General features: G+C 33.1%; 132 protein-coding genes, 34 pseudogenes and 3 riboswitches (1 of these 169 running past the window's edge). Of the genes and pseudogenes, 73 read left to right on the top strand and 93 right to left on the bottom strand.

Annotated features, from left to right (window positions below; all coding sequences use genetic code 11):
- The 3 genes from ILS93_RS24300 to ILS93_RS24290 all read left to right on the top strand — a co-directional run.
- Nucleotides 1-703, top strand: a 703-nt coding sequence (locus ILS93_RS24300) for an NAD(P)/FAD-dependent oxidoreductase (protein WP_222661545.1), incomplete at its 5' end; no start/stop codon positions are given.
- A 66-nt stretch (nt 704-769) separates the two neighbouring features.
- Nucleotides 770-2,191 carry an MBL fold metallo-hydrolase gene (locus ILS93_RS24295; protein ID WP_222661544.1) on the top strand — a complete coding sequence of 474 codons (1,422 nt, stop codon included), beginning with the start codon at nt 770-772 and terminating at the stop codon, nt 2,189-2,191.
- 341 nt (nt 2,192-2,532) lie between these two features.
- Nucleotides 2,533-3,660 carry a hypothetical protein gene (locus ILS93_RS24290; RefSeq protein ID WP_064474057.1) on the top strand — a complete coding sequence of 376 codons (1,128 nt, stop codon included), beginning with the start codon at nt 2,533-2,535 and terminating at the stop codon, nt 3,658-3,660.
- A gap of 226 nt (nt 3,661-3,886) precedes the next feature.
- On the opposite strand, the gene ILS93_RS24285 is transcribed toward ILS93_RS24290, so the two are convergent.
- Nucleotides 3,887-4,468, bottom strand: coding sequence for a hypothetical protein (locus tag ILS93_RS24285; protein ID WP_222661543.1), 582 nt, complete (start codon nt 4,466-4,468; stop codon nt 3,887-3,889).
- 119 nt (nt 4,469-4,587) lie between these two features.
- Nucleotides 4,588-5,841, bottom strand: a complete 1,254-nt coding sequence (locus tag ILS93_RS24280) for an MFS transporter (RefSeq protein ID WP_222661542.1) — start codon at nt 5,839-5,841, stop codon at nt 4,588-4,590.
- A 910-nt stretch (nt 5,842-6,751) separates the two neighbouring features.
- On the opposite strand from ILS93_RS24280, the gene ILS93_RS24275 reads away from it, so the two are divergent.
- From ILS93_RS24275 to ILS93_RS24255, 5 genes are all read left to right on the top strand, one after another.
- The gene (locus ILS93_RS24275) at nt 6,752-8,836 is read left to right on the top strand and encodes an alpha-amylase family glycosyl hydrolase (RefSeq protein WP_222661541.1); all 2,085 of its coding nucleotides are present in this window, start codon (nt 6,752-6,754) and stop codon (nt 8,834-8,836) included.
- Nucleotides 8,837-9,008: 172 nt separating this feature from the next.
- Complete coding sequence (locus ILS93_RS24270) at nt 9,009-10,331, top strand: alpha/beta hydrolase (RefSeq protein ID WP_149173813.1); 1,323 nt, start codon at nt 9,009-9,011, stop codon at nt 10,329-10,331.
- A 28-nt stretch (nt 10,332-10,359) separates the two neighbouring features.
- Complete coding sequence (locus tag ILS93_RS24265; RefSeq protein WP_222655540.1) at nt 10,360-11,448, top strand: hypothetical protein; 1,089 nt, start codon at nt 10,360-10,362, stop codon at nt 11,446-11,448.
- Between the two features lie 167 nt (nt 11,449-11,615).
- Nucleotides 11,616-11,933 carry a hypothetical protein gene (locus tag ILS93_RS24260; protein ID WP_064474063.1) on the top strand — a complete coding sequence of 106 codons (318 nt, stop codon included), beginning with the start codon at nt 11,616-11,618 and terminating at the stop codon, nt 11,931-11,933.
- A gap of 38 nt (nt 11,934-11,971) precedes the next feature.
- Nucleotides 11,972-13,324, top strand: coding sequence for an ANL family adenylate-forming protein (locus ILS93_RS24255; RefSeq protein WP_154131533.1), 1,353 nt, complete (start codon nt 11,972-11,974; stop codon nt 13,322-13,324).
- A 518-nt stretch (nt 13,325-13,842) separates the two neighbouring features.
- On the opposite strand, the gene ILS93_RS24250 is transcribed toward ILS93_RS24255, so the two are convergent.
- A complete protein-coding gene (locus tag ILS93_RS24250) occupies nt 13,843-14,643 on the bottom strand; it encodes a CPBP family intramembrane glutamic endopeptidase (protein WP_016095252.1) in 801 nt (266 codons plus the stop codon).
- Nucleotides 14,644-14,967: 324 nt separating this feature from the next.
- Entirely contained in the window at nt 14,968-15,543 is a 576-nt protein-coding gene (locus ILS93_RS24245) for a recombinase family protein (protein ID WP_222661540.1), read from the bottom strand.
- A 147-nt stretch (nt 15,544-15,690) separates the two neighbouring features.
- Between ILS93_RS24245 and ILS93_RS24240 the strand changes: the two genes are divergently transcribed.
- Nucleotides 15,691-18,645 carry a Tn3 family transposase gene (locus ILS93_RS24240; protein ID WP_222661539.1) on the top strand — a complete coding sequence of 985 codons (2,955 nt, stop codon included), beginning with the start codon at nt 15,691-15,693 and terminating at the stop codon, nt 18,643-18,645.
- Between the two features lie 213 nt (nt 18,646-18,858).
- On the opposite strand, the gene ILS93_RS24235 is transcribed toward ILS93_RS24240, so the two are convergent.
- Complete coding sequence (locus ILS93_RS24235; RefSeq protein WP_222661538.1) at nt 18,859-19,368, bottom strand: hypothetical protein; 510 nt, start codon at nt 19,366-19,368, stop codon at nt 18,859-18,861.
- A gap of 253 nt (nt 19,369-19,621) precedes the next feature.
- Complete coding sequence (locus tag ILS93_RS24230; protein WP_222661537.1) at nt 19,622-20,515, bottom strand: helix-turn-helix domain-containing protein; 894 nt, start codon at nt 20,513-20,515, stop codon at nt 19,622-19,624.
- A gap of 1,080 nt (nt 20,516-21,595) precedes the next feature.
- On the opposite strand from ILS93_RS24230, the gene ILS93_RS24225 reads away from it, so the two are divergent.
- From ILS93_RS24225 to ILS93_RS24170, 12 genes are all read left to right on the top strand, one after another.
- A complete protein-coding gene (locus ILS93_RS24225) occupies nt 21,596-22,111 on the top strand; it encodes a hypothetical protein (RefSeq protein WP_222661536.1) in 516 nt (171 codons plus the stop codon).
- 14 nt (nt 22,112-22,125) lie between these two features.
- Nucleotides 22,126-22,410: a hypothetical protein gene (locus ILS93_RS24220; RefSeq protein ID WP_222661535.1), complete on the top strand. Its 285-nt coding sequence runs from the start codon at nt 22,126-22,128 to the stop codon at nt 22,408-22,410.
- A 38-nt stretch (nt 22,411-22,448) separates the two neighbouring features.
- A complete protein-coding gene (locus ILS93_RS24215) occupies nt 22,449-22,616 on the top strand; it encodes a hypothetical protein (RefSeq protein WP_179876774.1) in 168 nt (55 codons plus the stop codon).
- 110 nt (nt 22,617-22,726) lie between these two features.
- Entirely contained in the window at nt 22,727-22,900 is a 174-nt protein-coding gene (locus ILS93_RS24210; RefSeq protein WP_176548036.1) for a hypothetical protein, read from the top strand.
- Complete coding sequence (locus ILS93_RS24205; protein WP_258126984.1) at nt 22,897-23,088, top strand: hypothetical protein; 192 nt, start codon at nt 22,897-22,899, stop codon at nt 23,086-23,088. The genes ILS93_RS24210 and ILS93_RS24205 overlap by 4 nt, the downstream gene beginning before the upstream one ends.
- A 29-nt stretch (nt 23,089-23,117) precedes the next feature.
- Nucleotides 23,118-23,294 carry a hypothetical protein gene (locus ILS93_RS24200; protein ID WP_222661534.1) on the top strand — a complete coding sequence of 59 codons (177 nt, stop codon included), beginning with the start codon at nt 23,118-23,120 and terminating at the stop codon, nt 23,292-23,294.
- A gap of 2 nt (nt 23,295-23,296) precedes the next feature.
- Nucleotides 23,297-23,926, top strand: coding sequence for a Holliday junction resolvase RecU (locus ILS93_RS24195; RefSeq protein WP_222661533.1), 630 nt, complete (start codon nt 23,297-23,299; stop codon nt 23,924-23,926).
- A gap of 136 nt (nt 23,927-24,062) precedes the next feature.
- Nucleotides 24,063-24,443: an ArpU family phage packaging/lysis transcriptional regulator gene (locus ILS93_RS24190; protein WP_222661531.1), complete on the top strand. Its 381-nt coding sequence runs from the start codon at nt 24,063-24,065 to the stop codon at nt 24,441-24,443.
- An 89-nt stretch (nt 24,444-24,532) separates the two neighbouring features.
- Nucleotides 24,533-25,012 (top strand): DUF5512 family protein, encoded by a 480-nt coding sequence (locus tag ILS93_RS24185; RefSeq protein ID WP_222661529.1) that lies wholly within the window; start codon nt 24,533-24,535, stop codon nt 25,010-25,012.
- A 1,098-nt stretch (nt 25,013-26,110) separates the two neighbouring features.
- A complete protein-coding gene (locus tag ILS93_RS24180; RefSeq protein WP_222661527.1) occupies nt 26,111-26,620 on the top strand; it encodes a YfbU family protein in 510 nt (169 codons plus the stop codon).
- A 438-nt stretch (nt 26,621-27,058) separates the two neighbouring features.
- Nucleotides 27,059-27,250 (top strand): hypothetical protein, encoded by a 192-nt coding sequence (locus tag ILS93_RS24175; protein WP_222661525.1) that lies wholly within the window; start codon nt 27,059-27,061, stop codon nt 27,248-27,250.
- Nucleotides 27,251-27,490: 240 nt separating this feature from the next.
- Nucleotides 27,491-27,769, top strand: a complete 279-nt coding sequence (locus ILS93_RS24170; protein ID WP_222661523.1) for a hypothetical protein — start codon at nt 27,491-27,493, stop codon at nt 27,767-27,769.
- Between the two features lie 142 nt (nt 27,770-27,911).
- Here ILS93_RS24170 and ILS93_RS24165 read toward each other — a convergent pair whose 3' ends face one another.
- Entirely contained in the window at nt 27,912-28,049 is a 138-nt protein-coding gene (locus ILS93_RS24165; RefSeq protein ID WP_222661521.1) for a DUF3956 domain-containing protein, read from the bottom strand.
- Between the two features lie 262 nt (nt 28,050-28,311).
- Here ILS93_RS24165 and ILS93_RS24160 point away from each other — a divergent pair, with 262 nt between their 5' ends.
- Nucleotides 28,312-28,518 (top strand): hypothetical protein, encoded by a 207-nt coding sequence (locus ILS93_RS24160; RefSeq protein ID WP_222661519.1) that lies wholly within the window; start codon nt 28,312-28,314, stop codon nt 28,516-28,518.
- Between the two features lie 306 nt (nt 28,519-28,824).
- The gene (locus ILS93_RS24155) at nt 28,825-29,409 is read left to right on the top strand and encodes a recombinase family protein (RefSeq protein WP_222661518.1); all 585 of its coding nucleotides are present in this window, start codon (nt 28,825-28,827) and stop codon (nt 29,407-29,409) included.
- Nucleotides 29,410-29,473: 64 nt separating this feature from the next.
- Here the strand turns inward: ILS93_RS24155 and ILS93_RS24150 are convergent, their stop codons facing one another.
- The 3 genes from ILS93_RS24150 to ILS93_RS28835 all read right to left on the bottom strand — a co-directional run bounded on the left by ILS93_RS24150 (nt 29,474) and on the right by ILS93_RS28835 (nt 30,293).
- Complete coding sequence (locus ILS93_RS24150) at nt 29,474-29,680, bottom strand: hypothetical protein (RefSeq protein ID WP_222661516.1); 207 nt, start codon at nt 29,678-29,680, stop codon at nt 29,474-29,476.
- Between the two features lie 175 nt (nt 29,681-29,855).
- Complete coding sequence (locus tag ILS93_RS24145) at nt 29,856-30,077, bottom strand: hypothetical protein (RefSeq protein WP_097879987.1); 222 nt, start codon at nt 30,075-30,077, stop codon at nt 29,856-29,858.
- Nucleotides 30,078-30,095: 18 nt separating this feature from the next.
- Nucleotides 30,096-30,293, bottom strand: coding sequence for a hypothetical protein (locus tag ILS93_RS28835; protein WP_258126989.1), 198 nt, complete (start codon nt 30,291-30,293; stop codon nt 30,096-30,098).
- A gap of 223 nt (nt 30,294-30,516) precedes the next feature.
- Here ILS93_RS28835 and ILS93_RS24140 point away from each other — a divergent pair.
- From ILS93_RS24140 to ILS93_RS24115, 6 genes and pseudogenes are all read left to right on the top strand, one after another.
- Nucleotides 30,517-31,258, top strand: a pseudogene (locus tag ILS93_RS24140) (terminase small subunit); the annotation flags it as partial.
- Nucleotides 31,240-32,019: a BppU family phage baseplate upper protein gene (locus ILS93_RS28830; RefSeq protein WP_315971462.1), complete on the top strand. Its 780-nt coding sequence runs from the start codon at nt 31,240-31,242 to the stop codon at nt 32,017-32,019. The pseudogene ILS93_RS24140 and the gene ILS93_RS28830, both read left to right, overlap by 19 nt.
- 656 nt (nt 32,020-32,675) lie before the next feature.
- Nucleotides 32,676-33,347: a hypothetical protein gene (locus ILS93_RS24130; RefSeq protein WP_222661549.1), complete on the top strand. Its 672-nt coding sequence runs from the start codon at nt 32,676-32,678 to the stop codon at nt 33,345-33,347.
- Nucleotides 33,348-33,387: 40 nt separating this feature from the next.
- Nucleotides 33,388-33,621 (top strand): hemolysin XhlA family protein, encoded by a 234-nt coding sequence (locus tag ILS93_RS24125; protein ID WP_087955501.1) that lies wholly within the window; start codon nt 33,388-33,390, stop codon nt 33,619-33,621.
- A 3-nt stretch (nt 33,622-33,624) separates the two neighbouring features.
- Nucleotides 33,625-33,831: a hypothetical protein gene (locus ILS93_RS24120; RefSeq protein WP_222661514.1), complete on the top strand. Its 207-nt coding sequence runs from the start codon at nt 33,625-33,627 to the stop codon at nt 33,829-33,831.
- Nucleotides 33,831-34,639, top strand: a pseudogene (locus ILS93_RS24115) (SH3 domain-containing protein). Before ILS93_RS24120 ends, ILS93_RS24115 begins: the two are co-directional and overlap by 1 nt.
- 58 nt (nt 34,640-34,697) lie before the next feature.
- On the opposite strand, the gene ILS93_RS24110 reads toward ILS93_RS24115, so the two are convergent.
- Both ILS93_RS24110 and ILS93_RS24105 read right to left on the bottom strand, forming a co-directional pair.
- A complete protein-coding gene (locus ILS93_RS24110; RefSeq protein WP_222661512.1) occupies nt 34,698-35,039 on the bottom strand; it encodes a hypothetical protein in 342 nt (113 codons plus the stop codon).
- Nucleotides 35,040-35,064: 25 nt separating this feature from the next.
- Nucleotides 35,065-36,541 (bottom strand): annotated as a pseudogene (locus tag ILS93_RS24105) (WXG100 family type VII secretion target).
- Between the two features lie 461 nt (nt 36,542-37,002).
- Here ILS93_RS24105 and ILS93_RS24100 point away from each other — a divergent pair.
- From ILS93_RS24100 to ILS93_RS24070, 7 genes and pseudogenes are all read left to right on the top strand, one after another.
- Nucleotides 37,003-37,683, top strand: a complete 681-nt coding sequence (locus tag ILS93_RS24100) for an S-layer homology domain-containing protein (RefSeq protein WP_222661510.1) — start codon at nt 37,003-37,005, stop codon at nt 37,681-37,683.
- A 24-nt stretch (nt 37,684-37,707) separates the two neighbouring features.
- Complete coding sequence (locus ILS93_RS24095; RefSeq protein ID WP_222661507.1) at nt 37,708-37,911, top strand: hypothetical protein; 204 nt, start codon at nt 37,708-37,710, stop codon at nt 37,909-37,911.
- An 830-nt stretch (nt 37,912-38,741) separates the two neighbouring features.
- Nucleotides 38,742-39,008 carry a hypothetical protein gene (locus ILS93_RS24090; protein ID WP_222661505.1) on the top strand — a complete coding sequence of 89 codons (267 nt, stop codon included), beginning with the start codon at nt 38,742-38,744 and terminating at the stop codon, nt 39,006-39,008.
- A gap of 228 nt (nt 39,009-39,236) precedes the next feature.
- Nucleotides 39,237-39,500, top strand: coding sequence for a DUF3937 family protein (locus ILS93_RS24085; RefSeq protein ID WP_222661502.1), 264 nt, complete (start codon nt 39,237-39,239; stop codon nt 39,498-39,500).
- Between the two features lie 133 nt (nt 39,501-39,633).
- Nucleotides 39,634-40,221 (top strand): annotated as a pseudogene (locus tag ILS93_RS24080) (DUF3967 domain-containing protein).
- Nucleotides 40,222-40,322: 101 nt separating this feature from the next.
- Complete coding sequence (locus tag ILS93_RS24075; protein WP_222661500.1) at nt 40,323-40,901, top strand: ABC transporter permease; 579 nt, start codon at nt 40,323-40,325, stop codon at nt 40,899-40,901.
- A gap of 28 nt (nt 40,902-40,929) precedes the next feature.
- A pseudogene (locus tag ILS93_RS24070) lies at nt 40,930-41,058 on the top strand (DUF3967 domain-containing protein); the annotation flags it as partial.
- 200 nt (nt 41,059-41,258) lie between these two features.
- On the opposite strand, the gene ILS93_RS24065 reads toward ILS93_RS24070, so the two are convergent.
- From ILS93_RS24065 to ILS93_RS24055, 3 genes are all read right to left on the bottom strand, one after another.
- Nucleotides 41,259-41,867, bottom strand: coding sequence for a uridine kinase family protein (locus ILS93_RS24065; RefSeq protein ID WP_098800704.1), 609 nt, complete (start codon nt 41,865-41,867; stop codon nt 41,259-41,261).
- Between the two features lie 52 nt (nt 41,868-41,919).
- Nucleotides 41,920-42,099 carry a DUF4177 domain-containing protein gene (locus tag ILS93_RS24060; protein WP_002186527.1) on the bottom strand — a complete coding sequence of 60 codons (180 nt, stop codon included), beginning with the start codon at nt 42,097-42,099 and terminating at the stop codon, nt 41,920-41,922.
- Nucleotides 42,100-42,763: 664 nt separating this feature from the next.
- Entirely contained in the window at nt 42,764-43,525 is a 762-nt protein-coding gene (locus tag ILS93_RS24055) for a hypothetical protein (RefSeq protein WP_064474064.1), read from the bottom strand.
- A gap of 528 nt (nt 43,526-44,053) precedes the next feature.
- On the opposite strand from ILS93_RS24055, the pseudogene ILS93_RS24050 reads away from it, so the two are divergent.
- Nucleotides 44,054-44,155 (top strand): annotated as a pseudogene (locus tag ILS93_RS24050) (DUF4879 domain-containing protein); the annotation flags it as partial.
- A gap of 1,089 nt (nt 44,156-45,244) precedes the next feature.
- Nucleotides 45,245-46,321 (top strand): tyrosine recombinase XerS, encoded by a 1,077-nt coding sequence (gene xerS, locus ILS93_RS24045; RefSeq protein ID WP_222661497.1) that lies wholly within the window; start codon nt 45,245-45,247, stop codon nt 46,319-46,321.
- 496 nt (nt 46,322-46,817) lie between these two features.
- Here the strand turns inward: xerS and ILS93_RS24040 are convergent, their stop codons facing one another.
- The 7 genes and pseudogenes from ILS93_RS24040 to ILS93_RS24010 all read right to left on the bottom strand — a co-directional run bounded on the left by ILS93_RS24040 (nt 46,818) and on the right by ILS93_RS24010 (nt 55,244).
- Complete coding sequence (locus tag ILS93_RS24040; RefSeq protein WP_222661495.1) at nt 46,818-47,873, bottom strand: M4 family metallopeptidase; 1,056 nt, start codon at nt 47,871-47,873, stop codon at nt 46,818-46,820.
- Between the two features lie 176 nt (nt 47,874-48,049).
- A complete protein-coding gene (locus ILS93_RS24035) occupies nt 48,050-48,493 on the bottom strand; it encodes a hypothetical protein (RefSeq protein WP_064474067.1) in 444 nt (147 codons plus the stop codon).
- 114 nt (nt 48,494-48,607) lie between these two features.
- Nucleotides 48,608-49,207, bottom strand: coding sequence for a histidine phosphatase family protein (locus tag ILS93_RS24030; RefSeq protein WP_255299853.1), 600 nt, complete (start codon nt 49,205-49,207; stop codon nt 48,608-48,610).
- 166 nt (nt 49,208-49,373) lie between these two features.
- Entirely contained in the window at nt 49,374-50,126 is a 753-nt protein-coding gene (locus ILS93_RS24025) for a hypothetical protein (RefSeq protein ID WP_222661493.1), read from the bottom strand.
- 496 nt (nt 50,127-50,622) lie between these two features.
- Entirely contained in the window at nt 50,623-51,579 is a 957-nt protein-coding gene (locus tag ILS93_RS24020; protein WP_222661491.1) for a S8 family peptidase, read from the bottom strand.
- A gap of 780 nt (nt 51,580-52,359) precedes the next feature.
- Nucleotides 52,360-53,406: a SpoIID/LytB domain-containing protein gene (locus ILS93_RS24015; protein WP_222661489.1), complete on the bottom strand. Its 1,047-nt coding sequence runs from the start codon at nt 53,404-53,406 to the stop codon at nt 52,360-52,362.
- A gap of 68 nt (nt 53,407-53,474) precedes the next feature.
- Nucleotides 53,475-55,244, bottom strand: a pseudogene (locus tag ILS93_RS24010) (peptidoglycan-binding protein).
- 641 nt (nt 55,245-55,885) lie between these two features.
- On the opposite strand from ILS93_RS24010, the gene ILS93_RS24005 reads away from it, so the two are divergent.
- The gene (locus ILS93_RS24005; protein WP_064474071.1) at nt 55,886-56,719 is read left to right on the top strand and encodes a peptidoglycan-binding protein; all 834 of its coding nucleotides are present in this window, start codon (nt 55,886-55,888) and stop codon (nt 56,717-56,719) included.
- Nucleotides 56,720-57,106: 387 nt separating this feature from the next.
- Here the strand turns inward: ILS93_RS24005 and ILS93_RS24000 are convergent, their stop codons facing one another.
- The 3 genes from ILS93_RS24000 to mgtE all read right to left on the bottom strand — a co-directional run bounded on the left by ILS93_RS24000 (nt 57,107) and on the right by mgtE (nt 60,617).
- A complete protein-coding gene (locus ILS93_RS24000; protein ID WP_222661487.1) occupies nt 57,107-57,469 on the bottom strand; it encodes a hypothetical protein in 363 nt (120 codons plus the stop codon).
- 567 nt (nt 57,470-58,036) lie between these two features.
- The gene (locus ILS93_RS23995) at nt 58,037-59,131 is read right to left on the bottom strand and encodes a phosphodiester glycosidase family protein (protein WP_222661485.1); all 1,095 of its coding nucleotides are present in this window, start codon (nt 59,129-59,131) and stop codon (nt 58,037-58,039) included.
- A gap of 157 nt (nt 59,132-59,288) precedes the next feature.
- Nucleotides 59,289-60,617: a magnesium transporter gene (mgtE, locus tag ILS93_RS23990; RefSeq protein WP_222661483.1), complete on the bottom strand. Its 1,329-nt coding sequence runs from the start codon at nt 60,615-60,617 to the stop codon at nt 59,289-59,291.
- 279 nt (nt 60,618-60,896) lie between these two features.
- A riboswitch (M-box (ykoK) riboswitch) is annotated at nt 60,897-61,064 on the bottom strand.
- A gap of 476 nt (nt 61,065-61,540) precedes the next feature.
- A riboswitch (M-box (ykoK) riboswitch) is annotated at nt 61,541-61,717 on the top strand.
- A gap of 185 nt (nt 61,718-61,902) precedes the next feature.
- Between mgtE and ILS93_RS23985 the strand changes: the two genes are divergently transcribed.
- Complete coding sequence (locus ILS93_RS23985; protein WP_088063474.1) at nt 61,903-63,021, top strand: FtsW/RodA/SpoVE family cell cycle protein; 1,119 nt, start codon at nt 61,903-61,905, stop codon at nt 63,019-63,021.
- 221 nt (nt 63,022-63,242) lie between these two features.
- Here ILS93_RS23985 and ILS93_RS23980 read toward each other — a convergent pair whose 3' ends face one another.
- Nucleotides 63,243-64,280 (bottom strand): serine hydrolase domain-containing protein, encoded by a 1,038-nt coding sequence (locus tag ILS93_RS23980; RefSeq protein ID WP_222661481.1) that lies wholly within the window; start codon nt 64,278-64,280, stop codon nt 63,243-63,245.
- Nucleotides 64,281-64,526: 246 nt separating this feature from the next.
- Here ILS93_RS23980 and ILS93_RS23975 point away from each other — a divergent pair.
- A pseudogene (locus ILS93_RS23975) lies at nt 64,527-65,006 on the top strand (FAD-dependent monooxygenase); the annotation flags it as partial.
- A gap of 237 nt (nt 65,007-65,243) precedes the next feature.
- Here the strand turns inward: ILS93_RS23975 and ILS93_RS23970 are convergent.
- From ILS93_RS23970 to ILS93_RS23955, 4 genes are all read right to left on the bottom strand, one after another.
- Nucleotides 65,244-66,986 carry a methyl-accepting chemotaxis protein gene (locus ILS93_RS23970; RefSeq protein ID WP_222661480.1) on the bottom strand — a complete coding sequence of 581 codons (1,743 nt, stop codon included), beginning with the start codon at nt 66,984-66,986 and terminating at the stop codon, nt 65,244-65,246.
- A gap of 221 nt (nt 66,987-67,207) precedes the next feature.
- On the bottom strand, nt 67,208-68,029 hold the full coding sequence (locus ILS93_RS23965) for a peptidoglycan-N-acetylglucosamine deacetylase (protein ID WP_064474079.1): 822 nt from the start codon (nt 68,027-68,029) through the stop codon (nt 67,208-67,210).
- Between the two features lie 134 nt (nt 68,030-68,163).
- Nucleotides 68,164-68,667: a DUF3902 family protein gene (locus tag ILS93_RS23960; RefSeq protein ID WP_088047371.1), complete on the bottom strand. Its 504-nt coding sequence runs from the start codon at nt 68,665-68,667 to the stop codon at nt 68,164-68,166.
- 81 nt (nt 68,668-68,748) lie between these two features.
- The gene (locus ILS93_RS23955) at nt 68,749-68,988 is read right to left on the bottom strand and encodes a hypothetical protein (protein WP_261784310.1); all 240 of its coding nucleotides are present in this window, start codon (nt 68,986-68,988) and stop codon (nt 68,749-68,751) included.
- Nucleotides 68,989-69,304: 316 nt separating this feature from the next.
- Between ILS93_RS23955 and ILS93_RS23950 the strand changes: the two genes are divergently transcribed.
- Entirely contained in the window at nt 69,305-69,859 is a 555-nt protein-coding gene (locus ILS93_RS23950; RefSeq protein ID WP_064474082.1) for a helix-turn-helix domain-containing protein, read from the top strand.
- 148 nt (nt 69,860-70,007) lie between these two features.
- Here ILS93_RS23950 and ILS93_RS23945 read toward each other — a convergent pair whose 3' ends face one another.
- A complete protein-coding gene (locus tag ILS93_RS23945; RefSeq protein WP_064474083.1) occupies nt 70,008-71,435 on the bottom strand; it encodes an S-layer homology domain-containing protein in 1,428 nt (475 codons plus the stop codon).
- 649 nt (nt 71,436-72,084) lie between these two features.
- Between ILS93_RS23945 and ILS93_RS23940 the strand changes: the two genes are divergently transcribed.
- Nucleotides 72,085-74,370, top strand: a complete 2,286-nt coding sequence (locus tag ILS93_RS23940; RefSeq protein WP_222661478.1) for an S-layer homology domain-containing protein — start codon at nt 72,085-72,087, stop codon at nt 74,368-74,370.
- A gap of 648 nt (nt 74,371-75,018) precedes the next feature.
- On the opposite strand, the gene ILS93_RS23935 is transcribed toward ILS93_RS23940, so the two are convergent.
- Nucleotides 75,019-75,345, bottom strand: coding sequence for a hypothetical protein (locus tag ILS93_RS23935; protein ID WP_242069230.1), 327 nt, complete (start codon nt 75,343-75,345; stop codon nt 75,019-75,021).
- Between the two features lie 123 nt (nt 75,346-75,468).
- On the opposite strand from ILS93_RS23935, the pseudogene ILS93_RS29005 reads away from it, so the two are divergent.
- Nucleotides 75,469-75,543 (top strand): annotated as a pseudogene (locus tag ILS93_RS29005) (helix-turn-helix transcriptional regulator); the annotation flags it as partial.
- Nucleotides 75,544-76,056: 513 nt separating this feature from the next.
- On the opposite strand, the gene ILS93_RS23930 reads toward ILS93_RS29005, so the two are convergent.
- From ILS93_RS23930 to fic, 4 genes are all read right to left on the bottom strand, one after another.
- Nucleotides 76,057-77,376, bottom strand: coding sequence for an aromatic amino acid transport family protein (locus tag ILS93_RS23930; protein WP_064475247.1), 1,320 nt, complete (start codon nt 77,374-77,376; stop codon nt 76,057-76,059).
- 293 nt (nt 77,377-77,669) lie between these two features.
- Nucleotides 77,670-78,560: an L-serine ammonia-lyase, iron-sulfur-dependent, subunit alpha gene (gene sdaAA, locus ILS93_RS23925; protein ID WP_222661476.1), complete on the bottom strand. Its 891-nt coding sequence runs from the start codon at nt 78,558-78,560 to the stop codon at nt 77,670-77,672.
- Nucleotides 78,561-78,582: 22 nt separating this feature from the next.
- Nucleotides 78,583-79,281: an L-serine ammonia-lyase, iron-sulfur-dependent subunit beta gene (gene sdaAB, locus ILS93_RS23920; protein WP_064475245.1), complete on the bottom strand. Its 699-nt coding sequence runs from the start codon at nt 79,279-79,281 to the stop codon at nt 78,583-78,585.
- A gap of 848 nt (nt 79,282-80,129) precedes the next feature.
- A complete protein-coding gene (gene fic / locus ILS93_RS23915) occupies nt 80,130-80,738 on the bottom strand; it encodes a protein adenylyltransferase Fic (protein WP_261784309.1) in 609 nt (202 codons plus the stop codon).
- A 73-nt stretch (nt 80,739-80,811) separates the two neighbouring features.
- Between fic and ILS93_RS23910 the strand changes: the two are divergent.
- Nucleotides 80,812-80,988 (top strand): annotated as a pseudogene (locus tag ILS93_RS23910) (zinc ribbon domain-containing protein); the annotation flags it as partial.
- A 478-nt stretch (nt 80,989-81,466) separates the two neighbouring features.
- Here the strand turns inward: ILS93_RS23910 and ectB are convergent.
- The 5 genes from ectB to ILS93_RS23885 all read right to left on the bottom strand — a co-directional run bounded on the left by ectB (nt 81,467) and on the right by ILS93_RS23885 (nt 87,500).
- Nucleotides 81,467-82,732 (bottom strand): diaminobutyrate--2-oxoglutarate transaminase, encoded by a 1,266-nt coding sequence (gene ectB, locus ILS93_RS23905; RefSeq protein ID WP_064475244.1) that lies wholly within the window; start codon nt 82,730-82,732, stop codon nt 81,467-81,469.
- 78 nt (nt 82,733-82,810) lie between these two features.
- Complete coding sequence (gene hypF, locus ILS93_RS23900) at nt 82,811-85,141, bottom strand: carbamoyltransferase HypF (RefSeq protein WP_081257242.1); 2,331 nt, start codon at nt 85,139-85,141, stop codon at nt 82,811-82,813.
- Nucleotides 85,142-85,151: 10 nt separating this feature from the next.
- The gene (hypE, locus tag ILS93_RS23895; RefSeq protein WP_064475243.1) at nt 85,152-86,180 is read right to left on the bottom strand and encodes a hydrogenase expression/formation protein HypE; all 1,029 of its coding nucleotides are present in this window, start codon (nt 86,178-86,180) and stop codon (nt 85,152-85,154) included.
- Between the two features lie 94 nt (nt 86,181-86,274).
- Nucleotides 86,275-86,856 carry a cysteine hydrolase family protein gene (locus ILS93_RS23890; RefSeq protein WP_081257241.1) on the bottom strand — a complete coding sequence of 194 codons (582 nt, stop codon included), beginning with the start codon at nt 86,854-86,856 and terminating at the stop codon, nt 86,275-86,277.
- 203 nt (nt 86,857-87,059) lie between these two features.
- Nucleotides 87,060-87,500 carry an Lrp/AsnC family transcriptional regulator gene (locus ILS93_RS23885; RefSeq protein WP_064475241.1) on the bottom strand — a complete coding sequence of 147 codons (441 nt, stop codon included), beginning with the start codon at nt 87,498-87,500 and terminating at the stop codon, nt 87,060-87,062.
- Nucleotides 87,501-87,650: 150 nt separating this feature from the next.
- Here ILS93_RS23885 and ILS93_RS23880 point away from each other — a divergent pair, with 150 nt between their 5' ends.
- The gene (locus tag ILS93_RS23880; protein WP_222661474.1) at nt 87,651-88,946 is read left to right on the top strand and encodes an APC family permease; all 1,296 of its coding nucleotides are present in this window, start codon (nt 87,651-87,653) and stop codon (nt 88,944-88,946) included.
- Nucleotides 88,947-89,353: 407 nt separating this feature from the next.
- Here ILS93_RS23880 and ILS93_RS23875 read toward each other — a convergent pair whose 3' ends face one another.
- A complete protein-coding gene (locus ILS93_RS23875; protein WP_222661471.1) occupies nt 89,354-90,526 on the bottom strand; it encodes a tyrosine-type recombinase/integrase in 1,173 nt (390 codons plus the stop codon).
- A 403-nt stretch (nt 90,527-90,929) separates the two neighbouring features.
- Here ILS93_RS23875 and ILS93_RS23870 point away from each other — a divergent pair, with 403 nt between their 5' ends.
- A complete protein-coding gene (locus ILS93_RS23870; protein WP_222661469.1) occupies nt 90,930-91,931 on the top strand; it encodes a helix-turn-helix domain-containing protein in 1,002 nt (333 codons plus the stop codon).
- 73 nt (nt 91,932-92,004) lie between these two features.
- Here ILS93_RS23870 and ILS93_RS23865 read toward each other — a convergent pair whose 3' ends face one another.
- Together ILS93_RS23865 and ILS93_RS23860 are read right to left on the bottom strand one after the other, a co-directional pair.
- Nucleotides 92,005-92,280 (bottom strand): barstar family protein, encoded by a 276-nt coding sequence (locus ILS93_RS23865; RefSeq protein ID WP_097815842.1) that lies wholly within the window; start codon nt 92,278-92,280, stop codon nt 92,005-92,007.
- Nucleotides 92,281-92,294: 14 nt separating this feature from the next.
- Nucleotides 92,295-95,690: an S-layer homology domain-containing protein gene (locus tag ILS93_RS23860; RefSeq protein WP_222661467.1), complete on the bottom strand. Its 3,396-nt coding sequence runs from the start codon at nt 95,688-95,690 to the stop codon at nt 92,295-92,297.
- 621 nt (nt 95,691-96,311) lie between these two features.
- Here ILS93_RS23860 and ILS93_RS23855 point away from each other — a divergent pair.
- Nucleotides 96,312-96,872: pseudogene (locus ILS93_RS23855) on the top strand (recombinase family protein).
- 642 nt (nt 96,873-97,514) lie between these two features.
- Here ILS93_RS23855 and ILS93_RS23850 read toward each other — a convergent pair.
- The 7 genes and pseudogenes from ILS93_RS23850 to ILS93_RS23820 all read right to left on the bottom strand — a co-directional run bounded on the left by ILS93_RS23850 (nt 97,515) and on the right by ILS93_RS23820 (nt 104,544).
- Nucleotides 97,515-97,746 (bottom strand): annotated as a pseudogene (locus tag ILS93_RS23850) (hypothetical protein).
- Nucleotides 97,747-98,032: 286 nt separating this feature from the next.
- Complete coding sequence (locus tag ILS93_RS23845) at nt 98,033-98,776, bottom strand: lipoprotein BA_5634 family protein (RefSeq protein WP_222661465.1); 744 nt, start codon at nt 98,774-98,776, stop codon at nt 98,033-98,035.
- Nucleotides 98,777-98,799: 23 nt separating this feature from the next.
- Nucleotides 98,800-100,770 carry an FtsX-like permease family protein gene (locus tag ILS93_RS23840; protein ID WP_222661463.1) on the bottom strand — a complete coding sequence of 657 codons (1,971 nt, stop codon included), beginning with the start codon at nt 100,768-100,770 and terminating at the stop codon, nt 98,800-98,802.
- Nucleotides 100,745-101,515, bottom strand: a complete 771-nt coding sequence (locus ILS93_RS23835; protein WP_315971460.1) for an ABC transporter ATP-binding protein — start codon at nt 101,513-101,515, stop codon at nt 100,745-100,747. The genes ILS93_RS23840 and ILS93_RS23835 overlap by 26 nt, the downstream gene beginning before the upstream one ends.
- A gap of 195 nt (nt 101,516-101,710) precedes the next feature.
- Nucleotides 101,711-102,712 (bottom strand): DUF418 domain-containing protein, encoded by a 1,002-nt coding sequence (locus ILS93_RS23830; RefSeq protein WP_064474285.1) that lies wholly within the window; start codon nt 102,710-102,712, stop codon nt 101,711-101,713.
- A 141-nt stretch (nt 102,713-102,853) separates the two neighbouring features.
- Entirely contained in the window at nt 102,854-103,840 is a 987-nt protein-coding gene (locus ILS93_RS23825) for a sensor histidine kinase (protein ID WP_222655521.1), read from the bottom strand.
- Nucleotides 103,840-104,544 (bottom strand): response regulator transcription factor, encoded by a 705-nt coding sequence (locus ILS93_RS23820; protein WP_048517110.1) that lies wholly within the window; start codon nt 104,542-104,544, stop codon nt 103,840-103,842. Before ILS93_RS23820 ends, ILS93_RS23825 begins: the two co-directional genes overlap by 1 nt.
- A 473-nt stretch (nt 104,545-105,017) precedes the next feature.
- Between ILS93_RS23820 and ILS93_RS23815 the strand changes: the two genes are divergently transcribed.
- Both ILS93_RS23815 and ILS93_RS23810 read left to right on the top strand, forming a co-directional pair.
- On the top strand, nt 105,018-105,569 hold the full coding sequence (locus ILS93_RS23815) for a recombinase family protein (protein WP_222655519.1): 552 nt from the start codon (nt 105,018-105,020) through the stop codon (nt 105,567-105,569).
- An 11-nt stretch (nt 105,570-105,580) separates the two neighbouring features.
- Nucleotides 105,581-107,350 (top strand): annotated as a pseudogene (locus ILS93_RS23810) (DUF4158 domain-containing protein); the annotation flags it as partial.
- 57 nt (nt 107,351-107,407) lie between these two features.
- Here the strand turns inward: ILS93_RS23810 and ILS93_RS23805 are convergent.
- The 10 genes and pseudogenes from ILS93_RS23805 to ILS93_RS23760 all read right to left on the bottom strand — a co-directional run bounded on the left by ILS93_RS23805 (nt 107,408) and on the right by ILS93_RS23760 (nt 140,116).
- Nucleotides 107,408-107,707 (bottom strand): ArsR/SmtB family transcription factor, encoded by a 300-nt coding sequence (locus ILS93_RS23805; protein WP_088047359.1) that lies wholly within the window; start codon nt 107,705-107,707, stop codon nt 107,408-107,410.
- Between the two features lie 318 nt (nt 107,708-108,025).
- Nucleotides 108,026-108,183, bottom strand: a pseudogene (locus ILS93_RS23800) (IS4 family transposase); the annotation flags it as partial.
- Nucleotides 108,184-108,333: 150 nt separating this feature from the next.
- Complete coding sequence (locus tag ILS93_RS23795; protein WP_222655518.1) at nt 108,334-109,074, bottom strand: YrrS family protein; 741 nt, start codon at nt 109,072-109,074, stop codon at nt 108,334-108,336.
- Between the two features lie 237 nt (nt 109,075-109,311).
- Nucleotides 109,312-109,746 carry a hypothetical protein gene (locus ILS93_RS23790; protein WP_002004029.1) on the bottom strand — a complete coding sequence of 145 codons (435 nt, stop codon included), beginning with the start codon at nt 109,744-109,746 and terminating at the stop codon, nt 109,312-109,314.
- Between the two features lie 1,416 nt (nt 109,747-111,162).
- Nucleotides 111,163-111,885, bottom strand: coding sequence for a thioesterase II family protein (locus ILS93_RS23785; RefSeq protein ID WP_064474287.1), 723 nt, complete (start codon nt 111,883-111,885; stop codon nt 111,163-111,165).
- The gene (locus ILS93_RS23780; RefSeq protein WP_064474288.1) at nt 111,872-112,576 is read right to left on the bottom strand and encodes a 4'-phosphopantetheinyl transferase family protein; all 705 of its coding nucleotides are present in this window, start codon (nt 112,574-112,576) and stop codon (nt 111,872-111,874) included. The genes ILS93_RS23785 and ILS93_RS23780 overlap by 14 nt, the downstream gene beginning before the upstream one ends.
- Before the next feature lie 363 nt (nt 112,577-112,939).
- Nucleotides 112,940-127,822 carry a non-ribosomal peptide synthetase gene (locus ILS93_RS23775; protein ID WP_222661459.1) on the bottom strand — a complete coding sequence of 4,961 codons (14,883 nt, stop codon included), beginning with the start codon at nt 127,820-127,822 and terminating at the stop codon, nt 112,940-112,942.
- Nucleotides 127,819-134,289 carry a non-ribosomal peptide synthetase gene (locus tag ILS93_RS23770; RefSeq protein WP_222661457.1) on the bottom strand — a complete coding sequence of 2,157 codons (6,471 nt, stop codon included), beginning with the start codon at nt 134,287-134,289 and terminating at the stop codon, nt 127,819-127,821. Before ILS93_RS23770 ends, ILS93_RS23775 begins: the two co-directional genes overlap by 4 nt.
- A gap of 2 nt (nt 134,290-134,291) precedes the next feature.
- Nucleotides 134,292-138,848 (bottom strand): non-ribosomal peptide synthetase, encoded by a 4,557-nt coding sequence (locus ILS93_RS23765; protein ID WP_222661455.1) that lies wholly within the window; start codon nt 138,846-138,848, stop codon nt 134,292-134,294.
- A gap of 14 nt (nt 138,849-138,862) precedes the next feature.
- Nucleotides 138,863-140,116 (bottom strand): MFS transporter, encoded by a 1,254-nt coding sequence (locus tag ILS93_RS23760; protein WP_088047353.1) that lies wholly within the window; start codon nt 140,114-140,116, stop codon nt 138,863-138,865.
- A gap of 988 nt (nt 140,117-141,104) precedes the next feature.
- On the opposite strand from ILS93_RS23760, the pseudogene ILS93_RS23755 reads away from it, so the two are divergent.
- Nucleotides 141,105-141,311: pseudogene (locus ILS93_RS23755) on the top strand (ABC transporter permease); the annotation flags it as partial.
- 513 nt (nt 141,312-141,824) lie between these two features.
- On the opposite strand, the pseudogene ILS93_RS29140 reads toward ILS93_RS23755, so the two are convergent.
- A pseudogene (locus ILS93_RS29140) lies at nt 141,825-142,022 on the bottom strand (hypothetical protein); the annotation flags it as partial.
- A gap of 336 nt (nt 142,023-142,358) precedes the next feature.
- On the opposite strand from ILS93_RS29140, the pseudogene ILS93_RS29000 reads away from it, so the two are divergent.
- From ILS93_RS29000 to ILS93_RS28995, 8 genes and pseudogenes are all read left to right on the top strand, one after another.
- Nucleotides 142,359-142,702, top strand: a pseudogene (locus ILS93_RS29000) (group II intron reverse transcriptase/maturase); the annotation flags it as partial.
- 137 nt (nt 142,703-142,839) lie between these two features.
- Nucleotides 142,840-143,181: pseudogene (locus ILS93_RS28825) on the top strand (hypothetical protein).
- A 510-nt stretch (nt 143,182-143,691) separates the two neighbouring features.
- Entirely contained in the window at nt 143,692-144,735 is a 1,044-nt protein-coding gene (locus ILS93_RS23740) for a Fic family protein (RefSeq protein ID WP_222661451.1), read from the top strand.
- Nucleotides 144,736-144,868: 133 nt separating this feature from the next.
- Nucleotides 144,869-145,495, top strand: a pseudogene (locus ILS93_RS23735) (IS6 family transposase).
- 1,642 nt (nt 145,496-147,137) lie between these two features.
- Nucleotides 147,138-148,298, top strand: coding sequence for a non-hemolytic enterotoxin subunit A (nheA, locus tag ILS93_RS23730; RefSeq protein WP_222661449.1), 1,161 nt, complete (start codon nt 147,138-147,140; stop codon nt 148,296-148,298).
- Between the two features lie 54 nt (nt 148,299-148,352).
- Nucleotides 148,353-149,555, top strand: a complete 1,203-nt coding sequence (gene nheB, locus ILS93_RS23725) for a non-hemolytic enterotoxin subunit B (RefSeq protein ID WP_050845448.1) — start codon at nt 148,353-148,355, stop codon at nt 149,553-149,555.
- Between the two features lie 105 nt (nt 149,556-149,660).
- Nucleotides 149,661-150,737: pseudogene (gene nheC / locus ILS93_RS28820) on the top strand (non-hemolytic enterotoxin subunit C); the annotation flags it as partial.
- A gap of 30 nt (nt 150,738-150,767) precedes the next feature.
- Nucleotides 150,768-151,472 (top strand): RICIN domain-containing protein, encoded by a 705-nt coding sequence (locus tag ILS93_RS28995; protein WP_315971461.1) that lies wholly within the window; start codon nt 150,768-150,770, stop codon nt 151,470-151,472.
- Nucleotides 151,473-151,736: 264 nt separating this feature from the next.
- Here the strand turns inward: ILS93_RS28995 and ILS93_RS28810 are convergent.
- From ILS93_RS28810 to ILS93_RS28800, 9 genes and pseudogenes are all read right to left on the bottom strand, one after another.
- A pseudogene (locus tag ILS93_RS28810) lies at nt 151,737-151,826 on the bottom strand (IS6 family transposase); the annotation flags it as partial.
- 161 nt (nt 151,827-151,987) lie between these two features.
- Complete coding sequence (locus ILS93_RS23715) at nt 151,988-153,850, bottom strand: FtsX-like permease family protein (RefSeq protein WP_222661443.1); 1,863 nt, start codon at nt 153,848-153,850, stop codon at nt 151,988-151,990.
- 16 nt (nt 153,851-153,866) lie between these two features.
- Nucleotides 153,867-154,624 (bottom strand): annotated as a pseudogene (locus ILS93_RS23710) (ABC transporter ATP-binding protein).
- A gap of 504 nt (nt 154,625-155,128) precedes the next feature.
- A pseudogene (locus ILS93_RS29135) lies at nt 155,129-155,269 on the bottom strand (Tn3 family transposase); the annotation flags it as partial.
- A 460-nt stretch (nt 155,270-155,729) separates the two neighbouring features.
- Nucleotides 155,730-157,277, bottom strand: coding sequence for an NPP1 family protein (locus ILS93_RS23700; RefSeq protein ID WP_222661441.1), 1,548 nt, complete (start codon nt 157,275-157,277; stop codon nt 155,730-155,732).
- An 864-nt stretch (nt 157,278-158,141) separates the two neighbouring features.
- Nucleotides 158,142-158,469, bottom strand: a pseudogene (locus ILS93_RS23695) (DeoR family transcriptional regulator); the annotation flags it as partial.
- 295 nt (nt 158,470-158,764) lie between these two features.
- Entirely contained in the window at nt 158,765-161,011 is a 2,247-nt protein-coding gene (locus tag ILS93_RS23690; RefSeq protein ID WP_222661439.1) for a putative mucin/carbohydrate-binding domain-containing protein, read from the bottom strand.
- 80 nt (nt 161,012-161,091) lie between these two features.
- Nucleotides 161,092-162,049: pseudogene (locus ILS93_RS23685) on the bottom strand (putative mucin/carbohydrate-binding domain-containing protein); the annotation flags it as partial.
- A gap of 801 nt (nt 162,050-162,850) precedes the next feature.
- Nucleotides 162,851-162,955: pseudogene (locus ILS93_RS28800) on the bottom strand (IS6 family transposase); the annotation flags it as partial.
- 644 nt (nt 162,956-163,599) lie between these two features.
- Here ILS93_RS28800 and ILS93_RS23680 point away from each other — a divergent pair.
- A complete protein-coding gene (locus ILS93_RS23680) occupies nt 163,600-163,965 on the top strand; it encodes a DUF3221 domain-containing protein (RefSeq protein ID WP_064474303.1) in 366 nt (121 codons plus the stop codon).
- Nucleotides 163,966-164,319: 354 nt separating this feature from the next.
- On the opposite strand, the gene ILS93_RS23675 is transcribed toward ILS93_RS23680, so the two are convergent.
- A complete protein-coding gene (locus ILS93_RS23675) occupies nt 164,320-164,793 on the bottom strand; it encodes a GNAT family N-acetyltransferase (protein WP_064474304.1) in 474 nt (157 codons plus the stop codon).
- A gap of 143 nt (nt 164,794-164,936) precedes the next feature.
- Here ILS93_RS23675 and ILS93_RS23670 point away from each other — a divergent pair, with 143 nt between their 5' ends.
- A complete protein-coding gene (locus ILS93_RS23670) occupies nt 164,937-165,377 on the top strand; it encodes a MarR family winged helix-turn-helix transcriptional regulator (protein WP_222661436.1) in 441 nt (146 codons plus the stop codon).
- Nucleotides 165,378-165,550: 173 nt separating this feature from the next.
- Here the strand turns inward: ILS93_RS23670 and ILS93_RS23665 are convergent, their stop codons facing one another.
- The 3 genes from ILS93_RS23665 to ILS93_RS23655 all read right to left on the bottom strand — a co-directional run bounded on the left by ILS93_RS23665 (nt 165,551) and on the right by ILS93_RS23655 (nt 173,146).
- Nucleotides 165,551-168,289: a putative mucin/carbohydrate-binding domain-containing protein gene (locus tag ILS93_RS23665; RefSeq protein WP_222661434.1), complete on the bottom strand. Its 2,739-nt coding sequence runs from the start codon at nt 168,287-168,289 to the stop codon at nt 165,551-165,553.
- 104 nt (nt 168,290-168,393) lie between these two features.
- A complete protein-coding gene (locus ILS93_RS23660) occupies nt 168,394-170,697 on the bottom strand; it encodes a putative mucin/carbohydrate-binding domain-containing protein (protein WP_261784308.1) in 2,304 nt (767 codons plus the stop codon).
- Between the two features lie 208 nt (nt 170,698-170,905).
- On the bottom strand, nt 170,906-173,146 hold the full coding sequence (locus tag ILS93_RS23655; protein ID WP_222661432.1) for a M60 family metallopeptidase: 2,241 nt from the start codon (nt 173,144-173,146) through the stop codon (nt 170,906-170,908).
- Nucleotides 173,147-173,845: 699 nt separating this feature from the next.
- Here ILS93_RS23655 and ILS93_RS23650 point away from each other — a divergent pair.
- Nucleotides 173,846-173,908, top strand: a pseudogene (locus ILS93_RS23650) (helix-turn-helix domain-containing protein); the annotation flags it as partial.
- Between the two features lie 569 nt (nt 173,909-174,477).
- On the opposite strand, the gene ILS93_RS23645 reads toward ILS93_RS23650, so the two are convergent.
- A complete protein-coding gene (locus tag ILS93_RS23645; protein ID WP_064474240.1) occupies nt 174,478-174,756 on the bottom strand; it encodes an AbrB/MazE/SpoVT family DNA-binding domain-containing protein in 279 nt (92 codons plus the stop codon).
- Between the two features lie 412 nt (nt 174,757-175,168).
- Between ILS93_RS23645 and opuD the strand changes: the two genes are divergently transcribed.
- Nucleotides 175,169-176,719: a glycine betaine transporter OpuD gene (gene opuD, locus ILS93_RS23640; RefSeq protein WP_222661430.1), complete on the top strand. Its 1,551-nt coding sequence runs from the start codon at nt 175,169-175,171 to the stop codon at nt 176,717-176,719.
- 453 nt (nt 176,720-177,172) lie between these two features.
- On the opposite strand, the gene ILS93_RS23635 is transcribed toward opuD, so the two are convergent.
- Genes ILS93_RS23635 through ILS93_RS23625 form a run of 3 tightly spaced genes read right to left on the bottom strand, consistent with a single transcriptional unit; the run spans nt 177,173 to nt 181,173 of the window.
- Complete coding sequence (locus ILS93_RS23635) at nt 177,173-179,641, bottom strand: ABC transporter permease (RefSeq protein WP_222661428.1); 2,469 nt, start codon at nt 179,639-179,641, stop codon at nt 177,173-177,175.
- Nucleotides 179,638-180,351 (bottom strand): ABC transporter ATP-binding protein, encoded by a 714-nt coding sequence (locus ILS93_RS23630; RefSeq protein WP_222661427.1) that lies wholly within the window; start codon nt 180,349-180,351, stop codon nt 179,638-179,640. Before ILS93_RS23630 ends, ILS93_RS23635 begins: the two co-directional genes overlap by 4 nt.
- Nucleotides 180,352-180,372: 21 nt before the next feature.
- Nucleotides 180,373-181,173, bottom strand: a complete 801-nt coding sequence (locus ILS93_RS23625; RefSeq protein WP_222661425.1) for a lipoprotein BA_5634 family protein — start codon at nt 181,171-181,173, stop codon at nt 180,373-180,375.
- Nucleotides 181,174-181,882: 709 nt separating this feature from the next.
- Here ILS93_RS23625 and ILS93_RS23620 point away from each other — a divergent pair.
- Nucleotides 181,883-182,575, top strand: a complete 693-nt coding sequence (locus tag ILS93_RS23620) for a response regulator transcription factor (protein WP_088047590.1) — start codon at nt 181,883-181,885, stop codon at nt 182,573-182,575.
- Nucleotides 182,576-182,579: 4 nt separating this feature from the next.
- Complete coding sequence (locus ILS93_RS23615) at nt 182,580-183,812, top strand: HAMP domain-containing sensor histidine kinase (protein ID WP_222661423.1); 1,233 nt, start codon at nt 182,580-182,582, stop codon at nt 183,810-183,812.
- 371 nt (nt 183,813-184,183) lie between these two features.
- Here the strand turns inward: ILS93_RS23615 and ILS93_RS23610 are convergent.
- Nucleotides 184,184-184,705: pseudogene (locus tag ILS93_RS23610) on the bottom strand (IS4 family transposase); the annotation flags it as partial.
- 343 nt (nt 184,706-185,048) lie between these two features.
- Nucleotides 185,049-185,156, top strand: a riboswitch (SAM riboswitch).
- A gap of 83 nt (nt 185,157-185,239) precedes the next feature.
- Here ILS93_RS23610 and mmuP point away from each other — a divergent pair.
- The 4 genes from mmuP to ILS93_RS23590 all read left to right on the top strand — a co-directional run bounded on the left by mmuP (nt 185,240) and on the right by ILS93_RS23590 (nt 189,214).
- Complete coding sequence (gene mmuP, locus ILS93_RS23605; protein ID WP_064474246.1) at nt 185,240-186,649, top strand: S-methylmethionine permease; 1,410 nt, start codon at nt 185,240-185,242, stop codon at nt 186,647-186,649.
- Nucleotides 186,624-187,601: a homocysteine S-methyltransferase gene (gene mmuM, locus ILS93_RS23600; RefSeq protein ID WP_064474247.1), complete on the top strand. Its 978-nt coding sequence runs from the start codon at nt 186,624-186,626 to the stop codon at nt 187,599-187,601. The genes mmuP and mmuM overlap by 26 nt, the downstream gene beginning before the upstream one ends.
- Before the next feature lie 46 nt (nt 187,602-187,647).
- Nucleotides 187,648-187,881 (top strand): hypothetical protein, encoded by a 234-nt coding sequence (locus ILS93_RS23595; protein ID WP_222661421.1) that lies wholly within the window; start codon nt 187,648-187,650, stop codon nt 187,879-187,881.
- A gap of 397 nt (nt 187,882-188,278) precedes the next feature.
- A complete protein-coding gene (locus ILS93_RS23590; protein WP_222661419.1) occupies nt 188,279-189,214 on the top strand; it encodes a serine hydrolase domain-containing protein in 936 nt (311 codons plus the stop codon).
- A gap of 297 nt (nt 189,215-189,511) precedes the next feature.
- Here the strand turns inward: ILS93_RS23590 and ILS93_RS23585 are convergent, their stop codons facing one another.
- Both ILS93_RS23585 and ILS93_RS23580 read right to left on the bottom strand, forming a co-directional pair.
- On the bottom strand, nt 189,512-190,498 hold the full coding sequence (locus ILS93_RS23585; RefSeq protein WP_141669100.1) for an S-layer homology domain-containing protein: 987 nt from the start codon (nt 190,496-190,498) through the stop codon (nt 189,512-189,514).
- 304 nt (nt 190,499-190,802) lie between these two features.
- On the bottom strand, nt 190,803-190,985 hold the full coding sequence (locus tag ILS93_RS23580) for a hypothetical protein (RefSeq protein ID WP_064474249.1): 183 nt from the start codon (nt 190,983-190,985) through the stop codon (nt 190,803-190,805).
- Nucleotides 190,986-191,110: 125 nt separating this feature from the next.
- On the opposite strand from ILS93_RS23580, the gene ILS93_RS23575 reads away from it, so the two are divergent.
- Complete coding sequence (locus ILS93_RS23575) at nt 191,111-191,275, top strand: hypothetical protein (protein ID WP_081257121.1); 165 nt, start codon at nt 191,111-191,113, stop codon at nt 191,273-191,275.
- A gap of 734 nt (nt 191,276-192,009) precedes the next feature.
- On the opposite strand, the pseudogene ILS93_RS23570 reads toward ILS93_RS23575, so the two are convergent.
- The 3 pseudogenes from ILS93_RS23570 to ILS93_RS23560 all read right to left on the bottom strand — a co-directional run.
- Nucleotides 192,010-192,921 (bottom strand): annotated as a pseudogene (locus ILS93_RS23570) (Rpn family recombination-promoting nuclease/putative transposase).
- 129 nt (nt 192,922-193,050) lie between these two features.
- Nucleotides 193,051-194,341: pseudogene (locus tag ILS93_RS23565) on the bottom strand (DUF3854 domain-containing protein).
- A gap of 13 nt (nt 194,342-194,354) precedes the next feature.
- A pseudogene (locus ILS93_RS23560) lies at nt 194,355-194,609 on the bottom strand (LPD1 domain-containing protein); the annotation flags it as partial.
- Between the two features lie 661 nt (nt 194,610-195,270).
- Here ILS93_RS23560 and ILS93_RS23555 point away from each other — a divergent pair.
- Complete coding sequence (locus ILS93_RS23555) at nt 195,271-195,408, top strand: DUF3956 domain-containing protein (RefSeq protein WP_222661417.1); 138 nt, start codon at nt 195,271-195,273, stop codon at nt 195,406-195,408.
- Nucleotides 195,409-195,553: 145 nt separating this feature from the next.
- Here the strand turns inward: ILS93_RS23555 and ILS93_RS23550 are convergent, their stop codons facing one another.
- Entirely contained in the window at nt 195,554-195,745 is a 192-nt protein-coding gene (locus ILS93_RS23550) for a hypothetical protein (protein ID WP_222661414.1), read from the bottom strand.
- A gap of 571 nt (nt 195,746-196,316) precedes the next feature.
- Nucleotides 196,317-196,595, bottom strand: coding sequence for a hypothetical protein (locus ILS93_RS23545; protein WP_016135680.1), 279 nt, complete (start codon nt 196,593-196,595; stop codon nt 196,317-196,319).
- 705 nt (nt 196,596-197,300) lie between these two features.
- Here ILS93_RS23545 and ILS93_RS23540 point away from each other — a divergent pair.
- Entirely contained in the window at nt 197,301-197,441 is a 141-nt protein-coding gene (locus ILS93_RS23540; RefSeq protein ID WP_081257122.1) for a hypothetical protein, read from the top strand.
- Nucleotides 197,442-198,745: 1,304 nt separating this feature from the next.
- Here ILS93_RS23540 and ILS93_RS28795 read toward each other — a convergent pair.
- The 4 genes and pseudogenes from ILS93_RS28795 to ILS93_RS23525 all read right to left on the bottom strand — a co-directional run bounded on the left by ILS93_RS28795 (nt 198,746) and on the right by ILS93_RS23525 (nt 203,080).
- Nucleotides 198,746-199,027 (bottom strand): annotated as a pseudogene (locus ILS93_RS28795) (hypothetical protein).
- A gap of 955 nt (nt 199,028-199,982) precedes the next feature.
- Nucleotides 199,983-200,756 (bottom strand): YrrS family protein, encoded by a 774-nt coding sequence (locus ILS93_RS23535; protein WP_064474253.1) that lies wholly within the window; start codon nt 200,754-200,756, stop codon nt 199,983-199,985.
- Nucleotides 200,757-200,992: 236 nt separating this feature from the next.
- Nucleotides 200,993-201,379: a sodium:proton symporter gene (locus tag ILS93_RS23530; protein ID WP_222661546.1), complete on the bottom strand. Its 387-nt coding sequence runs from the start codon at nt 201,377-201,379 to the stop codon at nt 200,993-200,995.
- A 1,353-nt stretch (nt 201,380-202,732) separates the two neighbouring features.
- A complete protein-coding gene (locus tag ILS93_RS23525; RefSeq protein ID WP_088060755.1) occupies nt 202,733-203,080 on the bottom strand; it encodes an LCI fold-containing protein in 348 nt (115 codons plus the stop codon).
- A gap of 401 nt (nt 203,081-203,481) precedes the next feature.
- On the opposite strand from ILS93_RS23525, the gene ILS93_RS23520 reads away from it, so the two are divergent.
- Nucleotides 203,482-203,592 (top strand): YjcZ family sporulation protein, encoded by a 111-nt coding sequence (locus tag ILS93_RS23520; RefSeq protein WP_088047580.1) that lies wholly within the window; start codon nt 203,482-203,484, stop codon nt 203,590-203,592.
- A 22-nt stretch (nt 203,593-203,614) separates the two neighbouring features.
- Here ILS93_RS23520 and ILS93_RS23515 read toward each other — a convergent pair.
- A pseudogene (locus ILS93_RS23515) lies at nt 203,615-204,352 on the bottom strand (DUF7225 domain-containing protein).
- Nucleotides 204,353-204,688: 336 nt separating this feature from the next.
- Nucleotides 204,689-204,868 (bottom strand): annotated as a pseudogene (locus ILS93_RS23510) (hypothetical protein) (its annotated part continues 450 nt past the right edge of the window); the annotation flags it as partial.

The following is a 204,868-nucleotide window of genomic DNA, read 5'->3' as shown; positions in this document are numbered from 1 at the left end:
CGGTGGTGCTCCACAAAAGATTATGTATTTAGCAGAAGAGTATTTTTCTAATAGCGGTGTAAGAAACAAAAGTGAAGTAATGTTTTATACCGCGAACGCTAACATATTTCAGGTTCCACGATATGCTAATACATTAGAACAAGTACTTGAAAGAAAGAAAATAATAACAAATTATAATAAAAACTTAGTAGAAATTATCGCTGAGAAGAAAGAGGAAATTTTTGAAGATACGCAAACACTGAAAAGAGAGACAGTACCGTATAGTATGATCCATGTTGTTCCACCTATGGGGCCACCTAATTTTATTAAAGAGAGTGAAATAAGTGATTCTCAGGGCTGGGTAGATATAAACCCTTATACTTTGCAACATGTACAGTATAAGAATATTTTCGGACTTGGAGATTGTACCAATTTACCAACCTCTAAAACTGGAGCGGCAATTCGAAAACAAATACCTGTCTTAAAACAAAATATTATGGACGTACTTAACGGAAGAGACTTGCATGCTAAATATGATGGATATACATCGTGCCCCATTGTTACAGGATATAAAAGTCTTATACTCGCTGAATTTAACTATGAACATGAGCCTCAAGAAACGTTTCCGTTTAATCAAGCGAAAGAACGATATAGTATGTTTTTACTTAAAAGATATATGTTGCCCTATATGTATTGGAACTTTATGTTGAAAGGGATCCTATAGAAGAATATAGAAAGCGATTACAAGTGTTGAAAAGTAATTTGAAATAACTAATTGGAGGGAATAGCTATGCTTTTAAAATATTTTTATGATGAAAAATTAGCACATGCTTCTTATTTAGTTGGTTGTCAGAAGGAAGGCGTAGCAATTGTAATTGATCCAGGTCGCTATATAGAACAATATATAGAATTTGCTAAGAAAGAGGGGATGGAAGTAATTGCTGCGGCTGAAACTCACATTCATGCAGATTTTCTTTCTGGGTCTAGAGAACTTTCTACTCTTTATCATGCCAATTTATATGTATCTGATGAAGGAGATTGTGATTGGAAATATCAATATCTTAACGAAGGTCGATATTATTTGGTTAGAGAGGGGGCAGAGTTTAAAGTAGGTCATATAAAATTTAATGTAATTCACACACCAGGGCATACACCTGAAAGTATTTCTTTTTTAGTAACTGATACAAGTCAAAATAACTATAAGAATGATAAGCCAATAGGAATATTCACAGGTGATTTTATATTTGTTGGAGATATAGGAAGACCCGATTTATTAGAAACTGCTGTAGGTATGAAAGATACCGCAAAAATAGGAGCGAAAGAATTATTTGATTCTATACAAAAAATAAAAACACTCCCTGATTATTTGCAAATATGGCCATCACATGGTGCAGGAAGCGCATGTGGAAAAGCATTAGGAGCAATTCCCACTTCTACCTTAGGCTATGAAAAGATGTTCAATTGGGCATTTCAGTGTAATGAAGAAAGTGATTTTGTATCGACTTTATTGACGGGACAGCCAGAGCCTCCAAAGTATTTTTCATTAATGAAGAATTTAAATCAGTATGGTCCTCCAATTCGTAAGAAGAGAGAAGTTTTTGCTATTAAAACAGTAGAAGAACTTCAAGAAGTTATGAGGAGCGTTCAGCAAATAGTTGATATAAGGGATATAGAGAGTTTTGCTTCTGGGCACATCGAGAAATCAATTAACATACCGTATAACAATTCTTTCACAACTTGGTGTGGGTGGTTACTAGAATATAAAACAGAAACTTTAATCATTCTAGATGAGGAAAAGGTTAAAGCGGAGGAGGTTATTAGAGACTTTGAGTCCATTGGCTTAGATAATATTATTGCTTTTGCACCTTCAAAGGTAATTCGAAGATGCCAAAATTTAGAAATTTATAAGGAAAAAACATCAAATGAATTATATCCGTTAATAAAAGATGGAAGTGTAAAGGTTATCGATGTGCGTAGTAAAAAAGAGTGGAATGAAGGATATCTTTATGATGCAATACATATTGCTTTAGGTAATCTACTTGAACGGCTAGATGATGTACCGAAAAATTGTCCAATAGTTTTACAATGTCGAACGGGGTTACGTTCCGCTATAGCAGCTAGTATTTTACAAAGAGCTGGTATAAAGGAAGTAGTTAATCTAAAGGGAGGATTTCTTGCGTGGAAAAAGTCGGGATTACCATACGAGAATTAATTTTTTTATAAACTAGTTTTTTAATCCTGTAACTAAATAAACGAGATATTATGAAATTATTAAGTCTTATAATATAGATAATATACAGTTAGGGTATAAAAAAGAAATCTAGTTCGATAGCTAGAAATTGCATCGCCTATTTCTAGCTATTGAACTAAAAGTGGGAGATGCTTATTTTATTTAATGAAATATTTTAGAATGAATTAATAACATTAGATTTAATTAATTTATCCAAATGAATCAGTATTTCTCAATAACAACAGCTGTATATTTTATTTACATTTATTGTATGCGAAGCGTATGCTAGATTTAGTTGTAATAAATGGAAGGGAGCTGTATTTTTGAAAAGAAAAGTTTTTTCATCAGTTTTGCTATCGTCACTTTTGTTTTTAGGAATAACTGATTCAGGAGGGGTAGATGCTTCTACGATTACACAAGTAAAATATAACCAAGGCGGGGCAAAGTATATATATACAAATGCACCTGAAGTTGTATACGATAATCCAAATATGGGATCGAACTTTGACGATGGTAAGTATGCTTACTACACAAACGAAAGAATATTAGAAGCAAATCAAGAATATAGTGCTGAATTTTTTAATCGAAATTATACTGGGGCTACATTGAAATTTGGATATGCTATACACAATGAAGATCGTATACCACAAACTATAAGAATTAAAAATAGCGCTGTAAATGCGGCATACCCGGTTAGCCCTGACGGTTCGTGGGACATAATGGGGATTACATCTAGTACTATAGTTAAATATGGAAATAGTAGCAATGATCAAGCTATTACTATTCCAGCAGGTGGCCATGTATTTATATTAGAGAAAGAGGTAGAAGACACTTTTGCAGTTAATGGGAAAATTAAATTCATTCCGAATACAAAATTAACACTACGTCAATTTGTTTCAAAGAAAAAACCAGATGGACAGTTCCCTAGCCCTTCAGAAATCTTTGATTCCATAAAAACACCACAGGTTAAAAATTATAATAAAAATACTTCAACTGCTAATTATAATTACGATGAAAGGTATGCTGTTATTGATAATGCGACAACAAGTAGCTTTTATGTAGGTTTAAAAACAAGTAAAGCCTATCCTCAATCCAGTGTTGGTATTAATGAATACGAAGCACCTCTATGGTATTTAGGAAATTCTAACCCAACTCTTGAAGGGAATTATGGAATTGTTTACGACTTTCAATTTAAAAATGCGGCAGGAAAGAAAATTAGAATTAAACCTGAAATTATTTCAGAAAATGATAAGCCATCTGATCCAGAGAAATTTCCGCCACTAGCATTTTTTTCACAAGTAACTTATTGGACTTCAGGAGCTTGGAAAAGTACTACTAAATTAACCAAACCCGATCAATATCATTATATAACTATTCCAACAGACCAACATGTAAAATTCATTTTACCAAGTGGTAATAATGGTAATAATCTTTTTGAAATCATTGAATAATGATTTGGGATTAAGATTAAATAAGAAGGTGGAGCATATTGCAGATGCCTTTTTTGTCACAATGGTGTAAGAGCATAAAAAATCGTCAGTGGCTGTTTAAAAGCACTGACGATTTTTTTGTATAGTTCATAGTTATACTTAAGTGTTTAAAGTTGTATAAATTTCTTTTGAGTGTAAAATCAAAGGAGCGTCACATATTTAATAGAAATTTGGAACATAATTTATTTTAAAGAGATTCAGGTGGGTTTAACTTAATTGAATCTATCATAACTGTAATATTTTTCGAATTACCTTTGACTGATAGTTTTATCTTTTCAAGTTGTACTGTTTTTGAAAAATCTTCATGTCCAATTGACTCAATTAATTGATCTAATTCATTAGTCCAGGTAACGTTAGTAGCTTGTATCATCGCTTTAATCGTAGGTTTATCTGCATGGCCATTATACATAATTCCATCAATCATTTTTCCGCCTTCCCTTAACATAACACTTACCCATTTCGCATTTCTATCTAAATCATCTCTTGTTTTTGGATAATAAAATCTATATGTATTAGATTTTTTTTCTAGCTCAAGATTAAATGGGAGAATTTTGACACCCTGAGTAGATAATGTACTCTTTATATTATTATAGTTCTTCAAATATTCTTCTGCTGTCATATTATTAAATGGAATTTTTTCTTTTTCACCTTCATGCTTTTTTTGAGATGTTTCCATTTTATTTAGAGTATCCTTGTGTTCTGTATCTTTGCAACCTAATAGGCTAGCTGCTAACAGAAAGGTTCCTAGTAGAAGGATTTTTTTTGTCATATGAATCTCTCCTTAAGTAGTATAGAAAAATGCAGAAAGAGTGGGTATCGGTATCCCTAACACTTTCTGCATTTTTCATGTTTAGATACTTATTGTGTTTTTGGTATATCGAAAGAATATTATTTATATGATCTAATTGATTTAAGAAAGAACAGCACAATTAGCCCTGAAATAAATAATAAGACTCCATTTATTAATAAGATTAATGGTGGACCATATATGTCAGCAAAAAATGAGGAAATAGCTAGAGCAATTGGTGATGCTATACTCGTAAGGGAACCAAGTGTTCCAAAGGTTCTACCTTGCAATTCTGGTGATACTTCAACCTTAATAATGACATTGACTAAGAGTGTGCAGAACGAAAAAAGTATTCCCAAGAGTAGAATTAAAGGCACTGCATACAGTACTGATGGAGCAAAAGATATTCCTACAAAGATTGGAGCCAATAAAACCATACTAAGAATTATCCACCAACCACGACGATGTAATTTTTTATCAAAAAAGATGATAATCCCTGCGCCTAACATATAACCTATTGGAATACTGGATTCTATTATTCCAAATTCAATAGGATTTGCTTTCCATACTTTTACAGACATTACCTGGATAAGCATTAAAGAAGCGGTGAAAAATGTAATTAAAGTGGGTGAGAGAATAATAATAGACTTAGCAAATGGATTCTTCCATATATACTTAAAGCCTGCAATAAGGTCTTCATGAAATGAGTTTTTCACATCAGATTTTTTAATAGAATTAGGAAATTTTCCACTTAACAACACTAGAATGGCAGATAGCATAAAAGTAAATGCGTCGACTGAAATAGCGATGCTCCCACCAAAGGCTGCAACGACAATTCCTCCTATAGCTAGCCCTGATATTCGGGAAACGTTATCTGCGACATTTAATACACCAGTTGCTTGTTGAACTTTTTCTTTTCCTACAATATCGATTAAGGAAGCATGGAAGGCGGGAGATTGAAATAGCCCTGCGCAAGAAGTGAGGGCAGTTAAGATAATAATGAGAATAAATGGTGTGCCAGGAAGTGCAATACAAAGTGCAATACCTAGTATCAAAAGACTTCGTATCATATCTGTTATCCACATTAATTTTCTGCGATCGACCCTATCAGCAACAGTACCTGCGATGGAAGAAAATAACATGCTCATAACCATATGAGTTATAGCAATGGTAGACATTAATTTAGCACTACCGGTGGATTGCAGTACCCAGAGATTTAAAGCAATACTGTGAAATGAATTCCCAAACATTGACAAAGTATAACCTGTAAATACAAATGTAAATGTACGATTTTTCCATATTGTCTTTCTAGAAGAAACAGCAAGAGAAGAATCTAATTCGACTTGTTGTTGCATAGTATGGCCACCTCACAAATTTAAGTATTTAATTTTGAAAATTTGCTTACAAACTAAAAGTGGTGAATTTAAGTAATCAAGTTAATTAGAAGGCTAATGAAATAGAATCTTGCTGCATTAGAGTTATATTAATATAAAATATTGTTATTCTGAGGTAATAAAGGCAGTGATGAGATAGATTTAAGTACATAAGTAACTAATATAATCCCTATACATTATTTTTATGAAATCAAATTACATGAAAATAACTACTAATAGCATTATTACATTCGTAGAAGCAAGTCTATAATGTATAGAGAAATTGTTAATGAATATTTAAGGGAGAACATTTTAACTGTACAATAATGTTTTAACTTTTATATAAGATTTTCAAAAATAAAATATTTCTCCAGATTATTTTGAAATTTCCTTACAACTTTTTCCTAGGTTTTTAATATTTGTAAGAACAGAAACTATATTTGTATTTTATGGTTAATTTAGGCATATAAGATTGAAATTAGTAGTATAAATGGTGATTTTATTAAAAATCTAGCATTTATTATAAATACTCCTCTCTTCAGAAAATTTTACCAAATATTTTCAGGTGAATATTACCAAATTAAAAATGTTTTGTCTATATATTTTATTAGTTCTCTATTTTGTAAGCTGATTCAATGAAAATATTTTCTATATTTATCCTCCCTATATAATGACAATTTTTCCCTTACTTCGACATAAATCAAATGGTACAGTTTACAGGACAAATATAGAACCTACTTGTAGACGTTATTTTATATAAAAATTAAAAAAACAGTAGTTACTAGTTAGGAGGGAAAATATATTCTAACTATTTTTCAAATGGTACTTAAGGGTAGGGTGCTGAATGTTTGAAAATAGCTGATTAATACTTCTATAGGATGGAGGTTGTCATTTGAAAGAAAAAGATAGGCTTAAATTTAGTAGGAGTAGTGTGAATTTTTCTAAAGATATAATATATCAAATTGTAACTGACAGATTTCTTAATGGATGTCCATCATATAACCCAAAAGGAGAGTTATACGATGAATCTAGGAGAAATAAAAAGAAATACTTTGGTGGGGATTGGATAGGGATTATTGAAAAATTAAATGCAAATTATTTTACTGAACTAGGTGTGACGTCTCTATGGATATCTCAACCGGTAGAAAATATCTTTACACCAATAAATGATTTGGTAGGAAGTACTTCATATCATGGGTATTGGGCTCGTGATTTTAAAAAAGCAAATCCTTTTTTTGGGACATTTGAAGACTTCCAAACATTAATTAAAACTGCTCATGCAAAAGACATAAAAGTTATTATGGATTTTGCGCCGAATCATACCTCACCTGCATTACACGATGATGCGACCTATGCTGAAAATGGTAGATTATATGATGATGGATTATTACTTGGTGGATACGATAATGATTACAATCATTATTTTCATCATAATGGTGGGACGGATTTTGAAGAATATGAAGATGGAGTTTATCGTAATTTATTTGATCTTGCAGATCTAAATCATCAAAATATCGTTATTGATTTGTATTTTAAAGAAGCTATTAAACTATGGTTAGATCAAGGAATAGATGGCATACGGGTTGATGCAGTGAAACATATGTCATACGGCTGGCAAAAAAGTTGGCTAAATTCAATCTATAATCATAGGCCAGTATTTATTTTTGGTGAATGGTATATAAATCCGAATGAGTATGATCATAGAAATATTAACTTTGCAAATAATAGTGGTATGAGTTTGTTAGATTTTAGTTTTGCTCATAAAGTACGTGAAGTTTTTCGAGATGGAATTGATTCCATTTATGGTTTACACAAAATGATTGAAGAAACATATCAAATTTATAATGATGCGAACAATCTTGTTACTTTTATTGACAATCATGATATGGATCGTTTTCACATGAAGGAACAAAGTAAACGTGGAGTAGAACAATCATTAGTATTTTTATTAACTTCAAGGGGGATCCCTTCTATATACTACGGTACAGAACAGTATATGGTTGGGAATGGAGATCCGAATAATCGTGGTCAAATGGAATCTTTTAATGTAAATACAGACAATTTTAAGATAATACAAGCTTTATCTTCGTTACGTAGATTAAATAATGCACTTCCATATGGAACTACTAAGGAACGGTATATAACAGATGATCTCTATGTATATGAAAGATGCTTTGGCGGTGATGTGGTATTAATAGCTTTGAATCGAAATTTAACAGAAGGGTATGAAATAAAAGGTGTTAAAACAGCACTTCCTTCTAGAAAGTATAAAGATATATTAGAGGGCCTTTTAGATGGTGAGGTAATTACGGTTGAGAATAATAGTATAAATTCATTATGGCTCGGACCAGGATCAGTACATGTTTGGCACCATAAAGGAGTAAATAGTTTACCTTTAATAGGAACTGTGGGACATAAAATGACTACAGTTGGTCAAATAATTTGTATTGATGGATGTGGTTTTACTTCTAAAAAAGGATCTGTATTTTTTGAGGAAGAAGAGGCGGAAGTGATTTCATGGTCACATACTAGTATTCAAGTGAAAATTCCAGTGGTGAACGACGGTAAATATGGAATTACTGTTGTAACAGATAAAGGAACTAGAAGTAATATCTATAAACATGTGGAGGTCTTAAATAAAAAACAAGTTTGTATTCGATTTGTTATTGAAAACGGATATGAAATACCCGAGAGTGAAGTTTTTATAATGGGGAATACATATTCATTAGGGGATATGAACCCTTGCAAAGCAGTAGGGCCATTTTTTAACCAAATCATGTATCAATTTCCTATTGGTTATTTTGATATATGTGTTCCAGCAGATACCCTGCTTGAATTTAAATTTATTAGAAGGGTAAATAAAACACTACATATTGAAGGGGGAGAGAATCATAGATACCAGACACCAAAGTTTGGAACAGGTGAGGTTGTGGTAAAATGGCAAACCGCAGAAAAATCTATCTTGGTTGAGATTTAATGATATGAATCTACTTGCTATTAAAAATATTAATTTATATCCATGAGCTATTTCGTTTTAAGGGTTAAATCAGAAATTTATACTAAAGATTTCTAGAGTATAGCTTTGGAGTTTAAAAAATCCGTGTTGAACTGTATGAAGAGAAGTGAAAAATACAATTTTGGAGGTTGCTATGGTACATGCTTCTAAAGTGATTACTATTGAAGATTTTTACTCTGAAACACTAGAAAATAGTAGGAAATTATTTGTATATTTACCACCTGGTTACGAAAAGCATTCACAGGAAAGGTATCCTGTATTATATATGCATGCCGGGCAACGTCTATTTGAGCCTTTAATAAAAAATGATGAATCTTGGAATGTCCACAAGACAGCTGATGAGCTAATTCTTGAAGGGAAAATTCAAAAAATAATAATTGTAGGTATAGCACATAAAAGAATTATAGAGAACAATGAGTTTTGCCATTTTATTTCACCAGATAAACATATAAAATGCTCAGGTTTATTATATGAAAAATTTATAATCAATGAGGTGAAACCTTATATCGATGATAATTTCAGAACAATGTCTGACGCTAAAAATACTGCTTTAATAGGTTCTTCAGCAGGAGGTTTATCAACTTATAATATCGGTTTCCGTAACCCTAAAGTGTTTGGGAAAATAGGGATGATATCTCCATTCTTTGTGAAAGTCGAAGATGACCATTCAGAATTAAAATTATATGAGATGTATAAAGGGAAAAAAGACTTGAAAGTTTGGATGGATATAGGTAGTGCAGAAGGCTTTTTCTTGGTGAAACATGTAAGAGATATTGCAGAAACTTTATTAAAAAATGGTTATAAATATAGAGATAATTTAATTTTTTATCAGGATCCAAATGGTGCTCATTTTGAAAAAGACTGGGGAGATCGTATGCATCTTCCATTAATATATTTCTTTGGAGATATAGGGAATATAGTTAATGTTACCTTAGATGGGCGAGATGAAGTTGGATTAACTGGAATGAAGGTGAAAATTAATCCAATTATGACGTACGATAGTGGCTTTAAAATGAGTGATTTAGATGGTGTGTTTTTAGTCAATAACCCAGATGTATTAGAGGTTATGAATGATGGAACGATTATACCCAAAAAAATAGGAGAAGCCGAAGTCACCTTTGTAACACAAGGTGTAAAGGGAATACCAAAAAAATATAAGGTAATAGAAACATTATCAGAATTTGTAGATGTTTCCGTAACAGTCGAAGTACCTGAAAATACACCAGCTGGTGAACGAATTTATATGAGTGTAGGAATGATACTAGATAGAATAGAAAAAAATCGTTTTGCTGGGAACTTTACAGTGCCTAGGGATCTTGCATGCAAGTTTAAGTTTTCAAGAGGCTTTAGGCTCTTTGAAGTGGATAAATTTGGACAACCTATTCAAAATAGGAAATTTAAAGCTACTAAGGACTTACAGTTAAATTATACTGTCGAGAACTGGATAGGACTATAAAAATTAAAAGTGTGGGGTGAGTGCTGCAGTGAAAATGAAGGAATTAACACCAACCTTTGATGTTCCTTATTATTATTCATGTTATATACCAATTCTTCACGATAAATTAAAAAGTATGGGTAGTATTAGTTACTTGAGCTTAATAGCAAATGAAGAATTATATAGCATACCATCTTACCGTGTGGATACTACCACATCTGCACCTTCTGTAGCTAGATATACACAGTTGTTAGAATATAATCAAACATTTCGCATGGAGAAAAATGTGTATTCTGATTTTGGAAATGGTCTTCAATTTATAAAAGAATGTCTGAATCGTCAAGAAGTTTTTATTGCCTTAGGAAGTACATTTTTTCTACCTTATAGTAATGATTATTTGAATCCAAAATTTATAAAGAGTCATATAGATATCCATACGGATAAGTATGTTACAGACCACTACTTAGCGATTAACAAACTTACAGAAGATAGTGTATTTGTTCAAGATCCTGTCCCTAATAAATATATGGGAGAGATATCACTTGAGGAGTTTCATTCTTTTTGGAAAGGTGGAAGAGGTATACCTGAATTGGTTCAGGCAAAAGGAATAGAAAGAATCTCATCTTACTCCTCAATTAATGTGATTATAGAGACAAAAATAAACCTAGAAAATATTAGAGATATTTTTTTGAGAACATTACAAAAGATATCGAGTGAGTATATTAGAGGTTTAGTTATGAGAAAAAACAATAAGATATATTATTTTGGCAAGACTGCAGCACTTGAACTTAAAGAAAATATAAATACCGATTTTCATAAGCAACGAAACATGTTTCCGTTGTATTTAAAATGTTTATTTGATATGAGATGGAGTAGATATTTTTTATATGACTTACTTATAGATATGAATGATTTATTTAAAGATAAATTTATGCATCTTGCTAGTGACTTAATGGATATAAAGCAATCATGGGAAAGACTGTATAAGATTGCACATATTAAATTATTAAAAAAAGATAGTAACTTAAGTGATCTTGAATCTTTTAATTTGATAATGATGGATGTTATTACTAGAGAGAGTGTATTACACGAGAATATTTTATTTCTTCTGCAACATAATTATAGTCTCCAGTCTTGATAGAGAAGAGATAATTGAGAAGTAAAGTAAGGGAACTATTATGTGTATACTTATGTATCTTAGTAGTAGATGAAAACGTGTATCTAGTGTTCATGTTAAACACTTCTACAGGTGTTGGAAGGAAATCTTCATAGTAAAAAATGATTTATAAAAAGGAGTGCATTTACTTGGAAAATACTAATAAAGAAAAGATTATTCAAATCGTATTGTGCTGTGTTGAAGAAGTGAATGAAAATCTTGAAAATAAAATTGATCTTGAAAAAGGCTTGAAAGCACATCTTTATGATTGGGAAGGGTATTTAGATTCGTTGGGACTGGTATCTTTGCTGGTAAGTATTGAACAAGGCTTAGAAGATGAATTGGGTTTATCCGTTGATTTGGTTAATTTAGATACAATGTCACAACATAATAGCCCATTTAAAACAATAGATACATTAGTTGCGTATATCATACAATCCCAGGAAACATTAAAATCACTAACATAGCAAAATAATAAAGGATAAAACTTAAAAGGAGGTTGGGTATGCATATTGATTTTTTATTAGAAAGGTTTGAACTGAACAAAGAATGCGAAGCTATTGTTTGGGAGGATAAAAATTACACGTATGAGTGGTTACTAAATCAAACAAAGATTTATACTAGGGAGTTAAATGAACATAGAAAGATGGAGTATAAAATAGTCTCTTTAGAAGCGGACTATTCTCCATATTCCATAGCAATGTTTTTAGCACTTATTGAATTAGGATGTACAGTAGTACCAATCTTAAATTCCTTGGTTGACAGCAAGAAGAAAGAATACTATGAAATAGTTGAATTAGAAAAAGTGATTAAAGTTGAAAGTGGATGTTTTGAAATCATTAATATGCAAAGAGATTACATTCAAAATGAATTATTATTACAACTGAAAAAGTTAAAACATCCAGGATTAGTATTGTTTTCATCTGGCACAACTGGACGCAGTAAAGCAATTGTACATGACTTTACGTTACTTCAAAAGAAGTACAGAGTTGCAAGAAGTGCAAAGCGGGTTATACCATTTATGTTATTTGATCATATTGGAGGAGTTAATACGCTCTTCCAAATTCTTTCTAGCCTAGGGTGTTTGGTAATTATAGATGATCGTACCCCTAATCAAGTATGTAATATGATTGAGAAACATCAAGTGCAAGCTTTACCCGCATCACCAACTTTTATAAATTTACTTATACTGAGTGAAGTTTATAAAAAGTATAAATTAAATAGTTTGCAGACTATTTCTTATGGATCAGAAGTTATGCCGGAGGCTACATTAAATAAAATAAACGAAATTTTCCCTCACATTAAAATTATACAAATGTATGGCTTGTCAGAATTGGGGGTTTTATATTCACAATCTAAATCGAATGATTCTTTGTGGATCAAACTAAGCGATGGGAATATTGAGACAAGAGTTGTGGATGGAATGTTGCAGGTTAAATCAGTGTCTACGATGATTGGTTATATTAATGCTCCAAGCCCATTTACCATAGATGGCTGGCTTATGACAGGCGATATGGTGGAAGTAGACGGAGATTATATTAAAATCTTAGGAAGAAAATCAGAGCTTATAAATATTGGCGGAGAAAAAGTATTTCCAGCTGAAGTTGAAAATGTAATACAGCTAATGAGTGGAGTAGAAGAGGTCGCCGTAGTTGGTGAAAAAAATGTAATCACGGGGCAAATGGTTAAGGCTGTTGTTAAATTGAATACGAATGAAACTGTAAGTGAATTTAGAAAGCGATTGAGAGAGTTCTGTAAAGATAAACTACCAGTATATAAGATTCCACAGAAAGTGGTTCTAACAACTGAGAAAATGCATACAGATAGGTTTAAAAAAAACAAGAAAGTATTTATGTAATTATAGTTTTTATAATAGGGAGAGGTCGCCTTAGATTAAAATACAAATAAAAAAGTACTTCTATTTAAGTTCTTTTAATTGGGGTAGCGTCAGGAAAATGCGAATTTACAACGTTAAGGAAATTTCAATATTAAAAAGCCTAATTTCTCAATTTAATGCGAAGAAATTAAGCTTTTTTCATTACTCAATTAAAGCGCCCTTTAATGGAATAACTAAAATAGGATCTCTATCCTAAAATCACTTCTTTTTCAACTATAGCACCCGTTTTAAGAAAAGCCGCCGAAATGGCAGCCAGATTTTCCACAAAAGCTACCCGTTACTTTAAGTACAACATTTCACAATCTTATACATTGATGTTAATCACATTTCTTTCAGAAAGGGGAATTATAGGTTAATTTGCACCCCTGTTAGATAATGGGGGCTATTCATGTAGTCGTAGCTTGGCCACTCCTGCAAAGACGTTTCGTTTATGTAAACGGCTATTCAACAAACTGGAATTTGACGAACACGGATTATGCTTATACTATTCGCCTGTTCTTTTTGTTGTATATCACAACGGTTACAATTGAAACAAGAACAATCACAGCATTTGCGGCAATGGTTCCCGCCCAAGTCATAGTCATGGTGCCGAAGATGGGGGATGCCGCATTGAACATGGTGTGGAATAATACGCACATAAACACACGGCCTTTCCCTGATATTTTGTAGATTGCCCCGTTGAAAAACCGAAACGCAATGAGTTGAACTGCAAACATCCAAAAGTTAATGAGTCCCTCTCCGTGATTCGTCCCCGGAATGAAGAAGAGAGGGATATGCCATAAAATCCAAATGATTCCAACAAAAACAGAAGACAAAACAAAACCGTATTTTTTGTCAAGCTCAGGCTGCAATATGTACATCCAGCCAGCTTCCTCCAAGCCACCGATAAAAAGATTACCAAGCAGAGAAAGGAAGAACGTATAAAATGGAAGCACCATTTCCGTGCGGCCTGAAACTGCAATATGTATCAAAAAATACAGTGCAAGTCCTGCAACAACGAACAAATAGAGAGATATGCTATTTTTGACATAAAAAACAGTTCTCAACCATTCCTTGAAACCTGCTATTTTGTTATTTTTCTTTAGAACGATATATGAAGCAATAGCGGGCGACAAAATATAGATTGCAAAAGGGATATTCATCCCGAATTGCTGTAACGAGTGAACCCAATTGTGAACCGAATATCCGAATTGCCCAAGAGCAATCAAAGCACCTGACACAAGATAGGCTATGCAAAATGTCAGCATCGTAAATTGTACTGTGATTTTTTTGTCTGTCACAATTTCTTCACCTCACATTTTAAAGTATACATTAAATTTTAACGGATTGACGCTTTGACTTTTATCACCTAATGTTTGCTTTCTGCTATCAAAGTTGCGCTCCGCACAAAATATAAATAATCTCCATTACAAATTCTAATTTATCGACTTGTTTCTAAGCCCAATTATCGCACTATTTCGTGGTACAGTTATTTTTTCGGTACTTCATTACTTCCCAACTTATTAAACTAAACGACTGTTCGTTAAGTACATCTCTTCTCAATCTTCACGAAACAAATAAAAATGTTATTCCACAATCTGGCCCTTTAACGGAATAAGGAATGATTATTGTTTCCCTTCTGATAGCTTTCTATATAATGAAGCCCTAGACACATTTGTAATTTCACAAATTTGATTTACAGTCATACCTCCTTCTTTATATAGCTTTACTGCATAATTCATTCCTGCGTGATTTTTATGATATTTCTTTAACCGGCCTTTAAACTTGCCTTCTTTCTTAGCCAGCTCAATCTCTTCACGTTGACGCATACGGATAAGATCTCGCTCTAATTGATTAACACCAGCCATTACCGTAATTAAGAATTGACTGTATGGATTATCTTCTGATAAATCTAGCCATGAATCCTTGAGTGATTTTAAGCTTGCCTTTTTACTTCGTATTAAATCAATCAATTCAAATAAATCCTGCGTACTTCGAGTGAACCGAGTTAAGTCTGTAACATAAATAATGTCACCTTCACCTAAATCTTCTAACATTTTTTGAAGTTGCTCACGATTCTTCGTTGCTCCAGAAACTTTTTCCTCAAAAATAATATTCATTCCTATTTCGTTGAGTTGCTGAAATTGCCTTGAAGGATTCTGGCTAGTCGAACTGACACGTATATAACCGATTTTCCGCAAAATATCACCTCGTTTTCGAGACAAGTCTTATGAGACGCTCTTAACTATGATTTTATCAGTCTGCAACACTTGTATCAATAGAGTACACTCTATTGATATATAATTGAACCAATTAACTGAATATTTACAGAAATGAGATGATACTGTATGAAAATGGCGAGAGGTAGAGAATTGCTTACACCGGAACAGCGACAAGTCTTTATGCAAATTCCTGAAGATGAGTGGGTGCTAGGAACCTACTACACTTTTTCCAAACGAGATTTAGAAATTATAAATAAGCGAAGGAGAGAAGAAAACCGTTTAGGATTCGCCGTTCAATTAGCCATTCTTCGGTATCCCGGTTGGTCGTACACTCATATCAAAAGCATCCCAGATTCAGTCATACATTATATATCGAAACAAATCGGTTCTACTCCATCTTCGCTTAGTCTTTATCCTCAAAGAGAAAATACACTTTGGGATCATTTGAAAGAAATTCGTAATGAATACGACTATGTAACTTTTACTCTAAAAGAATATCGAATGACATTTAAGCACCTTCATCAATTAGCTTTGGAAAATGGTGATGCCATTCATCTACTACATGAATGCATAGATTTTCTAAGAAAAAACAAAATCATAATGCCTGCTATCACTACACTTGAAAGAATGGTGTGGGAGGCAAGAGCAATGGCTGAAAAGAAGCTATTTAATACGGTTAGTCAATCTCTGTCAAATACGCAAAAAGAAAAACTTGAAGAGATCATTCATCCATCCGAATCTAATAAAACTATATTGGGGTGGTTAAAGGAACCACCGGGTCATCCTTCACCCGAAACATTTCTAAAATTAATAGAACGACTTGAATATATACGGGGAATGGAATTAGAAACGGTACAAATTAGTCATTTGCATCGCAATCGCTTGTTACAGCTATCTCGCTTAGGTTCAAGATATGAGCCTTATGCATTCCGTGACTTTCAAGAAAATAAACGTTATTCGATATTAACCATCTATTTATTACATCTTACTCAGGAGTTAACGGATAAAGCTTTTGAAATTCATGATAGACAAATACTCAGTCTCCTATCAAAAGGCCGCAAGGCTCAAGAGGAGATTCAAAAACAAAACGGTAAAAAGCTGAATGAGAAAGTTATACACTTTACGAACATCGGACAAGCTTTAATCAAAGCAAAGGAGGAAAAATTAGACGTTTTTGAGGTTTTAGAATCCGTTATTGAATGGAATTCTTTCGTCTCTTCGGTGGTAGAAGCTCAGGAGCTTGCACGTCCTGTCGACTATGATTATTTAGACTTACTACAAAAACGATTTTATACACTTAGAAAATATACGCCAACGCTATTAAGGGTATTGGAATTTCATTCTACAAAGGCAAATGAACCACTTTTACAAGCTGTGGAGATTATTCGAAGAATGAATGAATCTGGGAAGCGAAAAGTACCTGATGAATCACCTGTGGACTTTATCTCGAAGTGTTGGAAAAAACACTTATATGGGGATGACGGTACAATTAATCGTCATTATTATGAAATGGCTGTTTTAACAGAACTAAGGGAACATGTTCGTGCTGGTGATGTATCCATTGTGGGCAGTAGACAATATAGAGATTTTGAGGAATATTTGTTTTCGGAAGATACATGGAATCAAACGAAAGAGAATACGAGGTTATCAGTTAGTTTATCATACGAAGACTATTTGACAGAGAGAACCAGCAGCCTTAATGAAAGACTGAAGTGGTTGTCTGCCAATTTTAATAAATTAGATGGGGTTTCTCTTGAAAAAGGAAAACTGTCAATTTCACGCTTAGAAAAGGATGCTCCAGAAGAAGCAAAGAAATTTAGTGCAAGTCTTTATCAAATGCTACCAAGAATAAAATTAACCGATTTACTTATGGATGTTGCATATATAACAGGATTTCATGAGCAATTCACTCATGCTTCTAATAATCGAAAACCAGATAAAGAAGAAACAATTATTATCATGGCTACCCTTTTAGGAATGGGAATGAATATTGGATTGAGTAAGATGGCTGAAGCCACACCAGGGCTTACATATAAGCAACTAGCCAATGTGTCTCAATGGCGCATGTATGAAGACGCAATGAATAAAGCCCAAGCCGTATTAGTAAATTTTCATCACAAATTACAATTGTCTTCCTATTGGGGAGACGGTACAACTTCTTCGTCAGACGGAATGAGAATGCAGCTAGGTGTTTCATCTCTACATGCAGATGCAAACCCACATTACGGAACTGGAAAAGGAGCCACCATCTATCGATTTACGAGTGATCAATTCTCTTCTTACTACACAAAAATTATTCATACTAATTCAAGGGATGCAATTCATGTTTTGGATGGTTTATTACACCATGAGACGGATCTAAACATCGAAGAACATTATACAGACACAGCAGGTTACACAGACCAAATTTTCGGATTAACCCATTTATTAGGATTTAAATTTGCTCCAAGGATAAGAGATCTATCGGACTCAAAATTATTTACAATAGATAAAGCAAGTGAATATCCAAAACTAGAAGCTATTTTACGTGGACAAATAAATATAAAGGTCATTGAAGAAAATTATGAAGATGTTTTGCGATTAGCCCATTCAATAAGAGAAGGAACAGTCTCAGCATCCCTTATTATGGGGAAATTAGGTTCTTATTCAAGACAAAACAGCTTAGCTACAGCCTTACGTGAAATGGGGCGAATAGAAAAAACAATCTTTATTCTTAATTACATTTCGGATGAATCTCTAAGAAGAAAAATACAAAGAGGATTGAATAAAGGAGAAGCCATGAATGGACTGGCAAGAGCTATTTTCTTTGGAAAACAAGGAGAGCTTAGGGAACGAACCATACAGCATCAATTGCAAAGAGCCAGTGCTTTAAACATAATTATCAATGCCATCAGTATTTGGAATACCTTACATCTAACAAAAGCAGTTGAATATCAAAAACAGTCAGATAGTTTTAATGAAGAATTATTGCACCATATGTCACCTCTAGGTTGGGAACATATTAATTTACTTGGAGAATACCATTTTAATTCAGAAAAAATGGTCTCGTTAGATTCTTTAAGACCATTGAAACTTTCTTAACGTTGTTAAAAATGGGGGAATCGGCTTGAAAATGGGCTTAGCGTTGTAAATCCGCATTTTCCTGACGGGACCCCATACAGAGAATTTAAAGAAATAATTTGCAGATTAAATAACATACATAAAAACCTCGCCATTTTGATAAGGTGGTGAGGCTTTTTAATGCATAAAGAAAAGACACCCAAAGGTGCCTTTCTTATATATACATGTAATTGTTTAGATTGAAAAAGCAAAATGATAAACGCTTTGTAAATTATTTGACTTAATAGAGTTTGTTCTTCCTGGTTCATTGTAGTAGTAAAGATCTACAATGTCGTATCTGTGTGTAAATCTTCCTACACTAGCAATTTTATCTCCATATGCTGGTGGTAATGAAGCAGTACCTGTGAATTTACCGTTTTCTCCAACTACACATTTAATATCCATTTTCCCTGGTTTGATATGAGCATCAAAAAAGATATAGAAAGTAGTTCCAGCAGGAGCTTTATTACCTTGTGCATCATAAGCAGTACCTGTAAACGTTGTAAGACCGCCATTCCCTTGACTGTATACGCGATATCTATAACCATCACCGTAATTGATATACTCATTTTTACCTACGTTTGTTACTTCAACTTTTTCTACACGAGCATCATTTTCTTCTGTAGCAGCAGATGCATCTTTCGGCATTACAAAACCAGTTAAAACTAAAGAAAATAGCATGATTGACATTAATAACTTTTTCATAATTCACCCTTCTTTTTCTATTATTTGTAAAAAGATTTCATGTACAATAATATAACTTAATATCTAGTTTATCAAATGTTTTTTGGGAATAATTATCCAATATGCATAATTGCATTAAAGGTGTTTTAAGTACTTTATCTTGTTTACAAAAAAAGACACCCAAAGGTGCCTTCCTCCGACTTGAACCACTTTAATTTTAATAATATAGTTCTAAGTTTAAAACTATAGGGATTTGTAAGTAGTTTTTACGAAATTATGAGTGTTTTTTATTTTGTATTTCAATAAGTTCATCTGGTATCATTTTTGTATAATATTCTTTTTCGGTTAGTTCGAATATAAATAATGCCTTTTTCCAGTTATAAACAACATCTTCTACATTGTGTTGTTTAATCTTTAATAAACACTGACCTTTTAAATAGAATAGTTCACCTAATAGGTATAAAGTATTTAGATTAATTGCTAATTTGATGCCCTTATCAATGTATTTTATTGCCTCTTCATGTTGATATGTGGAGGTCAAAGTTTTTGCTAAATTGAAAATGATTTTTAATTTAATTTCTTTATCTCTAGGAAAATCTAACTTATTAAAATTAGTTAAACATCTTTTTGATATAGTAATACTTTTTTCATATTCTTTATTTTCCCCATGAAATATAGCCATTGTCTGCATAATATCTATTTCTCTTTCTGATAAAAAATCAACATTGGTTAAAGTTAGTTTTAATGCATTATTTAAAAGATTTAAAGCAGTTTTTATGGATCTGTTCACCTCAAATACAGCAGTTGCTTCATGCCATAGGAGAAATTGTTTATCTTCTTTTGCCTGGGAATTTTTTTCATCTTTCTCTTTTTTCACAATTTCATAAAGTTCTTTATATTGTTTTTGCTTTAAGCAATCTTTTATTACGTATTTTACATTTTCTATATATTTTAATTTTTTGTTTTTAGTTAATGCAAATATATTATTTGGATCAACACCAAGTCTTTCTGATAATTGATATAGCAATATGCTAGATGGATAGATTACACCTTTTTCGATTTTGCTAATTTGACTTTGTGAACATATTCCATGACATAATTTGGATTGAGATATATTTTTTTTAATTCTAAGTTCTTTAATGGTAATACCCAAATCATTAAATTCCATTTTCGACACCTACTATTTAGCACTTTATTAGTATAATAATATTCCCTAACCTTAATGTGAAGTAAAATTAATATAGTTTCAAGTATTGTTTGTTGAAAGGTCTTACCGTGTTATAAGATAGCAAGGCTTTTTTAGTATGTACAAAAAGAAAAGACATAATTAATTTTATGTTCTTTTCTTGAGTTAGGATCATTAAGGTCCTCCTATATGTATGAGATTTGTTGTGCCTATCAATATATATGCTGTAGATAATTATAACATCAAAATTAATTGTAATAGAATACTGCATCGAAAAGAACACGTATTAAATTAAACAAAAGCGTTATTTTATAGCAATGTGAAAAGAGCATACAGCAAATGTGTACTCATAACAATCTAGATTATTTTAAGGACCATGATATATCATCAAGGGCTTTATAAATATAACTATACATGCGGTAAAAGAGATACCTTGGATTGTATTTTTGTTTCCATTTCATAAAACTCACCTCTCATACAAATAGTTTAATTATATTATACAGTCATTAATTTTAATATTAAGAAAACTAGGTATGAATTAAGGTAAATTTAAACAAAATAGTTATTTGAAAAAAAGACCTCTTATGGAAAGATAAGAGGTCATCAAAAAGATGTTGTATTTGAAACACGTGATGTTTCACAAAGGAATTATAACATACATCCATATATTACGTATATATAATATTTAAGGCGAAATGAATAAAAGTATACAAAATCCTTATTTAAAAACAAAAAGCCCTAGAGTTAGGGCTTTTTGTTTTGGTATTCTCACATGGTTCTTCAAAAAGAATAGAACATACTGAAGATAACATGTGAATGTTTCATAAATGTATCGAAAAAGTGAACAAAATTGCTATTGCAGAAGATGCAGAAATGAAGTTTCTAATACGTAAGTACGTGAAAGGTATTATTTCCAATGGATAAAATGCGCATGGGACACCTAATCATTATTTTATAGGAGGAAAAGAATATGTTATGAACTCGGTTGAATGAAAAAATGACAATTTTACTTTTAGAGTCATTTTGAACAAAAACGCTATTTTAATCGAAAGGGGAATGGACATGAACAACGACTACTACATTACTCCAGAAGATTTCAAACGAGCAGAAGTGAACGGCATCAGTAATGACACTTTGCGTCAGCGCGTATATTCATACGGCTGGCCAAAGGAAATAGCGATTACTAAGGCAGTTTCAAAAGGGACGGGTTGGAAAGAATACAAGGACATAGCCGAGGAACACGGGATTTGCTATAGAACATTTGCAGATCGTAGGAAAAGAGGCTGGGATCCGCACGAGGCAGCAACAAAATCGGTAATAGGTAATAAAGAAGCGATTAAGATTGCTAGAGCAAGCAAAGCAGATACGGTATTCACTGATGAACAGGTACAGCGAGCAAAGCGTAATGGTATTTCACGAGAATTGCTATGGTGCAAAGTAAGGCGCTGGAAATGGGATGTAGAAACAGCTATCAATACACCAACACTAACACCATCGGAAGCGGCGTCACGGGGATATCAAGCGAGTTCTTTCAATTATAGAGGAACAAGCGCATTTTGGAATAAGAAACGAGCATAAAGGGAAATGGGGAAATGATTGAACAAGTGGATATTGCAGAGAGGCAGTTATCAATATTTGAAATGGATGAAACAAAAATTAAGCTGTATGAAGTCTTGGAAGCTAATGGCTACCATCACGAGATTAGGAGTTATTACCTACACAATGATTACATGGGCGAGGTTAAATACTTCTTCATTAGAACAACTGACGACATGATTATCGACATGTGCTTGAGTCAGTTTCCAGAAGTATTTACGGTGTACGAGGGATTCAGTGAAGTGGAGATCCAGAAGATATACAAAGGGAGATTACAATAAAAATTTCATTTTGTAGAGAAATTAGGTGAAAAACAATCATGTTAACTTGGATAACAATTGGTGTACTTATTTATTTGGTAATTGGAATAGGGTTATTAGTTTGGTCAGTAACTACTTCTTCTTGGGGAGGATTAATACTACATTTCGCAATCCCGATTATACTATTTTGGCCTTACTTTATTATTAGAAGTTTATTCGATAGATAAAAGAGCAGCTAGCAAAAGCTAACTACTCACCCAAGAAAAACAGAGGAAAGATAACCATGTGCCTACAGTATTGATGGAATATTTAGTTTTATTCAGGGGGGTAGAAGGAAATGAAGAAATTCGGGATGACGTTTTTCATAGTAAATGCTCTCATAGCGTATTTGTTCGCTGTGTTGGTTTATATAGAGGTTCTTCCTGTTACAAGAGAAATAGTAACCATGTTATTAGTTGTTGTTGGATCATGCTTCCTTAGCTTTAGTGCGAATATAGGTGAAGATAAATGAAAATGGTTCGTAGGCGTGCGGTTATTCGATTAGAAAAGCAAAGGAAAAGTGAAGATAGATTTAGTGCGGTTAAATGGGAAGTACACATAAATTTAGGTAAACGCAACTATACGACTAGGGTGATGTTGGGTGCATATCAAGACATGCAATCTATAAAAAATAAAGTAAATGAGATTACAACAAAATAATCCTTTTAATAGAAAGTGAGGTTAAAAGAGTGGAAGGCAATGTAAATCTATTGGGCGCAGACGGAATGTGTGGAATGGAGTTCACAGGAAATAAGGTTAAGGTTTATAACGGTGAAGGGCATGTAATAGAGAGTATGACTACAAGGGAGCATGTTCAGGAAGTTATTGATTTTCTTGAAGAGTGTAAGAAAGAAATGGAGGAATAAAAATGGGACTAGGAAACCGCGGAATGGCATTTGAAAAACTTATTAATCTAGCGAATGAAATGTATCAAAGAGTTGGAGTGGCGCTTATAAACAAGCGTCCGACTCCTGTGAGGCTATTAAAAAGTAAAGGTGGCCGTGTGCTAAGTGGATTCTATGAAGCTAAGAGTACAGTAGACTATGACGGTGTGTATAAGGGCCGAGCTATCGCATTTGAAGCGAAATCTACAGAGAATTCTGGGCGATTTGATTTAAAGAACATCGCGCAGCACCAATTAGATTACCTGGAGAAAGCAGAGAAGATGGGAGCAATTTGCTTCTTCCTTATTGAATTTAGCAAGGACAAGTCAGTGTTCATAGTACCACTAGTAGTGATTCAATCTTACGTGAGGATGTCACAACAGCCAAAAGGTAAGAAGTCGATACCAAGAGCAGACTTTGATATTTACGGGTACTTAGTAGAACAGACAGAACGAGCGCCAGTTGATTACCTGCAATATGTAGATGAAGCAGTAGCGCCAGCTATGTTTGATGGAATGATTCAATTTGATCAGGACCATCAAAAGGTATCGAATAACATTGAAGCAGCAAAAGAGAAGATGATCAGTAAGACACGCAAGTTATTAAAGGCTTAATGGATAACGGAACCATGCAGGGTGGATGGTGGGGGCTACTCGCTATGCATGTTTCCCTTATTCAACAAAGAGATATTAAAATTTCACGTACCTGATGTGAATGTAAAAACCAAAATTCGAAATAGGGGGATTACAGATGGAGCAATTAGCATTCTTACCAGTAATGGACAAAGAAATGGAGAAGAAGATGCAAAAGGAAGTTGTCAGCATTCTAAAAGAGTATCGCGCCTTAAAAGCACGTTTTGAGAATGAAGTGGAGCAGCAGGAGGGAATTAGTCTATTTCCTGAGATAAGGAATACAAGACATGTTAGTAATATCAAATTCAAACAGATTGATAAGGCTTTACAATACGTTTTAGATTATGACGAGGCGGAGATTATCAAGATGAAGTATTTGAATGGTGAGAAGTTAAAGGATAGTTTTATCTACACTGAGTTATCAATGAAGAAAGATCATTTCTATTATAAGAAGAAAAATGCTATTCGATTAATCGCAACTTCATTGGGTATGATTTGAAGATATAGAAAAATAGTGCATTATGTAATATTTGTATGTTAATATATTATAGTTATTCATTTCTAATATATTAATAGGGAGATTAAAGTATGTTTAAGAAAATGAATCTATTATCAGTTTTATTTGTAAGTATATTGATTTTACTTACAGGGTGTGGGGGCTCTTCGGTAGCTTTTAAAAAGGGAGACAAGTACAAGGAAAGTGATGGACGTAGATTTATAGAAGTAGTAGAAGATAATGAATGGAAAATGCACGAAAAGAAAAATCGTACTAATGAATATGCTTTATATAAAGTTGAGGAAACTGAATATAAGGCTGGGGAGTATGCTGTTGTATCATTATCTTTGAAAAAGCAATTTGGTAAAAGTGATCCTTTGCGTCTGTCATCTGGCCCTGAGAAATATTTAGTAGCACTTACTGATAACGGAATGTCTATTGGAAGGGTAGATTTTGATATGAATAATCATTGGGGAAAATTCCAAAAGAATTTTAAAGAAGCTGAAGATAAGGAAGCTTTTTTAAAGGAAGTTGCTGAAAAGCTTAATTATAAATATGAGAAAACAAACTAAATAGTACATATAGAGTAGAGTCATTATATTGATTCTGCTCTTTTTATATTTAAAAACGTCGACAAAACGCCGATAAAAAAGGGGGAATTTTAGAAATGAAAATAACGTTAAATTATATGTACAAGCCCTTTGACAACAGCATAACGAAGAGGATTAGTACACCTATAAGTGAAATGTTCTTATGCGAGAATGTCACGGTAACGTATACCGCATAGTAGGGCGGGCAAGGTGGTAAGAACCCGCGTTAAGACGAAAAGACCAATGAATGTATTACGATGACATATTCCAGTGTGGCGGGTGTGAAATAACTCGCATTCGTCATGCTGTTTCTAATTTATGTTTATCAATCAGCTCGGAACGCGTCCTCTGGGTTGATAATAAATATAAGTCTATTACTCTCTAATATGTCGGTTCTTGAAAATGGAATGGGGGTGGTTGCTCATGATTGAGTGACACTTGCATTCTAAAAATCTAAAAAGTATACGTGATCTCGTACATTAGTAATTACTCACGATTCTTATTAATGACCAAAACGAGGGCAAAGAGTTCCACTCTTTGTTTGAGCCAATACAGCGGAAACATTCCCCTTCCGTCCCTCTAGTGTATTGGTTCAAACAAGGCGTCGGAAGAAACACATACGTCTTGATATAAATCCTTTATAATTCGATCTCGGCTTGCAAAGGCAGTAGCTGAAGTATAAGCCAACAAATAACAGAAGGTAGGCACCGGGTTCACGATACACGAACATAAAAGACAGGGTTCGACTCCCTAATGCTGTTATTGCTCTACGGAGTACAAACGAGAAGAGAAAGAAACATATGAGTGCTGAAAGAGATACAGGAAGCTCTTGCTCTTCTCCCAGTCACCGAACGTAAAGCGCGTAGCTAAAAGAGCTAGAAAATTACATGATGCGGTGGCTTGGAGAAGGTTGAGAGTACTCAGCCTTAATCTAAGAGAAACTTTGCCATTTGTTTTCTCTCTTCCATCCCCTTGAAAGAAAGCTGTCACTTCGGTGGTGGTTTTTTTGTTTATTCGAATGAAAGGATTATGATGATTCTTGTCGAATAATAGGTATAGAAAAGAAAGGGGAGAGGAATAATGCAACTAACAAAAAAAGAAAGATTAGCATTAGTGAATCAATATTTAATTTTGGAGAAACTTTATCCGAATGAAGAAGAGTATTATAAAACAATGCGAATAGCTTTAGAAAAAGGATATACTAAACATTACTCAGAAAACATTAGATTTATTGAAGATGAATTATCAGAGCATCAGTGTGAAGAAGTTATCGAAGTGCTCAAGATGCACAGGGCACTTAACTGGTCCTATGATAATTTAGAGGATAAAGAAGATGTGGAAAAAGATGACCTTAAATTCGACGGATTCGATTTGAATGATGAACACGAGGCAAAATATGCTGATTATGCAAAATACTATATGCACGATTTGAATTTTTACGTTGATGTAAGAGCAGAAAACGATTATGAAACGTATAATAGTCATCGTTCTATGCTTAGTAAGTACAGAAGAATGTTATCAGTTTGGAGAGAGATTGAAAACCCAAACGAACTAACAATACAAGAAATTAAAGATATATTAAATGCGTAATTAAGGAAAGCATCCATAACGGGTGCTTTTTTCTTTGTTGTATAGAAATTACACATTAAACCAGTGAAATTTTGAATGAGACAAGCATATACTAATAACTGAACACGACATATTCATTCTTTATAATCGTATTGGACGAGCACCTTATAGGGCTTTTTTTTATTGCACATAAGGAATTCCCAAACATACAATATCGAGTCAATGCCAACCAACTTATTCCTTTTCCGAGAGTTATATATATTCCGCTATAAAGCTCTTTTATGTTGCGCCATTAGAACGGGCAGGGCATTGTCGTATATTTAATACTCAGAGGCTTAGGGCACTTTATAGTGTTCTTTTTTTATTGAACAAAATGGACATTTGGATTAAAGGATATCTATATAAATAGGTAGAATCTAATTAGTTGGTTCACATTTTAATCCAAGGGGTACAAATTCGATGCGGCGTGAAAAGGATTTGTTGAAACAATGGAAGGCGGATCTGCAAGCTATTCAAGAAGAGAAAAGGCTGAAGAAGAAGGCTAAGAAAAAGAATAAGAAATATAGCGTTCCTGGTAATACAGCTGACTTCATGGATGGTAAAAATACTTATCGTAAAGAGAATGGGGTATGGAAGCAAAGAAATAAATAATATGAGGATAAATAAGTTGATAGCAATTATTGTGGGCGCTACCGTGATCTAGGTGGCGTCTTGTTTGTTGTTAAAGAAAGATAAGGGAGGAGGAACTTCTTCCATTTGTTTTTATTTCTCCCTATTAGATAAGTTAACTATGGATAAATTTATAAAACATATTTTTTGAATTATTTAATACAAATATATATAATTATACCGATGTTAATATATTAACTAGTTAAAAATGGGGAAAGAAAAATGAAAATTAAATTTGATGTGGTTAAAGATGAAAATTTTGATTTTACTTTATTAGAAACAAAATTGCTGAAAACTTTTAAAGAAGTGGATAATGTAGCAATAGTTGAAAAGATTGAAGATAAAATTTTTGAAAAAGATGATGTTCCAACCCATTTGGCGGAGATTACTATTAATGTTACAGGAAAGAATATCGGATATAGATCCGTTTCAGCTAGTATATTTATTGTTCTAGAAAGTCTATCAATGAAGCTATTCAATATTAATATTAGTATACATTAAGCATCCGACAAGGGTGCTTTTTTCTTTGCTATATAGAAATTACACATTAAACGTGAATTTATACGAAATGATTGTTGTTAAGGAAAGATAAGGGGGAAATAAAAAAAGAGAGCTAATGCCCTCTTTTTTAGCGGTACGGTAATTAATCGCAGATTGGTATTCCGAGCAATCTTAGAGCTAATGCTACTTGAAGAGAAATCTCTAATCTAGCAATTTCAATACCAGCTACTGAGAGAACTAAAAAAGGTTGTCCGTTTACAAACACAACGCAACTATCCATGGTTACGCCTCCTTTCTAGTAATCTACTATAGTATATGTATAAATCATTAATGTGTAATAGTTTGATTAATTGATTTAATGTAATTGATAGATTAGCCCATTTAAAAAAAACAAATGGACATAACGGTTGAAAATTGAGAGATGAGATAGACTTGCAAATTGAAATATAATTACTCTAAAACATAGACTAGTAAACAAGCTGTTTTCACCTTTTATTCATAGAATATGATGAATTCTATTTTTAGAGGAGGGAATCATATCTATGGGATGGAATAATAATTTTGGACATTCTCGAGATTGTAATAGATTTTGGGATGATTTAGTATTTTGCGGATGCGGTCGTAGACGCAGAAGAAACGATTTTAACGACTGTCATTGTAGACGCGATTGCGATTGTGATGAGTGTCGTCGTAGACGTGATCATGAACGTGATCGTGATCATGATCATGGTGAACATCGAGATTGGTAAAATCTTTTGAAAGAGTGCATATCTTAATCGCACTCTTTTTTATTATGTTTTTATTAGTACTTATTAACTCGAAGGATACCGTTTCAATTTGATTGAACATCTAACAAAACAAACGAACACAAGGAATAAAATAACGTCCTAATTAGGTCTACTCTTTTAGGATTTGTTTTGTTTACATTTTAGACATAATTTAAATTCTTGTTTTATAAGTTCTTCAATGTCCTGTTTACATGTACGGAAAAGTAATGGTATTATTGGCTTATAGTTAATTTCCGGACACTTATACGGACAAAGGGGAGACATTAGATGATTCTTGGGTATGCTCGTGTATCTACACAGGAACAAAACTTAGCAAGACAACTCAAACAGTTAAATGATTATGGATGTGATTATGTATTTGAGGAGAAAACAAGTGGGGCAACAACTGATAGGCCAGAATTATTACGCATGTTGGACAATTTACGTGAGAGTGATGTAGTTGTTGTTACTGATCTAACTCGAATTAGTAGGAGTACTCAAGATTTATTCAAGCTTATAGAAACAATTAAAGGAAAAGGTGCATCGATTAAATCGATAAAAGATACTTGGTTAGATACAACAAGTGAAAATCCATACAGCACTTTCCTACTTACCGTCATGGCTGGTGTTAATCAGTTAGAGCGTGACCTAATTCGAATGCGACAAAGAGAGGGTATTGAACTAGCCAAAGAACGTGGTGTTTATAAGGGGCGCCCCAAGAAATATGACGATGATAATCCTAATATGGAACATGCTTTAGATTTACTTGCGAACCGAGAGACGAATAAGTTTATAGTAAAAAAGATATGTGAAGTTACTGGTGTAAGTCGCACGGTTCTTTATGAAAGAGCGAAAGAAAAGGGAGTTATGTAGATTTTAAAGTAGCCAATCCGCTTCTTTTTTATTTTTCATTTAAAAAGGAACCATAATAGGCTCCTTAATTCGATTCAGAAGTTGTGTAGTTTTTCTTAATGATATCTTTTATGTTGATAATTAAGGATATAAGGAATCCAGCAGCTAGGATACCGTTTACCCAGTAATATGTATTCCCTGATGAAAATTTGTTATAAAAGGAATCAACATTATAATATACTAATCCTGCTGAAATGACGGTTGAGATTACTAACGTACTAAAACTTTTCATATTTTCCACTCCATTTCTGAAAAACAAGATTCTTACAAAAATTATACAGCGAAATTTATAGATTTAAAATGAAATATAAAGGAATTACCGTGAATTGGGGGAATATGCCAGGCAGCGAATTCGCTGCTTTTTAATTTGCATATAAAAAAGGAAACCACAAAGGCTCCCTTTTATATTACGCTGTCTTATAATTTTTATTTTTAATCCTATTTTTAGTATCCATAAATGCGGCGAATGTAGCTATAGCACCACCTAAATAATAGACTTGGAATTTGTGGTCAAAAGCTAATCCTGTAATGAAATTGTAGCCGTATATAAAACATGTAATACCGAATAACCATAACATGAATTTCAAATCTTTTAAGCTCAATCTATAATTCTTAATTTTTTTCCACATATGTATCAACTCCTATTGTTATGAGGTTCTGTAGTTTTTCTTTTTGAAATCTCGCATGTTGAGGATAAAGAATAGAAGGAAGATAACAGCTCCGATGCCATAAATCCAGTAGTATGTGCGCCCTGTTGTGAATCCGTTATAGAAGGAATAGGCATTCCAAATTACAAGAAGTACTGAACAGACAGTAGAGACCATTAATGAGCCAAAACTTCTCATGATTTTCACCTCGATTCAAAATGTTAGAACTTATTTATAATTTTACATTTAAATAAATAGATTTACAAGAAGAGGAATAAAAGAAAGATACCGTTGGAGTTCGGGTCCTTTTCAAAAGTGATGATGTCTTCTCGGATTAGGAAAGAGAAAAACACAAAAATATAATACAATGAGTTTCAGAGAATTTCAATACTAAATTAGGGATTACCGCGAGGTGGTGAATATGGCTAGGCAACGAAGCCCAGATCGTGACAAAGCATTTAAAATATATAAAGCAAGTAAAGGTGAGAAGCCACTTATTGATATTGCAGCTGAGTTAAACCTCAAGCCTTCGCAAATCAGGAAGTGGAAATCACAAGATAAATGGGATGAGCAAATGAATGGTAACGTTACTATTGCGAAAAGGAGCGTTACTAATGTTAAAAATCCCAAAACGAAGGAAAAACTAAAAGAGATTTTAGAAGATGAAGAGCTGACCGAAAAGGAACGGCTCTTTTGTTTGTATTACGTGAAATACTTCAATGGTACGCAAGCTGCATTAAAGGCTGGTTATTCCAAAGATGGCGCTCACGTACAGGCTAGTCGATTGTTAAGGCGTGAACGAGTTTCTTCCTATATAAAAGAGCTTAAAGGTGAGTTGATTGAAAATGTATTTGTTGAAGCAATGGATGTCCTGAAAGAGTACATTAAGATCGCTTTTGCTGACATTACTAACTATGTGACTTTTGGGCAAAGAGAAGTTGAGTTTCAAGATGACGAGGGAAATCCATTCACTAGAATGATGAACTTCGTTGATTTACAAGAGGCTGACATGGTTGATGGTTCTATAATTACTGAGGTAAAGCTAGGAAAAGATGGTGTGTCAGTTAAGCTTGCTGACAAGATGAAAGCCCTAGATAAATTGGCGCAGTACTTTGATTTAGTTCCTGACAACTTTAAACGCCAAATTGAAGAGGAACTAAAGCTCATCCAGTTTTACCAGAATGATTTAAACTCTGCCAAACTATTAATCAATGTTACTCACGACAAAGTAGTAACAGATTTTTCATCAGCGACAAGTGTACAAATTGCATTTTTAAAGCCTGATTGTAAGCGAGTATTCCAAGATGTACAGAATGTAAATCAAATGCAGGGTAAGTACTATGTTGTTTTAAGTACACAAACTCTGATTGCCTATGGTAATGTCATTGCACAATTGAGATTTACTTTCCCGAATAACAAAGTAATTGAAACTTGTAAATTCGCATTTACAGTAGATGAATCAATAATGTCTGATGATGCGATGAAATCTACAAATGAATTTCCAGTAATCCAAAAAGCTATTGAAGCAGGTAAGAAGCTTGAAGGTGTAGATATTGATGGCATTATTGCAGCTGGCGAATTAGCAAAGGGAGCAGTTAAAAAATCAGGCGACACTATGACAGGTCCCCTTAAGATGACTGTACCCGCCGCGGGATCTGTAGGTTACGGGTTCCAAGACACCGCAGGAAATGAAACTTCAAGGGTTGTCTCAGTAGCAAACGGAAATGTTGTGTGGCAGGACAGAAAAAACTTGATAGATGTGCTTACGTATAACCCTACAAATAAGACGCTTACTATGCAAGCCAACACCAACCTCATGAAGAAAACAGGGGACACTATGAGCGGTGACTTCACTATCGATCGTCCTAATGATACTACTCATAGAAATATCCGATTCCATACGAATAATGTTGTTGATGTCTAAACACATCAGGAAAATTTCTAGCATACGACCAAGTAGGAGGAAACGGTATATGGGAATACGATAAGAATACTAAAGCGTTCAACGTAACAGCTCCGAACACTAATCTCCTAAAGAAAACAGGAGATACTATGAATGGAAACATAGGTATCGAAAGAGGTGAAGGAGAAAGGTCTATCATATGGTACAAAAATGGTGTAGAAAGAACTAAACTAGCTGACAATAATACTAGGACGATGTTATTTAATAGTGAAAACAACGAAATAGTTTGGACGTACGAGAAAGCCTCTAAAACTTTTGAGGTTAGGGCTACTAATACTAACTTGGTAACTAAGGTTAAAGACGGACGAGCTGTTTTAACCTTGACAGCTGATGGTATCGCTTGGGATGGAGCTACACCTAATGTAGCCGACAGACGAGGAAATACTGTAACTCTAAGGTTAGCTATCAACAGAAAAGTGGGCTCGACAGGAGATATCACATCAGTATTACCTGCTGATATGAGACCGACATTAAATGTTATACAGTCTTTTATTGCTAATGACGGAACCGCTGTAAGGGTAACGATAGAGAATAGCACAGGCAATGTGAGAATCGGAACAGAAGGTAAAAACATGTACGCTACATTAACCTACGTAGTCGACCAAGGGGGAATCTATATGGCAAAATACTACGGTTATTGTTACAACAATGAAGGGAAATACACTGAAATGATTCCCTTGGAAGAGAAACCAATCTATGAAAAGCAAACATTCTACCGAGAAGAAACCAAAGAGGTTACCACAGAAGAGAAACTTTGTGAGCTTCATCAATCAATTCAAGACGGTACTTACGTGCCAGATCAAGAGAATGAAGAAGTGCCAATTAGTAAATACGATTGTTCTGATTGTGTAATGGAACATGTAGAGTATGAAACTATTAAAGTACCATACGAGGAAGATGTTGTTATAGGCTATGAGCCTGACATTCCTGCAAATTGCTCTTTAGAGATTTGTCCAGATTTAATTTATGCTCCAGTATTTAAAGATGGTAAGTGGGTTAAAACGATTGAACCGAAACCTGAGGAACCAAAGCCTCAAGAACCTTCAGAACTAGAAAAAATAAAACAACAATTAACTGATATTCAGAAAGAACTCGAAGATATCAAAAATCAGAAACCGCCAACTCTTGATGAACCAGAAACGCCAATAGCATTTGCAGCACCTATACAAGATACACCAGATTATGAACACGAAATTAATAAAATAAAGCAAGTCATTCCGAATTTAGGAGAGCAAATTGTTGATTTGCATAGTAGAATAGCGGATTTAGAGAACAAAGAGCAGGTGTAATTAACTGGTCTTTTTTATTTTTAAAAAAGGAGCTGAACTAATGCAAGAAATTCAAGATTTAAAGCAAGAAATCCAACAAATTAAGTCAGATCAAAAGGATATGCAGCGTGATATTCGCAATCTAGAAACACGTACTACTGTCAACGAAAAGGACATTGTAAATATTAATAAGCTTCTCGATAAGATTAGCGCCAATACTACATGGATTCTCCGGATTATTATAGGAGCAATTGTAACAGCATTAATCGGATTGCTATTGAAGGGAGGTATATAAGATTTGCCGCTTACAAAAGAAAATATTTTAAAACGATTGCGCAACTGGAAAACATGGGTTGCGCTTTTTTCATGCCTTGGATTAATCTTGTCAGTCTTTGGAGTAACCGGATTCGAGGGGAACTTGGATAAGGTCGAAGAAGCTGTGTACTTATTTGGGATTGCTATGGGGGTTTGGACTGATCACGAAGAAAAAGGAGAAGATACTTAATGAAAAAAACTTTTAAAATGGCTTCCTCTGCATTTATGACTTTATTACTTCTATTAAGCTTTACAACAGGGGCTTTTGCTGATAGAACGCTTATTATTGATGATTTACCTAAGATGCCATATCGTTATGGCGTAGGAGCATATGAGGGCGTTGTGGCACATAGTGTGGTTTATCTGTAGAAAAAGGATTGTGGACGCATAGCGATGTAACGCATCATCTTGGCGGTACAGATCATGAAGACCCAATTGATTACTTAAAATCTCATGGTGTATCAGAAGCTCAGTTTAGAGCAGATGTAAAACGAGCATACAATAATTCTAGTGTGGATGTTTCTGTACCTGAGAATCCATCTAAACCAGCGGAGGTTCCAACAGCTGTAACAGATAGAATCGCGTATATTGAAGGGTATAACGTGAACTTACGTAAAGGACCTGGTACAAGCTATTCTAAGGTTCGTCAGTTAAACAAACCAGAAGCTTATGTTGTATGGGAAGAAAAGGATGGTTGGTTAAATATTGGCGGTAAGCAATGGATTAAGAACGATCCATCTTATGTGAAATTTAGCAATAAAAGTACATTAGATTCTTCTATTGTAGGTAAGCGCGTTGTTTCCAAAGTTAATAACCTACGATTCTATAATACCCCATCTTGGCATGATAAATATGTTGCTGGTTCTGTAGATGCAGGATTAGGATTTATAATTGATGCGAAGATAAGTGTAAATGATTCGTATCAATATAAAGTGCATAATAGTCATGGGAAAGTTTTCTATATTACGGCTAGTGATACGTATGTGAATGTGCGTTAATTTAACAAAAAAGGCCACCTACCACAGGCGGCCTTTTTCGTGCTGTATGTAACATTATTTACTTGTTATTTTTTTCGTTTTTCAATTTTGTATGTTCATTTAACCAAATATCTATTAGATTTCTTAATGTAATAGTTTCTATTTCAAGAGGGATTTCGATTTCATCTTCATCATACTTATTAAATATAACAGTTTTATCTCTTCGAACATCTGCCCCCAAAATATTTGCACTTATTTTTTCATAATCACTTTTTTCATTTAAAACTTTATCTACAGTTTCTGCTATCCAATCACCGAATTCAGATACCTCTACATTTAAAAAAGCTTCTAAAATATCGAATTCCTTTGGTAGTCTAATAATTAAACTACCTGTACTAAGTAACTCAAATTTGTAATCCATATTATTTTCTCCCTTAAAAATTAAATTATCGACCTTGTCTTGGAAATGCAGAAATAATTTTACCATTACCATCTAAAAACAAACGAATAGGTAGGCCGTCTATCCCTACTCCATCATAGATATTAGTATTACCACCCATGTGAATTTTATTGCTGTATGCCTCGTTTATATTATCTACGATTTGTTGTGGATGCCAATCTTTAGGAAAAAAGGTAGAATAACCACCATTCGCCGCCTTAGGAATCCCATCCACTTCCACTTGGGCTTTGTATGCCCCATAATCATTAATTCTACGATCTGTTCCAGGGATTATTTTTCCGTGAGTATTCTCTAAAAACTCTGAGTGGTATCCAGTTGCTTCGCCTCTCCGGTTTATCTCCCCTTCAAGGATATGTTTAAGTGAGTTTGACCGGAAATTCTCAGTTTCTTGTAAACTAGATATGATTTCGCTAGTAGTGAGTGATGAAGTATGACTTTCATTAACAGGATTACTTCCGCTAGAACCAGCCTCGTCTTTAGCAAACTGATGAGTCGATAGTTTTTCTTCAGCTTTTCTAAAATCAGGTGTATCAAATACAGAGCGTATATTATTTCCACCAGCTAAAGCAAACTCATTGTGATTGCGATTGAATAAGGATGCAGCGTCTTGCAAGCTTTGATTAGCAGTTCGTGAAATCTCAGCTAATTTTGTGCCAGGGTTCAACATTGCAATTTTATCCACGCCTTTTGTTCCTAAGAATAGTTGTCCAACAGCCAATATAGTATGACCAGCCGCGCTTCCATACCATGCTGCACCACTATACGAGTCACCATTGGTAACGTCACGATTCCAAGAATCAGAAATTGTTTGTTTTATCGCATTAAACGTCTCGATTGGGTGAGAAACGGCTTCAATCGTGTTATTAAATGTGTCAATTGGATGGATAACTGCATCTGCAATCACCTATAGCGTCGCCCACGCCCTTTTTAAAGTGATAGGGGACACCTAATCCAGCTTTTTCAAAAGCAGATTCGATTTCATCATCTATAGTGTCTTTTATTTTATTCACATCTTTATAAGCTGCATCGATACCATGTTTAAATTTATCATATAAAGACTCATCGGAATTTTTTACTTTACTAAGATCCTCATAAGTTTCTTTGAGATCATGCCAAACTTTATCACGTAAAGATCCATCATTTTTCTCACTATTTAACGGACCACACATTGCTCCTTCTTCAAGATTTTTGTCATATGAAGCATCTGCGGTACGGAATTTTTCGGCAATTCGTTTCAAATCCTCTTCCACTTTTATAATAGAATTGATAGATGTAAAAGCTTTTGGTCTCGCATCGTTGAACATTCGAACGAATTGTTGATTAGAGGCACCAATCCATTGAAAACATAAACGATCTATTTCATTACATAGATTATTATGTATAGATTCTAATGCGATTCTGGTATTATTTGCATGATTAGCGACGTCTTCTAGCATTTCAGGTGTTACTTTGATTTGAACCATTTTTTTCCTCCCTTTCCCCAATTAAAATTATGAGATAAAAAGAAAAAAATGTAAATATAGAAACTTTAGATTAGTATAATAATAATTATGCGAAATAAAGAAAATCCGCCCTATTAGATGATTTTTTTGTTTTACACTAATAATATCGATAAATTTCAACGTCATATTATTATAAAATGCATCCGTTGTAGCGTTATGCGGTGGCTTGTTTATTATGGTTGGTAGCCAAGAACGAGGATTCTCGCTAATTAGTCGTGCGGAAATCGGTTATATAGTTGTTCAAATGGTTCCGTTGTTTATGAGATTGCTTGTCGAAATAGCAAAAGCTATTTAATTCTATTAACGGGTTTATTATTGGAATAAAAATCAAAAAATTCCTTCTTTTACTAATTTGAAAATAGTTATATAATGATTGTTGGAATTGTATTATTGACGTTTAAAATAAAGGGGAGAGAATAGTAATGAAAAAATTAATAATTTCAGGTGTATGTGCAGCAGTATTCGGTACAACTTTTTTTGCGAATAATTCTATGGCTGAGACATCGGGTAATATCACAAATCAGGGAATACAAGCAGCGAGCACTCAAACTAGTAAGTTTATAGATGTACCCGAATGGCATTGGGCATTTAATGAAATTAACTACATGGTTGACCACAATATAATGTTGGGATACCACAATGGTTATTTTGGAGCTGTAGAAAAAATAACGCGTGAAGAATTAGCGGCATTCTTATATAGAACGGTGGAAATTCCTGATTATGATATGTCACAGCCGCTTCCTTTCAATGATATAAATGATTCAATGTTTAAAAAGGAAATTGCAGCAGGATATAAAAGTGGAATTTTCTCTTACGAATTTAATGGTCATTTTAACCCAAAAAGAATCGTAACCCGAGCAGAACTTGCTCAAACTTTCGTAAACGCTTTTTGGTTAAACAAGCAGTTTAATCATCAATTTAATGATATGCAAGGACACTGGGCTAATGAAGCCGTAGAAATTTTATATAGTAATGGTATTACTGGTGGTGTAGGTAATAATAACTTTAATCCAGACGGTACAATTACGCGTGAACAATTAGCAGTATTTCTATATAGAACTATTCCAATGTCTATCAAAGATCTACGAGATAATGCTAAGTAAAAAATAATTAAAAGACTGACTCTTATGAGTCGGTTTTTTATTTGCCGGAATTTCTTAACTGCTGATTCTATCATATCCGTTGTAGCGCTATGCGGCGGTTTGTTTATTATGGTAGGTAGCCAGGAACGGGGATTCTCCCTTATTTCAAGGGCAGGGATCGGCTATATTGTAGTCCAAATGATTCCGTTGTTTATGAGGTTGCTTGTTGAAATTGCTAAAGCAATATAAAATGATATAGGAAATAATGTCAAAAAATCGTATATTAAGAGAAAAGAAAGAGGTGAAAATATGAATGTGTGGATAGTCTTAGGTGCTGATAATTGATTCAAGGTTAAAGAGAAGAGAGTCGTTTTATTTTATAGCATTCTTAGCTGTTAGAAGAATGCTAATATTTTAAGCGGTGAGACATGTTCCAACGCTTTTATTTTTATCCTTTTAACTAATTTTAAAAAGCTATATCTTTTTATTGACTCAAGTTAACTATAGGTGAAAAATAAAGATACTACAAGGATGTGATACCTTTATTTGGCTAGCTATTGTAGCCGTCCTCGGCGCTCTTAATCTGATTAAAAACACCTTAGATATATATTTCAAGGTTAAACAAGAAATACATAAGAGTCGCACCCACCAAGATAACAACTCAGAATAACCACAAGGGGAGGAAAACCTCTCCTATTACCTAAGATTATAACATATTCGTAATTATTATGAAAAAATTTATGTGGAAGAATATACCGTTTGCTTTATTTCTAATTTTTGTTTTAACAACCCTTGATTATAACAATCTAGGTACTGGGAGCTATATCTACATTATTTTTACAGGGATAACTTTATTCTTAATGTTCCTTAATATAATAACCCTTTATATAAAGGAGAAGCATAATCTTTAATTTTGAAATAAAAGAACAACTAACAAAGTTCATACAAGATGAAATTTAAAGCAGTGTCATATCCCATTGTTTATGCGATTGCTTATAGAAATTTCTAAAGTAATATGAAACGATATAAAAATCATTATAAAAACTGTATAATAAGAGAATAAAAGGGAGGTGCGATGAGTGATTCGTGCTTTTAAAAAAGTATTTTCTGAGAGTTATAAATCGCTAATAATTATTTTGATACCTGCATTTCTATTGATTGATTATAATAATATAATATTCATTGATTATATTTATTTTACGGCAGTTATAGTAGCGTATGTAGCTTTTTTATTCTCCGTAGTAATGACTTGTGTAACATTAAGGTATGAAGAACAAAAGAAAGCACATTTAGAACGAATAAGAAAGAGTGCTTTCAGAATGAAAAAAAGAACGAGCACTTCTTGAGGGAAGATAAATATATACGGAACAAAAGAATATTTATTTTGTTACTGGTGAAGTTATAAAAAAATCCTGTGTGTATAGGGCTTTTTTATTTGCAGGAATTTCTAAACCATCATTGAATACTGTCAATAGGATATGTAAATATGCATATTGTATTTATTTGGTTTTTTTGTATGTTAAAATCAAATATAGAGATTTCTGTATATACTGAACCGAAATCAGGAATATCCAATGAATTTTGAGAGGTGCTACATGTTTACAAATAAGAAATTTATTCGATTTGGTCTAACATTATTTGTATGTTTATCTTTAATTAATTTTACAATCAGTTATTTTCAAACGTATCTTGAAAGAGCAGCAGATATTATATGGGTAATACCGGAAATTTGGCAAACTATTTTGATAGATGTTCCTCAAGGTATACTTGTCCTTTTAGGTGCAATTGCTTTATATGATTTCACAAAAGAAACATCGCAAAAAGACGCATCAATCTAGATGCGTCTTTTTTAGTTTTCTTCAATTAACAATTTCATAGATAGTCCTGTAAGAATCCCTAATCGGAGCTTTTTTACTTGCAGGAATTTCTTTACCATCATGGAATACTGTCATTAGGAGGTGTTGTGACGTTATGACGGACGAAATTGTTTATTCCGCAAACGAAGTATATAAACGATTAGGAATATCCGATAGCACCCTTAGAAAGTACATGGAAGTATTATCACGTGAAGGATTCGCAGTAAAGAAAGATAATCGTGGCAGACGCCAATATACAGACAGTGACATTATGGTGATTGAGAAATTAATTGAACTCAGCAAGCATGACGGTATGACGCTAGAGAAGGCTGCGAAGATGATTGCGCAGCAAATAGAAAAGGTTAATCCTGATCTGATTAAAGAAGAACCTGGGGAAACGAGTTTAATACCATTCCACATTCAAGAACAACTCTAGCAGCAGTATGGCGTTATGGCGCAAGAAATGAAACAGGGTATGTTAGCGATGGAGAAGCGATTAAGTGACCAGGCGAAGCGAAGCAATGAGGAAATCAAAGCAAGCTTAGAAGCGCACAATGAACGAGTGGAAAAACGATTGGAAGCGCGAGACGAGACACTAATGAAGACACTTCGTGAGATGCAGGAGACGAAGAGAATGATGCAGGAGTTTCGAAATGAGGTTGCTGCATCAAAAGAGAAGAAGGCATGGTGGAAGTTCTGGTAAGAGATTGTACCTGAGGTATAGAAGAATCGATGGAATGATTCTTCTATACCTTTTAATATGTTAAAATTGTATTATATACATAATTAATGTCGGAGGTAACTATGAATAAAACGCTTAAAATAACACTTACAGGATTATTGGCAACAACGTTCCTTGTTGGTTGCGGTTCAAAAGAAGAACCTAAAAAGGAGCACTTGAAGCAAGAAGCTAAACAGGAATCTAAGAAAGATAATAAGAAAGACACTAAGTCTGACGCGGAGAAAGCTGCCATTGCTGATAAATTTCATCCTGCTGTATATCCTCGTAAGAAAGATGGAACAATTGAATTATCTGTGTGGATGACTAGAAAAGAAAAGGTTGAGTTATATAATTATGTGGAGAAGAAAGCTAAAGCGGAAGGAATGACCCCAGAGGAATATAGTAAAGTTAAAGGCGAGGAGAATGACCAGAGAGCTAGAGAACAAACTCAAGCTCAACAGGAACAAAAAGCTCAAGAAACACAGACTAAGACACAAACTAAGACTAATCTCACCCAAGATCAGTGCGATACTGTAAAATCAGAAAATGAAATGATGAAAAAGGCAATTAATCAAGGGATCAGTAATAGTACGAGCGCAAGTGAATACACAAAGAATCAACAAAAATTAGAATTATGTAAGAAGCAGGGGATGGTTGAGTAAAGAACGTTCCTATGCGTTTACATGTTAGCAAGCGCGGGATGAAACCCTTATGAAGACACTACGTGAGATGCAGGGAACGAAGAGAATGATGTAGGAATTTCGGGATGAGGTTGCTGAATCGAAAGAGAAGAAAAAGCCGTGGTGGCGGTTCTGGTAATGGATTTAGAATAAACTACGCAAAAGTATATATTTCTACTTTTCTACTTTGTTGGAAGATGTGTTTATTATTATATTTTTAACATAAATGGGTATCGCCAGCATTTCGGAAAAAACCCACGCTAAGCAAAAAAAATAAAATAAGCTGTCCTTATGGACAGCTTATTTACATAATTTTCGAAAGCGGAAGTTGCATAGGATTTATGTTGTCCCGTTTATGACAAGGTCTGCTTTTTCATCAGGTCTATGTTTTCTTACATAAATATCCTCTGAAATCATCCAATTATGTTCCCATATATCACGAGCTGCTTCTCCATCTCTTTCAATACCTCTCGCAAGTCGAATTTCGCGAGGACAATCCACCCAAATTTTGAAATCATATGTATGTTCAAGTTCTTTACGAAGGGCGTAAACACCCTCAATTATAACAATCCCACCAGTAGGAACTAAGTGCCATTCTGCCAATTTATCTATATTCCAATCGTAACGTTGATAATAACCATCTTGGTTTTGACTAAGAGGGTGAATGACTTGTTTTAATAAGCGATTCCAATCAAAATCAGCCCCGATGGGTTTAGAATCAGGACTTCCTTTTAAGATTTGGGGAGAAGGAAAATAAAAATCATCCATATGAACAATTGTTACAGTGGGTTTTATGGTCTGTAATGTATTAGCAAATGTACTCTTTCCTGAACCTCCGCATCCATCAATTCCAACAAGAATCGTCTCTTGCTTTTTAGGCAACTTTTCAAGTGTGTCCAATAGGTCACTAAAGGTGCACACCTGATTATTATTTGAAGAAAAATTCATATCTCTCCTCCTATTGTTTATTACAGCAAACCTCTCTTGTTTTTGAAAGGAGTTATTTGGTTCGTTTGAAGATAATCTCCAAAGAACTCGTGTATCCTGCCATTGTTAGAGTAAGGACTTGAACAAATTCCCAACCATCTTCAGCATGTTCGGTAATAATACGTTTATAATCTTCTTTAGGTTGCCCTTTCCATCCACCAATTTCGACTTTCACGAATTTGTAATCGTACATATTCTTTCCCCCTTTTCCTAATTGTACCATTTAGAAGAAGCGATGTATTGTACCTTTTTGACTGTATACTCTATACATGTGAGGTTGACATAACGCCCTATTATCGGTATCAAGGAAAAAGGCAGCCCCTTACTTTCAAAGGGAATCCGCCTTTTTTGTTCTGTGAATCTATACAATTTTTTATACATTCCTATCATGGTGCGGTATTCGGGTTCTCGTTTGTTACTGGATTACTCGAAAAATTGTATAAATTTATGTATACTCTTAGCGTTGTTTTTTTCTGAAATACTGGAGGTACCTCTAATTTAGGAAATAGATTGGCCTGACTTACGTCTGGGATATGTTATCTTATCCTTTTTCGAATTGGCTTGTTTTTAATTTAATTACAAGTTTCGCATAAATAAGCTTCTCCTTAACACAAATAATGAAGTGTTGGGGAGAAGCTTTATTTTTGTTAGTGTACTTATAAAGTTTGCTGTTGTTTAGTTTTATGATTTAGTAGTAATTTATCTAAGGAAATAGATTGGATGTTAGTTAGTACAAAAATAAAGATACAGCTAATAATAACTCAAATTCAAACCCTCCTATAAATCCTTTATTGAATTTTATGGTAATAATCGGTCCAGCCAAAAGTATAGAAAATAAGGTTGAAATGCATTGGTTTTTATTTTCCAACTTTTGGTTTAATGAAATAAGGTTCGACTTCTCCATTTTGTATTTGAATATCCTGAATTGCTGTATTATTAATAGAACCTTTAATGGATCCAAATGTTTTATTTAGGATGTGACCAGCGCTTTTGAATCCAACATAATGCCCACGGACCATACGTGGAAAACATGCACCAAACATACCGTGTACCGATATAATTGATTGAAAATGTAGAATTTCTGTAATTAATGTGCCGATTGTTGTTATCTTCATCTTACTATTTGGAGGTACTTTAATAGAACGCTCAATGGAAGGAGAGGTAATGATTGATTTTGAATTACTTTCTCCCACAAAAGTTGAAATATTAAATTTGTTACCGGATTGAAATTCACCTGACATGATAAAATCTGATGTTAAAGTTAAACCTGTAGTAGATACCGAAGTCCAAGATTGAATATTGGCCCATTGCTCTTTTATTGAGACTACAATTTCTGCTTCTTCATTATTAGGATTAAATACAAATTGTTCCCCTAGGCTTACTTCATTCTTTGAAGGCTCTTCAATATTGCGAAATATAAAAGGGCCAAGCATTTTATAACAAGCGTGACCATAACGTTCAGTAATTGCAGGCTTATTATGAATTGGAAACGTCTCATTATTTACTGCGATTTCATCAGGAAGTATTCCATAAAAATCTTTAAACGCGTCCATTATGGAATCTGTAGTTGAATCTAATGAATCTAGATCTGAAAAAGATAATTTTTCTTGTATAATCATACTAATACTCCTTACTTATCCGTGATTTTATTTGTTTGATCGTGGTGGAAAAGCAATTGAAATATGAGGAGAAGATAAACTAATAGTTTGACAGATACAATAAATAATCACTCTTGAGAATAAATTCCATTTTTTACTGCAGGATTCCTATCAATAAATACTCGTTAGAAATTTATAAATATTTAATTGAATTTTAGGAAAATAGAAGGCTATAATTAATAAATCTAACTAATAAATATTAGAGTTAATTCAGACTTTCTAGGGGATATTAGTAGAATAAAGAATACCATTAACTAGTTTACTCTATATCTCTGTTTAAATTTTAACTATGATGATTCAAAATCAAATAATCTTTATGCTTTAGATACACAACATGGTAGATTTGAAATACTTAATAAAAAAGGAAAACGGGAGAAGTAGACTTCAATTTAAACTCAACAAAACCTGCGGACAAATCTGGGGACATGGTTTGAAAATGGGTTAAGAAAGGATTCATTTATGAATGAATTAGTAAAAAAAGCAATACAATATTTTACCACAAAAGAAATGGAATAGGGTCAAAACCCATTTGTAAAAATGAATGGATCCACTTTAATTGGCGGAAAACCAATCGTTGGTTGGTATCATAAGTGAAATGTAGATTTGAAATAAAATTGTACTACTTATAAAAAATATGATGTTTTGAATAAAGTTGTCATGTTTATATAAAAAATTTTATAGATAAGTTTAAAAAAAGAGTGAAACTCGTCTCAGAATGAAAAGAATACTTATCTTATTGAGAAAAGAGGAAAATTTTGTAGCTATATTTTAAAATCTGCATTTGAATGAAACTAAACTGAATGTTTACCTAAAGAAAGTACAATAAAAAAACCTTGGATGCAAAAGAACTAAAGGAAACACTCTCTATCGACATCACGCACTATTAAGTTTTGAGTACAACACAAGCTATTTAGTCTTAAGGGGTTAAAGTTAACTGTTTTTATTAAAGTGTATTTACATGATAGCTATAGCCTATAAGCAACCATGTAATCAATATAATATGTATAGGTGAATGTATCTGAAACTAAAAGAAATTCATACTGATAAAAGGGAATGATGCATTTTATTGAATTAACATAAGAGTATTATAAAAAAAGTAAAAAAGTAAAGACTTTATAACTTCGCACGAAATACCAATTTTACGAACAATAAGATAGGTAAATAAAAATCTAATACAGTATTTAAGGATTTCGAGCTCAATTGCATGAATCTCAGTATATTGGTATGTGTATATATAATTCATATTTTATATAGGAATCATTAAATGCTGAACTATTCATTGAAAATATTCATAGTAAATTACCTTTTAATATATATGATTTTTTCTTATGTTGATCTAATTTTCTCCTCATTATCATGATTAAATTAACCAAGTCATGTTAGATAACGAATTTTAAACTGTCTTCATATATTGATTTTTTGTATGATTTTATATAAAAAAATTGTTTTATTTTACATACATTTATATGTAATTTTTGCACTGGTTTTTATGGTGTTATACAAGTTTATCACTTAGCTAGCTGTAATTTTCATTTGACCAACTACACTATACCATTCAGTTTTGAGCATATTTTAGTATTTCATAATTAAATTATGTAAATAAGTTCGTGTAAAAATTGAATTTAATGCGAACTTGTGTTCGTGTTATTTTTCTGTTATATTATATATGAGGTGATTTTTATGGACTATAGTAAGCAACGCCAAAAATCCGTACATCGTAAAAAATTATACGAAAATTTAAATGAAATGCCCTTTTACATAGAAGAATTTGTGGAGTACAAAGAATTGCATGATGCCTCTCCCTCCACCCTATTGAATTATGTATATGATTTTAGAGTCTTCTTTAATTGGTTATTATCTGAACAAATTATTGAATCAAAACCCATTAAAGCAATATCCTTCTCTGATCTGGAAAATTTAAAGAAAAAAGATATTGAGAACTTTATGAGGTTTCTAAAACTACTACAAAACATGCAGAATTCCTCTGTTAACAGAAAAATTTCGGCCTTAAAGTCTTTATTTAAGTACCTTACCGCCCTATCAGAGAATGAAGATGGAGAATGCTATTTTTATAGAAATGTAATGGCTAAAATTGAAATACATAAAGATAAAGAAACATTAAATGCCCGTGCAAAACGTATGAGATCTAAAATATTCCATAATGATGACGATCAAGAATTTATGAATTACGTTAAGTACGAACATGAAAAATCTTTAACAAAACATCAGTTGTTCTATTTTCTAAGAGATAAAGATCGTGATGTAGCTATCCTTTCCCTTTTTCTTGGTAGTGGTATTCGTGTAAGTGAATTGGCCGATCTTCGTATGGAAGATATAAACTTAAAAGAAAGATTAATTGATGTAATCCGAAAAGGAAACAAAGAAGATTCTGTATGGATTACACCAATTGCACTGAACGACCTTGAAAAGTATATGGAAATTAGAGATAACAAATACGCTCCAGGAAAAGAAATGAAAAATGTTTTTTTATCGAAGTATAAACATACTGCACAGCCTCTTTCGGTTAGGGCTATCCAAGATATAGTAGAAAAATATACTAAGGCCTATGGCAAAAGAATGTCTCCTCATAAATTAAGACACACATTGGCAAATAAATTATATATGGAAGAAAAAGACTCGTTACAAGTCATGCAGCAACTTGGGCATACTAGTCAAGATACAGCTTTGTTATACACTCAACTTGGGGAAACAACTATTAAGGATAGTTTAGGCAGATTAGGGAAAAATAAACAATAAAAGGTTCAGCAATATGAATATGTATTGCTGAACCTTTTATTACTTGATGTAATTTTTAATTTTATTATGTAAAAAATATATAGTTTATCTTTCACTTTGATTGGTATATGAATGATGAAAGTATTAATAAAAAATTTGATAGAAATATACATTTGAAAAACAATCCTCTATTTGTATGTAGATATATAAATCTGCTCATTACATTAGTAGTATACGTTAGCTTGTGTACGTTTGCGAATTTCTATTGGATAACCATGGTTATCTGTACACCCTGGCATATTCCATTCTCTCTTGAGAAATATTCTGGTTCATCTCCATTTCCTTGCTTCATATGAAAGTTTTGCATGCCATTTGTTAGTTTAAAATGAAAAAAAATAGTCTTTTTTCATTTTAAACTTCGATTCGTAAATGTATGCTTGTCCTTATCAAAAAGTGCAAAGCAAAAAGGCACCTAAGTAAGGTGGCTTTTTGCAAAAAACGTCTCTTCAATCTTAGATTAAATAATTTCAGATTTTGTGATACCAACATTACTAAATGCTTTTTTAACAACTTGTTCTGTGTTTTGGGGCATTTCCCCTTCGGTTATTAGTATTTTCGCGGCTTTTAGAATTTCTTCAAAAGCATCCTGGAAACTAGAATTTGGACGAAGATGCGGCCATGCATTATACCATAAGATAGCAGCATTATTTGTTCCTATTTCCATAGACACTAGAAAGAATGCTTTGTTTGGAATACCACTGTTCGTATGCACAATATAACTTTGTCTTTTTTTCTCATTCTTAAAAATACGATTACTACCATCATCATATTTATCCATGTGATTCGGTTGAGAATCATGATCATTTGCGGTTCCTGGTTCTTTCATTGAGCGAAGGGCTTTTCCAGGAAATTTTGGACCAATAATTTTGTCACCAATTAACCAATCGGCACTCTGAGCATTTTGACCCAAATGATATTGTTTTACTGCACTACCAATACAATCAGAAAAGCTTTCGTTAAGGGAACCAGGTTGATCATGATATTCGAGTTGAGATGTATACTGTGTTACACCATGACTCATCTCATGGGCTATAACATCAATTCCTGCTGTAAAATCCACGAAGATTTCACCATCACCATCCCCGAAGATCATTTGTTCTCCATCCCAGAATGCATTCATAAACTGCTTACTATAGTGAACGTTAAAAATAAGATCCAACCCTAGATTATCAATAGAATTACGATGTAATACCTTTTTATAATATTCTAAAATGATTTTTCCAGCATCATATGCTTGATTTACGTCCTCATCCTCAGTAGGTGAATCTCCCTCATCTCGAACTAATTTATGCTGAGGTTGTTCCATATGTTGACAATCATAAACATGCCTAGTGGCTTTATGTTCTCTATTTTTCTCTAGTGAAGATTCCATTGTTTCTTGATTTTTGGTTATACTCTTTCTTTTTTCATGAATTTTTCTAGTATGTTCTAAGCTTTTTTGGGCTTTTTCGCTCCCTTTTTCTGCAAACTTTTCCAATAAGTATTCTGGAACAATACTTTCAATTTTTCTCATAGTAATCTTTCCTTTTCTATAATAATTGGTATTTTATATCCAAAAGAACTCATTATTTGTTAATCTCTTCCCCATATTCTTATCCGTATGGAATTAAAAACATATCTATGGATTGATTAATAGGAAAATAACTACACTAATAATAAATATTACTTCCTATATTTCTCTACAAATTTTTATTCGTAATGTACACCATTATAATTTACAAAACCTACTGGGTGGTGCGTGAAATGTATGACTGGATCTCCTGGATTACCTATTCCTACTTTTACATGTGTTTTATCAACATATTCCCCTTGCAGTTCGATTTCTGCTCCTTCTCTTAAGTCTGGAATTGGATTTTTTAATCCTAATTTATCTCCAAAACGAATTGCACAGAAGGCTTCATCTTCTACTAAAGATTTTGGTACACCTTTTATATCAATAACTTGAATATTATTAATTAAAAAATGCTGATGTGTTCCGCCTTCTGAATTAGAATCATCTTCTTCAACTAATTTTATTGTTGCTTTTACATGGACAATTGGACCGTGAAATGAAAGTGGATTTCGATGATGATCCATAAAATAATCTGCTAACGTATTACCAAAGTGCGGATGTCGTTGTAAATGCTCACTCAAAGTTGTTCTCTCCATCTCTTTGTTATACTTACATCTGTTTAATAATTGGAAAGTGTAACGGTATTTAAAATAACACTAATCTTTTTGTGGATTTTAAACAAATAACTTTCTCTTTTAATCAGATGGATGTTCACTTGCCCAGCTTATAAATTGATTTAAACTTATTAAACCAACAAATTCATATCCTAATCCCGAGCCTTTTGGCTTTAAAATAACTGTATCTAAAAAATCAAGCGATCGTATAGATTCATCAAAAGAATAATCATGAGCGATGAATATCCTATTTACTTGCGAGTTAGGTTCTGTTTCAAATATTCTAATTAGTTTTTCTTTTACTAGTCTCTGTTGCTCATTTGGATTTTCAATATTTAAGTTGTTAATCTCAGCTAATTCATCCAGCACTTCTATATTTTGTTCTCCAAAAGCCAGTTTGCCTGTGTCTTTAGTTCGACAATAAGGGCTTGTAAATACGGGGTATTGAACGGGTACTTTTTGTGTTCTAAAGATCTCTCCTAGTTTTTCTGATTGTTTTTTTCCATTATCGGTTAAGTTGCTTTGTGTTTTGCAATCTTTCAGATCTAGTACTCCTCCTGGTTCTCTTTCCTTTTCTCCATGCCTTAGGTATAAATTATATCCGCCAGCTTTAATGGCTTTTAACAATGAAAAATCTAATGTCTCTGTGTTTTTCAATTCTGTATTATCTATTTTCCTCATCCTTCTTTCTTATTTAGTAAGTTGCTTCAACTATATTCGTTTTATATCAATCGAACGTCTATAAGAAGTATATTTATATTTTGCACAAAAATCATCTGTTTACTGAGTACTAGTGTAAACACCCTTCCGTTTAAGCTCATTTATAAATATTTAGTATGAATAATGATTATTTACATGGATTCAAAACCCATTCTGTTTTTAGTATGTCTTGCTCTAATAACCATTTTTTCTCGCTAAGATATTGTTTTAATTGTTGATGTTGTTGACTTGCACTATCCTTATCGTTGAATTTTTTTAAAGATATTTCCACAATTACTTCTGAACATTTATCTCTTGACCATACTTCTATTTTCACTTTATGCCCTTGCCATTCTCCTGTATATTTCCTTTCATATACAGGGCCATATTCAATTGCTTTAATTATCTTATCTTCGGTCCAATCATCCTGCTTCCAATTCCGAAATTCTTCGGGAGCATTTTGAAGGAATTTTTCACGTAACTCTTGAATTGGCATTGGATTTGAAGAATCAGGTGTTGTGTCGATAACATCATAAGATAGGCTTAATGTCCTTTTTGTAAATCCCCAATCAATTTCCACTTCAAATTTTGTATTATTTAAATCAAACCCTTCTTCTTTTGCTTGTCCTAGAATTGTGTCTATATCATCATTGGTAATCGGGTATCTTTTTTTATATGTTAATTCTTGACCGTCTTCAACTTTTCGGTTTCGTAAAATCCAACCCACTTGATACATTTCTTTATTTACAGTATCTATAAATTGAATATACCGTTGCTCAGCTTTTGTAATTTTAAGTTCACTTTTTATATTTTCTTGTAATTCATACTTTTCATTTAAAATTTGATTACTTTGAAGAAAAAATTTAACTTCATACTTAAATTGAATTAAATTTTCTGACATTATATCATCCTTCTTATATTATGTTTATTAAAGGTATTATTAAACCGTAACAGGGATATGAGCTGTTGATATTAAAGTGTAATGAGCTAAAGAATACTTAATAAATTTTTGTATAGTTGATTTTATTTAAAAATCTGTATTATTTTTAGATATAAATGTATTACTTTTAAACGAATACTTTAAGCTTAAAAAGAAACTAGTTCTAGAATTTGTTTATAATTAACAGCCGAAAAATCCACATGAGTTTCTATGAATTTTTCGGTTAAAAGGAACTGCTCTAGTTATTCTATTTTATATTATTTGAATTTAACATTATGATGTAACGATTGTTAGTCCCGATATAAACCCTCATATATTTATCGTATTTGTAATACGCCATATCTTCAAATGTACATGAAACCAAATACTTAATAAAATTTCAAACTAATCTTTTAGGAATTTTGCTGGAATAATACTGTACACTGATGTTAATACTAGTAACCCTATAACTTCTATTTTATTCTTTTGACAAATCTAACAATCCATTACCTACTAAACGCTTAGAATCAGCAAGAGCTGTTGTTCTTTTAATCAATTGAGCATAAATTTCATCCTCAGATAACGTTCTATCGAATTCCTTTTTACTTTCACAAAGTTTAATAATTAATGCTGCACCACCTGAAATATGCGGAGTTGCCATTGAAGTTCCACTTAATGTTGCATAGCCTCCACCTTTGTAAGTTGATAAAATTCCTACTCCAGGCCCAACTAAATCTACATTTTTGTTTGATTCACTAAAAATGGCTATTTTTTTATTTAAATCAACAGCACCAACTTCTACAACCTCCTGATACGCCCCAGGGTAGCCAAGCAAATCAGTATGATGCCCCCTATTACCTGCTGCACAAACAACTAATACATTGTTATTCACTGCATTTCTTACAGCTTGATGTAAATCTGGATTATCCTCTGGTCCTGACAAAGACATAGAAATTACTCTTACTTTTTCTCCATTAGGACCTCTCCAGTTTACCGCGTAATTAATCCCATTTATTATCCATTCATAGGCGCCCGATCCATTAGGTCCACCTAATACTTTTACGATAAGTAGTTTAGCTTGCGGCGCTACTCCTAAAACACCTTGGTTATTTTCTGTAGCAGCAATCGTTCCTGCCACATGTGTTCCATGACCATTCATATCAGAATAATTATTAGGATCACTATTATTATCAGTAGTAAAATTTTCTCCTCCAATAATACGATCTTTTAAATCTACATGGTCAAGTTGGCATCCTGTATCTAGGACTGCAACCACAATATCTTTTCCTTTTTCACTTTTCCCCCATGCTGCCGGAGCATTTATAAGTTGTACACCTTCAGGTATTTCATGAACCTCATTAACAACTTCCAACACTTCAAAAGGAATTAATCCCACTTCGTTTTTCTTTACATCATTTGAATTATTTTGACTCATATCTTCACCTCATGTAATAAATTTTGATTGTTTTTAAACAATCAAAATTTATTCTCTCTATAGACCCCATTAAATATACAACTTATATTTAATGGGGTCTAAAGATCTTCAAATTGATAGTGTTTAAAACCTAAGATTATGCTACTTTTTTGACCAAAATCTTTAAACACCTAAATTTAAAACTCACTGATAAACCACTGTGAAATCAGTCATTATAGGGAGCCCACTATATATTTTATCGAAGAGAGATAGTAAAATTACAAGAACAAAATCTTGAACCCCAACACCCTAAGTAATTTGTTTAATATCCAAAATAGACATTAGATGCACCGCACATTACTAAAACATGTTAATATAACAAACAGAGATTCCTTTTCACTATTATTCTAATGTGTTCAGTTGTCTTAAAGCGTTATACTCACACTTTAGGAAGTAATCTAAATTAGAAATATCACATATTCTAATTACAAACTAATTCTCCTGTTTTTGAAGCGTAATCTTTTTTCAGCATGGTATGTATACAATACTTATACCATTTCACCATTACCTCCCCCTATTTCACTTTATCTCACTTTTCACCTCACCCGTATACATGATATATCTCCTTAAATTGACTTTTATTAATTATAAACAGAAAAACCATAGAAATTAATTACTCCTACGGTTTTTAAATATCTATAGGTTTAAAATAAATTAGAATCCATGTTTCATTTCTTTTTAATCATCTTAAAACTCCCCAAAAATTAACCCACATATATAACAATTACTTTTTTTACTAAACTACAAAAAATAAATTTGGGCAAATGGATAATAGCTCTTTAAAATACTTACATAATCCCTACCTTGATCAGCGAGATATTTACTGCCCCATCTACAGAAGTATTCATTTGAATAATTTCTTATGCCACTACAGTATAAGATTAACATTGGTTCAACACTATTTGGTTTTGCAATGTATTGATTAAACACCTCATCAACTACATCATCAATTTCTGAAAAAGTATTTCTACCATAATTAAAAGATTGATCAAACAGCGAAGAACTACTGATTGTAAACCCTCTTTCAAAATAATGTTCTTTATATATACGATTCAATACAAACGAAGTTATACAAATAATATTAGCCTTTAAAGCTTCTTTCGGCCAATTTGGGTATAATTCCGAAGCACTAACATTTTTTATATATTCTTTAAAATCCACTTTGTATCTTAAAGCATTTTCATAAGGATTCCCATCATGAACTATAATATATTGCGGTATTTGTAGATTATGTGCATGTAAAGGAATATCTGAAGAATACATAGAGTACTGCTGAAGTTGTCTTTCTAAATGCTGTTTAGTTAATGTATGCTGAGGTACATCAATAATTTCAATTGATTGCAGCTCTCTTGTTCGATTTATAGGCAGCATTTCTACTCTTTGTTTTGCTGTAGTTCCCGCAAAGATTTGTACACCTCTAACTATTTTCACACCATAGTTAGATGCTTCAATTGTAAGGATATATTCTGAATAAGGTTTAGGACCCGAAGGATCTGAAGCATATTCTTTAGGGGGAGCTGATAAAGAAATGACACTTGTTAAACCAATATCATTTGTTTGAAGTGTGGTAATAACTTGACTACCCTCATCTTGCTTACGAATGAATACTTTTGCACCCTTGATTGGTTTATCTGTATTCATTTCATAAACAGACACAATTAACTTACCAGTTGATGCGCGATAAGTATCCCGTGTATCATAAAAAAGTTGTTGATCATTCAAAAATATATTTGGTTGATAGCATAACTGCTTTCCCGTATCCCATGGATAAGAATGATATTCAATCAAAACTATTCGCCCTCCATCTATAACAAATCATTGCAATCACTCCTTTATATTTTTATTACTTTCAATGATTAATAATTAGGATAGTATCCATTTTGATAATAGAATGATTGTGGGTAATGAGATGTGGATGAATTTGTCATAGAAGGTATAGAGGAAGGATAAATAAACAGTTGGTTTGTATTTTGAGAAGGTGTGTATGTTTTAATATTTGCACCTGTATTTGTCTGTACTGGCATAGGATTATATTCCAAATCCCTTGTGGTACCTGCAGTATATTGTAATTCTTCAAGTAATCTCCATAGTTCTTTACGCACTACTCCTGTTACAGTAAAACTTTTAATTTTTTGAAATTCCTTTACTGATTTTTCAGTTCCAAGTCCAAAAAATCCATCTATTTGCCCTGTGTAAAAACCATACCGTTTCAATAAACTCTGTATCATTTTAACACTTTCTCCTTGGCTACCATTCTGCAAAATCGGGTAAAATCCAGGAAGATTTGTAACATTCACATATATATCATTTAGCTTATTCCAAGTTAGCTCATCTACAATTCCATTATCAGGAATTTGAAAATTACTTTGGAAAATTTTGACTGCATTTACTGTATTTAAATCAAACGTGCCGCTTATTATTATTTCAGGGATATTTGAATATTTTTTTCTTATTTGAAATAATTATTTCTGAATAGTCCGAACAGTTCCTTTTTGATCTCCTTCCTTTACATTATAACCTGGGAATGATTTGGTTACTTGTATAAAGTCAGCTAAACGGATTTCTACATTTTTATAATAATATTTTAAAATATCCATATAATTCATCCCTCGTTCTGCAAGGCATGCTGTCCCCCATTGATAAAGCATCCCTGGTCGACTTGCGAATGGACATGGTTGCTTTTTACCAGCACGATATTGCGCAAAAAGCGGTGCGTTTTCACCAGGTTTTGCAATATATTGTTTAAATACTTCTTCTACCACATCATCAGTTTCTTCAAAAGTATTTCTGCCATGAGTATATTTATGATCAAACTGTGTAATACCTGTGATTGTAAATCCTTTATCTTTATAGTAGTTTGTATAAATCCGGTTTAATGTATAGGAAATAACACAAAGTGCATTGGCTATCAATGCATCTTTCTTCCATGTTGGATATACTTCAGAAGCAAGCACATTTTTAATATAATCTTTAAACCTTAGCTTGTATCTTGGAGCAGGCGTATTCGGATGACCATCATGAACGATAACAAATTCCGGTAATACAACATCCACATCTAGGCTTTGTCTTGACTCTTGTTGTTCCTTATGTTCTTGTTGCAGTTCATGTTGTGATTCTTGCTGAGGGTATTGTCCGATTAATGTATGTTCCGGAATATCAATTATTTCAACAGAATCCCGTCCTTCTGTTCCACTAACAGGTATAAGCTCCATTTTTTGAACAGCTGTAGCATCAGCGAAAATTTGTGTCCCCCGCAGTATTAAAGGTGCATAACCTGCAGCCTCGATAGATATAGCATATTCAGAATATGGTTTAGAGCCTAAAGGATCTAAAGTGTTCTCTTTAGATGGGGTAGGTAAAGCAACTATATCAGTTTCACCGAATTCATTCGTATACAAAGTAATAACATCACTTTGGCGGGAAGATAAAATACGTCCTTCCTCTGTCATTTTATAAATAGATACTTTGACACCCTTAATCGGACTTTCCGTGTCTTTTTCATATATTTTCGCGAATATTTTGCCACTTGGTTGCCGGTAAAAAGGTTCATGTTCTTCATCATATGCTCCAGCTGTAGAAAATTGTGGTTTAGAACTCCCTAAAAAATATTGATGAGAATTATACACATTCATCTCTCCTCTCCTTTAAACCCTATTTATATTGAACCTGCATATATATTCAAATCAAAAAAAGGCCCTTTATCCAAGATATTATGCTAAACTCTATTTTTTGGAAATCATATAATTGCCTATTTTCACTAAAAATTCTCTAGAATTTTAAAAAAGTAAATATGGACAGCTCTATTAATATTTCACCTTCTTCTGCTAAACTATCCGGAATGTTCTTTCAATCCAAAAGGTTAATATAGTTACATTTTTGCTACATAATATAAAAGTTAAATAACCTTATTTACAAAGATAATTTTATGTAATTCTAATCTATATATGTTCATTACAAAGAAGGTTATGAATAAAAATTTAAGTTGATATAAAAGACTATTGAATTACTCCTTTAAAATCTATATTTAAGAAATAGAAAAAACTACTTAAATAAAGTAACTTACATTTTTCGTGAAGATAATCAAAAAACTCCAATTTTACAAATATTATATTTTAAAAGAAAATGTTGACCGCTATTTCTTGTAAAGACCAATTATTAATTGTACTATTAATAAAATTGACTTTATTCTTTTTCGCTTATTACCTGTCATATTAACAATCAATTCAACTATAATAAATAACAGTATTCTAAAATCAAGGGGTGAAATATGGAGAGTTTACCCACTCTTAAATTAGGCTCTACAGGCTATTATGTAACAGTTCTCCAATTAAATTTAAGCGGTTTGGGAGTAAACTACGAGAAACTTGCTATTACCGGATTTTTTGATGAAAAAACAAATAAATACACAAAAATTTTCCAAGAAAAAACTAAATTAAATCCTAATGGAATAGTAGAAGTTAACACTTGGAAATCATTGTTTGAGAACGTATTATTAATACAAAAGCAGCTGCAATCTATAGGGATTTATTTTGGAGCACTTAATGGGATATTCGATGCGTCAACTACCCAAGCCACACAAGAATACCAAAAAGTGCAAAATTTATACCCTTCCGGAGATATTACACCGAGAACACGCCACAAATTATTTAATCTCAATTCTCAATCTGAATTTTATACTAGCTCCAATCATTTACACTCCTTACACCCATATGTGGAGATGTTGGCTAAAGAGTTTCTTCAATTAACAAAAGCTAATGGCTTAGATGTTCGAATATATTCAGTGTTTAGGAGCTGGAGTGAACAAGACCAGTTATTTTCTTTAGGAAGATGGAAACCGGGTAAAAAGGTTACAAACGCTCGAGGCGGGGAATCATATCACAATTGGGGATTAGCCTTTGATGCTGCACCTTACGAAAATAACTCTATACCTTGGGATAACATCAAAAAATTCAAGAAAATGGGGTATATAGGAGAGAAACTTGGTTTAAATTGGGGCGGGCGCTTTACTAGCATAATGGATCATCCACATTTCGAATATTCTTTTGGTTTAAGTACTTGGGATCTCCTTAACGGTATTAAACCTCCTATTTTAGATATATAACTTTCATATAATTTAATTCACATCAAGAAGTTTTTCCTTGTTCATTCTAAAAGGAGAACAACCAATTACATACTTATTATCAGTAAATCCAACTATAGTATCCCTTGTCCGAAACTAATTTTTCTCCCATCTACTCCGAGGGCACTAGGAAATGACTCTTTACGCTCCCTGAGAAAGGGGTCTTCTTGGCTAAAATGATAAATGTTATATAAATTACAACAAAAAAAGAGATGCTACCTAATCATCTCTTTTTTTAATCATGAAGTGGAAAATGGTGTAATTCACCCTTGCTTTAACATATGTAAAATATATTAAAAAGTGTTGGTGATAATAAAATAAATACAAATGAAAAAAGATAACTAATAAGCCCCATTACTGGGGCTTTGTTTAACATTGGGATTCTAAAATTTCATCTAAATCAAGCCCTACTTGTTTCCACCCTGAACCTTGTATCCATACCGATCCCGCTACAGAATTAGAATCGATATGGGTAACATACATATTTATAACCCTTCCATCTTTCAAACGGAATCGTGCCCACTTATTCATGCAGCCTTGACCAGTTGGAGGTACAGGAGGCCAAGATGGGGTAGGCCAAGACGGCCCTGGCTGCGGTTGTATAGCACCTGGACCTATGTGTGGTTGTATAGCGCCTGGACCTATAAATGGAGCAACATGTGGTGCAGGTCTCGGATACTCTTCATTATAAATAGGATAATCATAAGAAAAAGGGTAAGGATGATAATACATTTTCCTACGTCCTTTTATATATTAAGTTTCTAGATATTTCTATGAGGAGTGGGTATATATGTATCCGCACATGACTATGTTATATAAGCCTATTTTTCCAAAAGAAAAGCCCTATATTTATTGGACCACTAATCTCAACAAGTAGTCTCATAAATATAGGGCTTATTTTAACTACTATATAACCATGTCCAGAGCAAGATATTTGTGAGAATCACCGATCCTGGCTACCAATCATAATGAACAAGTCCACTGCATTACGCTACAACTGATGTTATCGGATAGGGCACGGCCTTAATCAGAAAGATAATCGGTTCAAAAGCATTTATAATACGAGTGTAAAGTTCTCCTACTATGTAATTCTTGAACTTTTCATCATCTAATTGCACAACTTTAAATACAACATTCACATCTGGTTCAGACCCTGATACAAAACATGAGGAATATCTATAAAATTATTGAATATAATTATACTGCCAATCATAATTCCTACTCGCACCGCCACGGGTGCGTATTTTTTTGCTTTCTTTTTGAACAATATCCCCTATATTTGCTTTCCATTATTTATAACTATTGTGAAGTAAAGTTTGTATCAAATTTATCTAATGTTTTGGGATTTACTTTTTCTCCATCTATTGTCATCTTTATTTTTTGCTTCGAATTTGCTGTTACCATCCAAGCATTCGGTAAATAACGATCTTCATGGGATAATGTAGAAGGTGAATTTATAACCTTTCCTCCTAAATATAGCGTAGCAGAAGAACCTCCATCCATAGCCATTGCATTTATTGCTCCTTTTTCATATAGAATATCTTGACACTCTTTTAACGTAGCTCCTATGCTATGTGTCTGCCTACCGTCAATCACTAGAAACATTATTGTGCCATCTTCTTTTTGTGCCATAATACTTCGCGGAGCAGAGCCCCAACCACCGTCTCCTTCTGTAATCATTTTTTCACCATTTACAATTAACTGTGGCATAAATCCTGCTGCTGAAACGACTTGTTTATCCAAAAGTTGTCGGGTAGAATAATTTCCTGTTATCATATGCCCAAACTTTGTTAAACCCGTAATAATTGTAGGGGTATTAATATCCATATTCGCATCAATAGCTTTCCCATTTTCTATTACTATTCCAGTTGCAACATTTCCTCCACCCCTTCCTGTTTCATCAGCAAATCCACTTGCATTCACAGCAACAAGTGCATGATTACGTTTTGCCATTACACTAATTTTTTCTCCCCTGTTAGCACCCTGTGTTCCTTGATGGCTAACAAGTTTAACATTGAAAGGATTACTAATAGTGACTAACTTTCCTTCGAATAGAAAGCGACTATCTTTATTACTTTTAATTGTTTCTACATCAATTTCTAATGGCTGACTTTTTAATTCTTCTAATCTTTTTCCTACTATTTTTTTATAAATATGCTCATCACTGTTTGACCATTTCGGATGATTAATTCTATCTTGCAGTTTATCTAGTTCCTTTTGGGATAGGAGTGTATATTTCGCATATTGTGGATGCTGAGAAGTTAGTATACTCCCAGCGATTGTTATACGAAGCTCTCGGCCATAGCTAGTACCAAATAATATTCCTATGCCAATAATCATTAAAATAGAAAATAGAAGCAAGATTCTTTTGAAGATTTTTCTTAGATGTTTCATAGTTTTATCCTCCAGCATTCATTACATTCAATAAATCCATTAAAATATTATTTATCTAAAGACAAAAGTGCTTGATTTTCTCATTACTAAATTTCCCACTATATTTTAGTAATCAAGGCAAAATACTTATTCCGCATTTGTTTTTTTCAGTGTATATTTACAAATGTAATAACGTTTTTGCAACCATGAAATAAATTACTAATCCTGTTCCGTCAACAAATGTTGTAATAAATGGACCTGAAACAACTGCAGGATCCAGTTTTAATTTTCTTAGAATTAAAGGTAAAACAGCTGCAACAAGAGAGGCCCAAATAACAATAAATAATAAAGTGATTGCTACAACTTGTGCAACTTCTGTTCCAACACCTAACATATAAGCACGAGTGAGTCCAGCTACCGCAAGTGCAAGTCCAAGAAGCATACCAATTGCAAGTTCCTTTTTCATTACACGGAAAATGTCTTTAAATTTCACCTCTCCAATACCAATTGCACGAGTAATTGTTGCTACAACCTGTGTTCCTGTATTCCCTCCAGTACCTACTAATAATGGAACAAAGAAAGCAAGGGCAACTACAGTTTCAATTTCGTCTTCAAAATACTTTAATACTGTACCTGTATATGCCTCAGCAACAAAAAGAAGTAATAACCATGGTAGACGTTTTAAGAAAATGCTCCAAATGCTAGCTTTAAAGTAAGATTGATTTAATGGTTCACTTCCGCCTAACTTTTGAATATCTTCTGTAGCTTCTGCTTCCATAACATTCATTACGTCATCAAATGTTATAATACCAATCATTTTATTATTTGCTGTTGTGACAGGTATTGCTGCTAAATTATAATTCAGTAGCTTTTTTACAACTTCTTGCTGATTAATTTCAGCTTGTACTGAAATTACCTCTTGAATCATGATAGTAGATAATATCTCTTCATCTGGTGCTAGTAATAACTCATGTATGGAAACGATTCCCTTAAGATAACCGTGATTATCAAGAACATAACTATAAGATATTGATTCTACATTTTTAGAATGTTCCCTAATGTACTTCAATGTCATTTTTACTGACCAATTTCCTCTAACTGCAACAAAATCACTTGTTACAAGACTTCCCGCCGTTTCAGGTTTGAAAGTCATCAATTTTTTCACGTTATGTTTTGTAATTTTATCTAGATACGCCATTAATTTAGCCTGTTTTTCCGGATGAACCGCTAGAAGTAAATCTACTAATTCATCAATCGGTTGTAAATTCAGCAACTTTTTGGCTTTATTTTCAGATAAGTGAATTAAGATATTATATTTTTCTTCTGCACTCATATATTGAAAAATTTTAGAGCTTTTTAATACAGGTATTGTATTTAGCAATATGACTTGATCTTCAATTGAAAACTGTTTTACTTCTTGTGCAATATCATACGATGGATGACGTAAAACTTTCTCTGTATCCAAGTTATTTTTGGTTATAAGTAATTCCTTTAATAATTTCTTCATGTTAACTCCTCCTCATATTGCTAAGGGAGACTCTAGAGTTTCATGAGTGGTTTTGTTTTATTTTATCTGTCTTAAATTTTTTATTAAAGCAATAATAGTTACATTGCAATCAATTCATTAGTTAGAATTACCTCCTTTTTGAATATAGACAAGATAAAAACAAATAAAATTAAACAGAAAAACCTTTACTCAAAAAGGAGTAAAGGTTTTTTCACAATACAAATAAATGATTATTAAGACCGCCCTGCCAAAATCACAGAGGTGCCTTTCTATCAAATCGTATACCACTCCCTCGTTGAGTTTTAGCACTGTATAGCATAGGTTTTTATAACCAGCTACATTAAGAAGGGCCTTAATCCGACCGTTCCTGTTGACCCATTGGCGTCTCTCGACATTTTTGGGCAGCAGCGTTTCTCTATACAGGAGCCTCACCTAACAAAGATTATTGAATTACTTCAAAATTTAAACCAGAATTTAATATTTGTCAACTCACTTTCAATTCTATTCTTAAAAACTTTTTTATAGAAAATGAAAATATATCTATCACAAATTTAAAATTGCACTAAAAAACATATGAAATTTCGTATATGAAACTTATTGTTTATAATCAATCTTTAACTTTATAGCAAAAGATAAATGATTAGTCATTCTGTACTTTAAAAGAACATTCTTAAAAAAATCTTCTTTTATGATTAAAATCTTCTTTACTGTTTATCAAATTTATATGGTTAAACTACTTAATCAAACTATATACTACAAGTCGAAAATATGTACTTATACGGAATGATTACATACATTTTCTCACATCATTTCTCAAAGGATTATAAAGCAATAAAACATATAAAATTAGCAATACGGTTACTTGACAAGAAAAAAATATATATTTATGCTTGCTACACGAAACAAATACATAAAATTTATATTGCTTAACCTGTTAGGTGAGGCTCCTATGCAAACACAGGCTATTGCCCAAAAATGTCGAGAGACGCCAATGGGTAGAACAGGAATTGTCGGATTAAGGCTCTTCTTAAGATAGCTAAGTGATGAATTTTCATTACTTTACGTTGTATAGTGCCAAAGCTCTACTAGGGGGAAAAAGCCTTATTTAGTCATGCCATTTTGAATCCCCCTAGTTATATACTAGGGGGATTTTTGCGTAAGAAAACAGGGTGTAAGCGATAGAATCTGCCTAAACAAAAATCCTGTTAAGTAATTGACGAGAAAAAGGTTTAATGGATTAGCAAATGTAATATTATGTTTTGTTTTAAATTAGGAGGATATTAAAATGAAAAAAATATTAAAACTCGATTATCTATTGCTCCTCCCTCTACTCATAACATGTACCTTAGGTATTATCATGATGTATAGTGCGAGTTCCATTGTCGCTGTCCAGCATTACGGTTATAACAGTAGACACTTTATTGATTCTCAATTAACAAAGCTAATTTTAGGAACAATAGGGTTAATAGTTTGTGCCATACTCCCATATGAAATATGGAAAAAACGAATAGTCTCTATTTGTATTATGGTTGGGGGGATTTTTTTATTAATTATGGTTTTATGGAAAGGAAAAGTGGTAAATAATGCTCAATCATGGATCTTTGGAATACAGCCAGCTGAATTTCTTAAATTAGGAACAATACTCGTAACAGCCCGTTTTTTTGCATTACGACAAGAACAAGCTAAAAATAGCTGGAGTGGTAGTGGAAAACTTTTATTGTTTTTAGCTACAATTTTTTTTCTTATCTTTAAACAACCAAATTTAGGATCAGCACTTTTAATAATAGGTATAGGTTTTAGCATATTTTTTTGCTCAGGAATAAATATAAATCTACTAATCAAAAGAACTACCATCGGTTCTATTTTGGGATTACCTATTTCATATTTTTTAATTCAATATAGTTTGTCAGAAGTTCAAAAGACACGTATTACTACGATTTTCAATCCCTTTGTTGATGCACAAGGAAATGGATACCAGCTTGTAAATTCTTTTATTGCCATTGGCTCTGGAGGAATTATTGGTCGTGGATTTGGAAATAGCATACAAAAAACAGGTTATCTTCCAGAACCACATACTGATTTTATAATGGCAATAGTTTCTGAAGAACTAGGATTTATTGGTGTATTTATTCTATTGGCTGGTGTTTTGACTATAGTACTTCGCTCTTTAAAAATAGCACAATTATGTGTAGATCCATTCGGCAGTTTTATAGCAATTGGTATAGGGTGTATGATTGGTATGCAATCCGTTGTAAATTTAGGTGGTATTACAGGACTATTTCCTCTTACGGGTACTCCATTTCCGTTTATAAGTTTTGGTGGAAGTTCCTTAATGGTCAATTTAATAGCAATAGGAATATTGCTTAATATTTCAATTTTCAATAAAATTAAGTTTGATAATTAGAATATTTAGTTTTAAAATTATAAAATTCCACCCTATTAATTAATCTATATTCAAAGAATTTCTAATTAATTTTTTACTGTATGAATGCTAATATTTATATTTATTTCAATACCTAAAAAGGCAAGCATAAATTTATGCTTGCCTTCCGTTCTCAAAATTGATTACACCTAAAACAACGTGGGATAAAGCAAATTTAAATACTGACTTCTACCCTCTATTTTTTACTTTTCTAAAACAATTTCTGCTATTTCATTAGCATATTTTTTAGAATCAAATCCATCATAGTTACTTAGGACTATAACAGACAAATATTCTTGTGGAAACCGCATGAAGTGTGAACGATAACCCGCCCAACTTCCTGAATGTTCCAAGTACCGACAGTTAAAACCTTCAGCAAGCCTTAGTCCAAAAGCATAATCTTCATTGTCAATAATCGTCTGCCCAGTTGGGGAAATTTTTGGACCTATTTCGCTCATTCTTTTAACAAGTTCTTTTCCACCAACGGTACCTGTAGTTAAATTTTCTCCCCACTTTATCAGGTCTTCAACTGTTGCATGAACTGCCCCATCCCCTGTATGTTCCCAAGGACTTTCATAGACCATATATGCTCCTTGTTCATTCTTTGAATACCCTCTAGCAATTGATATAGTAGTTGGGTAGCAATCCACAATTGTTGTGTCTTTCATATGTAAAGGATCAAAAATACGATCCTTTGTAAACTGACGTAGAGACTTGCCGCTTACCTTCTCTACCACTTGTGATAATAAAAAATATCCTGTATTGCTATACTCAAATTTTGTACCAGCTGCGAACCTTGTAATTTGATGACCATTAAGGTGGTTTAGCGATTCTTCCACAGTTAATGTATCAGTAAATTTAATAGTTGCTGTTTCAGCCAATTCCATATAATCAACTAGTCCACCAGTATGATGAATTAGATGTCTTAATGTTACATGTTCAGCATATGTTCCAATAAAAGGGATGAACCTCACAATTGAATCATCTAAACTCAATCTTCTCTCTTGTTCTAAGAGTAATATAGAAAATGCTGTGAATTGTTTAGAAACTGAGGCAATGTTAAAAATATTCTTTGTGGTTATAGGTAAATTTCCCTCTATAGAAGCTAATCCAACCGCACCTTTATAAGTTACCCCGCTATCAAAACTAGCAATATATGCACAGCCAGGAGCTTTTGGTGAAAACTTGTTAAATAATTGTTTAATCAATGTATGTGTCTTTTCATTATATGAATTAACCATCTCAATCTCGTACCCCTTCCATTAAATAATTAAAAATAGATTACCCTATTATCTTTCTCATATTGAATCCAATTAACCTTCGTATCGAATGTTTGATATAGGGAATATCTCAAATTACTCCCACTTTAGTTTCCAGAGAAACTAAAGTGGGGTATAATTATATCTGTACAATAGATATCGTTTACAAATCCATTGTGCAAAATCTTGTCTTAGCTCTTAATTACGTAAAAAAATGGAAGGCATGACATGGAAATTTATTATGATGTAGCGGTAGTTGGCGGTGGTCCGGTTGGACTTATGACAGCATGTGAATTAGCTATTCAAGATGTAAAAGTTGTGGTTTTAGTGAGAAGATTAAATCGGATAAGAAATTCTAGAGCACTCATACTTCATCCCCGCTCCTTAGAATTAATGGCTATGAGAGGTATTGAAAATCGCTTTTTATCCAGAGGGAAGAAATTAGATACAAGCCATTTTGCTGCCCTAGATACAAGATTAAACTTTAAAAATTTAGATACCGATTTTCCATATACGCTTTTTATTCCCTAATCTATTATAGAAGAAATATTAGAAGAGCGTGCGTTAGAATTAGGTGTAGACATTAAACATGGTCATACTTTAAAAGATTTAAAACAGTATGAAACATTCGTACAATTAGAAATAGAACAAGGAAAAACAATATATATAATAGAAGTTCCATATGTAGTAAGCGCTGATGGCGCAAGAATATATTAATAAATATTTATATATAAACATAAGGATTCATATATTATATTAATTAAAAACTTATATTTAAAAGACATTTACTTACTCTAATTCATAAGTAAATGTCTTTTGATTAAAAAATAGTTATTTCTATTAATAACTCCGAGTGGGAAATCCAACAATATAATTAACTATTTAAATTTAACTGTTAACCAGACTTAAAAATTGCCCTATTTTAATAGCAATTTTTTATTTTTCTTACATTATATTTGATTGCTCTTTGTCTTGCTTCTCGATAGTAAATTTTGAAACTAATTCTGACAATGCTTCTACTTTTTCTTTTATTTTGTTCGATTGATTCGATATCTCCTCGATTGATGCTGCTTGTGATTGGATAGACTGTACAGTTTGAGTTGTTTCCTTAGCTACTTGCGTGGCAGTTTCAGAAACACTAGACATAGAGGCATTGACTTCTTCTGTACCCGCAGATATTTCTTCTGTCGCTGCAGATACTTCTTGAATTTGACTAGTGATTTTATTAATATCCGACATAATAGATGAGAATGCTTGATCTGCTTTATTAGCTGTTTCTTTTCCTTCTGAAGCTTTTTGTTGGCCTTTTTGCATTGCAGCAACTGTATCTTTGGTATCTTGTTGAATGGCTTGTATTAAATGATTGATTTCATATGCAGATGTTTTAGACTGCTCAGCTAAATTTCCTACTTCCGTAGCCACTACTGCAAATCCTTTTCCGTTTTCTCCAGCACGTGCAGCTTCAATTGAGGCGTTCAAGGCAAGAAGATTTGTTTGTTCTGCAATATTAGTGATTGCATCCAGAGCTTTATCAATTTGCTGCGTACGTGTAACAAGTCTCTCTATTACTTTGGATGTTTCTTCAACAACCTCATGAATACTATTCATTTGAAGTATAGATTGTTTTATTACTTCACTACCAGAATTGACTTGTTCTGTTGTTGTGACAGCCACTTCTGTAACCGTTGCTGAAGATTCAGCTACTGTTTGAACGCCAGTCGCCATTTCTTCCATTGATGAGGAACTTTCTTGAATACTAGTAACTTGTCCTTCTATTTTTTTATCGACCTCAGATATAGTTTGGACAACCTCTCTTGATATATGAGATGCTCGTTTAGTATCTTGCAACATCCCATTGGTAGAAGAAATAACCTCTTGTGTTGTGTTTTTTACTTCTCCAATTAATTGTTGCAAGTTATCCAGCATACTATTAAAAGACTTCACAATGCTCCCCAATTCATTATTTGATTTATAAGAAGTACGTATCGTTAAGTCACCTTCAGATACTCGCTCCATATCCCTTTGTAATAATACAATTGGTTGTTTAATCGCACTTTTAATGATATAGCCAATAAAAATAACGATTGCGATTGCTATAATGGAGATACTAACAAACAGCATCATGGTATTTGTTGCACTGTCAGTATTATTTTTTTGTAATTGATCTGCATTATTATTATTAAATTGGATAAGTTCACGAATTGACTGAATTGACTTTTTCATATTGGGATCAACCTCTTTTAGGTAATAAGCATATGCTTCTTCATTATTAGATTGTCCCAAATCTTGCACTTTTTTCAGTTGTGTTCTTAAGTCTTTAAATATTGTATAAAATGTGTTATACAATTCCTTTTCTCTATTAGAACTAACTCTTGTCTCAAACTTCTTTAATAACTGATCAGTTTCTGTACGAGCTACATCTATTTCTGTTAAAAGTTCTTTTATTCGTTTTTCATCTTTTGATAGGATTGTTTCTTTTACATTCATATTGATAAGATAAAAATTAGACTCTATAGCTCCTATCCACTGAATTGGTAATAAACTATCTTCATACATAGTAGTAGAAGCATGTTCCCCTTTTTTAAGGCCCCAAAATCCTAGTATAGATAATATTATACAAGAGACACTTGCTATAACTACCATTACGTTTAGTGTTGTTCCAATTTTACTGTTTTTTAAAAACGACAATTAAATCCGCTTCATTGTTATATATTGATTAAATAATTAGATGTATAAAAATAAAATACACTTAATTACTTGTATACATTGAAAATACTATAATTTAACTTAAATAATAAATATAAATGGTTAAAAGAGCGTGTTGTTATATATTTAGGTCAACGCGCTCTTACATATATTTAAACCCTATATCATTTTCTTATTCTATTCATTTAACTCATAAAGCCTTTTTATATTTGGTTATCATGCCAGAAGTTTATTGAAAAATGATTATTCTCATCATAAGCTTCAAATTCATAACCTTTTTCTTTTAATCCCTTTATAATTGCTGGAACTGCCGAGACAGATTGTGGATGAATATCATGCATTAAAATAATTTCTTTTGAAGACGTCGCACCTGCTAAGACATTTTGAACAATTTTTGCGGCTGCTACATCAACGGGTAATTTATTGTATTTCCAATCTAAAGAATCAATTGTCCAATCCCATACTTTTAAATTATTTCCGACCACTTCATTTCGAAGTGATTCATTTAACCCGGGCATTGATCCATATGGTGGGCGTGTTAATTTCGGTGAGTTTCCAATAATATTTCTAATTAAAGATTGATCCTCTTTCATTTCCTTAACATATTGCTGATTGGTGTATAGCTTTTTAAAATCATGTGTCATACTATGCATGCCCACATAATGGTTCTCTACATGCTCTCGTTTCACTAAATCTGGGAGCCTTTTCACATTGTCGCCAATTAAAAAGAATGTTGCTTTCACATTATTTCTTTTTAATATATCTAATAGGTTAGCTGTATATTTTCCTGGTCCATCATCAAATGTTAAATATGCAACTTTTCTTTCTTTACCATCAAAACGAGTAGGTATCAATTTTTTCAATTCATTTTTAGGTAGACTGCTCACTTGTTGAACACTGTTTACTTCTTCTGCATTTACCAGCTTAGGATTTGTAATAGATTGAAACATGTAATACCCTATTGCTACTAATGTAATAGCCAACAATACACTTATAATTCTTTTTTTCTTAAGTTTAATTTTCATATTATAATCTTCTTTCTATCCTATTATTTCACTTTATGTTGTTTAGTTATATTATCCTATTAGCTTATAAAGTTCTTTAACTTAACCAATCTCAATTTTGGACTAATCATTTTAATAATCTATACAAGTAAAAATTAGTACCCTGCACTAGAGTTCATGGCATTTCCTATAATAGTTAGAACTACCGGAAATAATACTGGTCCTAAGGTAAGGAAAATGTTTAAAAGTATAATAAAATTATAAAGCAAGCTATAATTTTTACTATTACGGTTTTCGAATACTAGGATGACTAATGTTATTATAGTAATTAAATGTAGTAATAAAATTATCAACCAATAATACATCATTATAGTAAGATTCCACTTTCCTAATAGTTGATATGTTACCCCTATTATTATCCCTAATATAGTAGCATTAAAGGAAATAAACAAAGTTCTTTTTAGTATTTTAGGAAATGTTTTGTGATCCACAGTTTTATTATATAAACCTATTAAAATGCCCAAAGATAGATATGCCAGTAATAGCCCTACCCAATTCCAGATCCAATCTCGATTCCCCATTAAATTGAACAAAAGCGAAATGACCCCTCCTACCGCAAGAATCAAGGAGATCATAATGTTAGTTAAAGCTGATTTCATAATGTTTTCACTTCCTAAAAAATTTTATAATATTGCATTCGTTTTTTACTCTTAACTTGTCCTTTACTTATTAAACTTTTTTTAATTAACTGAGACCCTGTTTTGATAGTGTTCTTCCATTACTTCTTTTGGAACCATACTCCCTCCTGTTCCCCATACAATATGTGTACTTTGAGTCAAAATTTGTTTTAAATCATTTATTGTATATAATCTTTTTCTACTTATTGGTCCAATCACTGCTGCTAATGCTGGTGGTTCTAACTTGAGATCCTCTTTACCTATTACTTTTCTTAATAATTTATATAAATGTTGTATATGCACCACTTAAAAATAGTCCCGTTGTTTTACCTACAAATTTAGATGCTCTTCCCAGTGCCAGGCCATTAGCTATTGTATAATTGTTAATCCCAAAATCTTATACAGAAATTCCATCATATAATCAGGTCATCATACTTAAAAGTTCACATGGTGCATAAGTATCAATCATTTCTCGTCTTATTTACTATTCTCACAACTATGCAGGTGCTTGAAAATTAATCATACTTTATTATAATTAAGTATATATTAACAATATGTTTAGTATAAGTGAATAAAATTAATTTTAATTTTATTCACTTATTTAAAGGGGATTACGTATATGAACAATATTAATATTGGTGAAAAAATTATGGTATTTAGAAAAAGTGCCGGATTAACTAGTAAACGGTTAGCTGAATTATCCGATATAACACCTTCCATGTTAAGTCAGATTGAGAAAGGAATCACGAATCCATCCTTACAAACACTAAAACTAATTTCTATAGCATTAAATATTCCTTTATTTAATTTTTTCTTAGAAGATACCAATACAGAAGAATTAGTTGTAAGAGCTAATCAAAGAAAAAAAATAACTTTCCCTGAAAGCGGCAATGTTTCGTATGAGTTATTATCACCTAATTTAGATGGATCACTGGAATTAGCTTTAATGAATCTGTTACCTCAAACCGCTTCTTCTATGGAGCCTATGGCACATAAAGGTGAAGAAATAGCATTTGTTATGGAAGGACAAGTAAAACTATATCTAAATGATGAGGTTTTACTTCTTAATCCAGGTGATAGTGTTAAAATCCCACCATACGCAAAACATAAATGGGAAAACACTTCTTTACACAAAGTCACTGTTATATTTGGAGTAACCCCACCATCTTTTTAATTTCAAGTAATAGCACATAAAAGTTAGAGAAAATAATTCTCTAACTTTTTTGTATACATAACTATATTTAAAAAAGTAAAAAACTTGTCTTATAATTATATGTCATTTAATTATAAACGATTATGAGTAGTGAAAGAGACCTTTCTAATTACATACTTAATTTACTTTTTAATGTCCAGTATTTTTCTCCAGTAGCTTCAAAAGAGAATTCTACCCATCCATTTGGATCTTCACGATATATAAAGATGTTTGTTCCAGGAGTTACTGTACCGACTTTATTTTCCTCGACTGCAACATCTGATTTACTTTTAATTTTTAAATGAAAAGGATAAGGTACTTGGTAATAAGCAGTTGAAGATACCACATTTGCTGTTTTCGCATCTGCATACATGTTATACGGAATGTTATTAGATAACGCTTCAACATCTAATGTTTCAGGACTTTTGGGTAATTTTTTTGCAGATTTATAGTCTTCCACACGGAACGGTTTAATACGTTCCATAATATTTGCGATTTTTCCAGCCCAGCCTTTGTCTGAAGCATATTTTACGTTCATACCAGCTAATGTTGGTCCATTATAATGCATGCCATCTTCTTCTAAATATCTTTCTCGTACATAATTGGCATTATAAGCAATACTGTCACCGTAGGTTGGTAAATATTTTGCATATTTAAACGGATCCTTATCATACGCGCGTAACCCAAATAAATTGTGTTTTTGATATGCGATTTCTGATTTTCCATATCCAGACTCTAAAATTGCATGTGCTGCTAAATACTGTGCATTGACACCGTATTGATTTTGCGCATTAATAAAATCTTGCCCATGGCCAACTAACGGACTATCTGAATGGTATTTTGCAATAAAACTATCAATCTCTTGGGCTGTAATTTTTGAAGCCACTGTTAAATTTAAATCTTCATATGACGTAGCAGTAATAATCTCTTTTTCTTCTAAAACATTCTTTGGAGTTAGTTGCATCATATCAGTTTTAGCAGTAAGTTGAGCGGCTTCGGCGCGTGTTATGAATCTATTTGGTTGCCAACCATTATCAGTACCAACGGAAATTTTTAAATCAATTAAAATATTGGCGAATCTTTCTCCCCAGTGTCCTTTTAAATCTTCAAATTTACTTTGGCCATTATCATGTGCTGGACTTTTTAGTTTATAAGCATTTACTAGCATGGTCGCCATAGCAGCACGTGTAACTTTTCCGGATGGATTGAAGATTCCATTCCCTTCACCTTTAACAATACCAGCTTTTTCAGCTGCAGCAATATAGGGAGTAGCCCAATGGTTTTGGGAATCTGTAAAGGATGGTTTTGCATCGAAGTCAATTTGTATACCTAATACTTTTGTCATAATTTTCGTGGCGGAAGCTCTGTCTAATGAATCATGTGAACCAAAATTTCCATCTGGATAACCAATTAAAACTTGTTTATCCACTAAGTAATTAACGGATTGCTCTGCCCACTTTGGAACATCAGGGAATTTCTTGGTATCTGCAAATATATTAGATGAGTAGGATAGTAGACTTCCTGCAATAATTCCTGTAGCAATTAACTTGGATTTCATAAAATATTCTCCTTCTAAATCTTAATTTCTGGCCATTTTCATGCAATTAATTTATAACATTCCTTTATTAAGAAATAATAATAAAAAATTGCAATGAATGTTGGTAAGCTTATTGAATAATTAACTATATTGTTAATGGACAATATATATACTCTGTTGGATAAATAAAGGTTCTTTATCCAACAGAGTATATAGAGAAAAGGTTTTCTATCAATATGTATCTTTTAAAAATTTTTAAGCATAACATACATTTGGTTCAACGATTTTAGTTACCTGTATATAAGTGTTAATGAACAAATATAAGTTTATATTCAACTTTTTTAATTAAATTCAAGTTAGTTTTTGTATACTTGTTAAACTAGTAAACAAACTTGAAAATCAATCTCAATTAATATTGATTAATTATAGTTAAGTATACATTAATACGTCAACACCTTATTAATTTTTAGTGAATAAAATTAATTTATATTAATTTTTTGTGTAAATATAAAACATTTTTGTTAAAATTATTCATTGACACTTATGTATATAAGTAACTATAATCGTTACACCAAATTGAATAGATGTCAGCATCATCACAAACATATAAATATAAAAATAAAAAATCTCAATTTGGTAATACAATAGATTGGTAGAGGTGTATATTTTTATGAAGCGCAAATTAATCACAACAGGTCTTCTTGCGGGGGCTATATTATCCTATTCTTCTAGTATTTTTGCGGATACTCAAAAGTTTTCTGATGTTCCAAAGTGGGCAGAGCAATCTGTTAATTATTTATTAGAAAAACAAGCTATATCAGGTTTACCAGATGGTACCTTTGGCTCAAACGCTATGTTAGATCGAGCTTCCGCCGCAACAATTATAACAAAAGCCTTAGGGATAAAAATTGATACAAAAGCCAAACCTTCTTTTACAGATACCCAAGACCACTGGGCTACTCCCTATATTGCTGCAGCTGAAAAAGCTGGTATTGTTAAAGGCGAAGGAAATGGAATCTTCAATCCATCCGGAAAAGTTACACGTGCTGCTATGGCGACCATGCTAGTAAATGCTTATAAACTGCAAAGTACAGCACATGATAATGGCCAAAGTAAATTTGAGGATTTAAAAGGACATTGGGGAGAAAAATATGCCAATATTTTAATTGACTTAAAAATTTCCGCGGGTACTGATAATGGTTGGCAACCAAATAGAGTGATAACACGTGTTGAAGCTGTTCAACTTACTGCTAAAACTGATATGCTTTCTAAAGAAATAAAAGGTGTATTGAGAGAAAAAGTCAGCAGTAAAGATATGGATGCCAATAGTAAAGAGGTTGAGTTAATTTCAATAGAAAATAGATCTTTAACTACTGAGACAGCTGTTTCAACACAAAATAATAAAGAACAAACTCTACTAAATCAACACAAAAAACGTTCTGGTAAAGTAACTGCTAAAACAGAAAAGTCTTTAATTATTTCCGATGGAGATTCAAGTTTAGATGCTATGGTTACTTCCCCTGAAATCCTTAAAGATATTCAAATTGGAGATACCGTTACTATTTATGCACCTATTTTTATAGATGGTCTTGTATTTGGTCAACCCGATACAGCTAAATATGCAATTGTTCAAAAAGAAAATGAAGACAACGTGCTAAAAAAACAATATAAAATGAACACTGGAAATGTAATCAATAAATCAAATGACGCTATTGAAATTTCTAATGAAGATTCGACTGTTAGTGCTATCGTTTCATCTGAAATCTTACAAGATATAAATATTGGAGATACTATTACTATTTATGGGGCATCTTTTATAAGTAATATGGCAACTGGTGAATTATCCGCTAAAGCTCCTATCATTGAAAAGTTGGCCAGTAAGACAGTTACTCCTAATACAAGTATGGATAAATCGAATTCTATATTAGAAGTCAATAAAAAAGAACAAAATGCTTTAAATCAGCACAAAAAGCGTTCAGGAAAAGTAACTGCTAAAACAGAAAAGTCTTTAATCATTTCCAATGGAAATTCAAGTTTAAGTGCTATGGTTACTTCCCCCGAAATCCTTAAAGATATTCAAATTGGAGATACCGTTACTATTTATGCACCTATTTTTATAGATGGTCTTGTATTTGGTCAACCCGATACAGCTAAATATGCAATTGTTCAAAAAGAAAATGAAGACAACGTGCTAAAAAAACAATATAAAATGAACACTGGAAATGTAATCAATAAATCAAATGACGCTATTGAAATTTCTAATGAAGATTCGACTGTTAGTGCTATCGTTTCATCTGAAATCTTACAAGATATAAATATTGGAGATACTATTACTATTTATGGGGCATCTTTTATAAGTAATATGGCAACTGGTGAATTATCCGCTAAAGCTCCTATCATTGAAAAGTTGGCCAGTAAGACAGTTACTCCTAATACAAGTATGGATAAATCGAATTCTATATTAGAAGTCAATAAAAAAGAACAAAATGCTTTAAATCAGCACAAAAAGCGTTCAGGAAAAGTAACTGCTAAAACAGAAAAGTCTTTAATCATTTCCAATGGAAATTCAAGTTTAAGTGCTATGGTTACTTCCCCCGAAATCCTTAAAGATATTCAAATTGGAGATACCGTTACTATTTATGCACCTATTTTTATAGATGGTCTTGTATTTGGTCAACCCGATACAGCTAAATATGCAATTGTTCAAAAAGAAAATGAAGACAACGTGCTAAAAAAACAATATAAAATGAACACTGGAAATGTAATCAATAAATCAAATGACGCTATTGAAATTTCTAGTGGAGATTCGACTGTTAGTGCTATCGTTTCTCCTGAAGTCGTACAAGATATAAATATTGGAGATACCGTTACTATTTATGGGGCATATTTTATGAATAATATGGCAACTGGTGAATTATCTGCTAAAGCTCCTATCATCGAAAAGGTGGTAAAATAAGCAATAAGTTTCCAATGGGAAAATCCCCATACCAAATAAGTATATAGATGCTATTTCTCTAATATCTATGGTTGTGTTAGTTATTTAAAATTGATATGAATTTGCTTTGTCTAAAGCTAAAAACAAGAGGCTTCTTACAATTAAGAAGCTTCTTGTTTTTTGTATAAGTGAATTTGTTTATAATTATTTAAATGAAACATTTTATCCCCTATAAATCTATTTAGAATACTTTCATGGATATTTTATTATAAGCTAAGTAGTTTAAAGTTTCTTGTCCCTAGTTCAAAAAGTTTAGACTTTTATGTCTTTCTACAATTGTTGTACTGTAGAAAGACATGAAAATGGATACTTTTTTATAAAGGAATTGCTTTAGTTACATATATCTACGTGCATCTTTACCATGATTTTCAATAGCAAATCTATTAATTAAAAGAGAACTTTATTTCTGTACAGCTGCGTATAACGATCCTTTCTAAAATAAAAACACATCACCATTTAATAGTGATGTGTTTTTATTAATGATAAGAAGTTATTGTGTTGTAATTCGCTTCTGCTGGTAAATATTAGTTCAAAGCCTTCCCCTTTTAAGTTTTTAGAAGCAGGTTAGTCTATTATTAGGGAGCACTAACAAAACACGCATTTCGTACGCTAATCGAAAAGATACAATTCTTGATAATCTATATATGTTTCATGTGTATAAACGGTTAAATCTCTCCCTTTACGCACAAATGATTTCCCAAATCTTTTGTCTATAACTTCTTGCATTTCTAACCCTTTGCTACTTCCCTTTGGTCCAAAACGTAAAATTAGACATTGACGATTTGCACATAACTTACCAAATCCAGCTCGCCTATTTTTTCGTTTATATGCAATTCCTCTCTTGGTTTGTGGTGGTTCAAAAACATCTTGGAAGGTATTCCATATATATGAGTCAATTCCTTGTGCAATCTCCCTTGATAATAAGGGTAATTTCATAAAATGGTGTTGATGTGTTATGCCACCTATTCCGTTTATATCACAAAACTCATCAAACTGTTTAATCAGAAAATATGTTTTAGAATCTGGGTTATATTGTTTAATAACATCATTAAAATACTTACATTTAAACTTACTTATGATATTGCAAAGGTTTTAGAAGCGCCTATCGAGACTCTATTTTGGTTTGAGGAATAGAATAATTCTAGTAAAAGTAAGTCAATTTTTGTAATTGATATGTTCATGAGTTTTGATCAATCTTTTTTATAAAATCTACAATCAGACTTTAAACATGGGAACCCGTTTTGATTAATTTTTCCAAAATAGATTCTTTTTAATGTTAATTCAATAAGGATTTTCAAAGCATTTAGGGGTCACGCCACATCACCATCAAGCTAAGAAAAGCAAATACCCCAAAATACAAAAAACGCACTAAATACCAATAAATAACTGTTGTAGTGATATGATTTTTCGTTTTTTGATCATGGGACAGCAGTCTAATATGCTTGAATTATAATCATTGCAAGCAGCTAAAAAAGTCATTACTGGAATAGAAGTTAAGCATATAATTAAAAAAGGACAAACTCTCCAAGATGAGGAGTTTGTCCAAAACCATAATCTATTTGATTTAACAATGTAAAATTCAATTCCGCTAGGAATCTTTCTTTTTTCATATCCTACGATTTTTGCATGATAACCAACAATAGTGAATTAGAATAATGACTTAATACTTGCTAGTACAGTAAGGATACCTATAATAATGACAAATACATTGCTCATCTTCCCTCTATATTTAGCTAGTACAGGCACTTTACGAATTGCATACATTGGTAATAGACATAAGATAGCAGCAACTAACGGACCGCTAAGAGCATCAATGATTCCAAGAATACTTGGATTTGTATAAGCAACATACCAGCATGTTAATATGACAAAAGTAAGAATCATTGTCTTAACTGTTTTCTCTCCTATATCTTTCCCACGTTTTTTACCGGACTTGATAATCATGTCACGCATTACCTCATACGCTCCTATATAATGGCCAAGGAAAGACTTTGTAATTGCCACAAATGCAATGATCGGAGCCGCAATAGTGATTACTGGTGAATTAAGCTCATTCGCAAGATATGATAGGATTGACAAGTTCTGTTCTTTTGCCACCTTAAGATCATCTGGAGTTAAACTTAAAGTACTGCTCCACACAAAGAACATAACAACAACGAATGTCATGATATAACAAACTTTTTGTATTTGAGCACACTTGGCATCAGTAGCATCTATTCCATACGTAGCTCTCTGTTTCATAACAAATGACGAAATCATAGGAGAATGATTAAACGAGAATACTATAATTGGTAGTATCATCCAAATCATTCCGAAATATCCTGTTCCAGTTGAAGCAGTAGAAACACTTGAAAAACTTAGCATTGAAGTATTCCATTGTGGAATTAAAGATATTGCAATAAAAAGTAGAGAAGCAATGAAAGGATATACTAACATACTCATTATCTTTACAGTAATATCTTGACCAAAATTCAGTATAGTGATAAGACCGAGTACTAATACAAGTGATAAAATGGCCCTTGGAGGCTCTGGCATGTGTAATTGATGCACAATAAAACTACTTGCAGTATTTGTAAGTGCAACCGAATACATCAGCACGATCGTATAAATTGAGACGAAATATACGATGTTAAAAATGATACTTGCTTTATTACCGAAATACTCTCTTATTGTTCCTGTAATCCCCTCGTCGGCAGAATTCGAAGCGTATATCATTTTAGCAAGCGCCCTATGTGAGTAATACATAACAGGATATGCAAGTATGGTAATTATCAGCAATGATAATAAACCACCTGAACCTGCATTAATAGGTAAGAAGAGTACTCCTGCTCCAATTGCTGTTCCAAATAGACTCAATGCCCAGGTAGTATCCTGTTTATGCCACTTTTTAGGGTCTAGATATTTCTCATTTTTTACTGCAGTATTATCAACTTGAAATTCTATGTTTTTTGCAGTATTCCCATTCATATAATAATTCCTCCTAGTGTCCTATTCTTACTTCTCTATTTAAGGCATCGGAATATAGACAGTTCTTGAAAAATGAATTGTTTATAAAGTGCGCCACATCGTATATCCTTCTTTTAAGTTGATCAAAATTAAAAAATTTACGAAGCATCAACCTGACGATTTTATTACCACTTATAAAATGTTTCAATTATATAGCAGGATATATTATTGATAATTCCCCCAATATCCAGAAATCCTTAAGCGAACAATAGAGAATAGATTGTTAACTATTTCACAATATAGACGTTAACTGTTCATTGATTTGATTGTTTCTCCCCAAATATTTTATTTTTAATGGCAATCCCTGTAGGTGTAGCTGCAATTCCACCTAAACCTGTCTCTCTTAATTCGCGAGGCATCTGTCTTCCAACTCTATACATCGCTTCAATAACTTCGTCAGCATTGATGATATTGTTTACACCGGCTAATGCGATGTCCGCTGCCGCTAAAGCATTTGCCGTCCCAATGGCGTTTCTCTTTACACAAGGAATTTCTACCAAACCAGCGACTGGATCACAAACTAAACCGAGTAAATTTTGTAATGCAATTGAAAAAGCTTCAGAAGATTGCTGTGGTGTTCCACCCGCAGCTTCTACTGCAGCTGCAGCCGCCATCGCTGAGGCACTTCCTATTTCAGCTTGACATCCTCCGTACGCTCCTGATATACAAGCATTATTTGCGACTACCGTTCCAAATAACGCTGAAGTGAATAGAAAATGAATCATATCTTCATGACTTAAATCTAACGTATCTTTAATACTAAATAGAACTCCCGGAATCGTTCCACTCGCACCTGCTGTTGGAGTTGCACAAATAGCTCCTAATGCAGCATTTACTTCATTAACACCGATAGCACTTTGGATGCCTAACACCATCAAATCTCCAGAAAGAGTTTTCCTATTTTCTCGATATTTTTTAATTTTAACTGCATCCCCTCCAGTTAAACCAGTTGGAGAAAATACCCCGTCGCCCTCAATACTTTTATTTATAGCATTTTTCATAGTCGCTAAATTTCGTTCCATTTTATTCCAAGCTTCTTCATAAGTAGATTTAGTTTGTTTTATTTCCTGTTCAATTGCTAATTCATAAATTAGCTTTTGGCTTTTATTAGCTGCATCCACAATTCCTTTTATGGACATATACATATTTTTTCACTCCTTAATGTAACTAAAGAATAATGAGATTAGCTATATTGCTTAAATTTCTTAACTCCTCCTGGATATTACCAGGCAATATTGAATCTAATGCGAATGCAAATAAAAATTTTCTATTTTCTTCTAATCTATGAAAATTATTAATTTCCACATCATATTGTTTAAAAATCCTGCGTAAAACAAATTCAAAGTCAGTTCTTTCGGAAAGTGCAATAATAACTGGCAATGGCCCCTGCAGATCCAAACTAAATCCGTCAATTTCAACATGTTTGATTTCAATTAATCCACCGCCAACAGAAATACCCATTGTTCTAATACTTCGACTTCCATCCTCTAAATATATATCTGCCGTATTTGGATGATTAGCAGGACTATCACCCGCTTTTTCAATAAAGGTAATGTCGATTCCTTTAGATTCTGCTATTTTAATTGCATCTGGCACTTTGCTGTCATTGGCTGCAAATCCTAATACCCCAGCAATAATCGCAAAATCAGTTCCATGTCCTTTATGTGTTTCAGCAAATGACTCATAATACCTTACCACGACTTTTTTTGGAAGACCTTGAAATAATTTATTGGCAACTTTTCCAATAGCCAAAGCCCCTGCAGTATGTGAGCTCGAAGGCCCTATCATTACCGGCCCAATTACATCAAAACAACTTTTGTATTTAACAACCTTTTTTTCTTCAATAGATGCTACATTTATGTTCATATAAGCACCTCCATAATTTATGATTTTAATTACAGTTGAAACTAAGTTATTAGAATAATTAATTCAAAATAAAACCTCGTTGTTAGCGCTTTCTTTTGATGTTAAATAAATTTCCTTTCTGATTACACATCCTTTGTAGAGTAATCATATCAGTATGTCCAATTTAAGAAAGTTACTTGTAAGGTCTTTAGAATTTTCGCACCAAAACTAGATTTGATATTTTATCTAGAGGTAACGAACTATCTCTCGACGCCCTCATTATAACTTGTATATTTATGAGTTTAATGATTTTTTATTTTTAGAAAGATTGAATAAACAGAATCTTGAATGGATAATAAATTACACTTAGCATGTAGCAATTATGTCTTTTGTTTGAAGCTGTATTAGTTAATAGAAAAGCAAAAATAACACAGAGTTCCTTACATTAACACATTGATTATATTGGAAAATCATTATAAAGATACTTGTATTGTCCTTTGTTTGAACATCTTATTTTGGACGTGAAAGCTGTTACATTAAATGATTCATGTAGATGGAAAGGAATACATGAATCAAACATAAAACATTTCACGTATATTAATTATAAATTACGCATCAATATTTATTATCAGAAAAGAGGAACTTCTTTTGTGGATCTTAAGATAAAGTAATACTTTATCAGTATTCATTACTTTAAATTTAATTTATTCTTCTTATAACTGTACAGCATTGTGACGATTTTGGTGCAAATAAAAGATAAGTTCCAAATAACACTAGGGATCCCTAATGGACTCAGTTTTATATTGTTTTCATTTAAAAAATCCTCTTCAAAAAGCAAATAAAAAAGAGCAATTCCAGCCCTTGTTTATTTATAAATCCCCTATATAATATTCGGTATATCCCTCATAATAGTAACTAATATCAATGCCTCTCATGAATACTTCACGGCTATTAATTTTATCTACTAGTGCATTTTGGAGTAAATGCTTAATTTCAATATCTTTAATTGGGCTGCGTTCCATTGCCAGTAAATAATCTTCTTTACCAATTCCATTCCAGTCAACCACCTGTTTAATTTCATTCTTAAAGATTAAATCTAACCATATTCTAGTCGCCCTACCATTTCCTTCTCTAAAAGGGTGGGCAATATTCATTTCAACATACTTCTCAACGATTTCATCAAAGGTTGTTTGTGGCATAGTGTTTATATGTTCTAGTGAATGACTTAGATACATAACAGAAGCAAATCGAAAATTCCCCTTCGCTAGGTTAACCTTTCGAACCTTTCCAGCAAAGAAATAAATATACTCAAATAGATAATTATGAATGTCGGAAAGACCCTTAAATGTGCCAACTTCTATGTTGTTTATTTCTCCTGAATCATATAAATCTTTGGATTTTATTTTTGATAGTCGTTCTTCCACCCGATTCAATTCCAACTGATTTTTGATACCTAATTCATTTTCTAGCACGATCATTCTCCTCTATTTCTGCCACTAATTCTTTTAACATATCTAAATCTTCTTGTGTGGCTAAATTCTTGATGAAACTTCTAGCCAATTATGTTCTTGTTGTGGATATCAAAATAAAAACGTTAAAAATCTAAACCTATGTGAATGGGACTGTCCTTCTTGTCATACACACCATGATAGGGATATTAACGCAAGTATCAATCTAAAGAATGAAGCGATAAGGCTTATAACCGCAAGGACTGCGGGGTTAGCCTAATCAATTAGGGTTCGATAGAACTCTTTAATTAGGAATCCCTCACTTCTAAACGAAGTGAAAGTGGGAGTAGTTCAATATTTCACAATATCTATCTACTTAGAATAAGATAATAATCATCTTCAGAACATGTTCTTCTCAAGATGCTCTACACATTTATCGTTAAATATGGATTTTTTTAAAAACATATTTCTCAAAGAACTCATAAACCCTTATAGGTGTTGTAAGCGTTAAGGAGCGCTCTGGTCAAACCCTCCTTAACGCTTACTAAATAACGATTTTACATGTAATGGAACTTCCAAAAATAAAAAATATGAATTCTACTCATAAACATTTACGTATAGCAAATTCTAAATGGTAAGTAAAAATTCTTATTTATATTTTATTTCTTCACTTTGAAATAATCTAATCCTTTGGAATACCATAATATCCCGAAGCACTCTTCTTACCTAATTTGATGATATCTTTAATTAATACCCAGTTAATCTTTTATAATATTAGAAATACTTTCTTCTAACAATTCAAATCCATTACTTAAGCCTTCTATATCAATTGTTAAAGAAGGTAACAACTTAATTACTTCATCATTAGGCCCAGACGTTTCAATAATTAAACCATTTTCAAATGCAACTGAGCAGATCTTTTTAGCTATTCCAAAATTATTACACGCTATTCCTTGCATAAAGCCTCTCCCTCGTACTTCTCCTTGAAGTTGGGGATATTTCAAACAAATCCCATTAAGAAAACTAGTTATTTTTTCACTTTTCCATTTTAAAGCATTAATAAACTCTATATCTTGCCAATAACTCAATGCTTCTGTAGCCGCTAAAAATGCTAGATTATTCCCGCGAAACGTTCCATTATGTTCTCCTGGTTCCCACTTATCATATTCTGGTCTAATTAGTGTAATAGCCATCGGAAGGCCAATACCACTTATAGATTTTGACAAACAAATTATGTCCGGTGTAATGTTCGCAGGCTCAAAGCTAAAAAATGTACCCGTACGTCCGCACCCTGCTTGAATATCATCAACAATCAATAATATATTATACTTTTTACACAGTCTTTCAATTCCCTTTAACCATTGGGAGCTAGCAGTATTTAAACCACCCTCACCTTGAACTGTTTCTAGAATAATTGCAGCAGGTAAATCCACTCCACTTCCACTATCACTTAATACTTTTTCTAAATACGTTAAAGAATTAAAAGAATCTAAATAATTTTCATACGGCATGATAATACTATTATTTAGTGGTACTCCAGCACCCTTTCTCTTAAAATGATTACTCGTTATCGAAAGTGATCCTAAACTCATTCCATGAAAAGCATTAGAAAAACTTATGATATTTGTTCTTCCAGTCACTTTTCGAGCAATTTTCAGTGCACTTTCAACAGAATTTGTACCAGTTGGACCAGGAAACATAATTTTATAGTCTAAATCACGTGGTTCCAAAATAATTTTGTTAAATTGCTTTAAAAAATTCACTTTAGCACTTGTTCCCATATCAAGACTATGAATAATACCATCTTCTAAAAGATACTCTATTAATACCTGTTTCATTTTTTCATCATTATGTCCATAATTAAGAGCCCCAGCACCTGAGAAAAAGTCAATATACTCTTTTCCATCTACATCCCATAATTTATATCCTTTAGACTTAGTAAAGATTGTTGGAAAGCTTCTACTATAACTTCGAACTTGGGATTCCAGTTCATTAAATATATCCATTTTTGAACTAACTACCATATAAGAGCTCCTCCTAATTTTTCGTTTTTACTATGCTCACAAAGAATAACGAAAAGTTATATAATCACTATTGTGAATTTATACTGAATGCGTATCTTTATAACGATGAGCTGCTATCGCTGCTTGGCCAAGAGAGATTCCACCATCATTAGTAGGTACTTGTTTATGCATGTAAACCTCGAATTTACAAGCCTTAAGTGACTTATAGGTTTCTACAAGTAAAAACGTATTTAAAAATACTCCCCCACTAAGAACTAGTTTATTAATCCCTGTTTCTTGACGAATTTGTTTACAGGTTTCAGTAATCATTTGAACCATTGTATAATGAAAACGATAGCTCAATTCACCCTTGGTATACTTATCTTTAAGTATCAAAGATACCAACTCTTTAAACATAGGTTTTATATCGATTTTTCTAATTCCATTCGAAGCAACTATTTCATATGATAATAAAGAATTGGAAGAATCATTGATATCAATCGCTTGCTCCAACTCAATAGCAGCCTGTCCTTCATATTGGATTGTTTCACGGACACCCAATAGTGCTGAAACAGCATCAAAAAGCCTTCCCATACTTGAAGTAAGAGGAGAATTAATTCCTTTTTGAATCATTTTTATAAGTACATCTAGTTCAAAACTATTTCGCTCTGAAATGATCTTTATTGGTAATTCTTTGACTTGTTCACCATATATTTGCGTCAATATTCCTAAAGCGATTCTATACGGTTCTTTAACGGCTTTATCACCGCCTGGTAGCTGAAAGTAATCGATATATGCCGCTCTTTGATAATTAAGAAAATCACCGATTAAAAACTCTCCGCCCCAAATATTCCCATCATCACCATAACCCGTACCATCTAAGATAACTCCTAAAACAGGACCATCTAATTGATTATCAACCATACAAGAAGCCATATGGGCATGATGATGCTGAACCTGTACAACTGGTAAAGCTTTTTGATCAAATGCATATTTTGTACTATAAAAATCAGGATGAAGATCACTTGCTATTACGGAAGGTCTGATTTCAAAGATTTTTTGTAAATGAGCTATAGTATTTTTAAATGATTCATAAATTTTATAGTTTTTTAAATCGCCAATATGATGACTAATAAAAGCTTTTTCACCTTTAGTTAAGCAAATCGTATTCTTTAATTCTGCTCCTAAAGCAAGTACATTAGTTGATCCTTCTTTAAAATCAATTGGGTTTGGTACATATCCTCTAGCGCGACGAATTATGTGTAGTTTTGTTATTTCATCATCTAAATCAATAGCCCTAACAATAGAGTCATCTACTCTAGTGAATATCTCCCTATTGTGTACTAAATAATAATCTGCAATTCCTTTTAGCTGCTCAATTGCATCTACATCTTTATATACAATAGGTTCATCAGAAACATTGGCGCTCGTAGCTATTAATGCAATAAAATTCCCTCTTAATATGAGATGATGAAGTGGGGTATAGGCTAACATTACCCCATAAGTATTATTATTAGGTGCAACATCTAAAGAAATAAACTCATTATCCTTTTTGTTTAATAATACAATTGGCCGTTCTTTAGAAACTAATAAAGCTTCTTCATTTTTTGTTATTTTAGCAAAATTTTTCACATCATCTAATTGAGATGACATTAAAGCAAAAGGTTTTTCATCCCGTTTTTTTCTTTTTCTTAATTCTTTTACAGCTTCATGATTCATTGGATCTACAACTAAGTGATATCCACCTAAACCTTTAATAGCTAGGATTTTCCCCTGTTTCAACAAATCAATGGTTTTTTCTATTGGATTATCAGTGGGGACATTTGTACCATCTGCTGTTCTCAATTGAACTTGTGGTCCACATTTCCAACAAGCATTTGGTTGTGCATGGAATCTCCGATCTAATATGTCTTTGTATTCCTTATCACACTCTTTGCACATAGGAAATTTAGCCATTGTAGTATACGGTCTATCATAAGGAATATCTTTTATTATTGAATATCTAGGTCCACAATTTGTACAATTAATAAATGGATAGCGATACCTTCTATTCGTTGAATCAAATAATTCTTCTAAACATTCATTACATACATAAGTATCAGGAGATATTAAAGTTTGCCTACTACTATGTTTTTTGCTACTCAAAATATCAAAAGAGCTATAACGATTATCGGATTCTTGTTCCTCTACCAATTTAACTTCTTGCACATAAGCCAATTCTGGGGAATTAAATTCTATATCATGAATAAAATGCTTAATATTATTTTGTTCCCCTTCTACTTCTATCAGCACTCCATTTGAATCATTTAACACCCATCCGTTTAGATCATATTTTTTTGCTATTCTATATACAAAAGGTCTAAAACCAACACCTTGCACAATGCCTTTAACTTGATACTTTTTTATAAACATATTTATTACTTTTTTCATGAATTGTCTCCTAACATAATCGAGGTAATTCTGCCCCATATAATAACTCAATGATTTTCAATTCACCTGATTTTGCTTCCATTAGTACTTGTCTATCTTGTGTTTGAGTAATTTTACCAATTACTGCAGCTTCTTTACCATATTTAGTATCTTTCAATACTCTCACGACTTCCTCGCTTACCTCTGGAGACACAAACATACAAACATTACCCTCATTAGCTAGATACATTGGATTAACACCTAACATATCGGCAGCCATAATGGTTTCTGCTAACATAGGAATCTCTTTTTCTTCTATTTTTATTCCGGTATTAATTGTTTCTGAGACTTCATTTAAAACTGTACCTAACCCGCCTCTTGTAATATCTCGCATACAATGTATAGAATCACCAAAATGGTTTTGCAACTCTGATATCATATGATTTAATGGTGCACAATCACTATTTATTCTCTGTTCAAACCCTAATCCTTCTCTTATAGAAAGGATATGTATACTATGGTTTCCTAGTTGTCCTGTTATAATGATATCGTCACCTTCTTGAATAGAGTTTACCGAAAATGGTGATACATCTCCTTCAAAAACTCCTATTCCAGTTGTATTAATAAAGATTTTGTCTACTTCACCTTTTTTAACAACTTTTGTATCTCCGGCAACAATATACACTCCAGCTTCTTTCGCTGTTTCTCTTATAGAATCTAATATTTCTTCCAAATCTTTAATTGGAAAACCTTCTTCTAGTACTAACGCCAATGATAGATAAAGTGGTTTTGCACCACTAACCGCTAAATCATTAACTGTCCCACAAACTGCTACTTTCCCTATATTTCCCTCACCAAAAAAGATAGGATCAATAACAAAAGAGTCCGTTGTCATCGCCAATCTTCTACTACTTACCTCAAGAATGGCACTATCCTCCATTTTTCCAAGATGAACATCTTCTAGTTTTGCAGTAATAATTGAGCTAATTAAATCATGACTCAATAGGCCTCCTGTTCCATGGTCTAAAATTATATTTTCTAAATCTTTAGTTAATTTCATGAATTAAAACTCCTTTTCATTTTTATTTTTATTTTTATTTTTGAAAAATAATATCACTTGCTACATAGAACAAGTGATATTACAACGTATTTACTTACGGAATTGCAACTCCATCAAAAGAAATATCTTCATTTTTAGAAATCGAATTACAGATTTCCTCGATACTCATAATCTTTGCACAATATGAACCTAACCACTTTAAAGCTCGTTCTTTATCTTCAGCCTTCGCTGAAACAACCGCGTCTTCTGGTACGATTACATTATAACCACGGAAAAATCCATCTGCTGCAGTTGTTTGTACACAAATTTGAGTTTGCATACCCGTAATAATAATTGTATCTACTCCTAAATTTTTTAAGATTTCATCAAGATTTGTCTCAAAAAAACCACTATCCTTATTTTTCTCCATAATAATATCTTTTTCATGAAGAAACTCAGGTAAGATTTCTGCACCTTTAGATCCCTTTGTGACTGGTAAAAAATCACCATATCGTTCAGCTTTTGGATCATCTTCTAAGTTAATTAACTGTAGGTGAACAATAGAAACATCATTTTCTCTCATAGTATCTAAGAAAGACACCATTTTAGGCGTAAACTCCTCCACAGCTGCAATTCTATCCTCATTTTTATTAACCAAATCGTACTGTAAGTCATTTGTAAGCACTGCATATTTCATAATAATCCTACCTCCAATTAACTAAGAATTTAATTTTTCTAAAATACAATGTTCATTATTCCACCAATAGTAAGAATATGTCAAATGTTATTTTTTATCTAAATTTTCTAAATAATTTTCAGAAAATTAATACCTAATAGGACTCTATTTCCCATTAGGCATTAATTTTTCGCTTTTTATTTAGAATAATCTCTCATATGGAATTAAAGTTTTTCACTCTCTGTAAAAAATGATTTATGTTCTACTGGAGAAGAAAGCACTATTAAGGTTGTAGGCTTTCCATACTCTATGCACAAATTAATATAGTCTTCGAGTGTATGTACAGATTCCGTCACTACCTTTGTTAAATAACTATACATACCGGCAATACGGTGACATTCGACTACATCTGAATGTTCCATTGCGAATTTTTTATATTTGTTGCAATCCTTTGGTTCCATCAACACAAACGCAGTAATATGTTTTTTTAATTCTTTCGAATTAACAATCGTGCGATAACTTGTAATAACCTCTTGTTCTTCTAGTCTTCTAACTCGCTCTGTAACAGAAGGGGAACTCAAACCTACCAGTTTTCCTATTTCAACCATACTTAAACGTGCATTTTCTTGAAGATGAGAAAGAATCTTTAAATCTGTTTCATCCATTGTTGGACCTCCCCTTGATTAATTAAGAAAATATTTAGTAATTCTTAAATTTTTTAAGAAAATTATAATTAATACATAAATTATAGCATGTTATCCTTTTTTAAAACTTTATATAATTAATATCAATTAATGAAAGAGAGGCTGAGTATCTTGACACAACAATCATTGAAACGCTCAATTACTTGGGTACAGGGAACCGCATTAACCATAGGAGCTGTGTTAGGTTGTGGAATCCTTATTTTACCTTCCATTACTGCAAATAGCGCTGGACCAGCTTCAATTTTATCTTGGGTTATCATGTCTATATTAGCTTTTCCTATTGTAGCAACTCTAGCGCGTCTTGCTAAAATGATTCCTAGTGCTGGAGGAATTACAGCTTATGTTCAAATGGCATTTAATGCAAATACAAGTGCCATCCTAGGCTGGATTATGTTAGGTTCTATTCCTATTGGAGTACCTATTATTGCTTTAACAGGTGCCCATTATATTGGATATGTTTTTCCAATAAGCAATCTTAGTGTTATAGGAATTGCAGCATTAATTTTAATTACCTCTTTACTCTTACATATAAAAGGGATCGAGCTATCATCAAAAGTTAGTGTGTTTGTAATTTGTATCATTTCACTTTTAATAGTCGTCGCTGTTATCGTTTCTATACCTTATGTAAAATTAAGTTCTTTTACACCATTTGTACCAAACGGGTGGTCTTCCGTTGGCGCTTCTTCTGTAATTATCTTTTTCTCATTTGTAGGATGGGAGATGATTACCCCATTAGCTGAAGAATTTAAAAGACCCGCTAAAGATATTTCCATTAGTTTATTTTTAGGAGCAATTTGTATCTCTATTATGTACATTGCTATATCTTTTGTAACAATAGGGACTCACTCATATGGTGATAAGAATCAGATAGCTTCCCTTAGTATTCTAATATCAAAAGGATTAGGACCCATAGGTACATATGTAACAACTATCTTAGCAATTTTCATTTCGTTTAGTGCTGTACATGCTAACATTGCAGGTTTTTCAAGAATGATTTACGCTCAAGCTAGAGAAGGACATTTCCCTTCCTTTTTTGCTAGATTACATTCTAAATTTCAAACTCCAACTAGGGTATTACTAGTTTTAGGAAGTATTTTTAGTTGTATTTTAATCTTTTATGGTGTGGCACGACCAAATTTAGAAATGCTTCTTAAAGGTCCTAGTGTAATTTTTATTACCTCTTATATTTTTACAATGCTAGCTGCTCTAAAATTATTAAAAGTGCGTGATATTGGTTGGTGGATGGCCTTCCTTTCTCTAATTATATGTATTATTGTATACTCATTTAGTGGTTGGGCTATTTTCTATCCAGTTATCTTATCAATTATTGGTTGGATTTATATAGTTATGAATAAGAAGTATAGTACCATTAACAATCATTCAATAAATACATCAAATGAAAACTAGTCTCATATAATCTAAAAATTTACCACTCAAAATACAAATTAATATTAATACTATTAATGCTGGAATAAGGAAATCTTCCAATGACTTATACTTAACACAAATTAACCTACTAATTATGTGCATTCAAAAAAACCAGGATAACTTTTTAAAATCATCCTGGTTTTTCTATATTTAATAAAATTTATCATTTCCTATTTATAGAGACCATATCTAACAGCTCTATTTAACTCTATATATTTTATGAGTTTTTTTATATGGATAAACTTGTATATAATAGAAGGATTTTTTTAATCTTCAATTAATTACATTTGATAAACGAATCATGTAAATTGAAAATAAATGATAATTAACTGTATTTAATTATGTAAAAAACACATAATTAAATACAGTTATAACTATTATAAAATTCATATCAACATATCAGCGAAAGTAGATCCAACGTTATTTTTACGCTTCATATGCTTCTCTAAATATATTTTTGTGGTTTGAATATTTTCGTGACCGAGTGTTTGCATTAAATGATATAAATCCGCATTTCCTTGTTCAACTGCCATAATTGCAAAAGCATGTCGAAATGTATGTGCGGTTACTGGATTTTCACGATATTGTAAGAACTCTAAGTCTGTCTTCTTTATCATATCTGTTACCTGATTTGATAGTGTTTTAGAATTATATGCACTTCCTCTTTGATTTATAAATAACGGACTTTCATCCCCTTTTTCCAATACTGTTTGGAAACCTCTTCTTCTTCTCATCTCACAAATACATTGGTATAAATGTTCTGAAATAAAAAGTTCACGCACTTTGTTCCCTTTTCCCCTAACCTTTAACCAATACTTTCCATCATAGTGTAAATCTTTTACTCTTGCAGTACACAACTCCTGAATACGCGCACCAGTACTTGCTAATGCAAGTACTATTGTATAGTTTATTAAATGTCCTCTTTCTTTATAAAAGCCTAATATTTTCATGACTTCTTCATAGGATAAATCCCGATTCGGTCGATCTTTTTCATTTACATTCGCACGCTGTAATTCTTCATGAATTGGTTTTTCAATATACCCAAATACATGAAGATGTTTTAAAAAAGAACGTATAAGTATTGATTTTTTTGCAAGTGTTGCGACCGCGTACGTATCCCCATTTCTACCGTTCTCTACCTGCTTCAACCAAGCATTATATTTACGAATATGCCAAGGCTGTAATGTTTTCAATAACGAATCATTTTGCTGCACCTCTTCTCCATTCAATTCGAATTCCTCTGCATGCTGCACCATGCACTGACAAAATGATAAGATTTCAGATACATAACTCTTTTTCGTATCCTCTTTTCTATTCTTTTTCTCATCCATATCTTTTTGTAAATGTACGAAATGATAAATGACTTCCAAATCACTTAAATACGTATATTTACTCTTTCCCTCTTTTTCTGCAACCTCCATCTTCTCTTCCAACTTATCTACATAACGACTATCATGCAGGAATGGAACCATATCTCTTATACTTTCTACATATGTATCTATATCTTCACTTTGATTCTTTGTTATAGGTAAGTTCTCTTTTTTATTTTGTTTATCCATATTTCGAATTAACCCCTCCTATTGAAGATTATGAATATAATTCGCTTTATTACCTTTACTTATTATTTTATTTTACTTCTATACATTATACAAATGATTATTCATTTTCTTTCTGTAAGAATCCTACATTCTTCTCTATTATCTTATACTTATATTTTTTTATAATTTATTAGTAAATAGATATCATTTAATAGTTTATACCTTAGAATTTAAATCCCTTTTATAAAGAAAATAAATTTAAAAATACATTAAGAGATAAATTAAATCTAAAACGATTTTAAACTACAAAATTTTATAAGAACTTTAATAAATTCTATTTCTCATTTTAAATATATCTCATATTCTGATATGATATATACATATCTAAAATACTAGTAAACAATAGTTATGGAGGTGTCCTTTCATGACACAAGATTTATTGTTCATTACAAAACCTACTGTAACGACAAAAGAGGCAGCCGACTTATTAGGAGTAACGGTACAAACAATTTTAAAGAAAGAAAAAGATGGATTAATAGAATGTGTATATAAAGATAATTGGAAGCAATTCGGTAGTAAGATTTTCTATTTAGAGGATATTGAACGTTTAAAAGATATCGAAGAGATTGAGGGTTATAGTACAAAAGAAGCAGCTGAGATTCTGAATGTAGCACCATCTACTGTCTTTACATATATCAAATCTGGAAAACTACCTGCTTCAAAGATTGAAAAGCGCGGAAAAGAAGTATATATCATTAATAAAGAGGACCTTGAAACTTTTCAACTTACTTATGAAAAAACTACATCAAAAGAGCGAAAAACATTCATTGCTAAGATTCAAGACGAAGATATATATTTATATCAATTATTAACACATCAACATACGGGGAAAATAGGGAGAGTAATAGAAATTAATGGAGCAGACGGCAAGATTCTTACAGAAGACGAAGAAATCTTCCCTTTATCCACGTATAAAGAACATGATTACTCCTTTGAACCTTTCCGTAAGCAAGCTGTAATTACAAAACGAGGGTATTTATCTTTTTCCTTTAAAAAACCCCAACTATTTAATTCCATTACTTATAATCTTATAAATTTATTTTATAAAGAGCTAGGTGTCACAAATATGCGATTGAGTGTTTCATCTGATACTATTAAATTAGAAATTAAACCTTTCGTATTACAAGTTGATCCATTGCAATTTCAAGAAGAGATTAAATACTTACATTCTCATATGAAATCCGGTACGATACTTCCACATGTTGAAGGAATTTATTTTAAAAGTAATGTAGAGCCATTAACTTTTCATGCAGATCATGAATTTAAGCAGAAAATAGTTCAAATGACAGTGGATGCAGGTATGGGACAGGAAGAATTCTTATTACAAGCTGTAAAATCTTATATAAGAAATTTAGAACAACAATAAATATTTCTTAAGAAGAAAAACCGTAGAAATTAAATATTTCCACGGTTTTTCTTTTTACCTAAGATCCTTTTAATTATTTTACAACAATATAGAACTTACCTGGCATTTCATTTTGTGCATCTTGAAATGTTTCTAGAATCAAATCTGCTTCTTCTCCTAACATATTCTGACTTTCTTTGAAAAATTCCCATTCTATTGTTAAAGGAAGAGTAACCCATGCAGTTAAGCAATCCCACAACGCATTAGCATTTTCACCATAGTAATCTGGAAGATCTAATTTGCTCTTTAATGTTTTATGCAGTGCATTTTTACTTGTAAACATCCGTCCATCTAAATATATTTTTTCCATAACTAAATTCCTTTCTACTTTACTTCAGTAAACGTTTTGTAATGATCTGAAGTCCTATACACCAATCCATCACTAGAATAAAGAATTCTATCATTACCTCGATACCCTGTTGAATAATTAATATCAGCTTCATACCAAACTCTACCTGGAGCACTTGGTAAGGGATTTCCTTTATTTTGGAATATATTACCTCCTATGCTTTTTCCAGGGGCTACTTTATGAAGGTTCCCATCCTTACTAACCCAACCAAGTGCTTGTGCTTGTTCTTTCGTGATATAATTATCCGGTAATTTTTTATGTTCTTTTACATATTTAGCAACTTCATCAAAACCAGTAGGATATTTTGTGAAATTAGTAGTTTTTGCAGCCGTTTCTAAAGCCTTACCTTTCTTCTCAAGGTCTCCAACCTTCCCTACAACTTTACCGATAACCCGTGTTGTACCACCAGATACGACAGCCAATGTACCCCATACATAATCTTCTGGATCATATTTTTGACCTGTTACTAAGTCTTCCCCTTTGATGAGTTGTCCAATTTCTTTTCCTGTACCAATTATAGGCGTCATACCCAATACGAATGATACATCTCCATCATTCTTACGATCATATACTCTAGATGGATCGCCACCTAAATCACGTAGTGCATTACTCAAGTCAATATTTCCAACATTGATGGCAGCAGCAGGTATATCAATCTTATGACTTGCTATTTTATTAGCTGAGTCCATAAATGTATTTGCAAGATCTATTCCCATATTGAAATCTGTGAAGAATCCTGGGACTTTCGCATCCAATGCTTGTAAGTCTTGTGCAATGACTGGAACATTTTTTCTTGTTACTTGTACAAGTTCCTCCATCCCAGGTTTCGCCTCATCTATGGAATGTTTCAAGCGAATGGAGCTATTTACGACTGGTCCTAAGTCTTTAATGACACCAGATAATCCTTTCGATAATTCTTGCATATCCAATGTGATTTGATGAGTAAGTGCGTTAATATCTTTTTGCAATTCAAGAACTTTACCCGCAACCACATCTAATTCTTGATAGGTTTTCTCATACGCTTGAGCCATAGATACATATTGTTGAAGTATAAAAACATATGTGTCCATACCAAAATCTAGTAATTCTTTCCCATCGGCTCCAAGCAATTTTACTAACTCTTTCCTTTGCGTAACCGTTAAGTTTCTTATGTCACCTTTCATGGCATTCACTAATTCTTCTAACTTATCATGCACTTCTTTAATGACTTGCCTTTTATACTGAACATCCTGCTTTGCATCATTAATGTCTCTCGAAAGATTCTCTAAGTTTTCTGCATCATCTACCCAACGTCGTTCTTCTTCTTCTAAAATTTTGATCGTGTTATTTATGTATGTTTCGTCACTTTTTAAGTAATCTAATACACCTTCAAATATCTTTACTTTTCCATCAAGCAAAGTAAGTGGACTTTTAGCCTCCTGATCAAAGATAATAGCATCATGAATACGCACATATCCTTTTTCACCTTGGTAATTAACCTCATACCAAGAACCGACTTTCCCTACTACTTCTATCATTTCACCCTTATTCACACTTTTTGCACGTAATGCTTTTTTCAAGTCTGGCTCAGGATATACTTTTTTAACAAGGGATTCTAATGTAACCCACCCTTTAATCATTTCTCCGTCTTGATTAAAAGAGAATTTCTTATCTTTATATGTAAAATCTCCTGTTTGTAATGCACCTGAAGGCTGTAGTAAATACCAATTAAACTCTTGTTTCATCCAACCATTTCTTGATTCATGAGAAGCATCAAAATAATACGGTTTCCCATCAACATTTGTAAAACCTGATTGTACAGAACCTAATGGACTAAAGTAATAGATTTTGCCATCAATATGTTGGATTCCGGTTTGCACTACACCATCGGTTCCCAGATAATAATCATATCCACCTGTATGTAACCAGCCCGTTTGCATAAAACCATCGGCACCAAAATAATAGCGTTTCACATCAATTGATTGGAAACCTGTTATTCTTTGCCCATCTTTTTTATAATACGTCCATTTTCCTTCTTCTTGTACCCACCCTTTTTGATTATCTAAATAAAGTGCTTCTTTTAATTGATCAATCCATTGTAATCCATTCGCAAGAACCTCTGTATCACTATCTAATTGTTTATCAAATTTCTTTTGAATATTGGATGGAAAGTACTTTTCAGGATCTTTATGATACTCAGTTATCATAAACTGAGACAAATTCGTTGCTTCTTTTGTTACATCCCATGAACGAACTGGTGATTCACCAATTACAACAGACTCCAGTATTCGAACATATCCAACCTCTCCTTGATATTTGACCTGATACCATAAACCTTGCTTGGATATGACTTCTAAAACATCTCCATCCTTTACAGGCTTAGATGTCAATAGAAATTTTGTTTCTGGCTTTGGATAGATTCTTTTAACAGCAGAACGTAGAGTAATCCATCCCTTTTCCATATCCCCGTACTTATTAATTTCAAATGGTTTTCCTTGATAGGTAAATGTTCCTGTCACATACTTCCCATCTTTTAAATAGCTCCATGAAGTTGCAGAAAAACTCCATCCAGTCTTTAGTTTACCAGGTTCACTATAATATAAAGTATCTTTCCCTACCTGCTTTCTTCCTTGGAATAGCCTTCCATCTTTAAAAAAGGAGTACTCTATTCCATCTAACGTAATGTTATCTCTTTGCTTACTCCCATCTTTGTTGTAATAGTACCAATTCTCTTTCTCCTTCACCCAGCCAACTGATTCATCATTTTGCATATCTGTTACTTTCATAATCGTTCTATATAAGAACATAGAAAATTGCTCTCTAGTAACAATGCCATTTGGATTAAAGTTTCCGTCACCTGTACCACTTGTTATGTTGTTACCGGCTAATATTTTGACATATTCGTTGGCCCAGTGACCTTTCATATCCGTAAATTCTACATTTCCTTGCGGTTTTAAATCGAATGTTTTGACAAGCACAGTTGCCATTTCGGCACGTGTCATATTATTTTTCGGATTGAATTTTTTTTCAGCATTTACACTGAAAATACCACGTGCTGTTAGTGCCAAAATTTCCTTTTTGAAATTGCTGTCACCAATATCAACAAATGGATTATTTGTACTATCTTGCGGTTTTAAATATCGATACAAGAAAGCAGCGAGATGTTCGCGAGTAATAGGATCCGCTGCACCGAAATACCCATTTCCGTATCCTGTTATAATCTTATTCTCCACCATATACATCATTTCTTTATACGCCCAATGAGTTTTAGGAACGTCAATAAAAGATGATGAATTCACTTGACCATTTTGTTCTGCATACGCTGTTCCTACTGTACTGAATAATAAAATACATACCATAAAACTTAAAAATAATTTCTTAATTGTATTCACAATAGCTCCTATTCAATTGTTAAAAATATAATTGCAAAATCAGCACTTATTTTATCCTTCATTTACGGCGTTTTATATAATTATCAAATTTCTATTCATACTGATATTTCGCATAAGGACAACCTAAGTCATTCTGTCTAACCTATAATTGATTCATAAGATGTTTCATTTTTTAAATGGAGTAACCCATTTATGGAACCTTCTTAACATACAGTAAAACTAAGTTTTTTAATTTGAAAATCTCTTAGTGTAAAATTCGCATTATGTTGACGAAATCCATAATAATACCAATCTCCTTTCTCATTGACGTGGCCTATTTGATTTAAAACTTCGACTTCCTTTTTAAACATTGGTGCATAGGTAGAAAATAATTAAAATTATGATAATATAAGTCCTATGATCTTCTTCATACTCGCATCTCCTTATCAATTCGTAAAAAACCTTTTAATTATATATTGTATTTAATTGATAATAAAATAAAAAAATACAAATATGCATAATTGCATATTAACCTTCTCAATAGGGTGTACCCTATTGAGAAGAAATCATTTCCTTGATATTATTAGTCTCATAGACCCTCAATAACACTTATCAAAAATATGTACAAAAAGAGGGATGAAAATGGTCTATGGATACGCACGTGTAAGTGCACAAGATCAAAATTTAGATACACAAATTGAACAACTTATAAAATATGGAGTAGATGAAATCATAAAAGAGAAAATTAGTGGAGTAACAAAACAAAAGCCGGAGTTAGATACGTTACTTTCAAAATTAACTACTGGGGATACCTTAGTCGTAACTAGAATGGATCGTTTAGGTAGAAATACCATTCAACTGTTATAGTTAGTAGAACAATTTTGGGAAAAGGATGTTCACTTTGCAATTTTAAATTTAGGAATTGATACAAGAACTCAAACGGGTAATTTCTTCTTAACTGTCATGGCTGCCTTTAGTGAATTAGATCGTGAAATGATTAAAGAAAAACAACATGCGGGAATAAAGCTAGCAAAACAAAAAGGAGTGTATAGAGGAAGAGTAAAGAAATATACGGATAAGCACCCAGTTATGAATCATGCGATTGAATTGCGCAAGCATACCAATAAAACTGTTAAAGAAATATACCAAATTACTGGTGTGAGTCCGGCCGCTCTGTATCGTAGATTAAAAGAACTTGAATAAAGTTCTTTTTTGATTTGTAATTAAATCCCAGAGTGGCCCCTCATACCGAGAATCGTTTCCGTACCCCTGGGAGAGAAACACATGCCTATCAGGGTAAAATTAGCTAAGTGCAAACTCATCCAAACTTTTTTGTTCTTGTACAAGGGCATAAAACTCTCAACTATTCCGAGAAAAATCTCTATTCAGTTAAATTTCATATCTTTAATTGAGCAAAAATCACAAAAATTATCCAACTTTTGTATAAAAGAATGAGTCAATTGAACTTAGAAAAAGCGTGTTTTAATAAAAAAATTTTTCCGAATGCACTTTTTCTTTTTGTTCTTCTATCAGGGATCATAACGTTAAATTAATCAAACATTTTTCGAAAACAACAACAGTTATTTACGAGAATACAACCTCAACTTAAAAAAGACCACCCCTTTCAATAAAGGAAGTGGTCTTCCTAAATTATCTATTTTCTTAAAATAAACCTATAATAACTTTGATATCTCTTTACTCAGTCATCCGATTATAGGAATAAAATCCATTAATACATGTAATTCTATCCCTATTAAAGCAGAAATAAAAATGATTTTTAAGAAAATACTCTATTTATAAGTAAACAATATTATTAATCTAAGTATTATAAAATTAGTAACTCACTTAAGAAGTTTTAAAAGACAAGCTTGTTAATGATGTTCCAACACTTAATTCGTCATTTAATACGAGGGATAAACAAGCTACTAATGGTAATTGAGCCATCAGAATTAATCACTATACTAGGACTAGATCCACACTCTTCTCCACCACTTACAATTGATTCTACCCCACCACTCGGAGTAAACGTAACTAAAAGACACACATCGATACAAATATCATTTAAAGTATATGCCATTACTTATACCCCTCCCTAAAACAATTTATAATAAGCTATGTGGGGTCACCATATCATTGCGGGAAAATTGTACGTTTAGACACATTTTAGACACAAAAAAACGAGTGTGTAAATTTAGATGATAGTTATAATTTCAAAAGTGGATCAGATTTTTTATTATAACTAAAAAATCTGATCCACTTATTTGTGTCCTTAAAAATAATCATATTTAAAAAAAGTAATAAATGAACTTTCATTCATCGTTTAATAGGTTTTAACTTTTTCTATTCTATATAGAAATATTTGTTTACTTTTCTGTAATATTCACAAAATTAACAGCTCTCTCGTCCTCAGTACCTAAAGCCGTATTCACTTTATCTATTTCCTTTCTTAATTCTGGTGCTTTCCCTTGATTGACTAAGTTAAGATTCCCAAAAGATTTATTAAAAGATAGAAATTGTCTTGTTTGTTCTTTCCCATTTATTTCTTTAAATAATATATCATCTACAATTAATAGGATTACGTTGGATCCACCACGATATGGAGATAGCCATACATCCCCTTTATATTGAACATTCATTTTTTTCTCATCAAATGTTAGTTCTTTCAAGTCTTTATATTCTTTATTTGCAAATATGATAGTTTCATCTTTTTCTATTTTTGGTAACGAATCAAGAGGGACTGAAGATAGGAGCCCCTCGTTATTATCCCTTTCACGAATAAATCCCTTTGTATTCATTTTTTCAGCAGTTGTTCTACTAATAAATAGTAAATTACTAGTAGCAGTATCCATAGAATCCCCAAATTTAGTTGGTAACTTTATGTCAAGCTTATTATTATCTATAGTCCCTTCTTTTAATTGATATAGGTCTTGTGAGGTTGTTATATCTTTGTATGAGTCAATTATAGAGTTTCTTGTTTGTTCGTTTATCGTTCCTACTTCTATTGAAATTCCATTTGCTGGAGAGTCTTTTGTACCAAATAATGAACATGCTCCTAACATGGTAATCGAAATACTAGCTACTATTAATAATCCAATTCTTTTTTTCATCCTATATTCTCCTTCTTTTTAAATTAAAAGATTGTTTTATACATTTTTTTCAAATATTGAGCACGAACAAAGTAAAAGTATATAATTTGCATAACTAAGAAACAAATCAATACCACAACGGAACTACCCAAGACTGAAAAATTGGCTAACTTTTGTAAGGCCATAAAAGCAACTGTACTATGTGTAATCGCTATTGCAATTGGTAAAAAGAATAACAATGCAAGTTGACGTGACACAATTTTCTTTAATTCAGGTTTACTTAAACCAACTTTTGCTATCATTTTATATTGCTGCTGATTTCGTTCTAAGTCTGTATATAATCGGAAATATAAAAAGCTTGCAGCAAAAGTAAAGAAAACGATACCTATTAATACACTCATGATAGATGCAAGTCCAAAACCTTGTTTCATCACTATCCATGTAAAAATTAAAGACGAAAATGTATATTGTTCGTTGTATACTTCAAGTTCACTAATACCCTGATTATCTTTCTTTAAAGTAGTCACGATTTTTTCAGCAACCTTTTTTGTTTGATCCCAATTTTTCACAATAAAACCATTGATAGTGAATTGACCGTAGTGACTCTCTGGATCCACAATCATTTGATTATATACAGTATCCGGAATAATAATTGTCGTTATGTTTGTATCTTGTAGTTCTTTTGACGTTAGTATTTTATTTACATGCATAGCTCTTTTTATATTTCCATGCAACAATTGAAAGTCATTTTGATTAGATTTTGCATTAGCGACTTTTTTTGAAGGAATGACAAAACTACTATTTTGATCTTTTAAGCTTTCTTTTTCAAAATCAAATGACTCTGCTAACCTATTGTAATCACTTATTTTTATAACGCTTAATAATACATTACTGTTATAAAGGGTATCTGGAATTTGTTTTATTGAATAAGCGACTTGTTTGAATTTAAACCCACCATTATTGAGTTCGCTTTCTATTTTTTTTAGATGCTCTTTTTCTAAAGGATTATTATTATAAGACTTATAAGAAAATGCAAAGGGACTATTTGATTCAGCCATGGATGAGTTACCTAATCCCATACAAGTTCCCACTGCAGTGAAGGCAACAGCAGAAATAATAGTTACCATAAAAAACATTTTTGCATTATCTTTTAATTGATACACTAAATCTGAAATGGTGAGTATGTTTGTTTTCTTAAAGAAAATATTTTCCCTTTTCTTTAATACACGTAACACATACACACTGAGCTGTGTAAATAAGAAGTACGTTCCAAGTACAACAAAGCTCACCCCTGTCGCCATCATGAATAATACATATTTCATATCCATGTAATGAATTGCGTGAACACTATGGAAAACAGCCGTATATCCTAATCCAATACAAATAAGTGCGAATAAAGATAGCCCAAAGGATGCTTTTGGTTCAGGCTTTGGCTTTTCTTCTGCTTTTATTAATTCTACTAATTGCTCTACATTTACTAGTCGAGAAGTGAAAAGTGAAATAAATAAAAACAATAAGAAGAACGCTCCAAATGTTATCCCAATTGCTTTAAAGGGCATGTAAAATGGGAGTCCTTTATCAATCATTAACAAATTGTTGCTCATAATTAAGATAAACTTAGAGAACGCCATTCCAATTGTAATTCCTGTTAAAGTGGAAGCGATACCAATTATTATATTTTCAATAAATACTAATTTGTTCAATTGTGGGCGTGACATCCCATGTAGCATTAGAATTCCAAAATCTTTTTTTCTTGTTTTTAAAAATGCACTTACAGAATATAGGATAAAAAAGAATGAGAAGAAAAATATTAACCCCTGCGATATCTGTAATCCTGACTTTGCAAATGTATTGATTGTTACACTGGCAGCAAGATCGCCTTGTAAATTTGGATGAAATGCAAGTAATGCATACGTAAAGAAAATCATAATGGCAAACGTACTACTTAAAAAATGAGCCAAATATGTTCGTTTACTTCGAATGACGTTATTAAATGCGAATTGTCGAAAAGTCATGTGCATTTCCTCCTAATAATGCTAAAACCTCTAGAATTTTTTGATAGAATACTTTGCGATTATCTCCACAATAAATCTCATTGTATAACTGTCCATCTTTGATAAACACAATTCGATCACAATAACTTGCAGCCATTGCATCATGTGTCACTAACATCATCGTTGTGCTATTTTCTTTATTAAGCGTTGTCAATAATTCCATCACATCACTAGCAGATTTTGAATCCAGATTTCCTGTAGGCTCATCCGCAAGTAATAATTTCGGATTATGAATAGTAGCACGTGCGATTGCCGTTCTTTGTGCTTGTCCACCAGAAATTTCATACGTACGTTTATCTAATATTTTAGTTATCCCAAGTTTTTCAGCAATAGCCTCAACTTTCTCTTCCATTTCTCGAGGACTTACACCATCAAGCGTAAGTGGAAGAACAATGTTTTCTTTCACTGTCAATGTATTAAGGAGATTAAATGATTGAAAAACAAATCCTAATTCACGTCTTCGAAATAAAGACAACTGATCTGGAGATAACAGATATGGATTTTCTCCATGAATTAATACTTCTCCTGATGTTGGAGCATCTATAGTAGACACCATATTTAATAGCGTTGTTTTACCACTCCCAGATGGTCCCATAATTCCTACAAATTCACCTTTGTTTATTTTTAAATCAATATGGGATAATGCTGTAAAAGAAATTTTCCCAGGATAAACTTTCCCTAAATCTGAAACATGTAGTATCTTCACAATTATTTCACCTTCCATTTCTCTTTTCGATACATGAAGTGTAACCTATATATAGTATGTCTCATATCGATTCCCCTAACATTTATCTAACAAGTTTGTAAGATTCAAAAGAAAAAACCGATGAGTAATCTTACTTTCATCGGTTAACGAGATGCATACGGGAATATCTTATGATTTAGTTTTCCACATACTTCTTTAACAGGTTTTGTTTTCTTTAAAGTTAGAAACTTTCGCAAATGAACCGACGATTCTAACTTTCTTCCAATATATCCCCATACGCCATATCCATTCTAAAGGTCCCATTCTGAAGTACTTTAACCATATATTACTATAAATAATTTGTATAACAATAATGGATAGACCGATACCTAAATAGGTTAAGAATGAGAATTTTTCATTTTCTAAATAGTCAAAAACAATCGATGTATGCACAATATAGTTTGACATAGACATTCGGCCAAATGCGATTAAACATGAGAACATACTTCTTACCATGGGAATCATACTTAAAATGGTTAAGCCAACAATATAAAATAGGGGCAGTACGAAAGAACTAAAATTATTCATCCAGCCATAAGAATAGTATGTTAAAAAGAATAGGAGGACTAAACCTGTTACAAGTAATACCTTACATCTTTGTAGGTGATTGAAAAAAGATACCTGTCCTAAAAATATCCCTAAAATAACCATTGAAAGCCCGCTTAACATGCTTACTAAAGATACAATTTGATTATTAGTTGATTCACCTTCAATTAAAACCATGTCACGTGTGAACCAAATCAATATTGCAATAGCGATAAAAACGACAATGTTAATCACCGGTGGTATATACTGAAATACAAATCCTATTAGCCCATAAATTGCATACATAATAAATAATCCACCGGCAGGGACCCCTACAAATGTACATGTAACACCAATTAATAACAGGATACTAAAACGCCGGATATATATTAAATTTGCCCTTTCACCCCTCTTCTTTAAATTTGACATTAATAATGCAGAAGATAAGCCTAGAAGGAACATAAATATATAAATAAATTTGGATACCATGAAAGTGTAAATGAAAGAGCTAAAATAAGGATTGGCATCAGTGCTCACCATACTCGTGTTTTGAAATATATTTGTAAAAGTAATGCCTATAAGCGCAAATCCCCGTAAATAATCAACTATTTCAATACGTTGCTTTTGTATCATAATTCCTTTCTCCTTTCAGTTTTGATTCTACATACAATGTACATATTGCATAGGATTTTTCCTATCGATTTCCCTAACATTTATCTAACAAGTTTGTAAGATTCAAAAGAAAAAACCGATGAATAATCTTTCTTTCATCGGTTAACGAGAGGCATACGGGAATACGATTCTAACTTTCGTTCCCTTACCTACCTCAGATTCTAGCTCAATCTTATGATTTAATTTTTCACATACTTCTTTAACAAGATATAATCCCATTCCCGTAGACTCTTTAAATTCCCTACCATTTTCTCCAGTATAAAATGGATTGAAAACACGTGGTAAATCAGCAGTAGGAATGCCCACTCCATAATCTCTTACTTCCAAAATAATTGCTCGTCCTTTTGAATATGCCGATATTATTACTTTCCCTTTCTTACTTGATGAATATTTAATTGCATTTGACAGTACTTGATTGAGTATAAATCGAAACCATTTCTTATCTGTTTCTACAATAAGACTCGGATCTACTTTTACTTCTGGATACACATAACTACGTATAAACAGACGTTTGTTTTCATGAATAACAGAATCAATCATTCCCAATAATTGCAATCTTTCTACATGAAAATCCTGTTCAAATGTTTCTAAACGAGCAACATATAAGACCATTTCTAATCCTTTTTTGATTCTTTCCGTTTCTTCATTAATACTGTCAAATCGAGAGTCATCGGCATCTTGTGTAATTAACTCAATAACAGAAAGAGGTGTTTTCATTTGATGAACCCATTGATTCATAAAAGTCATTTGTTCTTGTTGTTTTCGTTCCCATTTTTTTAATTGGTTTTGATAATATTGATATTGAGTTTGTAGTAATTTATCTAATGCCATTGATAATGGAGTCAAATCACTATCTTTTATTGAATCATTTAAAGTTTCTATTGGTGTTGATAGACGCTTGTAGAATGAACGATGACTATAATAACGATATATTAAATAACCCATTAATAAAAAAACACCCAAAAATACAGAATATAATGCTGTCAAAATATGTGGATAACCATCAAACCAATATATAAATAGGATGATAAGTAATTGGGCAAATGTATAACAAATAAGTGGAATATGTTCTTGTAAAAATAATTTCATTATTCCTTTCCTTCCTCCTCCCAAGTAGCATGCAGACGATATCCAGCACCACGAACTGTCTCCAGTGCGTTTTCGATACCTAAATCTTGCAATTTCCTTCTAATTCTACCTATATTTACACTCAATGTATTCTCGTCTACATACGAACTATCCCATAGTTGTTCTAAAATCACTTCACGTTTTACAAGGAGCGGAGACTTTGTTATCAATATTTCCAATAAAGTTGTTTCTTTTCTAGTAAGTAAAATTGCCTTATCATCTAGTTGAAGTTCCATTCTTTCTGGGAACAGGAATAACCCTGATTGCTCAACTATCCGTTCTTTTACTTTGGGAGCATATTCACCGTATGCTCTTCTGAGTTGACTACGGATTTTAGACATTACAACTTCATAATAAAAAGGTTTCGTAATGTAGTCATCACCACCATTTTCTAAAGCCATAACTTGATCCATCTCTCCACTCCTTGCAGATAGAAATACAATTGGACAAGTAGAAATAGCTCGTATTTGGCGACACCAATAATAACCGTCAAAACTAGGTAAATTTACATCTAATAGGACTAGATCTGGTTTAATCTTTTGAAATATATCTAAAATATTTTCAAAGTCCTCTATCATAACACTTTGGTATCCGTATTTTTTAATATGAGTTCCCAGTAATTCAGCGATTTTTATATCATCTTCTACAATCATGATTGTATTCATATCGTACTCTCCTCTAATTTAAGTGTGATTTTTAAAGTTTGTTTGGCTTTTTATATTTAATTTTTAAGTTAATTTATTTAAAAGAAATAATATCTTACATACGCCCTAAAATGCAATTAATATCAAATAAAGCTTATATCTTTTGTTTTTTTATTAATAAAAATTTAAAGAGTAAATGGATTGGTTTTTTTCAGAATATAGATGATTTTCATTAAAAAAATGAATTGATATTAGTAAGGGTATTTGAATAGGTAATAACTCAATATATCCATTAATATTTTTTATCCAATTTACTTTAATTAACATATATTACTGTACTATGTGTACAGAAAATTGTATGTTTCTGGACACGTTAATATGGAACAAAAAATTATAGGATTTCTCCTTTTTTCATGTTCAAAAACCCTGTAAACTTATCTATGTTCAGATAAATATATAGAATTAAGTTATTGAACAAAAGGAGAGAAAAAGGAATGAAGGTTGGATATGTTCGAGTATCTACAATTGATCAAAATTTAGACTTACAGTTTGATGCTTTGAAATCTTATGGATGCGATAAAATATTTCAAGATAAATTAAGTGGGGTTAAAGATAAAAGGCCAGGCTTAGAGGAAGCGTTTCAATATGTACGTCCTGGTGATTCCTTGGTAGTTTGGCGATTAGATCGCTTAGGTCGTACTATGCGACATCTTATTCAGATTGTTAATGAATTGAATGAACGAGGGATCAGTTTTTATAGTGTTCATGAAAATATTACAATGGATCGTTCAAGTGCTACTGGTCAACTTATGTTGCACTTATTTGCATCTTTTGCGGAATTTGAACGTAACTTGATTCGTGAACGAACGGAAGCTGGTAGAATTGCTGCACGAGCAAGAGGGCGCTTTGGTGGTAGACCAGAGAAACTAAAAGACAAGGAAATTGATATGATACAAACCCTTGTTGCCAATAAAACTCCTATTAAAGATGTAGCTCAAATGCTTGGAGTCTCTCGTACTACGGTTTATCGATATTTAAATAAATAGGAGGAAATAATATGGTAACAAGGGAGCTTCTCACTTCATCACAAAGGGCGTATTTTTATGAAATTCCTGAATACATGGATCAACGGGAGATACTGTGCTATTACACAATATCTGATGAAGAATTACAGATTATAAATAAACAGCGTGGAGCCGCTAATAGATTAGGGTTTGCCATCCAAATTGCATACTTACGTTTTCCTGGAAGACCATTATCTGTAAATGAAAAAATTCCGGATTTTATTGTACATACGATTGCTAAACAATTAGGAATTTCACCTTCAGCTATACAAAATTACGCACGTGAGCGTGATACAACTCGTCGTGAACATCTCATTAAAATTAGAGGTACATTTGGATTTCGAACGTTTACTATAAAAGAATATCGAGAGTTAGCAAGTTGGCTTCTTCCTATGGCAATGAAACCAGATCAAGGACATCTTTTAGTAGAGGCTCTTGTTATAGAAATGAGAAAAAGAAAAATCATTCTACCAGCTATATATGCAATTGAACATTTAGCATGGGCTGTACGTGAACGATCACATAGAAGGATCTTTAAACAATTAACAAGAAGTCTCACTTCTTCTCAATGTAAGCAACTAGATAAGTTATTAAGCATAGGAAAAGGATACAAGTATTCGTATTTATCATGGCTTTGACAACCTCCAGGTGTTGTTTTTGTTAAAAAATTCCATAAGGTTATGGAGAGAATAGAGTTTATTCAAAAATTAAATTTACCATTAGATAATGGTCGAGAAGTGCATCAGAATCGATTGTTACAGATGGCATGTGAAGGATCACGTTATTCCAATCAACATTTATCTAGGTTTCATGAGCTCAAACGCCACGCAATCCTTATGGCTTTTCTTATTCATATTTATGCTTTTTTAACAGATCAAGGGATAGAAATGCTTGAGAAGCTAATGGGTAGAATGTTTAATCGAGGAGAGAAGAAACATAAGGACCACTTTCAAAAAGACGGAAAAGCGATTAATGAAAAGGTTCGTTTATACGCCAAAATTGGAAAAGCATTAATTGAAGCAAAAGAATTAGAACAAGATCCTTTTGAATCCTTACAATCTATCATTTCATGGGAACAGTTTGTACAATCAGTAGAACAGGCAGAAGAATTAGCTAGACCAGCAGAATTTGATTATTTAGAACTACTAGATAATCACTATGGTCATTTTCGAAAGTTTGCCCCCAGATTATTAAGAACTTATTTATTTAAAGCATCTAAAGCAAGTAATACTTTATTTCAGACTTTAGAGACATTAAAAGAAATAAATCAAACAGGAAAACGAAAAATTCCTGAAACAGCTCCGATGGATTTTTTTAAGTCAAAATGGTTCAAACATGTAATCAAAGATAATGGTATTAATCGTCATTACTATGAATTCGGTGTCTTTTCAGAATTATGTAATCACCTCCGTTCTGGGGATATGTGGGTTATAGGAAGTAAACAATATAAGGATTTTGAAGAGTATCTATTACCACAAGAAAAATGGTCTGAATTGAAGAATAAAAAACAAGTTCCTTTAACAATTCCAACAAATATCGATCAGTATTTACAGAAGCGATTTCAGTTAATGGAAGAGCAACTTTCTAAGGTAAATCATTTAATTCAAAATCAACTATTGCCAGACGTTTCAATCTATGCAGGAAAAATCCAAATTTCACCTTTAAAGAAAATGATTCCAGATGAAGTTGAAGATTTAACTAGGCTTATTTACAGTGTATTGCCACGTGTTAAATTAACAGAATTATTGGTAGAAGTAGATAGCTGAACACAAAATAGCCCCTTCTCACCAGTAGCGGCTATTTTATATGAAAATACTTCATTAGTTTATATATCCTAAAACACTTACAATCTTACTCGCTTTTAAATTATGAATATGATAATAAATTTCTAAACCTTTTCGCTCAGCTCGTAACACTTTGCCCTTCATTTTTGATAAATGTTGTGAAACCGTCGATTGTGGAATATTCAGTAATTCTGTTAATTGTGTTACATTACACGTTTTTCTCGCACTTAATTCATTTACAATTTGTAAGCGGATTGGATGCGCCATAATTTTCAAAATATCTACATCTTCTTCTGAAACTAAACTTTTTCTCATTTCACTTGTATATGTTGTCATAGGACATTCCCCTTTTATATGAACTCCTTTTATTTTGATCTATTTCCAAAATATTTAAAACTCCGATGTAAAACCTTTATATAAAAATAAGGGAATTTTAAATTTTTAAAAACAGAACGAAATACAATTCACTTTATTTATTCTTTCATTACATATAAATAATAAAATATTAATATGTGCTCTATGTGAAGTTATCCTAAATTTATAATGAAGATTTTTCAAATCATTCACATGTAACTACCTATTTTTCTGCTTTGTGTTTCCCTTCTATCTTTGTTGTTTTCTTTCCTTGAGCTTTTCATTGTTTTCACTAGGTACAGGAGTGTTGGTCATATAAAGATCGATACTACTAAGTCGTTTACTACGAGGAGAATATTTCCTTCCTTTCTATTTTCTTGTACAACTTAATCCTGTAATCGTTTTTTTTGTTGTTCTTTGGTCAATAGATGAACGCTCACACGAGATGAGACTTTATTGATTATTAAAGTTGGTCCGCATCAGGATCTAACAAATGAGTCCAAGTAATTAATGCTGTCAACATAACAAAAAGAGTCCTGATTGATACGGACTCTTTTGTGAGTTTTTACAAAAGTAAAATTTTAAACACATAATTACATTTCTATTATTTATTTCAGCACTTGAACAGATGCTGGTTTCCACCCCTGATTCTCTACCCAATCAATATCAACCTTATATTTTTTATTACTTTGCTTATCTCGTACACTACCGTAGGCTTTATTATCACCATTATTCCCAATAAAATCGAAAATCAATTGGCTCTCTGGAACATCAACAGCATAAGAAATTGCTTGTTTCATCTCACTCCAATCTACTGTCCCTTCTTTAAATTTCATTTCAGGTTTTGCTCCTTGCACTGTACCAATTGGCTTCCAAGAAGGATTAGTTTGAGAACCCTTTTCTTGAGATGCCGTTTTTTCTCCCTCTTTATTTTCATTTCCGTTCATTTTTACCGATTTTTCTGCTTTTTGTTTCTCTTCTAACAGTGCTGCTTCTTTCTCCTCACGTTCCTTCTCTTCTAACTGCGCTGCTTCTTTCTCCTCACGTTCCTTCTCTTCTAACTGCGCTGCTTCCTTCTCCTCACGTTCCTTCTCTTCTAACTGTACTGCTTCTTTCTCTTTACGTTTCTTCTCTTCTAACTGCGCTGCTTCTTTCTCTTTACGTTTCTTCTCTTCTAACTTTGTTGCTTTCTTTTCTTGAGCAATTGCTTTCTTTGATGTATCAGAAGGGGAAAACAACTGGTATGTCACTATACCAACTGTCACTAATACCAAAGTAAATGCAATATTAAAAACCACCTTTTTACGACGATTTTGTTGTTTTTCTTGAAACCTGCTTACTTGTCCCATTTTTTAAACCCCCGAGTTTATTTTCTCTTCTAATCTTTATGCATTATTCTTATAATTCTTAATATTTTTATTAAACGATGGAAATAAATCACAATTCCCATACAAGATTTCATATCATAATAAAATTTGTGTTGTTTCAAGCATCTGACATATGTTATTCAAAATATTTTAATACATTAAAAATTGATAAACTCCTGTTCGTAAGAAACCTTCAATTTTATTCAAAGATGATTCCAATTACGTCCACATTAGATCTCCTGTAGAAATCTTTTTAACAATTAAGCCCCTTCTTCCCTTATTTATAATTTTTAAATTAAACTGCCCTCTATGGTACAATAAAGATGTGTTGTTTTCTACTGGGGTATGTCGTAAAATCAGAAGGGATTTTATCTCTTTTACCTTTTTTTCAGAGTAACTTTCACCACTAGGAAACTCTATTATTCCTAATGTAATCTTTAATTCGCTTTCATCAAAAGTCCAATCCTTATTAAGTTCCCTTATCTTTTGTATAAAGCTTCTTTTGGTTTTTCCTATATAGATCAATGTTTCATTTTTAGCATATACTCTAGAGATTGCAAATATTCCCTTCTTAAAAGCTTCTTCTCTACTATAAAAATCATTTAAACTATACAATCCATACCATTTAATATGTACTTTTTCTATTAATCTCACCTCATTTTTAGATAATATTATAATTTCTGAATGTTCGAATTATTGTGGATACATAGCCTTGATTACTTGAATTATAAATAGTGCTTTTCAATAATACATTTTATTATTACTAATTTCAATAATGCAGAAAAAATACAATATTATAGTTTAATTACAAAACTATCTAAAAACAAAGTGATGTCGTACCAAATATTTTATTTTTTTCAATATCAGACTATCGTGAACAAAAGTTAGAGAGTTATGGAATAAAATATAATGTGCATTTACATGCATTTCTTTTTAAAAAATGTTTTGTAATTGCAACTGAATTAAAAAAATATAGATTTTTATGACTCCTTTCGGGGGATATTGTAAAGTGGGATCTTATATATGCACATTACTATACCGAACTAGATTTCGGTATAGTAATTTTTTGTAACTCATTGATTTTTTACCAAACACGTATAAAAATTAATAGTATGAAAATAAAAAAGAACCTGCAAATCTGCAGATTCCCCTGATAATAATTTATATAAGTAAGACTCGAAAATATAATACAATGATTCAAAAATAAGTTCAAGTAAATCAAAAGAACCCGCTGGAGTTAGGGTTCTTTCAGAAGTGATGATGTTTTCTCAGCTTCGCAAAGTGAGAAAATACAAGAATATAATACATCGAGATTTAGAGAATTTCAATAATTAATAGATAAGGAATATTTTATTTATTTATTATGCAATGCTTGTGTTTTTTATTCAAAATATATTATAATCCATTTATTTAGATATTATTCAGAAAGTATAAAACTGTTAACTAAATATCGGAGTATTTTTACATATTCTATTAATACTATTAATTCTTTCTTCAAAAATTCCCCTAAAATGAAAAGATACGATATTCTTTCTGTAGAATCATAGGAAAGGATGGCGTTTCTTTTCATTTTATGGAGTACTAATTATTTCTTTTTTTATAATAAGAAAGGAAATTTATTATCATAAAGTATACCTGAGTCTATTGGTTTCCTAGCCCGAAAGAGATAAATAGCTTTGTTCCCATTCATAAAATAGTACAATGTATGCACAATTACATATCTAATTAATTGCTTTTAGTGTTATATTTTAATAGCGATGAATGCTATTATTTCATAAGTTGTCAACAAGCGTTATGTATGAGAAAAAGGAAGGGGCCAAATAGACCCTTCCTTTTTCTACTAATTAACTAAATTACTCTCTGGTAAAAATTTAAAAAGTGTTGCAAATAAGTTGCATCACTTTTTTAGATAAATACGGGAAGTAACTCTTACGATTCAATGAGTCTTTTTTCCTACCTTTGAAAAGTTCGTTTAGGCTTCAATGCCCTTATTCAGTGATATTTCAGCAGTTCCTTTATTTTTCATATTTAATATTTTGTTCCTAAGCCATGAATATACTTAGAAAACCTCTAAAAACTATTTGATAATCTTTTAAAATCTAACTTTCTTATAATACTCTTTGCTATTTCTTCAATATTTTCATTTAGAAAGAAATGATTACCTTCAAAAGAATGAAGAGTACACGTTTTACTTGTATATTGCTCCCATTTTATTACTTGATCATATGTAGTAAATTCATCATTTTCCCCATTAAATATAAGAAAATCAATATCACACGGTTGTATATTATTGTCATGAATATATGTCTCGACAATTTTAAAATCTGCTCTTAGAATTGGGAGAAAAATCTCCATTAATTCTTCTGATTGAAGTACCCCGGACGGTGTACCTCCCATTGCAATAACTTCTCTTTTAAATTGCTCATTAGAAAGATTATGTCGGATATTTTTTATTTTACTATTTGGATGATTTCTACCGGACAAAACAAGAAATTCAGGCGATACGTTTTTAGAATCTTTTATTTTTCTGGCTACTTCATAGGCGATCAAACTTCCCATGCTATGCCCGAATAGAATGTAGGGCGAATCATCTATCTGCATAACTATTTTATTATAGACATCATTCACAGCCTCTTCCATACTTTGGTACAAGTTTTCTTCAATTCTATATCCTCTACCAGCTAACTCTATCGGGACTACCTCAATATATGGATTAAAGTGATTTTTCCATTTTGCGTAACTAAACGCAGATCCCCCAGCATGTGGAAAGCAAAAAAGTTTAGTCTTCTGCATTGATTTTCTCCTTACTTTCAAATTTGTATATATTTTGGCAAATTGCATAAATGTCTTTAATTATTATCTCTTGCGGAAATTCATCCCTTGTTGCACAAGCAGATATCTTATAATTTGGCTCAATGTTATATTGTCTAAAGTAAAAGTTTTGAGGTATATACTTATATGAAATTAAAGTTGGTGACTCTTTTTTTATAGAGAATGAATTTAACGGGATATAAAGCCCTTTTCCAATCGTTTTTATATAACTTTCTTTTAATGTCCATAAATCATAAAAATAATTAATTTGTTCATCAGAATTTATATTAGATATATCATAAAATTCTTCCTCTGAAAAAAATTCATTTGCTAATTTAAGAGCCTCTATCTCTGAAACCTTTTCTATATCAATACCCACATTAAAATTAGCAGTAGTACAAACCACCCATTCTCCTGAATGTGACAGATTAAAATGAAAGTCAGAAAAATTTTCAACAAAAGGTTTTCCATACTCATTATATATAAATCTAATTTCTTCATTATTAATTTTATACTTTTGGCAGATTAGAGATCGGATTAGTAAATCCCCTATCAGGGTCCTATTAACGTCGCATGAGTTTAATAAACGCTTCATTCGTTCTTTCTTCTCATTTGAAACCAAGTTACTAAGTTGCTTAAACAAATGACTTTCAATATTCTTTGGTATTTTCACAGCTTGAATGTGTATGATAAATCACTTCCTTTTTTAAAGGATGGCTTCATATATGTGCGTTACATAAATTCAAATTAACTTTATTAAATTGCAAATACAATAGAAAAGGTGCATATTTACATATCAATGAAAATATACACCTTTCCTCAGTAATATCATCAAAGCATTAGCTTCTATTACAAAAAATGGAGAGCATTTACATCATTCTATGAGCAGCTCATATAGGTTTCTATGTCTCTATCAAGTAAATTTTCCATTATCCTCTTAAAAAGTAATACTCTTGATATATTCATTATTGCCTACACTTTATTTGCAGTTATTGGGCTGTCCTTTTCGTTCATAGCGTTGCATCTTTTGCACTCTCTACTTTTCAGTAAATGAAAGGGATGTTTCTTTTATCCCTTCAAATTCATTTAATAGGTACTTAGCTATCTTTTCAACTGCGGGGAAGTCTACTATTTCCTCATGTGATCCAGGGACAGAATACTTATTTACTCTTCCTTTTAATAAAGGTCCCCAATTTGTAAACAACTCTTTTCCTTCCTCAGCACTAAAGTAGATAACTTCTCCAAAGTATGGTATCAAATCATTCTCTGCCATTAAGTTCAGGCATTTCCTATGAGCATTGATAACTTGCTTCAAATTCATAAGATTTGCATCAGGCGGGAGTACTCCTTCCATAATTAATCGCTCCACAAGCATATCTTGCTTATGGACGAGGCCTTCTTCCTGCTCAGTAAGATCTCTAGGAATGAAATGTTCAGATATATATGAGAGCATATCCTCCCTTGTTTTACGATCTTGCTCTGAAGGTACTTTAGTATCCATTAGTACCAAAAACTCAACTTCCTCTCCTTGATTCCTTAATACAGTTGCAATTTTATAAGCAATTGCACCGCCTAAAGACCATCCTCCAAGACGATATGGGCCTTCTGGCTGAACACGTTTTATTTCTTCAATGTAAAGTTGAATTACTTCCGGCAAGGTCAAATCATCAATTTCTCTCTTTTCTATGAGAGGATTCTGTAAACCATAAAATGAACAGTGGTTCTTAAGCAATCTTGCTAGTTGAATGTAACAGAATACATTCCCCATAAACGGATGAACGCAGAAGAAAGATCTTTTTTCTGATTCTTGCAGTGGAACCAGCGCTGATACTGATTTCGTCATATCATGCTTATCACGAATAAGGCATGCGATTCCTTCCACTGTTGGATTCTTAACCAATGTAGACACCTTAATCTCTTTTCCAAACTTCTCCCTAATTTTTGAAACTAATTTAATTACAAGGAGAGAGTGTCCCCCTCTATTAAAGAAATCATCATTTACATAGACATCTTCTATCTGTAACAAATCCTGCCAGATTTTAATCAACTGATATTCAATTTCATCCCTTGGAATGATTGGTGTAGAGAAGTTATTTTCTCTTTGAATAGTTAAATTGTTCAATGCCTTTCGATCAACTTTTCCATTCGTTGTAAGAGGAATCTCGTCTATCTTAATAAAGTGTGCAGGAACCATATAATTCGGTACTTGTCTCTTGAGATATTCACGCCAATCATGCATACTTCCATCTCCAACTACATAAGCAACCAATCTCTGCTCTCCTAATTTATCCTCTGTTACCAAAACTACTGCTTCTTTTACCAATGGATGCCTCTCTAGATTCGCTTCAATCTCTTCAAGTTCAATACGAAAGCCCCTAATTTTCACTTGATTATCAATTCTTCTCAAGTAATCTAAATTACCATCAGGTAAATAACGAACCAAATCTCCCGTACGATATAAACGCTCTTCTTCATTAAATGGATGACGGATAAATCGCTCTGCTGTTAATTCTGGACGATTCAAGTATCCTCTCGCTATACCTGCACCACCGATATATAGCTCACCTGTTACACCAACTGGAACAGGTAACAAATTTTTATCCAATACATAAGTTTGAACGTTCGGCAACGGACGTCCAATTGTAACTTTCTTACTATCTGTTTGAATATGATAACACGTTGCATCAACCGTACATTCTGTAGGACCGTATACGTTATAAAAATCAATTTTTTCGGTCTCTACTAGCTGTTCCCATAATGACGGCATGATTGCTTCACCACCGACTAATATCTTACTTGGTACATGAACATCAGCACTTATTTCTAGCAATCCCCCATCTATAAGTAATTGAAGTAATGAAGGTGTCATATCAAACATTTCCAATTTATTCTCCCTAATATAGGACACAAATTGTTCCGGATTAGTGCGAACTTCACTTGGGATAATATATAAACTTGAACCATAAAGCAACATTTGTAATTGCTGAATAGATACATCAAAGGCAATTGACGCATTCAAACCGACGCGCATATTACTAGGTATCTCATGTGAGAAAACTTCTTTTTGTAAACCATAGGATAGGTTTATTACAGAATGGTGCTGTACTAAAGCCCCCTTTGGATTCCCTGTCGAACCAGAAGTATAGATAACATACGCTAAGTTTTCCCCTGTTACCTCACATATTGGTGAAAGTTTGCTTTCTTGAGAAAGCATTGCTTGGTCCCTATCTAGGCAAACTGTCTTGATGTCTTTAGGTATCCATCCTAGTAATACCTCATTTGTAACTAACACTTTAATTCCCGTGTCTTCTAAAATATATTGCAGGCGGCTTTCCGGATTAGATGGATCCAATGGAACATAGGCTGCTCCAGCCTTCCAAATTCCCATGAGACCAACAACCATCTCAACTGATCGATCAAAGCAGAGGCCAACTAATGACTCTGTCCCAATTCCACATTTCTGTAAATGATGGGCTAATTGATTAGCTCTTTCATTCATCTCTCGATACGTTAGTTGCTGTTTATCATCTACCAATGCCACCGCGTCAGGTGTACGATTTACTTGCTCTTCGAATAGTTGATGAATTACATTCTCACGTGGATAGGATATATCATTATTATTCCATTCTTCCAATAGCCTTCTTTGTTCAGCCTCCGTAATATATACTAGTTCCGATAGATTTTGATCAATGTTTTTGAGCATTTGCATTAACACTTTGTGTAAATGACCCAACGTTCGTTCAATGGTTACTCTATTAAACTTACTACGGTCATACATTAACTTTAACGATAACTGGATTCCTGGAACTATAGCCAATCCTAGTGGGTAGTGGGTTTGTTCTACCCCTTTCAATTCACCAATTTCCAAATTTCCTGAAGATCCTTCTTTCACTGGATAATTTTCAAACACATATAAACAATTGAACAGCGGTGTACCTCTAGGAACCTCACTCCACCCCTGAATCTCTGTCAAAGAAGCATACTCATATTGTCTTCTTTCTATCTCTTCCTCTTGTATCTTCTGCAACCAATCTATTACTTTTATATCATCCATCAATTGAATTCGCGTCGGTGACGTTGTAATGAAAGGACCTACGATGTTTTCAACATCAATAATCTCCGTAGGACGCCCTGAGCTTGTTACACCAAAGACAATGTCATTTTCTCCACTATATCGGCTCATGAGATATGCCCATGCACCTTGAATTACTGTACTCAAAGTAAGTTTATTTCGTTTCGCCCATCCTTGTAACGCTTGAGTCTGCTCTTCTGATAAATAGGTAACCTTTTCTGTATAACCTTTTTCTTCCTCTTTACTTTCTAAGCCCAGCAAAGTTGGTGCAGTAAAACCTTTAAGCTTTTCTCTCCAGAATTGTTCCGCCTGCTCCTTATCTTGTTCCCTGAGCCATTGGATATATTTCTTATATGGTGAGGGTTTAGGTAACTTTACAGCTTTTCCATTCATTCTCTTCTGATAGACTGTAAGTAATTCATTAAAGACCAATGGTAAACTCCATCCATCCAGTAAAATATGGTGATGTGTCCAAACAATCCGATATTCTTCCTCACCTTCTTGAATGACCGTTACCCGCATCAATGGCGCTTCATCAAATTGGAAGGCTTGTTTTCGATCTAATGCCAAAAAGACTTTTCTTTTTTCCTCTATCTCTTTAGTTGTCATTGTACGCCAGTCTTCTTTGTTCACTTTAAATGGGATATTTTCATACACCACTTGTAATGGTTCTTCAATTTCGTCCCAAACAAATGCTGTACGAAAAATTTCATGCCGCTGAATTACAGATTTCCATGCCTGCTCAAAAGTAGGAATATCCATTTTTCCTTTAATCATAAAACTTAATTGCACTATATATGGTGCAACATGTTCATTCCCTTGGTCATGCAATGTGTGGAAAATCATACCTTCTTGCAAAGGTGATAGTGGATATAAATCAGTAATCTGATTGTTCTTTCCACGATTCATTTTGTTTAGTACATTTGTCAAACCTACTTGGTTAAGATTAGCCATTGCAAAATCCGAAATGGTCAGTGCAGATTCTCTATCTGAAGGTTGAATCAATCTGCTCAGTTGATATAGCATATTCTGTGCCATACTTTGAATCTTTGATTTGGCGAATTGTTCAACATTGTATACCCAAGTGAACTGAAGTTTTCCATTCGTTACAACCCCAATTACATCAATTACATGCGATCGCTTGGAACCGGCAGCATGATCTAAACGCTTAAATTCGTTCTCCGGCATAAACATTGCATCGCTAGAAAACATTTGATCAAATTGTCCAAGATAGTTAAAACTAATAGACGGTGTATGTTGAGAGCTCAATTGCTCACACATTGTTGCGTTCATGTAACGCAACACCCCATAATCAACACCCTTATTAGGAATTTTGCGAACTTGTTCTTTAACTGCTTTTAATGCTGCAATTGGCGTATTAGCACTAGTAATATTTAAATGAACTGGGTAAATACTTGTAAACCATCCCACGGTTCTCGATAAATCAACATCTTCAATAATCTCTTCTCGACCATGTCCCTCTAAATCTACGCTTAATATCGGCTGCCCCGTACATGCTGCTGTAGCTTGTACCAATGCTGCTAATAATACTTCATTGATTTGGACACGGTGAGTGCTTAAAGTCTCTTGCAATAACATACGGGTCTCATTCTCATTTAACACCACAGTAATTTCCTCAGTTACTGCGCTTACTGGATTACTTATAGTACCATCTACTGGCAGTATAACTACGTCTTGTTCACCCTGCTGCTCCCAGTAATGTAGCACTTCTTTTGATATTCCAGTTTCAGCGTAATGTTGTAATTTCTCCGACCATTCTTTAAAAGATGTACTCTTCATAGGTAATTGAATTTTTTGCCCTTGGACTGCTTGCGTATATGCTGTTTGCAAATCTTCCAATAAAATTCGCCAAGAAACACCATCCACGGCTAAGTGATGAATTGTCCAAAATAATCGGCCAGTCTTCTCACCTTCATCAAAATACACCATTCTCATTAACGGACCATCATGTAAATTCAATCTTTCTTGTGCAACATTAATCTCTTTTTGAATAACTTCATGCCAATCCGCTTCCGGCACTTCGTCTAATGAAATGACAGTCAGCATCAATTGTTCTTCAATTCCTTCATTCCACTGTTTCCAAGCCCCATTAGGTAAACGTTCATATCTTAAACGCAGGGCATCATGATGAAGTAGAAGGTTACGCGCTGCCTTTTCCAGTGATCCTATGTCCAATTTTTCTTTCGTTCTAAAGAACATGGATTGATTCCAATGATGTGGGTTAGGATGATTTTGTGCAAAAAACCTTTGCTGAATAGGTGTAAGTATCGTCTCTCCAGTTATAATTCCTTGTTCAGCTTGTACACCTTGTTCTTCTTTGACTACTAGCGCCAACTCAGCAATCGTTTGGTGTTCAAATAGTTGTTTTGGTGTCAACTGTAAACCAGCTTGCTTCGCACGAGAGACAATCTGAATGCTAAGAATTGAATCTCCACCAATTTCAAAAAAGTTATCATAAATACCAATACGTTTTGAACCTAGCACACTTTCCCAAATGATAGAAAGCTTATGTTCACGTTCATTTCTTGGGGCCGCGTACCCTTCTTGTGTTCCTTGATAATCTGGTATAGGTAACGATTTCCGATCAACCTTTCCATTTATGGTTAGCGGTAATTCTTTCATTTCGACAAAGTAGGAAGGTATCATATGGATTGGTAGTTTTATTTTAAGATACTCACGCCATTCTTCTAAACTGCCTTCGCCCACTATATAAGCTACTAACCTCTTATCTCCCGACTGATTTTCCCTAACTATTACAACTGCCTCTTTTATCAAGTCATGCTCCTGTAAAGTCGACTCAATCTCCCCAAGTTCGATTCGAAATCCTCTAATCTTCACTTGATTATCCATTCTTCCTAAATAGTCTATATTACCATCAGAAAGATATCTCACAAGATCGCCTGTTCTATATAATCTCTCGCCTTCTTTGAATGGATGAGAAATAAATCGTTCGGATGTTAACTCTGGACGATTTAAGTATCCCCTCGCTAGACCCGCTCCTCCGATATAAAGTTCACCCATCACACCAACTGGAACTGGCAACCCATTTCTATCCAATACATAAGTTTGAACGTTAGGCAACGGACGCCCAATCGTTACTCTTTCACTATCTTTTTTGATATGATAGCATGTTGCATCAACCGTACATTCTGTAGGACCATATACATTATAAAACTCAATTTTAACAGTCTCTACTAGCTGTTCCCATAATGACGGCATAATCGCTTCGCCGCCAACCAATACCTTACTTGGAACATGAACACCATCGTACGTTTCTAACAGTCCGGCATCTATAAGTAATTGAAGCATTGAAGGTGTTATATCAAAGATTGCTAACTTGTTCTCCCTAATATAAGCTACAAACTGTTCCGGATCACTTCGTACTTCATTCGGAATAATATACAAACTTGAACCATACAACAGCATTTGTAATTGCTGAATAGATGCATCAAAGGCAATTGACGCATTTAAACCGACATGCATGTTAGATGGTATCTCATGTTCGAAAACCTCTTTTTGTAAACCATGCGACAAGTTTATTACAGAATGATGCTGTATCAAGACACCCTTTGGATTCCCCGTCGATCCAGAAGTATAGATAACATACGCTAGGTTTTCTCCTGTTACTTCACATTTTGGTGAAAGAATGCTTTCTTTTGAAATCATTGCCTGATCCCTATCTAGACAAACTGCCTTGACTTCTTTGGGTATCCAACCTCCTAATGACTCATTCGTAACTAATACTTGAATTTCAGTGTCCTCCAAAATATATCGTATGCGACTTTCTGGATATGATGGGTCCAATGGAACATATGCTGCTCCTGCCTTCCAGATCCCCATAATACCAACAATCATCTCAACTGAACGCTCAAAGCAAAGTCCAACTAATGATTCAGTCCCAATCCCACATTGCTGAAGATAGTGGGCCAATTGATTAGCTTTTTCATTAAGCTCTCGATATGTTAACTGCTGTTTTTCATCTACCACTGCTACCGCATCAGGTGTACGATTTACTTGCTCTTCAAACAGCTGATGAATCGTACTTTCCCGTAGATATGTTACAGCATTATTATTCCACTCTTCCAACTGTTTTTGCTGTAATCCTGATAATATAGGCAACTTAGCTAATGATTTATCAGGATTCTCCACGATTACATTCAACCAGTTCCCAAAATGTTCAGCCATGGATTCAATAGTTAAGCTGTCAAATAAATCAGTTCTATAAACAAAAGTAAGTAATAAACCCTCTTCCACTTCTGCAGCTGTTAAACTTAAATCAAACTTAGCGATTGGAGCATTACTTTCCATTACTTCTATATTTCTTCCATGTAGTTCTGGTAGCTTCTGTCCCGTATTTTGCAAAGTAAACATGGTTTGGAAAATCGGAGAATGGCTTGTATTTCGTTCAGGTTGGATAACCTCTACAATTTTCTCAAACGGAACATCTTGATACTCATATGCCTTCAATGCTTTTATCCGCACTTGAGACAACAACTCTTGAAATGCCGGTGCATTACTTAAATCAGCTCGATAAACCAATGTATTGACAAAGAAACCAATCAGTCCTTCAATTTCTCGATAATTTCGATTTGCAATTGGGCTGCCAACAATAATATCCGTTTGTCCCGTATAACGAGCAAGGAAACTTTGATACGATGCCAATAAGGTCATGAAAAGTGTGGCCCCTTCTTGACGACTTAGTTCGTTTAATTTATCCAGTAATGGGCGCGATAACAAAACATTATGAGTTAATCCATGGTGGGTTTGCACTGGCGGACGCGGACGATCCACTGGCAACATTAAGACTGGTAACTCACCAGATAATTCTTCCTTCCAATATGCAAGTTGTTGATATAGTACTTCATCTTTCAACCATTCTCTTTGCCACTGAGCAAAATCGGCATATTGAACTGGTAGTGGTTCCAGATCTGCTTGTTTTTCACCAATCGCATTCTCATAAAATGCCATCCATTCTTGAAGTAAGATTTCCATCGACCATCCATCTGAGATAATATGATGCATATTACACAGAAGAACCCATTCTTCTTCTGAAATTCTTATGAGTTTCCCACGGAACAATGGCCCTTGTTCTAAATCAAATGGAGATTCGACTTCAGTTTGAATCCATTGCTCCAACTTTCTTTCTCGCTCCTCTAATGAAAGCTTAGTTAAGTCCATTTGGAGAAGCGGACGGAAAACGTACGGTTGAATCTGCTGCACAGGATGGCCATCCTCTTCATAAAATACAGTCCGCAAAGATTCATGACGCTCTATCAACTGATTCCATCCCAACTCCAATCCCTCAGGTAACCAATTCCCTGTAAGGCGGCATGCCATTGGCATATTATAAAGTGCACTATTAGGTGCAAATTGATCAATAAACCATAAGCGCTGTTGGGCATAAGATAGTGGAATATTATTTCCGCGTTCCATCGGCACCAATGGTGGAATTTCTCGTTTTTCACTCCCCTTACGTAACTGATCTATTCGTTTCGATAATGCCTCGACCGTTGAATATTCGAACAGTTCACGTACCGGTAATTTGATTTGAAAGACTTCCTGTAAGCGTGAGACCACTTGTGTAGCAAGTAGAGAGTGACCACCAAGCTCAAAGAAAGAATCCTGAACACCAATTTCTTTTATTCCTAGCACTTGACTCCACACTGAAGCGATAAGTTCTTCCAGCGGAGTTCGTGGGTATACAGTATTTTCGGCGGATTGTTCACTAAGTATAGGCAATGCCTTCAAATCAAGTTTTCCATTCGGTGTAAGTGGTAAAAATTCCATCTCAATAAAGTTTGTTGGAACCATGTAATTTGGTAAATGTGTTTGTAGATGTTCTCGCCATTCATGTACACTTCCTTCACCAACTACATAAGCTACTAATCTCTTGTCACCTTGATTATCCTCTCGTACCAATACAACTGCTTCTTTCACAGAAGAATGTGCCTGCAAAACAGCTTCTATTTCTCCCAATTCAATCCGGAAACCACGAATTTTCACTTGGTCATCTATACGTCCATGGAACTGGAGATTACCATCAGAAAGATAACTTGCTTTGTCTCCTGTATAATAGAGACGTTCTCCTGACTTGAAAGGATGTGGAATAAATTTTTCCTTTGTAAGATCCGGACGATTAGCATATCCACGTGCAAGACTCTTCCCTCCAATATAGAGATCTCCAATTACACCAATTGGTACTAGCTGAAGATGAGAATCTAACACATAAACTTCTGTATTCGCAATCGGTCGACCAATCGATGGCGTACCTGTTGTCACTCCTACAGGTACATAACAATCTGTGGTAACAACGGTATTTTCCGATGGACCATACTGATTAATTACCGCAAAAGGAATATCGTTAGATGGGTACTGCGTTAATTGATCCCCACCAGTAATGATAAAACGAAGATCCGTTTTATCTGGCCAAGATAATTTCAAGAGCCTTTCCAGAATAGGCGTAGGTGCAAAGCTAGCTGTTATTCGTGAATCAATGAGCCAGTCCCTTAGTGCTTCTGGATTAATTCTCAGTTCCTCTGTTGACAAGTAGAGTGTTGCGCCAGCAGTTAGATACGGCCAAATCTCCTGGACAGCCGAATCAAAAGCAACCCCTGCAATCTGAGTCGCACGATCCTCTGCTGAAATATGATAAACTTCCTGATGCCAAGAAACCATATTCATTAATGAGCGATATTCAACCATGACACCCTTCGGTTTTCCTGTAGAACCAGAGGTATAGACAATATAGGCTAAGTTCTCTGGATTTATTTGACGTGTAGGTGCGATTACGCTTTCCACCGTTAATTCTTCTAACCTCACCATTTCGACGTGTGCGAAATGTCCTTCTTGTCCTTCCGCCGTCACTACAAATTGAATTCCTGCATCTTCAATCATGTATTCTAACCTTGATTTTGGATACAACGGATCTAAAACGACATAAGCTCCACCAGCTTTTAAAATGCCTAGTAAACTTGCCATCAGCTCAGCTGACCTCGGAAGATAAACTCCTACCACTGACTCTGGGGCTACTCCCTTTCGCTGTAAAACATTTGCCAACTGATTTGCTTGTGTATCCAGTTCACCATAAGTCCACTGTTTTGTTTGATCAACTACCGCAATCGCATCAGGACGCCTTGCTACTTGCTCCTCAAATCTGTCGCAAACAAGACCCTGATGAGACATTTCCATTACAGTGTCATTCCATGTTTCTAATAACAAAGTACGCTCGGGTTCTGATAGCATGCTCAGGTCATGCAACGGATTTTGTGGGCGATGAGAAACTTCATGTAGCCATTTCTCAAAGTGTCCTGCCATCCGTTCAATAGTAGTAGCATTGAATAAATCCTTATTGTACTCAAAAGTAAAAAGTAAACCCTCTTCCGTCTCAGCTGCCATTACACTTAAATCAAACTTTGCAATTGGACTATGGCTTTCTATCATTTCAATACTTCTACTAGATAACACCGGAAACTCTTGTTTCATATTTTGCAAAATGAACATAGTCTGGAAGATTGGCGAATGACTTGTACTTCGCTCCGGTTGCACAACTTCTACAATTTTTTCAAATGGAATATCTTGATATTCATACGCCTTCAATGCCTTTTGACGAACCTGATACAGTACACCTTGAAATGTCGGTCTACCACTCAAATTAGCTCGATAAACCAGCGTGTTAACGAAGAAACCAATTAGTCCTTCAATTTCTCTATAATTCCGATTCGCAATTGGGCTTCCGACCAGAATATCTTCTTGTCCCGTATAACGAGATAGAAAACTTTGATATGCAGCTAAAAGCGTCATGAAGAGTGTAGCCCCTTCTTTTCGACTAAGTTCATTCAATTTATCATGTAGCGTGCTTGGCAGAACCAGAGTGTATATCGACCCGTGATGAGTTTGTATTGCGGGACGCGGGCGATCCATAGGAAGTTGGAGTACAGGAAGCTCCCCAGACAATTCTTCCCTCCAATATTGGAGTTGTTGATCCAGCACCTCCTCCTTTAGCCATCCTTTTTGCCACTGAGCAAAGTCGGCATATTGAACCGGTAATGGTTCAAGTTCCGCTACCTTTCCATCCGTTGCTTTCTCATAAAATGCCATCCATTCTTCAAGTAGGATTCCCATTGACCATCCATCTGAAATGATATGATGTAGAGTACAAAGGAGTATCCATTCTTCCTCTCCCACGTGCAAAATACTTGTCCTGATTAATGGACCCTCTGTTAAATCAAATGGCACTTCTGTTTCTTGTTGAATTAAACGTTTAACTTCTTCTTCTTGATCTTCAGAAGAAAGCATAGTTAAATCCGTTTTCGGAATTGATTGAAAAGCATACGGTTCAATTTGCTGTACGGGTTGACCGTTCACTTCGTGAAAGACCGTCCGCAGTGATTCATGACGTTCTATTAGTTGATTCCATCCCGTTTCCAATGCTTCAAGTAGCCAATTCCCTGTAAGGCGGCATACCATTGGCATATTGTAAAGGGCACTATTAGGTGTAAATTGATCAATAAACCATAAGCGTTGTTGGGCATAAGATAGTGGAATAGCTTCTCCTCGTTTCATTGGTATTAGCGGCGGAATCTCTCGTTTTTTATTTCCTTTACGTAACTGATCTAATCGCTTTGCCAGTGACTCCACCGTTGTATATTCAAATAGTTCACGTACTGGTAAGTCGATTTGAAAAATTCCCTGTAAACGTGACACTACTTGAGTAGCTAGTAGTGAATGACCACCGATTTCAAAAAAGGAATCCTGAACACTAATGTTTTTTATTCCTAACACTTGGCTCCAAACGGAAACGATAAGCTCCTCCACTGGTGTTCTTGATGAAGTAATATCTTCACTTATGAACTGTTCTTCTAATTCCAGTAAGGCTTTCCGATTCACCTTACCATTTGGAGTGAGTGGCATACCTTCAATTTTGAAAAAGTATGCCGGAACCATATAATGTGGCAGTTGCTTCTTGAGATATTCACGCCACTCCCCAGTATCCCCTTCACCCACTACATAAGCTACTAACTGCTTATCTCCTGGTCGATCTTCCTTCACCAACACGACTGCCTCTTTTACAGATGAGTAATCATGTAAAGCTGCTTCTATTTCTCCCAATTCAATTCGGAATCCTCTAATTTTAACTTGGTTATCTATTCTTCCGATATATTCCAAGTTAAGATCATTCATATATCTCACCAAGTCACCCGTTCGATATAATCGTTCTCCGTCCTTAAAGGGATGCGGAATAAAACGTTCAGTAGTTAAATCTGGTCGATTGAAGTAGCCACGTGCCAATCCTACTCCTCCAAGGTAAAGTTCCCCTGCCACACCAATCGGGACCACTTGTTGATATTGATCTAACACATACAACTCTGTATTATCAATCGGACGACCAATCGGAATAAGCATTGCTTCTTTTTCTAAATCACAATCATAATAAGTCACATCCACAGTCGCTTCAGTAGGACCATACAAGTTAATTAACTTTGTTTGCTGAATATTGTAAAAGATCCCCTTAAACCGGCGAACCTGCTCAGTGTTTAACGCTTCTCCACTAGTAAAAACTTGAATTAAAGACGAGACATCCCTTTTCGAATTATATAGTTCCATATAATCTAAGAAAGTAGATAACATCGACGGAACAAAATGCATGGTGGACACACGATATCGCTCAATATACTCCTCAATCACCGCAGGATCTTTCTCTCCTCCAGGTGGAAGTAAACAAACACGTGCTCCTACAAATGACCACCAAAATAATTCCCAGACAGAAACATCGAACGAAAACGGTGTCTTTTGTAGGATTGTATCCTCCTCGGCCAATGGATATTTTTTCTGCATCCACTGTAGGCGATTGATAACGGAATGATGTTCAATCATTACCCCCTTTGGATTTCCCGTCGAACCCGAAGTGTATATAATATAGGCTAAGTTATTTGCTGTTACTCCACTTACCGGGGCTAAATTACTCTCTTTAGAAATCATCGCTTGATCCCGGTCTAAACAAATTGCTTGGATATCTTTAGGTAACCAGTCCTGTAGTGTTTCTTTTGTTAACAGCACTTGAATTTGTGAATTCTCCAAAATATATCTCAGGCGGTTTTCGGGATAACTTGGGTCCAGTGGGACATAAGCCCCACCTGCCTTCAAAATCCCAAAGAGACCGATAATCATATCAGGAGAACGTTCAATACATATACCGACCAATGATTCAGGTCCGATACCTCGTTTTTGTAAAAAATGCGCCATTTGATTCGATTTTTCATTAAGTTCTTGATACGTTAGCTTTCCACCCTCATAAACTACCGCCACTGCATCAGGTGTCCGTGCAACTTGCTGCTCAAATAGCTCATGAATCATACAATCATGACCATAAACTACGTCCGTATCATTCCATTCTTCTAGGAGTTGTTTTTGCTCAGTATCCGATAACATTGACAGCTTTGTATATGATTCATCTGGATGATACGTGATTTCATTTAGCCAGTTCTCAAAATGTCCTGCCATACGTGCAATGGTACTACTATCAAATAAATCCGTGTTGTATTCAAATGAGACAAATAGACCTTCTTCCACTTCATAGGCAGTTAAGCTCAAATCAAATTTAGCAATAGACATATTACTTTCTACCATTTCAATACTTCTATCAGTCAAATCTAGTCGTTCTTGTTTTATATTCTGTAGCGTAAACATGGTCTGAAATATAGGGGAATGACTCATGCTTCGTTCAGGTTGCACAGCTTCTACCACTTTTTCAAATGGTATATCTTGATATTCGTAAGCTTTTAACGCCTTTTTCTTTGTTTTGTTCAAAATCTCTCGAAAAGTAGGGGTGCCACTCAAATCTGATCGATAAACCAACGTATTAACAAAGAAACCAATTAATCCTTCTACTCCCTTATGGTTCCGATTTGCAATCGGACTACCAACTAGAATATCTTTTTGTCCCGTATAACGAGCAAGAAAGCTCTGGTATGCGGCCATTAAAGTCATAAATAAAGTAGATCCTTCTTGTCGACTTATATCCTTCAATTGACTGAGCAATTTATTAGGAAAAATCACATGATACGCAGCCCCAGAGTAAGTCTGCTTAACCGGTCGAGGTCGATCCACTGGCAGTTGTAAGATAGGAAGCTCACCAGACAATTCGTCCTGCCAATACGTAAGCTGACGATTTAGCACATCACCTTGCAACCACTCCTTTTGCCACTTCGCAAAGTCTGCATATTGAATGGATAATGAACTTAATTTAGCAGGATTTCCGCCCGTTTCTTCTTCATAGAAAGCAAGTAATTCATTCATGAATATACCAATGGACCAAGCATCAGAAATAATATGATGCATCGTACACAGTAATAACCATTCATCCTTCTCTAATTGAACAAGCTGATTACGAATTAAAGGACCATTCATTAAATCAAATGGTTCTTGCGCTTCTCTCGCAATTAAACTATCTACCTCTTTTTCTTTTACTTCTAGAGGAAGTTGAGAGTAATCTCTTACAGGTAATGCTCTAGGAAGGAATTCGACAATTTGTTGCACAGGCTGTTCTCCTATTTCTTTAAAAACAGTTCGTAATGATTCATGACGTTCAATGAGTCGATTGAATCCCTTCTCTAATGCTTCAGGTATCCAATTTCCTTTTAGATGCCATACTGTTGGAATATTATATAAAGAACTGTTTGGGTTAAATCTGTCCATAAACCACAAACGTTTTTGTGCATAAGACAACGGGAGTGCTTCTTTATTCTCCTTTTTTTGCATTTGCTTCTGAAGCCATGCTCTCTTCTCAGGAGAAAGTGAACTCAGCTTTGCAAGTAAATCACTTTTCATTTTTTTACCCCTTCCTGAATCAAATTACTCTCGAATATCCCTTGTGCTTCTTCCTCTGATAGCTCTTCTAATTGCTTAAGCAGTTCTAGTAATTCTTCATCATTACTGACTTCTGCTTCTTTTTGAATATAGTCTTGAAGACTTACATTCTCCTTACTATCATTCTGAATTTCTTGATTTTTGTTATAGAGCAATTGATCAATCTGTTCTGCCAATTGCTGCACCGTATGAAACATAAATAAATCATGCAATGGTATCTCAATTCCAAAAGCCTCTTTAAGACTGGAAACAGCTTGCGTAGCAAGTAATGAGTGACCACCTATTTCAAAAAACGAATCCTGAATTCCGATGTTTTCCATACCTAAAACTTCATTCCATATTGAAACGATTGTTTTTTCCGTAGGCGTACGAGGAGCAATATAACCACTTGCTATCTCCTGTTTCTCTGGTGCTGGTAAGGCCTTCCTATCAATTTTTCCATTTGGAGTGAGTGGAAATGCATTCAATCCGACAAAATAGGCTGGAATCATATAATTTGGTAGCTGGTCCTTGAGATAATCACGCCACTTTTGAGCATCCCCATCTCCTACAACATAAGCAATCAAACGTAGATCACCAGGATAATCTTCCCTCACCGTCACAATAGCTTCGTTAACTAATGTATGCTTTTGTAATGTCGCTTCAATTTCTCCTAGTTCAATCCGGAACCCACGAATTTTTACCTGATGATCGATTCGGCCAAGATACTCCAAATTTCCATCCGGCAAATACCTTACTAGATCTCCAGTCCGGTATACTCGCTCCCCTTCTTTAAATGGATGTGGTATAAAACGATCTTCCGTTAAGTCAGGGCGGTTTAAGTATCCACGTGCTAATCCCGATCCACCAATGTACAGCTCACCAACTACACCAATTGGAACCATTTTTTGTTCAATACTTAGTACATATACTTCTGTATTGAAGATTGGTTTACCAATTGGAGGTACCCTATGGACGACACCCTTTTCTAATTCCATATAAGTGGAATAAGTAGTATCTTCGGACGGTCCATATAGGTTGTACACCTTCTCAACCGTACTTCTCTCATATAAATCTTGAACAAGTGAATATGACAATGGTTCTCCAGCCAAATTCACCACCTTTACCGAAGAAGGGAGTGTTTTTGCTCGAACCAGTTCCTTCGCTGCCGATGGCACAGTATTGACTAAAGTCACATCCTTGGTAGACAACTTGTCTAGATGTAGAGCATTTTCAGCGACAATCACCTTACCACCCATCGTTAGGGGAACAAACACTTCAAAAACAGATAGATCAAAGGATAGCGAAGTGGAGGCCAACACTCCCGCTAAATCCTTTCGGGAATATGTGTGATGCGCCCAACGAATCATTGTTACTGTACTCCTATGCTCAATCATTACTCCCTTTGGATTTCCAGTGGAACCTGAAGTATAGATAATATAGGCTAAGTTATCGCCCGTCACTTCACTCGTACACACCGTAGTTACTTCTTGTTCTATTTCTACTCGATCACGATCAATACAAATCACGTCAACGGATCTAGGTATAACCATTTTTTGTTGTAATTTTTCCTGTGTTACTAGTACCTTTATTTGAGCATCCTCTAAAATGTATTGCAGTCGACTTTCCGGATACGCTGGATCTATTGGGACATATGCTCCTCCTGCCTTCATAATTCCTAAGAGGCCTACAATCATCTCAGATGAACGTGTAACACAAATCCCAACCAATGATTCGCAACCTACACCATTTTTCTGTAAATAATGTGCCAGCTGATTCGAGCGTTCGTCCAACTCTCGATATGTTAGTTCTTCATCTTCGCATACCACTGCAATTGCTTCTGGTGTTTTTTCTACTTGTTCTTCAAACAATGTATGAATCGCGCATTCTTCTATATCTATAACAGCTGATTCATTCCATTCTTCTAGTAATTGCTTATATTCTACTTTCGATAACATATTCAATTCTGATAATAAACATTTTGGATGAGAGACAATTTGATTTAACCAATGCTCAAAATGATTTGCCAGACGTTCAATGGTTGTATCATCAAACAAATCAGTATTGTATTCAAAGGTTAGTGATAATCCTTCTTCCGTCTCAGTAACAAATAAACTCAAATCAAATTTCGCTACAGAAGCATGGCTTTCCATGAGTTCCATTTGCCTTTCAGATAGCTGAGGAAATTCTTGCTTCGTATTCTGTAAAGTAAACATGGTTTGAAATATTGGTGAATGACTTGTATTCCGTTCCGGCTTTACGGATTCTACCACTTTCTCAAATGGGATGTCCTGATACTCGTATGCTTTTAGTGCTTTTTTTCTTACCTGCGACAAAAGTTCTTGGAACGTCGGATTTTCACTGAAATCAGCTCGATAAACCAACGTATTTGCAAAGAAACCTATTAATCCCTCAATCTCTTTAACATTTCGATTAGCGATTGGGCTTCCAACCAAGATGTCATCCTGTCCTGTATAACGAGAAAGGAAGCTTTGATACGCTGCCATCAATGTCATAAATAAAGTGCATCCTTCTTGCAGACTTAAATCTTTGAGTTTTTCCTGTAGGGAATTCGCCACCATTAAGGACTGACTTGCACCACGATGGGTTTGAACCGCAGGTCGAGGACGATCCATCGGTAATTGTAAAACCGGTAACTCCCCAGCCAATTCTTCCTTCCAATATCGAAGGTGCTGATCCAAATTCTCTTCTTTTTGCCATTCCTTCTGCCACATAACAAAGTCTGCATATTGGATAGATAACTCCTTCAATTCCGCCGGTTTTCCGCTTAGTGCTCCTTCATAAAAAGCCATCCATTCTTCAAGTAAAATCCCCATTGACCATCCATCTGAAATAATATGATGCATCGTACAAATGAGAACCCATTCTTCCCTGTCCACTTTCAATATTCGTGTTCGAATCAGAGGACCTTGTCCAAAATGAAATGGTTCCTCCGCTTCGTTTTGAATGAGCCGTTTCATTTCTCTTTCCCTATCTTCAAAAGAGAGATCTGTTAGATTCGATTGAGGGATATGTCTGAATACATGAGATTGAACCTGTTGGAAAGGTTCACCCTCTTGTTCTAGAATTATCGTCCGTAATGATTCATGACGCTCCAACAACTGATTCCATCCGACCTCCAACGCTTCAATTGACCATTTACCTGTTAAGCGACACGCTGCATGAATATTGTACATAGCACTATTTGACATTAATTGATCAATAAACCATAGACGTTTCTGCGCATAGGAAAGCGGAATAGCTTCTTCTCGTTTCATAGGTACAAGGGGGGCAGCCTCTCGTTTTTTATCTTCTTTTCGTAACTGATCTACTCGTTTCGCCAATGCCTCCACTGTATCGTGCTTGAAAAGTTCACGTAATGGGATTTTGATTTGGAACAATTCTTGTAATCGAGAAACAATTTGAGTAGCGAGTAGTGAGTGCCCACCCCGTTCAAAGAAGGAATCCTGAATACCGATATTTTCAGTTCCTAACACTTGACTCCAAACCGAGGCAATAAGCTCCTCCGATGGCGTCCGAGGTAGAACATTTAAACCTCCAATAGTTTGCTCATCAGGTACTGGCAAGGCCTTTCGGTCAATTTTCCCATTCGGAGTAAGCGGGAAGTGTTCTAACTCTACAAGGTGCGCTGGAATCATATGATTCGGTAATTGGTTTTGTAAATACTCTCTCCACTCTTGGGTATTTCCATCGCTCATTACATATGCAACCAATCGTTGATCACCTGGACGATCTTCTCTAACTAATACGACAGCCTCTTTAATAAACGAACATTTTTCTAAAGTCGCTTCAATTTCTCCTAATTCAATCCTAAAACCACGCATTTTGACTTGATGGTCCATTCTACCTATAAATTCTAAATTTCCATCAGTTAGATATCTTACTGAATCTCCTGTTCGATATAGTCGTTCCCCGAATCGATATGGATGCGAAACGAATTTTTCAGCAGTAAGATTCGGACGATTTAAGTATCCACGTGCTAAACCAGCACCACCAATATATAACTCACCCTCAATTCCTATTGATTGCAAGCGTTGATTTTGGTCTAATACATATAATTGCGTGTTCTGTATCGGCTGCCCAATAGAAACAAATTCTTGATTTGGCTGAATATCAAATGCATTCACATAAATAGTGGCTTCAGTTGGTCCATAAAAGTTGGTTAATTTCACTTGTCCACTATGATTCCATTTCTGTTGAAATCGTCTAACCAACCCTGAACTTAGTTCTTCCCCACCAGAAAATACATGGCGTACGGACGAACAATTCATGTTCAATTCAATATGATTGAAGTGATCTAAGAAAACAGATAACATCGAAGGTACAAATTGAACTATAGTAACCTGATGTTTTTTAATCACTTCAGCTATAATAGAAGGATCTTTTTCTCCACCTGGAGGCAGGAAAGATACACATGCACCAACGTGAATACCCCAAAACAACTCCCAAACAGAGACATCAAATGAGAATGGCGTTTTCTGCAAGACCACATCCTTTTCAGAAAGTGGATATTTATGTTGCATCCATTCTAGATAATTGATTACTGAATGATGCTCAATCATTACTCCCTTTGGATTCCCTGTAGATCCTGAAGTATACATAACATACGCTAAACTTCTTCCTGTTACACCACTTATACATGGGGTTGTTTCTTCTTTTTCAATTGCAGTATAATCTTTATTCATACAAATCGTTTCAACATTTTCAGATACAAACAAATTTTTAGAATTCTCTTCCGTCACTAGTACTTCGATTCCAGCATCCTCTAATATATATCGAAGCCGACTCTCTGGATAAGTAGGATCAAGTGGAACATACGCTGCTCCTGATTTTAGAATACCTAATAACGCTATCATCATTTGTAATGAACGTTCTATATATATCCCAACCAGAGACTCTGAGCCTACACCACGCTTTTGTAAATAATGAGCTAGCTGATTCGCACGCTCCTCCAACTCTTTATAGGTAATTTGTTCATTTTCGTAAATAGCCGCGATTGCTTCCGGCGTTTTTTTAACTTGCTCCTCAAACATCGTATGAATCATGCCTTCAGCCGAATAATTTACTTGAGTATGATTCCATTCCTCTAATAACTGTATCTGTTCTTCCGCTGTTAAATGAGTAATTTCAAAGAGTTTTGAATCTAGGCTCTTCGTCATCTGAATTAATATTTGCAATAAGTGATTCTGAATCCAATTTATTGTTTCTTCATTAAAATAGCTTCGATCATACATCAACTTTAAAGTAATTTTCTTACCAGGCATTACAATGAGTGTTAAAGGATAATTTGTTTGTTCCGCGCTTTTAACATCTAGTAATCTTAAATCATCATTTCTCTCACCTTGAATTGGATAATTTTCAAACACATACAAGGTATGAAATAAGGAGCTATTTCGCGGAACCTCACTCCACCCTTGAATATCTATCAATGAATTATACTCATATTGTCTTCGTTCCATTTCTTTCATCTGTATTTTATGAAGCCAATCTACTACAGATGTATTATCCGTTAATCGAATTCTAGTAGGTAAAGTGTTAATAAATAGGCCTACCATATTCTCTGCTCCTATCAAATCAGTAGGACGTCCAGAGCTAGTTACGCCAAATACGATGTCACTTTCACCGCTATACCTACCCATCAAATAGGCCCATGCTCCTTGGACTAATGTATTCAATGTTAATCGACTATTTCGTACCCACTCTTGTAAATTCTCAGTGAATTCCTCAGATACCTGATAAACACACTCTCCATAGCCCTTCTCCTGCCCTTGATCCTTTCTTTCCATCGCTAATGGCGTAGGTGCATAGAACCCTTTTAATTCTTCTTTCCAAAATTCCTCTGCTTGACTTTGATCTTGTTTATTTATCCACTGGATATATTTTTTATAAGGAAGAGATTTAGGAAGATTCAACAATTCTCCCTTTATCATCTTGAGATAAACTTCCATCACTTCACTAAAGACCAATGAAACACTCCAACCATCTAGCAAAATATGATGATGTGTCCAAATAATTCTCGTTTCCCCTTCTGCTTCTTTAATCGCAGTGACTCTCATCAATGGTGCTTCATCCAATAAAAATCCTTTCCTACGATCTGCAGTCAAAAACTGGTGTAATTTCTTCTCCTTCTCCTCATGCGAATGGGTACTCCAATCCTCTTGATGAATAGTAAAAGGAAGACGTTCGTAAACTGCTTGTAGAGGTTTTTCTACTTCCTCCCAAACAAATACTGAGCGCAGAACCTCATGTCGTTGAATAACATATTCCCAAGCTTTTTCAAAAGTAGCAACATCCAATTGCCCCCCGAGCAAGAAACCTACTTGTACAATATAGGAAAAAGAATATTCATCATCTTGATCGTATAAAGTATGAAACAGTATTCCTTTTTGCAAAGGTGATAAACCATATATATCAATAACGTCTCCCATTTTTACACCCTCTTCTTTGTTAATTTAAGTAAGACTTTGCTCAAGCTTTCTTCCGTTAGATTCTCTGCATCAGCAAAATCTGATACCGTAAAAGCAGACTCTGTTGTTGGTTTATTTATAAGTTGGCGAAGATGCCTCAACATACCATCTGCTATTACTTGAATTTTTAATTTAGAAAACTGTTCTCTACTATACATCCAAATAAAATGTAACTTTTCATCTTTCACCATTCCGATAACATCAATTAGATGAGATGGCTTGGAATCTGGAGCATGATCTAATAATGTAAACCCTGCCTCTTGCATAAACAAAGATTCCTTTGAAAACACCTGATCAAATTGGCCCAAATAGTTAAAGCTTATTGAAGGCTTTTGCTGATAAAACGGAAGTATTTCTTTATTCAAGTAACGTAAAATACCATAGTCTACTCCGTGATTCGGAATTCGACGCAATTGTTCTTTGACAGCCTTTAAGCCTTCAATTGGTGTTTTAGTTCCTTGAAAATTTAGATGAACAGGATAAATACTCGTGAACCAGCCCACTGTCCGTGATAAATCAATACCTTCAATCATCTCTTCTCTCCCGTGTCCTTCTAGATGAATAGAAACCGTTTGCTGATTTGTACAATCGACGATAGCTTGTCCTAATGCCGCCAATAGTACCTCATTAATCCTTGTCTTATGAGTGACTGGAACTTCGTGTAACAATGCTTGTGTTTCTTCTACCCCTAAAGTCCTCGTCACTTGATCAATCGATTCTTCTGTTGTTTCTTGTATTGGATAGTCCATTGGAATTGTCATCGTTTCTTTTTCTACTTGTTCATTCCAATAATCCTGCACTTCTTTTGAAATACCCGAATCACTGTATGTCTGGAGTCGTTCAGACCATTCTTTAAAAGATGTACTTTTCGCAGGTAAGCGAATTCCTTGACCTTGTTTCATCTGGTTATATACCACCTGTAAATCTTCCAATAGAATTCTCCACGATACTCCATCTACTACTAAATGATGAATCACCCAGAATATTCGATCATTTCCAGTCAAGTTATCCTCAAAGTAAACTACTCTCATTAACGGACCAGTAACTAAATTGAAACTAGCTTGATTAATGTTCATCTCTTCTTGTATTATTTTATTCCACTCTTTTTCATTAACTTTGTTCCGTTTTACAACATGGAGTACTGAAAGCTCATCTGTCCCTTCATTTCTCTGCCTCCATGTTCCGTTTGGTAACTGCTCGTACCGAAAACGTAAAGCATCATGATGTTTGATTAAATTTAATATTGCTCCCTCTAGTAACTTCACATCCAATCTCTCTTTTACTCTTAAAAGCATTGATTGATTCCAATGCTCTGGATGTGGATGTTCTTGCTCGAAGAACCAGTACTGAATTGGAGTAAAAAGCACATCTCCTGTCACAATCCCCTGCTCCGCTTGTACTCCCTGCGTTTCTATAGCCACTTGTGCCAGCTCGGCAATAGTTGGGCATTCAAACATTTGCTTCGGAGTAAGTTTTAACCCCACTTGACTTGTTTGAGATATGATTTGAATACTGAGAATCGAGTCGCCACCAATTTCAAAGAAATTATCATAGATTCCCACCTTTTTAATACCTAATACTTGCTTCCAAATGGTAGCCAGTATCTGTTCATTACTATTCCGAGGGCCAATACATTCACTATTAATCTGCTTTTCCTCCGGCATAGGTAAGGCCTCACGATCAACTTTTCCGTTAGCTGTAAGTGGAATGGCTTCCATCATCACATATCCCGAAGGTACCATATAGCTCGGTAGTTTCGCTTTAAGATACTCTCTCCACGCACCGACATTTCCATCTCCTACAACATAAGCTACTAATCGTTTATCACCCGGTTGATCTTCTCTTACAATTACAACTGCCTCTTTTATAGATGCATATGCATTTAAAGTAGACTCAATCTCCCCAATCTCAATTCGGAAACCACGTATTTTAACCTGATGATCAATTCTTCCACGATAATCCAGATTCCCATCTGGCAAATACCTCGCTAAGTCTCCTGTCCGGTATAATCTAGCTTTCGGATCACTACTAAATGGATGAGTTATAAAGCGCTCTGCTGTTAATTCAGGTCTATTTAAATACCCACGTGCAAGCCCTGCCCCGCCAATATAAAGCTCACCATCTACACCTATAGGAACAGGTTGTTGATAAGCATCTAATATATACACTTCTAAATCTGGAATCCGTTTTCCGATATTACTTCTCGAAGCATGATGTACATCATCTAGAGTAATTGGATAATATGTAACATGAACTGTAGTTTCTGTAATTCCATACATGTTAATTAGCTGTGGTTCTTTATCCCCATATCTTTGAAACCACGGTAACAAGCTAATGGGTTCTAACGCTTCTCCGCCAAATATCACATAACGCAGCTGCAAGTTTTTATTCTTATCTTCGTGTTCACACACTCGTATTAATTGTCGAAATGCGGAAGGTGTCTGATTTAGAACTGTGACTTCTTCCTCCACCAATAATTGATAAAAATCTTTTGGCGATCGACTAATCCAGTACGGAACAACAACTAATTTTCCACCATATAATAATGCTCCCCAAATTTCCCATACTGAGAAATCAAATGCATAAGAATGAAAAAGCGTCCAAGTATCTTTTTCATTAAACTGATACCAACAATCCGTCGATTTAAATAACCGAATGACATTGTGATGCTCTATCATAACGCCCTTTGGATTCCCTGTTGATCCCGAAGTATAGATTACGTAAGCTAGATTTTGGGAATTCACATCAGAAACCGGCAAGGTCTTACTTTCTTTCCCAATCTCTTCTTGATCACGATTCAGGCAAATCGATTCAACATTTTCTGGTAACCATTTCAATTCTTTTAAACTTTCTTGCGTTACGAATATCTGAATGCTAGCATCCTCTAAAATATATTGAAGTCGCTGCTCTGGATATGTTGGATCAAGCGGAACATAAGCCCCACCAGCCTTCAAAATCCCTAAAATACCTACAATCATTTCGAGAGAACGTTCAACACACAGTCCAACTAAAGTATCAGGTCCTATTCCCTTTTTCTGCAGATAATGAGCTAACTGATTTGCACGTTCATTAAGTTGCCTATAAGTAACTTTTTCTTTTTCATACGTAACTGCAATAGCGTTTGGATAAATCATTGCTTGTCGTTCGAACAATTCATGAAGAGTTTCCCGAGGTGGGAAATCCAGCTTAGGATTGTTGAACTCAACTAAACTTTTTCTTTTATCTTCATCAGAAATAATTTCGATTTCAGCTACCTTCTGCTTTGGGTTTTCAAAAGTGTTTTCCATTATCGCTAACATAACGTTAAAAAAGCGTTTTATCTCTTCCTTAGAAAATAGCTCCTCACGATAATCAATATGTACATGCAAAGAGTCTATATCAATTAGATTTTCAATATGCACTGCAAAATCTTGTACTTCTTCACGGTTTGCAATCCATAGTGAGTCACCACTTTCATCACGATCCCTATAATCAATCGTAGTTCCGAAAAGTCTCACATTGCTGTTATTCTCTTTATTAATCTGCTTTAATAATAAATCAAATGGATATTTCTGATGTCTTAATGATTTACTTTGTTTTCTGGACACCCTACCAATAAATGAAAGCACTTCTTCTTCTGGATCAATATCCATTCTTAAAGGAACTGTACTCACCATCATTCCAATCAATTTTCGTTCCATTTTAGTCATACGGTTGCCGTAAGCCATTCCTAATGCAATATCAAGCGATGAAGTCCACCGATACATGGACAACGAGAAAGCAGCGACAAAAAGAGTATATAAACTAAATTTGTAATTTCCGGAAAACAATTCTATTTTTCTCTTCAAATGCTCCGATAATATAAACGTTTCGCGTGATGCTTTGGTACTAACTTGGTACGTATTATAGGGCTTCAATCCGGTCACAGATGGAAGTGTTTTAAATTCCTCTAACCAGAATTTTTGATCTTTTTGAAAGCGACTACTATTCAAGTATGTTTGTTCATTAGCCAGAAATTGAACATATGAATTTTTAATTTCGCCTTCCTCAGTCTCGTTATGCATTTCATAATAATATTTTGCAATCTGCTCAGTAAATATTTGAATTGATAAACCATCCATGATAATATGATGAACATTTCCAAAGACTGCACATTCATTATCGTTTAATTTTATTAAGGCGAAATAGTATAAATCCGAATTAAATAATGTAAACGTTTCTTTTGTTTTCTGCTCAATCCATTCCTCAAGTAAATCTGAATTCTCCACATTACTGAAATCGAAAAACTCAAATTCTTGTTCTTCATGTTTAATAAAATATTGTTTAGGTTCCTGAAGCCCATTTTCTTTTAATCTAATGCATAGACCGTCATTTTCACTGATAACACGATTCACAACTTGGTTTAATTTTGAATAATTCATTTTTCGATGAAGTTTAAATAAAAATCTTAAATTACATATCCCTTTATCAGAATGAATAACTTCTGTATACCATATTCTTCGCTGCGGGTGACTTAATGGATAACTTTCCTCATTGGTCATAAAAAATCTTCCCTTCAAAAATTATTTGCTCTTATAGGTTCGTGTTTATGTTTAGCCCATAAATATTTCTGCAGTGAAACTCCAATTACTCCAATGACAACAAGCCCAATCCCGCCATAAACATAGAGTTGAGTTACTCCAAACAAATGCACTAATGGGCCACTCATAGCAGGAGAAATAATTAGAACTGCGTTTGTTAAACTGCTTTGAATACCAAATACTCTTCCTACTTGATCTTGATCAGATTCTATTTGTAAAATGACTTGATTAGATACAAGCATCAGCCCACTTCCAATACCAGCGATAAAACTAATCAGATAGGCCAAAACGAAGACCGTACCGGGCGTTATCAAACCAATCCCTCCAAAACCAATTCCCATTAAAACCATGCCTCCACATACTACCCAACCATATTGAAATTGTTTTAATTTCTGAGTTAGTAATGCACCAAGTATTCCGCCAAGACCAATAATAGAAATGATATATCCCATTTTACTTTTATCATGTGGGAATAAGCTCTTAAATAAAGTCGGGAATTGTGAGTCTACTAATTGTAATACTGCCATGGCTATTGTAACGAAAATCATAGTTGATAATATTATCCGATTAGATAACACATAGCCCCACCCTTGTACCCAAGCAGCCCAAGTGCTTTGCTTTTGCTTTTCAACAAGTTCTTTTGATATAGTTTCTTTGAATTTTATTGTGGGTATCAGAACTAAAGTAGCTAATAAACAACTTATAGCTCTTATAATTAGGCAGAACTCTGGCTGAAACCAGCTCAGCAACATGCCCCCTATAAGTGGGCCTACTATCTTGGTACCCTGCTCTACTATTCCGTTGATACTTACTGCTTTAGTAAGCAAATCTGGGGATACAATTTGTCTTGTTAGTGTTTGTTGTGCAGGATAATAGAAAACAATAAAAATGGAACGAATCATTAATGCCACTAAGAGCCAGTGGATATTTTGTACAAATAAAAGAGCAATTGTTATTAAACCAACCATCAAATTACAGAACATCATAATTGGAATTTTTCGAAAACGATCTGCAATAACACCTGCCCATGAGCCAAAAATAATTCCAGGAAGTGCATATGCAACAGGGATCAATCCAATCATAGTAGGATCTACTTCCCATTCAAACCCAACTATAGTCATAATCGCTAACATATCAATAAAAACACCAAGCATAAGCAATGAATAGGCAGAAAAAACTTGTAAATAAACCCTATTTCCTAATAGGCCTTGTGAATCGGTAGTTTTCATAAAATGTGCTCCTTAAATTTACTAAAACGGATGTTTTCGTGTACACAATACCTCTTTTTTGCATATAATTTATAACTCTACATATATCCATCCGAAATTTAATAGTATTCAAACTTCAATAACTATAAAATTTAATATCATTGGTATAATTTATGCATTCAAATATATTTATTTTCAGTTTTTATACATTCACTTCTGACTCTAAATAATCTTTTTCACCTATAAACGTGGACAAATTAAATGATTTCTAGTTATATCGTCATTACAACCACAGTAAAAAAAGATAATATTTCATTAATTTATCTGAAAAACTTTCTTTGATTTTCATATTCTACAAGCTAAAACTCTACTCAATGAAAATAATCCATTAATAGCTATCTAACCCTAAAATTCACAATAGTTAAACCATCCAAATTACACCCCCCTTTTCAGAATTGTCTTTTTTTTCTATTTAAAATACTATCACACAAATTTTCTAGCTACTATCTTCATAAAGTTGAAATAATCAAATCGGAAAATTCAGATAAAAACAAGGTAAATTTGCAATTATCTTACTCAATATTATTTTCACAAAAGCTATTGAGTTCTAACAAATGGTAAATTCCTCTTTTTCCACATGTATGTTAATCATAGAAATTGCTTCTTTTCCTTAAAAAACTCTCGTTACTGGTTTATTTTTCATAAATAGGTCATACCTATTTCTCCTTCCATGCCTCTTTAAATTTTTTATCATACGCAATGAAAATCTCCCCCTCCTCATTTATTGTTAATGTGTTAAAAACTGCTCTTTGATACTAAGTGTTTTTCTGTCACATACGGTAGTGTCAAAATGTCATGATTTTTATGACATAGCTATTAATCCAGCAGGATCCCACTCAAATTTTATTATTCTTTATAAATATGACAGAAGTTCACTATCGACTATGACTCGCCGCTTGCTACACTCTGTTCATACGCTAACGGGCCGCTAACTCGTTGTGCTTATAAAAATGTGGCTAAAAAACTTACAAAGATAATTCCAAATGATTATACAAACGCATATCGACCTTTTATATTTGATTCCCCGTTATTAAAATGGTTAGAAAGTAAACAAGTGAATGCGATACTATCTATTCTTAGTGTACTAGTAGGAGTTGTATTATTTATATTTACAATTAGTTTCTTATACTTCCATTTATTTACAGTTTTAGTTAGAAGAAGTTATTTGCGTCAAATAATTCATTCCATACATTAAAGTGGAAAATGAGAGAAATGCTAATGGTATTCCGTATATATACCTCTTACTTAAAGTCACTTTTTTAGTGAGCTAATTAAATTCTTTGTTTTACTAATGGAGTAGCACCACATCTTTATCAAGCTAAGAAAATAAAATTCTTTTTAAAATGAAAGAATACGCTATTCTTTCTGCAGAATCAGAGGAAGGGATAACGTATTTTTTGCTTTATGGATAGTGTAACGTCTTAGCTTGATAGCGATGTGGCGGTACCCCATCGCTATCAAGCTAAGGTTTTATGCTGCCCCCTATACAATAATTTTTTACATTTTTACTCTAGGGATGTCAATTTTACCATTTTTGGGGTATTTATTTTTACTAGCTTGATGGACATGTGGGCAAAGCTCTCTTTAAAAAAAACTGTAGGAATCAAAAAGAACAGGGCTATTTATGCCCAGTTCTTTTTGATTTTGATTTCTCAATTTAATTATCTTATTTTACATCCTCTTTAGAGGTTGCTGGTACTGCATCTTTAGGTGCATTAAAGTCTTGTGAGAAAGAAGTTGTTCCATCTGCACTCATTGAAATTGAATTACCTTCATTTGACTTTAGGTTATCCATTCTTGCATCTTCTTTTACATCACCTTTAGGAGTTGCTGGTACTGCGTTTTTTGAAATTTCACTTCCATCAATTTCTTTATACGTTATATTTCCATCTTTATCTGCAACAGTAACTTTTATTTTTTCATCCGTTTTTACATCTTCTGTACCTACTACACCACCCGCAAATAATCCTGTACTTAAAAGTGTTGCTGCTAATAATGTTTTTTTTTCATTACCTCCTTGTTTTGTTTGAGCATGCATTTAGCATAAAACAAGAATCTATAGTTGATATGGACTGTATTTGGAGATTATGTAGAGAAAAATAAGTGGTTTCTCGGTGCGTAGGCAAGGACATATTATTAAAATCTTTTTTAAGTTAAGAGCGTAATGGGGATTCCACCACATCGTTATCAACTTAAGAAATTAAATGTACCTCGAATCTCCCTATACGTAGCTCAAAAAGGCAGATGTAGTGTAACTGCGGAGAAACTTCTATCCTGTGGGACATCCATTGTTGTCACAAGCAATTATGGAATGAAACAAAGGACGATAGCTGCAAAAACCTTACAATTGTTAAATCGAGTATTTACAGACTAATTCAGGCAACCAAAGTTGAAATCATTAACCAACTACTCTTTGAGCTACAACTTAACGAGGAACAGTTAAACAAACTCAACAAATTGCGAAAACTAGTTAAAAACGAGGAAATCTGTATGAAATCACAAACTGAAGTGGAAACAAATAACGAAAAACTAGCGTTGTTTACTTAGAACTTATCATTATTGGGTGAGAAGAAAACTACAATATAGATGGAGCGCGGTATGCCATGAAAGTGGCACGTACTGTGCGGATCGGGGGAAAAGTTAGAAATAACCTCACAGACTTACCTATCGACAATCATGCAGTTATGCAAGAGCAAAATTACTGGAAAGGTCAAAAACATAAGCTTCGAAAAGAAAATAAAAAGTTATTTATTTCATTAGAACCACATTTGTTCGAAAGACTGGAAGAGTTCGCATTGTATAACGAAAATCTAAATCAAACCGCATCGGAGTTAGTAATAGAGGGCTTAGACTATATCTATAAAGAGGGTCTACCTGTAATGTAATCTCATGCTTTTCAGCATTTTGTAAAAATTGAAATATCACCATTTCAACAAAAACTCTTACAACAATTAGCGCTCAAACGAGGATGTTCAACAAGAAAAATGGCATATCCAGTATTAAAATTCATGTTACAGACAAAGTAAAAGAATCCAACGTTTAACGAAGGATTCTTTTACCTGGTGTTCGTTGACAAATAGCTTCACCAAAGGAATTGAGTCTAGCCACTCAATTCCTTTTTTATGTTATAAAAAAGTGTTTAATTTGTCAAAAAGCATTTGCTATAGAATAACAAATGCTTTTTGTTGAACTTGAATTGATCACTTTCAGAAAGTATTTATATTGTTTGCCTTTTTCTCTTGAAAAATTGTACCCTCAATCACTAATCTTACTATAAAATATAGAAAATGTAGCGTTTTAATATAGAAAAACTTATTGGTTTTATATGGATTTTTTCTTTATAATAATGAAAGGTAGTTCCCGATTATAGATAGGCTCGCATGCTTTTCTTGTATGAGAGCCTATCTATATAAAAAGATTGGATATTTATGAGTTTTGCAACACCCTCAGTAGTAATATCGTAAAAATTTATTGTAAAATATTTTTAGAGTAGATTAATTTATGTAGCAACACTTAATAATCAATGGAGGTATTAAATGAGAGATTTTTTTGAGGATAAATACTTAGATATAGAGCTACAAAGAGAACTGGTAAGTTTAATAAGTGAAATTAGTGAATACAAAGGAAAAATATCCGCTTATCAAGACAGAAACCCTGATATATTCAATAATTTGGAGAAAACTATCCCCCTTCATTACATAAAAAACTTTAATACTGTTTTTATGGATATAAAAGTTCCGAATAAAAGGTTAAAAGAACTGATTTTGAACGAAATGTTACCCAAAACAATAGAAGAAGATGCCGTATATTGTTATTATCAAGCAATGTCTCTTGTGCAAAAAAAGTTCCATAATCTACCCGTTGACTCAGAGACAATACAAGAATTACATTTTCAATTAATACATTATATTACTTCTGACTGTGCAATGTGGCGTAAAAAACAATTTATTGTCCCAGGTGTTCCTGAATATGGGATGCATTCCAGTAGCTATCGTCCAGTAGCTCGGGAACTTATCCCCCAATCTGTAAAACAATTATGTGAGCAATATAATACATTAGTGAAGAATAAGGAGTTTCATTCACTTATATTAATAGCTCAATTTATATTGAATTTTTATTGTATTCTCCCTTTTGACCAGGGAAATCGAAGACTCGCATTCATATTGATACAATTACTATTAATGAAGAGTGAACATACATTTATAAAGTATGTATGTTTAGATAAATATATAAAGAAACATGAATCAAAATACTATGATTCAATCTTTAAATCTTCAGTTAATTGGTACTGTCGTGGGCATAATATCAGTTTTTGGATAAAAATATTCTTAACAATTATATTAGAAGCATATCAGGATTTACATCTAATAGTTCAAGATTCTATATGTAGGGATACTAAAATTGAGCGAATTAAAAATTATATAATTAGGCAAAAAAAAACTTTTACTAAAGAAAATATTCGTGACGTTTATCCAGATATTGCCGAAAGTACAATCAGTAAAGCATTAGCTTCCTTCCAGTCTCTTGGTCTTATAAAGCTAGCTTCACGAGGAAGAAATGCTCAATGGACACGGGTTTAATTCCTTTTTTTACGATTATTAAAAATTTATCGGCCAAAGAAAAATGTAATTCATTTATGACCATATAGTTCAAAGGAGGCTTAAATCCTGAGTAATAGATTACTTTCAGAAAAGAAAATGAGAAAAATCACAGATAGGATATTTGAAAGGTAATACAATTCAAGAAAGATAATTTTGTGATAGCCGTTGGCTATTACTTTTGTTTTTTTAGTTATCGAGGTGTATCTGAGGTCCTCGAATAATCTGAAAATTTCATATTCTCCCAAAAACGATTATGCGTTGGGGCCATGAATATGGTAATTTGATCTATCAAATCTGGAAGAAGAAAAATAGAAAGGTTCAATCATTCTAGAAATTAGATGCGATTTATATAAAAGTGAAAGGAAAATGTTGTTATTTATATCGTAAAATCTTTAATAATGGATGTAAATTGGATATTCAACTTCAAAAAACTAGAGATCATCAGACAGCCTATGCCTTTATGAAAAGATTGGTGAAGGCTTTTGGAGAGCCAACGGTTCTCAAAACAGACAAGGCCCCAGCACTACTTTGCACATTTAACAAATTAAAAGTACAAGGTTTTTATAAACAACTCATTGTACAGTCAAACATTTGAACAATCTCGTCGAACAAGACTATAGACATGTAAAAGATGTTGAAACCGTTCATGCTCTATATACACGAAAACGAAGTTTGCAACAACCAAACTTCGTTTTTTTCGACGTATAATGAACTATATCAATTACTAACGATTGTTTGAACTACTCACCACTTAACGTCCTTACGGACTTTTTGAAGTGGGAGATTCCTGCGAACACCGATGTATCCACCGGTTATCTTAGCAGGCTCTACCCGTAGTCCCTACGGTGAGAACACAAATATCTTGTACGTTGACGCACCACACTCCCTACTTTAGCTTGGTTTTCGCAACTTCGGCAAGAATGGGGCGATAGAACGTTGAAGATTTTACGGTTGGAACGATTTTCTGCAACCAACCTCATATCTTCAGTTTTCGAAGAGCAATCTGTACAAGTAAATGATAGCAAACATGTTGGCTTATGCCAACCGACATTCATCTCCCACCTAAAATTGGTGTTTCACACCTTCACATTTTTGAGGAAGGAGTCTTCTGTCGGAAAACGATAAAAAAGAAGAATCCAATTTAGGTTCTTCTTCCATACAAAAGCAGACTATTTACTGAATATTGACTATTTCATTCCCCATCTTTCGTTTCCTGGATTGCTTCAATTACATTGTATGGTTCTGGTGCAAAAATTTTAATAGATGTGTAAGTAATCTCTAAAACTTCAACATACTGATCCTATTACTCAAAAAAGATATTTGATTGGTCTGGAAAAGAAACGCGCATTCAAATATATGCATTATCAGCTGATAATATTTTGTTAACGATACAATCCCAATTTTCACAATTTGGTAAAGATGATGAAGAAACGGTTTTATCCATTTCTAATGCAACACTTCCATTAGGATTATATACGCTTTATTCTCTTTTATTTTTATTGTTTATTTACAAATTGATAAAAATTTTGGCGTATTGTTTTTTTTTTAGTTTCTTAAATTATTTTCATTCTCGATATCAATATTGGGTAGTATCAAATTGGTATCATCTTTTGACAATTTTATTTTACTTTTAGACCTCACCATACCATTTCGGGAAAATTGTACGCTAAGGATTACAAACCTTTATCAATACAGTGTTTTTTTAAGATGAGTATATGTTCATAAAGATAAAATACTAAGTTTAATTGAACACTGATTTATATACACACTTTATGAACACGATTATAGCTACAAAACGTTGATATTATTGAGTTTTATCGCCTGTCCATAAACATAGATTTTCTGGACAGATGTCTCTTAACGTACATAAAACGCTTAAAATGTGTCCGATTTGTGTCCAAGTGTACGATTTTCCCAATATGGCATGGGGTACAAGCTTAGATACGCGTAAAAATCGGTCACAGGTTAAATTTTATTCCCCAACATAATTTAAGAGTATTTATTTTTACATTTTGGAAAGATAAGCACATTCAAAATCATTATAGAATTTATGACAATTAACGATGGATTTCTTAATTCATATATATCTTTTTATTATAAATATGACATTACCAAAAAAAAAATATATATTTCAAATGGCATATATATAACAAAACATAAAAAAACTAGTCACTATTATCTTATAGTGGGTGATTAATCATAAAATTGCGTATTTTCTGACGTTTATATATTCTAATAGGGGGTATCTTTTTCCATCCCCGAAAAAGGAGAATAAGAAAGAATCTAGTCAATATCTATTGCTATTCCCTTTATAAAAATAGTAATTGTAACAGACTTAATCTAGAATCTCTCTTTAAAAAATAAGAAAAGGAGGAGTTCAAGTGAAAAAAACTTTAGTTACAGGATTAATGGTTACAGCAATATTAGCAAGTCCTTCCAACTATGTAAGTGTTTACGCGGAGAAGGTGCAGTCTAAATCAGAGTCAACATATGTACAAAATGTCAAAAATGCGAATACATTATCACATTCGATTAGAACGTTAGGTTCACAATCACCTTTAGCACAAGCATATGGATTAATTATTTTACAGCAACCAACCATTAAAGGGACTGGTATGAGCAGTTTAACGAATCACCAAGAATTTGTAAAAAATCATGTTCGCGAATGGTTAGATGAATATAATCCTAAGTTAGTTGATTTAAATCAAGATATGCAGCGTTTTAGTACAAGATTCAATGGTTATTATGGTACATTATATGATTTAGCCGGAACGGTAAATACAGATGCGGAAACAAAAGTGCGTTTTGTAAATGCTTTTAATAGACTACAACAGGACGTACAAACTATCCAAGATAGTATGAACCAAACCTTATTGCAGCTAAATCGTTTTAATGATTTATTGCTTCAAGATAACAAAGGGTTTTCTGAAAAAGCAAAAATAGCAATTCAATCCTTAGAGGGGTCAGATGGAACTGTTACACAGCTAAGAGCTGATATAAAAAGACTTCAAGAAGAGATACTGGTAGAACTCGCAAAAATTTTAAATAGACCAAATGAAGTTCGTAACGGCGTTATAAATATTGGGAAGCAAGTCTTTACGATTGCGGGCGGAGCAGCTCAGACTCAAACTATAGATTTTATCTCTATTTCATCTCTTGGTGGTGGAATTTTAGATCTTTTCGACAGCCAAACAGCTGCTTCTGCTAGGATTATTGAGCAGAAACAAAAGGAATTACTACCACTAATTCAGCAGTTAGCAGAAACGCAAATTCAAGTGACTGAAATGACTTTTATTGAGGATCAAATGAATGGGTTTACTGAGATGATTAAGAGGCAAATTACTACTTTTGAATATTTGATGAATGATTGGAAAGCGCTAAATGATACAATGATCCAAATCCAACTCAATCTGAGTGCAGGGGCACACATGGATAGTGTTGGATTGCAAAATCAATTAATTCAGCTCAAAGAATTCAGTGATGAACTGTATTTGCAAACAAAAAAGTTTGAAAATTTCATTTCAAATGTAACAATAAATTAAGTTTAAGCAAAGAGTGAAATATGATTATACTGAAAGTTAAAGGAGAAGACAAAAATGACAAAAAAGCCTTATAAAGTAATGGCTTTATCCGCATTAATAACGGTAATGGCAGCAGGTAGTATCATGCCAACATATGCTTCTGCAGCGGAAAGCACGGCAAAATCAACTCCTATTCACGCTAAAACAGGTACAACGGGCGATTACCCGGATTATTCATTAGGACCAGAGGGTCTTAAAGAGGCAATAACAAATACAGGGTCAAATGCTTTAGTAATGGACCTTTATGCTTTAACAATCATTAAACAAGCAAATGCTGATTTCAATGGGCTCAATTCAATTGATACATCTTTACGAACGAAAATAATTAATGATCAAAATATTGCCAGAATAAATGCAGGGCAATGGTTAGATAAACTTAAACCGCAAATGATTTCAACGAATCAAAATATTATTAATTATAATACTAAATTTCAAAATTACTATGATACGTTAATAACAGCTGTAAACAATAAGGACAAGGAAACATTATCAAATGGACTTACAAGGCTAAATAATGATGTTGTAGCAAATAAGGCGGAAGTGGACGAATTATTAGGAGAACTGCGAGAATTCCGAAAGAAAATGGCAACAGATACGCAAAACTTTAAACAAGATGCAACTCAAATAACGTCTATTTTAGCAAGTCAAGATGCTGGAATTCCGCTGTTGCAAAATCAACTCACAACGTATCATGCTACAATTGCTGAATATAATAAACTGCTTATTGCCTCAGCAGTTGCAACGGCTTTAGGCCCACTTGCTATTATAGGCGGAGCAGTTCTAATTGGTACTGGTTTAGGAGCTAAACTAGGAGTGGTGTTCATTGTAGGTGGTTTAGGAGCAACAGCAGGTGGTATAGCGGGAATTGTTATAGCAAAGCAAGAGATGGATAAGGCTCAGGAAGAGATTAAGAATATAACAGGACAAATAACCCAGGCTCAATTAGAAGTAGCTGGTTTAACCAATCTAAAAGAGCAAACTGAATCCTTAACAGAGACTATTGATATAGCAATTACTGCACTACAAAATCTTTCAACCAAATGGGATGTAGTTGGATCAAAATATAAATCTTTACTTAAAAATATTGCAGTTATGGACCCTAACGATCTATTTTTCATAAAAGAGGATCTCGATGTGGCTAAAGATAGTTGGAAAGAAGTTAGAGATACTGCTGCAAATCTTTATGAAACCGATATTAAATTAGTAGATACAAAATAATCAATTGATTTTATGTGATAAGGGTTCCCTGTTCAAACTTGAGCAGGGAACTTCCTCACTGCTCACTAAAAGATACGAATTCTTAAAAAGCGTAGGTGGGATAATATGAATAAGAAATTGTACAAGAAATTCCTATTATCAATGATGATTGCTGGAATGGTAACAAGTAATATAGTACCACTTCATACTTTCGCGGCAGAACAAAAAGTCCATACAACTATATCGCAAGAAACCATTCATAATTATTCACTTGGTCCTGAGGGCTTTCAAGATGTACTAGCACCAGCAATGTCTAATGTACTTGTTATGGATTCATATGCCAAAACAATACGCAATCAACAAGAGACAGACCTTAGTGGTATAAGTTCTCTTAATAGTTATTTACGAGCAAACATGTTGAAGCACCAGGACGATGCAAAAAAAAACGCGACCTATTGGTTAGATAATCTTAAACCACGTATTATGAATACGAATCAAAACATTGTAAATTATAATGATACATTTCAAACACACTATAGTATTTTACTAGATGCAATAGATCAAAAAGATACTGAAAAATTGAAAACTGAGCTCGAAAAATTGTATCAAAGTATATTGACTAATAAAAGTGAAGTTAACGAGCTATTGGAACAGCTGAAAACATTCCGAAATAAAATGACAGCAGATACGCAAAACTTTAAACAAGATACAAATCAATTAACGACTATTTTAGCTAGTACAACTGCAGGTATTCCGTATTTAGAACAGCGAATTAATGGGTATAATGAGTCTATCAAAAAAAGCAATGATCAAATTATTGCAGGTTCAGTACTTTGCGCGACGTTAATAACGTGTATCATTGGTGGACCGCTGATCGCAACAGCAAAAAGTAATATTGCATCTGCTGAGCGAGAAATAGAAATTTTAAAAGCACAAATTTCTGGGGCACAAGCAGAAATAGCTATTATAACTGATGCAAAAAATAAGACTACGAATATGGCGGAAACAATTGACACAGCTATTACTTCTATACAGAAAATGTCTAATAGTTGGGATACTGTAGCAGCAAAATATAATAATTTAGTAAAAAATATCACATTCATTACCCCAGAAGAATTTGCTTTTATAAAAGCAGATCTTAATACAGCAAAAGATAGCTGGCAAGATCTTAAGAATTATGCTGATAAATTATATGAATCGGTGAAAATTGCGGAGAAAGAAGAGCAGGATCTTATGGATCGACTTCGTCCGTCAAGTGTTCAATATTTCTACAAACCGATACACAATGCCTATACATTTGAAATAAAAACGGGAGCAAATGCACCAAATGCGTCCTATAAAGTTATGAATTTAACAAAACGGACTACTCATAATATGTGGAGCGGAGGACCAAATGCAAGCATGTGGATTGACCAGCTTCCATTAAACTTAAAAGACCAATATGCAGTAATAGCAACGGTCAATGGAATGGATTATGTCATATATAAAGAAGTAGGAGAAAACATTCCTGGAGCTAATTTGAATGGTACCTATCAACTATTTTCTGCGTTAAATAATAGTAGCGTTATAGATATGGATCGATCAACGAATAATGTTACCTTATGGAGCAATAACGGCGGTAATCATCAAAAATGGAAGTTAGTATATGATTCAAATAAAAAGGCCTATCAAATTAAAAGTGTAACAAATGGAAATTTAATATTAGCTTGGAATGACTATCAAGGTTCTAGCAATGTTTTTGCTACACCTAACCAATACTATGAAGAGCATTATTGGATAGTTGAAGATACAGGAAATGGATATTTTTATTTAAAAAATAAGAAAAACTCTAGGTATTTAGATGTAACTGGTTCTGGTACTAAAGATGGAACAAATGTTATAGTATATCCATTTACAGCTAGTAATAATCAAAAATTTAAATTACAGAGACTAAATTAAATTATAAGATTCTGGTAGAAAAAAATTTCATCTTGAATTTCAATTGTTGTAAAATCGGGCATCTCTCCTGCTTCGGAAAGATGCCTCTTTTCTATTCTAACGAATGTTGGGGTACAGCCGCATGCCCATCAACTTAAGAATTTTTAAAAAAGGCGTTATTCTTTCTTAATAATATAAATGAGAAAGGGTGTCGTTTTTTTAGGTTCTGTTGCAAAAATAGTGGGATATGAAAGAAGGGTAAAAGATTCCTAGCGGTATTGAACGTTATGCTGTTAAACCAAAAAGTTCATTGATAAGATATATCTGCCTTTGGACAGACTTCTCCCCTTGGAGAGTTTGTCCTTTTTTGACCATATTTGTGAAATTACCAATGTTTCAAGATCTGCTTTATATAGAATACTACAAGACAAAACATAATAAAAAATACCCGCCCAAATTGGAAATTTTCAGATGTGGCGGGTTATTCTTTGAATCGTTTCTGTACCCCAGTTTAACATTTTGTATGTTTTGTAAAACTATTTTTCTTTCGGAAGTACAATTCTTTTATACAATTGAACTGTAATCAAGTAGTAAATTAAGTAAATCACTACGAAAATGACAAGTGGCAACCAAATTCGGAAATACGGATCAATCAAAAGTGGATTGAACATGTTCATACCAACTAATATATGAGCAATACCCACAATTGCCGGTACTAAGAATATGAAGAATAACTCTTTATAAATCGATTGTGTTAATAACCCCTGGCGGACACCGATTTTACGAAGCATTTGATAACGTGTGCTGTCTTTCGATGCACCAGATAGAATTTTAAACATTAGGCAACTTGCCATCATTGCTAGGAACGCAATTCCAACGAAGAAGCCCATAAACATGAATCCACTGGCCATACCATGACTCAGATTATACATTTGATACGTACTACCTAATTCTTCCGCTTTCACATTTTTATATTTCGCTACCTGTAATTCATCAAGTTTTTTCCATTCTTTTAAATGTGCTCCAAAATCATCTGTTTTCCCAATAAACACAGTATTTTCTTTATCCTTCATACTATCATATATGCTTGGGTCTATAATTTTTATTTTATGATCAGGATACATATAAGTTGGCTGGATTGTGAAGAAAGCTTCTTTCCATTGTTTTGTTTTCGTATTATCGTTATACAGTTTATACAGTTGTTTTGGCAATGTAAATGCATCCTTAGGAAATTCCTCTGAAACTTTCATCATCTTCCTATTTTCACTATCTTGTGCTAAAGGACGATTTTTCTCTACATCTTCTTTTATATAATATACATACTGATCATCTACTTTGTAGCGATATTCAAACTTCTCTTGAAATAAGATGCCACTCAAAATTTTCTTTTCTTCCGCTGTTGGATTATGAACGACTGAATCGTAAACTTTTTCTTTATCAGTCGTCTTTAGAACGTTATTTTTAAATGCCATACCACACGCAATTCCACCAGCGCCAAGAGCCACTAGGATTGCTACCGTTGCAAGCACCCGTGTTAGGCTATTAATTCGGAAATTCAATTGTGCAAAAGTAAAAGCATTCAGCCCTTTTTCAAGACGTTTTTTATTACTCTTTATCTTGTTAAGCATAACTGGGAGAAGTGATCCAAATAACATGTAAGTACCGACTGTTGCTGTGATTAATCCAATACCCATGAATTTAGGTACGGTTAATAGCTCTTTTTCCTGTAAATGTGCTATATGGATCAGTGATGCATACCCAATACCTAGCAAAATCAGACCAAGGAATGCAACTACATCTGTCATTTTTCCTTTTACAGCGATACGCTCTGTTTTTGCATCTGCATGTACAAGTTGTAATACAGAAATACGAGATAATTTCATACTATTCATGATTGCTGATACTATAAATAGTGCAAAGAAAAAGAGGCAAGTAATAGTCATAGATGGAATATAAAATGCTTTATAATCTTCACCAGAGAATTCCAACTGCTTCATTAATAACTGACCAATACCTTCTGCAAGCCCTACACCAACTGCGATTCCGATTGCAAGAGATGCGGCACCTATTACGATTGTTTCAATAAACATAAGTAAGGTAACTTTATGCTTTTTTGCCCCTAACATCATGTACATACCAAATTCTTTTTGGCGAAGAGATAATAAGAAAGAATTTGCATATAAAATATAGAAAAACGTTACAATCGCTAATAAAAAAGAACCGATTTGGAATGCAATTGCAACCGTATTAGCATGTGGATTGGATTCAAGGAACGCTTTATTTAGTGATAACGTTTGAAACATATAAAAAGTAGAAATAGATACGATAAGACCAACAAGTAAGACAATATAGTCTTGCAACTTACTTTTTAGTCCTGACATGGAAAGTTTAAATAACATACATGAGCCTTCTTTCTTACGCTTTTTGTGTTCCTAAGTCTACAAGCACGTCTAAAATTTCTTTATAGAACTCTTCACGTGAACCACCACGGTGAATTTCTTTATATAGCTCACCATCTTGAATGAATAAAATACGCTGACAGTAACTTGCACTGTACGGATCATGCGTAACCATCATAATCGATACACCTTGTTCTTTATTTAAGTTTGTCATCGCATCTAGTAAACTTGTTGCATTTTTAGAATCAAGCGCTCCTGTTGGCTCGTCCCCTAAAATAATTGCTGGTTCACTAACGCGCGCGCTGCTGCTGAACGTTGCTTCTGTCCACCAGATACTTCAGATGGATACTTTTGAAGTATTGCTGAAATGCCTAACATATCAGCTACTTTTTCTACTTTCTGTCCAATATTTCGTGATGAAACACCTTGAAGGGAAAGTGGAAGAGCGATGTTTTCGTAAATAGATAAGTTCTCCAATAAGTTAAAGTCTTGGAAAATGAATCCTAACTTTTGTGAACGGAAATCAGAAAGTTCACCTTGTTTCATTTTCGTAATATCTGTTCCTGCAATTTCAACAACGCCGCCCGTTGCTTTATCTAACGTTGAAATTACGTTTAATAATGTCGTTTTACCAGAACCAGATGGTCCCATAATTCCGACAAACTCACCCTCTTGAATTGAGAATGATACACGTTTTAACGCGTGTGATTGGTTCTCACCTTTTTTACCGTACACTTTTTGAACGTTTTTCACGTCTACAACTGGTTTCGTCATATATATCCTCCTACGCTTGTTTTACCATTATCTATTTTGCGCTTTGGGGAGGGGAACTGTAATTGATTTATATAACATTAACCTTACATTTTCGTAAGAATCCATTCATTCGGTAATGAGTTCTGTGGTATATAATGGGGTATTTTTTTCGCTTGAAACCATCTACTTAAATATGGGAAGGATACACATAAAAAACAACAAATGCTGATCGGATTGTTACAATGAAGGATAAATGGTTTAAATGACATCAAATATACACTTTTATGAACAATATCGCTTATATAACATAAATATATTGATTTTCAAACGTTAGGAATATGCGATATTAATTTGCTTATTCCCCCATCTCGAGGGGATGGGCAAAAACACCTTACTTATACTATCGCAATTTCTGGTAACTTACATGTAGAGGTATCGCCTAATATAAAAAAATGTAATGTTAATGAAATGTAATTCCATCGATACTATAAATGAAATTATATAAAATGAATAACACAGATGTTGCAAACTGCTCGCTCTATGTAATTGGTCCTCATAAGAACAAACACGAATTTCTCCAAATCGATTGAAAAATACAGCTTGAGCAAGAGCATGTTTACTTTCTCCTTTATTTAATTCTACATGAACTTTTCTCCCACATTCAACAAATATTTATGACGATTATTCCTGTAATAGCGCGAAGAAATTGAGTTGGATATATAAAACAGAGATACTCCCATTTTTTCGGTTCGGGGGTATTTCGTTTTTGTTAGCTTGATGGCGATGTGGTGCTACCCCTTCATTTAAAAAACTTTGCAACAGCACTAGATGGACAATTAGCAATTAAAAATACAAAAATCCATTATTATGAAATGATGCTACGGGCCAGAACAGCTACCCCATCACTAGGCCTATATAAAAAAAACCGAAGTCATGGCTCAGACTTCGGTTTTTCAGCTGTACTTAACCCCACCTTTTTATCTCTTAACAAAACTTTGCAACAGAACACTATATTTCCTATTAATATAGTTAATCCAATCGAGCAAGCCGAAAAAAAATTTTGAAGTATGCATACTCATTTTCTAATTAGATTAATATAAAAGGAATAGAAACGTTATAATATTTTTTAGTTTGAAAGAGCGTAGAATTTTACTTTAAATGTACCGTTAGAAGTATATCCACTAGGAGGACCTGAGATATACAAATTCTTTCTATCATCTCCTGAAGGGATCGTTAGAATAGAACCATCTCTAACATTTGACCAAATTATAGGGTCTGTACCTGATTTATCTCTTGAGATTTTAAATGACAAAGAGGTAGCACCTGCTCCTTCTAAAACAACTCGTACTTTGGTACCTGCCGCGAGATGTTCAAGTGAAAAATTATTACTTGATCTACTGCTTTGACCAGGCTGTGCCTTATAGAGTGACTCCACTTCTCTTGTTAAAGTCCCTGTTACATTAGACAATTGGAATGTTTGATTATTACCACCATGGAAATTATATACTGTAACATTTGTTCCATTTGCAGTACCATAACCACTTACATCTAACACTTTGTTTTGATCCTTCTTATTCCTTACATAATAATATCCATTTCCTGCTTCTGTTGGTATCCAATATTGCTCTTCCTTATTTTGATTAGATGTAGCAACTACATTATTAGAACCATTAAGATCATTCCAAGCTAATACTAAATTTTGATTTGCTATATTTTTAATTTGGTATGCTGATTTATTTGAATCATATACTAGCTTCCATTTTTGATTATTAGCGTTGCCATTTTGCCACAATTGAACATTTCCATCTGCTTGATTTAAGTCAACGACACTACTATTATTTAAAATAGAAACTAATTGATAAGTACCACCATCTTCCAGTTCCGGTGCATAAGGGTCAAAGTTAATGGGTGGCTTTGCGTTAGCAAGGGCTTTTTCAAATCTTCCATCTTTGATCTCAAGTGTTGCATCTCCAAAGTTCGTAGTCATTAGTTTTTCACGAATATTTGGGCTTGGATAGCCATTCCAACCAACCATTGGTAGTTGGAGCCACTGGTGATAATAGTTTTCTGGCGGCTCGTCATTGCTATTAGCCAGGCGAAAAGCATGTGTCGAGCCGCCGTCCTTATGGTATACAATTTTCGGGTGGTTTCCATCGAATCTAACGTTTGAGCGAGGGTTAGTGTACCAATTACCATGTGCTGAATAAGTTACATATTGAACCTGACTATCTTTAACCCAAACTATTGTGTGTTCCCAGTCATGTCGATGTCCAAGCGCACCAGGGCCCGAAGTTGATTGATCTTTCTCAAAGTAACTCGCATACATAATGGCAGTCCAACCATTATTTGATTTGGCCCGAGAATAAGTGTTTGAATTTTCCAGTCGGTTAACATCTCTACAGACACTTTCCGGGGAACCGCCCAAACTTAGGCCAGGGTTAGTCGTGCCATCTGGAGAAATTGCTGCAGTCGCATAACACCCGTCTGTGTCGTAGTCATACACAGGAGCATAATCTAACTCTATCTTTGACGCATTTTGTGGAAGTGCCTTGATTACATCCCCATATGCTTTTGGGGTAGAAAGAAAACTCTTATCAAATTCTCCACCTAAGTTGAATGCAAATGTACTCAATACTATTAACGCAGTCATTACTATTTTTGATATTAATTTCATGTTCCCCCTCCTAGTTATATAAATAACATACATCGTAAAGGTCAACCTGTGTCTAAACGTAAAAATCCTCAAAATAGCGTGGTGACCCCTAAATATATATCATAAAGTTTATTTTATCCCATTTGCATTTCTTTTTTATTGAGAAATACAATTCAAATCAGTGTTATATTCAGAAATAGATAAAGCACTATTTCGAAGGCCTTCTATTATTCTAATTTTTATTTAAGAGTTCTCTTTTGCTTATATATAATAAAAAAGAATCCTTATTATAAGGATTCTGCAACATCCCAAACAATGCAGTATCCATTAAGCGGATTATTTAGGCAAAAAATTAAATGTAGACTATTGTTTAAGTATTTTATTTTTTATTAAACATTACGATACGTGAAATTTTGTGTTTCCCTTATTAAAAAAGCCCCCCTAGATCTTACACCTATGAGAGCTACCTAAGGGTATTTAGACTTTTGACTTCATTCTATTGTAACAGGCTCTCAACAATTTGTAATTTGTCTTCCATTTTTCAGCCCTTCTTTCAATGATTATTAATAGGGTGCTTTTGCCCATCCTCCGAAAATGCGGATTTACACCGAAAAATATTTTGCTACATTTACAATTCTTATTTAAAGTAAAGTACTAATAAAGTTAATCCTATTGACATAAGGCTTTCTATCTTACCGTACAATTTTCTTTTTTTAATCGTGTCAGGCCTTGAAGAGATTGGTATGCCCGCTAGAAACAAGATACATGCAAAAATGGGTCAAAGGCCATATTTTATGTCTATCAGTTATTTTCAGTTGAAAATAACCCCCTCGCGATAAATAAAAAGGAAAGAGATTGATAAAGAGCCTCTTCCTTTTTGCATAAAAAAATGGCGTATACACTTGCCTTAAATGGTTCAGATGCATTTTTAGGATTCGCAATATACAATGATCTCGCGGATATTACACTTGTTCTATTACCGCTTAATACATCGTGAAAAACAATGTGATCTGTACCAGCAGATACATCTTTCATAACATTAAAACTAATAAAATCTGGATCTCCTCCACCCTCAATTTCCCACTTTAAATATTTTGTACCTGAAGGAAAGCTCTCCGTACTAAAGTTCCCCCTTGAGCGGTTTTTTTTGTCCATCTAAAGGCTTGGGTTGAGATAATACAGTTGCTACTAATTGTTGTGCTTTTGTTTCCATATTACAGTCCCCTTTGCTTAATATATTTTAGTTAGATTACTACCGTAACCTAACTAAAATATTTAACTAATAGAAAAAATAGGTATTGAGAAAATGTAATTTCTTAGGCATCTGAAATTTGTTTATTCGTGAATTATGGCATAAACTTGTATTTTAATTTTAGATGGTGTAATTGTTACAATAATACATTTTAAAAAAACCATCGATTCATTAAATACGCTAAGTTGGGTTGCCATACATGTCCATCAATTTATATTGTCTCCATTCTTAAGTTTTGGGGAATGCCATCAGCCCCCTATGTCAGTGGATTCCATAATGCCAAAGCGAATATCCAATTTGGGTCACCATTTCCTTGATGATTTTGAATAGCTTCATACACTTTCCCTTGATGTTCTACTTTATCTCCCTTTGTATACGCCTTCTTTGGATCCCATTTCTCATAAGATGTATTTTGATCTTTTGTTTTTACCGGAAGAATGTTACTTTGAATTGATGTATTTCCAGCTGCATCTACGGCCTTCACTGCATATTTATATTCCTTATTAACTGTTAAGTTTTGATCAGTAAACGTCGTTCCTTGTATCGTTTGAATCAATTGTCCATCACGTAATACCTGATATTCTTTTACACCTACATTATCTGTAGAAGGATTCCATTTTAGCTCTATACTGTTAGAAGTAAGGTTGCTTGCATATAATCCTTGTGGCTGTGTGGGAGCTTCCGTATCTGGTTTCGGATTAACAATTTGATTTACTTTCTTCAATCCATCCTTTGTAACTTCATAAATTGCTTTTTTATCAAAGTTTTCACGTTTATTATTCTCTAAATTTATTAATGTTGCCCTCTCTCTGCCTTCTAGATGTGTAAGTTCAATAAAATCGCCGATCTTTACTGGAACTTTTTGTGTTTCAGCATTTTGCTGTTTATTCCCATAAACCTCTTTGTTATATACCACTTTACCTGATGTGTTTTGCACTTTAATACTTGCATATGTACTATCAAAGTAGTTATGTGGTACACCTGCTTTTAGATCAATTTGCATTTCTTCTGTTGATTTATTTAAATTTACTTTCGCAAATTCAAAATCGCCAATCCCTTTCAGTGACCATGCAAATTGGTCTCCTTCTAAGATACCATCTCTAATTGGTACATGGTCTTTTATTTGAGTAATAAGATCCATCATCGGTCGCGGTTCATTCGCAAAGACGGAAATGATACTGTTATTTAATTCTTTCCACTCAGCATCTGTTACATTTGGATTTTGTAACATAAGGGAAACGTAATCATTCCATACTAAAAAATTGATTGGTAAAATATTGGTGGATATTTTATAAATTGCAATTTTATTATCTGTTGAAGTCATCACTTTCGCTAACCAGCGTAATCGCTCTGATTGATCTAGTTTTACTGGGTCACGTTCAGCATTTTCAAATAGTAGCATATACGGCACTTGATTTGTCGGGCTATTATCTGACCAAGGAATAACAGTTGCATCATGACGGCTCGACTGACCCCATCCAGATATATCATATCCTAAATTCCAAGAAGATGGCTTGTTATTCCATATAAGTGCACAATGTCCAGGTTGTCCAACAGGCATAGCTGCCACTCCAAATGCTTGGCTTACTTGCGTACCAAACTTCGAAATATTACCGCATACCCCGCCAAATCTATAAATGGAAGAAAGATTCCAACCTAAACCGTAGAATGCATCATTTCCAGCTTGAATACTAACTCCATCTTTGTTATGGGTTACATAATCAATCAAATATGCACTTTCCCCTACCTTATCTTGGTTTTTAAGTTCTGGATGTTCCGTATTAATCATATTTCTTGCCCAAGTTAAATCTTCTTCTGGTGACCAAGTATTCACTACTAATCTTAAATGCCAAACATCATATGTTCTAAAGCAAGGAAGTAACTCATTATTTTGATCTGCTGATTTATAATGTTGGTACCTTGTTAATGGATTAATAGGTTGATTGTTTGTCCAATATTTTATAGGTTCAGCATGAGCTAACGATGTAGCTACCGCTAATTTCAAATACAACCCTTCGTGAGAATCTGCATCCGCATTCCAGATTGTATTCCATATCTCAAGTGCATTTACAGGATTTTTTCCCGTTGGACTACCACCTTCAAGATAGGTATTCATCACGCTTGTATTTTTCATAGCCCAGCTAAGAAATTTCTGATGGTCAGCATCTTTTTTGGCAAATGCATCCATTGTTGCACCACCTGTTTGTGATATGAATTGCCACTGAGCCAAAGCTGCTGCAAATACTGGGTCTGCAAGCTTCTTTTTCAAGTTTTCTTCAGTCATACCCCCAACATTTCCATTTAAATATGCTGTGAGATTTTTCAAATGGGCTTCAAAATTACCATTTGCAATGGATTGATCTGTCTGTTGATTCAATGTTTCTAAAGTGAATGTTTCTTGATTGAATGACATTGTTTCAGCTGAAACCTTTGTATGCGGAATCGTAGCAATACTTCCTAAAATAATAGGCATAGTTAATAATAAAGATGAAATCCTTTTCAAAATAATTTCTCCTTTTTTGTTTTTGACTTTTGACTGTTGCATGATTCTCATTTATATAAAATAATTCCCATGCCATCAACTTAAAAATTCAAAATAAGCGGGCTCCATAACGATAAAGCAAATATCCAATTTGGGTCACCATTTCCTTGATGATTTTGAACAGCTTCATACACTTTCCCTTGATGTTCTACTTTATCTCCCTTTGTATATGCCTTCTTCGGATCCCATTTTTTATAAGATACATTTTGATCTTTTGTTTTTACCGGAAGAATGTTACTTTGAATTGATGTATTTCCAGCTGCATCTACAGCCTTCACTGTATATTTATATTCCTTACTAGCTGTTAAGTTCTGATCAGTAAATGTTGTTCCTTGTACCGTTTGAATCCATTGTCCATCATGTAATACCTGATATTCTTTTATACCTACATTATCTGTAGGAGGATTCCATTTTAGCTCTACACTGTTAGAAGTAACGTTGCTTGCATATAGTCCTTGTGGCTGTGTGGGAGCTTCTGTATCTAGTTTCGGATTAACAATTTGATTTACTTTCTTCAATCCCTCTTTTGTAATCTCATACACCACTTTATTCCCAAAACTTTCATGAATGTTTTTTTTTCATATTTGTAATAGTGGCTCTATTCGCACCTTCAAAATGTGTGAACTCAATAAAATCGCCTACTTTTACCGGAATTTTTGCTTGCTCAGCATTATGTTGCTTATTTCCATAAATTTCTTTGTTATATACCACTTTACCTGATGTATTTTGCACTTTAATACTTGCATATGTACTATCAAAGTAGTTATGTGGTACACCTGCTTTTAAATCAATTTGCATTTCTTCTGTTGATTTATTTAAATTTACTTTCGCAAATTCAAAATCTCCAATCCCTTTCAGCGACCATGCAAACTGGCTTCCTTCTAAAATATTCGAAGAATTCGGTGTATCTGGTTTAATCGGATTAGAATCTGTACTTTTCCAAATTTCAGCCATTAAATTTGGATACCCTAGTGCCGCTATTTTTTGGATTGTATCATTTTTTAACACGGATACTTTTTGTTGCTGCGCTTGTTCTTCCGCAAAGATTTCTAATGAGGGCGTTATTCCAATAGTAAACATAGATAATGTGGCGGTTACCATCACTAAATTTTGTATTTTTCGTTTCTGTCACCTTTTCATAATATCCCTCCGCTATATTTCTAGATACTTAAAATATGAATATGTAAGTAATAAATATTACTTACATATTCATATTATCTATTTACACATATTTACACAATTTAACATAAATATACTCATTTATATAAGAAAATAGATACATTTCAATTCAATTAAAAAGAAGAATAATCAAATGAATGTATGAGAAAAAACAGATTTTAATACATTTATTTTAAAAAAAACATAAAATATATAAAAATGTCGAAATATTAACACACTATGTTCTCATAAAAAAACTTCTAGACAGTTATAACTAATCACCTAAACTCAGATATAACAGTACTTTAAAAAGAACGTCATCCTAATTGGGATCACCATATCATTTTGATGAATTTATACGCTAAGAAATTTATAAATGAAGAAATCATTTATGTAAAATTAAACAAATGTTTGTTTAATTATTTTAGTTATGGATCAATTTGTGAGATATGAGTATGGTTGTTTGAGTTGCGGGGTTCAATTGTCTGCTTAGTTAATTTCTCATTTATTATATAAATCTTATATAGCAAAGAAAAAAGCATCCGCTACGGATGCTTCCTCTAAAAATTTATAATATGTGATTTTAAATATTCTATTTTTTTTGGTCATGGATTGTCCCATCTTTTTCTAGAATATCCGCATCAACAAATAACGAAAATTTAGGTTGTACCGTGGGTACCATCTTACCGTTAATAAGATAATAGTAGGTTGATAGTGCTTGCATATGAAAATTTTTTCCTTTTTCATACCGATCACATACTTTTTTTAGAGTAATAGCATCAGTATGTCCAAGATGTAGAGATTTTTTGCAATTCCCATAAAATTTTTCGCACCAGAACTTTTAATTATACATCAATATTTAATTTTCTTTTATAGATAAAATAAATCCCTAATAACCCAAAAATAGATAAATATTTCCATATATACATAATATTACATTTTTAAATAATCTCATTATACTACTAAAAAATACAAAAAATTATCTATATTTAGTCAAAATGTATCTAGTCTTCTATTTAAGATATAAGTTTTTTAGCCAAACTAGATTATTAGAATCGACACTTTTGTGTACATTTATATTACTTATGATTTACCGTTAATTCCCAACTTACAAAAATGGTATATATTTATTAATTTTCACTCGATTTTACGTAGTTTATGAGAAGAAATATATTATTTTTGAAGGTACAATTAATAGTTAATTTGGTGAATTATAACATATATTATCTTTAAATAATACCCAGTTGAAAAAACAATGGATCAATTGTGACATAATTGTTAGATTTAGGAATATCAGAATACATTCTATATATAAATAGAAAGGTGATCGTGTACGGATAAAATATAAGGGGGATTTATATTATGTTTTCAAAAAACAAAAATTAGTAACAATGGTAACCACTTTAACACTAGGATGTGGATTAGCTTTTGGATTAACTCCTATTTCGGCAGATTCTATAAGTAACCCTACTCCTATTAACGAAGAACAAATACGAATACAGATACCTTTCACTGGATATGTTATTTCAGCAGATGATAATTATTTAGTTGTAGCTGACACTAACACAAAAGTGGAGGCACTCTCTTATCAAAATAATTGGTGGGAATTAGCCTCTCAAAATAAAATCTTACGTGTCCCTATTACTAGCAAAGATAACTACAGCGTAGGTGAAAAACTAAACATATTTTCCGTAGGATGGACTCACTCTATTCCACCAATTGCTGCTATGCCTGTTATCGAAAAAATAATTGAATAAATTATATATTTTTTATAAAAGAAGATAGCCATTATTTGTAATACTGAAACTAAGATAATTAAATAAACATCATTATTACTACACGACGACACATGTTGTTTAACAATGTAGTTTTAAGGCGTATCAACACTTTGCATGATACGCCTATTTTTCATGGTTTTTCCTTCGTTTTATCACTACATTTTGTAGATTTATCAAAACTTTTATCGCTACATTTGAGTTTTTTTCATCACTTTTAAATAGCCAGTTTAAGAGAGGCAATTGATTGCTTAGTTGAAATTCATGTTTGTATTTGTGTCAAAATAAAGCTCCTTCAATACTTCCTTTTTATAGATGCGTTTAATACACCTAATTTTAAAAAGATTTTATATACCATGCATTCATAGTGGAGTGTTCAGAACCTGGTAGGGGGGCATTTAAAAGTATAAATCCAAATTTTTCATATAATAGACATGCAGTTTTTAATTCATGCATTGTTTCTAAATAGCACTTTTCATAATGTTTAGAGGCAAATGACAAAGCTGTTTCCATTAGTTTCTTGGAAAACCCTAGACCTTGTGCTTTTGGACTTAAGTATAGCTTTTGTAATTCGCAAACTTTATCATATTCGTTAAACGGTGCTATACCAATTCCACCAACAACTTCTCCTTCCATTTCTACTAACCAATAGTTCGCATGTTTTAGATTATTATAATATTGATGTAGGTCATTAAGTTGAGGGTCAAAATAAGCTGTTCCAGGAAGCGCTAATCCAAGTGATTTTAATGAATCTTGTATAATTTCTTTTACTTTTGCATTGTCTTCTTTTTTCATTTTTCGAATAATCATATACGATCTCCTTCAATTAGGTTTTAATAAAGATTGCGACAGATTTTTGAAAATGGCATCCTTAAAACATTGACTAAGTCCACATTTTAAGGGTACAGTTATATTAATATTAAACGTGGACTTAGTCAACTAAAGGAGGATCTATGGATAAAAAAATTACTTATGACATCAGACAATTCAACCGTTTTTATACAAAGGTACTTGGTCTATTTAATAACCAGATTCTAGATACAGATTATTCATTAACCGAAACACGAATACTATTTGAAATAAGCGAAAGAACAGAGTGTATTGCGAATAATCTTGTGCAAGAACTTAATATTGATAGAAGCTATATGAGCAGAATTTTACGTAGATTTGAGAAGGAAGGATTAATAGAGAAAAGAAGCTCAATAAAAGACAGCAGAAAAAACTTTCTCTTTTTGACAAAAAAAGGAGAGGAACTACTAGATATAATTCATATTCAGTCAGATGAACAAATAAATCAATTGTTTAACGGACTAAGTGATAGTGAGATTAATGAAATTCGTATTTCCATGATGATAATAAAAGAAAAATTGGATAAAAATATTAAACAAAGATAGATGTGTCAATCCTTAGAACATTAGCTATAACTTGTTTTTTTGAATAGGTATAAATATATAAAATATCTAATGTGCCTATAGAATTCATCATACATCATTATCAATAGTTAACTCTTTTTTAATAATAAAAAAGATGTCCAAAAAAAATTATATTTTTTAGACATCTTTTTAATCTATTTTGTTAATAATCCCGTAGAAGTAACTTGATATGTTCTTTTCTTACCCATAAATTCCTGTTTACTATTCTCAAGATTAATTAGTAAAGCTCTTGTCTTTTCCTTTTGTGCTTCTCCTTCTATATGGGTAAATTCTATATAGTCTCCTATTTTTACTGGAACAGTTTGAATTTCAGCGGCTTGTTGTCTATTTCCTACAATTTCTTTATTGTACAAAATATTGCCCGATGAGTTTTGAACTTTAATGCTTGCATACGTACTAGTAAAATAGGAGTGTGGTATACCGGCTTCTAATTTGATCTGCATTTTTTCTGTTGCTTTGTTATACTCTACTTTTGCGATTTCTCGATCATTATATCCCTTTAAAGACCATGCAAATTGATTTCCATCTAAAACTGTTGCTTCTGGCATTTTTTCTACTTTCTTCAGACCTTCTTTTGTAACTTCGTATATGGCTTTTTTTCCAAAGCTCTCTTGCTTACTATTATCGACATTTGTGAAAGTAGCTCTATGCACACCTTCTAAATGTGTTAACTCGATATAATCTCCTACTTTGACTGGTACCTTTTGTGATTCAGCATTTTGCTGTTTGTTTCCATAAATGTCTTTATTGTATACTACTTTCCCCGATGCATTTTGTACTTTAATACTCGCGTATGTTTCATTAAAATAATGATGCGGTATGCCTGCTTTTAAGTCGATTTGCATTTCTTCTTTGGACTTATTGAAATTGATTTTAGCAAACTCGAAATCACTGATTCCTTTTAGCGACCATGCAAATTGATTTCCATCCAAAATTGTTGCTTCTGGCATTTTTTCTACTTTCTTCAAACCTTCTTTTGTAATTTCGTATATGGCTTTTTTTCCAAAGCTCTCTTGTTTACTATTATCAACATTTGTGAGAGTAGCTCTATGCACACCTTCTAGATGTGTTAACTCGATATAATCTCCTACTTTGACTGGAACCTTTTGCGATTCAGCATTTTGTTGTTTGTTTCCATAAATGTCTTTATTGTATACTACTTTCCCTGATGCATTTTGTACTTTAATACTCGCGTATGTTTCATTAAAATAATGATGTGGTATGCCTGCCTTTAAATCAACTTGCACTTCTTCTGTCGACTTATTGAGATTGATTTTAGCAAACTCGAAATCGCTAATTCCTTTTAGTGACCATACAAACTGCTTTCCTTCTAAAATATTAGAAGAGTTCGGTATATCTGGATTAAAACCTAAGTTATCTAATATAGATTTTAGATCAGGTAAAACACCTATTCTATCATTCCATGGATCTTGAGATTTTGTTCCTGTATTTGGATTACTTAAGATATTTCTTAATTCGGCTGGTGTATAAGGAGAACCTCGGTGTTCTTTAGCAATACCTTGAATCGAAGTTGCTGCCCCAGCAATAATTGGTGAAGCACTTGATGTTCCACTAAATGTTGATGTATATAAATTTGTATTATTTTGACTTGGATTTGCAGATGTTGTATCAACATTTTCTCCCCATCCATATACATCTAATCGGCTTCCATAATTTGAAAACCATAAACGTTTATGTGGAACAGTTGATGATCCCGCCCCAACCATAATAGCACCTGAATCCTTAAAGTCTGGACTATTTCGATTTAAGATTTTTTTTCCATTACGATTTTTAAAATTATCTAAGTCGTTTGAACCATTTGCGCCAGCTTCTATAATAATAATCCCTTTATCTGTACCAACACGAATCGCATCAAAAATATCTGGATGTACTTCTACAGGTAAATATTTCTCCCCATACCCATCATACGAAGCTTGTGCCTCTAATAAAAGAATATCCCCTGCTTGTAAATTATGTACAGCACTTAAAATGGCATCCGCTGTATTATAAATTCCATTATCCCTGATTTGGGATATTACTTTTACATTTGCTCTTGGTGCAATTCCAATATTTCCAATTTGATTATCTTCGGATGAAACAATTCCTAATACAGAAGTACCATGAGCTCTATGCTGACTTATATTTTGTCCAGACATAAGCTTTATATTTTTATTGACTAAATCCTCATGGTTCAATAACCATCCATATTCCATATCCACAAAAGTAGTACCCTTTCCGTCACCACCTTTAATGCTCCAAGCATGCGAGGCATTAATTCCCTTTGGTGCTGCTTCAAGATATCCTTGATTTTTAAATCTAGGATCATCGTACGGATTAACAGATAAATCTGGTAACTGTTGTATTTCAGGGGGTGTCAAAATTTGTTTTTCTTGTATATAAGCTTCCTCTACAAGAGGTGATGTTTCAAATTTTTTCAGTAATAATTCTATTTCTATGTTATTAGGAGCTTGTACAATATAATAATTTAATAGATTGTTAGCTGATTGATTAGCAAATGATTTAGAGTGTAATGATAACTTTTCAATCTCTATCGGATTTACAGATGAGAACAGGCGATTTAAAGTAAGTTCCGTATTTTCGGAAAATAACTTCTTTAAATTGTTATCATAATTCCCATTTTTTATTCGTTTCTCAATACCATCTTCATAAGGTAAGTCAATTTCATTTTTAAACTTTACAATTAATTGTTCTTCCTGTGAATCTCTTTTATTAGAATCTGTTTCTTTGTATGTGACATTATAAGATTCCGCGTAAACTTTATTATGAATTCTATCATTTTGTAGTATTAGATCTGTTCCTACAAATGTTGTCATTGCAATTGATGAAATTAGAAACCCTTTGAATATGTTCATACTATACCCGCCAATCTATTTTCTCTTGAGCATTTTTTAATGCGTATAATAGTTAAGATTTATATATATTATATAAATCAATAATTTAAGTTTTGTAGTGAAATCTATGACTTTATTAATAATCCCATAGAGGTAACCTGATATATTCTTTTCTTTCCTATATATTCCTGTTTACTATTCTCAAGATTAGTAAGTGTGGCGCGTGTCTTTTCCTTTTGTGCTTCTCCCTCTATATGAGTAAACTCAATATAATCCCCTACTTTGACTGGAACGGTTTGGCTTTCAGCAGCTTGTTGTCTATTTCCTTCAATTGCTTTATTGTACAAAATATTGCCCGATGAGTTTTGAACTTTAATGCTTGCATACGTATCAGTAAAATAGGAATGGGGTACTCCCGCTTCTAATTTAATCTGCATTTTTTCTGTTGCTTTGTTATACTCTACTTTTGCGATTTCTCGATCATTATATCCCTTTAAAGGCCATGCAAATTGATTTCCATCTAAAACTGTTGTTTCTGGCATTTTCTCTACTTTCTTCAGGCCTTCTTTTGTAACTTGATACCTTGCTGTCTTTCCAATGGTTTCATTTTTTTTATTTTCAAGGTTAGTTAAAGTTGCTCGCGTTTTCTCCTTTGTTGCTTCTCCTTCTATATGGGTAAATTCAATGTAATCCCCTACCTTGACGGGCACAGTTTGACTTTCAGCATTTTGTTGTTTATTTCCCACGATTTCTTTATTGTACAGAACATTTCCAGAAGAATTCTGGACCTTAATACTCGCATACGTACTAGCAAAGTAGGAATGTGGTACACCTGCTTCTAGTTTTATCTTCATCTCTTCTGCCGTTTTATCGTAATCTACTTTTGCAATTTCTCTATCACTATATCCTTTTAATGACCATGCAAATTGATTTCCATCTAAGATTGTTGCTTCTGGCATTTTTTCTACTTTCTTCAGACCTTCTTTTGTAACTTCGTATATGGCTTTTTTTCCAAAGCTCTCTTGCTTACTATTATCGACATTTGTGAAAGTAGCTCTATGCACACCTTCTAAATGTGTTAACTCGATATAATCTCCTACTTTGACTGGTACCTTTTGTGATTCAGCATTTTGCTGTTTGTTTCCATAAATCTCTTTGTTATAGATCACTTTACCTGATGTATTTTGCACTTTAATACTTGCATATGTACTATTAAAGTAGTCATGTGGTACACCTGCTTTTAGATCAATTTGCATTTCTTCTGTTGATTTATTTAAATTTACTTTCGCAAATTCAAAGTCTCCAATCCCTTTCAGCGACCATGCAAATTCGTTACCTTCAAAAATGTTTGGAGATTCATTTTTGATTTGTACCTTTTTCTCAACAGTTTGATCAAATAAATCCGTTAATACAATTTTTGCATAAGCATTTGTTGATAATGATATAGATTGACTGATTCCATTTTGATAAGATTTAATATCATCAATTACGTTAATAGGTTGGCCCGTCATATTTTCATTGTTATAAATTTCAATTTTCCCCTTAAATTGCGGTGTACTATTTTCTTTTAGTTTCCAAGATACATTTAATTTTTCATTTTCATAATATATAGATTGGATATCAAAATCTAGTTTTCCTATTTCAGGTTGAGTAGGTTGATTTAGCGTGAATATTTTTCCTGATCCAATGGTAGACTGCGTATTACCTCCTGCTTTGACCCATACATATTCTGAAGTGGCTCCTCCATCATATTGATAAGTATTATCATGCGTCCCTGAAATATTTTGATTATTCCAGGAATTCCATTGTTTATCTACTAACTTTCGGCTATAACCATTTTTCAGGCGCGCTTCTCGAACATTCTGTCCACTATCAGCCCAGTCTTCTTGAAACATTCCTAATCCATGATTAAATGCAACATTAGCAACAGGAAAATCCATAATTGCAATTTGATGCCATTTATTATTTGTTACATCTTTCAGCCATTGTCCAAATTTAGTATGACCATTTTCTTGCCATGAACGCATTGTCATTCTGTACCAATTGTAGTCTTTCCAACCATAAGTTGTTTGAACCTTCATTCCTGTTCCTTCTCCTCCAAAGGGTCCAGCTTGCGAATTCGGAGATAAGTATTCGGCCTTTATTGCTTCTTTAGAGGAAATTGGATCCCATAAAGCAAAATGTAAAGTACGTTTTCCATTTTCATCAAACCCACTTTGTTGTTGAAAACCAGCATATCCTCCAGCTTCACCACCTGCATTCCAGTTGTGTACAGCCCAGTACGTATAAGGCGGAGTCTGAACTGGTGACCAGTCTATACTAATAATATCTGAGGCAGGTATATTTTGGGGACTGACATAAACTGCTGGAGCAGCTGAATGTGTTGCAGCTTTAGTGTGCGAAATAGACGTTCCAAACATAGAAAACATGCTACATGCTGCGGTAATTATAATAACTTTATTAAATCTTTTCTTTTCTTTTCTTTCTGAATAATCACTAATCTTCTTCCTTTTCTAATTTTAATTTTTGAATAATAACTTAATAGAGAAATCTATCAAAATTCAAGCAACATCCAGTAATTCTTTAAAATACTGCCCCAATTTATGTTTTTCTATCTTCACATCTGATTCTTACATATTACTTGATTGTAAGTGGTTTCCATAACGATACTGCAAATATCCAATTCGGGTCACCATTTCCTTGATGATTTTGAACAGCTTCATACACTTTCCCTTGATGTTCTACTTTGTCTCCCTTTGTATACGCCTTCTTTGGATCCCATTTCTCATAAGATGCATTTTGATCTTTTGTTTTTACCGGAAGAATGTTACTTTGAATTGATGTATTTCCAGCTGCATCTACGGCCTTCACTGCATATTTATATTCCTTATTAACTTTTAAGTTTTGATCAGTAAACGTCGTTCCTTGTACCGTCTGAATTAGTTGTCCATCACGTAATACCTGATATTCTTTTACACCTACATTATCTGTAGAAGGATTCCATTTTAGCTCTACACTGTTAGAAGTTACATTGCTTGCGGATAATCCTTGTGGCTGTGTGGGAGCTTCTGTATCTGGTTTCGGATTAACAATTTGGTTTACTTTCTTCAGGCCATCCTTTGTAACTTCGTATATGGTTTTTTTCCCAAAGCTCTCTTGTTTACTATTATCGACATTCATAAAAGTAGCTCTATGCACACCTTCTAAATGTGTTAACTCGATATAATCTCCTATTTTGACTGGTACCGTTTGTGATTCAGCATTTTGCTGTTTGTTTCCATAAATATCTTTCTTATATACTACTTTTCCTGATGCATTTTGTACTTTAATACTCGCGTATGTTTCATTAAAATAATGATGCGGTATGCCTGCTTTTAAGTCGATTTGCATTTCTTCTGTCGACTTATTGAAATTGATTTTAGCAAACTCAAAATCGCTAATTCCTTTTAGTGACCATGCAAACTGTTTTCCTTCTAAAATATTATTTCCATTAGGCATATCTGGTTTAATTGGATTAGAATCCGTACCCTTCCAAATTTCTGTTGTTAAAATTGGATATCCTAATGCAGCCACTTTTTGGATGGTATCGTTATTTGGACGTAATCCCCACTTCTCAAAGAAAGGAATCAAATTTTGTTTGGCTACTTTTGATGCTGAAATCATAAATAATTGTTTTTTATTTTCATCAGTTTGTGGAATTTCATTTGAAGGCATGTCTCTATACAATTGATGCAATTTAGGATAGAAATCCTCTCCATATGCTAACTGTAGTTGCCAAAGCATAACAAGCTTAACAAAAACATCACTAATTTCATCATAATTTTTATTCGTTTGTTCTAGATATTGAAACGCTTTTGGATAAATTCCACTTTTCTCTAAATTGGATGGTTGATTAAATGCTTTTTCTACAGAAAGGCTGTATATATTATTTTGTACTTCTGTCATATTATAAAACTTCCAGGGCGATTGTTGTCTCAAATGTCCTGCCTCGTGCCATGGACCCCAGCCATCTTTTACAAATTTATCAATATCTAACACGTATTGAATTGCATCTCCTACATATGCAGTTCGATAAGAAGTTGCATACATATAATAATCAGGAGAATGATTTTCCTCTACGTAATGAACATAATGTTTATCTACTTGTTCTTCGGATAATCCAGCTACTTTGTCTTGAATTCGAGTAGCTTCATCCATCTTTTTTAAGAGTTGTACAGGATCTGTATTAGAACCCAACAAATATTTCTTAACACGTGCAGGGCTGGCTGTAATTAATACACGTTCTCCTTTTAACTCCACTGCATGTGCATTAGGATATTGGTCCAGCATGTTTATTAGATCTTGTTTCGTATGCTTTCCTAATTCAAAGAAAGGCGTAGTCGATCCACCTGTTGTGACTGTTGTTCGAATGGTGCCACCTTGTTGTTTATTATAAAAATAAATCATCCCCCCATTTGGAGATTGAATTGTGTTTATACCAGGTTTTAATGTAAATAATTTTATTTTAGAATCTTCTCTCCAAGAAGCATCATACGAATACGTTCCAATATATACCTGAATATCTTGATTACCTTCTACATTAATCGTTATTTGTTCATTTGGTTTTGCATATAAACCAGTGGGTTCATATGGGCTAAATGCCATACTTTTTCTTTCCTGTTGTTTTAGTACCTCGACATCACCTTTCCCTGGGACTGTATACGCTCTATTTTCTGATTTAACTGAATTCTCACCTTGCAGTGATGCTGATAATTTTTTTGGTTGCTGCATTTCCTCTGCAAAGACATCTGGTGAAGAATCCATTCCAGAAGCAAGTATAGTTAATGTTGCAGTAGCTACAAGTATTCTTTTGGTTTTATGCTTTGATTTATTCCCCATAGTATCTCCCTCTCATTTCCTTGATAAATTTAAAAGTTTTCATTTCTTTAGCATGTGTTTACGTGCAAAAACAGTTCATGAACTTGTATTTATTACTTTTTACATAGCCCTCCCTTTACTCTGTTTATAATTATATTTAGATGTTATTTTATGACACATATAAATACAACTTTATAAAATATCTATCAAAAACGTGTATTTATGTTTTAATCTAGTATTCCTAACTGTCTTACAAATCAAATAAATTACACAAAGGTAGTCATTTCGTGTGAATAATACATTAAATCTAATTAATTACAGAGTAATAATTCACAAAAAATTAATATTATGTAAAATTCAAGAAAGTAAATAGCTATAGGCGGATTTGTCATATATACATTGACACCGCTAAGTCATTTACTACCATCAGAATACTTCATTCTTTTTTCTCTTATAGCTTAAGTTTTTAAGTTATTGGGAGATAAAAGCGTCATCTTTTCCTAGGATTCCACAGAAAAGGTATCGTAGTTTTTATCATTTTAGCCAAGAAGACTCCTTCCTCAAGGAACGTGAAATGAGTAGGTGGGAGATGAATTGGCTTCTGACAAGGGATGGCAGGAAGTCATCTTAATTGTTCGACATACTTACATTGTTACTTCAATATCATTCGAATGTACGTTTGTTGTATAATAGGTACATATCAAAATGGGTGTGAAAGGAATGATGATCAATAAAGCATATAAATTTCGTATCTATCCAAATAAAGCACAAGCAACCTTAATCATTCATTAGTTAGCTACTGAAAATACTTTGTTTCAATTGTATGATTAGGGTGTATGATAATAAGTTTAAAAATTATAGAAAAAACCCCGATTTGATTATGTTTCAAAATAAAAGTAAGCCTATGACTCAAAATTACATGTATCTTGGCAGTACCCCTATATTTACCTTTAACAGTACAATTTTTTCATTTGTAAGTTTCTTCAAAATTCCCCCACCACTTAACAAGCCTAATTATTATTTGTTTTTCTTTATAACCTGATTCCATGATATACTCATAATGAGTCGGGGAATCACTCTCCCCTCTATGTACTTATATTTTATCTATTCATTTTGGCGTTTAGACCTTTAAAGCTAAGCGTCCTTTTTCTTTTTTACCCTATAATTCAGTATCTCGTACTAAATTATTTGCTAATCTTCTCAAAACAAACAATACAGTATCTATTTAGCGGCTTAATTCAACATAAGATTATATGTAGACTATTAATTAGGTATTTAGTTTTTTATTAAACATTATGATACGTGAAATTTTATATTTCCCCTATAAAAAAAAAGCCCCTTGAAAGGAGCATTTATTTTACAAGATACTGTTCTATTTCTTTTAGTAATAATTCTGCACCTTCTGGACTTAATGTTATCTTACCATTTGCTAATGCTATGTTATGATTTAACACTTCTCCTGTTAATGCACAAACACCACCAGGCTGATACTTCTGTAAAACAATGTCTTCCCCTTCTACAAAAATCTCTAATGGTGATTTTTCTTTAATACCAAGCGTATTTCTAAGTTCCTTTGGAATTACTACACGCCCTAATTCATCTACTTTTCTAGTTACTCCGGTTGCTTTCATCTAGTCTCTTTCCCCATTTCATTATCAATTTGTACCTAAGTTATTATTAACTATTGTAACAGGCTTTCGCCATAAAGAGATATTACCACATTACTATAAACCTAACAGAACAGGTTACCCCAAAAAAGCCAAAAATGAAATTTTGTGCTATAAAAATTTTTTCTATTTAGAGTGTACCTTAAAATATTAGCTTAATGGGCATGTGGTGCTATCCCAGTAGGCGATTCAAGCAAAGCATTATTACAAAAATGTACAGTATTTTTACGGTGCAAACAATTCTTAATGCGGGTTTTATGTTAGTACGTTGGCTGTACCCTATATCACCTATAAAAAAAGAATTTTTTGACAATTAATCCTATCATTGTTATTATTAATATAATTTTTAACTTTATTAAATAAAAGGTGGGATTCTATGATAAAAAAAGAAAACAGTGTATTCTATATCTCCATCTTGCTTACAACCTTATTTATTATATGGGGTATAATTCCAGCAAGTTGGATACAAAGCTATGATTTACAAAGTGTTACCTCTTCTTTAAACGCATTTATTCTCAATAAGTTTGGATGGTTTTACTCTCTACTTATGACCACAATGATTATTTTAGCTGGTTATTTAGCATCTTCAAAGTATGGCTCCATTCGTCTTGGTAAAGATGATGAAAAACCGCAATATAGTTACCTCTCTTGGCTTTCCATGTTATTTGGAGCAGGAATGGGCATCGGACTTCTCTTTTATGGAATTACTGAACCCATTTCACACTTTGGAGCACCGCTTACCGGTGAACCTGGATCTGAGGAAAGCGCAAAACTTGCTATGCAATATTCATTTTTCCACTGGGGTCTTTTCCCTTGGTCACTTTATGCAATGGTCGCTCTAACAATTGCATATTTTACATTCCGAAAACAAAAAGGTAGCACAATTGGCGCTACAGTTACTCCATTATTTAATCGATCGAAACATTCTCCTATTGGAAAAACAGTAGATATTTTGGCTGTTTTAGCAACTGTATTTGGAATCGTACCATCCGTAGGCATCGGTGCACAACAAATCGCTGGAGGATTAAGCTATTTATTCCCTTCTATTAATAACACAATTGGTACACAACTCGTACTTATTGCCATTTTCACTGTACTCTATTTAACAAGTGCACAAACTGGCTTAGATCGTGGGATTAAATATTTGAGTAACTTAAACTTCTCACTCGCTGGAATATTACTCGTTTCCTTTTTAATTTTAGGGCCAACTGTCTTTATCATGAAGTATTTTACTTCCACACTGGGCTCTTTTATTGGAGCATTACCAAGCATGGGATTAAATTTAGGTGCTTTTAGCAAAGAATCTTCTTCTTGGATTGAAAATTGGACTATTTTTTACTGGGGTTGGTGGATTTCTTGGTCTCCATTCGTCGGTACATTCATTGCCCGTGTTTCTCGCGGGCGTACAATTCGTGAATTTATTATCGGCGTCGTATTAATCCCAACATTCATTTGTACATTTTGGTTCGCTGTTTTTGGTGGTACAGCTATTCATATGGAAATGTTCCAATCACTTGGAATTGCTGATGAAATTGCGAAAAATGGTACCGAAATTGGTTTATTCGCTGTCATTTCGCATTTACCATTCTCAACATTTTTGACCATTATTGGACTAACTTTAGTCGCAACATTCTTCGTTACCTCTGCTGACTCCGCAACATTTGTTGTTGCTATGCAAACAAGCAATGGTAACTTATCACCGAAAAACAGTTTGAAGCTTATTTGGGGTTTAACAATTGCAGCTATTGCAGCCATTCTCTTGCAAGCAGGTGGGTTAAATGCACTGCAAATTGCAGCGATCATAGCAGCTTTACCATTCTCTATTGTAGTCGTTCTTATGGTCACGTCGCTCTTTAAAGAATTACGACAAGAGAATATCATTACTCAAACGAAACAATCACCGCAAAAAATTAAAAAAGTTAAATAATAGAAAAGCACCTCTTCTTTGCTAGAGAGGTGCTTTTCTATTATTTAACCTTACTGTATGGGAGTACCGCCACACATCTATCAACTTAAGAATTTGATAGTTCCTCAAAACGAAGAAATTTTTTATTTCGGAGACTCTTTAAAATATTAGCTTGATAAACATGTGGTGATACCCTTTTATGAACTAACATTAACAAAGTGTCCACTTTCACCTTTCATTTAGTTCTAATTCTTTTGATTTCATTTAACTATTCTTTATCTTTTTCTGAAGCTTTTTCTATTTTATACATTTTAAAACTATCCCTTATCTCAAAAAAAAGCTTACCAAAAGAAGAAATTACCTTCCCTTGATAAAGCTTTAACTTTGTCTAACCTTCTTTTACAAACCCTTTATATTCCACTCTAAAAATTACAGGCATTGTATTTCACGAACAATATATTGTTATGACTACTGTTATTCTTCTCTAATTACATCTATAACATTATCCTTTTGAATTTTCCGAAGTGGTATTAGTACCGCTACATAACTAATCAACAGTGCAGTTATAAATGTGGTAAAGATAGATTGATAAGGAATAATCAATTCAAAAGACACCATATTCGAAAGCGCTATATAAAGAATATATGAAAGCATACAGCCGAAAAAGATTCCTTGTATACTTCCAAAGAGACCGTACAGGAGCCCTTCATAAGTAATCATCTTTTTTAAATCCTTTTGCGACATACCAATCGATTTTAAAGCAGCTAGTTCTTTTCTTCTCATAATGATGCTGACTGTAATGGTATTTAAAATATTCACACAACCAATCAGTGTAATAACAGCTATAAATCCGTACCCTAATATTTTTATATAAAGTACATTGTCTGTATGAAAATTACTTTGAACAATATTATTTTGTACATCTATAGATGCATCTCCACCCAGTTTCTTTTGTATATCTAAAATTGTAGCATCAGCCTGAGATTGATTCTCTAAATCAATTTCAAAACCTGATAATTTTTGTGGAGATGGTGTAATATATTCAGCTATTTGTTCACTAGTAATAAAAGTTATGGTATCCATCACTCTGCTCATATTAAAAATATCCAATTCTACAATTGCAGCTATTTTTAAAGTTTCCAGTTTTTCTTCATTGTAGGAGATTTCCTCTGTAGATTTTCTTTCCTGCTGACTTGTTATTTGGATTTCATCCCCTACTTGAAAAGTGCTTAGAGAACCTATATATTTTTTACTTGTATTCATATCATTCGTTGCAGCTTGTTTTACTAAAATAACCTCTTTTTCACGATTTAATTTTGAAATATCAATTCTTCCACTAGTTACATTTTCAGCTAGTTTCTTTAAACTATTCTCATCGTATGCTTTTATTTGTGTTTTCATAATTTCTACAGTTTGATTATTATATTTTACTTTTTGATACAGCGATTCATTTCCTTGTAATTCTTTAATTTGTTTATTTTTTGGTACTTTCGTATAAAAATCATTTGCCTGATATTGCTTGTACAACTTCTCTACATTATTGACTTTATAAATATTTCGACTCATACGATCTATGCTAGGCTTGTCTAAATTTGAATTAAGCGTAACTGATATGTCCGATTTTAGAGCTTGAATTTCCGGTTGTTTACGCTGAATGACAGTATCTATGAGAAACGTAAACGTAATATACAGTACACTACTTATAATAATAGACAAGATTGTAACTGTATATCTATTGGGATTCCTTTGGATATTTTTTAATGCCATACTTAAGGGAAAAGATAGTGGTTTCTTTAACTTTGTTCTCTTTTTTTTCTTTATTTTTTCTTTTTTTATAGCTAATCGGCTACTTACGGCCAGTAACGGTGAAATTCTACCTGCAAAAAAAGCAGGAAAATAGCTTGAAATATAGACAGTTATCAATGTAATTAGAGAACTTACACATATAATTAACCAATCTAATTTAATTGTATATCCCATAGAGTTTTTAAGTACGTTTATCAGTACTTGATTAAGTAAAAAGACTACTAATATACTGCACATAATCCCAAAAAAGATAGCAATAATTGAAAGAAATGTTGCTTCCCTTATCACAATTTTTCTGATTTGTTTTTTTGTAGCTCCTATACTCCTCAATAGCCCAAACTGTTTCATTCGCTCTACTATACTAATTTGAAATGCATTGTAAATAATAACAATCGTAGAAATCACAACAATTCCAATACTAATAGCGGCTGCCATCATTATCTCCACACTAGGCTTTAAGGCTCTCTTTAATCCGTCATTCACTCTTATATTTTCTTTATTCGTTAATAATTTAAATTGATTTTCAACTTCATCAAAGTTTGCGTACTTATGCAATTCAATCAATACGCTACCTTCTCCAACTTTAAATTTATTTTTATATGTCAATAATTGACCTGTTTTATTTTCCTGAGTACTATTAGACTTATTTAGCAAACCAACAAGTTTATATTTTTTATCATGAATAGTAAACATACCGCCTAATTTAAGATTGGATCCGAAGTAAGGTAGCATCCATTTTTCCAAAACAGCCTCGTTTTCATTTGAAGGTAGCTTACCTTGCACAGGCATACTAGAATTTAACAGCTTTAATGCTTGTTGGTCTGCATACATATAAGAGACAGCTATTTCATCAACATTGAGCGTCTCTCCTGGAGCTATGATGCCATAAGAAGATATATTCGGATTACTTTTTATCATATTGAAAAGCTTTTGATTATAATTTTCAACTGAAATATTTGCGGAACCCATAGAACCTTTTTTAGCATTTTCAATTCCCGAAGTATATCCGCTATTAAAAAACAAACCAATCGTTGTTATTAGCGCCAATGCTAAAATAATGCCTGTTAATGTTAGCAGAGTACGTTTTATATTACTTCTGAGATATTTTTGACTTAACTGTTTGTAACTACGAATCAATACTCCTCCCCTCCACATTTTGCTTGATTTTGCACTAATTGTTTATCTGAAATAATCATGCCATCTGCAATGGTTATAATTCGATCAGAGTTTGATGCGATAGCAGGGTCATGGGTAATTAAAATCACCGTCTGATTATATTTTTTAGCTGTTACTTTTAATAAATTCAGAACTTCTTTTGTATTTTTTGTATCTAGATTTCCGGTTGGTTCATCTGCTAAGATGATATCGGGTTTATTTATAAGAGATCTACCAATAGATACCCTTTGTTGTTGACCACCCGATAATTCAGAAGGCAAATGATCTCGTCTTTCATTTAATCCTAGAGTTCGTATAATTTCATCCAGGTAATGATCATCTACCTGTTCCTCGTCCAGTAGAGCTGGCAAAGCAATATTTTCTTGTACATTCAAGACAGGTATCAAATTAAAAAACTGAAATATAAAGCCAACTTTTCTTCGGCGAAAAATAGAAAGTTCATTATCTTTATAATTATAGATATTTTCACCACCTATAAACACATTTCCTGAACTCGGATGATCCAACCCTCCTAAAATATGTAATAATGTACTTTTACCAGAACCTGACGCTCCAACTATGGTTACGAATTCTCCCCTATGAATGGAAAGATTAATTCCTTTTAACGCCTGTACTCGCGTTTCTCCCTCTCCATATGTTTTTTCTACATCTTCTAATCTAACAACCTCCATACAACTCATCCTTTTCACAGATTAATTTTGAATCTCTACAAAATAGATTTTATCTCTATCGTATCCACTATTCTCGTCTTTCACTTCATACACTTTTGAAATGTTTTCGATCACCTTATTTACCTTGTTTTTATTTTTATAATCAAAATTTTCTTTTGCAAACTGAATTAACGAAATGTTTATTTCTTTTTCTTTTAATTGTTTATATGTGTCCTCATTAACAATTACTATCGGTGATGAAAAATAGCCAATCCAATTATTTTGTTCAATATGTTGAACAGGTATCATTTGTCCATTTAAATTTAAATTTCCATCCTTAACTTCCTCATCTTCCGATTTTTTTCTATAAAATAAATTTTTTTCACTCGCTAATTCTTTTATTTCTTTTACCGGGGTTGAAGTTATTGAACTATCTTCTTTAGATAAGGGTGTTCTTACAATTCCTTTTTTCAAGAATTTTTCTGCTGTAGATTTTGTAATAACCGCGTATTGTTTCTTTCTAACAGATGATTTATCAAGTTCTTTGTCCATCTCTTCTTCAGTCATATTTTCTCCTTTTTCTTTCCATTCTTTCTTAATATCTTCTTTCTGTTCGGTAGTGAGTTCTTGTTTTATTATTTCTGTGACCAATTTATAACTATAATCTGCTGTTCGTACGTTTTGATCTTTATACAGATTTTTAACAGCAGATATATTTTCTTTCGTTCCAGATACCATGATACCGTTTACTGGTTGTGAGGGACCATTTATATAACGATTTACAGCAAACCCTATACCTATAAAAATTGCTGTTACTGCTAGAAATCCTATTACCTTTTTCATTTTCTTCCTCCTCATATACTATGTTTAATCTGGGATTAGAACAGTGGTTTTCTTCTTTAAATAAAACAGTGACTAAAATGCTACAAGTCTTAATAAAGAATGATTACCTCCAGTATAGACGTCTTTAATTGCTAATTGAATAACTCTTGTCTTACTATATATACTTTAATCTTACAGTTTAGTAAGATTACTAAATCTAACTTTTCATATACTCGTAACTCTGCTCAAGATATATTTTAAAATTGTACACTTAAATGGCTTTTATACACTTATTTAAGTACACACATACTTTTCAAATTCTCGAAAATCCGCTCCCATTCAGCTCTTATTCTCAATGAGCTGTTTTTTTAATTCATTTACATAATTAATGCGAATCCAATTTTCATTTAACATTTTTGTATAAGTTAACTTAAATAAAACATTACTGATTTTATAAAAACGGACAATTTCAACAAGATTCTATTACAAGGTTTTTCAAAATATAAGCAAGAACATATTTAAATTGCGTGAATATTCCGCTTTAAATAATTGTTGTATCTCATTATGTGTTGAAAAGCTGAAAGGCGATTTGGGTATTATGCTTATACTCAGAAAAGCCTCTAAAAGTCCATTTCCATACTAAACTATTTTAAATTAGCCAATCAACGTGTAAAATAACTGTCATAATCTAAAATACTGCCATAATCAAAGACAAATGAGGAGAGATACTGTGGATAGAGTATTATTCGTTGAAGACGATAACGATTTAGGAATGGCTATTGAATTTACTCTAAAAGGAGAAGGACTTGAGGTTATAAGAGTTTCTACTGTACAAGATGCAAAAGACCAATACGAAAATAATAAATTTGACTTAGCCATATTAGATGTTGGACTCCCAGATGGAAATGGGTATGATTTATGTACCTATCTTAAAAGAAAAGGTGATATACCTATTATTTTTCTCACAGCACTAGATGAGGAGGCAAATGTAGTAATGGGCCTTGAAATTGGTGGAGATGATTATATAACAAAACCCTTCAGGGTAAAAGAGCTATTATCTAGAGTAAAAGTACAATTAAGAAAAAAAATTAAAACAGCTTCTAATACTATATTGAGGTCTGGAAATATACAGCTTGAAGTTGAGGCGGCCAGAGCTTTTAAGCATGAGAAAAGTATAAATTTAACACATTTAGAATACAAACTTTTATTAACGCTAATGCTAAATCCTCATAAAGTGTTACAAAGAAATGAGATATTGAAAAAAATAGTAGATGAAAGTGAAGTGTTTTTCGATGAAAATACTCTTTCTGTTTATGTAAAAAGATTAAGAAGTAAAATTGAGGATACTCCACAAAATCCTAACTGTATAATTACAAAAAGAGGTGTCGGATATTTCTGGAATAAAGACGTCAGTAAGGAGTAATTTAATGATAAATAGAGAAATAAAAATTAATATACTTACATTAGCATTAATCTCTTTTTTATTTATTATATATCAAGTTATCACAGTTCATATTCTATATGACCATTTAAAAAATGATTATATTACTATTTGGAGTGAAATTACCGGAAAACTAATTACACAAAACCCAGAAAATGAATACGAAATAATACAAGCACTTACAAATGATACAGCGAATAAAAAAGATTATTCCAGTGATGGAGAAATGCTACTAAATCAATATGGTCTATCTGCTGAATTGGATTCAAGACTTTTTCCTTATTTAAATAAACATATATCCCAAAATAATATATACATGTTCCTTGGAGCAATAGGGTTCAGTTTAATCCTAATTTTTCTAAATTACTTACAATATAAATCTTTTTTCTTAAAAATTAGAAATGTAACAGCTGCAGCGAATAAAATTATTGAAGGTGATTACACCATTGATATAAAGGAAAATAGAGAAGGAGATCTAGCAAAACTCGCTAATTCTTTTCATAAACTGAAAAATGTTATTAGAAAAAGCATGCATAATTTATTGGAAGAGAAACAATTTTTAATTCAAACTTTACAAGATATTTCTCATCAACTAAAAACACCACTCTCAACACTAACAGTGAACAACGATATCTTATTACAAAGTAAATTAAATGAACAGCAATATCATTTTTTACACAATAATGAAGTTCAAATTTCAAGAATCAGCTTTTTAATACATAATTTATTAAAAGTTTCAAAAATAGATGCTAGGGCAATACTATTTGAAAAAGAAAATTCTGATATTATTGATACAATTTATGAGGTCATTGCTAGTTTGAACAGTAAATTAAATAAAAAAAATATGAACATACATTTAAAAACCAATGAAAAAATATCACTTGTCCATGACAGTATTTGGATGCAAGAAGCTTTATTAAATATTTTAAAGAATTCCATTGAGCATTCAAATGATAATAGTTCTATTTATATTGAAGTCACAAACTCTCCTATTCATACTGAAATTATAATTCAAGATTTTGGTGAAGGTATTGCATCAGAAGATTTGCCATATATATTCGATAGATTTTACAAAGCAAAAAATTCTAAAAAAGAAGGATCTATTGGAATTGGCTTAGCACTAGCAAAATCAATTATCGAAGCTCATCACGGATTTATTAAAGTAGAAAGCCAAAAACATTCATTTACAAAATTTACAATTACTTTTATGAAGTATTAATAGTCATTAAATTTTTTAACATCCACACTTTTAAGTATAATTTTCAAAAATTAATTAGCGTTGAAAAAAGAAGAATGACTGTGGAGAGATAAGTTTTTCGTTTTTAGGGTATTATAGGAACTTATCTTGATGGTCATGGGGTCTTGTCACATATCCATCAACTTAAGGATGTGTGACAAGACCCCTAACACTATAAAATTAATTACTATTTTCACGTCTTTCTATAAATGTGATTTGTAGCATACATCTGCCACAATTTAAACCATAACTTTACCCGGAACGTTAAATATAAATAACTATAAATAGACATTGAAAAATAAAGCCTACATCTCCAATTACTAAGTAATTGGAGATGTAGGCTCTTTTATTTTTTTCCCTGGTCCAACTTGAAAATTAAGAAATTCTCCACTGTGCAGATCATATTCTAATTGTATTTTGGTTCCAGCTGTTTGGGCACACCCTCCTGAGCCTAGATATACATTCTCTAAAGCATTTGGCACTTGAAATACGGTGGCATCTAGGATACGGACTCGTTGAAAATAAGAGAAAAGGTGGTTAGAAATTTGTGTTTGTTCACATATCTTTTGTTCTAACAGTAAAAAAAATATGTTTTAAAAACAAAACTGCTTTAGCATTTAAACGTATATTTAAGCCCTCAAGGCTAAGTAAAGTGCCTGTCGCTGCATGAAGCCTACTACATAATCGAACCAAGGAATCACTGCCACCCGTTGACTAATCCAAATGCAAATAGCAGCTAAGTCTGATCCAGAAAACTTACGTTTTCGCTTTATAAACCCTATTTCTCTTGCAAGTTCTTCTAAGAATACAGGTTTAACATATCGTTGTAATTCTTCTGCAAATGGTAGTAATTCATCTTGAATCGAGAGATTCATAAGAAAACATCATCCTTACTAATTTAGCTTGTTTAGAAAAGATAACGTTTTTTGATATTTGAGGGTATTAAAATCTCCTGAGTTGCTGGTTATGTATGGTGACCCCATAGCCAAAGAAATAAGAAGATATTTAGAAGTGCATCAAATTTTGAGGAAGTGCTTGTGAACCGTATCATAAATAAATGAGGTTTTATATGTTCGATTTTTAAATAATACCCAAGAAGGAGTGGGTTGCAGTTATAGTAATACTCTATTTTTTGTATTTCTATAATAGATAATTTTTTTAAAAAACAGAATTATCTTGACAGTTATTGAATGGATTGATAAGGTTATAAAAAAATATTTCTTATCCAGAGAGGTGGAGGGACTGGCCTTATGAAACCTCAGCAACAGGTCTGCTTAAGTAGACACTGTGCTAATTCCAGCGGGTGATAATCCTGATAGATGAGAGCTTCCGTTTTTATTTGTCAGTAGCGCCCTCTTTTTTAGAGTGCGTTTTTGTTTTTTCTGGATAGTAACTAAAGGAGAATAGAAATGGAGAACAAAAATGGGCAAGAATTTCAAAGGAACATGCAAGCACGTCATTTAGTCATGCTATCACTTGGTGGGGTGATTGGAACGGGCTTATTCTTAAGCTCGGGTTACACTATTCAACAAGCTGGCCCGTTTGGAACAATTCTATCCTATCTGATTGGTGCGCTAGTGGTTTATCTAGTTATGCTATGTTTAGGAGAGCTATCCGTACATATGCCTGAAACGGGCGCATTTCATAGTTATGCAGTTAAATACATTGGACCAGGTACAGGGTATACAGTAGCCTGGTTGTATTGGCTAACTTGGACTGTTGCTTTAGGTTCTGAATTTACAGCCGCAGGATTACTTATGAAGCGATGGTTTCCATCGGTTAATGTTTGGGTATGGAGTGCTCTTTTTGCCATTTTGATCTTTGTATTAAATGTCCTGACTGTTAAATTTTTCGCCGAATCCGAATTTTGGTTTTCATCGATAAAGGTTATAGCTATTGTGATTTTTATTGTTTTAGGAGTAGCGGCAATGCTAGGTTTTCTTCCGATGACTCATTCAAAAGCAGCACCATTCTTTTCTAATTTTACAAGTGGAGGTTTATTTCCTCATGGTGCTACCGCCATTATAATGACCATGCTTGCGGTTAATTTTGCTTTTTCGGGAACAGAATTAATAGGCATTGCAGCTGGAGAAACAGCGAACCCGGAAAAAATGATACCGAAGGCCATTCGAATTACTCTGTGGAGATTGATCATCTTTTTTGTAGGAACGATTGTTGTTTTATCTGCGTTATTGCCTATTTCCGATGCAGGGGTATTAGAGAGCCCTTTTGTTGCAGTTCTAGAACGAATTGGGGTGCCATATTCAGCTGACATAATGAATTTCGTTATCTTAACAGCCATTTTATCTGCAGCAAACTCAGGCCTTTATGCCTCTTCTAGAATGCTTTGGTCGCTTGCTAATAAGAATACGATATCCCCGATTTTTGGAAAAATGACAAAGCAAGGTGTTCCAATCAACGCCGTCATTTTCAGCATGGTGGGTGGAGCTTTGGCTTTGCTCTCAAGTATTGTGGCACCAGATACTGTCTATATCGTACTTGTTTCCATTTCTGGTCTAGCAGTAGTTGTAGTTTGGATGAGTATTAGTGCTTCCCAGTTCCTATTTCGCAGACAATTTTTGAAAGAAGGAAATTCTGAAAAGGACTTGATTTATCGCACACCACTATATCCATTAGTACCAATTGCTTCTTTTATCCTTTGTCTGGCATCGTGTATTGGAATTGCATTCGATCCAACACAGAGAATTGCCTTATATTGCGGCATACCGTTTATTTTGTTTTGCTATGGAAGTTATTATCTAACAAAAAATCTAAAAAAGAGGGACGTAAATTATGTCGAACAAAATCAACCCAATTGATGCTATTTTATCCCAACATTCCATTATGCTTCTTGACGGAGCATTAGCTACAGAATTGGAGGCGCATGGATGTAATTTGGACGATCCCCTTTGGTCGGCACGTGTGTTACTAGAAAATCCGGAACTAATTTATCAGGTTCATTCGGACTATTTTCGTGCTGGAGCGGACTGTGCCATAACAGCAAGCTATCAAGCTACTATTAGTGGTTTTTCCGCGCGTGGAATACAAGAACAGGAAGCTTTGGAATTAATTAAGAAAACGGTGTTACTTGCAAGAAGGGCAAGAGATGATTTTTGGAAGGAAAATACGCAAACGAATAGGCCTAAACCATTGGTTGTTGCATCAGTTGGGCCGTACGGGGCTTACCTTGCAGATGGTTCAGAGTATGTAGGCAACTATGGTGTGACAGATAAAACATTAGCAGACTTTCACCGTTCGAGAATGTCAGCGTTAATCGAAGCAGGTGCAGATCTATTGGCATTTGAAACAATCCCTTCCCTGCAAGAAGCAAGAGTATTAGATAGATTATTGCGTGAGTTTCCAGAAACATATGCGTGGCTTTCCTTTTCGGTAAAAAATGAGAAAGAGATTAGTGAAGGTATGAAACTCGTGGAGTGTGCACGAGCTTTTGAGAAAAGTGAACAAATTGTAGCGATAGGCATCAATTGTGCGCCAGTAACCGTTGTGACTGGTGCAATCCAAGCGTTGAGGGAAAACACCAAAAAACCGATTATTATTTATCCAAACTCTGGTGAAACTTATAATCCAGAAACAAAAACATGGCATGGTCATGAACAATGTAACGCGTTGGATATTCAATCTGAAAAATGGTACCAAGCAGGTGCACGTTTAATAGGTGGATGCTGCAAAACGACCCCTTATCACATTGAGGAGATATCGAACAAGTGGCGTTCTTCCGAGTTTTTCTATTCGAACGAAGCAAAACAGTAATGTAATGGATGATAATCTATCTTTGTGTGTATTTTCATGATTTGGCTTGTTCAGGAATCTACAGTTACGTCTAGTGGCACAAAATGTCTTTTCAGAGACACAAATATGGATGGTAGCCTCGGGAATCCAGTGGACTTTTGGGTACCTTAGATATGGTAGACAACATGCTAAATCTTTTAATGAAGATATAATTGATCCAATTGAAGGTGAAGGGGACCATTTATTCGTAATTAAAGTTAACGAAGAGGTTAATTTAGTTATTCAAAAAATAGTTCAATAACTATATGAAAATTTGTTGTGGTAAAAATCCTTGTTGTAGTAGTAAATGTGGTCATATTGTTGTAAAAAAGGATAGATGTAAACAGGTATACTCCCCTGTTCATCTATCCTTTCCTTTTTACCTTATAAAATGTGTGACATTATATTCAATCGTATAAATATAGGATTTCATTACTATTGCCTTGACTTTTAATAAAACGATAGGGTTTATTTGGTATGCGTATTATTAAGAGTATGCTTCTATTTTAGGAATGCTTTACCCCACAAAATGAAAGTACACTTTGTTTCCATTCTTAAGTTGATGGGTATGTGGCGGTACCCCATGCCCATCAACTTAAGAATACAAATCAGCCCCAAAACGAAAAAATGAGCTTTTTTATTACAAATTAGCATATTCTGTGGGCCAACAATATCAATACTCGAATTTAAATTATAACATTTTAGGCTTAATAATCGAGGAGGTTACGAATAAATCGTATAAAGAGTATATTAATGAATTCATATTCAAACCACTTGAAATGAGCAATAGTTATGTTAACCCAAAAGATGATAAAAACAATGCAATTGCAACTGGATATCAAACTGTATTTGGATTAAAGGTGCCAACAAAGCAATTAATCCATGAAGGAACTATTTCTTCAGGTTACCTTATATCCAGTGCGGAAGATATGGCAAAATACATGATCGTACAATTGAATCAGGGAGAATTCAAAGGAAAAAGTATTTTATCAGCGAATGCAATAACCACAATGCATCATCCATCAGTACTCATAGGGGATGATACCTACTACGCAATGGGATGGGAAGTGAATAATGAAGGAATTTCCCATAGTGGATGGACAGAAAATACATATTCAAAAGTTGTATTAGATGGGGAACATGGCATCAGCTTGCAAATCAATTCAATGGATTATCTTAAACTTAATGAATATGATGCCATCATACGCGGGATAAACAAGCTGGTACATAATGAAGAACCTTCTATATCTGATAGCAATCCATTTATGAAATATGTAATTATTGATTTGATTTTACTGGCAATAGTTGCTTTAATTGCTTATTCAGCTTACAGAACTTTCAAACCTAGCAATCATAAAGTAACAGCATTCCGTAGGATTCTAAATGGGTTGTCTATATTAGTATTTAACTTGCTGCTGCCATCGATTATTTTAATTGGATTTCCTAAATTATTTAGCCCTTTGTCTACAGTAACATTATTTGCCCCAGGAATAGGACATCTCTTATTTGTAATACCTTTGCTCTCTATAATTGTAGGAGTCATTAAATTAGGTAAAGTAACACTAACATTAAAGAAAAATACTTTTGATGCATAAGCTGAAAAGTCGTGATTGATTTTATTGTCTGTTTACAACATCCCTTTTTATTTGCTTACTAGATTCACTTACCTCTATTTTTTCAGAAAGAGAAAAAAGTAACCTATTAAGTTGAAGGTAATACATTAAATAATGAATATCCTTCAGCCTGATAGGTTACTTATCTTATATTTAAGAAAGAGAACTTTATGACATACTACAAAATTGTGAGGACATAAAATAACTATCATTTCCAAATTCCACTCAAAAACAGTATAGTAAATTTTAAAATTTCTTCTTAATTATAAAATTTCTATATTAACTTTTGGTGACATTGAAGAAAAGATTAAAGTCTTGTCCACCCCAGTAAATTTTATCGTGATCAGCATTGTCGTACAATGTAATCGATGCTATCTTATATTCTCCTGGATTCACATACGGATTTAATTGAATGTCTGCAATCCATTTATTACTTTCTTTATCATAACTAATCCTAGCTGTACTTTCTTCACCAGTGGCCCCTCTTACTATTACAAATCCTCCCATAACACCTGACACATCATCTTCCGCTTCTACACTTACCCTTACTATATCTCCTGCTTTATATGTCTGTTTTTCTACTTCTACTTTCTTTAGGTTAGGAGGCAATTGATCTGTGGGATTTGTTGTTGTTCCACCATTATTTTCTTCTGTTTTCTCATTCACATTAATTGCATTGTATAAAAATTGCGCATATTGCTCACGTGTTACAACCTTCTTTGGCTCAAACATATTGTTTCCTGTACCACTTGCAATTTTATTTTCTTGTAATGCACTGATAGCATTCGTAGCCCAATAGTTTTTTTCCACATCTTTAAATGTAGTAGTTGCTGTTGCTTTTAAATTAAAGGCTTTTGTTAACACAGCCGCTAACTGCTCACGTGTTAAGATATTATTAGGTCCAAATTTCCCATCACCATAGCCACTCATAATACCAACTTTAGTAAGATATAAGATTTCTTTTTCAAACATATGCCCTTTGACATCAGTAAACGGATTTTTAATATTAGGGCCATCTGCAGGTTTCAAGTAAGCATAAATCATTCTAGCTACTTGACCACGAGTTATATTATCCCCAAAAACAAAAATACCATTTTCATAACCTGCAATAATATTTTTATTTGATAAATCTGTAATAGCATTAAAAGACCAATGTCCTTGTGGAACATCATTAAACCTTTTACCTTCTGCCTGCGCATCTATCATTGGTGTTAATGCTGTTGCCAATATAATACCGCCTGCTAATACCTTCTGTTTAAGTTTCATAAATTATCTCCTTCATTCAAATTAAGTTTATATGATTTTTTACCCTCAATTTAATACTTGAATACACTTAAATCCTTCATCTAAACTAACGTTTTAGACTTCTTAAAGAAATTTTCCATACAACTATATCTTTATATATTAATTCCACAAATTAAAACGTACAATATATTCCTCTTATCTTATTTAGAAGTTTTGAAGCACAATAAATTCTAAATAAGGTATATACACTATTATCTTTTTCTAAATATTTATTACAATGGGAGAAAATAAAAAACAGGAAATTACATGTATTTAAGATTATTCTCTAATATTTATTTGATAAAATCTCATTAACCTCTGCCTCGTCATAATCTAAAACGTATTGTAAGGCCTTATCAGTCTGTTTGACTCTGATATGACTAACATGTCCTGTATTCCTTATCTCAGAAAACAGATTAGTCTCACCTTGCTGTTGCTCTACTTCATTTCCACGGTTTCCTAGTCCCATTGTTATTCCTCACTTTCTCCCCAAAAGTTTATTTTGTTTAAATTTGGCTTAATTATCACCAATAATTATCTAAAAATTTAAAAATCATTATATAATGAATTTAATTTAAATTAGGAGTTGTTAAAATGTCTGATACAATACGACTCATTCTTTTCATCCTTATAGGAATTAGTGCTGTTTTCTCTTTAATAAACGAGTTTAAAAAACCTGAGAAAAAAGCACTTTGGATTTCAATAGAATTTTTAGTTCTTTTCTGGGCGATATGGGTAATCGCAAATATCATAATCTAATTTGTAGGGTATAAGTTCCTCTGAATAAAACTCACTATTCCGTCAATAATGTAGACAACCCATTTCTTAACCATATTCCATGATTGGAGCATTTAGCTTTTGCTAACTGCTCTTTAATTTGTAAAAGGCACACAATTAAATGGGCACTCATAGAATATTCTGTGTTCCTTTCTATATAAAATAGTCGTTACAAAATGGATCTCGTCACGAGAGCACTTTATTTAGTGCTCTTTTTTACATAATAGTTTCAGACCACTTGGACACATTTACCAATTTATTTACCGCTAAATCCATGTTAAAATCACCTGTGAGTACGACATAACTCAGTCTTATGAAGCCCTGTAATATTTTCTACGGGGCTTCTTTTTTTCAACAAGCCGTTAGTTAAGTATGTTGAGTAGCTTAATTTATAAAATCACTTTTTTGATACATTTATGAAACATTCATGTGCTATCTTCAGTACATTCTTTTCTTTTTTAATGTCGTGTGAGATATACCATGACTTGAAGCCCTAGCCCCATAATCCTAGGGCTTCTTCATTTAAATAAGGATTTTGTTTAAATTCACCTTAATTCCCATCATTATTTCTCAATATTTAAACTCCTTTATAGGTTAGAGGGAATACTAAAGCAAGAAAAGATAGAATTATAATCACAAATGGACAACAATCAAAAAGAATAAAAAAAACAGGTAATTGTTTGTAATCACAATTACCTGTTTTAAATCGTTTGTATTTACTCTTTATGTTTTAAAATTTCATTAACCTCTTCCACACTTAATTCAGTGGCTTCTGATATCTTCTCTATAGGTACACCAGCTTTAATTAAATTATGAATCATCTCTATCTTAGTGGCTGTTCTAGCTTCTTTTGCAGCTTGTTTCGCGGCTTTTTCTTCTGCCGTCTCTATTTCTGATATTCTATCTTTGATTGCCTTCTCTCTAGCCTCATATAAGCGTAAAAAGTCCTTATCACTACTTAAACGCTCCCAATCTTCTATTGCCTTTTTCAAAACTGGATTTTTTTCCATCGCGATTCCCTCCAGGATTGTTGTTAATTTCTCATCTTCATATGCAGGAAATAGTAATAGTCAACGTGCTAATATATCATCCCATGGATCCATTCGATCTTCTTGCCATTCTCGAATTACTTTTGGAATCTCAAGAAAGTGCAATTGCATATTCTCTGAAATTATGTGTTCTGATTTTTTGTTCATGACTACACCGATATTATGAAAGTCTTCTTCTTCTGAAAACAGAATAAAATCCACTATATTAATACAAATGATTGGTCTTAATTCTGTGTACTTCATTCCCTGAATCATTTGAGAATAATACATGCCAGCCCAGTAGAACAAAGATCGCTCGATCATGTCTTTTTTGTCGCGAACTTGTATCTCTATATTTATTTTTATACCATTATTAAGAGTAGCTCGCAAATCTAAAATAGACAATTTATCATCCTTTTGCTCCCTTGGGAGATGTGGATCATCTAAATGCAACGAAATGATTTCCTCATCTAAAGAGGATTGTAATACCGCATTAAGAAAACCAATGAGGATATCTTCATTTCCCTCTACTCCAAACAAGCGCTTGAAAGCAAAATCAACTCGTAAATTTACTAGATTTTTTTTCATAGATGTATTCATATTCTCTTCTACCTTTCTTTTTGTTAATTTAAAACCTTTGTAGTAATTGGATATAAAAAAAGATAGAATTATAAACTCTATCTTTTTCAAACTACCTATTTATGAAAATATCAACCTAATTTATGACTATTACAGTCCCTTAAACACTGGTTTAAATCCCGCTTGCATTGTATCATCCAGACCTTTTCCTTGTGCTGGGTTCCATGCTGCAATAATTACGTTATAACCCTCTTGTTTTAACTTTGTCGCAAAGTCTATAAGAGCTTTTCTTACTTTCTTATTCTCTACTAAATCAGCATCAAACGCTAAATAAACATTTTCTACCCCCATATCCTTTAATACAGGTATAGTAATTCTCCAAGCATTTACACCAGGAATCGCAAGAACCGTTGTTCCTACTTCAGAAAGTTCCACTTTATTAAACCTCTCTGGAATCAAATCAGCAATCAGATCTGCTTTTATAGCCCCCTCTGTTATCATCACTGATTTAGTTTGATGAAGTGTACCAGAATTCCAATGTTTCAAATGAAAACTCGGTACTGCTACATGCACAGGCAGTGGATTGTCACTACCTCCTGCACCAGTTCCTTGATTTTTATTTGCTGATGAGATCCATAAATATTTTTGCCCTTTATGAATCTTTACAACAATTCGTTCCTCTTGAGATGGAATTTCTACCTTTTTGCTCACTTCTAGTTCACCTTCAAATATACAATCACCATTCTTAGTTATCTTTACAACATTAGGTTGTTCAATTATTTCTGCTTGAACTCCAGTAGGTGCCGATTTCACATGAACTGAGTTTTTCACTTCATCCACACGAACCTGCCATCCAACAATTTGATTATACTGGTTTCGAAAAGGAATCAATATACCAGGGAAGCCTGACATTAAACGAAGAGAAAGCTGACTTTTCTTCATCTCATAAAATCCCGGAATGCCCTGCCAGCAACTTTTTCTCCCAAACGGTTGTATACGTATTATTCTCTTCTAACACAATTTGTTGCTTTAAGAAAGAACGATATTGACGTACTTGTATTTGTTCCTCGCTCATTTTTCTATCTCTTATTAAATGTGCATGATGATGCACTTGCAATGGTATGAAATCTATTAACTTACGATTAAACACATTTAATTCCTCTTTGCTTTTCTTATCATGGATCTGAACTTCATCCACCTCAGGCAATTGATACTTATCTTTTCCATTTATATAGTGAATGTAGCTTGGATTGCTCGTGTTTTTTCCATAGATCCATTTACTTTCTACACGCGTACACGCTACTTTCTCTTGCGAAACATGCAGCATGCAATTTCCTGTATCATGACAAATTGGACACGGAACACGATAAAAATCCCACCAGCTACCTCTTGGATAAGCACTTGTTAAACGGAACTGTCCTTTTTGAATGTTATAATGCATAATCCCCCACCCCTTATATATTTTTTATTATGTATAGAACAACTACCTGCATTAAACTCCTTATACTTCTATTTAGATGCTTTCTTTGTTCTCCTAACAGATATACAAAAGAATATATATCACAAACTAAAAAATCGTTTTTAGGTTCTTGTTCTAGCAAAGCGGGTGCTATATATACTTCAAATGCTCTAGCAAACATCTCGTGATTTGTAGACCAATATTTTTTGATTCTCTTTTTATCTAATTTGATTGTTGTATCAAAGTATAGATACCTCAAAACCAGTATTCACTTTATGTCTCCCTAAATAATAATTTTTGCCTAATGTAATAATGGGTTTTACCAGTCAAACAGACTTTAAAACAACACAAAAAGGGATTCTTCAAGTCGATTAAAAATGTGCACAGCTAATTAAATAAGCTTTATATACACTAATCGGCTCAAAGAAGCCCTTTCAGAATTAAAACAAGACATAACTTGCTTCTACAACTCATCCACAACGCATAAGGTGTGGGAATAAACGGAATCAAATAAACAATAAATATAGTTCCATGTTAATAAATTCATACAAAAATTTCAACAACTTTATGTTTCCTTAATCCACTCCTTTCTACTTTTCAGTGAATATTTTTGTACTACCATATGTTTCTACCGTTTCAAATTACAATCCTAGTTCTTGCTCTCTTGTAATAGCTCGTGCATATCCCACCACCCCCACTAATTCTCCCCTTGATACTATCTAAAAGTTATCATATATATATATGCTATTTCAGGCTAACTTTTAGACAGACAAAAAGAACCTTTCTCTTTCGGTGTGTACATTTGTTTAAATGGGCTAATCTATTAATTTCAATAAATTCATTAATCTTACTATTACATATTATCATTTCATTCATATACTATATTAGATTGCTAGAAAGGGGGCGTAACCATGGATAGTTGCGTTGTGTTTGTAAACGGACAACCTTTTTTAGTTCTTTCAGTTGCTGGTATCGAAATTGCTAGATTAGAGATTTCTCTCCAAGTAGCATTAGCTTTAAGAGTGCTCAGAATACCAATCTGCGATTAATTAACGTACCGCTAAAGAAGAGGGCATTAGCTCTCTTTTTTTATTTTCCCCTTATCTTTTCTTAACAATAAACAAGAAGCCACCCAGATCAAGGCAGCGCCTACAATAATTGGTATACATTTAGTAAAAATCATTTATCCTCAAATTATTTATTTCTTTGCTTCCATACCCCATTCTTCTTACGACAAATACTCTTGCTATCCATGAAGTCAGATATATTACCAGGAATGCTATATTTCTTATTCTTTTTCTTAGCCTTCTTCTTCAGCCTTTTCTCTTCTTGAATAGCTTGCAAATCCACCTTCCATTGTTTCAACAAATCCTTTTCACATCGCATAGAATTTGTACCTTTTGGATTAATATGTGAACCAAATAACTAGATTCTACCTATTTATACAGATATCCTCTAGTTCAAATTCAAGTTTAACATTTACCAATTTATGGTCATCACTCTGGATACACCAACAATATATTAAAATTCCTTATATACCCTTAGGAGGTCTAAAATGCCCAACTTTCGTGCAATACTACTCATCTTAGGATTCTTTTTGTTTTATATGGATTCATCGCTCTAGCGTTATTCTTTACGGCGTAATAGCAATTCAAAAAATGTGCCCATCTTATTCAACAAAAAAGAGCATCCACGTCAGTAGATGCTAGAATATGTTAAGGGAAATTCCCCAATGAGCATTGAATAGGATATAAGCGGTTGGCTTGTCCTACACTATACTATATTATTTCTATATTAAAATGGTTCATCAAAAAGGCACCTTATACAGGTACCCTTTCATGAATGCAGGGGTAACACTAGAAGAGATGATTGTTTGGTGTTATATCATTTCTATGCCTCCCTAATATTTAATGTGTGATTTCTACATAACAAAGAAAAAGGCATCCGTATTGGATGCTTAATGTATACTAATATTAATATTGAATAACTTCATTGATAGGCTTTCTAGAACAATAAATATACTAGCTGAAACTGATCTATATCCGATATTCTTTCCTGTAACATTAATAGTAATCTCCTCTAAATGGGTTTTCACATCGTCTTTTTCAAAAATTTTGTCTTCAACCTTTTCAACTATTGCTACGTTATCGACTTCTTTAAAAGTTTTCAGTAATTTTGCTTCTAATAAAATAAAATCAAAATTTTCATCTTTAACCACATTAAATTTAATTTTCACTTTTCTTTCCCCATTTTTAACTAGTTAATATATTAACATCGATATAATTATATATACTTGTATCAAATAATTCAAAAAATATGTTTTATTAACTTACTCATTGTTTTCCTATCTAATAGAGAGAAAAATAAATACAATCGGAAAAACTTCTTCTAAGGTTACTGCAACCTTCTCCAAACCATCGTATCATGAAATTTTTCAGCTCATATTAGCTACGCGCTTTACGTTCGGTACTTAAGAAAAGACTAAGAATCTTCTCGTTTATACTCTGTAGAGTCGGTCAATACTTCAGCTGACCGATCTTGTGCTGACCAATCACGTTTGCATAATGTTTAATTTATATCCAAGAGGTATATCTTTCTTCCGATGCCTTATTTGAAGCAATACACATGGAGAACTGAGGGAGCTCTGTCTATATTAGCTCAAACAAAGAGCGACACCCCTTGCCCAACGAAAAATGTGAATAATTCATTAAAAGTGTAAATCACATCGTCCAAATTGATGAAGTGAAGCCTATTTTAATATTTGTTTATTATCCAGACACGCGTAACCTTTCAATCATGAACAACCACCCCATTCCATTTCCAGAAACAAATGACAAAGAATAATAGAATTGTATTCACTTAAAAGGATTATTTCATTAAATTTCTACAAAACGGTAATTAATGTATATTTAAATTATTCAAATATTAGGTTGTGATGCAAATGATTGAAACAATCCGAATTGCTCTTTTCACTCTTGTAGGAATAAGTGCCATATTTTCTGTAATCAAAGAATTTCAAAAACCAGAAAAAAGAAAGTTTTGGATTACATTCAAAACTTTGATTCTGATTGGGGCAGCCTGAATGTTAATAGGACTTCTCGTGTAATCTACATAATTAGTACACACCCTTGAATAAAACTTAATATTCCGTCAATACTATATATGACATTAGATTTTCTCCTTGTTCCCCCTTGGAGAACTGAGCAGTTAGCATTTGTTAGCATTTGCTAGCTGTTCTCTTTTGATTCATCGTCACATTATGATGAAATGGTCATATATTATCTCGAAGCAAAAAACCCTAATTTATTTTTTAACATCTCACTTTTCCCTTAAAGAGCACTTTTTAAAGGTGCTCTTTTAAGGTTTACCGGAATAAATTTTAATATTTTGTCAATAATATAGATAGGTGATGACCATAACTCATTTAATAAAGTCCCTAACCTTTCTCCTTTCCCCCTTGGAGAACCAGCCGAGCAGTTAGTTTTTTAGCTGCTCTTTTATTTATGAAAAAGGATAAAATCCTTTATAATGACTCTTCTTTATTTCTCGATATAAAGCTCTTTGGATTTTTGTTAACAATCTTGTAGTGTATGAACAAAGAGTAAGGCAAGAGTTACCTCTTTGCCATTTTAGGAAAGGTCCTGTTATAGACAACAGGGCCTTTTTACATATATAGATAGTTTTGTTTAATTTTTCACCATTAATCTCAAAAAAATATCTTATAATCGTTATATACTAAATTAATTAACGGATTAGGAGTAAATCAAATGCCAGTTATACTAGAACTTATTCTTTTCATTCTTCTAGCAATTAGTGCTGTTGGCTATTTATTAAAAGAATTTCAAAAAACTAGGAAAAGAACACTTGGAATTTTACTAGAATTCTTGGTCCTTTTCTGGGCAATATGCAGAATTTCGACAATCATAATCTGATTTGTAAAACATGAATTCCTTCGAATAAAAATCAATATTATGTCCATAATGTTGATAGACTTGTATGCCAAAATCCATTTAGTTTCCTCTGTATCTCCTTGTATTGAGCAGTTAGTTTTTGCTAGCTGCTCTTTTATTTATAAAAAAAGATAAATTTTTTATAATAATACTTCTTTATTTTTCGATATAAAGAATCTTGGATTCTCGTTAACAATCTTATAGTATATAAATAAAGGGTAAGGTAAGAGTTACTCTTTGCCGTTTTAGGAAAGGTTCTGTTGGAAACAGCAGAACCTTTTTTCGTGATTTAAAGGTACTAAGGCAAAATGAAATTTTTACCATAAATATAATTATTAAATATTTTACGCCAATACATTATAATGGAATAGTTATTGTATATTGGCATTAAGAGAAGTGACCTGATTAAGGGCTTCTCTTTTTTTATAAAATAGCATTATTGCAATCTCCCTCTGTATATCTTCTTGATCTGCGCTTCAGGGAATCCCTCGTACACAGCAATTACTTCAGGAAACTGACTCAAACACATATCAATAATTATGTCATCTATAATTCTAATAAAGAACTACTTAACTTCACGCATGTAATCGTTGTGTAGGTAATAACTCCTAATCTTGCAATGACGAGCATTTGCTTTTAAGACTTCATACAGCTTGATTTTTGTTTCATCTATATCAAATATTGATAACTGCCCTTCGATCTCAACCTGTTCAATCATTTTCCCATTTCCCTTTCAAATCAAATGACATTTTATTAGGCCTACTACGCCAATCATGTATAGACAACCATATATCGAGATGTTAAAATATTATTGTGATTCTTATATAGTGTCATATACGACTTTTTCTTTGTTCATGGGGCTCTTACGTAGTAGTAAGAGCCATTTTTTTATATAAATAGCTCATTAATTTGCTGATTCGTATATATGGTTGTTAAATTATTAGTTAAGTGTTAAAATTCCTTATATGCTCCTTAGGGAGTTATCATGTAATTAACAAGAGTTTAAAAATTCTCGAATCTTAGCCCCTTAGAGCGCCCTCTAAGGGGCTGCAACAATTAAAATAATGTTTTTACATTCATGTGTTATCTTCAATACGTTTTATTCTTTTTTTATGTCGTGTGAGAGATATATTCCTCCCTAGAAGCCCTAGCCCCCTTATCCTAGTTCTTTTCCATTTCAATAATAGTTTTATACATTTTTATTCTTTTCAAAAACTATATATTAGTTATACTTAATATTCAAATTATGTTATAATGTTTTGTGAAACATCACGTGTTTCAAATACAACATTTTTTGATGGCCTCTTATCTTTCCATAAGGGGTCCTTTTTCAAATATAAAACGTCACAAAAACGGACGTTTATGTTACAAAAATCAACGAAAAACAAAGTTTAGTAAAAAATGTGTTGATATTACCTATTTTCACACGTATCTCGACGAAAAAATAACAGAAATTTTATAAATGTATAACAAAAAATAATCTATTTACCTACATAAAGTAGGCGCATAGATTATTTTTTTATAGACTTCCAAGTTTGTCCGCATCAGGATCTAACAAATGAGTCCAAGTAATTAATGTTGTCAACATAACAAAAAGAGTCCTGATTGATACGGACTCTTTTTTGAGTTTTTACAAAAGTAAACTTTTAAACACATAATTCCATTTCTATTATTTATTTTACCACCTGAACAGATTCTGGTTTCCACCCCTGATTCTCTACCCAATCAATATTAACCTTATATTTTTTATTACTTTGCTTATCTCGTACATTACCGTAGGCTTTATTATTACCATTATTCCCAATAAAATCGAAAATCAATTGGCTCTCTGGAACATCGATAGCATAAGAAATTGCTTTTTTCATCTCACTCCAATCTACTGTTCCTTCTTTAAATTTCATTTCAGGTTTTGCTCCTTGTTCTGTACCAATTGGCTTCCAAGAAGAATTAGTTTGAGAACCCTTTTCTTGAGATACCGTTTTTTCTCCCTCTTTATTTTCATTTTCGTTTTCATTCGTTTTTACCGATTTTTCTGCTTTTAGTTTCCCTTCTAACTGTGCTGCTTCTTTATCTTCACTTTTCTTCTCTTCTATCTTTGTTGCTTCTTTATCTTCATTCTTCTCTATATTTGATGTTCCTTTATCTTCACTTTTCTTCTCTTCTATCTTTGATGTTTCTTTATCTTCATTTTTCTCTATATTTGATGTTCCTTTATCTTCACTTTTCTTCTCTTCTATCTTTGATGTTTCTTTATCTTCATTTTTCTTCTCTTCTATCTTTGTTGCTTTCTTTTCTTGAGCAATTGCTTTGCTTGATGCATCTGATGGGGTAAACAACTGGTATGTCACTATACCAACTGTCACTAATATCAAAGTAAATGCAATATTAAAAATCGCCTTTTGACGACGATTCTGTTGTTTTTCTTGAAACCTGCTTGCTTGTCCCATTCTTTAAACCTCCGTGTTTATTTTCTCCTCTACTCTTTATGTATTATCCCTATAATTCTTAATATTTTTATTAAATAATAGAAATGAACTACACTTTCCATACAGGATTTCATATCATAATAAGATTTGTTTTTTTCAAGCATCTGACATATATTATTCAAAATAGTTTAATACATTAAAAATTGATAAGCCTCGGCACTTAAGAAACCTTTAATTTTATTCAAAGGTGATTCCAATTACATCCATATTAGATCCTCTGTAGAAAGCTTTTTAACAATTAAACCTCTTCTTCCCTTATTTATAATTTTTAAATTAAATTTCCCTCTATGGTATAATAAAGATGTTTCGTTTTCTAATGGGGTATGTCGTAAAATCAAAAGAGATTTTATCTCTTTTGCCTTCTTTTCAGAGTAACTTTCACCACTAGGAAATTCTATTATTCCTAATGTAATCTTTAATTCGCTATCCTCATAAAGCCACTCCTTATTAAGTTCCCTTATCTTTTGTATAAAGCTTCTTTTGGTTTTTCCTATATAGAGCAATGTTATATTCTTAGCATCTACTCTAGAGATTGTAAATATCCCCTTCTTAGAAGCTTCTTCTCTATTATAAAAATCATTTATACTATATAATCCATACTATTTAATATGTACTGTTTCTATGAATCTCACCTCATTTTTAGACAATATTATAATTTCTGAATGTTCAAATTATTATAGGTACATAGTCTTGATTACTTGAATTATAAATTGTGCTTTTCAATAATACATTTTATTATTACTAATTTCAATATATAGTTTAATTACAAATCTATATAAACAACAAAGTAATGTCGTACCTAATATTTTATTTTTCACGATATTAAATTATCGTGAAAAAAGATAGAGCGTTATGGAATAAAATATAATGTGTATGTACGTACATTTCTTTTAAAAGAAATTTTGTAGTTTGCAACTGAATTACAAAAAAATATAGATTTTTAGAAACTAAATTGTTAAAAAGGACTACATAGTTTAGTAACCCTTTTTAAGTCCAGAAATCTGTATGATTGATGTTTTTACCTGTTAACCTCCGTAATGCATTAATAAGTTTGTTTGGATTTTTAAATGAACAAAAAATTCATCTTACAAATAATGTAATAACAATTTAAGTACAGCCTCTGTTTTAGGACTCCTGATTGGTATTTTTGTTAGTGGTATTATTATATTCACGTTTTAAGATATGACCCCCGTATTAAATGGGATTGTAGCAGGAGTAATGGGAAGATCAATGGGCGTAATGATCGATATTAAGATACCTTAACCCGAATTGTATATCATTGTAATACTATTAATGATATTGTTTATAGCCACTTGGGTTACCATGAATCTATAAATTCGTAGTCAACCTGTAGAGTAGAATCTACTTCCTTATTTTTAGGTGTCTTCACTGCTGTCATTCTCTTGTTAATCGTAATTCTCAATATAAGAAATTTAAAAATATACTATTATTTAAATGCAAAATTCCTTTTGTGCAATGAGAAAGTAATATCCAACCTAAAACCCACCTATTTTCGTAGATGAGTCTTATCTTTATTACACAATACCCAATTATACTCTCCTTTTTATAAACCTTATGCAATTATACATATTCGTAAATATTACACCAAATAAATATTACATATAGTAAAATAAAAATGTGAATACATTCTATAAAACAGATTCTTTTTATAGGCGTAACATATCAATTATTATAGAAGGTGTGGCGTCACTCTAATACCGATCTCAAATCTCTTGTATTTTGTAAACTAACAATCTGGTGTATATAGACGATTCTGTTTTATAGGATATGTTTATAGGTATAACAAAGGGATAATACGGATAAGTTTATATTAAATGAACGTGGTTCAAGTCGGAGGAAGGCACCTTAGGGTGTCTTTTTCTATAGATTTCCATAAATAAAAAGCCCTGAAATATTAGGGCTTTTTATTTAAATTATTAATATTGTCTACCTTCATAATGTCCATATTTACCGCCACCTGGTGCATCTCCAACTACACCTTTAAAATACCACTTAATTCTTCGATTTGTATCCTCAAAAGAGTTGGCAAAATAACCATCTCGACTAAGAAATTTATAAGTTTTATATACGTCTCTGTCCCTATCATGTGTGAACCAGAAATCATATTCAGAATTATAATAATATGTTGTGTTTTCTAATGCTGCGATTGATGGTGCCATTTTATTTGTGTTCTCTACACCTTCTGTACTCGCTGACGCAGCCCCAATTCCTCCTGTTAATGCAATACCAGTTGCTAATGCTCCAACTACTAATTTCTTGAACATAATAAATCCCCCTTAATATTTTTTATAACTTGCATCTTAAATGTAACACTTTTGTTATTTTTGTAAATATTTTGAATATACATAAAAATCCATTCGAATCTTGTCAATATTGGTAATATACTTTATAAAATGGAAAATAGAGGGGTTTATGATGATATGTAATAATGCATGTTCATTTAGAAAAAAATCGTGATAAAATCTAAGCACCTGTTCTATTTTTTCAGTTATCTTAAAAACTTACTTCTTATTTCCCAAAATGGGAGGCGCTTTTTAGCGTCTTTTTTTTATTTTCAAAAGGACCTGCTCAATCTATTCATAAAATCATAAAGTAAGTTGAATCCATTAAGAACCATGAAATGAACCCTAGTTTTACCTTCTGATTTAAAGGAGGGACTATTGTTATGGGATATGGTGGTAGTTGTGGCGAAGCCTGCGGTTTCGCTGGAGGATTTGCTTTATTAGTTGTATTGTTTATTTTATTAATCATTATCGGATGCAGTTGCTTCTGCTAAAAAACTATTGAGAAAGACACTCTTATAAGAGTGTCTTTCCTGCTCTTTTTAAAGATTTAATATCGATCTCGTATTTATTCCCATATGTTCTACACGATGGGATTTCTTCCTTTGCCGCATAAAATAACAAATTTAAGTCGTCATCTGTGTACTGAACTACGAATAAATCATCGAATTGATCAAATGTATTTTGATTGATTCTAATAAAACCATTATCTTGGGCAGTTGTTTTAACACTTATTCTTCTTCCTGCTTTTATAACATCATATCCATGCTGATTGGTCATTTTTGATAACTCTCCATTTGTGTGAAGGACACAAAAGAATTCACCTAAACGACCTATAAGATGTCTCACTTCAGTTGCCTTTCATCCAAGGACATTGATTTCATATCGTAGCATTTCAAAATATGATTCATATAACTTTTTTATTTGTGAGATTCCTATTGTATTTTTATCTTTATCTTTATAGAGATGAAGTTGACCATTAACCCACTCACCTACAACAGATTCATAATCCGCCCCTTTAGGTTTGTGAAAAACTAGTCCCGTATAAGGACAGTTTTCACTAAGATATCTATACATAAATCTGTTTATATATATAAACAGATTTTTATTAGAAACCCTTCCTTTATTGTAACGGTTATAACAATAATCAGCAGGAATAATACTCCCTGGATTTGTATTGAATTTTGTTTTTAATCTGTCTTGTATTTCTGCGGATGTTAAAATATCACCTATTTTTCCTTCAAAAACTTCTATAAATTACTCATAAATAGTCAATGTAGTCCTTTCTCCATGCTTATCAGTATTTTTATCCATAGTGCAACCTTCATTCTATAATTTGATCCGATTATAGATTAACATGACTGATGTTTTTAAATTTATTATTTCTATGAAATTATCTATATAAAATTTACATTAAACCACTTAAAGTTCATAGACTAATAGAGTACAATATAAATTGGGTGGAAATCCAGATATATTTGTGAGGTAAGAAAAGTCTTATGTAAATCGGGAGAGGCACTTCAAAATGGGTGCCTTTTTCTGTGTTTGTACAAAGAAAGCTACATTAGGAAACACAATTAATTAATAAAAGTAGGCTAATTTGTACTGTTTTTTTATAATAGGTGCTTTTGGGGTTTCCTCTTGAATAGACTTACACTTTTGTTTGTTTTTATATAATTTTGAATTAGAGGGAGGCTCACTGTTTCTATCTTCCTCTAATTCACTTGAAATTTCCTCTTCTTCCTCATCAGAAGGAACGTCAGGCAGTTT

This window comes from Bacillus sp. 16GRE42 (genome assembly GCF_019837435.1).
GTDB lineage: Bacteria > Bacillota > Bacilli > Bacillales > Bacillaceae_G > Bacillus_A > Bacillus_A wiedmannii.
Note: the sequence above shows the minus strand (reverse complement) of the source record. Positions and strands in the feature narration are given on the sequence as shown.

Coding starts and splice junctions, on each gene's coding strand:
- hypE (WP_064475243.1), bottom strand. CDS start 86,180: ATGAAATTAACTAAAGATTTAGAAAATATAATTTTAGACCATGGAACA.
- ILS93_RS23930 (WP_064475247.1), bottom strand. CDS start 77,376: ATGAATGGGAATACTGCAAAAAACATAGAATTTCAAGTTGATAATACT.
- ILS93_RS24230 (WP_222661537.1), bottom strand. CDS start 20,515: ATGGAATTTAATGATTTGGGTATTACCATTAAAGAACTTAGAATTAAA.
- ILS93_RS24240 (WP_222661539.1), top strand. CDS start 15,691: ATGAAAATGGCGAGAGGTAGAGAATTGCTTACACCGGAACAGCGACAA.
- ILS93_RS24065 (WP_098800704.1), bottom strand. CDS start 41,867: ATGAATTTTTCTTCAAATAATAATCAGGTGTGCACCTTTAGTGACCTA.
- ILS93_RS23965 (WP_064474079.1), bottom strand. CDS start 68,029: ATGAAAATTAAACTTAAGAAAAAAAGAATTATAAGTGTATTGTTGGCT.
- ILS93_RS23555 (WP_222661417.1), top strand. CDS start 195,271: ATGGATAGTTGCGTTGTGTTTGTAAACGGACAACCTTTTTTAGTTCTT.
- ILS93_RS23680 (WP_064474303.1), top strand. CDS start 163,600: ATGGTAACCACTTTAACACTAGGATGTGGATTAGCTTTTGGATTAACT.
- ILS93_RS23585 (WP_141669100.1), bottom strand. CDS start 190,498: ATGAAACTTAAACAGAAGGTATTAGCAGGCGGTATTATATTGGCAACA.
- ILS93_RS23885 (WP_064475241.1), bottom strand. CDS start 87,500: ATGGATGAAACAGATTTAAAGATTCTTTCTCATCTTCAAGAAAATGCA.
- ILS93_RS23960 (WP_088047371.1), bottom strand. CDS start 68,667: ATGAAATCAGCTTTAACTAACATTATGATCTCCTTGATTCTTGCGGTA.
- ILS93_RS23995 (WP_222661485.1), bottom strand. CDS start 59,131: ATGAAACATCTAAGAAAAATCTTCAAAAGAATCTTGCTTCTATTTTCT.
- hypF (WP_081257242.1), bottom strand. CDS start 85,141: ATGAAAAAAGTAATAAATATGTTTATAAAAAAGTATCAAGTTAAAGGC.
- ILS93_RS23715 (WP_222661443.1), bottom strand. CDS start 153,850: ATGTTATTTAAACTTTCCATGTCAGGACTAAAAAGTAAGTTGCAAGAC.
- ILS93_RS24160 (WP_222661519.1), top strand. CDS start 28,312: ATGGGATGGAATAATAATTTTGGACATTCTCGAGATTGTAATAGATTT.
- ILS93_RS23660 (WP_261784308.1), bottom strand. CDS start 170,697: ATGTTTTCTATGTTTGGAACGTCTATTTCGCACACTAAAGCTGCAACA.
- xerS (WP_222661497.1), top strand. CDS start 45,245: ATGGACTATAGTAAGCAACGCCAAAAATCCGTACATCGTAAAAAATTA.
- ILS93_RS23950 (WP_064474082.1), top strand. CDS start 69,305: ATGAACAATATTAATATTGGTGAAAAAATTATGGTATTTAGAAAAAGT.
- mgtE (WP_222661483.1), bottom strand. CDS start 60,617: ATGAAGAAATTATTAAAGGAATTACTTATAACCAAAAATAACTTGGAT.
- ILS93_RS24285 (WP_222661543.1), bottom strand. CDS start 4,468: ATGACAAAAAAAATCCTTCTACTAGGAACCTTTCTGTTAGCAGCTAGC.
- mmuP (WP_064474246.1), top strand. CDS start 185,240: ATGGAGAACAAAAATGGGCAAGAATTTCAAAGGAACATGCAAGCACGT.
- ILS93_RS23795 (WP_222655518.1), bottom strand. CDS start 109,074: ATGGGACAAGTAAGCAGGTTTCAAGAAAAACAACAAAATCGTCGTAAA.
- ILS93_RS24155 (WP_222661518.1), top strand. CDS start 28,825: ATGATTCTTGGGTATGCTCGTGTATCTACACAGGAACAAAACTTAGCA.
- ILS93_RS23775 (WP_222661459.1), bottom strand. CDS start 127,822: ATGAAAAGTGATTTACTTGCAAAGCTGAGTTCACTTTCTCCTGAGAAG.
- ILS93_RS23655 (WP_222661432.1), bottom strand. CDS start 173,146: ATGGGGAATAAATCAAAGCATAAAACCAAAAGAATACTTGTAGCTACT.
- ILS93_RS24005 (WP_064474071.1), top strand. CDS start 55,886: ATGGAGAGTTTACCCACTCTTAAATTAGGCTCTACAGGCTATTATGTA.
- ILS93_RS23740 (WP_222661451.1), top strand. CDS start 143,692: ATGAGAGATTTTTTTGAGGATAAATACTTAGATATAGAGCTACAAAGA.
- ILS93_RS23980 (WP_222661481.1), bottom strand. CDS start 64,280: ATGGTTAATTCATATAATGAAAAGACACATACATTGATTAAACAATTA.
- ILS93_RS24235 (WP_222661538.1), bottom strand. CDS start 19,368: ATGAAAAAGTTATTAATGTCAATCATGCTATTTTCTTTAGTTTTAACT.
- ectB (WP_064475244.1), bottom strand. CDS start 82,732: ATGGTAGTTAGTTCAAAAATGGATATATTTAATGAACTGGAATCCCAA.
- fic (WP_261784309.1), bottom strand. CDS start 80,738: ATGATCGTGCTAGAAAATGAATTAGGTATCAAAAATCAGTTGGAATTG.
- ILS93_RS23805 (WP_088047359.1), bottom strand. CDS start 107,707: ATGACAACATATACAAGTGAAATGAGAAAAAGTTTAGTTTCAGAAGAA.
- ILS93_RS23840 (WP_222661463.1), bottom strand. CDS start 100,770: ATGACTTTTCGACAATTCGCATTTAATAACGTCATTCGAAGTAAACGA.
- ILS93_RS24025 (WP_222661493.1), bottom strand. CDS start 50,126: ATGTCAGAAAATTTAATTCAATTTAAGTATGAAGTTAAATTTTTTCTT.
- ILS93_RS23940 (WP_222661478.1), top strand. CDS start 72,085: ATGAAGCGCAAATTAATCACAACAGGTCTTCTTGCGGGGGCTATATTA.
- ILS93_RS23665 (WP_222661434.1), bottom strand. CDS start 168,289: ATGAACATATTCAAAGGGTTTCTAATTTCATCAATTGCAATGACAACA.
- ILS93_RS24270 (WP_149173813.1), top strand. CDS start 9,009: ATGGTACATGCTTCTAAAGTGATTACTATTGAAGATTTTTACTCTGAA.
- ILS93_RS23760 (WP_088047353.1), bottom strand. CDS start 140,116: ATGAAAACTACCGATTCACAAGGCCTATTAGGAAATAGGGTTTATTTA.
- ILS93_RS24190 (WP_222661531.1), top strand. CDS start 24,063: ATGGAGCAATTAGCATTCTTACCAGTAATGGACAAAGAAATGGAGAAG.
- ILS93_RS24215 (WP_179876774.1), top strand. CDS start 22,449: ATGTTAACTTGGATAACAATTGGTGTACTTATTTATTTGGTAATTGGA.
- ILS93_RS24165 (WP_222661521.1), bottom strand. CDS start 28,049: ATGGATAGTTGCGTTGTGTTTGTAAACGGACAACCTTTTTTAGTTCTC.
- ILS93_RS23520 (WP_088047580.1), top strand. CDS start 203,482: ATGGGATATGGTGGTAGTTGTGGCGAAGCCTGCGGTTTCGCTGGAGGA.
- ILS93_RS23675 (WP_064474304.1), bottom strand. CDS start 164,793: ATGATTATTCGAAAAATGAAAAAAGAAGACAATGCAAAAGTAAAAGAA.
- ILS93_RS24075 (WP_222661500.1), top strand. CDS start 40,323: ATGAATAAAACGCTTAAAATAACACTTACAGGATTATTGGCAACAACG.
- ILS93_RS24110 (WP_222661512.1), bottom strand. CDS start 35,039: ATGGATTACAAATTTGAGTTACTTAGTACAGGTAGTTTAATTATTAGA.
- ILS93_RS23535 (WP_064474253.1), bottom strand. CDS start 200,756: ATGGGACAAGCAAGCAGGTTTCAAGAAAAACAACAGAATCGTCGTCAA.
- ILS93_RS24130 (WP_222661549.1), top strand. CDS start 32,676: ATGGCAAAATACTACGGTTATTGTTACAACAATGAAGGGAAATACACT.
- ILS93_RS28995 (WP_315971461.1), top strand. CDS start 150,768: ATGGATCGACTTCGTCCGTCAAGTGTTCAATATTTCTACAAACCGATA.
- ILS93_RS23700 (WP_222661441.1), bottom strand. CDS start 157,277: ATGAAATTAATATCAAAAATAGTAATGACTGCGTTAATAGTATTGAGT.
- ILS93_RS24175 (WP_222661525.1), top strand. CDS start 27,059: ATGCGGCGTGAAAAGGATTTGTTGAAACAATGGAAGGCGGATCTGCAA.
- opuD (WP_222661430.1), top strand. CDS start 175,169: ATGATAAAAAAAGAAAACAGTGTATTCTATATCTCCATCTTGCTTACA.
- sdaAB (WP_064475245.1), bottom strand. CDS start 79,281: ATGAACATAAATGTAGCATCTATTGAAGAAAAAAAGGTTGTTAAATAC.
- ILS93_RS23670 (WP_222661436.1), top strand. CDS start 164,937: ATGGATAAAAAAATTACTTATGACATCAGACAATTCAACCGTTTTTAT.
- ILS93_RS24000 (WP_222661487.1), bottom strand. CDS start 57,469: ATGTATTATCATCCTTACCCTTTTTCTTATGATTATCCTATTTATAAT.
- ILS93_RS24085 (WP_222661502.1), top strand. CDS start 39,237: ATGAATTTTGAGAGGTGCTACATGTTTACAAATAAGAAATTTATTCGA.
- ILS93_RS23985 (WP_088063474.1), top strand. CDS start 61,903: ATGAAAAAAATATTAAAACTCGATTATCTATTGCTCCTCCCTCTACTC.
- ILS93_RS23625 (WP_222661425.1), bottom strand. CDS start 181,173: ATGAAAAAGGTAATAGGATTTCTAGCAGTAACAGCAATTTTTATAGGT.
- mmuM (WP_064474247.1), top strand. CDS start 186,624: ATGTCGAACAAAATCAACCCAATTGATGCTATTTTATCCCAACATTCC.
- ILS93_RS23550 (WP_222661414.1), bottom strand. CDS start 195,745: ATGCGATGTGAAAAGGATTTGTTGAAACAATGGAAGGTGGATTTGCAA.
- ILS93_RS24030 (WP_255299853.1), bottom strand. CDS start 49,207: ATGAGGAAAATAGATAATACAGAATTGAAAAACACAGAGACATTAGAT.
- ILS93_RS23845 (WP_222661465.1), bottom strand. CDS start 98,776: ATGAAAAAAAGAATTGGATTATTAATAGTAGCTAGTATTTCGATTACC.
- ILS93_RS24185 (WP_222661529.1), top strand. CDS start 24,533: ATGTTTAAGAAAATGAATCTATTATCAGTTTTATTTGTAAGTATATTG.
- ILS93_RS24220 (WP_222661535.1), top strand. CDS start 22,126: ATGATTGAACAAGTGGATATTGCAGAGAGGCAGTTATCAATATTTGAA.
- ILS93_RS23865 (WP_097815842.1), bottom strand. CDS start 92,280: ATGGAAAAAATATATTTAGATGGACGGATGTTTACAAGTAAAAATGCA.
- ILS93_RS23630 (WP_222661427.1), bottom strand. CDS start 180,351: ATGGAGGTTGTTAGATTAGAAGATGTAGAAAAAACATATGGAGAGGGA.
- ILS93_RS24195 (WP_222661533.1), top strand. CDS start 23,297: ATGGGACTAGGAAACCGCGGAATGGCATTTGAAAAACTTATTAATCTA.
- ILS93_RS23645 (WP_064474240.1), bottom strand. CDS start 174,756: ATGAAAGCAACCGGAGTAACTAGAAAAGTAGATGAATTAGGGCGTGTA.
- ILS93_RS23525 (WP_088060755.1), bottom strand. CDS start 203,080: ATGTTCAAGAAATTAGTAGTTGGAGCATTAGCAACTGGTATTGCATTA.
- ILS93_RS24100 (WP_222661510.1), top strand. CDS start 37,003: ATGAAAAAATTAATAATTTCAGGTGTATGTGCAGCAGTATTCGGTACA.
- sdaAA (WP_222661476.1), bottom strand. CDS start 78,560: ATGTATATGTCCATAAAAGGAATTGTGGATGCAGCTAATAAAAGCCAA.
- ILS93_RS23890 (WP_081257241.1), bottom strand. CDS start 86,856: ATGAAATATGCAGTGCTTACAAATGACTTACAGTACGATTTGGTTAAT.
- ILS93_RS23830 (WP_064474285.1), bottom strand. CDS start 102,712: ATGATACAAAAGCAACGTATTGAAATAGTTGATTATTTACGGGGATTT.
- ILS93_RS23815 (WP_222655519.1), top strand. CDS start 105,018: ATGAAGGTTGGATATGTTCGAGTATCTACAATTGATCAAAATTTAGAC.
- ILS93_RS24205 (WP_258126984.1), top strand. CDS start 22,897: ATGAAAATGGTTCGTAGGCGTGCGGTTATTCGATTAGAAAAGCAAAGG.
- ILS93_RS24095 (WP_222661507.1), top strand. CDS start 37,708: ATGAGTCGGTTTTTTATTTGCCGGAATTTCTTAACTGCTGATTCTATC.
- ILS93_RS24040 (WP_222661495.1), bottom strand. CDS start 47,873: ATGAGAAAAATTGAAAGTATTGTTCCAGAATACTTATTGGAAAAGTTT.
- ILS93_RS23575 (WP_081257121.1), top strand. CDS start 191,111: ATGTCTGATACAATACGACTCATTCTTTTCATCCTTATAGGAATTAGT.
- ILS93_RS24210 (WP_176548036.1), top strand. CDS start 22,727: ATGAAGAAATTCGGGATGACGTTTTTCATAGTAAATGCTCTCATAGCG.
- ILS93_RS23580 (WP_064474249.1), bottom strand. CDS start 190,985: ATGGGACTAGGAAACCGTGGAAATGAAGTAGAGCAACAGCAAGGTGAG.
- ILS93_RS24145 (WP_097879987.1), bottom strand. CDS start 30,077: ATGTGGAAAAAAATTAAGAATTATAGATTGAGCTTAAAAGATTTGAAA.
- ILS93_RS24225 (WP_222661536.1), top strand. CDS start 21,596: ATGAACAACGACTACTACATTACTCCAGAAGATTTCAAACGAGCAGAA.
- ILS93_RS24150 (WP_222661516.1), bottom strand. CDS start 29,680: ATGAAAAGTTTTAGTACGTTAGTAATCTCAACCGTCATTTCAGCAGGA.
- ILS93_RS23765 (WP_222661455.1), bottom strand. CDS start 138,848: ATGACCAATGAGGAAAGTTATCCATTAAGTCACCCGCAGCGAAGAATA.
- ILS93_RS23785 (WP_064474287.1), bottom strand. CDS start 111,885: ATGCAGAAGACTAAACTTTTTTGCTTTCCACATGCTGGGGGATCTGCG.
- ILS93_RS23945 (WP_064474083.1), bottom strand. CDS start 71,435: ATGAAATCCAAGTTAATTGCTACAGGAATTATTGCAGGAAGTCTACTA.
- ILS93_RS24280 (WP_222661542.1), bottom strand. CDS start 5,841: ATGCAACAACAAGTCGAATTAGATTCTTCTCTTGCTGTTTCTTCTAGA.
- ILS93_RS24125 (WP_087955501.1), top strand. CDS start 33,388: ATGCAAGAAATTCAAGATTTAAAGCAAGAAATCCAACAAATTAAGTCA.
- ILS93_RS23875 (WP_222661471.1), bottom strand. CDS start 90,526: ATGGATAAACAAAATAAAAAAGAGAACTTACCTATAACAAAGAATCAA.
- ILS93_RS23615 (WP_222661423.1), top strand. CDS start 182,580: ATGATAAATAGAGAAATAAAAATTAATATACTTACATTAGCATTAATC.
- ILS93_RS24020 (WP_222661491.1), bottom strand. CDS start 51,579: ATGAGTCAAAATAATTCAAATGATGTAAAGAAAAACGAAGTGGGATTA.
- ILS93_RS24055 (WP_064474064.1), bottom strand. CDS start 43,525: ATGATTATACAAGAAAAATTATCTTTTTCAGATCTAGATTCATTAGAT.
- ILS93_RS24180 (WP_222661527.1), top strand. CDS start 26,111: ATGCAACTAACAAAAAAAGAAAGATTAGCATTAGTGAATCAATATTTA.
- ILS93_RS24060 (WP_002186527.1), bottom strand. CDS start 42,099: ATGTACGATTACAAATTCGTGAAAGTCGAAATTGGTGGATGGAAAGGG.
- ILS93_RS24170 (WP_222661523.1), top strand. CDS start 27,491: ATGAAAATTAAATTTGATGTGGTTAAAGATGAAAATTTTGATTTTACT.
- ILS93_RS24295 (WP_222661544.1), top strand. CDS start 770: ATGCTTTTAAAATATTTTTATGATGAAAAATTAGCACATGCTTCTTAT.
- ILS93_RS23770 (WP_222661457.1), bottom strand. CDS start 134,289: ATGGGAGACGTTATTGATATATATGGTTTATCACCTTTGCAAAAAGGA.
- ILS93_RS23540 (WP_081257122.1), top strand. CDS start 197,301: ATGATTGAAACAATCCGAATTGCTCTTTTCACTCTTGTAGGAATAAGT.
- ILS93_RS23825 (WP_222655521.1), bottom strand. CDS start 103,840: ATGAAATTATTTTTACAAGAACATATTCCACTTATTTGTTATACATTT.
- ILS93_RS23820 (WP_048517110.1), bottom strand. CDS start 104,544: ATGAATACAATCATGATTGTAGAAGATGATATAAAAATCGCTGAATTA.
- ILS93_RS23935 (WP_242069230.1), bottom strand. CDS start 75,345: ATGAAATTACCCTTATTATCAAGGGAGATTGCACAAGGAATTGACTCA.
- nheB (WP_050845448.1), top strand. CDS start 148,353: ATGACAAAAAAGCCTTATAAAGTAATGGCTTTATCCGCATTAATAACG.
- ILS93_RS28835 (WP_258126989.1), bottom strand. CDS start 30,293: ATGAGAAGTTTTGGCTCATTAATGGTCTCTACTGTCTGTTCAGTACTT.
- ILS93_RS23870 (WP_222661469.1), top strand. CDS start 90,930: ATGACACAAGATTTATTGTTCATTACAAAACCTACTGTAACGACAAAA.
- ILS93_RS24255 (WP_154131533.1), top strand. CDS start 11,972: ATGCATATTGATTTTTTATTAGAAAGGTTTGAACTGAACAAAGAATGC.